General features: G+C 45.6%; 167 protein-coding genes (1 of these 167 only partly in view). 26 read left to right on the top strand and 141 right to left on the bottom strand.

Annotated features, from left to right (window positions below; translation table 11 throughout):
- Window positions 1-711 precede the first annotated feature (711 nt).
- The 17 genes from AC58QG_RS20150 to AC58QG_RS20070 form a co-directional block, all read right to left on the bottom strand.
- Window positions 712-2,979 (bottom strand): hypothetical protein, encoded by a 2,268-nt coding sequence (locus AC58QG_RS20150; protein WP_497363919.1) that lies wholly within the window; start codon window positions 2,977-2,979, stop codon window positions 712-714.
- A gap of 53 nt (window positions 2,980-3,032) precedes the next feature.
- On the bottom strand, window positions 3,033-4,754 hold the full coding sequence (locus tag AC58QG_RS20145; RefSeq protein ID WP_497363918.1) for a type 2 periplasmic-binding domain-containing protein: 1,722 nt from the start codon (window positions 4,752-4,754) through the stop codon (window positions 3,033-3,035).
- Between the two features lie 64 nt (window positions 4,755-4,818).
- On the bottom strand, window positions 4,819-5,688 hold the full coding sequence (locus tag AC58QG_RS20140; RefSeq protein ID WP_497363917.1) for a carbohydrate ABC transporter permease: 870 nt from the start codon (window positions 5,686-5,688) through the stop codon (window positions 4,819-4,821).
- Between the two features lie 95 nt (window positions 5,689-5,783).
- Window positions 5,784-6,710, bottom strand: a complete 927-nt coding sequence (locus tag AC58QG_RS20135; protein WP_497363931.1) for an ABC transporter permease — start codon at window positions 6,708-6,710, stop codon at window positions 5,784-5,786.
- Window positions 6,711-6,888: 178 nt separating this feature from the next.
- On the bottom strand, window positions 6,889-8,385 hold the full coding sequence (locus AC58QG_RS20130) for a response regulator transcription factor (RefSeq protein ID WP_497363916.1): 1,497 nt from the start codon (window positions 8,383-8,385) through the stop codon (window positions 6,889-6,891).
- Complete coding sequence (locus AC58QG_RS20125; RefSeq protein ID WP_497363915.1) at window positions 8,382-10,166, bottom strand: cache domain-containing sensor histidine kinase; 1,785 nt, start codon at window positions 10,164-10,166, stop codon at window positions 8,382-8,384. Before AC58QG_RS20125 ends, AC58QG_RS20130 begins: the two co-directional genes overlap by 4 nt.
- A 499-nt stretch (window positions 10,167-10,665) precedes the next feature.
- Window positions 10,666-12,225, bottom strand: a complete 1,560-nt coding sequence (locus AC58QG_RS20120) for an extracellular solute-binding protein (RefSeq protein ID WP_497363914.1) — start codon at window positions 12,223-12,225, stop codon at window positions 10,666-10,668.
- A gap of 76 nt (window positions 12,226-12,301) precedes the next feature.
- A complete protein-coding gene (locus tag AC58QG_RS20115) occupies window positions 12,302-13,177 on the bottom strand; it encodes a carbohydrate ABC transporter permease (RefSeq protein ID WP_497363913.1) in 876 nt (291 codons plus the stop codon).
- Between the two features lie 12 nt (window positions 13,178-13,189).
- Window positions 13,190-14,155, bottom strand: coding sequence for an ABC transporter permease (locus tag AC58QG_RS20110; RefSeq protein WP_497363912.1), 966 nt, complete (start codon window positions 14,153-14,155; stop codon window positions 13,190-13,192).
- A 159-nt stretch (window positions 14,156-14,314) separates the two neighbouring features.
- Window positions 14,315-14,521, bottom strand: coding sequence for a hypothetical protein (locus tag AC58QG_RS20105; RefSeq protein ID WP_497363911.1), 207 nt, complete (start codon window positions 14,519-14,521; stop codon window positions 14,315-14,317).
- A gap of 351 nt (window positions 14,522-14,872) precedes the next feature.
- Entirely contained in the window at window positions 14,873-16,147 is a 1,275-nt protein-coding gene (locus AC58QG_RS20100) for an FAD-dependent oxidoreductase (RefSeq protein ID WP_497363910.1), read from the bottom strand.
- A 69-nt stretch (window positions 16,148-16,216) separates the two neighbouring features.
- Window positions 16,217-16,462, bottom strand: coding sequence for a hypothetical protein (locus tag AC58QG_RS20095; protein WP_497363909.1), 246 nt, complete (start codon window positions 16,460-16,462; stop codon window positions 16,217-16,219).
- A 51-nt stretch (window positions 16,463-16,513) separates the two neighbouring features.
- Window positions 16,514-17,476 carry a hypothetical protein gene (locus tag AC58QG_RS20090; protein ID WP_497363908.1) on the bottom strand — a complete coding sequence of 321 codons (963 nt, stop codon included), beginning with the start codon at window positions 17,474-17,476 and terminating at the stop codon, window positions 16,514-16,516.
- Between the two features lie 111 nt (window positions 17,477-17,587).
- Complete coding sequence (locus AC58QG_RS20085) at window positions 17,588-18,460, bottom strand: helix-turn-helix domain-containing protein (protein ID WP_497363907.1); 873 nt, start codon at window positions 18,458-18,460, stop codon at window positions 17,588-17,590.
- Window positions 18,461-18,551: 91 nt separating this feature from the next.
- Window positions 18,552-20,432 (bottom strand): sensor histidine kinase, encoded by a 1,881-nt coding sequence (locus AC58QG_RS20080; protein WP_497363906.1) that lies wholly within the window; start codon window positions 20,430-20,432, stop codon window positions 18,552-18,554.
- Window positions 20,433-20,449: 17 nt separating this feature from the next.
- Window positions 20,450-22,066, bottom strand: a complete 1,617-nt coding sequence (locus tag AC58QG_RS20075; RefSeq protein WP_497363905.1) for a response regulator — start codon at window positions 22,064-22,066, stop codon at window positions 20,450-20,452.
- 91 nt (window positions 22,067-22,157) lie between these two features.
- Window positions 22,158-23,210 carry a LacI family DNA-binding transcriptional regulator gene (locus tag AC58QG_RS20070; protein ID WP_497363904.1) on the bottom strand — a complete coding sequence of 351 codons (1,053 nt, stop codon included), beginning with the start codon at window positions 23,208-23,210 and terminating at the stop codon, window positions 22,158-22,160.
- A 163-nt stretch (window positions 23,211-23,373) separates the two neighbouring features.
- Here AC58QG_RS20070 and AC58QG_RS20065 point away from each other — a divergent pair, with 163 nt between their 5' ends.
- Together AC58QG_RS20065 and AC58QG_RS20060 are read left to right on the top strand one after the other, a co-directional pair.
- A complete protein-coding gene (locus AC58QG_RS20065; protein WP_497363903.1) occupies window positions 23,374-24,786 on the top strand; it encodes an FAD-dependent oxidoreductase in 1,413 nt (470 codons plus the stop codon).
- A 20-nt stretch (window positions 24,787-24,806) separates the two neighbouring features.
- The gene (locus tag AC58QG_RS20060) at window positions 24,807-25,418 is read left to right on the top strand and encodes an SGNH/GDSL hydrolase family protein (RefSeq protein ID WP_497363902.1); all 612 of its coding nucleotides are present in this window, start codon (window positions 24,807-24,809) and stop codon (window positions 25,416-25,418) included.
- 381 nt (window positions 25,419-25,799) lie between these two features.
- On the opposite strand, the gene AC58QG_RS20055 is transcribed toward AC58QG_RS20060, so the two are convergent.
- Together AC58QG_RS20055 and AC58QG_RS20050 are read right to left on the bottom strand one after the other, a co-directional pair.
- The gene (locus AC58QG_RS20055) at window positions 25,800-26,474 is read right to left on the bottom strand and encodes a PDDEXK family nuclease (RefSeq protein ID WP_497363901.1); all 675 of its coding nucleotides are present in this window, start codon (window positions 26,472-26,474) and stop codon (window positions 25,800-25,802) included.
- Between the two features lie 127 nt (window positions 26,475-26,601).
- Entirely contained in the window at window positions 26,602-27,480 is an 879-nt protein-coding gene (locus tag AC58QG_RS20050) for a TolB family protein (protein WP_497363900.1), read from the bottom strand.
- Window positions 27,481-28,190: 710 nt separating this feature from the next.
- Here AC58QG_RS20050 and AC58QG_RS20045 point away from each other — a divergent pair.
- Window positions 28,191-29,165: an aldo/keto reductase family protein gene (locus AC58QG_RS20045; RefSeq protein ID WP_497363899.1), complete on the top strand. Its 975-nt coding sequence runs from the start codon at window positions 28,191-28,193 to the stop codon at window positions 29,163-29,165.
- Between the two features lie 65 nt (window positions 29,166-29,230).
- On the opposite strand, the gene AC58QG_RS20040 is transcribed toward AC58QG_RS20045, so the two are convergent.
- The 4 genes from AC58QG_RS20040 to AC58QG_RS20025 are packed head-to-tail and all read right to left on the bottom strand — an operon-like array spanning window position 29,231 to window position 31,895.
- Window positions 29,231-29,734, bottom strand: coding sequence for a dihydrofolate reductase (locus AC58QG_RS20040; protein WP_497363898.1), 504 nt, complete (start codon window positions 29,732-29,734; stop codon window positions 29,231-29,233).
- Window positions 29,735-29,787: 53 nt separating this feature from the next.
- The gene (locus tag AC58QG_RS20035; RefSeq protein WP_497363897.1) at window positions 29,788-30,318 is read right to left on the bottom strand and encodes a GNAT family N-acetyltransferase; all 531 of its coding nucleotides are present in this window, start codon (window positions 30,316-30,318) and stop codon (window positions 29,788-29,790) included.
- 12 nt (window positions 30,319-30,330) lie between these two features.
- Window positions 30,331-30,834, bottom strand: a complete 504-nt coding sequence (locus AC58QG_RS20030) for a GNAT family N-acetyltransferase (RefSeq protein WP_497363896.1) — start codon at window positions 30,832-30,834, stop codon at window positions 30,331-30,333.
- A gap of 29 nt (window positions 30,835-30,863) precedes the next feature.
- Window positions 30,864-31,895, bottom strand: coding sequence for a copper amine oxidase N-terminal domain-containing protein (locus tag AC58QG_RS20025; RefSeq protein WP_497363895.1), 1,032 nt, complete (start codon window positions 31,893-31,895; stop codon window positions 30,864-30,866).
- 642 nt (window positions 31,896-32,537) lie between these two features.
- Here AC58QG_RS20025 and AC58QG_RS20020 point away from each other — a divergent pair.
- Together AC58QG_RS20020 and AC58QG_RS20015 are read left to right on the top strand one after the other, a co-directional pair.
- A complete protein-coding gene (locus AC58QG_RS20020) occupies window positions 32,538-34,889 on the top strand; it encodes an immune inhibitor A domain-containing protein (protein WP_497363930.1) in 2,352 nt (783 codons plus the stop codon).
- Window positions 34,890-35,120: 231 nt separating this feature from the next.
- Window positions 35,121-36,599, top strand: a complete 1,479-nt coding sequence (locus AC58QG_RS20015) for an oligosaccharide flippase family protein (RefSeq protein ID WP_497363894.1) — start codon at window positions 35,121-35,123, stop codon at window positions 36,597-36,599.
- Window positions 36,600-36,677: 78 nt separating this feature from the next.
- On the opposite strand, the gene AC58QG_RS20010 is transcribed toward AC58QG_RS20015, so the two are convergent.
- The 8 genes from AC58QG_RS20010 to AC58QG_RS19975 all read right to left on the bottom strand — a co-directional run bounded on the left by AC58QG_RS20010 (window position 36,678) and on the right by AC58QG_RS19975 (window position 45,326).
- Window positions 36,678-37,457, bottom strand: a complete 780-nt coding sequence (locus AC58QG_RS20010) for an ATP-binding cassette domain-containing protein (RefSeq protein ID WP_497363893.1) — start codon at window positions 37,455-37,457, stop codon at window positions 36,678-36,680.
- A gap of 14 nt (window positions 37,458-37,471) precedes the next feature.
- Window positions 37,472-38,254: an aliphatic sulfonate ABC transporter permease SsuC gene (gene ssuC, locus AC58QG_RS20005; protein WP_497363892.1), complete on the bottom strand. Its 783-nt coding sequence runs from the start codon at window positions 38,252-38,254 to the stop codon at window positions 37,472-37,474.
- Window positions 38,223-39,407, bottom strand: a complete 1,185-nt coding sequence (ssuD, locus tag AC58QG_RS20000; RefSeq protein WP_497363891.1) for an FMNH2-dependent alkanesulfonate monooxygenase — start codon at window positions 39,405-39,407, stop codon at window positions 38,223-38,225. The genes ssuC and ssuD overlap by 32 nt, the downstream gene beginning before the upstream one ends.
- Window positions 39,408-39,445: 38 nt before the next feature.
- A complete protein-coding gene (locus tag AC58QG_RS19995; protein ID WP_497363890.1) occupies window positions 39,446-40,450 on the bottom strand; it encodes a sulfonate ABC transporter substrate-binding protein in 1,005 nt (334 codons plus the stop codon).
- Window positions 40,451-41,058: 608 nt separating this feature from the next.
- The gene (locus AC58QG_RS19990; RefSeq protein ID WP_497363889.1) at window positions 41,059-42,552 is read right to left on the bottom strand and encodes a protein adenylyltransferase SelO; all 1,494 of its coding nucleotides are present in this window, start codon (window positions 42,550-42,552) and stop codon (window positions 41,059-41,061) included.
- Window positions 42,553-42,664: 112 nt separating this feature from the next.
- On the bottom strand, window positions 42,665-43,141 hold the full coding sequence (locus AC58QG_RS19985; protein WP_497363888.1) for a DinB family protein: 477 nt from the start codon (window positions 43,139-43,141) through the stop codon (window positions 42,665-42,667).
- A gap of 17 nt (window positions 43,142-43,158) precedes the next feature.
- Complete coding sequence (locus AC58QG_RS19980) at window positions 43,159-44,034, bottom strand: sugar phosphate isomerase/epimerase family protein (protein ID WP_497363887.1); 876 nt, start codon at window positions 44,032-44,034, stop codon at window positions 43,159-43,161.
- Between the two features lie 5 nt (window positions 44,035-44,039).
- Window positions 44,040-45,326, bottom strand: coding sequence for a hypothetical protein (locus AC58QG_RS19975; protein WP_497363886.1), 1,287 nt, complete (start codon window positions 45,324-45,326; stop codon window positions 44,040-44,042).
- Window positions 45,327-45,633: 307 nt separating this feature from the next.
- On the opposite strand from AC58QG_RS19975, the gene AC58QG_RS19970 reads away from it, so the two are divergent.
- Window positions 45,634-46,266, top strand: a complete 633-nt coding sequence (locus AC58QG_RS19970; RefSeq protein WP_497363885.1) for a DUF2306 domain-containing protein — start codon at window positions 45,634-45,636, stop codon at window positions 46,264-46,266.
- Window positions 46,267-46,339: 73 nt separating this feature from the next.
- Here AC58QG_RS19970 and AC58QG_RS19965 read toward each other — a convergent pair whose 3' ends face one another.
- From AC58QG_RS19965 to AC58QG_RS19955, 3 genes are all read right to left on the bottom strand, one after another.
- Window positions 46,340-48,370, bottom strand: a complete 2,031-nt coding sequence (locus AC58QG_RS19965; RefSeq protein WP_497363884.1) for a Na+/H+ antiporter — start codon at window positions 48,368-48,370, stop codon at window positions 46,340-46,342.
- Between the two features lie 182 nt (window positions 48,371-48,552).
- Window positions 48,553-49,773, bottom strand: a complete 1,221-nt coding sequence (locus AC58QG_RS19960; RefSeq protein WP_497363883.1) for an ABC transporter permease — start codon at window positions 49,771-49,773, stop codon at window positions 48,553-48,555.
- Between the two features lie 17 nt (window positions 49,774-49,790).
- Window positions 49,791-50,504 carry an ABC transporter ATP-binding protein gene (locus AC58QG_RS19955; RefSeq protein WP_497363882.1) on the bottom strand — a complete coding sequence of 238 codons (714 nt, stop codon included), beginning with the start codon at window positions 50,502-50,504 and terminating at the stop codon, window positions 49,791-49,793.
- Between the two features lie 495 nt (window positions 50,505-50,999).
- Between AC58QG_RS19955 and AC58QG_RS19950 the strand changes: the two genes are divergently transcribed.
- Entirely contained in the window at window positions 51,000-51,236 is a 237-nt protein-coding gene (locus AC58QG_RS19950; RefSeq protein WP_497363881.1) for an S-layer homology domain-containing protein, read from the top strand.
- Window positions 51,237-51,427: 191 nt separating this feature from the next.
- Here the strand turns inward: AC58QG_RS19950 and AC58QG_RS19945 are convergent, their stop codons facing one another.
- The 7 genes from AC58QG_RS19945 to AC58QG_RS19915 form a co-directional block, all read right to left on the bottom strand.
- Window positions 51,428-51,658 carry a hypothetical protein gene (locus AC58QG_RS19945; protein WP_497363880.1) on the bottom strand — a complete coding sequence of 77 codons (231 nt, stop codon included), beginning with the start codon at window positions 51,656-51,658 and terminating at the stop codon, window positions 51,428-51,430.
- A 575-nt stretch (window positions 51,659-52,233) separates the two neighbouring features.
- Window positions 52,234-53,361, bottom strand: a complete 1,128-nt coding sequence (locus tag AC58QG_RS19940; RefSeq protein ID WP_497363879.1) for a glycoside hydrolase family 88 protein — start codon at window positions 53,359-53,361, stop codon at window positions 52,234-52,236.
- Window positions 53,362-53,661: 300 nt separating this feature from the next.
- Window positions 53,662-54,330, bottom strand: coding sequence for a YwrJ family protein (locus tag AC58QG_RS19935; protein WP_497363878.1), 669 nt, complete (start codon window positions 54,328-54,330; stop codon window positions 53,662-53,664).
- Window positions 54,331-54,365: 35 nt separating this feature from the next.
- The gene (locus tag AC58QG_RS19930; RefSeq protein ID WP_497363877.1) at window positions 54,366-55,709 is read right to left on the bottom strand and encodes an ArsB/NhaD family transporter; all 1,344 of its coding nucleotides are present in this window, start codon (window positions 55,707-55,709) and stop codon (window positions 54,366-54,368) included.
- 462 nt (window positions 55,710-56,171) lie between these two features.
- A complete protein-coding gene (locus AC58QG_RS19925) occupies window positions 56,172-56,999 on the bottom strand; it encodes a DUF2935 domain-containing protein (protein ID WP_497363876.1) in 828 nt (275 codons plus the stop codon).
- A gap of 112 nt (window positions 57,000-57,111) precedes the next feature.
- The gene (locus AC58QG_RS19920; protein ID WP_497363875.1) at window positions 57,112-58,653 is read right to left on the bottom strand and encodes a helix-turn-helix domain-containing protein; all 1,542 of its coding nucleotides are present in this window, start codon (window positions 58,651-58,653) and stop codon (window positions 57,112-57,114) included.
- Window positions 58,654-59,067: 414 nt separating this feature from the next.
- Window positions 59,068-59,808, bottom strand: a complete 741-nt coding sequence (locus tag AC58QG_RS19915) for an SDR family oxidoreductase (RefSeq protein ID WP_497363874.1) — start codon at window positions 59,806-59,808, stop codon at window positions 59,068-59,070.
- Window positions 59,809-59,979: 171 nt separating this feature from the next.
- Here AC58QG_RS19915 and AC58QG_RS19910 point away from each other — a divergent pair, with 171 nt between their 5' ends.
- A complete protein-coding gene (locus tag AC58QG_RS19910; RefSeq protein WP_497363873.1) occupies window positions 59,980-60,555 on the top strand; it encodes a TetR/AcrR family transcriptional regulator in 576 nt (191 codons plus the stop codon).
- A gap of 95 nt (window positions 60,556-60,650) precedes the next feature.
- Here AC58QG_RS19910 and AC58QG_RS19905 read toward each other — a convergent pair whose 3' ends face one another.
- The 6 genes from AC58QG_RS19905 to AC58QG_RS19880 all read right to left on the bottom strand — a co-directional run bounded on the left by AC58QG_RS19905 (window position 60,651) and on the right by AC58QG_RS19880 (window position 66,274).
- Window positions 60,651-61,232 (bottom strand): nitroreductase family protein, encoded by a 582-nt coding sequence (locus AC58QG_RS19905; RefSeq protein WP_497363872.1) that lies wholly within the window; start codon window positions 61,230-61,232, stop codon window positions 60,651-60,653.
- Window positions 61,213-62,061 carry an ABC transporter ATP-binding protein gene (locus AC58QG_RS19900; RefSeq protein WP_497363871.1) on the bottom strand — a complete coding sequence of 283 codons (849 nt, stop codon included), beginning with the start codon at window positions 62,059-62,061 and terminating at the stop codon, window positions 61,213-61,215. The genes AC58QG_RS19905 and AC58QG_RS19900 overlap by 20 nt, the downstream gene beginning before the upstream one ends.
- An 11-nt stretch (window positions 62,062-62,072) precedes the next feature.
- Complete coding sequence (locus AC58QG_RS19895) at window positions 62,073-63,116, bottom strand: FecCD family ABC transporter permease (protein WP_497363870.1); 1,044 nt, start codon at window positions 63,114-63,116, stop codon at window positions 62,073-62,075.
- A complete protein-coding gene (locus tag AC58QG_RS19890) occupies window positions 63,113-64,123 on the bottom strand; it encodes a FecCD family ABC transporter permease (RefSeq protein ID WP_497363869.1) in 1,011 nt (336 codons plus the stop codon). Before AC58QG_RS19890 ends, AC58QG_RS19895 begins: the two co-directional genes overlap by 4 nt.
- Window positions 64,124-64,210: 87 nt before the next feature.
- Window positions 64,211-65,197 (bottom strand): ABC transporter substrate-binding protein, encoded by a 987-nt coding sequence (locus tag AC58QG_RS19885; protein ID WP_497363868.1) that lies wholly within the window; start codon window positions 65,195-65,197, stop codon window positions 64,211-64,213.
- 255 nt (window positions 65,198-65,452) lie between these two features.
- On the bottom strand, window positions 65,453-66,274 hold the full coding sequence (locus AC58QG_RS19880; protein ID WP_497363867.1) for an aminoglycoside adenylyltransferase domain-containing protein: 822 nt from the start codon (window positions 66,272-66,274) through the stop codon (window positions 65,453-65,455).
- A 161-nt stretch (window positions 66,275-66,435) separates the two neighbouring features.
- Here AC58QG_RS19880 and AC58QG_RS19875 point away from each other — a divergent pair, with 161 nt between their 5' ends.
- The 3 genes from AC58QG_RS19875 to AC58QG_RS19865 all read left to right on the top strand — a co-directional run bounded on the left by AC58QG_RS19875 (window position 66,436) and on the right by AC58QG_RS19865 (window position 68,746).
- Window positions 66,436-66,768 carry a PadR family transcriptional regulator gene (locus AC58QG_RS19875; RefSeq protein ID WP_056623266.1) on the top strand — a complete coding sequence of 111 codons (333 nt, stop codon included), beginning with the start codon at window positions 66,436-66,438 and terminating at the stop codon, window positions 66,766-66,768.
- A complete protein-coding gene (locus tag AC58QG_RS19870) occupies window positions 66,765-68,108 on the top strand; it encodes an FtsW/RodA/SpoVE family cell cycle protein (RefSeq protein ID WP_497363866.1) in 1,344 nt (447 codons plus the stop codon). The genes AC58QG_RS19875 and AC58QG_RS19870 overlap by 4 nt, the downstream gene beginning before the upstream one ends.
- 110 nt (window positions 68,109-68,218) lie before the next feature.
- A complete protein-coding gene (locus AC58QG_RS19865; protein WP_497363865.1) occupies window positions 68,219-68,746 on the top strand; it encodes a hypothetical protein in 528 nt (175 codons plus the stop codon).
- An 803-nt stretch (window positions 68,747-69,549) separates the two neighbouring features.
- Here the strand turns inward: AC58QG_RS19865 and AC58QG_RS19860 are convergent.
- From AC58QG_RS19860 to AC58QG_RS19700, 33 genes are all read right to left on the bottom strand, one after another.
- Window positions 69,550-71,409 (bottom strand): heparinase II/III family protein, encoded by a 1,860-nt coding sequence (locus tag AC58QG_RS19860; RefSeq protein WP_497363864.1) that lies wholly within the window; start codon window positions 71,407-71,409, stop codon window positions 69,550-69,552.
- Between the two features lie 818 nt (window positions 71,410-72,227).
- On the bottom strand, window positions 72,228-73,685 hold the full coding sequence (locus tag AC58QG_RS19855) for a sulfatase-like hydrolase/transferase (protein WP_497363863.1): 1,458 nt from the start codon (window positions 73,683-73,685) through the stop codon (window positions 72,228-72,230).
- A 6-nt stretch (window positions 73,686-73,691) separates the two neighbouring features.
- A complete protein-coding gene (locus tag AC58QG_RS19850) occupies window positions 73,692-75,041 on the bottom strand; it encodes a glycoside hydrolase family 27 protein (protein ID WP_497363862.1) in 1,350 nt (449 codons plus the stop codon).
- A 158-nt stretch (window positions 75,042-75,199) separates the two neighbouring features.
- Window positions 75,200-75,346 (bottom strand): hypothetical protein, encoded by a 147-nt coding sequence (locus AC58QG_RS19845; RefSeq protein WP_497363861.1) that lies wholly within the window; start codon window positions 75,344-75,346, stop codon window positions 75,200-75,202.
- 151 nt (window positions 75,347-75,497) lie between these two features.
- Window positions 75,498-76,367, bottom strand: coding sequence for a carbohydrate ABC transporter permease (locus AC58QG_RS19840; protein ID WP_497363860.1), 870 nt, complete (start codon window positions 76,365-76,367; stop codon window positions 75,498-75,500).
- Entirely contained in the window at window positions 76,364-77,251 is an 888-nt protein-coding gene (locus AC58QG_RS19835; RefSeq protein ID WP_497363859.1) for an ABC transporter permease, read from the bottom strand. The genes AC58QG_RS19840 and AC58QG_RS19835 overlap by 4 nt, the downstream gene beginning before the upstream one ends.
- Before the next feature lie 34 nt (window positions 77,252-77,285).
- On the bottom strand, window positions 77,286-78,821 hold the full coding sequence (locus AC58QG_RS19830; protein ID WP_497363858.1) for a type 2 periplasmic-binding domain-containing protein: 1,536 nt from the start codon (window positions 78,819-78,821) through the stop codon (window positions 77,286-77,288).
- 21 nt (window positions 78,822-78,842) lie between these two features.
- Window positions 78,843-80,306, bottom strand: coding sequence for a sulfatase family protein (locus tag AC58QG_RS19825; protein WP_497363857.1), 1,464 nt, complete (start codon window positions 80,304-80,306; stop codon window positions 78,843-78,845).
- 23 nt (window positions 80,307-80,329) lie between these two features.
- Complete coding sequence (locus AC58QG_RS19820; protein ID WP_497363856.1) at window positions 80,330-81,106, bottom strand: sugar phosphate isomerase/epimerase family protein; 777 nt, start codon at window positions 81,104-81,106, stop codon at window positions 80,330-80,332.
- Window positions 81,066-82,190: a Gfo/Idh/MocA family protein gene (locus tag AC58QG_RS19815; RefSeq protein WP_497363855.1), complete on the bottom strand. Its 1,125-nt coding sequence runs from the start codon at window positions 82,188-82,190 to the stop codon at window positions 81,066-81,068. Before AC58QG_RS19815 ends, AC58QG_RS19820 begins: the two co-directional genes overlap by 41 nt.
- Window positions 82,191-82,337: 147 nt before the next feature.
- Complete coding sequence (locus AC58QG_RS19810) at window positions 82,338-83,225, bottom strand: AraC family transcriptional regulator (protein ID WP_497363854.1); 888 nt, start codon at window positions 83,223-83,225, stop codon at window positions 82,338-82,340.
- Window positions 83,226-83,248: 23 nt separating this feature from the next.
- Window positions 83,249-84,607: a sulfatase family protein gene (locus tag AC58QG_RS19805; RefSeq protein WP_497363853.1), complete on the bottom strand. Its 1,359-nt coding sequence runs from the start codon at window positions 84,605-84,607 to the stop codon at window positions 83,249-83,251.
- A gap of 16 nt (window positions 84,608-84,623) precedes the next feature.
- Complete coding sequence (locus AC58QG_RS19800; protein ID WP_497363852.1) at window positions 84,624-85,979, bottom strand: sulfatase family protein; 1,356 nt, start codon at window positions 85,977-85,979, stop codon at window positions 84,624-84,626.
- 49 nt (window positions 85,980-86,028) lie between these two features.
- On the bottom strand, window positions 86,029-87,540 hold the full coding sequence (locus tag AC58QG_RS19795; RefSeq protein ID WP_497363851.1) for a sulfatase family protein: 1,512 nt from the start codon (window positions 87,538-87,540) through the stop codon (window positions 86,029-86,031).
- A 22-nt stretch (window positions 87,541-87,562) separates the two neighbouring features.
- On the bottom strand, window positions 87,563-89,080 hold the full coding sequence (locus AC58QG_RS19790; RefSeq protein ID WP_497363850.1) for an ABC transporter substrate-binding protein: 1,518 nt from the start codon (window positions 89,078-89,080) through the stop codon (window positions 87,563-87,565).
- 42 nt (window positions 89,081-89,122) lie between these two features.
- Window positions 89,123-89,959, bottom strand: a complete 837-nt coding sequence (locus AC58QG_RS19785) for a carbohydrate ABC transporter permease (RefSeq protein ID WP_497363849.1) — start codon at window positions 89,957-89,959, stop codon at window positions 89,123-89,125.
- Between the two features lie 12 nt (window positions 89,960-89,971).
- A complete protein-coding gene (locus AC58QG_RS19780) occupies window positions 89,972-90,934 on the bottom strand; it encodes a carbohydrate ABC transporter permease (RefSeq protein ID WP_497363848.1) in 963 nt (320 codons plus the stop codon).
- 35 nt (window positions 90,935-90,969) lie between these two features.
- Window positions 90,970-91,956 (bottom strand): formylglycine-generating enzyme family protein, encoded by a 987-nt coding sequence (locus tag AC58QG_RS19775; protein WP_497363847.1) that lies wholly within the window; start codon window positions 91,954-91,956, stop codon window positions 90,970-90,972.
- A gap of 593 nt (window positions 91,957-92,549) precedes the next feature.
- On the bottom strand, window positions 92,550-93,341 hold the full coding sequence (locus tag AC58QG_RS19770; protein WP_497363846.1) for a Nif3-like dinuclear metal center hexameric protein: 792 nt from the start codon (window positions 93,339-93,341) through the stop codon (window positions 92,550-92,552).
- A 42-nt stretch (window positions 93,342-93,383) separates the two neighbouring features.
- Entirely contained in the window at window positions 93,384-93,890 is a 507-nt protein-coding gene (locus AC58QG_RS19765) for a DUF402 domain-containing protein (RefSeq protein ID WP_497363845.1), read from the bottom strand.
- 12 nt (window positions 93,891-93,902) lie between these two features.
- The gene (locus AC58QG_RS19760) at window positions 93,903-94,430 is read right to left on the bottom strand and encodes a hypothetical protein (protein ID WP_497363844.1); all 528 of its coding nucleotides are present in this window, start codon (window positions 94,428-94,430) and stop codon (window positions 93,903-93,905) included.
- Window positions 94,431-94,489: 59 nt separating this feature from the next.
- Window positions 94,490-95,788 (bottom strand): ABC transporter substrate-binding protein, encoded by a 1,299-nt coding sequence (locus tag AC58QG_RS19755; protein ID WP_497363843.1) that lies wholly within the window; start codon window positions 95,786-95,788, stop codon window positions 94,490-94,492.
- Window positions 95,789-95,857: 69 nt separating this feature from the next.
- The gene (locus AC58QG_RS19750) at window positions 95,858-98,224 is read right to left on the bottom strand and encodes a bifunctional diguanylate cyclase/phosphodiesterase (protein WP_497363842.1); all 2,367 of its coding nucleotides are present in this window, start codon (window positions 98,222-98,224) and stop codon (window positions 95,858-95,860) included.
- A 603-nt stretch (window positions 98,225-98,827) separates the two neighbouring features.
- Window positions 98,828-99,757, bottom strand: coding sequence for a ribokinase (gene rbsK / locus AC58QG_RS19745; protein WP_497363841.1), 930 nt, complete (start codon window positions 99,755-99,757; stop codon window positions 98,828-98,830).
- A gap of 10 nt (window positions 99,758-99,767) precedes the next feature.
- Complete coding sequence (locus AC58QG_RS19740; protein WP_497363840.1) at window positions 99,768-101,906, bottom strand: acetate--CoA ligase family protein; 2,139 nt, start codon at window positions 101,904-101,906, stop codon at window positions 99,768-99,770.
- Window positions 101,907-101,913: 7 nt separating this feature from the next.
- Window positions 101,914-102,822, bottom strand: coding sequence for an HpcH/HpaI aldolase/citrate lyase family protein (locus AC58QG_RS19735; RefSeq protein ID WP_497363839.1), 909 nt, complete (start codon window positions 102,820-102,822; stop codon window positions 101,914-101,916).
- Between the two features lie 4 nt (window positions 102,823-102,826).
- Window positions 102,827-103,846 (bottom strand): LacI family DNA-binding transcriptional regulator, encoded by a 1,020-nt coding sequence (locus AC58QG_RS19730; protein WP_497363838.1) that lies wholly within the window; start codon window positions 103,844-103,846, stop codon window positions 102,827-102,829.
- Between the two features lie 119 nt (window positions 103,847-103,965).
- Window positions 103,966-106,071 carry an ADP-ribosylglycohydrolase family protein gene (locus AC58QG_RS19725; protein ID WP_497363837.1) on the bottom strand — a complete coding sequence of 702 codons (2,106 nt, stop codon included), beginning with the start codon at window positions 106,069-106,071 and terminating at the stop codon, window positions 103,966-103,968.
- 19 nt (window positions 106,072-106,090) lie between these two features.
- Window positions 106,091-107,248, bottom strand: coding sequence for an ADP-ribosylglycohydrolase family protein (locus AC58QG_RS19720; protein ID WP_497363836.1), 1,158 nt, complete (start codon window positions 107,246-107,248; stop codon window positions 106,091-106,093).
- A gap of 61 nt (window positions 107,249-107,309) precedes the next feature.
- Complete coding sequence (locus AC58QG_RS19715) at window positions 107,310-108,788, bottom strand: extracellular solute-binding protein (protein WP_497363835.1); 1,479 nt, start codon at window positions 108,786-108,788, stop codon at window positions 107,310-107,312.
- A gap of 69 nt (window positions 108,789-108,857) precedes the next feature.
- Window positions 108,858-109,742, bottom strand: a complete 885-nt coding sequence (locus AC58QG_RS19710; RefSeq protein WP_497363834.1) for a carbohydrate ABC transporter permease — start codon at window positions 109,740-109,742, stop codon at window positions 108,858-108,860.
- 12 nt (window positions 109,743-109,754) lie between these two features.
- Window positions 109,755-110,651, bottom strand: coding sequence for an ABC transporter permease (locus AC58QG_RS19705; RefSeq protein WP_497363833.1), 897 nt, complete (start codon window positions 110,649-110,651; stop codon window positions 109,755-109,757).
- Window positions 110,652-110,781: 130 nt separating this feature from the next.
- Window positions 110,782-112,473, bottom strand: coding sequence for a dienelactone hydrolase family protein (locus tag AC58QG_RS19700; protein WP_497363832.1), 1,692 nt, complete (start codon window positions 112,471-112,473; stop codon window positions 110,782-110,784).
- A 151-nt stretch (window positions 112,474-112,624) separates the two neighbouring features.
- Between AC58QG_RS19700 and AC58QG_RS19695 the strand changes: the two genes are divergently transcribed.
- Complete coding sequence (locus tag AC58QG_RS19695) at window positions 112,625-113,365, top strand: formylglycine-generating enzyme family protein (protein ID WP_497363831.1); 741 nt, start codon at window positions 112,625-112,627, stop codon at window positions 113,363-113,365.
- Window positions 113,349-115,193: a hypothetical protein gene (locus AC58QG_RS19690; RefSeq protein WP_497363830.1), complete on the top strand. Its 1,845-nt coding sequence runs from the start codon at window positions 113,349-113,351 to the stop codon at window positions 115,191-115,193. Before AC58QG_RS19695 ends, AC58QG_RS19690 begins: the two co-directional genes overlap by 17 nt.
- Before the next feature lie 761 nt (window positions 115,194-115,954).
- Here the strand turns inward: AC58QG_RS19690 and AC58QG_RS19685 are convergent.
- From AC58QG_RS19685 to AC58QG_RS19670, 4 genes are all read right to left on the bottom strand, one after another.
- Window positions 115,955-119,068 carry a discoidin domain-containing protein gene (locus AC58QG_RS19685; RefSeq protein ID WP_497363829.1) on the bottom strand — a complete coding sequence of 1,038 codons (3,114 nt, stop codon included), beginning with the start codon at window positions 119,066-119,068 and terminating at the stop codon, window positions 115,955-115,957.
- A gap of 144 nt (window positions 119,069-119,212) precedes the next feature.
- Entirely contained in the window at window positions 119,213-120,775 is a 1,563-nt protein-coding gene (locus AC58QG_RS19680) for a DUF3502 domain-containing protein (protein WP_497363828.1), read from the bottom strand.
- 115 nt (window positions 120,776-120,890) lie between these two features.
- Entirely contained in the window at window positions 120,891-121,778 is an 888-nt protein-coding gene (locus AC58QG_RS19675) for a carbohydrate ABC transporter permease (RefSeq protein ID WP_497363827.1), read from the bottom strand.
- Between the two features lie 14 nt (window positions 121,779-121,792).
- Complete coding sequence (locus AC58QG_RS19670; RefSeq protein ID WP_497363826.1) at window positions 121,793-122,722, bottom strand: ABC transporter permease; 930 nt, start codon at window positions 122,720-122,722, stop codon at window positions 121,793-121,795.
- A gap of 332 nt (window positions 122,723-123,054) precedes the next feature.
- Here AC58QG_RS19670 and AC58QG_RS19665 point away from each other — a divergent pair, with 332 nt between their 5' ends.
- Window positions 123,055-123,945: an ATP-binding cassette domain-containing protein gene (locus AC58QG_RS19665; RefSeq protein WP_497363825.1), complete on the top strand. Its 891-nt coding sequence runs from the start codon at window positions 123,055-123,057 to the stop codon at window positions 123,943-123,945.
- Between the two features lie 62 nt (window positions 123,946-124,007).
- On the top strand, window positions 124,008-124,793 hold the full coding sequence (locus AC58QG_RS19660; protein ID WP_497363929.1) for an ABC transporter permease: 786 nt from the start codon (window positions 124,008-124,010) through the stop codon (window positions 124,791-124,793).
- 330 nt (window positions 124,794-125,123) lie between these two features.
- Here AC58QG_RS19660 and AC58QG_RS19655 read toward each other — a convergent pair whose 3' ends face one another.
- Entirely contained in the window at window positions 125,124-125,897 is a 774-nt protein-coding gene (locus AC58QG_RS19655) for a TetR/AcrR family transcriptional regulator (protein ID WP_497363824.1), read from the bottom strand.
- 184 nt (window positions 125,898-126,081) lie between these two features.
- On the opposite strand from AC58QG_RS19655, the gene AC58QG_RS19650 reads away from it, so the two are divergent.
- Window positions 126,082-127,539: an esterase-like activity of phytase family protein gene (locus AC58QG_RS19650; RefSeq protein WP_497363823.1), complete on the top strand. Its 1,458-nt coding sequence runs from the start codon at window positions 126,082-126,084 to the stop codon at window positions 127,537-127,539.
- A 67-nt stretch (window positions 127,540-127,606) separates the two neighbouring features.
- On the opposite strand, the gene AC58QG_RS19645 is transcribed toward AC58QG_RS19650, so the two are convergent.
- The 11 genes from AC58QG_RS19645 to AC58QG_RS19595 all read right to left on the bottom strand — a co-directional run bounded on the left by AC58QG_RS19645 (window position 127,607) and on the right by AC58QG_RS19595 (window position 147,322).
- Window positions 127,607-129,970 carry a helix-turn-helix domain-containing protein gene (locus AC58QG_RS19645; RefSeq protein ID WP_497363822.1) on the bottom strand — a complete coding sequence of 788 codons (2,364 nt, stop codon included), beginning with the start codon at window positions 129,968-129,970 and terminating at the stop codon, window positions 127,607-127,609.
- Window positions 129,971-130,092: 122 nt separating this feature from the next.
- The gene (locus AC58QG_RS19640) at window positions 130,093-133,125 is read right to left on the bottom strand and encodes an alpha-mannosidase (protein ID WP_497363821.1); all 3,033 of its coding nucleotides are present in this window, start codon (window positions 133,123-133,125) and stop codon (window positions 130,093-130,095) included.
- 213 nt (window positions 133,126-133,338) lie between these two features.
- A complete protein-coding gene (locus tag AC58QG_RS19635) occupies window positions 133,339-134,448 on the bottom strand; it encodes a GntR family transcriptional regulator (protein WP_497363820.1) in 1,110 nt (369 codons plus the stop codon).
- Window positions 134,449-136,093: 1,645 nt separating this feature from the next.
- On the bottom strand, window positions 136,094-137,815 hold the full coding sequence (locus AC58QG_RS19630) for a response regulator transcription factor (protein ID WP_497363819.1): 1,722 nt from the start codon (window positions 137,813-137,815) through the stop codon (window positions 136,094-136,096).
- 26 nt (window positions 137,816-137,841) lie between these two features.
- Window positions 137,842-139,578, bottom strand: a complete 1,737-nt coding sequence (locus AC58QG_RS19625) for a sensor histidine kinase (RefSeq protein WP_497363818.1) — start codon at window positions 139,576-139,578, stop codon at window positions 137,842-137,844.
- A gap of 75 nt (window positions 139,579-139,653) precedes the next feature.
- Window positions 139,654-140,673 (bottom strand): zinc-dependent alcohol dehydrogenase, encoded by a 1,020-nt coding sequence (locus AC58QG_RS19620; RefSeq protein ID WP_497363817.1) that lies wholly within the window; start codon window positions 140,671-140,673, stop codon window positions 139,654-139,656.
- 19 nt (window positions 140,674-140,692) lie between these two features.
- The gene (locus AC58QG_RS19615) at window positions 140,693-141,580 is read right to left on the bottom strand and encodes a carbohydrate ABC transporter permease (RefSeq protein ID WP_497363816.1); all 888 of its coding nucleotides are present in this window, start codon (window positions 141,578-141,580) and stop codon (window positions 140,693-140,695) included.
- A 36-nt stretch (window positions 141,581-141,616) separates the two neighbouring features.
- Window positions 141,617-142,576: an ABC transporter permease gene (locus AC58QG_RS19610; RefSeq protein ID WP_497363815.1), complete on the bottom strand. Its 960-nt coding sequence runs from the start codon at window positions 142,574-142,576 to the stop codon at window positions 141,617-141,619.
- Between the two features lie 88 nt (window positions 142,577-142,664).
- The gene (locus AC58QG_RS19605) at window positions 142,665-144,266 is read right to left on the bottom strand and encodes a type 2 periplasmic-binding domain-containing protein (protein ID WP_497363814.1); all 1,602 of its coding nucleotides are present in this window, start codon (window positions 144,264-144,266) and stop codon (window positions 142,665-142,667) included.
- A 1,053-nt stretch (window positions 144,267-145,319) separates the two neighbouring features.
- Window positions 145,320-146,342, bottom strand: coding sequence for a LacI family DNA-binding transcriptional regulator (locus AC58QG_RS19600; protein WP_497363813.1), 1,023 nt, complete (start codon window positions 146,340-146,342; stop codon window positions 145,320-145,322).
- 170 nt (window positions 146,343-146,512) lie between these two features.
- Window positions 146,513-147,322, bottom strand: coding sequence for a phytanoyl-CoA dioxygenase family protein (locus AC58QG_RS19595; RefSeq protein WP_497363812.1), 810 nt, complete (start codon window positions 147,320-147,322; stop codon window positions 146,513-146,515).
- Between the two features lie 158 nt (window positions 147,323-147,480).
- Here AC58QG_RS19595 and AC58QG_RS19590 point away from each other — a divergent pair, with 158 nt between their 5' ends.
- Window positions 147,481-148,257, top strand: coding sequence for a helix-turn-helix domain-containing protein (locus tag AC58QG_RS19590; protein ID WP_497363811.1), 777 nt, complete (start codon window positions 147,481-147,483; stop codon window positions 148,255-148,257).
- Between the two features lie 106 nt (window positions 148,258-148,363).
- On the top strand, window positions 148,364-148,807 hold the full coding sequence (locus AC58QG_RS19585; RefSeq protein ID WP_497363810.1) for a DUF4395 domain-containing protein: 444 nt from the start codon (window positions 148,364-148,366) through the stop codon (window positions 148,805-148,807).
- A gap of 65 nt (window positions 148,808-148,872) precedes the next feature.
- On the opposite strand, the gene AC58QG_RS19580 is transcribed toward AC58QG_RS19585, so the two are convergent.
- From AC58QG_RS19580 to AC58QG_RS19545, 8 genes are all read right to left on the bottom strand, one after another.
- Window positions 148,873-149,412: a QcrA and Rieske domain-containing protein gene (locus AC58QG_RS19580; protein WP_497363809.1), complete on the bottom strand. Its 540-nt coding sequence runs from the start codon at window positions 149,410-149,412 to the stop codon at window positions 148,873-148,875.
- Window positions 149,413-149,452: 40 nt separating this feature from the next.
- Window positions 149,453-149,872: a hypothetical protein gene (locus AC58QG_RS19575; protein WP_497363808.1), complete on the bottom strand. Its 420-nt coding sequence runs from the start codon at window positions 149,870-149,872 to the stop codon at window positions 149,453-149,455.
- Between the two features lie 289 nt (window positions 149,873-150,161).
- Window positions 150,162-150,692: a GNAT family N-acetyltransferase gene (locus tag AC58QG_RS19570; protein WP_497363807.1), complete on the bottom strand. Its 531-nt coding sequence runs from the start codon at window positions 150,690-150,692 to the stop codon at window positions 150,162-150,164.
- Complete coding sequence (locus tag AC58QG_RS19565; protein WP_497363806.1) at window positions 150,689-151,258, bottom strand: NUDIX hydrolase; 570 nt, start codon at window positions 151,256-151,258, stop codon at window positions 150,689-150,691. Before AC58QG_RS19565 ends, AC58QG_RS19570 begins: the two co-directional genes overlap by 4 nt.
- A gap of 87 nt (window positions 151,259-151,345) precedes the next feature.
- On the bottom strand, window positions 151,346-151,723 hold the full coding sequence (locus tag AC58QG_RS19560; protein ID WP_497363805.1) for a VOC family protein: 378 nt from the start codon (window positions 151,721-151,723) through the stop codon (window positions 151,346-151,348).
- 125 nt (window positions 151,724-151,848) lie between these two features.
- Complete coding sequence (locus AC58QG_RS19555) at window positions 151,849-152,376, bottom strand: GNAT family N-acetyltransferase (protein ID WP_497363804.1); 528 nt, start codon at window positions 152,374-152,376, stop codon at window positions 151,849-151,851.
- 24 nt (window positions 152,377-152,400) lie between these two features.
- Window positions 152,401-153,447 (bottom strand): YkvI family membrane protein, encoded by a 1,047-nt coding sequence (locus tag AC58QG_RS19550; protein ID WP_497363803.1) that lies wholly within the window; start codon window positions 153,445-153,447, stop codon window positions 152,401-152,403.
- Window positions 153,448-153,559: 112 nt separating this feature from the next.
- On the bottom strand, window positions 153,560-154,471 hold the full coding sequence (locus AC58QG_RS19545) for a phosphotransferase family protein (protein ID WP_497363802.1): 912 nt from the start codon (window positions 154,469-154,471) through the stop codon (window positions 153,560-153,562).
- 146 nt (window positions 154,472-154,617) lie between these two features.
- Between AC58QG_RS19545 and AC58QG_RS19540 the strand changes: the two genes are divergently transcribed.
- Window positions 154,618-156,030, top strand: a complete 1,413-nt coding sequence (locus AC58QG_RS19540; RefSeq protein ID WP_497363801.1) for a discoidin domain-containing protein — start codon at window positions 154,618-154,620, stop codon at window positions 156,028-156,030.
- Window positions 156,031-156,078: 48 nt separating this feature from the next.
- On the opposite strand, the gene AC58QG_RS19535 is transcribed toward AC58QG_RS19540, so the two are convergent.
- The 6 genes from AC58QG_RS19535 to AC58QG_RS19510 form a co-directional block, all read right to left on the bottom strand.
- Entirely contained in the window at window positions 156,079-156,474 is a 396-nt protein-coding gene (locus AC58QG_RS19535) for a hypothetical protein (RefSeq protein WP_497363800.1), read from the bottom strand.
- A gap of 86 nt (window positions 156,475-156,560) precedes the next feature.
- Window positions 156,561-156,866, bottom strand: coding sequence for a hypothetical protein (locus AC58QG_RS19530; RefSeq protein ID WP_497363799.1), 306 nt, complete (start codon window positions 156,864-156,866; stop codon window positions 156,561-156,563).
- Window positions 156,867-157,062: 196 nt separating this feature from the next.
- Window positions 157,063-157,527, bottom strand: coding sequence for a hypothetical protein (locus tag AC58QG_RS19525; RefSeq protein WP_497363798.1), 465 nt, complete (start codon window positions 157,525-157,527; stop codon window positions 157,063-157,065).
- 24 nt (window positions 157,528-157,551) lie between these two features.
- Window positions 157,552-158,220 carry a YwrJ family protein gene (locus AC58QG_RS19520; RefSeq protein WP_497363797.1) on the bottom strand — a complete coding sequence of 223 codons (669 nt, stop codon included), beginning with the start codon at window positions 158,218-158,220 and terminating at the stop codon, window positions 157,552-157,554.
- Window positions 158,221-158,573: 353 nt separating this feature from the next.
- Window positions 158,574-159,083: a hypothetical protein gene (locus AC58QG_RS19515; protein WP_497363796.1), complete on the bottom strand. Its 510-nt coding sequence runs from the start codon at window positions 159,081-159,083 to the stop codon at window positions 158,574-158,576.
- A gap of 239 nt (window positions 159,084-159,322) precedes the next feature.
- Window positions 159,323-159,766: a hypothetical protein gene (locus tag AC58QG_RS19510; protein ID WP_497363795.1), complete on the bottom strand. Its 444-nt coding sequence runs from the start codon at window positions 159,764-159,766 to the stop codon at window positions 159,323-159,325.
- Here AC58QG_RS19510 and AC58QG_RS19505 point away from each other — a divergent pair.
- Window positions 159,765-160,238 (top strand): hypothetical protein, encoded by a 474-nt coding sequence (locus AC58QG_RS19505; protein WP_497363794.1) that lies wholly within the window; start codon window positions 159,765-159,767, stop codon window positions 160,236-160,238. The genes AC58QG_RS19510 and AC58QG_RS19505 overlap by 2 nt on opposite strands.
- A gap of 657 nt (window positions 160,239-160,895) precedes the next feature.
- On the opposite strand, the gene AC58QG_RS19500 is transcribed toward AC58QG_RS19505, so the two are convergent.
- The 6 genes from AC58QG_RS19500 to AC58QG_RS19475 all read right to left on the bottom strand — a co-directional run bounded on the left by AC58QG_RS19500 (window position 160,896) and on the right by AC58QG_RS19475 (window position 166,487).
- Entirely contained in the window at window positions 160,896-161,375 is a 480-nt protein-coding gene (locus tag AC58QG_RS19500) for a DinB family protein (protein WP_497363793.1), read from the bottom strand.
- A gap of 274 nt (window positions 161,376-161,649) precedes the next feature.
- Window positions 161,650-162,303: a carboxylesterase family protein gene (locus tag AC58QG_RS19495; RefSeq protein ID WP_497363792.1), complete on the bottom strand. Its 654-nt coding sequence runs from the start codon at window positions 162,301-162,303 to the stop codon at window positions 161,650-161,652.
- Window positions 162,304-162,858, bottom strand: coding sequence for a GNAT family N-acetyltransferase (locus tag AC58QG_RS19490; protein ID WP_497363791.1), 555 nt, complete (start codon window positions 162,856-162,858; stop codon window positions 162,304-162,306).
- A 162-nt stretch (window positions 162,859-163,020) separates the two neighbouring features.
- The gene (locus AC58QG_RS19485) at window positions 163,021-163,542 is read right to left on the bottom strand and encodes a nucleotidyltransferase family protein (protein WP_497363928.1); all 522 of its coding nucleotides are present in this window, start codon (window positions 163,540-163,542) and stop codon (window positions 163,021-163,023) included.
- A 223-nt stretch (window positions 163,543-163,765) separates the two neighbouring features.
- On the bottom strand, window positions 163,766-165,889 hold the full coding sequence (locus AC58QG_RS19480; RefSeq protein WP_497363790.1) for a pectate lyase family protein: 2,124 nt from the start codon (window positions 165,887-165,889) through the stop codon (window positions 163,766-163,768).
- A gap of 160 nt (window positions 165,890-166,049) precedes the next feature.
- A complete protein-coding gene (locus tag AC58QG_RS19475; RefSeq protein WP_497363789.1) occupies window positions 166,050-166,487 on the bottom strand; it encodes a hypothetical protein in 438 nt (145 codons plus the stop codon).
- 96 nt (window positions 166,488-166,583) lie between these two features.
- Between AC58QG_RS19475 and AC58QG_RS19470 the strand changes: the two genes are divergently transcribed.
- Window positions 166,584-168,170 (top strand): alpha/beta hydrolase-fold protein, encoded by a 1,587-nt coding sequence (locus AC58QG_RS19470; protein WP_497363788.1) that lies wholly within the window; start codon window positions 166,584-166,586, stop codon window positions 168,168-168,170.
- A 745-nt stretch (window positions 168,171-168,915) separates the two neighbouring features.
- Here the strand turns inward: AC58QG_RS19470 and AC58QG_RS19465 are convergent.
- From AC58QG_RS19465 to AC58QG_RS19420, 10 genes are all read right to left on the bottom strand, one after another.
- Window positions 168,916-169,755: an aminoglycoside 6-adenylyltransferase gene (locus tag AC58QG_RS19465; RefSeq protein WP_497363787.1), complete on the bottom strand. Its 840-nt coding sequence runs from the start codon at window positions 169,753-169,755 to the stop codon at window positions 168,916-168,918.
- Between the two features lie 41 nt (window positions 169,756-169,796).
- Complete coding sequence (locus AC58QG_RS19460; protein ID WP_497363927.1) at window positions 169,797-170,813, bottom strand: DUF2332 domain-containing protein; 1,017 nt, start codon at window positions 170,811-170,813, stop codon at window positions 169,797-169,799.
- 183 nt (window positions 170,814-170,996) lie between these two features.
- Window positions 170,997-171,731 (bottom strand): SDR family NAD(P)-dependent oxidoreductase, encoded by a 735-nt coding sequence (locus tag AC58QG_RS19455; protein ID WP_497363786.1) that lies wholly within the window; start codon window positions 171,729-171,731, stop codon window positions 170,997-170,999.
- A 63-nt stretch (window positions 171,732-171,794) separates the two neighbouring features.
- Window positions 171,795-172,994 carry a TolB-like translocation protein gene (locus tag AC58QG_RS19450; protein WP_497363785.1) on the bottom strand — a complete coding sequence of 400 codons (1,200 nt, stop codon included), beginning with the start codon at window positions 172,992-172,994 and terminating at the stop codon, window positions 171,795-171,797.
- 23 nt (window positions 172,995-173,017) lie between these two features.
- The gene (locus tag AC58QG_RS19445; protein WP_497363784.1) at window positions 173,018-174,190 is read right to left on the bottom strand and encodes an oligogalacturonate lyase family protein; all 1,173 of its coding nucleotides are present in this window, start codon (window positions 174,188-174,190) and stop codon (window positions 173,018-173,020) included.
- 32 nt (window positions 174,191-174,222) lie between these two features.
- Window positions 174,223-176,409, bottom strand: coding sequence for a glycoside hydrolase family 88/105 protein (locus AC58QG_RS19440; RefSeq protein ID WP_497363783.1), 2,187 nt, complete (start codon window positions 176,407-176,409; stop codon window positions 174,223-174,225).
- Between the two features lie 129 nt (window positions 176,410-176,538).
- Window positions 176,539-178,809, bottom strand: a complete 2,271-nt coding sequence (locus AC58QG_RS19435; RefSeq protein ID WP_497363782.1) for a helix-turn-helix domain-containing protein — start codon at window positions 178,807-178,809, stop codon at window positions 176,539-176,541.
- A 128-nt stretch (window positions 178,810-178,937) separates the two neighbouring features.
- On the bottom strand, window positions 178,938-180,473 hold the full coding sequence (locus AC58QG_RS19430; protein WP_497363781.1) for an extracellular solute-binding protein: 1,536 nt from the start codon (window positions 180,471-180,473) through the stop codon (window positions 178,938-178,940).
- Window positions 180,474-180,536: 63 nt separating this feature from the next.
- The gene (locus AC58QG_RS19425) at window positions 180,537-181,415 is read right to left on the bottom strand and encodes a carbohydrate ABC transporter permease (protein ID WP_497363780.1); all 879 of its coding nucleotides are present in this window, start codon (window positions 181,413-181,415) and stop codon (window positions 180,537-180,539) included.
- 15 nt (window positions 181,416-181,430) lie between these two features.
- Complete coding sequence (locus AC58QG_RS19420) at window positions 181,431-182,396, bottom strand: ABC transporter permease (protein WP_497363779.1); 966 nt, start codon at window positions 182,394-182,396, stop codon at window positions 181,431-181,433.
- Window positions 182,397-182,805: 409 nt separating this feature from the next.
- Here AC58QG_RS19420 and AC58QG_RS19415 point away from each other — a divergent pair, with 409 nt between their 5' ends.
- Window positions 182,806-183,276, top strand: coding sequence for an SRPBCC family protein (locus AC58QG_RS19415; protein WP_497363778.1), 471 nt, complete (start codon window positions 182,806-182,808; stop codon window positions 183,274-183,276).
- A 374-nt stretch (window positions 183,277-183,650) separates the two neighbouring features.
- Here the strand turns inward: AC58QG_RS19415 and AC58QG_RS19410 are convergent, their stop codons facing one another.
- The 3 genes from AC58QG_RS19410 to AC58QG_RS19400 are packed head-to-tail and all read right to left on the bottom strand — an operon-like array spanning window position 183,651 to window position 185,715.
- Window positions 183,651-184,250 (bottom strand): hypothetical protein, encoded by a 600-nt coding sequence (locus AC58QG_RS19410; protein ID WP_497363777.1) that lies wholly within the window; start codon window positions 184,248-184,250, stop codon window positions 183,651-183,653.
- A gap of 43 nt (window positions 184,251-184,293) precedes the next feature.
- Window positions 184,294-185,343 (bottom strand): serine hydrolase domain-containing protein, encoded by a 1,050-nt coding sequence (locus AC58QG_RS19405; protein WP_497363776.1) that lies wholly within the window; start codon window positions 185,341-185,343, stop codon window positions 184,294-184,296.
- Between the two features lie 36 nt (window positions 185,344-185,379).
- On the bottom strand, window positions 185,380-185,715 hold the full coding sequence (locus AC58QG_RS19400) for a DUF3139 domain-containing protein (protein WP_497363775.1): 336 nt from the start codon (window positions 185,713-185,715) through the stop codon (window positions 185,380-185,382).
- A gap of 192 nt (window positions 185,716-185,907) precedes the next feature.
- Here AC58QG_RS19400 and AC58QG_RS19395 point away from each other — a divergent pair, with 192 nt between their 5' ends.
- Window positions 185,908-186,159 carry a hypothetical protein gene (locus AC58QG_RS19395; protein WP_497363926.1) on the top strand — a complete coding sequence of 84 codons (252 nt, stop codon included), beginning with the start codon at window positions 185,908-185,910 and terminating at the stop codon, window positions 186,157-186,159.
- Between the two features lie 33 nt (window positions 186,160-186,192).
- On the opposite strand, the gene AC58QG_RS19390 is transcribed toward AC58QG_RS19395, so the two are convergent.
- The 3 genes from AC58QG_RS19390 to AC58QG_RS19380 all read right to left on the bottom strand — a co-directional run bounded on the left by AC58QG_RS19390 (window position 186,193) and on the right by AC58QG_RS19380 (window position 190,354).
- The gene (locus tag AC58QG_RS19390; protein WP_497363774.1) at window positions 186,193-187,737 is read right to left on the bottom strand and encodes an AMP-binding protein; all 1,545 of its coding nucleotides are present in this window, start codon (window positions 187,735-187,737) and stop codon (window positions 186,193-186,195) included.
- Window positions 187,724-188,593 carry an SDR family NAD(P)-dependent oxidoreductase gene (locus AC58QG_RS19385; RefSeq protein ID WP_497363773.1) on the bottom strand — a complete coding sequence of 290 codons (870 nt, stop codon included), beginning with the start codon at window positions 188,591-188,593 and terminating at the stop codon, window positions 187,724-187,726. Before AC58QG_RS19385 ends, AC58QG_RS19390 begins: the two co-directional genes overlap by 14 nt.
- A gap of 900 nt (window positions 188,594-189,493) precedes the next feature.
- The gene (locus AC58QG_RS19380) at window positions 189,494-190,354 is read right to left on the bottom strand and encodes a metallophosphoesterase (RefSeq protein WP_497363772.1); all 861 of its coding nucleotides are present in this window, start codon (window positions 190,352-190,354) and stop codon (window positions 189,494-189,496) included.
- A gap of 174 nt (window positions 190,355-190,528) precedes the next feature.
- Between AC58QG_RS19380 and AC58QG_RS19375 the strand changes: the two genes are divergently transcribed.
- A complete protein-coding gene (locus tag AC58QG_RS19375) occupies window positions 190,529-192,871 on the top strand; it encodes a beta-propeller domain-containing protein (RefSeq protein ID WP_497363771.1) in 2,343 nt (780 codons plus the stop codon).
- 62 nt (window positions 192,872-192,933) lie between these two features.
- On the opposite strand, the gene AC58QG_RS19370 is transcribed toward AC58QG_RS19375, so the two are convergent.
- Together AC58QG_RS19370 and AC58QG_RS19365 are read right to left on the bottom strand one after the other, a co-directional pair.
- Entirely contained in the window at window positions 192,934-193,590 is a 657-nt protein-coding gene (locus AC58QG_RS19370; RefSeq protein ID WP_497363770.1) for a hypothetical protein, read from the bottom strand.
- The gene (locus tag AC58QG_RS19365) at window positions 193,587-194,864 is read right to left on the bottom strand and encodes an FAD-binding protein (RefSeq protein ID WP_497363769.1); all 1,278 of its coding nucleotides are present in this window, start codon (window positions 194,862-194,864) and stop codon (window positions 193,587-193,589) included. Before AC58QG_RS19365 ends, AC58QG_RS19370 begins: the two co-directional genes overlap by 4 nt.
- 199 nt (window positions 194,865-195,063) lie before the next feature.
- Here AC58QG_RS19365 and AC58QG_RS19360 point away from each other — a divergent pair, with 199 nt between their 5' ends.
- Complete coding sequence (locus AC58QG_RS19360) at window positions 195,064-195,510, top strand: LysM peptidoglycan-binding domain-containing protein (RefSeq protein WP_497363768.1); 447 nt, start codon at window positions 195,064-195,066, stop codon at window positions 195,508-195,510.
- Window positions 195,511-195,567: 57 nt separating this feature from the next.
- Here the strand turns inward: AC58QG_RS19360 and AC58QG_RS19355 are convergent, their stop codons facing one another.
- On the bottom strand, window positions 195,568-196,377 hold the full coding sequence (locus AC58QG_RS19355; RefSeq protein WP_497363767.1) for a transporter substrate-binding domain-containing protein: 810 nt from the start codon (window positions 196,375-196,377) through the stop codon (window positions 195,568-195,570).
- A 167-nt stretch (window positions 196,378-196,544) separates the two neighbouring features.
- Here AC58QG_RS19355 and AC58QG_RS19350 point away from each other — a divergent pair, with 167 nt between their 5' ends.
- Window positions 196,545-197,021 (top strand): protein-tyrosine phosphatase family protein, encoded by a 477-nt coding sequence (locus tag AC58QG_RS19350; RefSeq protein ID WP_497363766.1) that lies wholly within the window; start codon window positions 196,545-196,547, stop codon window positions 197,019-197,021.
- 166 nt (window positions 197,022-197,187) lie between these two features.
- Here AC58QG_RS19350 and AC58QG_RS19345 read toward each other — a convergent pair whose 3' ends face one another.
- The 6 genes from AC58QG_RS19345 to AC58QG_RS19320 form a co-directional block, all read right to left on the bottom strand.
- Complete coding sequence (locus tag AC58QG_RS19345; protein ID WP_497363765.1) at window positions 197,188-201,150, bottom strand: Ig-like domain-containing protein; 3,963 nt, start codon at window positions 201,148-201,150, stop codon at window positions 197,188-197,190.
- Window positions 201,151-201,312: 162 nt separating this feature from the next.
- Window positions 201,313-202,401 (bottom strand): SurA N-terminal domain-containing protein, encoded by a 1,089-nt coding sequence (locus AC58QG_RS19340; protein WP_497363764.1) that lies wholly within the window; start codon window positions 202,399-202,401, stop codon window positions 201,313-201,315.
- A 99-nt stretch (window positions 202,402-202,500) separates the two neighbouring features.
- Window positions 202,501-204,123, bottom strand: coding sequence for a glycoside hydrolase family 5 protein (locus AC58QG_RS19335; protein ID WP_497363763.1), 1,623 nt, complete (start codon window positions 204,121-204,123; stop codon window positions 202,501-202,503).
- Between the two features lie 81 nt (window positions 204,124-204,204).
- Window positions 204,205-205,902: a type 2 periplasmic-binding domain-containing protein gene (locus AC58QG_RS19330; RefSeq protein ID WP_497363762.1), complete on the bottom strand. Its 1,698-nt coding sequence runs from the start codon at window positions 205,900-205,902 to the stop codon at window positions 204,205-204,207.
- Between the two features lie 113 nt (window positions 205,903-206,015).
- Entirely contained in the window at window positions 206,016-207,632 is a 1,617-nt protein-coding gene (locus AC58QG_RS19325; protein WP_497363761.1) for a response regulator transcription factor, read from the bottom strand.
- A 26-nt stretch (window positions 207,633-207,658) separates the two neighbouring features.
- A protein-coding gene (locus AC58QG_RS19320; RefSeq protein ID WP_497363760.1) for a sensor histidine kinase crosses the window boundary here: on the bottom strand, window positions 207,659-207,949 show its end. 1,422 nt of this gene lie beyond the right edge of the window; the window shows 291 of its 1,713 coding nt (coding positions 1,423-1,713); the start codon falls outside the window, past its right edge; it ends in the stop codon at window positions 207,659-207,661.

Raw genomic sequence — 207,949 nt, 5'->3', positions numbered from 1 at the left:
ACAAGGTCGAATAGCACAATTGGTTACATGTCCCCCGCACAATTCGAGCAGCTCTACTACCAGCGGTTAGCTTAACTTAGTGACGTCCACTTTCTTGACAGAAGAGCAAAATGGGCGTTATTGCTCACGATCTTGCTCTTCGATGCCAGTGCCGAGCAAAATAAGACCCTTTTGGGGTCTTATTGACGCGCTCGAACGTCGGGATCACTGCTTTAACGCCCAAAAAGGGCGTTAATGCTCACATATGAGATCCGGGGATTTTTGAATATACAACTTCAAGAACGGGTTGAAGATACTCCAAGTCGATAAAATCGACTTAATCCAGTCATTCAGGCTCCTTGAATTACTCTAAGTCGATAAAATCGACTTAATCCAGCCATTCAGGCTCCTTGAAGGTACTCCAAGTCGATAAAATCGACTTAATCTAGCCGTTCAGGCTCCTTGAATTACTCTAAGTCGATAAAATCGACTTAATCCAGCCATTCAGGCTCCTTGAAGGTACTCCAAGTCGATAAAATCGACTAGCTCGTGTGCGACCTTGGCTTTTGGCCTCGAGGTAGTCGAAAAATTAGGGCATTGTTGACGCGCTCGAGCGTCGGGAACAAAAAAAGAGCCAAGAATACTCTTGGCCCTCCTACTTTATTGCAAGGTGACTTTCACATTATCGAGCCACACATTCACACCTTATGCCACGTTTCGGTGCATGATCCATTATTGAAGCAATTGTCCTGCAACAACCTCCACGGCATTAATATACACATGCGTATCTAAGGATTCTGGATGTTTCAACCCTTTGACAACTAATTTAATTTCCGTCTCCACATCTGGATCTAGGCCAATCACACTATATAGCGATTTGCGGAAGCCAGTTTGCGGTTTATACGTATCGACCGTACCTTGATAAGCCCCATTCAGGTATACATCGAAGAACCCACCGTCCGCACACTTCTTCCCAACAATGCTAGCGGCTTCCCCTTTGAATCGGAATGATAATTCTGCTCCAGCTGCGCCTGATTTGGCCAGCGTTCGTGCATACACGTTCCAATCACCATCTGCTCTACCCCAATCACCTAAATAGTGAAGTGCTGCATCGGTATCCAGATAGCGAATGCAATGCACTGGGGCGGATTCAGTGATAGGTTCTATTCGTAAGCTACGGAAGGCATGACGATGGTAGCTGCTCAGCAGAGCAGCATGGCCGCTCGGAATCTCGCTATCTGTATAGTCAAACAAATGCTTACCGTTCCAATGTGCTTGGATTGTTTTGCCTTCAAACGCCAGCTCCAAGACGTACCATGCATTCGGCTCCAAGGCGGTTGTATCTCCCTGCAAAAGGGGGTATTTCCCTTTCATCAGCTCATACCGCCCAGTATGCCGCATACGCAGCCAGTAGCCTTCCGGCGGCTCATTGCTTTTGGCGGTATAGTTGATGCGGCCGCCTAAGCCGATATAGCCTGCCTGCTGCTCAAGCTGGACCTCAACCGACACACGGTAGTTGGTCCATTCCAAGCTGCCTAGGAGTGAATACGGCTCCGGTGTCCTGCGATACGTCCAGTCGATCGGGATTTGATCTTCCGTCACTTGCTGACGGAGAATCAGACCACCCTCGGCATTCGGCTCGAATTCAAAAGCACCTCCTTGATCGGACGTATACTTCGGATTCCCGCTCGCTTTGGCGCATCCAGTTGCGAAGTCATCCCAATACGGAAGTGGGAAATTCGTATCCGAGGAAATACTCAACTCCTCGTCGCCTTTACGCTGCCCTGTTGTCGTAGTGATCGTATAAATCGAATAAGACTCGGCTGTGAATTGGTAAGGTCCCTCCGACTCAAGATGTATAGCAGCCAGCTGAAAATGAGTATGTTCTGTGGTCTTCCAAATATACAGCTTTCGATCCGCATTGCCCGTGTCCAACTGATAGCTGCATGGCTCAGGTCCATTGTTAAGCACGACGATCGAGATGTCCTTCGTGTTCGGATCCTCTAAAGTCACAAACCCGCCAGTCGCCGATTGCCCGCATGCATCGTCGAGATAAACCCAACCAGGCTGCATGAACTGCGTAAAGTGGGCAATCACCCAGAAACCAGGATCAATACGGTAATGACCAGACCAAGGCCATGTCGCTACTAAAATGCCTTTGTAGTTGAACGGCGTGTTCTCATACTCTGCTTCCAATAAAGGATGCAGTTCGTATTTCACCATCTTCCCATCGACGTACATGTCGATGATACGCTTGCCGATATGCAGGGCTCCTCGGCTAAAGCTGTGGCGAAATGGCGCCAAATCCTCACTCAGCCAAAGCGATTTCCCGCTGAGCTTGGCCGTCTCCGTACTGTCTTGGCGGTAATGCACGCCATAGGCGTGCACCGCCTCGAACAGCTCCGGGTCCTCTGCCGCATGGTCGGCGATATCCCAGCCATGGTCGCTGTCGTCAGCGACAAGCTTAATATGGCCGAACCCTTCTCGCTGGAGGCCAGGCACCAGCGTGTTCACCGTCCAATCGCGACTGAAAGCGCCCTCATTGATATCCGGACCGAGGAAATCGAATTCGAGTCCGTATTCGTCCCTCGCTCCGCGCAAGAAATTCAAGTAATACACCAGCTTATCCTCGTCGTTCTGAATCCAGCGTGGCGTCCCCCAGCGCAGCGCGTCTAGCAGCAGCGCTGGGTTAATAGCTTTAGCCAGCTTAGCGATGGGAAGCCCATAGCCTCGCGTAATGTCAAAGTCTTCACGACTCCGCATGTGCGAAGGCTCGGTGCCCGCCGAAGTATTCACGTCGGAGCCCAGCTCCACTTTCAAATGCTGCAAGCTAACCCCATACATTGGCTTAAACAATAAGTCCATGATTTCGTTACGCTGCTGCTCCGGATAATCCATGAGCAGCTTCGACATCCCATTGCTCGTAATACCGCCGATGCCTTCAAACACTCGGCCTGGCTTAGCATCATTACATTTAATTACTTGCGTCTGATCTTCCATCGTGATTCCCCTCTACTGGGCAGATCGCTCTCATTCGTCTGCCTCCCTAAGGATTATTTTTTGATTTCACTCATGATTTGTTTATACTTCTGGTCCTGCTGCTTCGCGATTTCATACATGTCCTTCGCTAGGAAAGCATTATCTTTCTGCGTTGCATACCAGTTAGCCATCCATTCTTCAACCTTTTTGCCGTCTGCTTTTTCCCAAATAGTGATGGCTTCCTTCATTGCATCATCAGTGGAATATTTATCGCCTTCCACGATGGATTTCGCCCAAACCGTTCCGTTACCGGCTCCAACCATGCTGTTCACTTGTTTATCTGTGTTTGTCACAATGGTTGCCAGATCTTTCGGCAGCTGCGGCATATGCTCGGAGTGGGTCAGCTCTGCGTATGGCAGATCGAATGTCAGATACGTATCGCGAAGCAACTGATAGTAATCCTGCACACGCGGGTCACTCTTATACTGAACAGCTGGCGTGGAACATTTATTAAAGCGCAATCCTGTATTCGTCAGCATTTTCATATAAACCGTGATATCGCTAACTTCTTTCTTAAATTTGTCGGCGTCAATAATTTGCGGACAACCATCTACAGTTTTCGTGTGAACGCCTTCTGTTCCATTATCGAGGACATCGGCCGTGGAATCCTTCGCCATGAAATCAATATATTTCATTACCGCATCCGCATTTTTCGTTGAAGCAGCAACGGATCCTGTCATTTGCACCGGATTTTCCAACGATGGCGTGAAGCGCCCAAAAGGACTTGTCGGGAACGGCATCAGCGTCATGGTCGCTGTCGGTACGTTCTTTTGAAGTGGGTCTAGGAATTGCGACACGATATCCTGCGGCGTATTAAAGTTTGGTGAAATGATACCTACTTTGCCTGTGATAAAGTCCTGTTTGGCCTTCGCCATATTTTTATCGTTGAAAAAGTCCTTGTCTACAATGCCTTCACTGTACAGCTTTTTCTTAAAATCCGTCGCTACCTTAATGTTTTCCCAGCTATAGGTCAGCTTGCCGCCTTTGACAACCCATGGCTTAATCGCATAAAACATTTGATTGATCGTGTATTCCATCGAACCTGCCAAGGCGATACCGAACGTATCCTTTTTACCATTGCCGTCTGGATCCTGTTCAGCAAAAGCTTTCGCAACCTTATACAAATCGTCCGTTGTTTTCGGCATTTCTAGGCCCAGCTTCTTCAACCAATCCGTCCGGATAATGACGCCACGAAGCGGATTGATCCATTGAATATGCCCAACTTCATACAGCTTGCCATCTGGTTTAGTACCTGCTTTACGCAGCAGCGGATTTTGCTCTAGCAGCTTTTTATATTCCGTAGAGCTCTTAGCAATCAAATCATCTAAAGGAAGCAGCTGCTTTTGCTCGTACAATGGGTTCCTGATCGTTGGATCGAAAACCATTAACAAATCAGGTGCGGAGCCAGAGGCGAACATGACATTCGTTTTTTCTTTAATTTGGGCAAAAGAAACCGCTGTGAATTTCACATTCTCAGGCCCTTTCTCGTTGATCCATTTGGTCCAGCGATTAGACTCATTCGTCCCTTCTTCTTGGGAGACACGTCCCGTGTCGTAAGCAGTTACGGTAATGTCTTTGCGAACTTCAGGCGCTTTTGTTGCCACTGATGACGTTGGTGCAGAGGATGCCGCCGGTGAAGCGGTAGAGGTGGTTTCATCATCTTTGGAGCAGCCGATCACGGTAAGTGCCAATACAGCGGTTGACGCTAAAGCAAGCTTCACTTTCATATTTTTCATGTATACGTACCCCTTTCATATATGAACAGCTTGGTAAGCATGGTGAATCCGGCATGAAATGAAACTATCCTTTTACAGCACCGAGCATGACGCCCTTCACAAAGTACTTTTGCAGAAAAGGGTAGATCACGATCATCGGCAGCATCATAATCATGACACTGGCCGCCTTCAAAGATTCCGGCACAACTTCGACTTGAGCGCCTGTTAGCACAAGCTCCTGCAAAAGTTGTTGATTTTGAATCATATTTTGCACAAGGACAGCCATATTATATTTCGCGGATTCATTGATATAGAGCATTACATTGAAAAATGAGTTCCAGTAGCTCACCGCATAAAATAGCGTAATCGTTGCCAGCACTGGCTTGGATAATGGCAATATGATTTGCAGCAGCTGACGCCATTGCCCGCAGCCGTCCATTTTACCCGCTTCTTCCAGCTCATCCGGGATGTTCTCAAAGTACGTCTTCATGATCAGCATATTGTAGGTATTCACGAGAGCAGGAATCCATAGCGCCCAGTAGCTGTTCACTAGTCCAAACATTTTCACGATGAGATAGGTCGGAATCATTCCCCCGGTAAACATCATGGTAAAAATCAATGCCAAGGTCACATAGCGTCTGCCGGGAAATAATTTGCGCGACAACGGGTAGGCGGTCAGTATGGTAACCAGCATGCTCAGCGCGACACCAACGACGGTGATCACAACACTGTTTCGAAAAGCGGACAGCATCCGTGTACCTTCAATCATCGAAGTAAAGGCGTCCGTGTTCCAACCAACTGGCCACAGGGTTACTCTGCCTGAAAGGATGTCCTGCGTGTGGCTCAATGATAATGATGCAATATGCAGCAAGGGCAGCAAGCACGTCAAGGCGATCAGTGCCAACAAGCCATAATTAAGTCCGAAAAAGAGGCGGTCTCCAAAGGACGTTCTCATCTGTTCTCCCTCCTTTTGTGGCGTATTGGGTATTGGGGCCCCCGCAAAGTAATAGGAATTTACTCCAGAGCTTTGCTTCACTTTGTGGGGAATGTTTAGAACAATCCGTGTCCAAAACGGCGAGCCAGCGCATTCGCGGAGAAGACAAGCACAAATCCTACTACGGATTCGAAAAAGCCCATTGCTGCCGTCAGGCTGAATTGCCCGCCTTGAAGGCCCACGCGATACATATAGGTCGAGATGACCTCGGAGACACTGGCGTTTAATGAATTTTGCAACACATACACATGATCGAAGCCGATCTCCATCACCTTACCTAATTGTAAAATGAGCAGAAGGACGATCGTTGTGCTAATGCCGGGAATCGTCACATGACGGATTTGCTGCCATTTATTGGCTCCATCGATGTTTGCAGATTCATAGAGCGAAGGATCAATGGCGGTTAATGCAGCCAGGTAGATGATCGCGTTAAACCCCATTTCCTTCCATACGCCTGACGAGATAAAAACAGCCATCCAACTCTTCGTGTTGTACAAGAAAGCGAATGGCTCTCCGCCTGAAAGCTTGATCCAGTTGTTCACGGTGCCCGATTCAATCGACAGGATTGAGATGATCAAGCCGCCCACAATTACCCATGAGAAAAAATGAGGCATATAGAGTATGGTTTGAACAATTCGCTTAAACCACATTCGGCGAGCTTCATTCAGCATAATCGCAAGCGAAATCGGAATGGGAAACCCGCATATTATCGTTAGACCACTCAGCACGAGTGTATTGCGAATAATGTCCAACGTCTGGTCTTGCTTAAACAGCGTTTCGAAGTTGTTCATCCCGACCCAAGGGCTGTGAAGAATACCGTCCGTGAAATTGTAATCCTTGAAGGCTATGACAAGCCCTCCCATCGGCAAATATTTAAACAGCACATAGAACAATATGCCGGGGATCAACATGAGAATGAGCGGTAAACTTTCCTTCAGTCGCAGCTTCGATTTGGCCTTTACTTTACGCAGTTGATTCGGCATCACTGTGGTATGTACCTCTGAATTTGGGTTCATTCTCTCTCTCCTTTCTACTTCTTATTATAGAAGAAGAATCTCAATCCTACCTTGAATCTGATAAGCAATACCTCGAAAATTATATGGAATGTTAGTGAAAAGGCACGCAGCGAAATTCGCTACATGCCTTAAGCTTCCCGCTAAATTAACCCATCTTCCGGAACTCGCTCGGCGAGCAATGCACCCATGTACGGAATACGGTTGTAAAATAGTTCGGATCCTCGTAGCCGACCGATTCGGCAATTTCGGATATTTTCATATTCGTATTGCTTAGTAATATTTTTGCCTTCTCCAATCGGAATTTCGTTAAGTAATTCGTGTAGCTTTCGCCAGTTTCTTTTTTAAAAAGATTGCTAAAGTAGCTCACACTAAGATGCACATGCTGGGCAACATCATGAATGGAGCAGGCTCCTTCGTAATTTCGTTCCATGTAGGCTATGGCTTTATCCAGTAAGTTGACATTTTTACCAGCGAGCCAGGAATTCAGCTGCCACATAAAGGTCTGTATTTGCTTGGAAAGCCATTCCGCGACTTCGGGGGATAAGCGAATCGGCTGCAGCACCTCAATCCACTCGCCAAGCCCCTTCTCTTCGGCATCCTCTCCATCTAAGGCTCGCTTACTTGCCGCTGCTAGCGCCAATGCCGTGCTCAATCCTTCGATTTTGGCATCATTCACATTCATGTCTGTCACCTGTTGGAGCAAAACTTCCAAGTATTCACGCAACTGCTCCGTCTTTCCCTGTACGATGAGGGACATCACGTCGGTCTGGATACTCTTACTCCGGGCAGCATGGTCAGGGATTTGCAGTTCTGCTTTGCTGATTCCCTCATAGGAGGCGAAATGCCCATATAAGGAGCGCACGCTTTCATACGCTTCCGACCGGATTGTTAAGCCAAGCAAACTTTGTGTGGATGCTACCAGCCCAAGCTCAAAGGACGTGAACGAGGAATACTTATCGGCTAGCACAGCGAAAACATCATGCTTCACATTCGTAATGCTGCCAGATAAATGCGAGATTGCGAGCCATTCTTTCATCATGTTCAGTAGAGCAAATTGAAGTAGTCTCGCATCCTCTCGCCGGTAGCTTTTGGATGACGGTGTGTAGGTGTCGACTGTAAATACCAATAGATGTCGGCCATCGCAGGTTGAGTGTAGACGTTCCGTTGCCACTTCATCCATCGGGAGCCCGAGCAGCCATGATTGGAGATGATGCTCCAGCAGGCGATTCTGTTCCTGTTGACTGCGTTCAGCCTGCTCTTGGCGCTCTGCATACAAGCGATAGGCCTTCTCCAAGGGAGGCGCCAATTCTTGAGCGGAGATGGGCTTCAGCAAGAAGTCGATCGCTCCATAGCGCAGCGCAGCCTGCGCAAATTCGAAATCCTTATGCGCTGTCAACACCATCACATCGATTGAACGGTCTAACTCGGAGATGCGCCTGCAGAGCTCGACGCCGTCCATTTCGGGCATACGAATATCGGTAACGACCAGATCTGGCTCAAGCTCTTCGATAAGGGATAAAGCTTGCAGTCCATTCTCGGCTTCCCCAATGACGGTCCATCCGGCATGGCTTGCTTCTATCATTTTAGACAAACCTCTGCGTATGAGATGCTCATCGTCTACAATTAACAGTTTCCCTTTCATAACTGCCGACTTCCTTCCATCTGGGTTTGAACGGGTAATATTAATTTCATCGTTGTTCCAGAGTTAGGCTCACTATGGATGACTAATCCATATGGGGGGCCGTACATGAGACTGACTCGCCTGATGACGGTCTTCAGTCCAATGCCTCCAGTGGTACTGGTAGTCTCCTCTAGTCTGCGATGCTGAAGCTGCATGATTTTGTCAATCTGCTCCTGCGACATGCCTTTGCCATTATCGCTAATTTCGATACATAAGAGGGATTGCTCGATAGTTACTTTAATGCGCAGAATGCAAATCTTGGACATTTGGGCAAAAGCATGCACGAAAGCGTTCTCGACCAGCGGCTGCAGAATGAGCCTGATGACAGGGAGCTGCTCCGCTTCCTCATCTACTTGGATGAACGTCTCGAGCCTGCCGCCAATTCGCACACTTTGAATATTGATATATTTCGTAATGTGTTCGATCTCGTCTTTCACGGTTGTATGCGCATTCGGGTTCTGCAGGGCATAGCGCAGCAACCCGGACAAGGAAAGCACCAGCTGCGCTGCTTGTTCATCATTCTCACCAAGATATAGCTTCATATGAATCGTATCTAGCGTGTTATAGAGGAAATGAGGATTCAATTGCGCTTGCAGCGCAGTGAGCTCCGCCTCCCGCTCATTCAGTTTACGTTCATACACTTCCTCGACGAGTGATTCAATATTTGCTGCCATTTCGTTAAAGCTGTGGCCCAGAAAGGCCAGCTCATCCTGCGTAGAGATGCGAATCCGCGTATCGAAGCGGCCGCTACGAAGCTTTTTCATCCCCGTAACTAACGTGTGAAGGGGTTTAAGCAATCTTTTTCCAGTGAAGAAAATAAGCAACGAGGCAAGAAAAATACTGACGAGACCCGAGTAGAGGGCGATTTGGAAAATAACCTGACTCTTCTCGTTAATGGACTTCAGTGACAAGGTGCTGATGACTGTCATCCCGGAGTCTCGCGTCTTATTGCGGCTAACGAGAATCGACTCCCTATTTGATTTCACAATTTGTGAGTCCGACACGTGCAGCAGTTCCTCAAGTGCAAAGCCGCTATTAGGCTTCGTATTCGTATAGACGACCTTGTCGTTACTATCGAGCAGAATCACCTGCGCGTTCTCGCCCTTCGCTAATTCATCCAGAATCGAGCCAAAGATGGATTGATCATAAAATAAGATCAGGTTACCGTAGAGCTCCTGCTTCTTATTCTTCATATAGCGTGCCGCCGAGATCACGTTGCGATAGCCGGAGCTTTCAATGCTCGATATTTTCAAAGGCTGCCACACCAGCTCACCATTGGAGCCCTCCAATGACCGAAGAACTGCTGAATAGTTGGCATCACTGAGGGGGATGACGGTGCCAGCATTATTTTCAAAAAAGTAGCCTGAGCCCTTCGTATTGTAGACATACATGCTGGAAAGCTTGGGTTCATCAATCGAGATCTGATTCAGCAGCTTCGTCAGCTCGTCCTGATCCAATAAGCGGTTGTAGAAGGTATCATCTGCACGCTCTGCTGAGCGCCTGAGAATGTCTTCAATGTAAGGATGAAACACAATATAGTTGGTCGCTTTATATAGATTCTGAATCTGCGTTTCGACACGAGCGGTTGCCTGTTCATTGGCCTTGGCGAATTGCTTGCTAATTTCCGTCGTAAACAGCTTGAGATAGACCTTATAGGTGGCATATCCGGATATGAGGAAAATGACCATAATCAAAATGGATAACGAGGCTATGAGTTTAAACGACAGCTTCTTCTTGAACATTTCCACACCCCCGTACAGATATTATAGCCTACAGGAGATTCTAACGCCTCGAAAATCATACGATTTCTCTCGAAAATAATGTAAAAAAACGCTGATAGTAGACGTTGTGCGGTGCTTAAGGGTGCCAGAAGATATTCATGCGGGAGCCCAAATTGGATTGACAGAGGAGGACGTTGGATGGGGCGTGAGTAGCTGGATGTTAGGAGGGATAGGCCAGGTCATCACTTTCCGATTAACTGTAAAAAGTACATCTAATTTGCTGAAAATAAGGCGAAAAGTGAGAATAAATGGAGAATGTGTAGTTGTTTACATTAATTATTCCATTTCAGATGAAAAACTGAGAAATTAGCTGTAGGATTTCCAGTTCATCTTATCCTTCAGCCTATTATGTGAAATTTAACTGTAGGTTTTCCAGTTAATCTTACATTTGTGAAAAAAGCAGCATAACCAGATTACTGATTAGCTGCTTTTTCTATAGATTCTACTGTTTCACATTTATTTATTTCTTCGCAGTCGCATACCAATCGTTTACTTCTTTAAAGCTCGCGTCTCCGCCAGAAGTTTTGAATTTTTGTTGGAATGCCTCAATACCTGTAACAGGTTCAGCGCCAAATATCAACTTCGTCGTGTAGTCATTAACCATCGTGTTCAACTGTAGGAAGTTCTTTGAGAACTCAGGTAAGTATGGAGCAAAACCTAATGGATCTATGACTCTCGTATTTGCTGGTTGAAGGGTATTCATGAAGTTCCAAGCATCGAATAAACGCATATCTTTACGAACACGTGCTTGCCAATATGTCGGATAGATTCTATCATCTGTACCCGTCAAGAAGTTATTAGCTTGATTGCGCTCATCCGTAAAGATCGGCAGAATCGGTGAATATGCGCCATCTTTTAACGTGTAATGCTTATTTTCTTCGCCAATTGCCATCGTTCTGAACGTATCTTTTTCAAGTTTAGCGTTCATCCACTTGATCGCATCTTCCGCATGCTTGGAAGCTTTAGGAATAAAAGTAATACGATCGAAGCCTGCTGAAGCACTTAAACCAATTTTTCCATCTTTACCTTTTAACGTTGGAATAAAGGCAGCTTTAGCGTTAGGAATATTTTTGATCAAGGCATCATTAACGGTAGGTACGTCAGCCCAGTGAAGACTGATCACGCCTGCTTTACCGCTTGAGAATTTTTCTTTGGCAGTAGCATCTTTATTGGCAGCGAACTCTTTGTCGAGCAGGCCTTGTTTAAAGAGATCACCCACAAAGGTCACATAGTCTTTATAAGCAGGGTCAAGCACTCGTGGTGTTAGCTTGCCATTCACATCATTCCAAAAGTTCGGGAGACCAAATGCACCAACAATGTTAGGAATAAGCGGAATATCACCTTTTATGGTTAAAGGAATATTTTTGTCTCCGTTGCCACCAGGATCTTTCTCTTTGAAAGCTTTAAGAACAGCGACAAGCTCGTCTGTTGTTGTAGGCGCTTTCATCCCAACTTTATCAAGCCAGTCTTGACGAATGTACAAACTTTCACCTGCAAATGGAGTCGTTTTTGTTGGGACCGCATATAATTTCCCATCGATTTTGGCAGCTTCTAAGGCAGTAGGGTCAATTGCTGCTTTAATGTTCGGTCCGAACTTGTCGATCAGCGGGCCTAAGTCAGTTAAAGCGCCTTTTTTGGCATAATCCGCATATAAAGCTTTGAAGTCAGTTGAACCGACAGTTGTAATCGCATCATACGGTTCTCCCGAAGCAATCAAGATGTTCAGCTTGTCTTGCGGCTTGTCCTGTGGCAGCATATCGTATTGCACTTTATAACCTGTTGCTTGTTCCAAGTATTTAGCAACTGGATACGTGTTATAATCATCCTTTTGCCAAATTTGAAGCGATTTCAATTCCGGCTTTGGTCCAGCTGCTACAGTCGCTGCTGGAGCTGTGCTAGCTTTGGCTGGAGCTGTGCTGCTTTTGGTGTCTGTACCATTCGAGGAGCATGCGACAAGAGAAGTTACAGATAAGCTTGCTGCAACCGTTAACATCATCATTTTTTTGTGTCTTTTTAACATGTGCGAACCTCCCTAGTAATTATGTTTAATATATCATTAAACCCTTGATGATCGCATCAAGGGCGTTAATGCGAATTCACCCTTTTACAGATCCAATAAGTACGCCTTTTACAAAATGCTTTTGCAAATAAGGATAAACGAGCAGCATCGGTATGATTGAAGCGATGACGGTCGCAGCTCGAATGCCTTCCGCTGATACATTCATCATATCGTCAACACTTTTGTTCACAGCACTAGAGCTGTCTGCATCCATGACGATATCACGTAAATAGAGCTGCAATGGCTTAAGGCCTGCGTCATTGATGTAAAGCATAGGATTAAAGTAGTCATTCCAGAAGTAGACCGCATAGAAAAGCGCAATTGTTGCGATAACAGGTACACTTAAAGGAAGGATGATTCGAAATAGAATCGTAAAGTTACGGGCGCCATCCATTTTGGCAGATTCTTCAAGAGCCTCTGGTAAGGATTCGTAATAACTTTTGATAACTAGCATATTGAACACACTAATCAGTGCAGGCAGCATCAGCGACCATAAACTATTGATTAGATGCAGTTTCTTCATCAGCAAGTAATTCGGAATAATACCGCCATTAAACATCATCGTGAATATAAACAGCACCATAATAATGGAAATGCCGGGAAGATGTCTTTTGGACAATGGATAAGCTGATATTGCTGTTAGCAGAATTGCAAGTATTGTACCTACAACCGTGATCAGCAGCGAAATCCCTATTGAGTGAAGGAACTGGCTGGAGGACACAACATACTTCATCGTGTCCAGCTGGAAGCCAACTGGGAAAATCCCTACTTTACCGGATACCACCGCCGATTCATCACTAATGGCTTTGGATAAAATATTCGCTAGTGGCAGCAAAGTAGCTAAGCCGCATAGCAGTAAAACAAGATAAATACAAATGTCAAAGGTCCAATCACCAAGTGTTTTCTTATGCATGCTATTTCACCCCTACCATATACTTCGCTTGATGAGTTTTTTGCTGAGTTCATTCCCTGCAATAATCAAGATGAATCCAACAAGTGAGTTGAACAACCCCACCGCTGTACTAAAGCTATAATCCTGTTGGCCAAGCCCTTGTCGATAAACGAAAGTACCGATCACATCGCCGGATTCATATACGACAGAGTTGTACATGGTCAGAATTTGTTCGGTGCCTGCTTCAAGCAAGTAACCCATGCGTAAAATTAAGATCAAGATGATCGTTGGCATAATCCCTGGCAAAGTAATGTGGAGCATTTGTCTGATGCGCCCTGCACCATCAATGGAAGCAGCTTCATACTGTTCCTGCTCAATACCTGCGATGGCTGCGATAAAAATAATAGCGTTCCAGCCCGATTCTTTCCAACCTGCTGTAAATACGACCACACTTCGGAAGAATTGGTTGTCTAGGAAGAAGGAAATCGGCGTTCCTCCGAACCATTCAATTACATTGTTTACTAGACCACCTGATGGGGACAGGATATTAATAAATAACCCTGATATGATAACCCATGATAAGAAATGCGGAAGGAAAATAATCGTTTGAATCGTCTTCTTAAAGATGGCCTTTCGAACCTCGTTCAAGAAAAGCGCAATGATGATCGGCAGTGGAAATAGAAGTACAATTTTGTAAAGGCTGATCAACAAGGTATTGACGAAAACCTGATAAAACTCTTCCGAATGAATGAGCTTCTCGAATTGATCCAGCCCCACCCATTTACTTCCTGTAAAGCCATCGAAAATATTGAAGTCTTGAAAAGCGATGATAATCCCATACATAGGTGCATATTTGAATAAAAACAGAAATAATATCCCAGGCACTAATAATAGGTATAAATCATAATTGGTTACAATCAGCTTCCACCGGCCACTACCTTTTGACTTGGGTTTGGCGTGAGCTGTTTTTCGTTCAGACTCTGTTAGCGTAACACTCATGAATGGCTCACCTCCGTGTTCTTATAGGACAATTATATAGGTCACACCAAACGACTTGTAGATGGTAATATTTCTGTTTCTGGTGCAATCTTATGGTCTTTAACAAAAAAAAGCCGACCTCACTTAAGAGGCGGCTTGTTCCAAGACAACTGCCATCAGCTACTTGGATCTCTGTCTTGGCAATAAATCTTCAATTATCCCTTCATTTGTCATAATCGGTAATTCCATTCTTCTAGCAACATAAAAAGCACATGCTAAGCTTTCTTCCCACGTAGTACGTTTGCTTAATTCATACTTATCTCCATTAATTACTAAAATGATATAATAACCTTTCATGTTGTCTTCTATTCGAATTTCATTGTTCATTCAGCCCCCCCATTCCGAGAAAATCTACTGTTTAACAAACATAACGGCATCGGCTATCGTATAATCACTACCAGTTGCAGAAATCATCACAGTGTTCCCGGTACCCGCTGTTAACTATAGTTGTGATTTTATCAGATTGAATGACGACTTGTAGGTGGTAATATTTCTGTTTCTGGTGGGATTTTATGGTATTTCAAAAAGCAATAACTGCATTTATAACAGTTAATTCATAAAATGGGTTATTTATTATAAAATAGATATAATTTCCAGTTAATTTTTCTCGTCGTAGAATGATTAGATAAATAAAACAGGCCGCATAGCAGCCTGCATCTGAAAACTCACAATTTGATTTTATTGATAGGACGCTTGCTTATAAAAGACAACATTCTGGCTGCTCAGCGCGCTATGAAGCGCTTCGATCGAAACCTCGCGAACAGGACATGCGTCGTCCGTAGCGATGGATGCGGCGATTCCTGCCGCTTGCCCTAACGCATAACAAGTCGCCTGCACCCGCATGGAGGACATCGCCACATGCGTGGCTGAAATCGATCGTCCCGCTACCAGTAGGTTATCTAGCTGCTCAGTCACCATGCATCGGTAAGGAATGTCATATCCATCGACTTTCCGCTCGTCCGTCGTTTTTTTACCATCGGGACTATGGATGTCAATTTCGTAGTTTGTTTGTGCAACCACATCCGCAAAGCGTGTTCCGCGCACAACGTCTTGCTCTGTAAGTGTGTAGAGACCTTGAATCTGGTTTGTTTCCCTGACGCCGACTTGATTCGCGACATGCGAAAGCGCATAGGTTTCAAAACCGTTACGCTGTAAGTAATTGACGACGGAAAACACCTGTCTCAATGCCTCGGTCTCCGCATAGTTGATGTCTTCGATTTTAGCCCCATTGCCTTTGACACGCGTCATATTCACAAGAAGTGTGCCGTCACTGTTCTGTTCCCAAAATAGCCGACGCCCTTGAGGTAAATCCAATATCTCTTCATATAGATAGCAACCTTCAGGCAGAATTTGAGTTACTGGCTTGCCTGTATTTTGCATCATAAACATCAACGTCATTGGCTGGGTCATACCATCTTCATCTCTTCCCGAAGTGTAGGGTACCCCCGCGTCTAGTGCGGCTCTTGCGTCTCCCGTGCAGTCGATGAACTGCTTGCCTTCGAAAGCTTTCAATCCTTCACGCGTCGATACAATGACTGCCTTCACGCTTCTGTCTTCCTTCACAGTACCGATAAACTCCGCATGATAGATGACCTGTACCCCTTCCTTCTTCATTTTCTCATTTAAATAGTGTCTCAACACAAAAGGAGAATATTGAGGGGCGATCGACACATCATGATCCTTAGGCAAATGATCAGCCAGTACTTCCGCAATCATCTCCCGGTAAATCCCGGTTACATTACCAATCGGCATAAAAATACTAACATTTCCGAGCGTCCCCATGCCGCCTAACTGGCCCGATTTTTCCAATAAAGTGACTTTCTTCCCTAGTCTCGCCGCACTAATGGCAGCCGCCGTTCCTGCAGGCCCACCGCCAATAACAACGACATCCGCCGAATCGTACGTTTCGATCTTTCTTTGAAAATCATAAGTTTGGGTTTGTTGTGTACTCATTGTCATCCTTCTTTCATTAAGTTAAGTTATTGATAAGCGCTGTGCGTCAAGCCAACAGGCTTCCAGCTTTTACCCCTCAGCCTCTTGAAGCTTCGCCCAAGCTTGGAAGAATTTCTCCCGCTCCGCCATATCCACATCCGCAACCTGCCTTACATAATCCAGATCCTCACCGAACAATTCCGGCGTCCACTTGCGACCGAACGCAGCATGCGTCACTTCGTCGGCCCAGTCGTAATCCTGAAACCGTTCCATCAACGGGTGTTTGGCATCGTCACGGCAGAATTCGTACTCGGCGATTTTGCCGGGACGCCTCATCGCCTTTTCCTCAAAACCAATGCTCAAGAGCGCATATCGCTGAGCGGGAAGCTATCCGATAAGTGGATCATAGCCGCCTACGTATTGCCGCAAAGACATCCAATCGACTCCTTCTGCCTCAAGCGCCGCCTGACCAAATAACGCGTGCCGCACTTCATCCCACAGATGCCGGGCCAAATCCTGGTAAAACTCCCATGGCATAAGCTTCAGATCATAAATGACGCTCGCCAGATTCTCTACAGCCGACATTTCCTCTTGTCTGGCCTTCATCATTTCGACCAATCTGATTTTCACAGGATCATCAGGCAGGTTCGGTATGGCCGTACGTCCCATTGCAGGTGGTCCCATCCTTTTAGCATCCCGTACGGCTTGTTTCGGCATCTCATAGACTTTGCCGGATCGCCATCTGGCGGGGACATGTGTGGAAGCGCCCTGCTCGCCGCTAATGCCTCCGGCTGCCTCTAAATAGCCTGTGATTCTGCTTTCGAATTCTGCCGCCAACTCCAGGGATTCCCCTTCTCGCTGCAACGTCCCAATCATCCCTTCCCCCCACTCGATCTGTTCCCGTAAATCGGAGGAAAGCGCCTTTAGCAGGCGAACCGTTGGATAATCAACAAGTTGCTGGGTATCCGTCATATGTTGCGAATACGCTTTCAATAAAGCTGGTTTCATCACTCTGTACACACCGACAAGCAGCTCCAAATCAGTCTCCGCATGAATCAACTCTTCAAAGAGCAAAGTAAGTGTTACGTTGGGCTCTTTTTGCAAGAGCATCGGGGAAGTTCTCAATTCTAGGATTCGACGACGGAGAGAACCTGTTGCCTCTGCGTCCTCATAAAGATGCTTGCCAAGCGCTGACTTAAGATGCCAGTGTGCTCTCGCTGGAAGCTGTCCGGCAGCTAAGCGGAACAACTGCTCATGGATATACCTATATCTTCGCAACACCTTCGAGTTCTGCTCTACACTGTAAGCTCCAGTACCAAAAGGATTTGTAATGCCTGCATACGAGATCATAAAGGCCTCCCTGAGTTTGAAGTAGTATGGTATATGGCACCATTATAGGTGGAGAAAGCGTCATTTGGCTTTATCAAAAAACGTAATAAATATATCAAAACGTCTTTTTCATTATTCATGTCTCATATGGCTTGGCGGACATCCGAAGCGAAGTTTATACATTTTTGAAAAATGGTGCACACTCGAGAACCCACAACTATCTGCGATGTTTTGCAGCGACATTGAGGTGCTTCGTAACAAGTCAGTCGCATAATTAATCCTCAGCTTTAGCAAATATTGATGGGGGGCAATACCGAACTGATTTCGGAATATCATAGAGAAATAAGAGCGGGACATAAACGCTTTACGGGCCATTTCTTCCACAGAAAGCGGCTCCGACAGTCGATACTGCATGTAAGCCGGCACCCAATGTAACGAGGTTGAGCTTTTGTGTTCAGAGCTCACTAGGGACGTATATTCTTTAAATAATTCCAGTATGATTTCTGCGGCGTGTACATGTGCTTGAAGTTGATCGAGTACATTTTTTTGATTCCAGTGCTCGATGAGTTGCTGAAAGACATCTGCTATCCACTCGTTTTTGGTTGACTTAAAAACAACAGGTACAGCAATGTCTGCAAAAGTCGCTAGGTTGGGCTGCATATTTAGTAGAGCAGGATTAGGGCCAAGCTCGACCGGCACAATCATTGGCGGCCGCTCCTGCTCCCCACCTCTAGACGGGAGCAGCCCGAAGTGGAGCGCCAAGACCGTCAGAGGCGACTCCGATTCGATCTGATGCAGAATACCAGGTTGAATAAAACTGAACTGGCCGGGCTTTAACATATATCTATTCCCTTCAATAGATAATTCTGCTGAACCCTCTTGCACGTAAAGCAGCAAATAATCAGTAATGATTCTTGCGTGCGTATTCCACTGTTTAAAATGCAACTGATCGGCGTATATAATGTGCGGTCTTAAATCTTGATGAAAGATGGATTCAGCGGCCAATTTCTTTCCTTCCTTTCGGTTTTATTGCCAAATAAGAAGCCTATCACTAAACCGAAGAGCATTCTTCATCGATTGAGGAATGCTCTTGGAGCTAGCTGCTTGATTCTGTTATTTGCCGTTGGCATTTAAATCTTGCTGTAATGGTGGTTCCTTCTCCAAGCTGTGATTGTATGCTCAGCCCGTAGTCTTCACCAGAGAACAAACGAATCCGTTCGTTGACATTGTATAAGCCGTAGGAGCTACCAGATCCATCTGTTCGCATGGCCGGCCTAGGTTCTGTAAGCAAGGTTTGCGCAAAATCAGGATCCATCCCAATGCCATCATCGGACACGGATAGGAGTAAATCATTACCTTCTATATAAGCGCGAATCGTGATTTTACCTGTTTTCCCTTTCGACTTGCGTATACCATGGAGCAGCGCATTTTCTACAATCGGCTGCAAGGTGAGCTTGGGGATTACACACAATTCAATAGAAACTCCTGCCTCCTGAATCTCTCCCGATTCATCCTTCCCTGTTAAATCAAATTCAAATTGAAAGCTTTTTGGAAAACGGGATTGCTGAATTTCCAAATACACCTTGGCAAGCTCCAGCTCATCCGTAACGGTTACGACATCCTTCCCTTTATTCAAGCTAAGCCTGAAATATCGAGCCAGACCATCGATCATTTGACTAATATCGTGTGCCTTATGCCCAATAGCAATCCAGTTAATCGTATCCAACGTATTGTAGAGAAAATGTGGATTGATCTGTGCTTGTAGTGCACGGAGCTGTGCCTCGCGTTCCTGTACCTTGGATCTATAGGTTTCTTCCATAAGATCTCTGACGCGATGGATGAGATGGTCCACGCTTTTTTCTAAAAAATTAATGTCACCATCCTGGGTATTTGATCTTTCATCTAGACCAGCCATACCTTCGCGTTTAATGACTTTGATTACTGTCTGTACCCGGCGATTCATCCCACGAACGATAAAGGCTAATAAGATGAAAACAAGAATTAGAAATAACACCGTCACCCCAGTTAATGTGGCTACACTCGAAAATTGATTTAACGAGGTGGCTCGTGAACTGATCCCCTTTTTTGGAACTTCGGCTATAAGCTTCCAGCCGGTGGCATTCACGGTTGTGTACACGACATACTGTTGATTATCATTTTCGTCATTCTCAACAATCGGAGATACACCTTCTTTATTTACCCCAATAGCCTGTAAGACCGCCTCGGATTCTAGTTTTGCACCTAGTAATGACTTATCACTATGATAAATGATCGTACCATCGGGTGCTAAAATGAAGACACGCTGATCCTTATTCAACATGATACTTGACACCGTATTCTCAAGTGTCTTCGCGTCTACATCGATGGATAAAAAGCCAGATAAGTTGTCATAATGGTCTGGATCACGCAGGAGACGAATACCCGAGTAAATATAAGCATCATCTCGATCAATAAAGCTTTCCTTATAAACGCCAGTCCAAACCAGCTGACCACCCGCATTCGTAACACTTTCATACCAAGGCCGAGTCTTGAGTGTGTCCATCGGGAAGAAGTTTACTTTTTCATGAGAGAAAAGTTTATTCTCATTAACATACAAGCGAACACGGAATACATTCGGATTCGTTTGGCCATTAATCAATAAATAACGAAGTTCAGCCATAGCATCAAGCTGATCTGTATAGGCAATCGAATTGCTTAAATAAGTTTGCAGCTTCGGATTCAAAAAGAGCGCATTCGACGTATCCCGCAGCGAATCGAATTGATGATCTAAATTTATTTCGGCTTGCTTCAATGTTTGAAGCATCGAACGCGTCACTTCTTCTTCCAGAATGTGCGAGTATCGCTGGGAATAGGCATATAGAAAAATGGAAGCTGGAATTATAATCAACACCACATAGGCGATCAGCCAAAGCCTTGCTGCAAGAACGCTTTTGAAAATCATCGTAATAAACGTCCAGCTTCTGCTCTTGAAATGCATGATTGGCCCTTCTCTCTTTACATAACTTGGTCGCGGAAGGTGCTCGGCGTGTATCCCGTGTATTTTTTGAATATTTTGCTAAAATAACTAGGATCCGAATACCCCACTGCATAGCACACTTCATAGAACTTATTGGCGGGATCCTTCAATAGCGCTTTCGCCTTCTCCACCCGAACCTTAGTCATATATTCGTTAATGGTTTCCCCTGTCTCTTGTTTAAAAAGCAGGCACAAATACGTCGTAGACAGGAACACTTCCGTCGCAATATCCCCTACTTGCAGGTTCTCCGCAAAACGTTTATCGATAATCGCACGCGTGCGTTCGATCACATTCTTGGATTTGCCATTTCGCTTCTCACCAATTCGAACACAGGCCTCGACTAAATACGCCTCTACAAGACTGCGTAAAGCACCTAATGTTTCTTGCTGAAACACTTTGGACAGCAGTTCGTTCTCTTTGCTTTCGAGATCCTGTTTCTGTACGTGCAGTTCCAACAGAATTCGGCTGGCTAGAAGCAGCATTTGTAGACTGATGTTACGTCCATAAGCAATGCCATCTGTCCGATTACGCGATAACGCATTGTAAATCTCGAGCAAATCTTCCTGCACTTTCAGGGTATCTGCTGACTTCAGCGATGAGACAATTCGCTCTTGCTGCGTAGCATCGAAACGATACACGCTTTCCTCGTCTTGCTCCAAATTATCCATGGAAATGATCTGATTTTTGCCAAGAAACCATCGTTGGTCGGCGGCTTCCTTCGCTTGGGAGTAAGATTGCGGCAAGCTAGCAAGTCTGGAAATCCGTTCGCCTACACCGATCGTTACACTGATTTTCAAATAGCTATGAAGGCTTTCGCGCACTTCCTCCGCCAAGGTGAACAGTAAGCTCTCCTGATCATCTTCCTGGTCCATGCGAAGAATGCCAACGAATTCGCCGATCTGATTTTCAAACACATAGCCGCCAATATATCGTTCAATCAGCTCCTGTACAATATTCAGAACCGAATAGGAAAGCAGCTGTTGATCTCTCTCGGAGCGGGTTTGCGCTACCTCGGTTGCATCATCGATACGAATAGCAATAACCCAATAGGCTCCCTCTATCGGCAGGTTCAATCCAAGGAAATCGATACGATCCTGTACGCGCGTTGGGTAAATAACCCCTTCCCGAATGAGAGACATGAGGAATTTCTCCCGCAGCAATGGCATGCTTTGAATGAGCTTGACCTGCATGTCTTCAATGAGCTTGCGCTCCTGCAGCTCTTCATTTAGAGCGCTTACTAACCGTTCGATAACGATTTCTAACTCACTCAAATTGACGGGCTTAAACATATAATCAACCGCTTTAACTTTCAGCGCAGATTTCAAATATTCAGCATCATCGTGACCGCTGACGAACACAATTTTGATATGAGGAAACCGCTCGCTTAATTGATTGGACATCTGAATCCCATCCATAGTAGGCATTCGTACATCCGTTAGCACGATATCCGGTTTCTCACGTTCAATCACCTCTAACGCGACGTCACCGTCATCCGCCTCACCTACAACCTCAATCCCGTAAGCCTTCCAGTCAAAATAATTACTCAATCCGAAACGAACTGTCGGTTCATCGTCCACAATGACAAGTTTATACATCTGGTGTCGGCCCCCCTAGTAGCAGTTCTCTTCATTATAGCTTGGAAAAAGGGATCATACATAGGAGGATCTTATGATTTCTGGTGCGATCTTAAGGTAGGGTATTGGGAAGAACGGGAAGCGTTGTAAGACCTACATGGAACTCGCCTTGAATGCGAATATGTTCAAAAGGTAAGGTCGGATTGGCAATCCGCCACAGCATGCGATCCGCTGCACGATATCCCGTTTGTGCGATCGCCAGAAGCGGTCGTGTGAATTCCGGCAGCGTTTCGAGCTGCTCGTTTAAGAAGCCAACCAAGGAAATATCCTCTGGGACTTGTAAGTTGAGCGCCATGCATGTGTCATAGAGCACAGACACTTCATGATCGATTCCGCAGATGATGGCCGTTGGCTTATGGTGTTGAATTTGGTTGAACAGATCCTTGTGCCACTGCATATGGGCGTCTCGGGGACCGATACAATGCTCCGAAGGCAGGATCGTGATGCCAGATGCTAGCATGGCGTAGCTAAAAGCCTGCCAACGCAGGATGGAGCCACGCTGCATGTGGATATCACCAACGTACATGATACGCTCATGTCCTTTACTTCGCAGATAGGCCACCGCTTGACAAGTCGCTTCATATACATCCCAGATGACACTGTCTATTTTCACCCCGGATGGTGGAAAGCTTAATAAAATTCGGGGAATGGACAGGTTAAAAAGCGCCGTTTCCCACTCTTGGGGCAGAATGCTCGGTGCGATGAAAACACCATCCGCATATTGGACCTCTGCTTCCTCCAGCCATTCGGCCATCTTGTCTTGCTTCACGCGCTGTGGCAGCATGAGTAACTCAATGCGATGACCGAAGGAGAAGAAGCGATCCTGCAGCCCTTGCAGCAGCAAGCGGTTATAAGACACGGATTCCGCTGTCTGTACGAGCAGGAACCGCAATCGTTCATTCGGATAAGGAGCTATATGATCCAGCCTTAAGCTGCGGATCTGATCCATCGTGTAATAGCCGAGCTTCTCGGCTGTTTGGACAATGAGCTGACGGGTCGCTTCCGACATGCCGTGCTTGCCTTTCAACGCTTTATTCACGGTTTGGACGGTTAAGCCAAGCTCCATTGCGATGGTTTTCATGGTGACTGCTTTGCGGGTTGGCATAGGGAAGGGATCACCTCCTGAAAATTGCAAAAGGATTTTATAGGACTTTACATGATTCATTTTCACTATATCACGCTTACTTTTTGGGTGAAACAAAAATTAAACTATCCCCTTCTAATCAGCGATCTATAATGAAAACAAAGACACTAGGAGGAATATCCGAATGACAAACTCAACGAATAACACCCTAACCGTTACTATACCTGCTCAAACGCTTACAGTAAGTCACACGCCTGATGTTGTCGTCGTTGGCGGCGGTGCTACAGGTATCGCAGCTGCCATTGCTGCAGCACGTAATGGTGCCAGTACACTCTTAATTGAGCAACGGGGCTATCTAGGCGGCATGGGAACTGCTGCACTAGTACCTGCATTTTGTCCCTACACAGATGGAGAGAAGCCTGTTATTCGAGGCATCGGCCTCGATTTGCTTGAAAAAATGAAGCGTGCAGCTGGCGAGGATTTCTTAAACCGTTATGAAGAGCTTTTGGACTGGGTTCCTATTGATGTGGAAACACTCAAACGTGTCTATGATGCCGAAGTTTTAGCTAGCGGTGCACAGGTGCTGTTCCATACCGTTGCGGATCAAGTGCTGCTCGATGGCGATCGTATCAGTGGGCTTGTCATTAGCAATAAATCCGGCCGCTCTGTCGTGCAAGCTAAGCTGTACATCGATGCATCCGGAGATGCGGATCTTGCAGCATTGGCCGGGGTTCCTTTTCAAGTTGGGGGAGAAAATGGCGAGCTGCAGCCTGGTACTATGTGTTATGTCGTGACGGGTGCAGATAAAGATCGCTTCGATCAATATATCGCTCAAACAGGACAGCATAAGCAGCTTGAAGATCTCGTGACATTAGCACAGCAAAATGGAGAATTGCCTGAAGGTCGCAAGCGAATCTCTGGAATGGCCTGGATTTCCAACTCTGTGGTAGGCTTTAACTTTGGCCATATCTTCAATATTGATGGAACGAAAGCGGAAGATTTGACTCGCGCTGCAATCGAAGGTCGTCAGTTGATTGAAACACAAATTCGGTTTTTGAAGAAATATGTGCCTGGCTTCGAGAATATTTTCCTCGTGCACTCAGGTGACCAGATTGGTATTCGGGAAACACGCCGTATTCAGGGCGATTATACGCTTGTTGTGGAAGATTTCCTCACCATGCGTACTTTTGAGGACGATATTGCTCGTAACTCTTACTTTATTGATATCCATTTAGCGAATGCCGGCGCTACGATGACCATCAAGCATCTGCCAAAAGGAAAATCACACGGCGTCCCTTATCGCTGTATGCTTCCGCAAGGTAAGTCGAATCTCATCGTCGCGGGACGATCCGTATCATCTGATCGCCCAGTGCAAGGTTCGCTTCGCGTAATGCCGAACTGCTTCGCGATGGGTGAAGCGGCGGGCGTTGCTGCTTCGATGGCAAGCGCCTTCGGCGTTGGCTTCCGCGAGGTGTCCATCCCTGAGTTGCAGCGCAAGCTGATCGAGCAAGGTGCTTATCTTGGAGATAACCCTGGTCTAGCAGATGCAGACCGTGAGGTTGCTGTTGGGGCAGTTCATTATGATGAAGAGAATTAATTGGAAGGGGACTCTCCAGCATGCTTAACAAATGGGAGGGAAAAACCTGGGGCACGCTCGGCGACAGCATCACTGAATCAGGCGGCTATCAGCCGCTTGTTCAGGAAGCTCTAGGCTTCGAGCGCGTGATTAACTATGGCAAAAGCGGCTGTCCCATGACAGCTGGGGGCGACCGTGACTACGGTGCGACGACACATGTCGGACGGACAATCGACACTTCCTTAGATTGCGTTACCATCTTCGCAGGGGTAAATGACTTTCGCCTGGATAAGCCGATCGGGGAGTTAGGGAGTAAGGACGTGTTTTCGTTTCACGGTGCGTATGCCACGTTGATCGAGGACATATTGACGAAGAATCCAACGTGTCGCCTAAGCTTGTGGACCCCACTTCAGCGGAACAAAGATGAATATGATATCTTTTACGTCAACGCAGCCGGTCATCGTCTCATTGATTATGTAGATGCGATTCAGCAGATTGGCTTGCTGTACGGATTGCCTGTGCTTAATCTGTACGCAGAAAGCGGATTGAACAAGCTGACACTGCCACACTTCACCTCGGATGGCTTGCATCCGAATGAGGCTGGCCATCGGCGGATTGCTGATATGGTTGTGCCGTTTTTGTTAGGTATGTGATGTGACAGCCGCCTGCCGGGTTTCGACCTGGGGGCGGCTTTTGTGTTGCTGGGGTGAAGCGGGGGTTGAGTGACTAGGGGAAGTTCTGGGGCGCGGGGCGGGGTTGAGTGACTAGTGAGGAAGTTCTTGAGTGCGGGGCGGGGTTGAGTGACTAGTGAGGAAGTTCTTGAGTGCGGGCGGGCGTTGGACAAGTTTAGAAATAACTGGATTTTGTACAGCTAATTTGGCGACTGTAGCCTGTTTATTGAGAATAAATGGAATAAGTCCATCTATTCTCGGCCTTTTTGGCGCATCCAGTCGTTTTCGCTGAAATTAGCTGCATAATTTCCAGTTAGTTGGATATATCGATGATTTCCCAAAAAATTAGCTGTATGTTTTCCATTAATCTATGTCAGCGAGCAAGCCACTACCTGATAATGCGTACTTAACGATACGCTGACCATTTCCGCTATAAGCAGGTGTGAGCATGCCTTTCGAGCAAAGCTTCTTAAGCATCATGACCGCGGTCCGATGATCAATATCAAAATGCTGCTCCACATCCTTCGGCCGAATCGGCTCTGCACGCTGAACGGCGAGACGGAGGACTTCTTTTTCTGCCATTTGGGCGCGTAGCACAGGCGCTGAACTCGATTGATATCTCGCTAGCACCATGCGAAGCAAGGCAATGCATAGCTCTGGTCTTTGCTCAACATCATCATAAGCGAAGGAAATTACTTGATATCCCATCGCATGAAGAAACGTTTCACGATTCAATTCATTGCAAAATTTCTGCCTGTCCAGATCACGAACATGCGAGGTATAGCCTTTAATCTCAATGAGCAGCTTCACAAAACCAGGCAGCCAAGCAAAATCTGCAAAGTAGGAACGCCCGCGCCAATCAACCACCTCATATTCTGGGTGAAGATTCTCGAAGTCCCCACGCAAAACCCACCATATTTGTTTCGCAAAGAGTGATTCTCCGTGTCCATGTCCTCTCTCCAATCTACCACGACGCTCGCCTTTTCGATTGGCCAAATGTTTGTGGATAAACGCTTCATGTTCTTTCATAACATCCATATTCTCATCCCCTTCAAGAAAATAAAAAAACGCCCCGCCTCCACTCAATTGAATGGAACGGGACGTTCTTCGTCACTTATTTGTCATTATAAGGGAAATATTAGTGAATGGCTAGTGTATCTAATTGCTACTTCAATTTATAGCTAACGAACGCTAATTGCTGACTATCCGGCGACCAGGAGTTGACATTGATCGTCCCTTGACCACCAAACAGAGAAACTAAGGTCCGTGTAGGACCTCCCTCACTTGCCATCAATCGAATTTCAACCTCTTTGTTCGGGGGATGCGCATTAGGCTCAACATCTCCCTTGCGATAAGTGATAAAAGCTATCGTATTCCCGTCCGGAGCTACGTGCGGAAACCAATTGTTGCTCTCATCCACTGTCATTTGCGTCTGCTCACTACCATCCACATTCATCCGCCAGACCTGCATGAACCCGGATCGCGTCGAATTGAACCAAATATGCTGACCATCTGGTGAGTACTCGGGACCATCATCCAGTCCTGGAACATCTGTTAGCTGCCGCTCCACACCGCCTTCAACTGGAATCGTGTAAATGTTGTACACGCCATTCCGCTCAGCACAATATGCTAATTCGCGTCCATCTGGCGACCATCCGTGTAGATAGCTTGGTGCCATCGGCGTAATCAAGGCAGGTTGTCCACCAGCTAACGGAAGGACATAAATACGTGACTGCCCATCCTCCTCTGTGTGATGACTAACTGCGATCTGCCTATTATCCGGGGACAGCACATGGTCGTTATTACACCAATTCGCATAGCCCGAATCGATTACCGTGCTCTCACCTGTAGCAATTTCATAGGCATAGAGCAACCCTCTTCGATTGTAAATGAGACGCTCACCATCACTCGTCCAGTTCGGCGCCTCAATCAAATCATCAAACTCAGCTAATACTTGACGTTCCCCTGTACCCACACTCACAATCTCAAGAAAACTGATGACATGACGTTCTTCCCGCTTGCGAGGCTTCTGCAACGTATTCATGGGCTACACCGTCCTTTTTAGTCCCATCATACTCACTCCCCAAAAGCACTGTCAAATCTGACCAAAACAACGCAATCTTCACTCTACTCATTCCGCTATCTCTACCATTTGAGCTCCTTAGATTCACCTTAGTCATTTGAGTAGCTTGAGTTTGAGGTACCTCTTCCCCCACCTCTCTACCGAAATAACTGGATTTTCTCCATCTAAATTCCGCTCATTTCGCCGAGTAATAAGGATTAAATGGATAAAGTACATCTAAATTTGGCCATAAGCGCCATATCGAGCAAAATGATCCGCATTAACTACATGTTTTACATCTAATTGGTGAAACGGGGGATTTCCGATGAAATTAGCTGTATGTTTTCCAGTTATTCGTTAACTGGGTGAGAGACCTGGGAGAGGGAAACGGGAGAGGGAACTGGGAGGTATACTGGGGAAGGAAACTGGGGGTATGGGAAGGGGAACTGGTTCGTGTACCGCTGGGAGCGGGAACTGAGGAGAGCTACTGGGGAGGGCTACTGGAGAGCTACTGGGAGAATACTGTGGGAACGTTACTGACGCAATGCTACCATTGGCTACTGGGAGTGTGAGGGGTATCCCCACTACTTAACTCCACGTAACTAAGTGAACAAATAGTGCCTTCTTGTCGGACAACCTTGCCTCCCTTATACTTACAGCAACAAACGTAGATGAGAGGATGATTGTAGCCAATGAAATATAGAAACATGGGACGCAGCGGGTTAAAAGTCAGTGAAATCGCCTTAGGAAGCTGGCTTACCTATGGAACTGCCGCCGAGCAAAAAGCCGCGGATGCTTGTATCGCGAAAGCTTTTGACAGCGGCATTAATTTCTTCGATACGGCGAATGCCTATAATCGTGGTGAAGGTGAAAAAGCGATGGGCGCAGCGCTAAAAGGGTATGATCGCTCGAGCTATGTGCTCTCGACGAAGGTGTATTTCCCGATGGGCGAAGGCCCGAACGATCGCGGATTGTCCCGGAAGCACATCATGGAGCAATGTGATGCGAGCTTGAAACGACTTGGTGTCGACTATATCGACATCTATTTCTGCCATCGGTATGACATTCACACACCGCTGGAGGAAACACTTCGTGCGCTCGACGATTTGGTCACGCAAGGCAAAATCGTTTATCCCGCTGTCAGCGAGTGGAACGGTGCTCAAATTACTGAAGCTGCTAGCATTGCTGAGCGTTTACGTCTACGTCCGCTGATTTCCAATCAGCCGATTTACAATATGTTCGAGCGCTATATCGAGCGCGAAGTGCTTCCTGTCTCCGAGCACAAAGGGCTCGGTCAGGTTGTCTTTTCACCGCTTGCGCAGGGCATTCTCACTGGCAAATATAAGCTGGGACAGCCCCTTCCAGCCGATAGTCGTGCTGCGAACAACTCCGTGAATGGCGTCATCAACAGCTATCTCAATGACCGCGTATTGCAGACCGTTCATGAGCTGGAGCAGGTTGCTCAAGGACTGGATATCTCTATCGCTCAGCTTGCTATCGCATGGGTTCTTCGTCAACCAGGCGTAAGCTCCGCACTCATTGGTGCGACAAAGCCTGAACAAATTGAAGAGAATGTGAAAGCTGTAAACGTTGAGCTAAGCGCAGCGTCATTGGAGCAGATCGAAGCCATTCTAAAGAACGTCGCGGACTTCTCCCCTGCACGATAGTCGTAGGAGAAGCGTCAATCGACGGAATAACAAGAGGACAGAGCACACAAAGCTCTGTCCTCTCGTTAAAGCTCTTGTTTCCCTTCCACCCTCGCATACACATAGAAGTAATACGTATACGGATTGGCCTCATCTGTTATTCCCTGCTCAACGGAGATCTCATCCCACTCCGCATAATCAACCTCAGGAAAGTAGGTATCTCCATCAAATTCATGATCGATTTTGGTCATATAAAGCTTGTCCGCGTAGGGTAAAAATAGACGATAAATCTCTTCTCCGCCAAAAATAAAGACCTCTTCTTCTCCGCGACACATCGCTAGTACTTCAGCAACAGAATGAGCGACCTCGCACCCTTGAGCTGAAAAGCTCGTATCTCTTGTCAGGATGATATTCCTCCTCCCAGGCAACGCTTTGCCGATGGATTCGAAATTTTTCCTCCCTAAAATGATCGAATGCCCCATCGTCGTTTTCTTCACATACTGCCACTCCTTGGGCAGTCTCCACGGTAGGTCATTATTTTTACCAATCACACGATTCTTGTCCATTGCCACTATGAATGAAATTGTCAAAGAGATCACAACCTTATCTGGGTTAAACTGTCTGCAAAGCCTACTTCAGGGTCTTACTTTTCCCATTCTTCACGCAAAAGCCCCATCCTGATCGAATCATAATATTCCCCATTATAATAACGGCACTTTCTAAGCCTTGCTTCCATGGTCATACCTAATTTCTCTCCAACCTGAATCATTCTTTGATTCCCTGACCATGTGGTAAAACCAACCCGTACAAGTGGCAATGTGTTAAATAAGTGGTTAATCCACAACCCCAACGCTCTTGTGCCAAATCCACCACTCCAATACCTGGGGTCATAAATACCAATCCCCATTTCGAGCCAATTGGAAGGTTGATGTTCCCAGTAATAACTAACCGTTCCTATAACTTTCCCTTCTACTTCAATTATCCAATAATGTTCTTGCTCAACGATGTTCCTTTTATCTTTTAGATAATCTTCTAACGATAGTGCCTTATGTTCAAAATAAGGTGCATCCCATTTCTTCCATTCAGGTGACTCTTCTTTATAGGTTAACTCCCAAAGTGAATTTAAATCGATTTCTTTGACTGGACGAATAGTCAATTCTCTGTCCTTATACATTTGAAAAACCCCTTAATTCTTATCTATTCTTTCATCTTCCGACACACTCATTTTCATCGTAATGCCAGCTATCGTCTGCCCTAAATGATTCGCTTTCTTCTCTATATGATAGGGCTTAAACCCTAACTTGGCATAAAATATCAATCCTCTTGTATTCACATTATGACAAACTAGATGCAGTTCTTTTACCCTTAGCTCCTCGTTTGCTTGAGCAATCATCGTTCCTATTAACGATTCAGCCGCTCCCGTGCCTCTGGCTTCTAGGGATACAATGACATTTCCCAGCCAGCAGCGATTCCCCTCCTCAAACCCATAAATATTCGCGTATCCAAGTACCTGCCCCTTCTCATCTACCACGACGGTTTGCTTCAGTCTATTTTTGGTCGATTCTATGAGTTGTTCAGATGTGAGCGGGAATTGAAATATGGGTGACATGAAATAGAGCTCTTCCGCATTGCGCGGAAAGGAGCTGATGATGTGGAAATCATCCGTAGTTGCAGGTCTACATGTATACATAGAAATCCTCCCTTTATCAAAAAGCCAGATTATAAGACTGCCTCTTCAACTGTAAGATCCTGCTTGATGTGATATTCATGGATTTTCCCATCGGCTTGATCCTTAAAGTACAAAACAAAATGATCAACAACTGGGAAATCCTCATCCTTCCCTGCCTTCCAGTATACGAATAATTGCGTTCTGAGAGAACCATTCATGAACCCTTGGAAATCAACATTCACGTTGCCCATTTCAGGAACTGAATAGGTTGAAATTATTTTATCATCATACCGCCAAACAGGCTTTTCTGTATGCGAGCTTATAATAGCTCTATCGTTTTCGCCAAGAGAATTGACGATATTGTGCTCAAAATGACCAATATAAACGTAAGCTAACGTTTGGGGAAGTAATTCACTATAAATAAGAACGGTTCTTGTATAGTTAATCCAATCTACTTTAGCCCCTAACGCTTCACTAACAAAACGCAAGGGTACCATCGTCCGATTATTCACAATTGCGGAAGGCAATTCAAGCGTTACTGCAGCCCCATTTACAATGGCATTCGAATCACCCACGGTAAGAATAACAGTCTTATTCTCTTTTGTTGCTGTTACTGTGTAGGTATCTGGATTCCATTCCACTTTTGCTCCAAGAGCCTCGAAAATAACCCTCAGTGGGATTAATGTAATGCCATTTTTCAACATTGGAAGTTGTTCTTGCTCAAAATCCATCATCATACCGTTAAACTTTACTTTCATGGGTATTCGTTCTGTATCTTTGGGAGATGGGGGAGTGCCATTGGGATGCCCACTATTCGGAGAATAATTTCCTTTTGGAATTGGATTTAAGAAGGAAGTGGATATCTCCCTATATTGACGTTCATCTATACTTTGTGTTCGTATCGCATTCGCTAAGATTTCACTCCGATAATCAAGCTTCACTATTTCCTCATTTGTAAGCCCTTTAGAGATAAGGAGACTATCATTTTCCTTCTTTGTGTAGGTGAGCGAAAGATCCTGTGCCAGCGAGACTTGGGAGAACAGAAACAATTGGATCAGTCCACATATCATCATTTTCTTCATGCGGTCTCACTCCCTATTCTCCGAATGGACTGTCCCTATAAAAGAGACAAATAACTCTTTCTTCTTATGGTATTCAGGTGAATCTGAAGGTAACAAGCCACACGCAAATTCGATTTCAACTTTTCTGCCAAATAGAACTTTCCGTGACTTTTTGAATCCACAGTCTTTGCAGCTGAATCCGCATCCGTCCTCCGTGTTATTCCATTGATTTTCAAAAGCATTTATTGCTCTATTCTTAGCGAATCCCTCGGTTATCCATGGCGAAAATGGCGCGAGTACGACAAATATCGTTGAAATGGCAATTAAGGTCTTGACGTATTTTTTCAAATCTTCACCTCATTACAACTAAAATGTGTTATACCATTTCGATAGGAGACTAGTATTTCCTTTTTTTGTCATTCATACGCTACTAAACGACTACAATCTCCTATCTCTTATGACAAATGTAGTCGTTTTTCTGACGACAAATCAGTGTTATCGTGTCGAAATAGGAAATATCTGGGTCCTTGTAAGCAGGACCAAAAGCACTTACTAGACTAGTCAAATCTAGTATTTAATTAAGCTAACCATTGGTTAAATACATAGGTTGGTTTCATACTCTATTTTGCAGGAGGTTTCCTATTGAAAAACTACACCTCGAAGATGACTAGAGTTTTACTGGCAACAAGTTTAACCGCAGGACTTTTCTCAACAGCAGCTTTCACAACATCTGCTTTCGCAGCAGAATCCGACAACTCAGAAGCACTTGAAGCACCGCCGGTCGATTTCAATATCGTTGATGATGACCGACTAGCTAAAGGCTTAATGGACCGAGGTCTATTAAGTAAAAGCGCTACGCCTGAACAAATCACGAAAGCTGTCAAATCGTATGTTGCTGCAAAGAACAATAAAATGGCTCCAACCAAAATGGACAAGCAAAGTAATGAGATCGACAGAAGATCAAAGGAGTTTATTGCGAAGCAAAAAAGTAAGCTTTTATCGCAGCTGAACAAAGGCCATCAGGACTTGAAGAATGGTCTACCTAATGGCATCCCCATTCCATCAGCCAAACAAGATGACTACAACGGTCCCGTGCGCGAGGATAAAGTCCTCGTTCTTTTGACCGAATTCTCGGACTTTAAACATAACAATGTCAAACAAGAGCCTGGTTTTATGTTTGCCAAAGATTTTAATCGTGATCATTATCAAAAACTGATGTTCGGCGATAAAGATTTCACTTTATTCGACGGTTCTAAGATCAAAACCTTCAAACAATACTACGAAGAGCAATCTGGCGGCAGCTATACGGTAAATGGCTATGTCTCAGATTGGTTAACTGTCCCAGGCAAAGCTGTGGACTACGGTGATGACAACCCTGCAGGCGGTCATGATAACCTCAACCCCAAAGGGCCTCGAGATCTGGTAAAGGATGCACTGAATGCTGCAGTTGCAACCGGCCTCAATCTTGCTGATTATGACAAGTTCGACTTGTATGATCTAGATGGGGATGGCAATCAGAATGAACCCGACGGTCTAGTCGATCATTTGATGATTATTCATGCGGGTACGGGGCAAGAAGCTGGCGGTGGACAATTAGGTGATAATGCCATTTGGTCTCATCGCTGGACACTTAGTAGTGTGTATGCAATTCCTGGTACGACTGCCGGGGTTGACTATTGGGGCGGCAAAATGGCCGCTTATGATTATACAATTCAGCCTGAAGATGGCGCTGTAGGGGTATTTGCGCACGAGTATGGTCATGACTTAGGTTTACCGGATGAATATGATACCCAGTATTCCGGACAAGGCGAGCCTATTGCCTCTTGGTCCGTCATGAGCGGCGGCAGCTGGAACGGTAACATTGCAGGTACGACGCCAAGTTCTTTTTCACCTCAAAATAAAGAGTTTTTCCAGAAAACCATGGGTGGCAACTGGGCCAATGTGACTGAAATTGACTCATCTGACATTTCGAAATTAGGTAAAGCTGCCATCATTGATCAGAGTGTAACGAAGTCCAAAAATCCAGGCATCGTGAAAGTGAATTTGCCGGAGAAAGCCGTTGCAGGTATTCAACCAGCATTCGGAGCTAAGTATTATTACAGCACGAAAGGCGATAACCTTCATACCACGCTCTCCACGCCTGAGTTTGATTTAACCAAAGCACAAACGGCAAAATTTGATTTCAAAACACTTTATGATGTCGAGTTTGAGTATGACTACTTAACGGTTACAGCTTCGACCTACAACGAACAAGTAACGCTTGATATTATTGGTGACAATGACACGGATGGCGATGCTCGCGCAGAATCTTCTAAAGGAGCATGGGTAGACAAATCCTATGATTTAAGCCAATTTGCTGGTAAAAAAGTAACCCTCCACTTTGACTACGTCACCGATGGTGGGCTTGCATTAAACGGTTTTGCTATGGATAATGCGAAGTTAACCGTCAATGGTCAAGTCGTATTCTCGGACGATGCCGAAGGTGCATCCCAATTTACATTAGACGGTTTCGTTGTCTCGAACGGAATTGAATTTAAGAAGCACTATTACTATCTGGAGTGGAGAAACTATGCGGGATCTGATAAAGCTCTAGCTTTTAGCCGTGGTGTCAAATACAATACCGGACTTGTTGTTTGGTATGCAGATGATAGTTATTTGGACAATTGGACCGGTATTCACCCTGGAGAAGGCTTCCTTGGTGTCGTAGATTCTCATGCTGATGCGATGATTTTCAAGAAAGATGGACAAGATTCTGTCGCGCAAACGACACGTTATCAAGTAGCGGACGCTGCTTTCTCGTTAGACAAAACACCAGCCTGGTACATTAACAACCCAACGAGAGGCGAATATACGTATAAATCCCTGCAAGGGGTTGAAGAATTCTCCGATTCCAAGAGCTACATGAATGCGTTAATTCCAGATGCCGGGCGCCTAGTGCCGAATTATGGATTAAAGTTCCGAGTTATTGGTGAAGCCAAGGATAATTCTGCTGGATTAATTTGGCTACATAAGTAAGGTTACTTAAGTACAGAAAGGCCTGCAAATATGCAGGCTTTTTGTGCATCTCTCCAACGAATCGTGCAATCCCTATATTACTCATTCTCCTAATCGAGACAATAGGTAACCTTTAAATTACTCCATTTATCTCTCTTATTCTTCCATTTCTTAGGTTGTCAACACCGTATGGGTCTGCTACTCTTTGGATAATAAGCAGAAGACAACTAAAATGGAAAAGGGGCTATCCCCATGCTGAATCGGAGTATCTTGTTAACGGATACACAGCGTTTTTTGCTTCGAAATGTATCTATTATTGTGCTCGGTCTCTTCATTAATCAAATGTTACAAACGGGGGGAAGCATCGTTCTAGCTCGTGTACTGGACGATCCTACCAAATTCGGCCAAGTGAATCTCTTGCTGCAAATTTTCGGCATGGCCTCCTTGTTTCTTAATGTCGGATTCAACTCCTCCTTAATCTATACGTTCTCTAGGAAGCCGGTGGAGGCGGTTCAAACCAATTTTCGCGTTGCGTTGTTCGGGAGTTCTCTATTCGGGGTTATCTTCGGACTCCTGCTCGCTGTACTAGCGCCATCCCTAGCGAATTATTATCATCTGCCTGAGCTCAAAGGAGCCCTGATCCTAAGCGCGATCATGTTTATTTTCAACTCCATCATCAATATTGGCGTTGCTTCCTTCTCCGGAAACCGTGATTTCGGCGTCCAAGCCTTCTTCATGGTCATTACTACGACACTTGCCACTTCTGGTACTGTTGTCGGCGTTTTATTGCCTGTAGGTACGTTGAACCTTCTTGAAAATATTTCGATTTGGATGAGCGTGGGGGCGATCCTGACTGCTCTTTTTATTGGCTGGAAAGTTGAACGTGTGCATAAGCCAAAATGGTTCGGGAACATCCCTTTGCAAGAGGTGCGAACGATGATGGCGTATGGCCTGCCTTCCTGGGCGGGAAATATTGCGAAAGCATTTCAACAGCCCTTTCTGGTCATGATGGTCGGTTCTAGTTCGGTTATTGCTGTCGGTTATTTATCCAATGGATTTCGTATAACAGGATTTATCGGTATTATCACTTGGGCGTTCATGATCGTTACCTTTCCATTTGTAGCCGAGAGCTCGCAAGATTTAAAGGAAAGCAGGCATCGTGGGACGAGCTGTATTCGGTATAACAATATTTTTCTATACCCCCTGACAGCGCTCATTTGTTTATTTCCAGATCAAATCAACGGTTTTCTATTCGGGGAGAGCTTCACAACAGGGGATTCCTCGGCATATATTCGGCTGATGGCCTTAGGCGTCTTATTCTCTTCTGTCGGTCGGCTTGGCGGAAGCATTCTAGCGGGAATTGGGAAAACGAAGGCCAACTTCTGGGTCATGATCGTGGCTGGTATTTTCGTCATTGCGATCGTCCCCTTCATTGCGGCTGAAAGCCCCGTGTTGGCTGTATGCATTTATACAGGGGGATGGGCTGTCTCCGCAATTGCCATGATTGGTTTCTTCTATTATGAAAAGTTTCCACTTGATTGGTGGAAGGCTTATGGACAGCCTCTTCTACCTACGATAGGGATGATGGCCATCATGGAAGCCGGCTTGTTTGCGAAATCTTGGTATCCCATTTTCATCGTCGCCGGTCTAGTGGGTCTACTCATGCTAACTATTGTGATTGAAAAGCGTCCAAGAACGGATGTTCACACGCCAGAGGCCCGCCAAATGTAGGCTTGGCAGCAGAAAAAGCACTTCTAAGGCAGACGTACTGCCTTGAAGTGCTTTTTGTATCTGACAGATATGTTCCCCTTATATGGAGTACGCATATTTGTTGTTCGCTGTGATGTCGGCTAGGACTGGATTCTCTTCCTTCACCAAGATCCGATCCAGAATCAATTGTTCAAAATAAGCAAACCCACTGTCCCGCACGCGAGGGCGTGGGAGTGTTATTTTTACATCGAGGGCGATTTGGCCTTCTTCGATTAAAATGACGCGATCAGCGAGCTGAACGGCTTCCGAGACATCATGCGTGACGAGCAGCGCCGTGAACTTCTGCTGATACCAGAGCCGCTCAATTAGCTGCTGCATCTCGATGCGTGTCAACGCATCGAGCGCGCCAAGTGGTTCATCCAATAGCAGCAGGCGAGGCTGCCCAGCCAAAGCACGGGCCAGTGCAACACGTTGGCGTTGCCCCCCTGACAATACCCCCGGCCATTCATTCGTTCTGTCCGCCAAACCCACTTGCGCCAGAACCTCCTCGGCTCTTTCACGCGAGCCATCTCTCACACCAACCTGAACATTCGCGAGCACGCGGTTCCACGGAAGTAAACGAGCATCCTGAAACAACACGCGTGTATCCGAATGGATGCCTTTCAGTTGCTGGCCATCGACTTCGATTTGGCCGCTCGATGGCTTATCAAGCCCGGCAATTAAACGCAGCAATGTGCTTTTGCCGCAGCCGCTTCGTCCGACAATCGCGATAAACTCACCTGGCGCTGCATCCAGCTCTACGCCTTGCAGCACTTGCTTGTGACCAAAAACCTTCGCAGCCTGCTTCACTTGCAAGCGAATGCCCTTACTTTCCGCCATCGTGCCCACTCTCCTTATGTTTTTAAGAAATTAGGATGCCACTGCAGCCATGCGCGCTCCAAAAGCTTAGCTATATAGTCAGACATTTTGCCGAGCAAGGCGTAGACGATAATACTTAAAATAACGACATCCATTTGCAAAAACTCCCGAGCATTCATCGCCATATAACCAATTCCTGAACTCGATGAAATCGTTTCTGCTACGATTAAAGTTATCCACATAATACCTAGTGAGAAACGAACCCCGACCAAAATCGAGGGCAGTGCTCCTGGAATAATAATTTTACGGAACAAATGAAAATGACGAAGCCCATACACACGACCCATTTCGATTAAACCCGGATCTACGGATCGAATGCCATGGAAGGTATTTAAATAAATCGGGAAAAACACGCCTAAGGCAACGAGGAAAAGCTTACCTTCCTCACCGATACCAAACCAGAGGATGACCAAAGGAATCATCGCCAGATGAGGGATATTCCGCAGCATTTGTACGGATGTGTCTGTCAACTTTTCAAGGATTGGAAAGAGCCCATTAATTAAACCCAAGGCAAATCCGATGCTGCCCCCAATCGCAAAGCCGATAAATGCTCGTTTGGAGCTGGAACCAATATATGTGAATAAGGTCCCTTTCTCTGCCAAATGAACACCCGCAGCGAATACGGCTGAAGGGGTGGACAAGATTCGGGTAGAAATCACCCCAAACTGTCCCAATAACTGCCAAAGCACAATAAGTACAATCGGAAGCACCCAAGGGAGCAGCTGTTTAGCCAGAGACTTTGACAGGTTGGTTCTCATTGGACCGAACCCCCTTTGCTGGCTTCGGCAATTCGGTATTGGCAATGAGCTCCCCAAACGGACTTACATAATTGGCAGTTGTATTCGTACGTTTCTCATTAGACTTCAAAGGCAAATGCGGGAACAGCAGCTCTGCCGTCCGATAAGCCTCCTCCAAGTGCGGGTAGCCTGAGAAGATAAACGTCTCAATACCTAGTTCCGCATACTCCTTCATACGCGTGGCAACCGTCTCCGGATCACCAACTAAGGCAGTCCCTGCTCCTCCGCGCACAAGCCCGATGCCTGCCCACAGATTAGGGCTAATTTCCAATTTGGTCCGATCGCCTTTGTGCAGCTCTGCCATACGTCGTTGACCGACAGAATCCATACTTGCAAATATTTTCTGCGCAGAAGCAATAGTCTCATCATCTAGATGGGAAATGAGGCGCTCCGCATCCGCCCAAGCTTCCTCTGAGGTTTCACGCACGATGACATGGAGGCGTATGCCGAATTTCACCGTTCGTCCTTGCTTCGCAGCAGCTTCACGAACCGTCTTGATTTTCTCAGCGACTTGAGCTGGAGGCTCTCCCCACGTTAAATACACATCCACATGCTCCGCTGCTACCTCAATCCCTGCTGGTGAAGATCCACCGAAATAAATAGGCGGATAAGGCGCTTGGATTGGCGGATAGACAATCTTCCCGCCTTTGACTTGCAGATGTTCACCCTTGAAGTCGACTTGCTCACCAGCAAGCTCTTTGCGCCAAATGTGCAGGAATTCGTCCGTCAACGCATAGCGGGCATCGTGCTCTAAGAAAAGTCCCTCTGCTTCAAGCTCCTTCGGATCTCCGCCTGTAACGACGTTGATCAGCAAGCGACCATCCGATAAACGATCAAAGGTGGAAGCCATTCTGGCCGAAAGGGTCGGCGACATCAAGCCCGGTCTAACCGCGACTAGAAATTTAAGCCGCTCTGTCACAGGAATCAAGGAAGATGCAACAACCCATGCATCCTCGCAAGATCTGCCTGTCGGCAGCAGCACGCCACCATAGCCTAGTTGATCAGCGGCTTGCGCAATCTGCTTCATGTAGCCATAATCAACTGCGCGCGCCCCTTTCGTTGTTCCAATGTATCTGCTGTCTCCGTGTGTCGGAATGAACCAGAATACTTCCATCGTCATCGTCTCCCTTAATCGATATGAATAGCTCGAACCTATTTCGTAGCTGGCAATACGGCATCTTTGACTTTAATTTCTTTTGGTATGAGTCCTAATTTGAAAAAAGTATCGGCAATTTTCTGTTGTTCACTGATCAAAGCATCATCAATGGGTTGAATACCGTAAGTTCTGCGTTTCGCTGCGCGTTCCAAGGAAGGTACATCAATCCCTAGCTGCGGGGACAACGTTTCGGCAAGCTCTTTCGGATGTTCTTTGGACCACGTATCTACTTTGGCCAATTGATCTAATACGATTTTGACCGTATCTTTATTGTTTTCTGCATAGGAACGAGTAGCTAGATAAAACTCGTGATTGGCAACGGTGTCCTTACCGTCAGCCAAAATTTTTGCTTTGGCCGAAGTCTCTGCTGCTGAGAAGAAGGGATCCCAGATCACCCAAGCATCTACGCTCCCTTTCTCAAACGCTGCTCTAGCATCCGCTGGAGGTAGGAAGACCACTTGAATATCTTCATATTTCAAACCTGCCTTTTCAAGCTGCTTCACTAACAAATAGTGGACGTTCGAACCTTTGTTCAAGGCAACCTTCTTACCTTTCAACTCAGCAACGGATTTAATCTCCGACTTCTCCGGGATGAGGATTGCTTCACTAGCAGGGCTAGCGGGTTCATGCCCTAAGTAAACGAGCGGTGTTCCTGCGGCCTGAGCAAAAATCGGCGGTGCTTCACCGGTGTGCCCGAGGTCAATGCTGCCGACATTCATGGCTTCTAGCAATTGCGGACCCCCTGGAAACTCGGTCCATTGGATGGTGATGCCTTTTTCCTTTAACGCTTTATCTAGGTCCCCGTTCGCTTTAAGGAAGTTCACTGTGCCATATTTCTGATAGCCGATGCGAAGCGTTGTACTTTTTTCGGCTTTCGCCGTTGCCACAGGTGCTTTCGTATCAGCTGTGGTGGATGTCGACTTGGAAGCCGCTCCGCAACCGCTCAACACCGTTATTAGTAAAGTGGATAAAACGAAACTCATGAATAGATTCTTTTTCATGATAAAGCCCCCCTTATTATTTATGTGTTTGTAAAGCGCGCATCGAGAGGATACAAAAAAGAGACACAGCTCTCCCTAGTGGAAGTTTTAGCGTGTGTCTCCGGTGGTCCGGTCGATACATAATTATTCTGATAAGATTACTTGGTTTTAATTTACCAACATTCTTCTCATTCGTCAATAGTTTTATTGAAAAATTTTGCTATTAGCAGCCATCCGTGATTGCGCAGCAAAAATGGAGGAAACCAAGCGCCTCCCCACCTCGAGTCCTTGTTCAAAGGAACGAGGAAGCCTGCTCACACCTTATCAAGTCCTTGTTCAAAGGAACTTGAATGCCTTCTCACAGTTTAGATGGAAAATCTACAGTTAAATGTGGCGAGTCCCCTGTGTTTTCAGGAATAGATGGAGAAAGTCCAGTTAATTTAACCGAAATTTGAGGAGTCGGGCTAAATGAAGAAAAATAACTGTAGAAAATACAGCTAGTTCATCTAAGATGTCGATTACGGCTCAAATAGATGGAGAAAATCCAGTTAAAACAGAAAAACCAACCGCCTCAGTTGGCAGTTGGCATTCACTTCGAGTTCGAACGGATATGGGCTAGCGCCTCTTTCTCACGTACCGCAAAATGTTTGATACCCACAAGCGGAAGGCTCAGGCAGCGTTGCATACTCCGCCTGTTCAGGTGCGTGTGCGAAGGGGTTCGCTAGCACAGCAAGAAGTCGCTCCATCACGCTATAATCGCCATGTTCGACAGCGGCTTCTAGCGCTTCTTCTACTCGGTGGTTCCGCGGGATGATCGCGGGATTACTGCTACGCATCAACTGCTGTGAGGCAGCTTGGTTCTCCTGCTGTCTGCCAAGTCTCGCTTGCCATAGCTCCTGCCACGGACCAAATTCCGGCGTGCCGAACAGAACAGTGTCTTCGAGCTTATTAAAAGTGAAGGCTAAGAATGTATTCGTATAGTCCGCATTATACTTCTCCATCATGCCTAGCAAGCCTTCAACCAGTGCATGATCCTTTTCCTCTGCTCCAAAAATTCCAAGCTTCGCTCGCATACCGTCAAGCCATGCCTGGTGATATGTCTTCGAGAAATCAGATAAAGCACCTTCGGCTAATTTGATTGCTTGCTCTTCGTCAGTATGCAACAGCGGTAACAAGGTCTCAGCAAATCTCGCGAGATTCCACACCGCAATTCGTGGCTGATTAGCATAAGCGTAACGGCCATGCGTATCAATGGAGCTGAAGACTGTAGCTGGATCATAGGTATCCATGAAGGCGCAAGGACCATAATCAATGGTTTCGCCGCTAATCGCCATATTATCGGTGTTCATGACCCCATGAATAAAGCCGACAAGCTGCCATTTGGCGATTAAATGGGCTTGACGCTTGATCACTTCTTGTAGGAAGTGGAGATAGCGATTCTCACTTTGGTTACCCTGAGCCTGTGCAGCAACTTCGGGATAATGTCTTTGCATGGTGTAGTCTGCTATAGCTTGAATGTCCTCCACGGCCCCATATTGTGCCGCATACTGAAAAGTACCCACGCGTATATGACTAGCCGCAATACGTGTCAGAACGGCACCGGGCAGCTCGGTTTCACGGTAAATAATATCACCCGTTGTTACAACAGCTAAGCTGCGCGTCGTAGGAATGCCAAGTCCAACCATTGCTTCGCTGATGATGTATTCACGAAGCATAGGTCCAAGGGCTGCGCGGCCATCGCCTCGACGGGAGTAGGGTGTTCTGCCCGAACCCTTCAGTTGAATATCCACCCGCTCCCCTAGCGGAGTGATCTGTTCGCCCAGCAGGATGGCTCGGCCATCCCCTAACATGTTAAAATGTCCGAATTGGTGCGCTGCATAAGCCTGCGCAAGCGGGATTGAACCTTCTGGAATATGGTTGCCTGCGAGCGTAGCAACCCCCTCATCGCTTTGTAACGCTTCAGCGTTTAATCCTAAGGTTGCTGCCAATGGACCATTAAGAACGACCAATTTCGGTGCGCGTCCAGGGGTAGGGTTCACTTGGGTAAAGAAGGATTGCGGAAGTCGAGCATAACTATTCTCGAAGTTCCAGCCTGTATCTTGTTTTGCTACGTTATCTGTCATCGTATCTCCTCTTTCTTACTCCAACATGCTACTTTCCCAATTATATCATAGTAGACAAAAAAACCTCTTCGTAAGCATAAACGAAGAGGTTTCCATAAGATTCTGCTACCTTTTACACACGGTTAGTCGCGAAACGTTTTAACAGCGTAATCGAATTAAAGTGCATGCCCTCGTGATACAAGGTGAAATTTATAAATTCCCCAATTGTATGAAGGAGTAAGCCGCTGCCTGTTGTGAATGGCTTTACCACACGTTCGTCTAACCGATTGTGGAACGATTTCTGAATGCGCTTTGGCTGCTCCGCAAGCAGCTCAAGTAATGCCTCTAGCGTTGGCGTTTCCTCGTTCCAATCCGCTGGTTTGGTGCCTTTTGCAAATAACCGATCAAAGTTCTCAGGCAGATGTAAGGGCTCACCAGCAAAATGAAAAGCAAACTTCTCTTGAACCGTGTAAATATGTCCCAAATTCCATCTGATGTTGTTATTGAATCCTTCAGGCATGTGATCCAACGTACTTTCTGATAATCCCTCAACCGCTTTGATGGTAAGATGACGTATAAATTCGAGTTGTTTAAGTATGATTTGCTCCATACGATTTCCTCGCTTTTTTACTCTACTGTAGCACGTTTCCAGCAAGCTTGCGCCACATTTTTCAAAACCAAAGCCTGCTCCCACCGGCTGGACAGTTCTTTGCTGTTTTGTCCCTTGATCGCATAGGGCGCAGGACCAAGCTCACAAACGAACGGCAGCACATCGCCGGGCTTTGCCCCCTGCAGCCAATAGCGCATCGCTTGGGTCCACCATTTTTCAAAACGTTCCAATATCGCATCCGAGTAGCCCACATCCACTTGAATTTGCTCACCCGAAGAAATGCGGCTATGAATGGCAGACGTCCGCTGCAGCACGGTCTCGAATAGAAGCTCCGCCTTGTCTTGTTTCTCCGTCATTTCACCAGCTAACACGAAGTGGGAGATATCCAGTGTAAAACGCAGATTCGGCAGTGCTTGCGCGTATTGGACGGTGCGGATCAGGTCTTGCGTAATTTTGCCGCGATGCGTCTCTACATAAAATGGCATCCTATGCGAAGTCGACACATCAACAAGTCCACCTAGCAGCGTAATAGCCTCTTCATCTATGATAAAAGAGTCAGCCACCTGTCCATTCACATAAAGCATATCCATCTCTTTGGCATGCTGAATATGAGACGATAAGTCACTCGGGCTAAATGGGAAGCAATGTGAGCCAAAGCTGAGACCATATTGACTCAGTAATCGCTTCCATTCATCCCTAACATCGACCTCCGGCACTCTAGCCAAGATGCCAGTAAAGCCTGCGCTTGCAATCCGCTCTAGTTTTGCCTCCAACGTGAGCTCGGTTCCCTCTGCTCCCAGGCCCATCATTGCCCACATGGATTGATGAATTTCGAGTCGTGGTGGGCGATTAGAGCCATCATTAATCCTCGTAATATCGAATTTTTCCATCATTCGTATTAATAGCCTCCTAGGCTTCCCGCCGGTTTGTTTTTAGCAAGATCACCATGCGCCTCCATGTACACCGCACGTTTCTTCACGGTTCTCTCCGCTTCCTCCTGTGCCGCACGCGCATCACCGCGATGAACATCATCAATCATCCAACGCTGTCCGAAGCCCGCATGAACAACTTCATCTGCCCAGTCAAAATCTTGAAACGTCGTCATAAGCGGATCCTTCGCGATATCCCGGCAAAACTCCCACTCCTCGCGCTTGCCTGGCGGGTACTTCATCGCTGCCTTCTCAATGGCAATCGTCAAATGCGAATAAGCTTCGGTGCCCTCGAACAGCTGTGCTGTCATATCGTACCATCCCGTCCAGTTGGGGAATTGATACACATCGTACCCTTTCGCTCGAAGGGCCGCCTCACCGAACCAGCTATGGCGAACTTCATCCCACATATGCCTGGCCGTATCGCGGTAAAAATGCCATGGCTTGCCCTCTGTTGTGAAGTGGACATAAGCAACGCCTTCCGCTGGTGACATCTCGAAATACCTTGACAGCATCATCGTCATGAAACGTCCCTCTTCATTGTCGGGGATGCCAAACCCTTGCATTTTCACAACTTGTGATTGAAATCGACTGTCTCGCGTGCTCGTTTGAGGCATGGCAAATGGCTCGGTGGTGATCCGAACAGCTGGATTCACAGAGATCCGCTCTTCCCATCCTGTTATCCCGCCAGCAGCTGCAAGCAGTTGTTCCACATACATTCTCCAATTCTGTGCTTGTTCCTTCTCCGTTTCCGATGCGGATTGCAGCAGATATTGAAGCGCCTGGCGCCCCCAGTCCATTTGCTCCTCGCGGTCGATGAGCTGGTGCTTCATGATATGGAGCGTAGGTTCATCAACGAGTGGCTGCGCTTTGCCCTTATAGGCATGAATTGCGGCAATTTGTGCTGGTTTCACGACTTCAAAAAGCGCCGTCAACAAACACAAAGTCGTCTCTGAATTCAGTACCGTTTGCATTAGCTCGTTCAGTGATGCATCTGGGCATTTATCGAACGCCACTGTGCTCATGCGCAGCTGCTTAATTCGATTGCGGAATTGATCGTGGTGTTCCGCATCCTGATAGCTTAAGCGTGCAAGCGCTCCTTTTATTTCATATTCAGGTCTAGCCGCCATATGAGCAGCCTCGATCCGCATTAATTGTCGATCTACATAGGCAATTCGTTGTAATGCTTTTGATGACTCCTCGACGGACATGCCGATACGATCCCAATCCTTGATTCCCATGAATGGATGCAACATAAGTACCCTCCTATATATTTGCACAATATTGTTTACTCATAAACTAATCATAGTGTCAATTACTATAAGAATACATACATTGTTTAACATATAAATTTACACTAAAGTACATAACGTGTTGGACGTTCCCAAATTTAGTTTTGCTAGGTGTGAACGAATCTCCTCTCCTCTTCGTACTTCGTTTCTGGCGAAGAGCTGCTGTTCGCACCATTGTTTAGAATATTTTAATAACTGGATAAGCACCTATTTAGATTTAAGATTTACAATTGGAGGGAAGTGCGTAAATAAACGGGGGTCATGACCATATATGAGTAAAAAGCTAGGTATAATCTCGATTATCGTCATTATGGCGGTTGCGGTCGTGGCAGTTTTCCCTTATATCACCTTGAATCCTGCAAATAGCCGACTAACGCTTAATGTGAATTTTCCCTTGCACTACACGGTGCTCACGCTTCATATCGCACTTGCTCTAATTGCTCTGATCAGCGGCTTATTTCAATTTCATGCACGCTTTCGAGCTAACAATCCCGCATGGCATAGAGCTTTAGGCCGCATTTATGTGATCAGCGTTATGATCAGTGGCATCCTAGGCTTCGTCTTAACCTTCTATGCGGAGAACTTTACGAAAGCCATGGCTTTCCTTGCACTAAGTACGCTGTGGCTAGTTACGACATGGAAGGGGTTCCGTTACGCGGTCAAAGGGAAACTCCCACAGCATCGCAGCTGGATGATCCGCAGTTATGCAGTCACCTTAGTGGCAACCTCTGCCAGAGTGATCGTTCCGGTTTGTATTTTGCTCTATCTAGCTATGCATGGCTTCAAGCTTCCCGAGGGAGGTAGGGAGCAGATGGTCGCAGACATTCTGAATATCAACGTTTGGATCGGTTTGCTGATTAATCTGTTAGTAGTTGAGTGGTATATACTGCGACCACGAAAGTAGACAAAAGGGCTGTTCCGACTCATCTACTGATGAGTTGGAACAGCCCTTTTTCTACTATTTTGCTTAGCCTCGCTTACTCTCTGCTATTGTCCAAAATTAGCATCTCTTCATAATTGACCGCTTGCAATAATTCATACACAGTTCCCGTTGAGATTTGCTCGGTTTCTTCCAATTCTTGAACCCCATCCCGTCTAATCTGTACACTTCGCAGCTGGACATTCCTTAGCTGGTGTTGGAAGTCTTCTTCCGTGCATTGATTTCCGTTAATCTTCTCACGTTTCAACATGCGTGAATAATGCTGAATGACAAGCAGGACCTCTAGCTTATGCTTCTTTGATTTTTGCTTGTGAATTGCGGTGACTGCTGCCTGCTGCAATTGTGTTTCGATGGATTGGAGCTCTTCAAACATCTCCGTAATGGATCTGAATTTCTCGGAAATCCCCTCCTTACGATGCTGCTTGATTTTACGGTTAAGCAGGTTCAACTTGAATCTTACCCAGAGGTATTGGAGCCTCGCTAGAAAAAAAGATTCAGAATGCGGTTGATGCAGCAAGGTAAAAACCGACCGCAGCTGAGGAGAAATCACACCTTGATCAATAAGCTCACAGAGCTTCGTGGTTTCCGCTTCTCTGCCAATTTGCTGCAGTTCGCGAATATAGGGGCCAGATAGCTTGACGGAACCATAGGACTCAATTCGAATTTGCTCCTCCAATTGTTGTGCGACTGCGAGGGTAGCATCGAAATTAACCGCATCCATTTCTGTTTTGAGCGCTTGAATCGTCTTCTTAGCCAGATGGATGCTTGCTTCTTTCAGCGTCATCGCTGCTTGATCGGGCTCGGTTACAACTGACTTCCCTAAGAATGGCATGGCTACAGATGCAGCAAACATACTAATCAAGATGACGCTGGCCGAAATAAACAAGATCGTGTTCCGCAAAGGAAATGGCGTTCCATCGGATAATTCGAAAGGAATGGATAAGGCTGTTGCCAGGGTGATCGTACCGTGAACACCACATAAGCTGGTGGCGAGTGCATACCCCTTTCGGGTCGTATTCATTGATATGTTAGGGTTCGTATAGTTGGCTGGCAGGAAGTCATCATGTAAGAAATATACCCATAAATACCTCGCTGTACTGAGCGCCGCGTATATCGCGAGTGCCAAACCAATTGCTTTGAAGAACGAAGCCTCACCACTATGAAGCAAGCCCCTGATAACTTCTGGCAGCAATAGTCCGAGCAATGCAAATACAAGACCGTTCAGGATAAAACTTAACATCGACCACGTATTCGTCGAGATGATGTCCAGTTTGGTTGTGGTTTGCTGCAACCGATCGCGCTCCAAACCATGCACGATTCCTGCGGCAACGACGGCCAAAATACCGGAAACATGAAGTTCCTCCGCGGCAAGATAGATCGCAAATGGCGTTATCAGTTGAATCGTGACGAGCGAATGAACTTCTTCCATGCCTCGCTTTCGTAGAAAAATCCTAAAATTCACCAAGACGGCACCAACAACAAGCCCAACGACGCAGCCGCCTAAAGCCACGAGCAGGAATTCTAAGGCAGCTGATTTCACAGAGAATACGCCTGTCATCACGACACCTAATGCAACTTGAAAGGAAACCAAACCTGCCGCATCATTTAATAGTGACTCCCCCTCCAAGATCGGCATTAAGCCCTTAGGGAACGTCCGGCCTCGTGTCATAGATTTGACAGCGACCGCATCCGTAGGTGACAACGCTGCAGCCAGGGCAAAAGCGACTGGCAGCGGCATGGACGGGATGAGATAGTGAATGACATATCCGATGCCGACTACCGTAAAGACAACAAGCCCGATCGCCATGAGAAGAATGGGCTTGCGGTATTCCCACAATTCTTTGCGAGATATCACCCGTCCATCTCCGAATAGGATAGGAGCAATTAGGCAAACCATGAAGGCCTCTGGTTCAAAATTGAAGTCTGTCGGGATGAAGGGCACCCACGATACAACAGCCCCTAGTCCAATTAAATAAAAGGGCAGAGGGATTTGGGGATAGCGCTTATGAAGTAACGTTGCTGCTACGATTACGGCCGCTACAATTAATAAGGGCAATAGAAGTTCCAACGGTGTTCGGCCTCGCTTTCATTACCTTTTAAATGGGAATTATTTGCTAGCATCCGCTTAAACCTGTTGTTCTATTCCGCTATGCTACATCGCCATGTCATCTCAGACGCCGCTATATAAAAAAGAAAAAGGCTAGCCAACATGCGTTGGCTAGCCTTACGAAAGACCTATATGTGTGCTGCTCAATACCAGCTAGTAAACACCGATGAAGTTCCATACGTCAGCGGGATCGCTACTCCGATCAGCACAATGGGTCCCCACCACGTGAACATGGAGATGCCCGCGACTAGACTAATAATGATCATCGCCGGGAGAACTAGCATAGGCATGGCGGTCTGAATCGCTTGGTGTTTCATCGTATCTTGAATCGGGAATAGCGACAGGAACGGCGTCGTTAGTTCATCCTTACAAAAGGATTTGCGCCAGAAGACCAGCAGGACCGCCGCAAGGACCCAAACGAGAATTTTAATCGCACCTGGCAAAATAAACAGCGCTCCACTCATGACAACAACGAATTGAATCGATTGTCGCCATTGGATTCCGTTTCGGAAATAAGACTTCACTAAGAGCTCGGCAATCCCGTTACCGGCTCCTTTGCCTTTGATCAACTTCTGGGATCTGCTGAATAAAAGCGGGTACCTGCGTGTCGGCTTTCTTTTGCGCTCCATCACGCGAATTAACATCAAGGAGACGATACGCATCCGCGCATCTCGCTCTCTTGCGATATCCGCAAAAAAGGAGCCTTTTTCACGCAGCCTCGTTACGGTTAAAAGCACAAATGTACATATTCCTAGCCCTATGGCTGTCCAGCTATAGAAAGCTTGCTTCGTAACCTCCGTTACTAACAGTTGGAATAAGAAGAACCCGATCGCAAACACCACAATTCGCAGCCCCCAGAGCAAAAACCTCTGAAAGCGAAGTGCAAGCAGCTGGCGAATGAGGCCGATGTTCAGCTTCACCACATAAGTCAGCAACCAGAAGCATACGACTTGCGTGATACTATACGAATATACAGGCACTAATAATGGCAGAAAAAGGAGCGTTGCCAGCATCGAAGTGACGGCCTGCAGCACCACCGAATACCGATAGCCGAGATGCATGAGATGTCGAAACCAGCCTTCATTTTGCCGGAGAAACAGCTGATCCCCCTCTTCAACAAAGTAGCGCAGCGTGCCCATCCATGTGAAAATGTAGAAAAGTGTAGCTACCGTGTGAATAGAGATCCCGCTTAACCACCCTGGCGGCGTCATATACCACGCGTAATAGTGATAGCCGGCCACGATCAACAGGGGTATGACAAAATAAATCGCGATGACCCAATCAACGGCCATGCGTAAGGCACGATATTGGAATAGTAGGTCCGAACGGACTCTTCGCGCAAAAACCTGAAAGCTGCTGTTCAACCCGCTGTCGCCCCCTCTCATAATAAGGAATGGAAGCAGTCGAACAACGAAGCATCCGGCATGTCGCATTGTTGCTGGATGTCGTTCAGTGTACCGTTCGCTACCAATCTGCCACCTGACAGCAGCACAAATGAACTGCATATCCGCTCCGCTGTATCTAACACGTGTGTGCTCATCAGTATGCCTGCGCCACGCTTCCGTTCCTCTTCCAGCATACCCAAGAAATCCTTGATCGCCTTTGGATCTAGACCAATAAAGGGCTCGTCCACAATGTACACATCTGGTTTATTCAAAAATCCGAGTATAAGCATAATCTTCTGCTGCATCCCTTTGGAGAATTTCCCAGGCAATTGATGCTTCTCATCTAGTAGGCGGAAGCGGTGCAAGAGATCATCTGCTCTTTCTAGGAACACCGTGCGATCTAGTTCATACACCGAGGCGGCGAATTCCATATGCTCCCACAGCGTCAATTCGTCATATAGAATCGGGTGTTCGGGAATATACGCATAACTTTTGCTTTCACCCATGAAGGAGATTTTGCCTTTAAAATCCTTTAGTAAGCCAAGGATGCTCTTAATTGTCGTACTTTTGCCAGCACCGTTCGGACCTAACAAACCCACGAGTTCGCCTTGCCGCACCGTAAAATGAATCCCCTTAATAATATCAGGCACTTCATCGTAACCGGCCTGTTCAATATGTACATCTAATACAGCTAATTGTCCGTCTGACATTCCGTGACTTCCCTTCCATCCAGATCGTGCGTCATTTGCACTTTGCCAATATCGTATCATGAAAGTTTGCCCAAAGTATGAAGGTTAGATAAAAATAAAATAGCTCTATTGCGATCACTCGACAATGAGCGACCGCATCTAGAGCTTGGCTATAGCAAATTAAGATTTACACGTCGTGAAACCTAACATCAATACTTAGTACCATCTCAGCGCGACAGGCAGACATTGGATAAACAAAACAACGTTCTTCAAGCGTTTCATCATCGTATTCACCCTTTCAAAAAGACAGAAAACGCCTATCCTGTGGTAGGATAGGCGCCATTGCCTCGAATATTAGTTGCACATCGTCGTGCGGTTAATTAGAGTATACTGCCTGATTTATTATGTGTCAACTATTATTACATAAAAACTTTTCGATCTATATATTGCTGATTTTAGGGTATCTACGTCATTTAACATGACATGATATTTCCGCCATCCCCCTACACCGCATGAGTGGAAACTTCAATTAATTGTAGGTACAAAGAACTAGTTTGTCGAATTACGAATCCTATCACCGGTGCTGTTGTCAGCTCATGGGCGAAACAAGCCGTTGCAACTTCTCTCAAAAATCAACTGCTCAATGGCGCAGATGCGGGACTTCAGCCGTCGCGAGAAATTACGCGAGCAGAGACAGCAGCGCTAATTCAGCGTTTGCTTGAAAAAGCTAAGTTGATCAACGTGAAATCCTAATTACGTTATCAATCTAAAGAAAGCCTGGAGTTCCACTTCGAGAGTGGGCTCCAGGTTTTTTGTTCTACAATTATTTCTTAACCAACATCTCCGCGATCAGATCGGCTTAGAGGTTCCCCTTGGGCCGGTATTATGCAAAAAAAGATCCTCACCCAGCCATGCTGGATAAGGATCTCTATACATCTATCGGTTTACTGCTGCATCTCCTGAACGCTGTAGCTATTGATGACCGCCGCCGCAAAGGTTACCCGATTGTTCCGAAAAAAGTGATATAACAGCCGAGCCTCTGCCGATTCTTCATCATAGCGCGAGAAGTTAAAGAAATCATCGTCAGCCCAACCTTCTTTTCGCAGGCTTTCAATGGATGCGGCAATTTTGCTAGGAATGACTGGTTTAAATACGTTAGTTGCTTCCGTTGTCATCGTTCCAACTCCACCTCTCACTAGAATCTATTAGTCTAGTAAAAGGATACCCAAATCTAACAACGGATAAACCTTCCAAATCGCTTAGTACTCCACATAAACCTCCTTGCCACTCCATAGCTTGATTCCGCTTCTACAACACCCAGCCACACTTGAGCAACACCCTTACTTCATTTCGCCTCATTCTGATCCACGGGTTTCAAACCAGCTATCTCTTGCTCTTGGAAGCAGCATCCGCGCCCCGCGCCCCACTCCCCTCCGATACCCTACCACACTCTCCCTTAGTGGAAAATAAATGGAAATGATGCAGTTAATTCTGGCTGATTCAGCTGTTTGTAGAATATAGATGGAAATTATGTAGCTAATTTCGCCCAAATCGATAGTTTCGGCAGGAATGGATCGAATTAACTGGAGGGAATCCAGTTATTCGATTCAAAGACGAGTTTGGCGTGAAATTAGATGTAGGATATCCAGTTATTATTGCTGGAATGCTGGAGCGACGTGGAAAAACAAAAGAGCTGCCCTCAAGTAGCTCGAAGCTACTCCAGAACAACTCTTTTTGAATTTACAATAGCCTACCAGAACAACTCGCCATGCCCGAGCAACCGGGAAAGCCCCTCTACAAAGTAGTAGTCGCCATAGATGAGTGGCACGTCGATGTTTTTCCCCTCTGGGTAATGGCTTGTACCATGGGTTACCAAGCCTTCTTCGGTTTCGGAATCCCACGCACCGTAGTTCGTGTAGAGCGAGTGCAAGATGCGCTCACCCGCTTCACGGTAGAGGGATGCCTCTTGGCTGTTCACTTGCTCCGCGATCAGGAGCAAACCGCAAGCCGCACACGCGCCTGCCGAGGAGTCGCGATATGCCGGAATGCCGTCTGGCAAACGGAAATCCCAATGTGGCACATGGTCTTCCGGCAGGTTCGCCAAGAAGAAATGCGCGGCACGCTTTGCTGCCTGTAGATACTTCTCATCGCCAGTGTACTTATAGCTAAGGCTCATGCCGTAAATCGCCCACGCGGTTCCACGCGACCAGGCCGATTCTGGCGCAAAGCCTTGCCCACCGTTCACGGAAAGCTTTTCACCGGTATGCGGATCAAAAATCACGATATGATTCACCGATCCATCGGGACGAATAAAGTGATTCACCGCCATATCCGCATGTCTGACGGCGATTTCTTTGAACCGCGGATCGCCCGTGGTCAGCGTAGCCCAATGCAGCAGCGGCAGGTTCATCATGCAGTCGATAATGGCCCAGCCTGCATTGTCTTCGCCTTCGCGCCAAGGATTCCACGCGCGAATGTAGCTTCCCTTCACATTGAACCGCGCAGCAAGCAGATTCGCTGCCAACAAGGCGCGGCGCTTGGAATCTTCTGAGCCAAGCAGCTTGTAGCGCGCAACACTCGTCAATGTCCACATGAAGCCGATATCGTGGTCCAAACGATAGTAGTCCGTTACAACTTGATCCAGCTGCTGCTCACAAGACTCAGCCAACTGCTTTAATCCTTCATCCTTCGTATCACGATATAAAAGCCACAGCAACCCAGGCCAGAAGCCGGCTGTCCACCAATACGCAGGCTCTAGCTTGTATTCTCCGCCCACACTTGCATGTGGGAACCCGTCACCAATACGCTTGCTGGTTTTGCCTACTTTTGTTATCGTTTGTGCCCATGCTTCTTGCGCCCAATCTTTCTGAATTGTCATCTGAGACACTCCTCATCAGGTTTGTTGAAACGTTTAACCTATTATAACACCTGGCTTTGAGAAATGCTCGACCTGTTTTATTTTTGTTAATTCCCCCACGAAAACACAAAAAATACTCTCATCAAAAAGATGAGAATATCGTATTTATGCCTATTCAAAAAGTTCATTCGTCTAGTTGGTAGCCCAAACGACCCAGCCCTTACTTTCATAAGATAAGGTGTGCGAATGCATATTTCAGCCTTTTTCGATCGACCTTCCCCCAGAAGGTCGTTTTTTATTTTCGCAGCAACGCTTCATCAATCATGGCGTGTACACCGTTTTTAAATGCTGCAGATTCCAAATTACTTTATCTCCATTGGCATTAATCAATTCGATGGAACCACTTTCTACTTTGTGAAGTAAGCCTATTTTTTTCGTGTTATCTCCAAGATCAAAAACAACTAGGTTTCCTTTCAGTTTTTCACATTGTCCTTCAAAAGTTCTTGCTAAGGATACATTAATTGGATTCAAAGGAAGCGATTGATTATTAAGTGAGTATGGCGTGAGATGAGCGTGATAAGGAATTAACCATTTCAAGTGGCTCATAGACACAAATATGGCTTTATAGACAGGTGAGTAGAAGACGAAATAATCATTCATAATACTAGTTAAATAGCCATGTATCGTTTTATTGCCAGTTACATAAATCTCGACAAATCGGCCTTTTGCATTATTTAATATCTTGCGATATGAGAGGCTATCTTCTTGATAATCGATTGGCACTACATCAGATATAAGTTCTGTTTCCGTACTATACTCTGAATTCAATCTTACATTCTGCACGTTTACTAAGGGGATATAATAGTGCTGTTGTTTATTGAGTACAACCATGATATCAAGCCCTAAATCAATTATTTTACCCGTACAGTTATTATTTCCAGAAATTTCAACAATCACTTGTTGACCAACAAATTGTTGAAGCACACGCATACGAATAACCTCCAGTTATCATCATATCTGACGTACTAAAAAATCCAGGATACCCAGAATGCTAGAATGACTAACGTGAAAATGAGAGTAATTGGGATGACTGTAATCGTCACTTTTAAGTACTCGGCCCAGCTCAACCTTACTTTTCCTTTCTTGATAATGTGCATCCACATTATGGTTGCGAGTGTACCAATTGGTAAAATAAGGGAACCCATATCGCTGCCAATTACACCAGCGAGATAAGAAATTTTCAAAGTAAGTGGATCAAGACCCATGTTCGTCAAAGTTAACGTACCTACCATTAATGCAGGATGATTGTTGAATACATTCGATAAAACGGTAAGTAGAATTCCCATAATTAGACTTGCATGAAGTAAACTGCCCGAAACGAGTGGCTGCATAAACTGGATAAGCATTTGGGTTAGTCCGATATTATGCAAACCATATATAATCACATACATACTAAAGGCAAACACGAGGATATACCAAGGCATTTTTTTAATCATATCTGTAGGTGCAATTCTCAAATAATACCAACGCCAGCCCAGCAGGAATGTAGAACCGATAACAGCCATTAATGGAACTGGGAAATGAATGAAAGAGGCAACAAATAGGCTTATTCGAACGCTGAATACGAAGATTAAGATATTCCGCATGAATTTGGTTCGATTCTCATTCGGAACCGGTGACGAAATATCTTGCAGTGGATGTGTTTGGTATAAGGCTCCTACTCTAATTGGTGGTAGTTTACGAGGTAATACGCGATAAAAACTTAAAAATAGAAGGAGTGTAAGGAGTACAAGACCAAGTGAAGCAGGGACAAACATCATTGCTGTTTGCATATAGAGGTCCATATGAACAATCTTTAGCGCAATTAAATTGACGATATTACTTACGCCAATTGGTGCGCTAGAAGCTGTTGCAATTAAAGCACCGGAGAGTAAATAAGGAATTTTCTGATGGTTTTTAAGTCCTAATTGATGCAGAAGCATAAGCAAAATCGGTGTAGTGATCAATATACTACCGTCGTTGTTCACAAAAAGGGTCATCAGAAAACAAAATAAATTGGTGTACCAGAATAAGCGTATTCCTGATCCTTTAGCTCGTTCAAGAAGCTTCTCTGCAGCCCAATTAAAAAATCCAAAGCTTTCTAAAACAATCGCCATAACAATCGTTGCCATAATGGTTACGGCTGCTCCACCTATAGTTTCAGTTATTTTTCCCAAGTCATTTATAGTTACACTACCGGTTAGGAGGACAATTATAGCGCCGATGGTTGCTGGAATAGATTCATTTACATTCGGACGAAAGATAATAAAAGCAATGGTGCATATAAAAGACAAGATCGTGATAGGAATCATGAAATCTTGCAGCATCATAATTCAACCTCTTTTCGATTAAGTAAAATAAGATCTTCATGCAGATCTTATTTTTCATCTTTTTACATTCTCTCTAGTGAACAAAACCACTTGTGGGTAGCGGTTTTCTAGTTGTTCCTCCCTCCATGATAGTTGTCTTATAGTTTCATTAGCATAATATGTTCATATAACATAGAGGGGACTAGTTGTTTATACTATTTCAATAAATTTCCACTAATAGCACTGTATATTGACCTAGAAGTAGAAACTGGAGGAAACAGCCTGCTAAAACCATGATCACGAATCTAGCATTTCCTCGTCCACTTATGAAGGAGTGCCTACGCAACAGCAAGCTAATGCTGTCGTATCTACAATAGATAACTCCACTGAAACTCAAAAAGCGAGCCCCAAGGGGCTCGCTAATTTAGGTCAATTGGTTACTTCGCCTTCTTCAGGTACCGATCCAACGATGTACCCTCATATTTAATGTCCCACATGCTCCTCTCGCATCCCCATGATTGGATTGCCCGTTAAGCACTGTTCGAACATATCGATAATAGCTAAGAAGCGTTCTGCTTCACGGAATACGTGATCCGCCAGTAGCGGATGAATAATGCTTTTGATTTTGCAAGCTTCAATTAAGTCACGAGCTGTTTTCTTAAAATCACGGAGAGCAACGACAGAGACACGATTCTGATCAAGGAACTGGTCCAAGAGAGGATCCGTTTGAGATTGAGGCCTCATCCCATTCAAATCAATGGCTTGAAAGAGAAGCTGGTCAAAATCATGACTAAAATTCCGTGCTTGTTCCACTAATTGACGTTCGGATGGATCCAGCAAATGACCGATAAACTTGGCGTGATCCGCCATGATACGTAAGAAGAACACATTTTCATCAATAATCGCATCGTGTAATGGTTCTAATCGTCCTGAGTTCAATTCGTGTAATCGGTTTCGGAAATAGTTAGCCTCACGACTCGTATGGTCAACTAACAGCGGGAAGTTGTTGCCGCCAGGAAGCTTGCACTGGATGATGAGTCCGAGAACTTTTCTTTTGAACGCCCAAATATGGGCAGCAGCCGCAGACACCTCCGTATTGAATCGTCGAATTTGTTCAGGGTCTGTCAACTCGTTATACGAATGGGATCGACCCTCAATATGCTCAAAAATATGATAATAATGATTCGCTTCTTGTATTAATGTCGTGTCCTCACATCGAAAGCCCAGTTTGAGAAATAAGGAATGTTCCTTCATAATACGTGACCAGAACCGGACCTCATCCAATGAACGCATCACGAACTCATTTGACAATTCGGGCACTCTCCTCACCATGATGTTCTCCTCTCCCATATATAATGAGCAGATGTCATAGATATGCTACGTCCACTCAAATAGGACAACAAGTGAGACTGACCGATCTCCATCAAGCGTGCCACTGCAACAATTCATCAAGGATCTGGTTTTGCCCGCTAGGGGCCCAACTCATGCTTATCCATTTCGGAATCACGCGGATCTGGTTGTTCTGCACAGCCTTCATCGTTTCCCAAGAAGTCCCTCTCAACACATTCATATATAAGTTGGTCTCCTCTAGTGACGTAAGGCGTTTATCAATGAGGAGAATATCTGTGTCAAATGGCGGCATACTTTCCACTGCAAAATCCTTCGTCCTCTCGTTCAACGGCACACAACTGCCAGGCTTTAGCCCAAGCTCTGTATATAATAAATGACTTAAAGGGTGGTCCACGAACCCTTGCACGCGAATTCTCCGGCTATATAATCGAATCATTGACACACTCTTGTTACCAATCGTATTCACCAATACCTCTTTCGTGTATTTCACACGGAGATCCAATTGACTGAACGTTTGTTGAGCTTCTTTTTCCCGCCCAACCAACTCAGCAATCCGCATATAATACATGCGCCAATCCATTGAAAAATCTACCATAACCGTAGGCGCTATAAGCTTCAACTGGTCGTAAATTGGAAGGTGCCTATAGTCGGCGATGATTAACTCTGGTTGATAGTTGTGCAATTCAGCTAATTGAACTTGAGTTTGCCTTTTGTTCTCCTCGAGACCTAATTCGATATGGCGATACCCATTCAATTCAAAAGCATCCTCCAGCCCAAGGTCTTGCAAACAATCCTTATATCGAAAACACGATGCGACAGCGACCTTCAATTGTCTCCTTTTTAAATACATCGTTGGTGAAATACCCAAGCTATTCTTAAACATCCGGCTAAAATAAAACTCATTCCCGAAACCAACGGCCGTTGAAATATCCTTGATCGAAGGGTCTGGCTGTTGCAAAAGTTCCTTCGAAGAATCGATACGAATATGATTTAAGTATTCGATGGGGGACATCCTCTTCGCTTTCTTGAAGCTTCTTGAGTACGAAGTTGGTGTCAATCCCGCGATGTCGGACAACGTCTCCAGTTTGATTTTGTGATTATAATGCTTGTACATATACGAAATGCTTTGATCAATACCTTTGGACGCATCCTCCAGCTCAATCGTTTCTGGCACTTCTTCAGGCATCGCTTGAATCAGACTTTGAAATTTGAGCTGAAGGCTAGGGTCCTTAACCGACTTCGAACGGGATTCTTCGTAGAGCTGCCCCATGCCTTCGAGATGCTGCTTCCCCTGCTTCATTTGAAGCTTGCCCGTCTGAAAAAGCGAGGGATCGGAAACCGAACTGACACAGTGCCAGACGCCTTTCTGTTTGAAAAACGATACACGTCTAATGACTAGGACATAGAACTCTATAAAATCCGACTCAAGCATCACCTCAATAGGCTTACTTCGAACTAGATAATACGCCTGATTCGACTTGATCGGCACAGCTTGATTATCGATGCAAAGAATGCCTTTGCCTTGTGTCACAACAAAGAGCATATCTCCTGGGATATTCTTTTTATGCAGCGTGTTCCGTTTATAGAAACGACGTTTGCGTATGGATGAAAGCATTAGAAGGGAATACTCCTGTCCTTGAACCGGCAGCATATGCAGCTTTAACCCCTTTCACGGTCAGAGTCAGTAGTGAGAATGATTTTCAGTAGACTCAGTATAAAGGGTTTCCATTTACTTGAAAAGGTTTTTTTTAGGTTGTTGAACTCGGGGATTACCTGTAAAAACTACAGTTATTTGGGGCATGTTCGTCTGAAATTTTGAAATAGCTGGAGGAAATCCAGTTATTCGGTTCAGGATGGCGTTTGAGGGGCGGTATGGGATGTGTGGGATTTAATAAAAAAGTGACCCACAGCAACGGGCTGAGGGTCTAAGTTTATATATATTTAAAAAGGGGGTCGGGTTTTATTATAAGCCTAATACATTAATGCCAGATGAATATAATATTTCAATTATATTACAATTTTATCAAGTTCAAGACAACGCGGTCGGTCTAACCATAATTTCGCTGATTAACGTGTCATCTGGTTCATTAATGGCAAACGCGATGGCTCTCGCAATACTGTTGGGAGAGATCCCTAAGCCGCTTATTTGATTGGCTATCGCTTGCACTTCCGGGCTGGTAATGCTGTCAAATAGTTCGGTCTTCGTTAGACCTGGAGCAATCAATGTCGATCGAATACCCGAAGTCGCGGACTCTTCCAGACGAAGTCCTTCCGAAATGGCTCTAACGGCGAACTTTGTGGCCGCGTATACGGCTGATGTCGGGGATACTTGATATCCTGAAGTAGAGGAAAGGTTGATGATATGCCCGGACTGCTGCTCCCGCATGGTAGGCAATACCGCGGCGATGCCGTATAAAACGCCTTTGATGTTCACATCAATCATGTGATTCCACTCGTCTACTCTTAATTCATTCATCCTGGAACTTGGCATGACCCCTGCATTGTTCACCAGGACATCAATTCGGCCATACTCACCTAAAGCAAACTTGGCCAAATTCTGCATATCTTCAGTAGAAACAACATCTGCTTTTACAGAAACAGCCTCGCCGCCACCCTGTTTAATTTCATTAACAATCGTGTGCAGACGTTCCTCTCTTCTGGCAGCCAATACCACCTTTGCGCCATTTTGCGCCAACAACTTCGCTGTAGCTTCTCCTATTCCACTGGAGGCTCCCGTAATAATGACCACTTTATCTCGAATGTTTTCCATTGTTATATGCTCCCTCACCTTCAATATTGAACACGTGTTGAATATTTAACGGCCGTTGATTAATATTATAGACAGAAGCACGGATTACTCAATGGTTGATTGATGCGTATTTGTTTCATATTCAACAACACCCATAGACATGTTGATTATCTGAAGGAGGTAACGAGAGGAATGGAATCTGTTGTTAAGACCGACCGCCGTATTCTCCGAACCAAGCAATCTATAACGAAGTCGTTTCTGGAGCTTTTCTCGGAAAAAGATTTTGAACAAATCACCATTAACGAGATTGCGGAGCGTGCCAATGTTAACCGCGGCACCGTTTATCTGCATTACAGTGACAAATACGACCTTTTGGACAAATGCATTGAAGATCACATCAACGAATTGATCTCGTTGTGCCATAAACGGGAGGACGATACGGATAGTCAAGGAATGGTACAAGAGCCCAAACCGGTTTTTGATTACTTTCGTGACCATTTCCCTTTTTTCTCAGCTATGTTTTCCAATCAGAGGGCCTTTCTATTCCGGGACCAATTACTAAAATTTATCTCCGTCAATCTGATGGATAAAATGGAAAAGCCGGACAATACACCCATTATCGACAATGAAATAAAAGCCCAATTCATGGCCTCTGCTTTTATTGGCATTGTGGAGTGGTGGATACGTCATCAAATGCCGCAATCCACACAATTTATGGCCGATCAGATTAGGAATTTATTCGAAAATAATCGAGTTTACCCGAAGTAGCCTTGCAAGGCTGCAGCGTCCGTTGAAACTCATACCAAAAAAAGCCCATAAATCCTCTTACAGGATTCATGAGCCATATTGGTGATGATTAGCTACTATTTAGAATCTATAATCGTCAGCATTTCCTCCACGGACTTACGAGGCTGAACGGTCGGAATCGATGCCGGATAACCGATATGCAGAACGCCGACAATTTTTTCATCTGCCTGTAAGCCAACTACTCGCTGGAACCCCTCTTCATAGTTATAATTGTTCGTTTTCCACACGACGCCAAGCCCCTGCTCCCAGGCAGCCAGTTGGAAATTTTGGATGAGGGCGCAAACCGCGCCGTAGTCCTCATCCCATTGCTTTTGGCGTGTGTCTTCTTTCAAAATCACAACGAGATGAACGGGAACCTCTAGGAAGTATTCCCATTTGCGTTTCCCGTGTTTTTCTCTCATCTCCTCGTCATCATAGGATAGGAGCATCGCATCTGCTAATGTCTCGCGTCCCTCTCCTTTATACAAAATGAAACGCCAAGGCTGTCTGTTCCCATGATTAGGTGCCCAAACCGCTACATTCAACAGTTCGAGCAGCAATGCATCCGAAACGGGATCCTGTTTGAACTCGCGAATTGTTCTTCTCTCTTTAATTAATGCGGCCACCGTTCCCATTGGTTTAACATCGGATAAGCTCATGTTGGACTACCTCCTCTATTTTCGCAGGCTCGAACTTGTCGGATTTCCGGCCTTTTCCTCTCGGAATGCACATCGGCGTACCGAAGAACGGATCCCCGATAATTTCACACTCCATTCCGAATACATGCCTGACAAGCTCCGAATTAATGACATCCTCTGGCTTTCCTTGGGCGAAGACGGATTTATCTTTGATCGCCACGAGATGATGTGCATATCGACAAGCTAGATTGAGATCATGGAGAACCATGACAATCGTTCGCTGTTCGCGTTCATTAAGCTCAAACAACAGATCCAAAATATCAACTTGGTGAGCCATATCCAAATACGTCGTCGGTTCATCCAACAGGATGGTTGAGGTCCCTTGCGCAAGGGTCATTGCAATCCACGCCCGCTGACGCTGTCCGCCGGACAAGGAATCCACCGCGGTTTCCGCCAATTCGGTCATTTTGGTAACCGCTAAAGCATCCTTCACACATCGCTCATCTTCATCTGACCACGATTTTAGCCAATTCTGGTACGGGTATCGTCCTTGTTTCACTAACTGAAAAACCGTTAACCCTTCCGGGGCAATCGGCCCTTGCGGCAAGATCGATAAGCGCTTCGCGATTTCTTTCGTTGGGATTTCCGCGATATGCTTGCCATCCAGAATGATTTCGCCATGAGCTGGCTTCAATAAGCGAGCCATCGCACGCAGGAGTGTTGATTTCCCACAGCCATTAGAACCAATCAGTACCGTAATCTTTCCTTTGGGCATGGTAAGATTCAAACCTTCGATGATATTTTCGTTGCCATAGGTCAAATTTAAATCTCTGGTCTCCAAGGTTGGCACTCTCTTCACTCCTATCTTGAATTTCGCTTGGTGTACAGCAAATAAATGAAAAAGGGTGCCCCCACCGCTGCCGTAAATACACCGACTGGTACATCGAGCGGTAGAAAGAACGTTCTTCCCGCTAGATCAGCCAACATCACAATAGCGCCTCCGAGTAGAGCTGAGACGGGTAACAGGCTGTCAAAACTCGAGCCTACCCATTTGCGCGCTATATGCGGTGCGATTAAGCCAATGAATCCGATCGCACCAGCTACGGAAACAGCTGAACCCGCTAGCGCCACACTGATGAGCAGCAATAATAAGCGGTTGATCTCCACTGCGCTTCCCGCACTTGCCGCCACATCATCCCCCAACTGTCCAATATTGACATGGCGAGCTAATAGAAAAGCAAGCGGAATCAAGGTTATCGTCCATGGCAATACAGTCATCACATTTTCCCAGTTCGTGGCGTAAACCGATCCTGTCAGCCATAAATAGGCTGTGCCGGGATCGTTTCTCGGACTAAAAACGATCATCATCGTCGTCGCAGCAGACATGAGCGAGGACATCCCAATGCCTACCAGAATGAGCCGAATGGGTGTGACCCCTTTTTTCCAAGCAAGCATATATAGAATGACAGAAACAACTGCAGCACCCAGCATAGCCGAAACCGGCAGCCACCGAATGCTGATCATGCCATTGAAATACGTGAGGAATGTAACAGCAGCCACCGAAGCTCCACCGGTTACGCCCATCATATCAGGGGATGCCAAAGGATTCCGAATGATCCCCTGCATGATCGCACCTGCCGCTGCCAGCGCAGCCCCTACTAACATTGAAATGACAATTCGCGGGAGGCGCAGCTTTTGAACGACCATTGTGTGATCATCGGCCCCAATGCCTATGACGCTTTTGACAACATCGATCGGAGATATGTACATCTCCCCCATCCCTGTGCTTACAATCGCAATAACCACGCAAACCACAAGTAACAAGAGGGATATCATTAATGCTCTTTTTTCGACTAAAAAAGAAATCTCACCACGCCGCAATCGAACCGGAACATGACCCTTCATGATTTGATAAGCCCCCTTCGTGCAATATAAATAAAGAATGGGGCACCAATAAGGGCTGTCATAACGCCTACAGGCATTTCCTCAGGAATCATAATAAATCTTGCAGCCAAATCCGCCAGAATCAGCAGGATCGCACCTAACACCGCGCAATAGGGGATGACCCAACGATGGTCAATACCGATGAAAAACCGAGAGATATGCGGAATGACGATGCCGATAAATCCAATAGGACCCGCGATAGACACGGAGCAGCCCGCGAGTACGACAATTAGAAGACCAGCGACGGATTTGACCCAGATCGTCTTTTGCCCCAAACCTTTGGCCGTATCCTCCCCCATGAGAAGAAGATTCATATCCCGTGCAATGAACCATGAGGCTACCCAGCATATCGCCATAAAAGGGAAGACTGTGATCAACATATCGGGAGAACGTCCCGCAATGGTTCCCGTCAACCAGAACAGCACCGTGCTAAGTACCTGTTGGTTGAGCACCAAGATACCTTGTGTGAAAGACGAGAACAGAGCGGTCATGGCTGCGCCTGCGAGCACAATTTTGAGTGGCGTCAATCCATCTCGGCCAAAAGAGCCCAAGATATATACGGATAAAGCACCCACTGCCGCTCCGATAAAAGAGATCCACATCAAGGCTTGCATTGATGAAATTTGTAAGCCAACTGCTCCAATAACAACGAACATCGTTGCTCCTGCATTGACCCCAAGAACACTAGGCGAAGCCAGCGGATTGCGCGTTAATGTCTGCATGAGCGTTCCTGCAATTGCTAAGCTAGCGCCAATTGCAGCTGCAATACAGGCTCTGGGCAAACGCGTTGTTCGAAGAATGATTTGGTCATTCATATTCTCGTCGTAATGAAAGATGGAAGCCCATGCCGTATGCCAGTCAAACTGCGTCGCACCAAACAGAATGCTAGAAGTAAAGCTGCCTAGTAGAATAAGGATCAGCGTGAGTAGTCCGGCGGTTCTCCATAAACTCGTATTCATAAGGTTCATGATGACAATCTCCTTGTTAGGTAAAACAAATATATGCTTATATTTCAACAAAGGAATGAACATAACGTTCATTCCTGCGTGTTTCAACTATTTGATATCAAAATATTTGTAGAGATCCGCTAGCATGGCTTTCGCTGCCATTGAGCCTCCAGATAAGTTCCATGTAATCGTATCTACTTTATAATATTTACCGTTCTTCACGCCTTTGAGATTTTTCCAGAGGGGGTGAGACGTCCAATCGTTCTGCGATTTCTCTACTGCAGGTTCTTCGGCATTAAGACGTGTAATATCAAAGATATACTCCCCATCCAACTGCGACATTTGCTCCTTCGTTGTGATGTTTACTACAGCCTTACCTTCTACAATCTGAGCCTTAGGACGCGGCAATCCAAGTTCCTTGAAGATCGTTCCAGCAAACCCGGTTGCATAAAAACGTGCACTGCCGTCTCTTTCAAAGCGGATAATCGAAACTTCGGATTTTGCCAGTTTATCTCCTGCCTTTTGCTTAAACTCCGCTACCCCTTTATCCCAATCCGCTAAAATCATCGCACCCTCTTGCTCCTTATAAAGGGCATCCGCTGCATACTTCAAATTCGCCTTCCAATCAAAAATCTCTTCAGTCATGATTGTAGGCGCAATACTTTCCAGTTGTGGATAAATTTTCTCGTGACGTGGTTTCGTCCCAATGATCAAATCTGGCTTCAATGCCACGATTGCCTCTACGTTCGGCTGTGTTTCTTCACCCAGATTCTTAACACCTTCCATATTGGACCTCAGAAATTTGTACCAAGGCTTCTCTTCCCATGACTCAACCGAACCGACAGGCTTGACACCTAAGTGTGTAACAATATCCGTCATACCATTGAACAGAACGACTATCCGCTCTGGTTTCTTCTTCAAAGTAACTGTCCCCATCGCGTGCTTGATTGTTTTCTCTACCGCAGCTGCAGCAGTTGCTTTAGCTGCTTCTGGTGATGCAGTCGTACTGCTCGCATTTCCTCCTGTTGTGGAACTACCACAAGCCGTAACTGCTAGCGCTAGTAACAGCATAATCATCATTTTTAAAGCTTTCATCGGTTTCTTCCTCCTTGTACAGCAGAGCACATACTGGTGATGAACAAGCCATCTATTTAGAATGCTGATGCTGACTCCCTATTTTATATTGATAATAATTCTCAGTCTCAATTATAAGTGGCAGAAAAACCATTGTACATATCCGATTTTATCCGATTCATGGACTGAATTTATCTTTGGTCGGATGTTTAGAGAAGTTAAACGATAGAAAAAGCAAAAGCCCGAATCTACTTAAAACTAGATTCAGGCTTTTGCTTACTTGATAGCCGGCTGATTACATGCCAAATGAATGTACCGGAGCATCTCGACTAAGTCTTGTAACTGTGTCGTTTGGGAGTCGTAGGCAGATTGCTGATGCTGCCGGCTTTTGATTGCAATAGCTTCCTTGATCAAAGGATGCCAGCGCTCAGGAAGGATCGTAAGACCATATTCGCCAGCGCCGATTTTGCTGGTGATGTCATGCTTTTGCAGCGTGTACAGCTGCCTTAGCATGCCTAATATGCACCATTCTACTGCCTCGTTCAATTGTTCGATAACGATGAGATTGGACGGAGAACTCGTCGCTGCGTTAGCTTCTAGCCGTTGGATCCAGCTTACCCAATAGGTGTTCATGTTGCTTAGAACGTAAGTTAACAGCTCGCTTATGGATGCATGGTAGGTGAATGGGACGTCCTTCCCAAAGACACAAATTCTGCATTTTCGCAGCACTTGGAGGGTAACTGGATTGATATCTGCTCCTGTACCATTCGTATTGAGTTGATGATTGTAATATGTAGCGTAGATTGGGATATCCGTGTAGGATTTATGAAGATCCTCTCGGCGTATATACGATCCCATGATGTCGGTGCCAGGAAGCGCTCGCTCTACATCAGCGTGTGCTTGAGCAATGGCCTCTATGTCTGATTGACTGAGTGGCTGTCTCACCATAGCAATAAAATCAATGTCGCTTGAGCCCTCAATATAGGCGCCAAGAGCCGTCGATCCGTATACATAAACTGACTCTAAGTTCTCACCTAAATGAGTATGTAAAGAGGTGCAGAGCTTTTGCATGGTTATGGAAACAATGTGGGGTAGCATGGAAGCCTCCTATTGTATGTACCAAGAATGAATTCAGCACACATTATACCACACGTCATCCTCCTAATATGGGTAAATTTGCTAAAAATAAATTGCTCATTTATACTTATACATAGATATCCGATGCATCGTAATTCTACAGTTGTAGAAAGGAGCTATCCATGAAAATCAATAAGGAATTAATGAAAGGAAGCACGGTCATCCTGATCCTAACCCTCTTGGATCGCAAAGATATGTATGGCTATGAGATGACCAAAGAAATGGAGAAGCATTCCGATGGCGTATTCACATTAAAGGAAGGCACGCTCTACCCCATTTTGCATACGCTTGAGTCTGAGGGCTACGTTGAAGCTTATTGGGATGAAAAAGAGGGACGGAAACGTAAAAATTATCGCATAACAAAGGCCGGTAAGGGCGAACTCAAAGTGAAGAAACAAGAATGGTCACTTTTTCGCAATACGGTGGATCGTGTTCTTGGGGAGGGCGGCGTATGAATAACTTTCGTCATCATGAGGAGATCACTACGTTCCTGAAACAGGTTTGTCGCGAAATTAAATCAAAAGAGGTCCATGCAGAAGTTCGTCTGGAGCTTGAAAGTCATTTGCAGGAGTTAATTGAGGAGAAGCTAAGTACTGGAATTGATTGGGATAGAGCAGTTAAGGAGTCGATTTCTCAAATGGGAACTCCTGATTTGATTGGACAGCAGTTTCACCTTGCCCATCGGCCTCGATTTAACTGGGGGTTGCTTGCAGTCGTCGTTCTTTTCATGTCGATCGGTTTGGTAGCCATATTTTCTGCCCAAGCTGCGCTATCCAATCATCCAAATATCACTTCTTTCGGTCTGAAACAAATTGTTTATTTGAGCGCAGGAACATGCTTGATGCTGATAATTGGCTTTAGTAACTATAGCAAGTTGGCTAAGTACTCTTGGGCTCTCTATATGGCTACAATAACGTTACTTAGCTATGTCTTACTATCTGGGAATATGATGAATGGATTTAGAGGTTATGTGAGATGGGGAGCCATTCAAATGAATATCCCAGCACTCTCCCCCTACTTACTTCTCATCGCATTAGCTGGTATTTGGAGCACATCCCATCTGATCGTTGCCAACGAATCCTCCCTTCGTGCATTCTTTCGTAAGAGTTGGATCAACGTGGGAACCGTCTGGCTGCCAAGTTTCCTCATTTTATATATACATTCTACAGCGAATTTCGTTCTATTCTTTATTGGATGTTTGACCTTGTTACTGGTTTTGAGAAAAAAGCGAACCATCCTCGCTGCTCATTGTAGTCTATTTGCAGCTGCCTTTGGTCTATTTGTATTAAAGTTAAGCTATCAATCCTATCAAGCTAAACGTATTTTCTCTTTTACACATCCCCAAGAAGATCCGTTAGGAATGAATTATCAAGTTATCCAGTCCAAAATAGCGATGCTTTCCGCTGGTTGGTCGGGGCATGGATTTGGAGCTCCACTTAAGGCTTTGCCTGAGCTTCAAGCCGAAATGATGTTCCCTTTTCTCATCTATTGTTTCGGCTGGGGGGCTGGTATTGCTATGGTAATTATGATAACTCTGTTCGTCCAGCAAACGGTTGGCGTCTCTCGGAAGGTGAGAGATCCCTATGGAAAAGCTCTAGTATCTGGGTTATTGACCCTGTTTATAACACAGTACATCTGGAGCATACTCATGTCGATGGGACTAGCTCCTTTTAGCTCGTTTCAACTCCCTTTTATTAGCTATAGCGGTTCGCTCGTCATTTTTCAATTTATTGCTATTGGCCTCATGTTCAGTGTCTATAGACGTAAAGATCTTGGGATATGGCGCTATTCGTAGACATATATAGATGACGCAGTTCTTTTTCACACTCTCAGCCACTATCCCTTACCAATTTGTCCTACGGACATATACTTAAGAGAGAACCCACTAGGGAGGATCTGTGTGCTATGAAATCAGACCGCGTCACGATTATTATAGAAAAAGGGAAAAAACGTATTATTGCGCAATCGCCGATTCATGGCGTTAATAGGCTGGTTTTCGTCATCAACCATCAATTTACGAATGCCCCTAATACGACGCAGCTCGCAAGTGCTGCAGGCCGCAGTAGTGCAGCTGGCAGCAACGCCGCTATCAAATCTCCGCATAGTCAGCAACAGCAAAGCGTTGGGGCAGGTGGCAAGGCGAGGAACAAATTAGTGAAAGGCACCAAAGGCAAGTTATCTGGCAGCAAAAGCCTAACCGAAATCCGTCGTAAAGGCAAAGAAATCATCGTTGTCATTAACGATCAAATTGTTAAACTCCCCAAACATGCTGCGAATGCATCAGCAACCCAAGTGGCAAGCGGCGCTGGAAAGTACAGCACGAGTGGGACGAACTCCGCCATCGAAAGCCCAGGCACCAAGCAGCAGGATGCCGTCGGCGGGAATGGGAAGGCTTCTAACACATTGGCTAGCAAGCGTAGGAAGAAAAAGTAGTAGCATGTGGGGGATTATCGAGTAAAAAGGAGCTAAGCGAATTCATTCCGCTTAGCTCCTTTGCTTTTGGCCCCCACTGCCGTGTGCAAGGGAAAGCCGCTCACCTTCAGAGGCCCTGGTTGCACACGAGTTAGTCGAAATAATCGACTTACTCAACTTCAAAGGCCCATGCCGCACACGAGTTAGTCGAAATAATCGACTTACTCACGTTCAAAGGCCCATGTCACACACGAGTTAGTCGAAATAATCGACTTACTCACGTTCAAAGGCCCATGTCACACACGAGTTAGTCGAAATAATCGGCTTACTCACCTTCAAAGGCCCAGGTCACACACGAGTTAGTCGAAATAATCGACTTACTCACCTTCAGAGGCCCATGTCACACACGAGTTAGTCGAAATAATCGACTTACTCACCTTCAATGGCCCATGTCGCACACGAGTTAGTCGAAATAGTCGACTTACTCACCTTCAAAGGCCCATGTCACACACGAGTTAGTCGAAATAATCGACTTACTCACCTCCAAAAACTCCCTCGACATCGCCAAACACGCCCACACTAGAAAACAAAAAATAATAAGTTGCCTTTGACACTTCTTTATTAAATAACTCAACTTTCGCAGACTCAAAAATAGCGTAACAGTATCCGCAGCATAGAATTGCACGCATTGGAAAGGAGGACTTGCAGAAATAGAAAAACACCTCTTCGTCTGGTGAAGTGAGAGTGCCCAGCAATCACTACCACACAGAAGAGGTGCCCTTTCCAGGTTCGCACAACACTAGGCTCCATTCTCCAGGTAAATGTTAAGCCAGCTGTTCAAAATGAAACGCGAAATGCAACTTTCGCTCCAAATCGTCCGTTACGCGTACCTTCATATCCAACGCATAGTACACCTTTTCTTGGCCAAAATGGTTCAGGGACGGCAGCGGCTCCACGATCGGCTCCATCAACGCTTCGTCATAGCTCAATACAAGTTTGAATGCAGTGCCCACAAGCTCGACCCGACCAGCTCCCGCAACCATAGGCTGCACCTGGCAAATGAAGCGCTCGGTTAACGCAGCGCCGACTCGTTCTGAGAACATATATTGATCCTCCAGCTCCAGCCTAGGCAGTCCGTCATTTTTTCGCCAAGTCCAGCTTCGTTGGAGCTTCAGCAGCCCCGGGGTATCATAGGCATCCTGCAGCTCTACGACGAACCGGTCATAATCGGCAGTAATCTCGGCCTGTCGTACGGTCGCTTTATAAGCTGCACCAGCCTGTTGGCTAACTCCATCTATAATAGGGACAGAATGCCCCAGCGCACTGTTGCAAATGAAGGAATACCTCGTAGGTGGTGCGAAGTACGGCTTCGTATATAACCCAGCTCCGATATCAGCCAGGAACGTCTCTTGCCCTGCTAGGACGATGAAATGCCCGACATCGTTATGATTATGGGGCTCATCATTGTAACCACCTTTGGCGGCAAAGCTGAACTTCCCTTCCTCCTTCTCGACCCGCGACACCATCCACTGCGCATCCGCAAGATATATCGAATCCTCCTTCCATCCTTCCCCCTGCGTCCCCGGCTCGTACCAAATCAAATTGCGAAACGCAGGGGCCCACCGGCCGCAATGATCGGAAACCGCCTTATCCTGAAACGTATATTCGGGAAGTTGCACTTCCGGAAACCGCCGTGCCATTTCATGGGTCAGCCCGATGTACACATCCCATTCCTCTGGCGAATCGGAAAAATTAACGATCTTGCGACCGTGAAGGAAGCAGTTCTGCTGAAATAATGCTACCTGCTTCACCTTAGGAACGGCGAGTAAATCTATTGCCCCGTTGGTTCTCCGGGAGAGAAGCTCTGCGAAATACGTATAGAAACCGAATCCATACCCCCAATACATATATCCTTCCAAGCAGGCTCCGTCTTCTCCATAGCCTTCTAGGAATAAATTGACCGTCGGCAGCGCTTTGTTCAATACAAGAGCCAATTCCTGCTTATCCTCTATTAAGTAGATGGCTGCCGCACCGATCGAACCGGCACACACCGCCGCCCAGTTATTGCGCACATGCTCCCAGAAGTAATCGTTCACTAGAAAAGGTGCAAACACGCGGCGGTACACTTCTCTCTTTACACGATCACGTATGGTCTCCGGCCAACTATACCCTGTCAGCATCATCACCTCAGCCAGTGCGAAAGCAGTCTCCGCAACGAACAGCTCAATCCCGATTCCCGGATCCGGGACATGTTGCTCATGCACGGAGTATCCCTCCGCTCTGAGTCCAGGCGGGCTGTCAAAACTGACCGGCACGCACCAGGAAAATTCTCCACAAATGGCCCACACCGTATCCAAAAGTCCGTCCCGGTAATCGGCGCGTTCCGGCATTAGCCAGCTCAACAAGCCAAATGTCGTTAGTCGTTGTCTCCTGGAGAAATAGACGGGCTCATATGTTTTGCGGAAGCCATCCTCCCAAACTCGGCGGAATAGCGTCCAGGGCAATTCAGTAATAGGCTGTTCGAGAAATCGTTCTCCATCCGCAGCCAATCGTTCAAGAATCGGCTGGAATACGGGCTCGGACATAATTCGACTGCGTACGGCTTCCCGATCTTCCCGAAAGAGCCAATTGCCGATTCCGGGGCTGCCGTCGGCCAGCTGCTCGTAAATTGAGGGGTGAATCATAGTCTCCAATGCCTCCCTTTTTAGTAAACTAACTAGAACTAACGGTATTCACCCTCAAGTATAGTGCAGTGGTTAGGATCCCTCTATCGGGGGACGTGACACGATTATTGTTTTTATGACTTACCTTTGTCAATAACTCAACTTTCGCAGAAAAATTGGCGTAACAAAGCATGAATGATCAATCTTTCGAAATTAAACCAACTTAGTATCCAACCAACAAGAAGCTCCCTTTCTACTCACGATTGTGCCAGAAGAAACTCTTCTCTCGCTGCAATAAGCCAAGGATGCACTACTCGGCGCATACAACTCAGTAATTAGCTAGTAATGAATATGACTAGTTGACGTTTCAAGCTCACAGTTCCCATGCACCTCAGGTCCTTATATACTTTTATAACAGATCCCAAGCCACATACAGACATAACCCTGCGAGCACATAAAAAACAACAGATAACTTCACTAGCCTTCGAAATTTTATGGCATAAGTGCAAAAAAAGATCCCCACAGCGAGCTTAGATACGCTTTGGACATTAGTCGAAAATCCCGAATTACTACAAACAACCGAAATAATCAACGTGGTGAGGACAAGTATTTTAAACCATAGTGGCTCTTTCAGAAATTGCTTGTACATAAACTTAAAACGTTGCATAATCTCGAAGCTCCTTCCTCAAATTCATTCATTTATCCTTACTAGGTATTCATTACTTTCCTAATTATGCCATTACATAGTCAGTTATCTCTACAACTATCTGACAAGGCAAAAAAAAGAGCCGCCACGCAACGCGAGGCAAGCTCCTTATTTTTGTTAGTTTTCGCTAACGTCAAGATTGTGGCAGTAAAGTATCCTTCTTGAGCTTCATCTCATAAATTGGCTTTTGCAATCCACGAAAAAACTCATCAATTGCTTTCAGATGTTCCTGTACGACAGGACGTAACGAAACTTCATAAGCCAAATTTCGCGTTTCTTCCGGATCATTATTCATATCATACAAAACATAACGCTGCTCGGGAGCTTCTAGGTTATATTGAATGAATTTCCACCGTTCCGAACGTGCCATAACCTGCATAGGTATGGTGTCTACCCTATTTAACCCCTGCACGCTAAATGTGAATTTTTTCTCTATATACTCTTCATTTCTGATTCCGTTATTGCCAACATAACTGGATAAATCACTGCCGGATATGTGACTCGGCAGGTGCTCTTGAGCTCCCGTCAGGCCTGCTAGTGTCGGAAACAAATCTACATGGTTGATCAGCTTGTCGTTTATTTCACCGGCAGAAACAACGCCTGGCATCCGGATAATGAGCGGAATACGAGCCGAAGAATCGTACATCTGATTTTTAAGCCACAGTCCTTTTTCACCGGCCATATCTCCATGATCAGAGAAGTACACAACCAGGGTATTCTCCGTAAGTTCAAGTTCGTCAAGCGTATCTAACAGCTGGTTGACGTTATGGTCCATCCAGCTAATACTGCTGTAATACCGCGCTCGCGCCAATCGGTTCATCTTCTCCGTATTTTGAAGCCACCCGGCCTGCTCTGCCATTTTATAAACAACTGCATTGCTCTCCAATTCACCAGGAACTCTCTCTAGCAAGTCAATTTTCTCAGGGTCGTACATGTAATAATATTCTTGTGGTGTATTCCAATACCAATGGGGCTGAACGAACGAAACGTGCAAGAAGAACTTTTCCGATTGATGCGCCTGCAAGTATTGAATCGCCTCTTTCAGCATAATGGCATCCGTTTCTAACGACTCGTCGTTAACTACTTTGCCATGCAGCCGTGAAGGTTGGTTGCCACCAGGACGCTTATCAGTAATGGAATCAAAAGTAAGCTTGTCGTCAGGATCAAATTGTGGTGGATTGACTGCTCTTTGCGCTTTTATTTCCTCTGAAATATGTTCTGTACTGTATCTGTAATCATAGCCGTAATTGTACGACTCATGATTGGTGTGCATTTTCCCGATACAAGCCGTCGTATAACCATGCTGCTTAAAATGATGAGCCCATGTGTGGTTCCGTTTATCGAACACATGGGCGTTGCTGAGTTGTCCATGCTCCATGGGGTATTGTCCTGTGATAAAGCTTTGCCGAGTCGGGGCACAGATCGGGTAAGCACAATAAGCCTTCGTAAAAAGAGTCCCCTCGCTGGCAAGCCGGTCCAGTCCTGGGGTACGAATGATTGGGTGGTTCGCGCAGCCCATCATTTTGGCATTATGTTCATCCGACGTAATAACAAGAATATTCCATTTTTTTTGTGTTGCTGCATCGCCCATTCCTATCTATTCCTTCCCTTTAAAATGTAAAAACAATACGCCGTTCGCATCAATCTGTGTTTCTACTTTAGTTCCGTCATAGTTCATAGAAGGTTCCATCCAAATATTCCGTAAATGATAGGCGAGCGCACGCGACAATGAGAGCTCTTGCAGAGTTAACTCAACAGATTTCGGTTCTTCCGTTCGGTTAAACACCCCGATCCATCCCTCCGTGTGACTGTCCTTCTTCAAGGTTGACCAGACCTCGATCCCCTCATTTTTGTACACTCTATATCCCATGACCCCGTTTTGATTGCAAGCAATCATATCGGGATTCGTAAGCAATTCAAACGAAAACTCATCGGTTGTGGGCAGTGCGCCACCCATAAATAACGGAGAGGCAGCAAGCGCCCTCATCGTGATAAAGGTCAACATCTGGTTGCGGTTTAACCCGCTCATCCGTTCGCCTCCCTTGCCACTAAAAAGCTCCTCCTGATGAGTAACAATAGATTCCGTATGTTGTTGGTCAGCTGGTCTCCAAACACCAAGGTGCCCGAAAGGAATCATATCCATGTCCAGCCAAAAGCCTTCCTTGCGAACGTCGTTAAATTCCAACCACTTGTTGAATGCGATGTCGATATCACGTTGATTGTCCCATACATCTTTGGTCGTCCTCAACATATTGGCCATGCTATAGGAGTCCATCCGTTCACTAGTCGTCTGGCCCCCAGGTGAAAGGCTCAGTACGATATCGCGGTCGCATTGCTCGATCGCTTTAACAACCGCTTCTATTTCACGAGGAAAACCGGTAATATCATCCGCTTTTATGAAATCTACGCCCCAATCGGCGAGCTGTCCAATCCAAGAGTTATAAAATTCCTGTGCTCCAGGTCTATCCATATCAACTCCGTAGTTATAGTGGCACCATTTACAGGTATCCGAAGTATTGGCAATATCCGCAGCGCGATACGGCGTACCGTAAATCGGCAGGTTCATCTCGACAGATTTACGGGGAATACCGCGCATGATATGGATACCGAATTTGAGACCGAGTTCATGTGTTCGGTCAATCAGTGGCTGCAACCCTTTCGGAAAATAACAATCCGAGGGCAAATACCTTCCATATTCGTCTACTTTTACATCAAATGCATGCTTAACTGTTGGAAAGCTTTGACCTGGCGCAATCTCATACTCTGCAAACCAGCCATTGTCGACGACGAAATACTCATAGCCGGCGTCCTTCAATCGCTCAGCCATAACTTCCAGATTGTCGAGCAGTACCTTCTCGGATGCCGCGCATCCGTAACAATCAAAGCTATTCCAACCCATAGGAGGGGTGGGTGTTAAGGTGTGCTGGTTCTTTTTCAATGTTTTCAAGAGAATAAGCTCCTTTGCTTTCATAAGTTAGTTGAAATCCTATTTCATTAAAAACTCTCCCCATGACGAGCATGAGAAGAGTGCCAAGATTTATTGATAAGCGGTAGGAAGCGTGTGGTACAAACCGCCAGCTTTATCCGTTGAGGTGACCTTCGTTTTCAAAAAGTTAACCACATCGTTGATTCGTTTCGCGTCATATAAGTGGCGTGGGCGGTATTCGTTGAGCCTAGCGTAGTTCCTCCCAAAGTTAACGTAATTGCGGTAAGGGCAGCAAATGCGGTTGACAACATCCTTTTCTTGTTCATAAAATCACCTCTTCAGTTTATTACCAAAAATTACAATAATTCTTAGTTGTTTACTTGGTTTTAAACATCATAACTTTTTTCATGAAAAGAGTGGATAGCAAAACTGCGGGTACGTCTTTATCATTTTGTCTAATAAAATGATCTGGAACTTTCACTCCTTAATCGATCCAATCAGTGCGCCTTTGGCAAAGTATTTTTGCAGAAAAGGATAGACAGCCACAATAGGCAGCATGGCCACCAGAATCGCCGCCATTTTCACATTGTTCCCGATCGACGTTGCCATTTCCCCTTCGAGTGAAGCTTGGGATCCTATGTCAGCTGTTCCTCCCACCACCATTTGGCGCAACAGCACCTGGATCGGCCATTTACTCGCATCACTCAGATAAATCACCGCCGCAAAAAATTCATTCCAGTGATGAACCATAAAGAACAGTGAAAAAGTCGCCACAATCGGCTTGGATAGCGGCAAAACGATCGAAAACAAAATACGAATCTCTCCAGCCCCGTCAATGCGTGCGGCTTCATCCAAGCTCGCCGGTAAATTTTGAAAAAAGGTCTTCATCACAAGAACTGTAAACGCATTTGTGGCTCCCGGCAGCAGTAAAGCCCAATAAGTATTCACCAATCCAAGCGACTTGATCAATAAATAGTGCGGAATTAGCCCTCCACCAAACAGCATGGTAATGAACACAAACATCAGCAGAACTCGACGTCCTGGCAGCATTTTCTTGGACAGCGCGTAAGAGAGCGTAATGGAAACGAACAAATTAATGAGCGTGCCAAATACTGCGATATAGACCGAGTTGCTTAAAGAGCGCACGAAGCGGTTTGTGGAGAACAGATAGCGGTATGCGTCCAGCATGATAGTTTTGGGAATGATATAAAAATGCCCGCCGGCCGATTCCAGTGCCGAACTGAAAGATACCGCCAACATATACAGAAATGGAATTACAACCGCCAAACTGAGCATGAGGAACATGCCAGCATTGCATACATCAAAAAGGGAGGTTTGTCTTCTCAAAATATCCCTTCCTCCCCCATAGATTTAGCAGCTTTGTTGGCCAATAAAACTAGAATTAAACCGACGATTGATTTAAACAGCCCCGCTGCAGTGGCAAAGCTATAATTTCCACCCAGCAGCCCGACACGATATACATATAGATCGAATACATCGGATACTTCCAGATTCATTGCATTGGACATCAGAAGAATTTGCATGAAGTTTGAATCCAGAGAATGCCCCAGTCGAAGCAGAAGCAGTACCACGATTGTACTGCGAATGCCTGGCAGTGTAATATGCCAAATGCGACGCCAACGTCCAGCTCCGTCCACTTTTGCAGCTTCGAATAATTCAGGATTTACCCCTGCCATCGCCGCAAGAAAAATGATCGTCCCCCAGCCCAGATCCTTCCATATATGCTGCAGCACCATCATTGAACGAAACCACGCATTGCTGACGAGAAAAGGAATGGGTTCTCCTCCATTTACATAATGGTTGATTACGCCGGATGGCCCGAAGAACACCAGTGTCATTCCCGCTATAATAACCCAGGAAATGAAATGTGGCAGGTACAAAACCGTTTGAATTAGCCGCTTATATAATATCCACTGAAGCTCGTATAGCATGAGGGCGACAAATAAGACGAACGGAAAATAAAAGAATATATTATATAAACTGAGGAGCAGCGTATTTTTCAGTAAGAGAGGAAAGTCCTCATGGGTCAGAAAGTTACGAAAGTGCTCGAATCCGACCCACTCACTTTTAAAAACACCCAAAAACGGACTGTAATCCTGAAAGGCAATCCATACCCCCCACATAGGAAAGTAATGAAATACTAAGAAATAAATGATGCCCGGAGCGGCCAACAAATAGAGCCATGCGTTGCTTCTCCACTTTACTGCCATTCGCATATACCTCTCTTTGTCTGTGTTCGTATAGCTATTGCTGGTAAAGCTCTAGTAGTTCCTTTCCAATCTGATTACCGTTCGTCTGCTGCCAAGCCGTGATTTCTTTCTGCACAACATCCCACCCGGCTTGCCCCGTCACATATTTCAACGCCTGCGCATCGACCCTCTTCTCATGATCGGGATTCTTCTGCTCGGTAGGCGAGATCAACCCAGAGAACGTATCCAGCACGCCAATGTTTTTAAAATTATCAAGAATACTACGTTGCAGCTTATTCACCTGCGGATCAGTTGAATTGGCATAGTTATAAGGGTCGAGCGGCCATTCTAGTAGGAAGGTCGAAGGCTTCTCCTTTTCACCAAGCTTCTCTTGTTCAGGTGTCCTACTGACAATCCCGTCTTTAATGTCCGTGGAATGGACGCCTTTAATCCCCCCATTGCGGTAATACTCGTATTCTGGTGACGCTTGTGCATTAAGAAATTCTACAATGCGCTCCGCCTTCTCTTTCGCTACTGTAGAAGGAATCACCCAGGATCCGAAAAAGCCCAAGCTTTGATTGACGCCTTTTTTCCCACCTGCACCTTCAATGGCAGGCAGAACGACCATTTCAGCTTTCGGGTCTACTGCCTTTAGCTTGTCGTAGTTGCTGCTGCCTAGCAAACCTACATGGTAGACCAGCGCACCCGCTTCGCCAGCAAGGAATTTATCTTTATTTTGTTGATTCTTAAGCAGAGCAGCATCTTTATTGAACAGCTTCTCGCTCCATGCTAGTTTCAACCAGTCCAAGTAAGCTTTGTATTCCTGCGTTTCCAAGGCGTATACGGCCTTGCCGTTTTCAACTTTGTAGTTATTGGGCATACCAAATGCAAATTTAATTGGTGCCATTCCGCCGAAAATAGATTTAGCATCATCGTTTTGAGCAGCAAAAGTGACAAAGGGAATCGTTTTCCCGCCACCCACGGGGTCTTTATCGCGAAATACCCGCAAGGCATTCGTCAACTCATCCATGGTTTTCGGTACGCTTAGACCATAGCGGTCAAGCCAATCCTTACGCATAATTACATTAGCCGATCCGTTGCCATAAGCGTATTGGGGTCTAGGAATGGCATAAATCTTTTGATTAACGCTGGAAGCTTTCCATGCCGTTTCGGGAATGTTTTGCTCCAAATTCTTTTTCCCTTTGACCAAAGATGTCAGATCGTAGAATGCTCCTTGTCTTGCCAACTTCTCAAATTTAGGGTCCTTGATACCTGTTTTCAAAAGAATCAAGTCATACTGATCCAAACTCGCCATCGTGACATTCAGTTTCTCGTCATAGGTCGCTGCCGGCACCAATTCCATGGAAAGCTTCACATTGTTTTTCTTCTCGATATAGTCCTTAGCCTGGTTACCTTCCATCGGAGGCTGATCCTCATAATGGATGGTCATCACCTTGATCGATAAAGGTTCTTTTACACTTCCGCTTACTGTAGCGGCCGGCTTCTCATTACTTCCGTTGGCGCAGCCCGTTAAAGCTCCAATACCTACTGCCATCGCAAGTCCTAGGTTGATCCATTTACTCGTTTTCATCTATAAACACCTCTCGCATCTCTATAATTTTCCTATGGAGCACGCCGGCCCCCACTCCGCTAATGCCACCGTCGGGTACTGGTTAAAGATAAAATCCCCAACATCAGCAGCTTCCTTCCACATTGCCATAAACAGGGATCGTTTGATTTCCTCCATCTCCGGTACATCCGCCAAATTATGAAGCTCGTAGGGATCCTCCTGCAGATCGTATAACTCATCGACATCCGTCGGATTATAAACCAGCTTATACCGTTCCGTTCGGACGATTCGCTGTGTATAGTACACTTCTACACCGTTGCACTGGGTAAACAAAGCTTTTCTCCACGCTCCTGGCTCCGGTTCCTCACCGTCAAACCATCTCGTCAGACTGAGTCCCTTCGTATCCAAGGGAATGTGCATTTTCGCGTCTGCGACCTCCAGAAAGGTCGGTGCAAAATCCATGATGCTCGTCAAAGCATCAACCTCTCTCCCCGGACGTGCTATCCCATTCGGCCAGCGAAGCACGCAAGGCAGTCTGTACGTTTCCTCAAATGGACTGATACCTTTTAAATACAAACCGTGCGCTCCAGCATTTTCGCCATGGTCAGATAGGAAGACCACCAGGGTATCATCTGCTTGACCGGTTCGCTCCAAAGCCTCAAGTACTTCACCAAGCAGATCGTCGATCATAGTGCAGTAGCCCCAGTAATAAGCAATGGATTCCTTGACCTCTTCCTCCGATAGTTGATCCCAAACCTTGCGCATGCGCCGGTAGACACCAGGCTTGCCTTGAAGGGAATCGTAATAATTCAGCGGGAGCGGTATAAGTGACGGATCGTACATCTGAGCATATTTGGGGGGGATTTGAAAAGGATCATGAGGCCCAGATACCCCCACATACATGCACCAAGGTACTTCCTCGTTTGTTAACTTTTCCATCTGTTCAACCGCACGCTGTACCACCCTGTAGTCTCTCGTTTTCTCGTATTCCGTTTGCGAGGTGCCATAGAGCTTGTAATTTCCCCATCCCGGCCTTACAATTTCTCCAGGCAGCCTCGGTTCGGTCTGGATAGTACGATCAAATTCTTGCCAGCCTTCGATGGTAATGCCCATCACCGCATCCTGTCCCGCTGTGACGAGGAGTTCTTCCCAACCTCGATCTACTGGGTTTTCTTCCGCCGAAACATGCCATTTTCCAGAAAAATAGAGCTGATATCCTGCGGACTTGAGCCCCTCCGAGAATGTCGTGACACCTGGATATAGCCCCCGGCGCAATGCTGCAGCATTACTCACATTGTTGTAGATGCCATGCTGCGAAGGATATTTGCCTGTCATGAAAGAGGCCCGAGAAGGACAGCAGTGCGTCATGGTCGTATACACCTGCGTGAAGGTAATGCCATTCTCCGCTAACGCTCTAACATTTGGCATCTGACAAGGATGATCTCGGGCAATAATCCCTGCCTGCTGTTGGTCAGTCATAAAGATCAAAATATTCGGTTTGCCCACATGCGCCCTCCTTTTGCAATAATTCACATAAGAATAGTCGGGTTTAAAATTGAAGAAAGGCGCACCAACTGGGTATAGCTGATAGCCACGCTGTCCATTGCCGATTCTTCGCATTGATCCTGCTCGACCACGTACCATTCAATGCCGTGCTGCTCACCCCATAGAAGGATAGGCCGGAAATCAATAATACCTGTTCCAATCTCTGTGAAAGTTGGGTTGTCTCCTTGTGTCATATCCTTTAGATGAATGTAGGGGATGCGATGAGGGTACTGCTTAATAAAAGACAAAGGGTCAATTCCGCTCTTCTTCACCCAATACACATCAGGCTCTGCATAAATATCGCTGCCGTCCATCGTATCCAACATATATGAGAGTGCAGAGTTGCCATTCACGCTCGTCTCAAACTCATAAGCATGGTTATGGTAATGGATTCGCAGTCCTTGTTCCTTTACTTTATGAGCTATTTCATTTAAAACTCCCTTAGCCTCCCTAAATCCTAGTTCATTGCGCAATCTTGGAGGCAACGCTGGGCAAATAAGATCACGGGTCTGGAAAAGCTCCGCCTCACGTAAAACGCTGTCCAACTGATTGCTAAAACGCTCGTATCCGACATGCATGCCCGCTACACGAAGTTTTGTTTCCGCTAACACAGCTGCGATTTCATGCGGATCATGATCATACAACTGTGCGGTCTGTACCCCCGCCCAGCCCATTGCGGCTAATTCCCTCAGTACACCTGCAAAATCCTGTTCAAACTCTTTACGAACTGTATGCAGTTGAATGGCAAATTTCCGTTTCAAGGTGCTTTCCCCTCTCCTCGTCCAACCTGACTTCTCTACCTGTTCGGGCTGATTCATACAACGCGCACAAAATACGGATCATATCGACGCCATGCTCTGGCTGTATTATAGGCTCTGCTCTCTCTTGCAGCACGTCGATAAAATGATGGAGATGCTTCGCATGATTTCCGCCTGTCTTCGCCTTGGATAAATCAGGAATCGTCGTGCACATCGTGTCCGCTATTTCTGAGAATAGCTTCACCTCTCCTTTGTGCAGCGAGAATCCTGCTTTAGTTCCTCGCAGCTCAACAAAAGACTCCTCCTGCTCCACATTCGAAGCCCAGCTGAATTCAAGCTGCAGCGTCGCTCCGTTATGAAACCGGATATACCCGGAAGCCAAATCTTCCACATCATAGACGCCGTCCTCCCGCTTCTCGCCATAGCCGCTATGAACGGAATCCGACAAGGACGATTCGGCAAACTTGGCATAGGTTGCTCCTACTACGCTGACCGGCTTCGGATTGCCCATTAGCCAAATAGCGACATCGATGAAATGTACGCCCAAATCGATAAGCGGCCCACCGCCGGACATCTCCCGTGTCGTGAACCATCCGCCTTTGCCGGGGATTCCGCGCCTTCGCAGCCAACCGCAACGTCCCGTGTACGCTTCGCCCAATAGCCCTTGATCAATGAACCGTTTAAGAAACTGCACGCCTGGAGCAAACCGGTTATTACGCATAGCCATGAGATGTTTGCCTGATTGCTTGGCAGCCTCCGCCATTTGCAATACTCCATCTACATCGATGGCATCCGGCTTCTCTGTAAACACATGTTTACCCGCATTCAATCCGTCAATCGCAATGATGGCATGAAACGCATTCGGCGTGCAGATATCGATAAAGTCTATATCCTCCTGATTGAGGAGCTCTCGATAGTCGGTATATACCTTTGGCACATGAAACTCTAATGCCGAATGTTTTGCTTTTTCATAGACAATATCACAAAGCGCGGCAATTTCCACCTCAGGATGATTGCGGTAGGCCTCCAGATGAATAGCAGCTACATGGCCGATTCCAATGACGCCAACTTTCAGTTTCTCCTTCATGCTGAATCCTCCAATCCCTACAAAATGTTAAAAACAAAGTGAATTACTTGGTATTATAAATACCAGTGTAACGGAACTATATTCGAATGGTAAATGTCATTTTGATTGCCGGCCTTATCAATTTGTCTCCTCCAAAAACACATCATTTCATTGTATTTTCTTTGTCCGCATCGTTGCACCCGTTTGATATTGCGTCGGCGACATCCCAAAATATTTGCTAAACGCCCGCGAGAAGGAGTAGACATCTGGATAACCGATTGATAACGCGATATCCGTAATCTTGAACTCTCCGTCTTTCAGCAGCTCTAGGCCTTTCTCCATTCGGAGCTTAACCAAATACTGCATAGGGCTGAGGCCTAGCAGGCGGATGCACTCCTGATACAAATGGGAGCGATGTACACCGGCAACTATTGCGACATTGGTGACGGCAATTCCTTCCATGTAGTGGGTGTCCATGTATTGTTTGCATCGCTCCAGCCAGTCGATATTCACATGATTCCTCGTCTGATCTTCCGTATTGCCAATTAACGACTCGAACAGCTGATACAGCTTCAGTTGTAGCTTCAGTTGCAGTATCACTTCGTCATACTCGGCGCGCTCCCGCAGCATGCTGTGAATACGGTTCATCATCTGCACATGATCCGGCATCCATCTGTGGTTGACATATGGCTTCTCTCTGCTAAAGCCGATTCGATGAAGAAAGGGCTCCGCTTGAATTCCTTGAAAAGCCAGCCAATACATCCGCAGTTGCTGCTCGTCCTCGGCTTTGGCGAGCTGATAACTGTAACGAAGTCCAGGGTACAGACAGAAAAGATCGCCTTTACGCAGTTGAACGGTTTCGTTGCCATGCACAAACGAAACGCTTCCACTAATCACAGCATGCACAGAGTAACACTCGATCACTTTGGGTCCAACCTGATAATTCGACTTTGCCCTGTTTTGCCCAGCCCTAATGATCCATAATCCGCTGTTCTTTTCGAATTCGGATGGCGTATGGTACAGGTATTCAGCATATTCGTGGCCATATTCCTTCATCTGCTCCCCTCCTTCGTTAGGATCTATCTCTGTGCGATAAAGCTCGCCAGTAGCTCAATCTGCTTCTCTTGGAACCGATGCGCTTTCTCATCCTCCGCCTCCGGCGAGCATATTTGCCGCAGTTCCGCTTCAAGCTCCGCCGCCTTTCCCGGATATTGCTTATAAACATCACAAAGTTCATCTGGATCTGTGTCAAGACGGAACAATTGATGCGGTGCTTCCATGTAATAGATAAGCTTCCAATATCCTTTACGTATCATATAGGAACCCGAACGGGTACCATGACCGTGGTATTCGGAAAATACGACACGTTCGGTGTCTCCTTGGGCGATTTGCTGCAGCGGACTTCCTGCCCAATCAGATGGCCTTGCTGCACCAGCAGCGTGGAACATGGATGCCTGCACGTCGTGTAAATCCACAGGGGTCGTTATCCGCACGCCCTGCGCAAACCCCGGTCCTGCTCCAATACATGGGATACGAACCGAATCTTCGTACAAGGAGCATTTCCACCACATCCCGAATTTACCCAGCATTTCGCCATGATCCGAGGTATAGATCAACTGCGTGGTTTCTGCTAACCCACCTGCATCCACAGCATCCAGCAGCCTTCCAAGCTGATCATCAATGAACGCGACGTTACCTGCATAACCGCGTCGAAGACCGCGTATTTGCTCCTCCGTAAACAAGTCTGCTTCGAAATGATCGCGTAAATCTTTGGCATACGGATGTTTGGCGCTCTCCTCATTAACGCCGTACCGAGGCAGATCAGCAGCTTCCGGATACAGATCCCAATAAGCTTGTGTGTTCCATTGCGGAAAATGAGGATTGATCAAGTTAATCGTCAGATTCCATGGTTTTGTAAGGGAAGGGGCAACATTGTTCAACCACTCTAATGCCGCATCCATAATCTTTAAATCAGAGTTAAAAGCATCCTCTTTAACGCCAAAGCCGTTCGCCCTTTCGGCTGCCCCTTTACGGATGGCGAGCGGCCTGCGATGGAAATTGACATCTCCTGGCTGCTGCCGCTTCTTCGTATAATGAAGCTCCGAGAAGCCCAGACGTTCAATATCGTCATAAACATCCGATTTACCGAAATAGACCGTGTGAACGTCCTGCTCCCCCAACACTTTGCCATATGAATGAGCATCCGTTGGCAAAGCAAGATTGCAATTGCTATAATTTTGGAGCTCATGCACTCTCTTGCCCGAAAAAAAGGCGCTGCGGCTTGGGCTGCAAAGAGGTGAAGGGCAATAGGCATTTTCATAAACCGTACCTTTGCTTGCAAGTCGTTCCATATTCGGCGTACGAAGAAACGGATGTCCATATACGGAAGAGTAGAACGGGTTATGTTCATCTGATAGGATAAGGATGGAATTAGTCAAATTCATTCTCCTTTCTTTAAACACGTGATTCGTATTCCGATACGCGTCGCTGACCGCTACGTTTGCTTTGTGCTTCTATAATTTCAGCTTTCGGTTCGCCCGCCTCTTCCATTCTCCGGAGCAGTCTCTCTCTCAAAATAGCTGTGACACCGCGATGCGATTCAAACCCAATCAGGTTCGTCAGTTCGTAAGGATCAGCTTGAAGATCATATAAAAACTCTTCAACGTAGGATTCGGCGGTCGGTACGTCTCCAATCGGTTCTTTCGCCGATACAGAGTATTTCCATCGCGAAGTTCGAATCGCTCTTCCAATCTGCGCTTCGCTGATCTGCACATAAACATCATCCGGCCAACTAGCTGTCTCCCGGCGCAATAAGGGGAGAATGGATCTTCCCTGCATCGCCACCGGTACCGGTATGCCCGCCGCAGCAAGCAGCGTAGGAGGCAGATCGATCAAGCTGACAAGCTCTCGAATTTGCCCCCTGCTGTCGAATCCCGGGCCGATTACCGCTGTCGGCACACGAATTGAGCTTTCATGGCACGACCGCTTGTACTCGCTGTTGCGTGTTTTGAAATGGCAGGCGTGATCGGACGTAAACAAGATAATCGTATTTTCGGCGAGTCCTAAGCTTTTGACAGCGTCAAACAACCGTCCAAGTGCTTCATCGAGCCGTTTTACCATTCCGTAATAGCCGCCCAAATGCTGCGCGCTTGTACCGCCTAGCGCAGCCAAATCAGGAGGCGTCCATCTGCCCGTGTAAGCTTCTTCGTAAATGTCGGGGGACGGATAGTCGTCCCGATGATTTTGATGATGTGGCTCTAGGAATGAAAGGAACAGAAAGAAAGGATTCTCCTTCTCCTGATCGATGTACCGAATCGCTGCGTCTGTCAACGCATCGACTCGGTAACCAGGCAGCTTTACGCGTTCATTATCATTATTAAAGAGAATTGCATCGTAGGAATCCGACGTCATTTCCAAAGCGTTCGACGCAAGCCAATACTCGTAACCGCCCCGTCTCGGCTCCGTAACTGGATTCTCGCCGGCGAGATGCCACTTTCCTATATAACCGGTTTTGTATCCAGCGTCTCGGAAATAATGCGCCAGCGTCTGTGTTCCTTCCGGGAGCGGAATTGAATTGCGATGACAGCCTGTGGTCGTCGGATACAAGCCCGTCTGAAACACCGATCGCGCCGGACCGCAAACTGGCTGACAAGTGAACGAATTGTATAAATGAGTGCCCCGTGTAGCCATTCGGTCGAAATTGGGCGTCAGTCCAAGCGGATTACCGTGCACCCCAGTCGTATCCCAGCGCTGTTGATCAGTAAAGAATACGATAACATTCGGTTGTGAAGCTTTTTGTGCGTTTACCATATACATTCATCTCCTTCTTTTTCACTGCAAAAGAGAACGTATTCTCTCGTCAAGCATTGGCGATGCGTGGCATCCAAATCGGTTCTTTCCCCAGCTCCGCCCATGCATATCTCAGCAGCAGCTTGGATTTCAAACTTTCATGCTCAGGCTCATTCCATAGGTTCCGCACTTCCTGGGGATCCTCCAGTAGATCGAATAGCTCGCCGTATGACTGATTGTAGTAAACCGTGAGTTTGTAACGTTCATCCACATATGTTTTCAAATGAATGGTCGTCGGTTCATGGTGATTCTCACACAGGATATGGTCACGCGCTGCCTCTTGTCTCCCATTCCATACCTCCCGTTGGTCTTTCCCTGTCATGGAGAAAGGAATCTCCAAGCCAGCGTAGCTTAGCAGGGTCGGTGCATAGTCAACGAGTGATTGCATGGAAGCCGATGCGCGTCCTGCTGGAATTTGACCGGGATAACGAGCAATCATCGGTACACGAATGAGATCCTCATAATGAAACGGACCTTTGGCTATGAGACCATGATGCCCAAACAAGTGTCCGTGATCCGACGTGAATACGACCAACGTATCTTCGGCAAGACCGAGCTCATCCAGCTTGTCGAGAATACGTCCAATATATTTATCCATTAAGCTCGTCATCGCGTAGTATACCGCAATGTCCTTACGAAGCTCTTCCTCATTATGCAAGTGAGAACGTAAGCCATGCATGCCGAAACCGGACTCTCGATACGAGGAGAAGTCAGGCTTCACCTGTTGTGCCAGACGGAAATGCGGCGGATTGGCAGCATGTTCTCCTTGCTGCATTTTCGGAAGCGTCAACCGATTCGGATCATACATCGTGTCCCATGGTTCCGGCACAAGGTAAGGCGGGTGCGGATCGAAGAAGCTCGCCCACAAGAAAAATGGCTGATCCGCTTGCTGGTATTGTTCAAGCAGCGCATTTGTGCGTTCAGCAATCCAGGCATCATAATGAACCTCTTCAGGAATCGCCCATTTGTGGACTTGCTGGGGATCCATCGTGCCTGTCGGCGGCAGAAAATAATTACGCCAGTCCGTGCAGCCTTTCTCCTCCAGCCATAGTGCGTAATGCTGTCCGGCGTGGGCCTCATTCGTATGATTCCGGGCGAGCTCCACATGCTTGAAGCCGTAATACGATTCGTCGAACTGCCTCCAAAACTCCAGGTCCTGAAGCAGCGGATAAGCTTCCAGAGACGGATATTTCTCCGTCGAAGCCAGCGGCTGGAAATGCGCCTTCCCGATCAGCGCAGTTTCATAACCAGCTTTCTGAAAATCTTCGCCAACCGTATGCACCTTCTCGGAAAGCTTAGTTCCAAGTGTCCATGCGCCATGTTGGCTCGGGTATTGCCCTGTAATGATGGAGCTGCGGGTCGGCGTACACGTCGGATTTGGGCAGTAGGCTCTGGTAAAGGTTGTTCCTTCCTTGACCAAGCGATCCAGATTCGGTGTCTTGATTTCTGGTTGAAAAGCTCCGATCGTATTCCAATGCTGTTGGTCGCTTGTAATCAGCAAAATGTTAGGCTTGCGTCTCACAGAAAGTTGCTCCATTCCGAAATTATTTTTTTATTAATTGCTTATAATCTTCCGATGTAAAGTCTTTATCCGCATGCCAATTAGGAAAGGTGAAATCATCTCTGCTCACCTGTACACCGGATGACTTCACTTTATTCACAGCCTCGTCAAGGCCTTTGTTTAATTTCTCATCATATGCTTTGAGCAATGGTGCCGCATCTTTCTCCGCACCCGTCAGCACAGCTTGCAAGATATCGCTGAATCCCGGCTTGATTTTCGGTTGCGACAGGGTTCCAAGACCCACGATTACTTTGGCGGTTTGCGGGTTTTGAATCGCGTAATCCGGGCGAAGCTTCAACTCTTCTTTATGCAGCTTCAGGAACGAATCGAATTCAGGGTACGGATACAGCGCCTTATTCTCATTGATGCTGTTAATTGGCGTCAAAGCGACGCCGCTGTTTAGGTACTTTTCATAAAATAACGATGAGGCAAAGCCTTTCTCGATAAATTCCGCTGCGGCTTTTGCATTTTTGGATTTTGCCGAAATGAGATAGCCAGCTGGGGCTGCTTGCACATAGTAGTAAGTTGGCTTGTTTCCAGTAGGCGTCGGTACAGCAGCGAGTCCTAACTTAACATCTGGCGTATCTCGCTTCGCAATCCACATGCGGGCGCGTCCATCTATTAGAAAGGCTGCCTTGCCTTGGCCGAATAGCACACTCGCTTCCGTGCTTTTCAGTGTAAAGGAGGAGGGCAGTATACTACCGTCCGCTTTGAGCTTTAGCAAGAAATCGAAAGCGTCGAGCGTTGCTTTGGAGCTATAAGCGTATTGGCCGGTTTTATAATTGAATCCCTCTGCTGCCTGCGGATCAATGCCTGCGCTCAGCGCGTTCACGAATTTGCCGATGCCTGAGGCATCACCGCTCTCTCCACCGCCGAATACGATGCCGTATACATCGCCCTTGCCCTTGGCCGTTATCGTGTTTGACATACTGCGCAGCTCATCCCATGTTGTTGGCGGCTTCTCCGGGTCAAGCCCTGCCTTCTGAAGAACATCCTTGTTATAGTAAAGGATCGAACTCAGCTGCGGCCCCGTGAGCGGCCACGCGTAGGTTTTTCCATCAATTACGTTGACACCTTCGGCGAAGGACCCTGCAATAAACTGCTTCTTCCACTCCTCCGAAAGAAGACCGTCATACGGAAGCGCCCATCCATTTGCTACGATTGAACGTATATCTGTATTTTGTGGAGTTTGGAAAATATCCGGAAGCTCATTGGATGTGGCCGCCGCCTGAACAGCTGAATTGTATTCAGCCCAAGGCATGTAACGGGCTTCGACCCGAATGCGGCCTTTATTTTTTTCATTAAACTCCTTAACCATACGCTGGCCGGGACTGTCATCCCCCTTCAAGAAATCACTTCCTCCCCACACCGTGACGACTGCTTCCTGCCCGACTTGGCTCGTTTGTTCCGGTTTCTCGGCGTTATTTCCTGTGCAGCCTGAGAGAACCACAACACTCCCTAGCGCCAAAGCGCCTAGCCCATTCATCCATTTCTTCTTCATAGTAATCCTCCTCTTATTTAAATGCCGTTTTCTTGGTTAAGCTCATCCCTTGATTGCGCCTGATACCCCTTCAATAAAATAGCGCTGCAGCAAAATAAATACAGCCAGGATAGGCAGCAAAGATATGCTTGCCGCCGCTGCCATTCCCGTCCAATCCATTGTATTTTCGCCTACGAACTGAAACATACCCACACCTAGCGTCCGTAAATTTGGCTTGCTGAGTGTGAAAATGAGCGGCATAAGAAACGCGTTCCACGTCCACATAAACTGCATGATCGCTGTTGTTGCGATGATAGGTTTTGCCATAGGCAGCATAATGCTCGCAAACGTTCTAAAGAAACCACTCCCGTCGATTTCCGCCGACTCCTCCAGTTCCTTAGGAAGACCGCGGAAATAGGCAACGAATAGCAAAATAAACAAGATATGTCCGCTGCCTGCCTCGGCCAATATAACGCCCCAAAGGGAATTGTTGAGTCCGAGTGCATTAACAAGTGAATAAACCGGAATAATCGTGTACCCCTTGGGCATGAACATCGTCGCAGTGACAGCCGTTATGAACAACAGGCGTCCCCGGAATCGATAACGCCCGATCGCGTAACCCGTTAGTGAGCATACCGCGAGTACGATCAGCACAACCGAAACTGTAACGATCAGTGTGTTCCAGAAATAAACGGAGAAATGCGCCGTCTCCCATGCCCGTTTATAATTAGCGAATTGAAACTTTTGCGGCAATAACGTGATGCCTGAAACGATATATTCATTATTTGTCTTAAAAGAGGCAGCAATCATCCAAATGAACGGATAAATCCAGACGATGCCAATCCCGATCAACAAAGTGTGCAAAGCTAATAGCGGTACGCGCAGAAGCTTCCTTTTCAAGGTGAGTCCCTCCTATAACCGCCCGGACGCTTTACGTCCGCCAGTCCATTTGACAAACAACCCTAATATGATTGAAATGAGCATGACCACAATCCCATATAAAACGCCCGCTGCGGAGGCGAAGCCTACCCGGGCTTCCCCGTTGCCAGAGAACGCATACCGGTATATGTATACATCGACCATATCCGTTTTGAAGGCTGGCCCGCCGTTCGTCATCGTCTTAACTAAATCAAATACATGGAGTGCATTAACAGCCGACATCAGCACAATAACACTCCCGACCGGCAGCAGCAGCGGTATCGTTAAATATCGAAACAATTGCCAAGCCGAGGCTCCGTCGATGCGGGCAGCTTCGAACAATTCCTTGGGCAGCGCTTGAATACCCGCTAACCAATACACAAGCTTCATCCCGAAGGTTTTCCAAATGCCGACCACAATGACAATCGCTAGTGCCGTATCAATCGATCCGAGCCAATCCACAGGCCGATCAATCCATCCAAGACGCAGGAGTACCTCGTTCACAAGACCTTTATAAGCACCGAAGGCAAACCGCATCACTAAGCCAACAACTGCTGTGGTCGTAACAACCGGTAAGAAGTACACCGTGCGGTAAAATACCTTCCCTTTGAGCCAACTTGCATTCAACAAAAGCGCCATGAGCAGAGCAAGCGGTACTTGAATGGCTACCAAACAAACCATAAACACAATACTGTTGCGAAAAGCGTTCCAGAAGATCGGATCAAGAAGCGTCTCCTTGAAATTATCGAATCCCGCGAAATCTCGAAGAGGACCGTAGCCATTCCAGTGGAAAAAGGCATACACATAGCTCATTGCGATAGGGTACACCGTAAATAGCAGGAATAAAGCCACCTGCGGCGCGATAAAAGCCCAGCACCACAGCTCTTTGCGCAAGCGGTAATGAAACCATGTCGGCCTCCCTCTACTCTCCGTTTTATTTCGAGTAGCGATTTGCATGCAGTTACCACCTCCTTTCAATTGAACTCATTACGTTAGGCATCTACCACACAGCGAAATCCTATGTTCCCTGTTGAACTATCCGGCGTATTCGCGCTGCGCGCAGCGACTCTGTAGCGGTTGCAGTAAGACTTATGGCACAAATACGAACCCCCACGCATCGAACGGCTAACGCCGGAAGATGGCCCGCGCGGGTTTCTCTTGTTCCTGTCCGGCGCTGCCGTAAACCAATCGGAGCACCATTCCCACACGTTGCCAACCATGTTATACAAGCCGTAACCATTCGGTGGGAACGAACGGGCAGGTGCGGTACCGACATAGCCATCAGAGGCATGGTTTTTATCGGGGAATTTCCCCTGCCACACATTGCATAAATGCTCTGCTCCAGGCTTCAGAAGATCGCCCCAAGGGTAGCGCTTCTGAATTAAGCCTCCGCGAGCCGCATATTCCCACTCGGCTTCCGTCGGAAGTCGTTTGCCGGCCCATTTCGCATACTGCGTTGCATCGTGCCATGAGACATGAACGACGGGATGGTCGAGCCGTTCATCGATCGAAGAGCCGCTGCCTTCCGGCCGAAACCAGCTGGCCCCGTTCACAGCTAGCCACCACGGTACGTTCGGCACCGGCCTTGCGTCCATTTCCCTTACCTTATCCGGGACAAACAAATGGAAAACGAACGACCAGCCGAACCTTTCCGCCTCCGTCACATAGCCGGTTTGCCGGACGAACTTAGCGAACTGCTCATTCGTGACTGTGCAGGCATCGATATAGTATGACGAAAGTTCGACCGTTCGAATCGGTCCTTCCCCATCATTCGGGAAGCCTTCAGCATCATCGGTGCCCATCAGGAAATCGTCTCCCGGCAAATAAATCATGCCTTCTGAATGAAACTGTTCCTTCTTGTTACTCCCTACTAACGATTCCATATGTATGAAATGGATTGAGTTTGGCTGAGCAATGGCTGCTTGCTGCTCCTCCGTTCGTGTAGCGGAACAACAACTTCGTTTGTTTGTTGTACGCATGAAACGTCTTCCTTTCTTCCATTGAGAATAAATAAAAAGAGACGTATCTCTTGAACAATTACGTTCATGAGACACGTCTCCGTTAATACGGTCGACTACGTCGATATTATTTTATTAAAAACCAATAAGATTACTCGGTTATCTATTTGTCTAGAATTTTATCTCCGAACCCATTGTTTGTCAACCGCTTTTTGGCAATTTGTCACCAGCATGGCTGTAGAAGTTCGTGTAACGCTAGAAGGAAATCTCATTTTTTGACCTCAAGGACAAGCGCTTGAACTTGCTCAACTCTACGTCTGCCGAATCGGATTAACTGGATTTTATGTAGCTATTATCGCCGATTCTCACCATTTAAAAGAATTAGATGGGTATCCTACAGTTAATTTCCGCCAAAAACCCACATGTCGCTAATTCTGCTCAATTAAACTGTACATTTTCCATCTATTCACAAAATCTCTGAAAGTACAGCAAAATTAACTGTACATTTTACATTTATTTCCCCTCATCTAGTCGTCCGAGGGTTCTAACAAAGCAAAAAGAGCCGCCGCGCAGCGCGAGGCAAGCTCCTTATGGGTATCATTAAAGCATAATTATCAAATCCGCTGTACCGCAAGCGGGCACTCTATGAATGCCACTTGAAGATCAGGAAACGCCTCGCGTACCATCTCCACGACGGTCTGCATGCCTGCTTCTTCACTCTTCTGGTGACCTGTTACGATCAGTGCCTTCGCAAACCCCATATCCGCGGCATCCCGTACATATTCATTCGTCTCCCACTCATTCGTCTCGCCAACGATCAACAAGTCGATATCCTTACTGCCGAGAAACTTGATGTGAGAATGACCACCGGACGCCCCAGGTAACAGGCCCATACGCTTCACGGACAGATCCGGGTCCCCGGCCACAAGCATACTCTCTATGCCAAGCTTACTCTTCAGATGTGCGACGATCGTGCGCACCGTATGCTGCTCGTCAGGCGGCAATGTCAGCAGTTTCATCTCCTCTGGATTAGCGTAAGATTCCCAATCCAGCTGTTTTAACATGCCTGCCAGAATACCATCTGGTTTATATTTATGTACGTAATCGTGCAAGCGAAAAATCGCAATGCCCGATTCCTCGATGAGCGCACGCTTCTTTTCATAAACAGGATCTCCGCTAAGCCACTCGCCTTCATCCATGTGATTGTAATACGTCGGTTCGTGGGTAATGATGAGGTCGACGCCTGATTCAACAGCTTGCTTAATTGCAGCATACGTCGTCATAAATACGACAGCCACTTTCCGAACTTCCGCATCCAGACGTCCGCTTTTCAGTGTATCCACCGTCTTGTTCAACTGGCCGACGGGCTCAATAAGGTGATCTAGCACCATTTGTACGGTAATCATGATAAATGAAACCTCCCCTAAGTTTCGTAATCATTGCCTTCATTAACTAGGAATACAAGCGATAAACTTGTCGAGATAGCCATCAAACGGGAATACCCTTTGGCTAACATTTTCTTTTAAGGCTGCTAACTCATGCTCGGCTTGATGGATCAAATCAGCTGGGTACCCAAATTTAATCGCATGGGCAGCAAATTCATCTTCATCAACAACCTGCCAAACGCCGTTTCTCTTCACATAATCTAGATCCAAATCTACAAAAGAAACAGTGGTTCCGTTCAGCACTGCGGGCTGATTGATATTACAATAAAATTCATTGAGTTTACCGTCAACTACATCAGCACTAACTGTGAACCAGGAATCAAAAGAGAAAAATTCAATGGTCCAATTTTCAACCGTAAATACTTTTTGCTTCGTGTAATGATGCAGCTGCCTTCCGTACTCACCCAAAACAACGATATGTGAATCCGTCTTTTCTAATAAGGTTGTGTTCCATTCGTAATGTAGGAGATTTCCGTATTTTAAAGCTTGAATTGTGATTTGATTATCCATTATTTCGTCCTTTTATATGTCGGTAAGAGCTCTGATTTCCCCTATGATCTCATCAGGGAGCGGCTCCTTCATCAGGATGTCCAGAATTTCTTGATTGGCTCCAGCTTCCTTCAAATAAGCAAGCACTATGGCTGCCTTTTCAGTCCGCTTCATCAGTGTATACGCCACATACCAGACTTCTGGACTGCCAACTTGAATACCGTTCCAGGTAGCGCTCGGGATGGAAGGCAGCCTACACAAGCCTTTGTCGGTATGGATCGAGAGTCCCCCGATGATTTCCACTTGAGGATTATCGCTATGAACGATTAGCTTGTAATTGGTGCCAAATGGATAATCCCCACTAGGTTTTTCTTCGATTTGCTCGTGCTGTAAAGCGTTCAGCACCTGATCTTTCTGAGCTTCAACCATGATATCCCAATCGCCCACCGCGTCGGTTAAGCCCAAGCTAAGCATCAGACCACTTCCACCCAATGAGTAGCGAATGCCTGCTTGAGCCAGCTTTTGAGTTACATTAGCTAAGTTCTTCATTTCTACATTCACGCTTGGCTCTCCTTTTCAACTGTCTTGTCATGATTCCATTCTATCACGTTTAATTAGCGTTATTTCAATTCAATCCCAATGGTTCTCTTCTGTTCCTTCCAGAAAGTATCCCACTTACTTAATGTCTCCTGAATGGTTGCCTTCCCCATCAACATCGCTTGTCCAGTTTCCATAGCTACCTTATCCCAACTGCTGTTCCCCGGATATTGAAAGGGTGGTTTATAGAGCAGGTAAGTATCTGGTTTGAGCGTCATGTCGAGTAAGGTTTTATAAGGACCTGTTTGGAAAAATGCATCCGAAACCGCAGAGGTGTGAATCGGAATCAAGCCGTATTTTTGGGATAATTCGGTGTTTTGCTTGGCACCTGAAAGAAAAGCAATCAGCTTCCAGGCTTCCGCTTTATGTTTGGAATACGAAGCAATTCCCCAGCCAGCTCCGCCAACACTCACTAGAGCACTACCTCTTGGCCCCGTTGGTAATGGCGCCGTCGTCCAAGTTCCCGGCTGCATTTTTTCTTGTATCGTTTGAATGACATCCGGATCCTGCAGCAATATCCCCGTCATGCCCGAGGTGAACGCCTCTACCTGCTCTTGGAAACCCCAGTATATGGAATCAGGCGGCGAAACTTCCTTATACAGCTTTAGATATAATTCCATTGCTTTCACGGCTTCAGGCGAGTCGTAAATCGTCGATCCGTCATTCAAAAATTGACCATCATCCAGATTAACGCGACCGCCATTATAAGCGAGTATCAACGTATCTAAGATTGATATAGAACCTTTGGCGCCACGAAAAGAAAAGCCATACCGATTGTTGGCGGGGTCTGTCAGTTTTTTACCCGTTTCATAAATCTCTTCCCAAGACGAAGGTGGTTTAAGGCCTGCAGCTTCAAACCAATCCTTCCTGTAAAACATTTGCCGCTGGTACAAGCCGTTCGCTATAAAGTAATTCTTACGACCAACGACAGAGATCGATTTAGCAGCTCTCGACAGGGTATTTTGTTCATCCCAAGCGGCCATGTACGTGTTTAATGCGTCAATATATCCTTGACTCGCGAGATCAGCGACATTAATATCTCTGACTTCGACAATATCGAGCTCTTGCTTGACATTCAGCATCGTTTTTATGGTAATATCAGCCTGCGCAAAGGGGGGGGAAATAAGCTCCACGTGGATATTGGGGTTTTGGCTCTCAAATTGAGCAATCAATCCTTTTAGAATCATTGTCCGATTCGGATTTGTTAAGCTCTCGATCATTCGCAGCGTCACTTTATTCTCGATGGATGGCGATGAAGTTGGCGGTTGATGTTCCTGACTAGAACAGCCCATTACGAAGATCACAAGTATCATCCAACTCATACAAACAAACCAAGTCATCCTTTTTCGTTGCCTCATCCTCATCATGGTTTCCCCCTCGCGCTCAAATGGTTAGCCATTATGTACAAGTTTACCAGTTGTGTCATATACCCTTCTCTCTGCCAGTAATTCTGCACACTCATTTGTCGGAATGGGACGGCTGTAGATATAACCCTGAATCTCATCGCAGTTGCATGCTTGTAATAAGGCTACTTGTTCCATGCTCTCTACCCCCTCAGCGGTCACTCGCAAGTTCAAACTATGTGCCATGATGATGATAGCTCCAACGATGGCACGTTCTTTCTCATTGACTACAATGTCATCTAGAAATGATTTATCAATTTTCAACCGTTGAATCGGAAAGTTTTTCAAATAATTTAATGACGAATACCCTGTGCCGAAATCATCGATTGAAATTTTCACCCCTAAGGCATACAAGCCTTGTAAGGTTAAAATAACCTGCTCCACATCTTGCATCGCAATGGATTCTGTAATTTCCAATTCTAAATATTGCGGTTCCAAACCTGTGTCCTGCAAAATCTGAGCAACGGTTTGGATGATCTCCGAATTCTGGAATTGATGAATCGATAAGTTGACTGCTACATGCACCTTGGGGAGCCCCGCATCTTGCCAAGCTTTATTTTGCTTACACGCTGTGTATAGAATCCATTTGCCGATTGGAACGATGAGTCGTGAGTACTCCGCAATCGGAATAAATTCCGAAGGCGGAATGAAGCCATGCTTAGGATGGTTCCATCTGGCTAGCGTTTCAACCCCAATAATGCAACCAGAATTCAGTTCAATTTGAGGCTGATAATAGAGAAACAACTCATCGCGCTCTATCGCAAGACGCAAATCTCTTTCTAAAGACAGCTTCTCATAGGTGTTTTTTTCCATTGTGGTGTTATAGAACTTGTGATTATTTCTACCGCTTTCTTTCGCACTATACATCGCAGTATCCGCGTGCTTGGTTAAGCTCTGGATGTCGTTCCCATCCTGCGGATACATACTAACACCTATGCTGACAGATACATGAAGCTCTTTCTCTTCGTAGTATACTGGTTTTTGAATCTGAGTGGTGATCTGTTGAATAATTGTCAATATCGCATCTTGGTTACCTGCGTTCGGTATCAGGATTAGAAATTCATCCCCACCGAAACGAGCGATCGTACACGTCTTATCCATAATGCTTTCTAGTCGACGTGCTGTTTCGATGAGCAGCCTGTCGCCAGCCTCATGGCCAAAGGTATCATTTATAATTTTAAAGCGGTCCAAATCCAGGAAAAGCACGGTAAACTCCTGCCTGTTTTGCCCAGCTAACTGAATCTCCTTTTCGATAACCTCCATAAACAATTTGCGGTTTGCTAAATCAGTCAAATGATCATGGTAAGCCATATATCGGATTTTCGTAGCATTCCGCCGCCGCTGTAAATAGTAATTAATCAAGTAGGTGATGATGGCTATTCCGACCATACTAATTAGCATGCTATTGCCAATGGTATTCGCATCTTTGAATAATTCCGATCCTGGAATCACAGCTTGTACGATCCAATCACTGGCCGCTATTTTCTCTGCAACAACCAGTTGCATCTCTCCGCTCACCTTAATTGTTTTGCTTTCGGAAGGATGTCCGGCATGAATCGGATTAGCATGAAATACGTTCGGGATTCGGTAGAAGTCCCCTTCTACTTCTGAATTTGTCCTGGTCAGCAATTGATTAGCAGGGTTCAATATGACCATTTCTCCACTTTGAATGTCACCAAAAGAACGCTTTAACACCTCGGAACTAATCTCGATGAGGAGCACATACTTCATACCCGAACTCAATTTAATGAGCCGATTAATCGCAAAGGAAGGTTGTCCTACATTCGAGTAGCCGTATCTTTTCGTAGCCATCCATCCGATTTCACCATTCGCAATAACCGCCCTTTGAAACCACTCCTCTTTACTGTAATCGATTATTTCTGTATGGAGCGTATCCGTCGTAATTTCTTTCAGCTTCGGATCCACCGGGATCAGGTGAATATTGGTGATATCACTTTTACTAAAAAAACGAATAGCAAAGCTCTCCACGATTTTATTCCGAGCCACGAATTTTTCGTTCTGGCTGGTTGTCGCGCTACCATACACATGGAGTTGATTCAACATTTCCTCATCTGTCAAAATACTAAAGGTCAAATCTTCATAATTTCGAAAAATGATATTTAACGTATCTCTTGACTGCACAACGGTTTGCTTAGTAGCTGATGTCACCTTGTCGATAACAATCTGCTGCGAATGCGAGTAGGAGAAAAAACTGAATCCAACAAAGAGAATCGCAGTCCCGCCAACTGCCCATACAAACAACTTTAGACCGACCGACTGCACGTTCGGGTCCTTCCGAAACAAGTTGAAATATTGCTGCCATTGCTTAACCAGCTTGGATAATATATGTATCAAACGGATAGTCAACTCCTGTCTACTCTACGAATACTAGGCTTTCGAATGATCCTATTTACAGCCACTATCATACTCTGAGTTCATGATACACCTAAAATGTTTAGTAACTTTATAGAAAATCATTAATAATGTATTAGCATTTCACCATCTACCAGGCTACTAGCTACCTTCTTACACAAATAACCACACATCATTCAACTAGCTAACTCATTATCTACTACCTACTAACTACTCACATTTACTCGTCAAAATCTACGTTCTAACTACCATCTACCCGCCTCCACTTCCCCAATATCTGCCACCGCGGTGCTTTCCCACAAATAGATGGATTATCTACAGTTAAAAGTAGCGAAATGTTGGCGATTTATCGAATAGCTGGATTTACTACAGTTAATTTTATCCATTTTGAGCGGTTATCATGATTCGCGAAGAATTAACTGCATGTTTTCCATTTAGGTTGGCTAAGGAGCGAAATATGCGGAAAATAGCTGGAGGTTTTCCAGTTACTTTCCATTGAGGGGCTTCTGCTCACGAGTAGTCCCCTTATTCGCACGCAAAAAACCAGCAAACGCTATGTCTGCTGGTTCGGTTCGTATCAATCATCTACTTGTTTAAGCTGCCCTCAAATGACTCCACTTCTTGCCGAGTCGGCAGCGAAGTCTGAGCACCGAAGCTCGATACCGTCAGCGCGCCAACTTTTGCCGCGAACGCGATCGATTGCTCTAGGGAGTAACCTTCTCCATGCCATACCGCTAACGCGGCATTGAAGGAATCGCCGGCTGCCGTTGTATCCACCACGTTCACCCGATAGGCAGGATAGGACCCTTCTACCCCATTCAAGTGATAGGAAACCCCTTTTTCCCCTTGGGTAATGATTACATCGGTCTTCGTGAAGCTCCGCAGCTCATTCATAATTCCCGCATGATCTGCGCCCGCTAGCTGTCCAGAAGCCAGAATAGCTGCCTCTGTCTCATTGGGCGTTACCAAATCAACGAACGGCCAAATCTCGTCTGGCAGCACCGCAGCTGGCGCAGGGTTCAAGATCACTTTCACGCCATGGCTTTTGGCAAGTTGAACCGCTTGCATAACCGTCTCTTGGGGAATCTCGAGTTGTACAAGCAAGATATCCGCGCCAACAAACACATTTTTCGCACGCTCTACATGCGCTGGCGTCACGCTCGCATTCGCGCCTGGGACAACCGTAATCCGATTTTCCCCATCCTGCACTTGAATAAGCGCCACACCTGTTGTTTGCTGAGGATCCACCAACACGTAAGATGTACCTACGCCTTCATTCGCTAATTGCTCCAGCATCTGTTTGCCGAACGGGTCGCTGCCTACACAGCCAACCATTTCAACCTGTGCCCCTAGCCTCGCGGCAGCGACCGCTTGGTTGGCACCTTTTCCACCGGGGATCATGACGAATTCTTGTCCCGTCACGGTTTCCCCAGCGACCGGAATGTGTTCAGACTTCACCACGAGATCGATATTAATGCTGCCAACCACGACGATTTTTGCTGTCTTTTTCTGCATACTACACCCCCTAGATTTCGCTGTACACCGCTTGGTCAGCATCTGATTTCAATGTAATGACACAGTCGAGCGCGTTAACACCTTCACCTTTCGGTAAAACAGCAAGCGGATTAATCTCTACACTCTCGATTGTATCCTGCTGATCATATACCCAGTAGGAGAAAGTTTCCAAGGTTTGGAGCAGAGCTTCCATATCCGTTTCCGGCATGTTGCGGAAGCCTTGCAGATACTTCTCAAGTCCCTTAATTTCGCCGATCATTCGCTTCGCTTCCTCTTTATCGAAAGGAGCTACACGCCAAGTAACTAGCTGGAACAGCTCGGTTAACACGCCGCCAAGGCCAATCAGAACAACTGGACCAAAGATCGGGTCATTGGTCGATCCTAGGATCAATTCCACTTTGTCTCCGACCATTTCCTCCAACAGCATCCCATCCACGTCCGCTGCATTTTGCTGAATACGACGCTCAAAGAATTCCCGCACCTGCTCCGGTTGCTTCAGGTTCAAAGCAACGCCGCCGCTATCACTTTTATGCGTAATCGTTCTTGATACCAGCTTCGCCACATAACGTTTGCCATCGAAAGGCATGGAAGTTAGGAACGACTCTATATCGCCGTCAACTGGTAAGAAGTAATTCTCTGGAACGGAAATACCAACGGATTGAAGCACCTGCTTGCCTTCGATCTCCGTCAGTGTCAAAGAACTTGTCTGCTTCGCGAATTCCTGCAATTGCGCCGCACCATCCGTTGTCGAACGATTAGCTGCGGATTCTTCGCTTAATTCAGCACTGCGAGAACGTTCATAAAATTCTACCAAACGTGTAAGCGTGGAAGCTAATTGCTTCGGATTAAAGAAGAGTGGTATTGGCAGCTTCTTAACAGCTTGCAATTCAGGATCTTCCAAACTTCCTGTCCACAACCAGTACAAAGGCTTATTTGACGAGCGATCCAGCGCGCCAAGCCGTTCCGTTAGCGGAGCTTTCCCATGCGTAGCGTATACAATTCCGTTCAATTCCGCCTCACCTTCAAGTGCGGCATGGATCTCAAGAATTTGTTCCGTTTGCATCGTACCAGACAAATCGAGCGGATTGTTAGCCGTTCCGAATCCAGTTAGAAGCGTATCAATGCGGGAAACGGTGTCCGCTTGTAGTTGAGGTACACTGAGTCCTACAGCGCCCATTTTGTCGCCAACGAACCCGCCGATGCCGCCGGAATGCGATAATACCGCGAAGCGGCGCCCCATAAGCGGTTTGCTATATTCACTGCTTTTCACAAGCGCGATGAACTCTTCGTAATCCTTAGCTGCCAAAATGCCCTTTTGGCGGCAGAAAGCATCAAATACTTGCTGGTCTCCTGTCATCGAAGCGGTGTGGCTAGCTGCTGCTTTTTGTCCAACAGCGGATTCACCAATTTTCAAAGTAATAAGCGGTTTGCCCAGCTTAAGCGCCTTATCAGCTAGCTTGGCGAACGCTTTCCCATCCTTGATGCCTTCAATGAATAGTCCGACAGCTGTCACATCAGGATCGTCCAGCATGAAATCGGCAAACTGTGTCATCGACACACTTGCTTCATTACCGGTCGAAACGATGTAACGGTAGCCAACGCCGTAATCATTGGCGCGATTCAGCAATGGACCGAATGCCGTAGCTCCGCTATGTGAAATTAGACCGACAGATCCGCCTGCACGCTTGCTTTCACCGATTGAGGAAGCTGAACTCGCCCACATGTTTGCCGTGCTGGAGCTGAGCCCCAAACAGTTAGGCCCACAAATTGGAATGCCTGTCCGTTCCGACCATGCGGTTAACATACGCTCGCGCTGTTCGCCTGCCTCTGTCCCCGCCTCTCTAAACCCGGCGCTGATAATTAAGACAGAACCGACTTTTTTCGCCTCACATTGTGCAAGCAGGGACTCGACAAGCTCTGCCTTTACAATAATGATTGCCAAATCGATCTCTGCATTTATTTCATCTAATGAAGCGTAACAGGGTACGCCGAATATTTCTTTGCTTGTTGGATTCACGGGAAATAATTGCCCCGCATAGCCTTGTGTCAGCATATTTTTCATTAATCTGCCGCCGTAATTCATTTTCTCGCTGGCCCCGACGACGGCAATCGATATCGGATTCAACATACGATGAAGAGCTTTATTCATTTGTCAATCACTCCTTGCCTACCAGAATCGTGTTGCGTTTCAGTAAGAATTGTGCCCGCAAATAAACGGGTGGATCAATCATTTTACCCATATAGGAACAGGACGATCTGCCCTGCTGTTGTGCTTCTTCATAGGCTTGTACAATTCCCATTGCCTTCTCTAGCTCCTCCTGCCGCGGGGTGTATACCTCGTTCAGGATGGCTACTTGATCTGGATGAATACAGGAGCTGCCCATAAAGCCTAGCTGCTTACTTTTCTCAGCTAAGCGTCTAAAGTTATCTAAATTACGAAAATCGGCAATCGAGGATACGAAACCAAGAGGCATCACCTCGTGAATCCGTGCTTGCAAAACAACTTGTGCATAATAGGGAAAAAGCTCCTCCCCTGTAGCGGAGGCTTCGATACCCAAATCAAGACAGAAATCTTCATTGCCAAGCGTCACTGTGCTAATGCGATCACTCGCTGCAAGCAGTTCACCTAAGCGAGATAATCCTAATGCTGATTCAATCAGAATGGAGATTTCTGTATGTCCTTCGGACAAGCCGCGCTCCCGTTCCAAATCCGTCAATTTCGCTTCAACATCACGAATGATATCGACATCTTCAACTTTAGGAATTGTCACACTATGCAGCCGCGGGGCTACACAACAAGTTAAATCCTTCTCACACATCTCCCATGCATTGTTCAATCGCACATTGATTTGTGTAGCGTTTAAAGGCATCGTGTTCAATGCTTCACGCACCATCTGACGGCCGATGTCCTTCTGATCGACAGGAACACTATCTTCCAAATCAAGCTGTACCGTATCTGCACCGCGCGTTATTGCTTTCTGAATAAACCGTTCCACATTGCCAGGGACAATGAGCGTAGAACGTCTTACTTTTTCAACGCGGTTTCGTACAAATTTCGTTTCCATAGGCTTAACTGCTCCTTCTGACCACGAGCTCAGGCGTCTCGATTATTTCATGTTTGTGACGCAGTATCGGATGCTCGATCATAGACAATACCATCTCTGCTGTCTTCATTCCGATTTCCTTCTTAGGTACTCGGACCGTTGTCAGCTTTGGTGTACATAACTTTGCCATGCGAATATCATCGTAACCGACAATTGCGACATCCTCAGGTATCCGAATCCCGCTGTTTTGCAGCCTTTCCATGATATTAATAGCTGTATAATCCGTTGATACGAATATAGCCGTTACTTGATTAGCACGTACCCAGTCACTGATCGGATTATCCGCGGAAAACATATCCGAGCTGATCGATAGCTGTGGATCCACTGTCAGAGCGGCTTCTTGATGTGCTAATTCATACCCTTTTTTCTTATTGATGGAGTCATTCGTATTTTTTACATATCGGTTCGTATAAAAGGCAATCCGTTGATGCCCTTTATCAATTAAATGCTGGGTAGCTAACCGTCCTCCAAGCACATCGTCACAGAGTACACGGTTATAATCGGTATTACCATCTATGGGATAACGCGTATAGAATACAAAAGGAACCTTCTCTTGCTGAAGCTTATGATACATGCGCTCTTTACTATCAACATTGGGAGAAGGATGAATGATCAGCCCCGCACTATTTAGCTGCAAAAACTCTTCAATAATGCTGTCTTCTGCTTCACCTTCATTGTTCGTGAGACCTACTAAAATTTTGTAGCCACGCTCTTTGGCATAATTCTCAATACCCAAAAACACCTCATGACTGAAATCATCATGAAAGGACGGAATAACCATACCAATCAGCTTCATATGCTGACGAGCCAAGCCTTGAGCAATAACATTGGGACGGTAATCAAGCTCATCCGCTATTCGTTTCACTTTTTCCCGCTGCTCTTGACTGACTCTTCCTGTATTATTCAGCACCATGGAAACCGTCGCTTTGGTGACACCCGCCAGCTCGGCAATCTCTTTTAATGTAGGCTTCTTCTCTCGAACCATGTTCTCATCCCATCCCCAATTCACAATACAATTTCTCTACCATGCTCAATTGGCTGACAGCATAAGGGAAACCGCTGAAATGAGCCTCTATCAGCTACCATCCCAGCGGTGTCATCTTACTAAATCTCAGTTAATCTTATGTTGCTATAAGATGTCCTTGCCGCAGCAATTGTACTAACACCAAACATACCATATTCAAACGTGTTATCGGTATGCTTTAAAACCTCTTCTTCATTAATATATAGTGTAATTGTATTTCCTTGTACAGTCACTTTGAAAACATAATCTTGCTCATGCTGCCAAGGATACGATACGCTTGCTACCTTCTTGTAGCCAAAATCATTGATATAGAAGGAAACTTCATTCTCTCCGTCAAAGCCAACATGATAACCGCGCATTGCGCCTTGAACGCGAACCGCTGCCAAATGGGATAGACCTACATGAGGCTTCACTTGAACTGTATAAGTATAATCCTTCGCGAAGTAAGCACCTGTGTAAGCTTCAGCAGTTTCCGCTGTCATGAGGTACATGGCACCATTTTCAATGCTCCATGCGCCTAAGTTATGAGCAAACGGTGTGATACAGCCGAAATTGACCGCTTGCTTAGCAAAGTCAATCGTATAATCCGCTTTACCATAAATTCTGAACTGGTCAATGAAAATACGTCCTAAGCTTTTCGGTTTACGTGTGGAGTAAGCTTCCAACACGATCCCAACTTCGTCGATCAATTCACCTTCGGAGTCCGGAATTTGGAATTCAAGATGGAGCCAATCATTGTTAACCAGCTTCACATAACCCTGCACTAATTCCTTCTTACTGTTAGCCAATCGTACGTAAGGTGCAACACCCATCAATTCATTCCCGCCCCATTGGTCGAGGTAAATTTTCATGGATACCGTTTGACCTGAAAAAGCTTTCGGCGAGAATACAGGTGAATATCTTTCATCACTGAATTCATCACGTGTGTAGAAAGGCTTGTAGAAAATTCTGGACAGCTCGCCACGCGTCATACGGTCAAATACAACTTCAAGGGAACCTGTACCTTTAAACGCTTTTTCCGTAGAATGCTTAGTCATACAGAAGAATGGATCTGACACTCGGAAGTTATGCGTGGAACCTGGCAGATCGAAATCAAAATAGATTTCATCTTCAATGAAGCTATCCTTTAACTCCTGCGGACAAGCTTCACCAGCTAGTCTGTACCCAAGAATCGCAAGCTCTTTCGCGTATGTTGGAATATCCAAGATGTTTAAGTAACCGGAAATCCCTGACATCACGATGGAATCGTTGATCGGCTTACGATATTTATCAGCAATGCCCTTGATCCCACAAGCAACCCCTAGAACCGTACCCACGTTACCTGCGTTACAGTCGGTATCCCAGCCACACATTGTAGCAATTTCAACTGTACGGTTAAAGTCACCTTGACCATAGATCATCGACAAAATACATACGCCAGCATTCGGAATCATGTGACAAACGCCTCTGTATTTATCGTAGCCCCAATCCCGCTCAAGCATATCGCGACAAGCTCTGAAATCATTAGGTTGCTCAGCGTGGAATTTCAATACAGCTCTTGCAACTTTGTTATACGTTGACTCTACAGGAATTTGAGCAAGACCTGCTTCGATGATCTCATTAATGTTATTCGTTTCAAAAGCAGCAGAAATCGCCGCGCAGAAAAATCTAGCGCCGTATACGCCTTCGCCATCATGGGATACCCGTGCAGCGGCTTCGCCGAAATCAGCAGCTTTCTTCGGATTGCCTGGATTCACTAAGCCCCACGTATCGATAAAGATTTGACCGCCAATTTGCTCAGCCATAATCAGACCATTTTGTTCGATCGAACCCGATTGAGGAGCTGGAACTCCTTTTTTCAAATTGATGTAGGCCGTGTGCTCCGTACTGATCCCATAACCGCCCCACCAGAACATTCCAATACCTTCACGCGTGTAGTTAAGCCAAGCACGAGCAACATCATTCGGTGTAATATCGCGATCTTTTGCATCATCATAGAGTGCTCTTAAGAAGTAGAAGGGACCATTCGCATCATCGTCTGCAGCGAAATTTTTGTAATCTTTGACATAGTCCGTGATTTCACCATACGTATCTCTAATTCTTTCATATGTCCAAATCGTTGGCTCAACAGGCGCACCGATCCTGATGCCAATGTTCATGCCCAAGTAGCCGGCATACAATTTCTCCAAATAATTTGATGGTATCACACCAAACACCCGCCTTTATTTATTTAAAACGAAGTTGTTCTTGTCTTCGCATGTTCATTTCTAAATCTTGGGTAATAATCGCTGTTGCTGCATCGACAAACCGTTCACAATTCGTCTCAATGTCTTGCTTATTCGCGGATTCCAACACAGCAATCTCCGACTCAGGGATCGCTGATACACCTTGCACACCACCGAGAATGGCACCGATCATAACACCAATCGAATCGGTATCGCGGCCGGAGCTGACGCCATCTTTCACGGCTTCCAGCAGATTTCCATCATGTAAAACGATATAAGCTAAAGCTAGAGGAAGTTCTTCAATTGCAAATAAACGACTAGGCGTATAATGATTAGAAGGAATGCCTACTTTATCAATGCTTCGCGTCACATCGTCTCCCATAGGAGAATAATGAGCAATAACTGCATGAAAACGAGCTACGACTTTATCGCGATCTTCTTTCTCCTGTTTCAATTCAGCCGCCGCTTGACAGATGTCTTGAATAGCCTTTTTCGTGCCATCTTTGGCATAGCGCAAAGCCGTAACTATGATATCTTGCACTGTAGTGCCTGGAACGAAGGCTTGGGCTACACAAGCAGCCATCACGCCAGCCGCTTCTAAGCCATAGCTAACTTGATGCCCAGAGGCAAAAAGAATGGCTTCGTCATAGGCTGCCTTAGGATTACATGCGTTAACAATACCGATCGGGGCAATATACATCGCCGCGCCGCAGTTAACCATGTTACCGTAGCCGCCTTCCCGCGGTTCACAATTGGCTAATACATGACGATTGAAAATGTGCTTCTCGGGATAGAAAAGTCTATCCATAATTAACGCTTCTTTACCAAACTCCGGAATATATCTAGGTCGGAAGGCAATTTCCTTCACGAACTCATTGGCAAGATCATAAGCGTCCAGATGACGCTGTTCCGTGCAATAAACGTTCATCAGAGCAAGCGTCATTAATGTATCGTCGGTCACGATACCTTCGCCTCTCATTCGGCCAAGCCTTGCAGCTTCCGGCCAATCGGCTTTCCACCACTTGGTCATCGTGGTATCCACGCGACCGTACCTGCTTTTAATCTCACCATACGTTAACTTCTCTACAACAGCGCCCATAGCATCGCCATAAGCCGTTCCGAACACAACACCTTTGACTCTCTCAGCAAAAGTAATCATTTCTCTCCACTCCCTCTACAGGGAGTGTGAGGCATCCCTGCCCCACACTTTGCAGTTCTATTTATTTGATCGTTTTATTCGCGTATTCTGTTACGTCTTTACCGCCAGCAGCATTCCATTGCTCTACGAATTTATCGAAATCAGCCACTGTTTTCTTACCTGTCACAACATCCGCAGCAAATCCTTTGTATACCGCAAGGGCTGCATCCCATTTCCCAGCTAAATCCGCAGGAAGAATGAAAGCATTATCTTTGGTGGACATCGAAGAGAACATTTCCAAAGACTTCGTTGCCGGAGCTGATAGGTAAGGCGTAGCTGGGTCAAACGCTTTGTCTGGTTTGAAATTGATTGTTGATTCTACGAAATGCGGGAACCAAGAAGCGAATTTATCTGTTAATTTAATTTTATTATCAACGATGGTATACTCTTGACCTTCGATACCCAGCTTGTCCAGCAGTTGACCTTTTGGACTAGCCATATACTCAAGTACTGAGAATGCTGCGTCTTTATTCTTGGAACCTGCAGAAATCGCAAATCCACGGCTTTCTTTACTGATGTCAACCGGCGTATAACCTTGCGCTTTTCCTTTAGCAGGTGGAAGCGGAGTTAGCTTTGCATTGGCGCCATTTTGTGCGGTCATCTTGGAGTTATAAATATCAATAACTTTACCTTGTGTACCAGCGACAACCGATGCTTGGCCATCATAGAAAGCTTTTTCTTTCGTATCAAACTTTTTCGTCAAATATTCTGGATCCAACAGACCATCTTTGTACAGCTTCGCATAGAAGGCCAATTTTTCTTTCTCAGCTGCACTTGTTCTGCTGTATACATACTTGCCATCAGCACCTTTAAGCCATGTGGATGTCAATCCGAATGCTTGTGCAAACATGACATCTAACTCATCTAAGTTGCCAGCCGTTGTATAAGCATATTTCGCGCCGTTCTTTTCTTTCAATTCTTTAAAGAACGTGTAGTAATTATCTGGAGTAGGATTCGCTAAAACTTCTTTACCTGATGTTGTTTTATCCATCCAATCTTGGCGGACAACTGGGACGGCACTATTAATCGGTGATAGCCATAACAGGTAAGGGTAGTTCTTCATTCTTTCTTTATTAAAATCGCTCATGGAAGCTTTCACATGCGTTGATTTCTCAATGTAAGGCGTCAAGTCAGTTAGGATCTTTTGTGTAATTGCAAATTGATAGTCTCCACCTTGGAAATACATCAAGTCAGGAATATTCCCGCCTTGCAGTAAAAGTCCTAGCTTTTCGGAGTATGTTCCGCTTTGCACGGGTACGATTTGCAGCTTGATGTTTTTGCCTTCTGCTTTCATACCTTCTTCAATGCCTTTAACCAACTTCTGTACGTTAGGATCATCTGCCGCGAAATCTTTCGCCACAATGCTAAGTGTTACTGGACCTTGTGCCGCTGCATTAGTAGCTGCAGGCGACGTTGTTTCAGTTGTCTTGTTCCCCCCGGAACTGCACGCTGTGGTTAGCATCATTAAAGCTGCAACCGACGTAAGTAGCACTTTTTTCATTGTATTTCCTCCTAAAAGTTTTTCGCCAGAATAACTGGCATCGTAAGCAAAAGCTTATGTGGTTTGCATCTATTCTTTAATGCCGCCTTCCATTACACCCTTTGCAAAATGCCTCAGAATAATGGGATAAAGCAAAAGAATCGGAATCATGGCGATAACAATCGTTGCCGCCTTTAAAGCTGAAAAATCGAGCTGAGCAATGTTGTTATTTTTCAATAGATTGGCTGAACCAACCAGAGCCGAGGTGTCACCCTCTACGATGAACTGTCTGAGCAGTACTTGCAGGACCGTATTGTCACGACTGGAAAGAAAAATGCTTGATTTAAAGAACTCATTCCATCTAGCCACAATGTAAAACATGCTAATGGTTAACACGGGAACTTTGGAAAGCGGTAAAACGATCTGAGTGAAAATACGCATATGTCCGGCGCCATCGATCTTAGCGGCTTCCAGCAACGACTCGGGAATCTCCTCAATGAATCGCATCATAATGATGAGGTAGAACACGTTAATCGTGCGGTAGATCACCATAGCCCAGAGGCTGTCAAGTAAATGCAGATCTTTGATCACCATATATTCCTGTACGATCCCAGGTTCGAAAATCATAATAATGATGAGGAAAATCATCAGCGGTGTCTTACCTACCAAATTTTTGCGGGTCAACACATAGGCTGTAATCGTTGTAAAGAAAACACTGAAACAAGTTCCTACGATAGTGATAAACAAGGAGTTCACAAGCGCCCTGCCGATCAATTCATTACTGAATACAACTTGAAAGTGTATAAGTGAAAAGCCCTTTGGCCAAATATCATAGCCGTGGATAAAGCGAACTTTATCAGGGCTAGAGAACGCTTTAGCAAATATGTTCATAATCGGTACAAACATCGTCAATGTAAGGACGGATAATATGGCCCCGATCAACAACTTGGGTACGGTAATTTTTCTACCTACCATGAAACTGCCTCCTTACCATGCACCTTTTGAGGTGAGTTTTTTGGAAATGAAATGTGTAGATAGGACGAGCACTACACCAATTGCGCTTTTGAATAAATTCGCTGCTGTGGCAAAAGAATATTGACCGTTAATCAAACCAACCCGATACACGTAAGTATCAATAATGTCGATCTGACTATTCACAGAATCGTTCGTGAAGTTTAACACCTGATCCAGACCTGCATTCATAATAAAACCAACGTTTAGAATGAAAATGGTCACCATAGGTACATAAAGATGTGGAAGCACTACACGGGTGATAATGTGCCAGCGACTTGCTCCATCGACATACGCTGCTTCATAGAGACTTGGGTTAATGCCTAGAATAGCTGCAAGGAAGATAATCGAATCCCAGCCAATGTTACGCCATGCTTCACTTGCGACAAGCACCCATCGAATGGAGTCTTTGTCCGTTAAAAAGTCTTGCGCTGGGAAGCCGAAGAACTCTATTAATCCATTCACAGCACCGGTCGACTTGGAAAGGAACTCGAACCAGATCCCCGCGATAACGACCCACGATAGAAAGTGAGGCAAGTACGAGATGACTTGTACCGCTTTGCGGAATTTGCCATTCATGAACTCATTCAGCATTAATGCAAAAATGATGGGAATTGGAAAAATCAGAAACATTTTCATTGCGCTGATGATTAATGTATTTTTAAGAACCTGAGCAAATATGGGTGTGCTGAATAACTCGCGGAAATATTTGAATCCTACAAAAACGTTATCTCCCATAATGCGAAAATCATAGAAGGCAAGTTTCATCTCAATAATCGGCCATACATGAAAGATAATAAAATAGACCAAGCCAGGAAGAAGCATCAAGTAAAGTGTCTTGTCTGTCCACATTTGTTTCAATTTGGAACTCATGCTAATCGGATTCAACCCCTTTCTACCTACTACAATGATTAACCGATTAATCAACTTGCTTAACCGATTAAGCAATCTTGCAAACTAAGAATATCCTATTATGAAAACGGTGTCAATCTATGTTTTTTTCCTAAGTGAATAAAATTTTCCCAACTGCTGAACTGCCGATTGGACCAATTTCTGATAACCCTTGGAAGGAAATTACTATCCTATGTGCTTTATCCCAGTAGGGAAGCTCCGTGCCTTCCTCGCTATGAAACGCGCCCCGATGTAGGTCAAATTCCGACCACCCCGGATTGACGGTGAGCTCATGGGTCCACATTTTTTGCCCGGCTTGATCAGGGCGGTATAACAAGGTGACTGCCCAATGCCCAGGTAGTTCATTATACAGCTGGATATGCAGCTTGTTCGCATCACTTAAGCTTGCCATCATCGGGTCCACTAGCTTATTCGTCGCTAGCTGAAACGGGATTTCCGGCTCATTCATACCCAAAGACTTACCACCCTGTGGATCTTCAAGATAGGTATATTGAAATTCAGCATCATAGGGCTCTGTTCGCATGAATGGGCAACTCCACCCATCAAGACCCTTCGAGAAATCTGCCAATACGAGGCTAGTCTTCTCTATCGTGCGATTCACGCCGATATAAGCCGGTGAGAAGCGAACAGGAAAGGTGCTCGTTTTGACGCCATCTGCGTATACGGCATCTATGTACAAGTAGCCGCTTATTTGTGAATCCACGACGGGAATCTCCATGCTAGTTTCTGCAGCAGCATCCATCTCCACGACATGCCAGTACCTCCCCGGTGGAAGCACTTCGCTGAAGTCCCACCAAGACCAACAGAAGCGGAGCTTCTCTGGGAGCATAGTTGACGCATCTAAAATGGCATTCACCTGTAAGCTGTCATAGCCTTGTGTGTGTGAAATGCTAAAGGTGGCGCGCGGCGATTGCCGCTTCTGATCTTCCCCTTTTACATGCACAGCCATCCAGTGATCTAATGTGTCCCCAGCCCATGGGTCAAGCTGATGATTCTGATTCGCCGCGAAATATAAGCCTCGCTTTTCTTGCGGAATTTGGACCGTTGCCTCGCAAATGGCGTCCATCCAACCCCAGTAATCATTGGTGGCTGACATCACCAGAACAGGCGCTTGCTGGCGTGAAGCTAACGTTACACCGTCCAACATGCTGTTCCATTCGAAGGTATCCTCTAAGCTGTGTGCCTTTCGGATATTACGATTCAGCCTTCCGGGAGCCAAATGCTTGCCACAGCCGTAAATCGGAACGGCTGCCTTCAGCCGATCGTCCCATGCGTTCAGCAGCCATGTAATGCTGCCGCCTCTGGATATACCAAATACGCCAATCCGATGGGGATCAACCTCTTCACGCAAGCTTAACCAAGTAACCATTTTCTTAGCATGAATTACTCTCGTTAGCATGACCGATTGCAAAGGGTCATATTCATCTTCCATATCAGAAAGTGGCATATTTGCCAAATCACTAAATCGGTCCGCTCCACTGATTTCTTCCTTCCAGTCGTAGCTTAGAGCAACATATCCTTGACTCACCAAATGCTTGACATGGTCAAGGTTTAACGTCTGATTACCCCCGCCGTGAATGTGCATAACGGTTGGACAGGCATGCGCACCCTTCGGGAAGCCTAACCATAAAAACGTTTTCACCCACTCGCCAGGCAATAGCTCCGTTTCCATGTACATCGCCCAATACTCTGCATGATCTTCGATCACACGCTCAACAATGGTCTCTTTGCATGTGCCCATCTGACCAGCAGAATCCATCCAATCTTGAAAGGTACTCTTCATAAAAATCAGTCCTCCAAAATTATTTGCTTGTGGTTAACCGTTTAATCAAATATGATTGTGATTGATTGTAAATGGTCTTAGTGAACGTTGTCAACTAGCTTATGTATTTCAAAGCTCATTATAACTTGTCCTAAGGGAGAGACGATTACCCATGACTTCCACTCCAATTGCAAATGACACAAACTACGATGAACGCGTTTTCATTCCAGGCACATCCTACATTTATCGCGTGCAGCACCGCATCATGGAAGGGGACTGCCAATGTGATCACGGTCCTCGATTCGTGACCGTATCTGATTTTTATATAGATCGCTTCCCTGTGACCAACCTCCAATTTCAACAATTTCTCGTTGCCAGCGGATATTGGCCAGACGACGACACCAACTTCCTTAAGCATTGGCAGGACAAGCAGCCTCCTATCGGCAAGGAACATCACCCTGTCATCTGGATTAGCCAACGGGATGCTGAGGCCTACGCTTCTCATTATGGCAGCAGGCTTCCGAGCGAAGTCGAGTGGCAGCTCGCGGCAGGCGGAGATCACAAATTCAAATGGCCGTGGGGCACGGCTTTTCAAGCGGATCGCTGCCATGACGCTGGGCAGGACACACAACCTGTTGACGCGTATCCGGAAGGAGTTAGCCCCTATGGCTGCTTCGACATGAGCGGCAACACATGGGAATGGGTAGCCGATGTCGTGGATGACGAGCAGCATAAGTTCACCTTTTTGCGCGGCGGCTCTTATTACAAAGCCCAGCATACTTGGCACGCTGAGGGTGGCCCGCACCCAACCGATTTCCATCTGAAATTTCAATTGTTGAATGAAGGCTTGAATCGCTGTGAAACTGTCGGATTCCGCTGTGTGAAGGAGGCTCACCATGATACGAACAGATAACCATACCGGATTCATCACCATTGAAAACGAAAAAATGGGCTTCACCCTTCAGCTTACCGATCACCTAGCGCTGCATAATCTGAAGCATCATGCGATTCCTGTCCGCGAGAACTTATCCGCTGAACAGCGGGAATTATTCGTTATGGAGGTTTTGGAGGGCAGTCATTCGCTTCCAGCAAGCCAATGGTCGATTGAAAAAGTAGATACAGTCTCCGATCTTACGGAAGAGATGCTCTCCGTCGAACTTAGCGTTGAACTCGGGGAAAATAAACTGTTCGCAAAAGTGATTTTTCTGCATCATCTTGAGGAGCAGTCGATCCGTTTCCTAATCCAATTGGCAGCAGAATGGGACGAATGGGGGCCGCGCGAAGTGTATATGCGCATGCCTTATCTTGCCCAGCTTCAACTCGTAGAGGGAGAAGACAATCATTACTTCTTCCCATCAAACCCTCAATCCAAGCGAGATGGCAGTAGCATTGTTCAAATGCATGTTGAATTCACAATGCCCCTTGGCATCTTTCATCCCAATCAGCAGCATGGGTTCAGTTTAGCCTTTCCCAATTTGAACGAAAATTGGTTCATCTGGGTCCAAAATCGCAATATGGACATGAAGCCTTGGACTACGTTAAAAGAATTGCAGGGGCATCGCTTCCTGCTTCGTCCTGATCAGGTTTTGGCTGATGTGATGGAAATTAAATTCACCGCTATTGATAACGGCTGGACGGAGTTTTTCAGCGCGTGGCGTCAAGAAGCTCGTATGCCGATTAACTTCCAGGAGTATAAACGGCCTGAGCTGCAGTGGTACAGGGACACGTTTATTCAGCATTTCACTTACTTGTATAGCAAAGAGATTTACAATTTCGAGACGCACGAGATTGAGGTCGATCGCTTTTTAGCGGAAGGTGAGGCATTCGGCGGTTACGATTCCGTGCTGCTCTGGCACCAATATCCACGCCTAGGCGTAGATCGTAGAAACCAGTGGCAGTTTTTCGAGGATTTTCCGGGCGGCATGACGGGACTTAAGCAGCTTGTTGCGAAGTTTCATGCGAAGGATGTCAAGGTATTTCTCCCGTTCAAGCCGTGGGACATTGGATTTGATGAATCTCCCAAACAGTCTACCTTCAGCATCGTTGAGGTTGTTAGGGAAACCGATATCGACGGTGTTTTCCTAGATACGATGGATAGCGTGCCTGACGGGTTTCGCGAAGCGATTAACGAAGTTAAGCCGGGCTTTGTCTTCTGTTCGGAGGTTCGCCCGAAGAAAAGGAATCAAATCAAGCTGATCACCGGTTCCTGGAATCAATTCAAAAATCGAGAATCGATGCCTGAGGTGGATGCTTTCCGCTACGTCATGACCGAGCATTTCTCCCCGATTATTTCTCGCTGGCACGTAGGCGTCCGTAAGGATTTGCTGATTAAGCGAGCTATTTTCAACGGGACAGGGATTCTGATCTGGCAGGATGTATTCGGCAGCTGGTTGCCTTATCATGCCGAGCACAAAGCTCAAATTAAGAAATGGAAGCAAGTGTGGAAGGCGAATAAAGCCAACTACCAAAGTAGTAAGGCGCTGCCGCTGTATCCAACACTGAGAGGTGGCTTATACTGCAACATGTTTCCATCCGATGATGAGTCGAGTGTGATTTATACACTTTATAACGATACGGATGAAACCATTGCTGGGGAGTTGCTAGTGCACAGCTACCCAGAATTGAAGGGTATCGCTGAATTATGGCACGGACAGCCAGTTGACCTACAAGTAGAGTCAGGGAAGATCTCTGGGGAAGTGCAGCCGAAGGAGCTTGTGATTATTAGAGTGGCGCGGGAATAAGTGCGGGAGCGTGTGTAGAGGAGTGGCGTACAAACTTTATCAGTTTGTACGCTATTTCTTTATGACAAAATCGCTGATGAATGGATTAACTGGAAAAACTCCAGCTAATTTCAGCAAAATTGAAGTGAAATTAGAATTAACTGGAAATTATGTAGCTAATTCCTCCGATAACGCTCCATTCTAGCCAATATAGCTAAATTTAACTACAGAAAATCCATCTAATCCGCAAATACGCCGTTATTCGGCCAGATTAACTGCATAAAATCCATCTAGTTTACGAGAGAGCAAAGGTTGGCGCGGGAAGGTGGGGGTATTGCGAGAGAGCTAGGGTTGGCTCGGAAGGTGGCGGAGGTAGAGTATGGCGTGTGAGGTATGGGTACGGATCACGTAGAGTTTGGCGAATGAGCTTTGGTGTGAATTAAGTAGAGATGGTGAGTGAGCTTTGGCGTGGATTAAGTAGAGATGGCGAGTGAGATATGGTGTAGATTAAGTATAGATTGCGAATGAGCTATGGTGGGGATTAAGTAGAGATGGCGAATGAGCTATGGTGGGAATTAAGTAGAGTATGGCGAGTGAGATATGGTGTGAATTACGTAGAGATGGCGAATGAGCTATGGTGGGGAGTGAGCTATTGTCGGCGCGAGCAGATAGGTAGTCTGAGAAAGCTAAGGCCACAGGCGAAGTTGGCTGAGGCGGGACAAGTTAGTGTTTATAATAAAACGCCCACCCCAATACTGGGATGGACGTCCATGCTCCTGCTGTTAATTTCCGTAGACTTCAAACTCATAAATACGTGCGTTGCTGCGATCACCAGGGGTCACGGCGTACCCGGCATCGCTTTGAACCGTCGTCGTGATGTACAGTCTGACGTAACGCGAGGAAAATGACGTTACGTTGCGATCCGTTGTCGCTGCGGTGTTCCCTGTCACGGTATCCACATCGGTCCAATTCGTACCGTCGCTGCTCTTTTGCAGCTTGAAGTCCTTCGTATTGTAGCTAGCCGCTTCCCCGTTCGAGCTCGCGTGCTTCACGACCCAGCGAGTGATCGCGTAGTTCGTGCCCAAATCGACCTTCAGCCACTTGTCTCCTGGGACAAGATTGATCGGCTGGGACGTCCATTTGGTTGTGCCCACTCCATCAATCCCCTTCGCCCCAGATTCGGTCGCATTAATTTCATCACTAACTGTCACTGTCTTGTTCAAAGCCACATTGGTCGGCGTCGTTGTTGATGCGATGAAGGCGATCTCCGCAATTTGCAGATTCGCGTCTCCCCCATTAGCCGATACGTCCAACCGATAGTACGTATAAGCTGTGCTATTCGTAAATGTATAGCTTTTGAGCTGTAAACGACTTGCAAACGTTTCGTTGGTACGCGTATCTAGCGTCGTCCAAACGTTTCCGTCATTGGAGCCTCTCAGCGTCCAATTCTTCGGATCCCGCGCTGGAACGTCATTCGCTGACGTGATCTCATATTTATTGATGACTTTCGGTGAGCCGTAGCGATACTGAATCCAGCCCGCGTTGGCGAAAACCAGCCATTTGGTAGCAGAGGAGCCGTCGAAAGCTTTTTCCTTCTCTTCGCCAGCAGGACTGTTGGTCGGATTTGCAGTTACGGTCTCTACAATAACTTGCCCTAACGCTTGGTTCATCGCCGTCGTAATCGTTGATAACGAAGTTCCATCTGGTGCAAGGTGGATCGTCTCGTTAACCGATGTTGTAATCGTCAAATCGGCGCCCGACATCGTCCCTGCATCTGCTCCGTTGCGGTAAACACGTACCGTTTGCCCGCTCCATGGATTGGCAACGATGGCTGTTTTGCCTTTTTCACTGATGATACGAACGTATTCCACTTGATTATTCTTCTTACTACTCGAAACGAGGAACGCGCCGTCTGCACGGAAATCACCGTATTTCGCATCCGTACCTGTCGGCCAGTTCGCGAACACGCGAATCTTGTTCTGGAACGATTGCAGCATCATTTCTGCTAAAGTTGCCGGAACAACGTTGAAGTTCTCGATGCCGCCGCCACCTGTTTTGATATGCAAATTGTTATAACTCGCGCTGCTGACAAAAGAGTTAAGCTGACTCAGTATCGTCGCCGGATCATAACCAACTCGCGCTGCTGCAGGGTAAAACGTATTCGTTCCGTTGCCATCTGTCCAGCGAGCCATTTGGCCAATCATATTCTTGGCAGTCTGAATCAAAGTCGAGCTGCTGGAAAGGCCGATCTGACGTCCCGGGTAAATGTGCTGGATACCAATCGCGTTATCCCCGCTCCAATCCCGCCCTACTTCCGTATAGCGGAATACCGTCTGACTGTTTCTCGTCTGCGTCGGGAATGGACTAAGCGTGTTCAAAATATTTTGCCAGGTAGATCTCAAAGCAGTATCTGTTCCAAGAGCTGTACTGATATCCACACAACCTTGAAGCACATATCGCACCAAGCCGAGTGACATCACGCCATTCGTTTGCGGATAAACATCGCCTTCATGCTGCGCATCGTTCGTAATCACATATCTCGAACCATCCCAGGTCAAATAGTTCTGCCAGAACTTCGCTGCTTCTTTCAAAAACCCATAAATCGTATTCGCATAAGCCGTATCCGCTGTCGCATAGTAATGATCCAGCATCACTGTCGCACCGAACACGCCATTCGTTTTCTGATTATGATAATTACCATCCGTATCCATCGTGAAAGGACCGATACCAACTGGATAATAAACGCCTGTAAATCCTGCGTTTGTCGCTGCTGTTTGTGCTTTTGGAACCCAGTCGAGCACTGGTTTGTCGTAAGCATTAGCTAATTCAACATGGTTCGTCGGCATCGCAAAATAAAACGGTGCTTCTGTGTTGTAATTCAGATGATAATCGCCGCCCCAGTCCGAATTACGGGCAATCCATGCTCCCCATAATCCCGGAAGCGCTTCACCTGTTCGCGAGCTGCTTCCCAGCAAATAGAGGGAACCATAGAAGGACTTCTCGATTGTCTTATTCGGAATTTCGACGAACGACTTACTATAGAAACTATCCCACCACGCTTGGTGCGCTGCTTTCAGTGAATCGATATCACCTTGTGTTTTCGAACTGATATTACTTAGCGCAAGAGCTTGATAATTCGCTGAATCTTTATTGCTCATTATGCTTGTAGCGAGTGTATATGTATTGCCAGGTGTAAGTGTAAATTGCAGCTGCCCACCCGTGATCGTTCCAGTCGTCCCGATAACCCGAGTTGCAACACGCGCTTTGACGGTTGAGATACCGTTAACGGTATCCGCATTGTCTGCCCGAACATCACGATACAGAATATCCCCTGAAGAACCTGCCGTACTTGTAAAAGTGTTCTGATTAGCTGGAGCCAGCGAGACGGTGACCGTCTTAGAGCCGCTGCCCATGTAGGTAAACTTCGTCAAGTACAAATTGTTCGTCGTGTCCGTCGACTGCGCCCAGCTCGTCGTGTTGATCGTATTTCCCGACAGCGAGAATGTGCCGTCCACTTGTGCGCTCGCTAGCTTTTGCTCGGTCAGATAAGACGCGCCGGTCATTCCTGAAACGGCAATACCCATTCTGGCCATGGATTTCAATTGACGCTCAGCAACGGAAAAAAATTCGTTCTTCCCAAGCGCAATGGTCATCGCGTCGATATTGCCGACCATAACCGCGCCTATATCCCCATTGCCTAACAACGGTGCATTGGTCGTGTTTCCGAAATTGCTATCCGTCGGCGGCGATGTCCACGTCCCTTTGTATGCGCTTACTATTCTCTTCGCATGATTGGTGGTGATGGAATCTGCACTTGCTGTTGGAACACCAACTGCTGTTAGGACAGATACACTTGCTACGATGAGTGCCAAACTAGCACCCCATGCTTTTCTCATTACTAAAACCTCCTCATTGGTTGAAAATATGTAGGTATCTATTTAGAAAAAAAGCCGCTATCATCATTCTAAAAAGATGAGTAGCGGCTTTCCTTCTTGGTGTAAGTGATTAGGTGTAAGTGTGTAAGTGTAACTCCCTATCGTTTATTTCGAAGCTTTCCAAGCATCGATTTGTTTCTGCATTTCAGCCAAAATGTTGTCCAAGCCTGCTTTTTTCAGCTTCGCATTCATCGTTGGCAATGTTGTTTCTGGGTCAGCAATCCCCGTGATCAATCCCGCATAGAATTCATCCACAACGGATGCCGTTTGTGCCAATTCACTCTTCACGTTACTTGGGTCAAAGGAGAAACCGAGAATTTTGGAAGGAATCGCTGCGGCATTCTTATCAGGTCCTGCTGGGAACCATTTCGGCTGTGTTTCACTTGTACGGTACGAATTGAACATGTTGCCGTACTCCCAACCGGAATCTACCCAGTAGCCGGCATTGTCCATCTTTTTGATCAAACCATCCGAAACCTTCGTATAGTGCTTACCTTCAATCCCATAGCTCATCAAATTAAACAGTTCCGCATTGGAGTACATCAAATTGTAGAACATCATCGCTCTTGCTGGGTCTTTGGATGTGCGGGAGATCGCAGTCATGGTCGCAATAATGGAGCCTGTGCTCATATAAGGTTTAGAGAACTCCACTGCTGCTACATTCGCTGCATTCCCACCACCGAAGCGTTGTGCTTGGTTGGCTGCCGAGTCCGGATTGATGACCGTGAACGTGGAGGATACATATTTGCCTGCCAGTTCATCCGAGTTCGTATCTTTAATCGTAGCTGCATCTTTACGAATAATGCCTTTGGAGTACCATTCCCGCATTTGTTTCAAAAAGGCCGTGAATTCCTTCGTCTCATACAAATTCACAACTTTGGAGGAAGCATCTTCAATGCGAACTACACCTGGGTTCTTTTGTGAGAAATATTCAAGACCGATGGCACTGCCGTAGTTCCCCATAACATCCGTATCACCCTTCAGGCTGAATGGATATTTGTCTGGCTCAGACGCTTTCACTTTTTCGAAAAACGGCGTCAAATCGGCCAATGTTTTGAACTGATCGGCTTTATAGCCATATTTGTCTAAGGATGTTTTGTTGATCAGTAAGCCTGGCGTACGAGCCAGAACTTGCGTATTAATAATCCCGTACAGCTTGCCCTTCACTTTTGCCGCATCCCAAGCAGATGGTGGAACTTGCTTCAGAATATCTGGACCGTATTTTGGCAACAGATCGGTAATATCCAAGAATGCCCCTTTGTTTACGTTTTGGAGGTAGTCATTCGTCCAGTTGGATGTGAAAATGAGATCCGCTTTCTCTCCAGAAGCTGCAATCGCTTGCATTTTCTGATCGTACGTACCCCAATCAACCAATTGAATGTTCAATGTTGCGTTGATTTTCTCTTTGGTAATTTTGCTCATCGCATCTTGAACCAGCTTCGCATCAGGGAATACGCTTTGCGGCAAATACCAGGTAATTTCATATGGTTTAAGCTCCGCTGTTGCTGGTACTGATGACGCGCTGCTACTTGCAGGTGTTGCTGCGCTACTACTAGCTGGAGAAGGAGATGCACTATTATTGCTGGATCCACAAGCACTAAGCAGCATACTGATGGACACGCAGCTTACAATGACGGGTGACAAAGCTTTTAATGTTCTATTTTTCATGATCGAACCCTCCTAGTGTCATGGTACAAATGAGACAAATGTGCAATTAAGAAGTGCAATTTATTATCATCCGATCCGGATTCGGATTGACAAACGTTACTGGACTTACACTCAGTTAGCCTTTTACTGCGCCAACTGTCAATCCTTTAATCAAGTATTTCTGGAAGAATGGGAAAGCGAACAACATCGGGCCTGCTGCCAAAATGGCAATTCCCATACGGGAAGATTCAGCTGGAATCGCACTCATATCAATGCTGATACCTGCTTGCATATTTTTCGTCAAAAACTCGATATTAGACATGATTCGCTGCAAGTAGTATTGAAGCGGAATCAGATTCTCATTTTGAATATACAGCATGGCAAGCCACCAATCATTCCAGTAAGCCAGGGCATAGAACAAACCTACTGTCGCTAGGGCTGGTTTCGAAAGTGGAAGAACAATTCGTACGAAGGTGCTCAGTTCGGAAGATCCATCGATTTTGGCAGACTCAATAATTTCAAAAGGCAACCCATCCATAAAGCCCTTCATGAGCATCGTAAACCAGGCGCTGACCCCATAAGGAAGAATTAAGGCCCAAATCGTATCTTGCAGGTGTAAAACACTGGTCATAACGATATACGAAGGAACTAATCCAGCATTGAAGAGTAACGTGAAGAAAACGAAGTAACCTGTGATTTTGCTATAACGATAATCCTTCCGAGTCATAATATAAGCCAAGGAAGAAGTGAGTATCAAGCTTAACACGGTTCCTACGACCGTCACAAAAATCGTAACCATATAGGATTGAAGCAGCATCTTCGGCGTTTGAAAAATATACGAATACGCGACAAACGTAACGCGCTCTGGAATCAGCTTATAGCCATATTTGGCGATGTCCCCGTCGAAGGAGAGTGAGACCGAAATCACGTACAGCATCGGATAGATGAACAGGATGGATAGAACAATAAAGAACAGAATGATCAGCCAGTTATTTTCCGACTTTTTCTTGATAGATGAACGCACCGCCACCCTCCTCCTTAGAACAAAGCGTTTTCTTTATTAAATTTCCTGACGAGTACGTTCGTTGTTACGACTAGAACTAAGCCAACCACTGCCTGGTACAAGCTAGCGGCGGACGCCATACCTAGGTCACCAACAACCCGCAGCGAGCGAAAAACATACGTATCCACGACATCTGTCGTCGAGTAAAGCATCCCAGCATCCCGGGGAACGAAGTAGAACAATCCGAAATCCGAGTAAAATATGCGGCCCACATTGAGCATGAACAGCATCGTAATCAGCGGCAAAATGAGTGGGATCGAGATCTTCCGAATTTGCTGTAATCGCGAAGCTCCATCTATAGAAGCAGCCTCATAGTAACTGTTGTCGATGGAAAGCAGTCCTGTGAAGAAGATGATGGCGGTATAGCCGACATTTTTCCATAAATACGTGAGTGTTAAAATAATGGGCCAATAGCCCGGCTTACTATACCAATCGATCGGGGCAAAATGGAGCTGCTCCAACGTCTTATTGATCACGCCGAAGGATGGATTCAGCAGGATATAGCTGACAAAACCGACGACGACCCAAGATAGAAAGTAAGGAAAGAACAAAATGGTTTGAAACAGCTTCACCCATCTGCGGCCCAATTCCGCCAGCATTAACCCGATGGCCAAAGCGCAGGACATGCCCACCACGATGAACAATCCATTTAATAGTAGTGTGTTCCGTGTAATCCTTAAAGCGTCTTGCGAGTTGAAGAAAAACTTGAAGTTATGCAGCCCTACCCAATCGCTTCCCCAAATGCCTTTGGTATAGTTGATATCTTTAAATGCGATTACGATGCCATACATGGGTAAGTAGTAAAAGATAAACACAACAATGATGGCAGGCAATCCGATAAGAAACAAGCTTCTTGCCTTCCAGAGATGCTTCCATTCCTTGCGTAAAGCAGTGAAGATTCCCAAGTATGCTACCTCCTTCTGTCTGTGTTGCCTTGCGTCCTCTTTGCGATTTCATCATACGAAATCTGGTAAGATATTGGATACTGCTCATTTTTGCTGGGGTTAAAATGTACTGTACGATTTGAAAATCGGGTGTATTTCTACTGTACTTTTCGTAGTGCGGGAGCAGGAAACCCTTATAGAATGCAGTTTTTTTGGGATGGTGTAGGCTTATGCGGCTGAACGAATGATACGTGCGACGGAGTACAATATCGGTCTTGAGAACGATCATAAATAACTGAGTATGCAATACACTGTTTATATGATCCACAATTCAAAGGACGGGGAGATAACGAATGACAACTAATTCAATTGAAGTAAGCGGCTTGCGCAAAAGCTTCGGCAAACAAACCGTATTGGATGGCATCGATTTAAAGGTAGCAAAAGGAACGATATTCGCACTGCTTGGGCCCAACGGGGCTGGTAAAACCACACTGATCAACATTTTGTCGACGCTATCCCAGCAGGACGAGGGAATTGCCCGAATCGAAGGATACGATGTCAATGCTGACCGCAAAGAGGTCCGGAGATCGATCTCTCTCACCGGGCAATTCGCAGCGGTCGATGAAGTGCTGACGGGCCACGAGAATATCATCATGATGTGTCGGTTGTCTGGTCTATCTGCGAGTGACTCACGCTTGCGTGCAGCTGAGCTGCTGAAACTATTCGAGCTCGAAAGCGCTGCAGGCAAACGGGTGAAAACCTACTCTGGAGGGATGCGCCGCAGACTGGACTTGGCGGTCAGCCTTGTCGTCAGCCGTCCTGTGCTCTTCCTCGACGAGCCAACGACGGGCTTAGATACGGTCAGTCGCCGCTCCCTGTGGGAGACGATTCTGCGATTGAAGCAGCAAGGGATGACGATTCTGTTGACGACGCAGTATTTAGAAGAAGCGGATCAGCTTGCAGACGAAATTGCTGTGCTGAATCATGGAGGCATCGTCGCATCCGGCTCCGCGGAGTCCTTGAAAGCTCGTGTTGGTGGCGAAGTCATCGAGCTCAGGAATGCCTTGGATGAGGTCATTCTATCCATACCGACGAGCGGCACGGTTCAGGATGTCCGCCAAGCGTTGAACGAAATCGCTAACTCGTGCCCGCTAGGTACACGCATCTTCATTCGCAAGCCAAGCATGGACGATGTCTTTCTTGCGCTGACGACAACTGATCACAAGGAGGCTTCCCTCGTATGAATGATTTCCAATCCATGAATAACCTACAGCCGATGAACATGAACAAACCTCAACCTATAAACATGAACAACTCTCAACATATGCCAAAGCCCCCCTCTTTCGCAGCAACCAACGCTGTCTTCATCGGACGCAGCATCCGTCACAGCCTGCGCAACATCGAGTCGCTGATGATGGCCATCATGCTTCCCGTTATGTTAATGCTGCTGTTTACCTATATATTCGGCGGCGCCCTTGATCCGAGCGGCAATTATGTGAACTATGTCGTGCCAGGCATCATCCTATTGTGTGCAGGCTTCGGCTCTTCCAGCACGGCTGTTGATGTGGCAACGGACATGACCAATGGCATTATCAACCGCTTCCGGACGATGCCGATCAGCAGTATCAGCGTCATCACGGGTCATGTCGCAGCAAGCTTAGCCCGAAATTTGCTAGCTACGTGTATTGTCATCGGCGTTGCCCTGCTCGTTGGCTTCCGCCCGAATGCTTCTTTCATCGAATGGCTTGGAGCTATTGGTGTCATCATCTTGTTCATTCTGACCTTCACATGGCTGTTCGCCGCGATCGGCCTCGTCACGGGCAGTCCTTCTGCCGCCAGCGGTTACGGTTTCGCGCTGCTGTTCCTCCCTTATCTCTCCAGTGCCTTCGTCCCGACGAACACGATGCCATCTTGGCTGCAAGGGTTTGCTAACCATCAGCCGATTACGCCGGTCATCGAGACGATCCGCGCACTGCTAACCGGCACGCCGGTGCTGAATAATGGTTGGTGGGCCATCGGGTGGTGCGCCACTTTGCTGATTGTTGCTATCGGCTGGTGTATCCTAGCCTTTCGTAGGAAGGGCGGGAATTGAACTAGCTTCTCCCCCCCTGCAGATCAGGCTCATTCCCTGGATAATGGCCAAAGATGCAAAAGTACACTTATTTTCGGGGAAAACGACTCAAAATAGATGAATAAGTGCAAAAAAGCATCCTTTTGCACCGAAAAGGTGCCCAAAGGAGACGTGTGAGCAAAAATAGTTGCGCTTTTGCACGCATTTTAGATCGAGAGATTTGCTCGATAACAAAGGTTGCACATGTGCATGTTTCACAGCCATTTAAATGACTTTTAATAAAAAAACGGCCCTCCCCAAGTAGATCCCTCTACTTACGGACAGCCGTTTTTTTATCAACTTACCTCTGCATCACTTCTTCATCTTCAAATAATGTTCAATCCCATCCAAGATCCGCTCAAGTCCGAAATCCAGATCGTTGCCGATCGGGTTTTCCACTTCATCCGTGTAAGCACCAGCCATTAAGATAGGATGCAAATTGGGAAAACGATCCGGCTTAACCAACTGTTTAAGTGCGGCACCATAGTTACTGCCGCTGAATGCCTCCGGACTCGCACCATCGCGGATCGCCTTATCCATGTCCCGCGCAATCAGTCCGCATGCCCGCGAATAGCTGCTTACGAGCAATAGGAATGACATTTTCTCAAAATCGTTCAGCGGGAAATCCCGCATGATTCTCAACATCCAATCGATCACTTGGAGATTGTTGGGTGCGAGGGGAACACTCGTTATCGGAATATCGCCATACCAAGCATGTTTGCGGAACACATCCACACAAGCCCAGACGTATTCCCCCATCTCCTCGCGCCACGGTTTACCCGCCACTTCAGGTGGAATCGGAATATCGCAGACTGCGTCCTGCATCAGCACGAGCAAGTCTTCCTTACTGGTAATATAGCGATACAAAGACATTGTCGTAAAACCTAATGATTGCGCGACTCTGCTCATCGACACCGCCGCAAGACCATCCCGGTCCGCAATCACGATGGCTGCGTCAACAATTTTCTTAATACTAAGCTCGCCCTTCGGCCCCCTGCTAGGCTGCTTGATAATTCCCCAGCTCAGGGCTACCCCTGAGGGTAAGCTCTGTATAATTTCATCATCGATCTCGTCACCGATCTCCATGTTGTTCAATCCTCCATCATCCTTACATTCCGAAAATGTATATCACGCATACAGTATATCACAATCGCTCCTATGTAAAAATTTACAAATCCGCAATATGCCATTTACATGCCCCATACATAACTTTGGTATAAGTAAGAAGTTAAGAGAAATGCGGACAATACCGAGGGGAGAATGCCTACAAATGAAACGTAAATGGATCGTGTTGACATCTTTACTGCTTGCTCTTCCAGTGGCTGTTTCGGGAACAGTAACGGCACAGCAAGTAAGCGGGGTAACTTCCGAAAATGTATCGTACTCAAGCAATGGAGCAGTGATTAAGCCATCAGCACCTGCTGTAAATTTGGACGGCAGCTTGTATATGCCAGTTCGCGCACTATCTGAAGCCATGGGTAAATATGTCGATTGGGATGAGTTCCGTAGCAGCGTATCTTTGACGGACAAGCCTGTTTTGACTGGTAAATATGAGCTCAAGGCACCGAATCTTGCAGAAGGCATTAAAATGGGCGTAGGTTCCTCGTTAACACACCTTCCAGGAGATCCTGATAATGTATTCTATACGACGGCTGATCGCGGGCCAAACGGTCAACCGACGATCAATGGTAAAACAGTGCGTACGTTCCCGCTTCCAGACTACATACCAACGATTTATAAAATCGAGGTTAGTAAAGGCGAAATCAACATTTTAGATAAGTTCCCTTTAAAGCTCGCAGGTATAGACCCTGTGTCAGGTAAAGAAACGATTACCGGGCTTCCAAATATTAAAGGGCGCGATGAAGAGCCTTATGATGCAAAAGGCGAGAAGGTACTCGCTTACGACCCATACGGACTTGATATTGAAGGATTGGCCTACAATCCAAAAGACGATACCTTCTGGATTTCTGATGAATACGGTCCGTCCATTGTCCATGTAAAACGCGATGGTACGATCATTGAGCGTATTGTGCCTAAAGGTTGGTCCAGTCAGGCGTCCGCTTCGCTTGTGCCTTCCCGCGAGACGCTGCCAGAAGTATACAACAAACTTCGCCAAAACCGTGGAGCTGAAGCAGTTGGCATTACACCTGATGGCAAATATATGTTCATGGCCATGCAGAATGCGCTTCGTAATCCGGATAAAGCTATGGACAATTCACGTCAGGTACGGATTATTAAGTTTGATCTAGCAACGCTCAACCCGGTTGCCGAGTTTGTATACGTTCTTGAAGATGCGAAGCAATTTAAAGAGCTGGCTCAAGGAGATATCGTAATCTCCGATATGGTTGTCGTGAACGAGAATACGCTGTTAATTGATGAGCGGGATAAATTCTCTGGCGATAAAGCGCAGTTAAAGCGCATTTATGCCATTGACCTTTCAACAGCTACCAATATTATTGGCAAGCATGACACTACAGCAGCGGCAGGTAAAACGATTGAGCAAATGACAACTGCAGATTTGAAAGCAGCTGGTATTCTGCCAACTACGAAGCGAACCGTACTGGATGCCGTGCAATTCAAGTTCCCTTATGAGAAAATTGAAGGTGTTTCACTCATCAATGGTGATACACTTGCGATCACGAACGATAACGATTTCGGCATTGATAGCACCAGCCCAGAAAATGGTACACTTCTTTGGACATTTAAGCTGCCATACACAATTAAATAGATTTTACGTAACGAACAGACCCGGAAGTCCAATGATGGAGAACCGGGTCTGTTTACTTTTTGCTATATCACCGCGTCCGCTTCGCCATATACTCCCTCGGCGTCATCCCAAACTTGGCCTTGAACAGTTTATAAAAATAGCTTTCGTTCTCCACGCCAACGCGCTGCATGATCTCCTGGATACTAAGCTTGGAGTTCTCCATCCACTCCACCGCTTTATGCAGCTTCACTTGATTAATATATTCGGGAATCGACATCCCGAGGTGGATTTTGGATATTTTGCTTAATTTATATGCAGGCAGTCTCATCATTTCAGAAATACTTGCTGCTGAGAGAGAGGAATCAAAATAGTTGGAATCAATGATTTCCTTAATCGTGTCGGCGACGACTTGGTTGCCTTGAATGCCTTTTTCTTCACCTTCGCTGTGAATGGCGCGTACCGCTTCCAACAGGAGTCCCTCGAATTGTTCAATCGTTTCCTCCTCATACAGCTCGCGACTCATAAGCCTAGCGGGAACAGCAATCGGTTCCTTACTCGTACGATTCATCTCAAAAATCGTCTTCTTCAAATGGTGCACCACCTGCATACTCACCAACATGATGCTGCCATAGTCCAGCTTGCGGATCTGCCCGAACACCTCACGCAGTCTTTCTTCTGTTTTGACCGCATGCCCCTTAGGCACCGCATCCGTAAATTTACCGACCATCTCCAACACGTGCTCGATATCTACATTTTCTGTATTCGCGTCAATACGTGCTTGCGTGATCACAGACTTCGTTCCAAAAACGTACCGATAAGAGCTGTTAGCTAAGGTTTCGTTATAGGCGGCGGCAATCGCCGTATATTCCGTAATGACATTGCTGACCGTTGCCGAAAAAGAGATATGGTAGTGCTTTTGAATGTAATTTTGCGCTTCCTGCAGCGCTTGTTCCACTTGTTCCACGGATTCGAGTTGACCGTCAGCCGTGTTCAATAGAATCGTGAACGAGTCATCTTTCATATCTACGGTTTGGGCGACACTCATTTGAGATATGGCATCCGTCGTTACATTGGCGATCGCGAAGCGCAGCAATTCCCTTTCGGCCAAGCTTTTATGGCTTAGGAATTTTTTATATTCGTCGATGCGCAAAACGCAGACTAAGAACGGTTTATCTTTCGTTAAGGCGTCATTCAACAGCCTCAGCACATCCTCAAATTCAGCTGCATTCATACTGTAGCTATCTGACATCAGCTTTTTCAAAAAGTAAATCTTCATGATGCTCGTATTATTATTCTTCTCGAGGTTGTATTCATATAACTGTTCTCTCGACTTCCGATACACCTCGGTCAGATAGGAAAACTCGTCTTTCACACCAGGCTTCAGGAATCCTTCTCTTCCCGCTCCACCCAGCGATGTCTGTTCCATGAGCCTTCTCACCGGCTTGTAAATACCGCGAGAAACCGATAGCGTTAAGAGCAGCGCCCCGACAAAAACAGCTCCCGTAATTAACAAAATCGTATCCAACAGCTGCTTCAGATTTGCGTACACTTCTTTATATGGCTTCGCTTCCAACAGCGTCCATCCCGTATTTTCCAAATAGATATACGATACGATGAACTTCTCACCATTCACTTTGGACTCATAAAATCCAGCCGGCTCTCCCGCATGCATGCGATCTTGGGATACTGACGTTTCGAAAGCTTGCTTAATCGTAACTGCCGAGGCATTGGCAGCGATCAAATGGGTGGTATCGGTTTCAATGAACTGATTCTTGTTGTCTAAAATATATAAATCGCTTTGCGTTCGCGAATCAAATTGATTAATCGTTCGAATGTTATCCACGAGCCAGTCCAATTTCACGTTGAGAATGATGGCGCCATCCATCACACCTTTTTCATCCACATTTTCAAACATGATATAACTCAGTACAGTATCGTACGTAGGATTGGCGGTAGTGCCGCCGGTTTGCATTTTCCGCACAATCGCTTTCAACGGCGTAATATGAGGATTCTCTGCGAGAACCTTATCTAATTCGGCATCCTTATGGTACAAATCACCGAATGTGGAGTAGTACATCTTCTTATGGTTGTTATAAACATAGACCGATTGAACGAACGGATAATTGGCGACGACGGTCGCATTCAGTTTATTAATCGTATTCATATGATCATACGTCTCTTCGTCATTCAAATACATGAGCGCCTTGACGTCATTATTACCGTATGTAGAAAAGGTGAGCTTACTGATCATCGTGTCCAAATAATCGATATTGTACTTCATTTGGGACAAGACCTTCTGGCTTCCCTCGTATTCGCTTTGAAACACATTTTTCTCAACATTCACGTAGATAAGGCTGGAAAATGAAAGTAAGATGAGCAGGATAATGCAGTTAATCCATAGAAAAATGCGCAGCAAATACTTCTTTTCCTGAACAATTCGCCAAAGTTTCATTCCAGTTCCCCCCTTATGTCTACTCAATAGTAGGCACGAATCCCATGCCCCTTATTATAACCCTTTCAACGGGAACAGTCCCTAGTGATTTGCATCATAGGGACTTTCTAGAGCATATATGACTATCTCATTCGAATCGTCTTCACTTCAAAAGGTGTAAAAGATAACGGTAGGGTGCTAACGCCTGTTCGATCGCCGTAATCAGTGATTTGCTGTTGTTCCAGCATGTCGGTTTCATAAGCCTGTGTGATGGCTATGCCCAAGTGAAGTAAGCACCGTGTCGTTGCCCCCTTGGCTTCGTAAGCTCTTACGATCCAATCACCGGAGCCATCTTCGGCAAGCTTGATCGTGTCAAGGATGATGTTGGCACGATCGCAGCTCATTAGACTGAACGATTGGTGCACGGTGCCGGCAGCAGCTACGACTGGACTGTTCAATTCGTAAGCCTCCTGAATAACTGGATTGCTCATAAAGCCTTTATTCCAGATGTGCATCGCATACGTAAACTCATGCAGGCCCTCATCCGCTCGATCATCCGGGTAGCTGGGAGCTCGCAGCAAGGTTAGATTCATATGCTTACCTAAGGCATTCATACCGTATTTGCTATCGTTCAAAAGGGAGAAGCACCGGTCTCCTTCCACGAAGGCGGACCATTTGTGTTGATTGACTTCGTAACGATCTGCGTCATGGAGGCGTGAGAAATGATTTGGCCTTTTGGCATATCCAAATTGAATCTCATTCAGCACTTCTTGGCTGTGCAGGTTCACATGAAAGCCAACCTTCAGAAGCTTGTGCTTCTCTTTCCACATGATCTTTGTACGGAAATCAACACGTCTGCTGCCTGCTTCCAGGCGAATTTCTTGTGTAAGTGTAGATTGATTTAAAGTGCGCTCCACAAGTATGGATGCGAAAAGAGGGCCCTCAGCCAGCACGGTAATCCGTGCTTTTTCGCTCAGTTCAATCGGTGAATCCGTGTAACGGCGGTCGATTTCCCAAGCATCATAATTAGACGTTTGATCGCGATACATGAGGAATTGGTTGCTCAGACCGTTTGACCAGTCCTCGCCTGTTTCCTTATCGATCAGGCTGGTGATTTCGCCGAATTCATTGAGGCTGAGTTTCAGCCACTGATTTTCTAACGATGTAGGTGTTGCAGAGAGCTTGTTTCTGATGACGGATTCGTTGCGGTTTAAAACCTCCGTATCCAAAGTAGTGTAGCCCATAGCTGGGAGCTTCACTTGGATATAGGTTTTGTCGCCGTGTATTTGTGTGTTTGAAAGCTTCCCGTCTCGAACGTCGTTGGATGGAAGCTCCACGATTGCCGACCGCTCCCAAGCTAGGGAATTGAAGAGCGTCTGTCTTTCGCTGGTTGGCGAGATTAGCGCCATTAGCGCTTCACCCGTTAATTTATTCGCCGAATTTAGCACCTCTTCAAAAGCCTTTTCCGCCTCAACATGTACCCTTGTAATGGAGGTCCCAGGCAAAATATCGTGAAATTGCAGTAGAAGTAGGTTACGCCACGTTTCAGCTAAGGATTGTTTGGCATAGGAGTGCCCATGTAATTTGGATGATATCGCGTTCCAAAGCTCTGCCTCTCTTAATGCAAATTCGCCAGCACGGTTGCCACTCTTCATCTTCGCTTGGCTGGTGAACGTTCCCCTGTGAGCAGGGTAGTACAGCTCTCCAACATAGTGACTTTCCGGCATGCCTCGCTGCTGTACATCTTCGAAATAGGCGATGGGTGAGGCGATCTCCGTCTGTGGCGCACCTTCCAGGTTGCCTAATCTACGTAGGAACTCCAAGTCATCGCGATTCGCTCCGCCGCCCCCGTCCCCGTATCCGAATTGCACGAGTCGGGTGGAAATGTCCTGTTTTTGGATGCGTTCATTCCACTGGAGGAGGACATAAGCCGCATCCGTTGGATTCGGGAACGGACCATAATCCAGTAAATGAACATTGACGGTGGAGCCGTCGATCCCCTCCCACGTAAATGTATTGTAAGGGAACGGATCCGCTACATTATCATAGGTCTGATACATTTTGACCGATGCAAAATATCGAATGCCACACTTCCGCATGATTTGCGGTAAGCTCCCCGAATAGCCAAACACGTCTGGCAGCCACAGCATTTCATTATCTACGCCGAACTGTTCGCGGAAGAATGCTTTGCCGTATAGAAATTGACGAACAAGGCTCTCGCCGCTTGGGATATTCGTATCCGGTTCGACCCACATTCCGCCCTCCGGAATAATTCTGCCTTCCGCAACGTAATACTTCATCCGTGCATATAGTTCAGGGTATAGATCTTTGACCATTTGAAACAAATACGGCTGACTTTGCACATACTTATACTCCGGATACTGCTCTAGAAGCGCCATCTGATTGGATAAGGTGCGGGCAATTTTGCGTTTCGTCTCTTCAATCGGCCATAACCATGCGATATCTAGATGAGATTGCCCCATCATATATAACTTAGGTACCGTAGACCCGTTCACGCAATCTAGCAGCGGTTTTAGAATTTGCCGGCCTTGCTGAGCTAAATTCGCTAGTCCAGTGTAGTCGTTGTTGTCGTGGGTCCCCCAGTCCAACGTAGTGATAAGCTTGCGGAACCCTTTATCGATCTCGCTAACGCGTAAGGAAGCAGGGTCGATCCCGTTGCGGAGTTGAAGCAAGGTCTGCAGGTCGATGAAGAACTGATACAGTTCTTCATGCACGATTACAACTTGTGAAGTACCGTAAACGGGTAATGCACGATCATGGCCTGCGTAAACTTCAGTAAGGATCTCGTATACGTCACCGCTCGAAGCATCTCGTGATAGTGTGACGCCGATATGCTGCAAATCGCTTGCCCCCGCCAGCTTTCCGTTGACATAAATGGTGCTCTCTCCACCAATATTAAAATGTAGTTCTACGCGTTTGCCTGCACACTCGGGAGTTATGGCTACTGTGGCTTTGAACCAGCCGTAGTGTGAGCTTTTGCCCCAAATGGTGCCGGGTTGAATGGCTTGGAACGAACCATGAATAGCTTCCTCGTAGGGAAGCCACTGGTTAACAAGGGTATATTGAAAATCGACGCTAGCGATCGGTCGATATATGAGTTGATCTTTTTCCTTGAGCCACTTCTCTATGTGGTACAACAATTCTTTAGATTGCATGATGGAAGCCTCCGTCTGTCGGAAATGTTGATATCTGTATCAATTTTATTAATACAGTTTTGTTAATCTGTATTATATTTATAACTAAATAATAAGTTCACTCTATGTTTGTGTCAATCATATATTTGTTGATGGCAATTGTTTAATACAGTTAATACAATGCATGGCATGAAAAAGAGCCCCATTACTTTAATGGGGCTCTTCATTGTACGACTACACAGTATCAATCGTATCGCCAATATGGATTTCTGCCTGACAAATCTGACCCTGAACGGAGAAGCGATCCTTCTCGTTCAACTCATGCATAAGCTGTATCGCAGCGGCTCGCCCCATGTCGTAAAAAGGTTGATTAACGCCAGTTACATTGCGCTTCAATTTACGATTCACATTCAATGCATCGTAAGTGACGAGCGAGATATCCTGCGGGATCGAGAGCGCAAGTAGTTCCGTGGCTGCGATAACCGCCTCTGCAATTTGATCATTCGCCGCAAAAATAGCCGTGCATGAACTTTCTTTTATAACCGTCGAAACCTTGTGACTATACGCTTCAAGCTCATCTTCAAAATTTTCAAACTCCGTCGGTATCAACACATCCTGATCCGAGTTGAAAGGAACGCCTGCATCCATAAATGCTTGCTTCATGCCCAGTAAACGTTCATGGAACGTGCTTAAATCCGAGTTACGAATGAACAGAATGCTTTTATGTCCCTTTGCGAGCAGCATTTTCGTTAGTTTATATGCCCCCGCAACATTATCGCTAGTGACATACGGAAGATCACTGTTATATAAATGGCGGTCGAGACAGACAACCTTAATGCCATTAGTTTGCAATAATTGATACAGCCGTTGATTGCGTTCTTCATGCTTGGTATCGTAAATCGGGCTTAGGATCACGCCGTCCACTCGTTTGGCAACCGCACCCTTCATTAACGATTCCAGCTTATCTAGGTTACGGTCATCGCTATAGCTCAACAAGTGGAAGCCGTGCAGATGCAGCACATCTTCAATCCCTCGCAAAGCAGTGGCCCATAACGGATTTTCAATCCCGATAACCGAAGCCGCCACTAGACCCGAACGGTTCGGATCGGCGGTTGTTGTAGGGGCCGCGACGCTCTTTTCCATATAGGTGCCCCTGCGGTTATCCCGCTTCAGCAAGCCTTCCGTGCACAATTCCTTGATCGCTTTCTCCACCGTGTTCACACTGGAGCTATAATATTTTGCAAAATCACGCGACGACGGCAGCCTGGCTTCGCCCAGCCATTCGCCTTCCATGATTCGTTTTTTGATTTCATCCTTAATACGTGAGTAGGGATAAGTTGTCATCGTAGTCCTGCCTTTTGGATCAGAATACTTTGACTATAGGGGAATTGTATTAACTGTGTCAACATTTGTTCATTTACTGATTAGCATACCGCCACCCTCGCTTCAATACCGCCATCTGCAGCTCTCATTGTTTAAACAAGTAGATCTCTGCTGGGCATGAAAGTGCCCAGTCAAATAGGCTCTTCAGTGTGATCCGAGAAATGCTCCTCTCTTGAGGCCCGCGAATTAGAATAACTGGAAAACCTACAGCTATTTTTGGACAAATTCGCTCCAAATTCAGTATAACTGGAAAACATACAGTTAATTTCCATCATTCTGACCAATCTGACCCTATCGACTAAAATTAACTGTACAAAATCCATCTAATCCTCATATCCCCACCAAATTGCTGAAATTAACTACATAAAATACAGTTATTACTTGGTGGGACGTGTGAACGGGGGCGGGGGATGGGAGGATTGAGGGTGGAGGATGTGCGCTGGCGACCAAAGGAGGGGTTTCGGGTTTCGGGTTTCGGGTTTCGGGTTTCGGGTTTCGGGTTTCGAGAGCCTTCCTCCCCCCCACTCACCTAGCTTAACACCACCATCTGCAGCTTTCAGTGCGCTTTAACAAGTAGATCTCTGCTGGGCATGAAAGTGCCCAGTCATGTAGGCTCTTCAGTGTGATCGGAGAAATGCTCCTCTCTTGAGGCCCGTGAGTTAGAATAACTGGAAAACCTACAGCTATTTTTGGACAAATTCGCTCCAAATTCAGTATAACTGGAAAACATACAGTTAATTTCAGTCATTCTGACCAATCTGACCCTATCGACTAAAATTAACTGTACAAAATCCATCTAATCCTCATATCCCCACCAAATCGCTGAAATTAACTACATAAAATACAGTTATTACTTGGTGGGACGTGTGAACGGGGGCGGGGGATGGGAGAATTGAGGGTGATCAAGGGTGGAGGGTGTGCGCTGGCGACCAAAGGATGGGTTTCGGGTTTCGGGTTTCGGGTTTCGGGTTTCGGGTTTCGAGAGCCTTCCTCCCCCACTCACCTAGCTAACACCACCATCTGTAGCTTTCAGTGCACTTTAACAAGTAGATCTCTGCCGGGCATGAAAGTGCCCAGTTAAATAGACTCTCCATCGCGATCCGAGGTGAAATAACTGGAAAAACTACAGCTATTTTTCAACTATTTCGCCCCAATTTTAGTTTAACTGGAAAACATACAGTTAATTTCCATCTTTCTGACCAATCTGACCCTATCGACTAAAATTAACTGTAGAAAATCCATCTAATCCTCATATTCCCACCAAATTGCTGAAATTAACTACATAAAATCCATTTATTACTTGGTGAAAGGTGTGAACGGGGGCGGGGGATGGGAGAATTGAGGGTGACCAAGGGTGGAGGGTGTGCGCTGGCGACCAAAGGATGGGTTTCCGGCTTCGGGCTTCGGGTTACGGGTTACGAGTTACGAGTTACGAGTTACGGGTTACGAGTTACGGGTTACGAGTTGCGAGTTACGGGTTTCGAGTTCCGGTTTTCGGTTTTCGGCTTTCGGGTTTTGAGCACGGCTTCCGTGTTACGACTTCCTGTTTCCCGCTTCCAGTTGCCGGGCTTCCAACTTCCGGTTCCCGGGGTGTGGGTCGCCCCACTCACCCCATCTTACTCTTATACTGCGTAGGCGTAAAACCCGTAAAACTCTTAAACAACTTACAGAAATAGCGATAGTCCGAGATGCCAACTGCGCCGGATACTTCGTATATTTTCATCGTGGTCCGCTCCAGCATTTCGCTTGCTTTCTCCATACGAACCCGGTTCACGTATTCCAAAAAGTTCTCGCCAATCTCCTGTTTGAACATCTGCCCCGCATAAGAGGGATGCATATGAACGAGCTTGGCGAGCTCTGCCAACTGCAAGTCCGCTTGATAATGCTCGCGAATGTAGCGGCACATCCATTGGATCTCCTTGCGTACTGTTCCCGGAGGCCCAGCTTGCAGATTCCACCATTCGCAGATGGCGTCAATGTTCTCCAGCCACCAAGAGCAGTACGTGTTCCACATCGTCAGCCGATCGATGCCACTTAACCTAGCGACGACTGCTTCTGGCAGCCGCACAAGTTCAGGTTGCAGCATTTGTCTCGTCAGACGGAGCAGATCCCCCGGATGAATCGGTGGCTCGCCCAGCGTGATCATCACGTTTACTGCCTCACGGAAAGCTTCCACATTCTCACGCTGCAGGGCCTTGACGACAGCCGCCGTCCACTCCCTCGTCTGCTCCGCATCGAGTCGGCGAAGCACGGTCGGGGGCTTACTCTGATCTGAATAGAAGTATGCAGCAAGCCCATCCCTGCCTTTGCGCATAAGGTCGGCTAGCTGTTTACCTGTCCACCGTTGCTTCCCTAACTCTTCTACAGCTCCAATATGAACGATGCTTTTCACAGAAGCGAAAGCACGGAGCGCCTCTTGCGCTATTTTTGCTAGTTGCTTCAAATGAAAGACAGGCACCTCTCGCTTCGACCCGATTAGTATTAGTAATTGGCTATGTTGCAGGGGCAGGATAGCTAACCCGTTACCATCACCTAACGTCTGCGCATCCAGTTTGGCTTCAAGTACTTCAGCTAGTTGGCTTTGCAGCTGCACAAGTTCCTCTACTGATGGATCAACTTGCCCCACAGCTATCCTCGCACTAGCGTCCATACTTGCCTCTGTTCTTGCCTCTGTTCTTGCCTCTCTACTTGCCTCTGTTTCCGCCTCTGTTTTTGCCTCTGCACTCGTCTTCGCACTTGTGTCCGAACTCGTCATCACACGCCAGCCCATCGTGATACCTGCCACATAACCCGCGAATTCTACACCGGCAAGCCAATCACCAGGCACAGGAAGCTCTTGCATACTTCCATCGCCCTCCAGCAACCGATCTGTCCATTGACGCTTCTTCGTCCACTCTTTCTCCCGTTCCAGCTTAAGCCGCATCTCTAGTTTGTGATCTATATCGATCTCTTGCTCCAGGTCCTCCGCCACCTTGCGGCAAGCTTCTAGGATTTGCTCAGGTGTTTGCGCAAGCTTAATTAAATAGTTATCCACACCTAGTTCAATCGCCTGCCTCGCATACTCAAACTCACCATATGCGGTCAAAATAACGATTCGAACGCGCGGCCACCTTTTCCGCACATAGGCAGCCAGCTCCAACCCGTTCATATTGGGCATCGTAATATCCGTAAGCAGCAAATGGGGAACTTCCCGCTCGATCATGCTGATTGCTTCTTTGGCACTAGAAGCCGCGCCCATGAACATAAATCCCCCGTCTGACCAAGGAATACGCTGCGCAAAGCGCTCCCTTACCCATTTCTCATCATCCACCATCAGTATTTTCAGCATGATCGTCTCGTCCCCTCTCCCCTACGCTATCCGTGCTCTCTCGACTCCCCGTTCGGCAGATGAATCGTCACCGTTAACCCCTCATCCAGTTCATTGTCAAAATGCAGCCCATACGGATACCCGAATGTCATCCGCAGTCGCTCTTGGACATTCCGCATGCCCAGATTGTTCAAACCTTTATTCGCATTGGCTGCGCCTGTTTCCTCTAGCAGTAACTTCAGCTTATCCGGAGGGATCCCCGGTCCAGTATCGGAAACTTCCAGCAACACGCTGCGTCCTTCTTTCTCTTTTCCGCAAACAATAATATGATTAACGCCTTCTTTCGTGAGTCCATAGAAAATACTGTTCTCTACCAATGTAATCAACGTCAGCTTCGGAATCGGCGTCGCGTTGTAGATCTCTGGCACGGCAATATCCATTACAAATACGTCCCCATACCTAAGGTTCATAATCTGCACGTAATTGTCCAATTGCGCTAATTCATCCTCGACCGTTACAATGTCGCCTACCTTGTCCGTTGAGTATTGCAGCAGCCCCATCAATGAGCGAATCATCTCGCACATCTCCTGCGTTTGTCCCGTTTCACCCAAACAATAGATCGCATTGAGCGTATTATTCAAAAAATGGGGATGAATCTGCGATTGCAGCACCTTCAGCTCGTGATGTCGCTTCTTTTCTTCCGCTACGCGCAAATCGTCAAACAAGGATTGGATGTCATCCATCATACCGTTAAAACCATTGGCAATATGCGTAAACTCATCATTGCGTTTGAGCTTGATCCGCGCTTCGAGCTCCCCGCGTGCAGCTGCCTTGAATTGTCTTGTAATCGCCGTCACCGGCTTACGAATATAGTTCGTAATCCACACGGAAACGATGAAGGCAAGGATGATCGCCACTAGTAAAACAAATACCAATTGCTGTTTCAATGAGTCAATGAGCGGAAAAGCTTGCGACTCCTCAATAACGGAGAAGACGAACCAATCCCAGCGATTTTGATTGGAGCTAAGGACCATATAGTTGCCAAATGAGGTGTGAACGGTGTTAAAGGAAGTACCACTTTGCTGAGTAAGGACCTGTAACGCTTCTTTCATTTCCAAATGATTGAGATACGTCTTCGGGTACGCTAGGTACGTGTTCGTGGAGAGGTAATCGCCTTGGCCTGTAAACAAATAGATGCGCCGCTGATTGTCTGGATCGTCTTGAATAATTTGCGGTCCTGTCAGCGCATTTAAGTTAACATCCATGGCCACCACTCGCCGGTTGTCGATCTGCTTAGCGACTGTGAGGACGAAGTGGTCATTGATTGTATGAGGAGGGCTCCACCAAAAGCCCGTTTTACTCGTTTGATTGGTGATTTCGGCTATGCGATCAGCCGGGATATAAAAACGATAACCATAAGGAGAGCTGATCCGTACCTTGTCATCCTCGATCACATAAATACTTGCGATCTCCTCCTGATGGTACGACAAGACATTTTCCATGAGCTGGATGAAATCTTTTTCCCCCATATTGTAGAGGACTGGCGTGGAGAGGAATATCAATTGCGTTTGTATATTATTCATTAAGGTTTTAATATAATTTTCGACTTGTACGACGGAGCCTTGCAGTACTTTTTCGTTATTTTGCTTGATAGGCTCGAACAATCGTTGGTAGCTGAACACGCCGATCACCAGAAACAGCACGATAACCGACATAAAGGTAAGAATGAAGAGCTTGGTGGAGACGCTGGAAATGAAGTTAGTTCTTCTAAGCCGACGAAACATGCCAGATCCCCCTATACCTAATAGACCATTATATGGAACTCCTATATGTAGTATAGAAAATTAATAGAGATTTAACTAGAGTTCGGGACGAGAATCTCCATAACGAACAACGACGCCAAGCACTTGCTGCGGCGCATTACGGTATAGATCATACGCTTCTCCGATGCGTTCCAAAGGCAAAATGTGCGAGATCAGGGGCTCGATGCACAGCTTCCTCTCCGTCAATAATCGAATATATTCCGCCATATTGCGGCCCTCGGTCCAACGAACAAGTCCAATCGGAAAGTCGATGCCCTTCTTCTCGTAATCCCCCAGATATCGTCCAGGTCCTCCTGCACGGGAGATGAGGATTTGCGCTTCCTTTTGAAACATAAGCTCCCGATTGAACGCCATGCTTACATCACCGACGATGACAATCTTCCCTTTATCGCGGATCCAGCCTAGTGCCTTATCGATCATCCCGCTGTTGCCGCCACCGACACATAGAATCACAGCATCCACACCAGCTCCTCCAGTAATACCCGGAAGGTTAGCGCTCATATCTTCCTCGTTGTTATAAACCAACTGTGTGCCGGAGGCCGTTAGCTTCTCCGCACGCTCGGCTACACGATCGAGGCCGATCACGATGTTCGCCGAGGCTTGGGCAATTTGGCACACAATCTGCCCAAGTATGCCTAAGCCAACAACGAGGACAGACTCGCCGAACCGCAGGTCGGCCTGCCGTAACGCATGAATGGCAATAGCGCCGAGCCCTACATGAGCTGCTTCATGGTCATCCACCTGCTCAGGCAGGGGAACTACCAGATGCTTCGGAACCTTGAGAAGCTCTGCATGACGGACAAACGGCGAACCATAGCAGGCGACGCGGTCCCCTTTTTTCACATGCGAAATGCCTATCCCTACTTCCCTAACCTGACCCATGGCACTATAGCCTAATGAAATGGGCTCGTTAGAACGTATGTCCTTCAGCATCATTTCTGTGCCTGGACTGATCGCAGAGTACGCCGTTTCCACCAACACGTAGTTGGGTTCCACCATCGGCTCTTCTAGGTCAATGATTTCCACGCTGCCTTCTCGTGCAATGACTGCTCTCATCGATGTTCCAACCCTCCCATTACCCCTTAATTGAACCCAGCAATGCGCCCTTCACAAAATACCTTTGCAAAAAAGGATAAATGACTAACAGCGGCAATGTAGCCACAACTACCACGGCCATCTTGATCGTTTCTGGCGGCAAGGCATCCAGTACTAGTGAATTAATTGACAGCTCCGTAGAGACATTCGGCGTTTGAATCATACTCCGGAGTACGACCTGCATCGGCATGAGTGCTTTGTCAGATAGATAAAAGATTCCTTTGAAATATTCGTTCCAATGGGTAACGCCGTAGAACAGTCCAATGGTCGCCATAATGGGCGCAGACAATGGGAGGACGATGCGCAACAACGTTGCAACTTCACCACATCCATCAACGCGCGCGGCTTCCTCTACTTCAGCAGGGAGATTCTCAAAGTACGTTTTGACAATCAACAAATTAAATGTAGATACCATACCGGGTATCACAAGCGCCCAGACTGAATCATATAAGCCAAGGCTGCGCACCAAAATGTAAAGCGGGATAATACCACCGCTGAATATCATCGTAAACACAAGCGCCATCAGGATAAAATTGCGGCCTGGCACTGACTTTTTGGACAATGGATACGCTAGTAGTGTCGTTACAATCAGATTGAGCGTTGTACCTACCACTGTGATGAATACCGTAATCTTCAGAGCTTGCGGGATCCGTGGAGAGCCGAATATTTCTTTGTATGCTTGAAAGGTCATATGCTCGGGCCATAACACGAAGCCGCCATTTTTCATAACTTCCACATAAGGCGTAATGGAGACGATAGCCACATAGTAGAGCGGGAATAACGTGATCAAGGCGAAAAGGCCTAAGACTGTATAAATAACCACGTCCGCTGTATGATCCCCCTTGGTTTTATGACTCACAAAAGACATCCGAATCCCCTCCTTTTCCAAAATTGCCGTATGCCGCTACCATATCCCAGAGCCTCCCATTTTCTTAGCCAGTCTGTTGGCACCAATCACAAGTACGAGCCCTATGATTGATTTGAACACACCCATGGCTGCTGCAACACCGAACTCGAGACGCTCAAAGCCGTAGCGATACACCCAGGTATCCACAATATCTCCTACATCGTAGACACGAGCATTTAAAAAGATGAAAACCTGATCAAACCCTGCATCCAAGATGCCGCCGATGCGAATAATCAGCAGGAGCACGAATACATCACGGATACCTGGTAACGTAATATGCCAGAGCTGACGCCAACGTCCTGCACCATCTACGACGGCAGCTTCATAAAGTTCCTGGTTGATGGACGCCAGAGCCGCTAAGTAAATAATCGCTCCGAATCCGGTATTTTTCCAAATTTCTGTAAGAACGAGTAAAGGTCTAAAGAAGTCCTTATTTGTTAATAAATCAATCGATCCCCAACCCATATCGCGTACGAAAGTACTAATCAAACCTGAGCCTGGAGCTAGGAAGGAGAAAGCTAAGCCATACACAATGACCCACGATAGAAAATAGGGCCCATACGTAATCGTTTGTACAGCACGCTTAAACCATCTCACCCTAACTTCATTCAACATCAGTGCAAGGATCACATCCGGCACCATGCTGCCGACGATTTTGTAAATACTAATTAATAAGGTGTTTCTAATAATGCGTACAAATTCAGGATTGTCAAAAATGACACGAAAATTATCGAATCCCACCCAAGGACTTCCCCAGATGCCCTTCATGAGGTTGTAGTCTTGAAATGCAATCAATGCTCCCACCATCGGGGCGTAGTGAAACAGCGCATAATAGACCAACCCAGGGATCATCATGAGGTAAAACCATCTGCTGAGATATATGCTGCGTAGCTTGCCCTGCCTCATCGGGCGTGAAACGGTAGGTTTCTCTTGTCTTGCAGCTATGGTTTCCGCCATCGCCATCTCCTCCTAGTTGTCTAATCCAGTTAGAAGGCAGAAGGAAACCCCTCAACAATCTAGGGTTCCCCTCGATGCCTGATTACGCTTATTTGAAATCGTTCAGCTTTTTATCCTTCAGTGCACCATTTATTTGCTTCGTATACTCCGTGAAAATTTCTCTTCCTTTGAATTTCGTCATGAGCTCTTCACGGTATTGCGGCCAGTTTTTGCCGCTCTTGTCTTCAAGCACGGCTTTGATGTGGAATTTACTCATTTCTTTGCGGAAATCTCCGATGTTAATGCCAGCTGGAGGAACTAAGCTCACAGGAGGCAACGCGTTATGCTTCGGAAAGCTCTCCACTGTTTTCAAAATCGCACGGTCGTGCTCAGAAATACGGGAATCGATCAGCTCAAATCCAAGAATATTCGGCTCATCCGGTGTAAAGGCCGCGTACACACTCAACCAGTTACCAGCTTTCGCGATATCGGCTTCGAAGTTAGCCACGTTTAACGTAATTTTGTTGCCAGCTTTGGTATAGTGCTTACCTTCTTGACCATAGTGCGTTAGCAAAAAGCCCTCTTCACCTGTCAACCAATTCAGAATTTCCATGGAGCGTTTTACTTTATCGGGGCTTTTGTCGGCCGTTGTTTTACTAACTAGGATCGTGGCTTCAGGTACGTTGTATTTCCAAATGATCGGCTTATCCAGCGGGAAAATAGGCTGCCAGTTCGCTTTAGGGTCTAGCGCCTTTGAGCGGTTTTGCACGCTAGTGGCCAAGCTGTCTAAGGCGACGCTTTTATCACCGCTGAAGAACATACCTACTTTGCCTTGAGCTGCTTTATCAAAATGCGCAGGTGCTTTATTCAGGAACCAATCCGGATCTACAATCCCTGCATTGTTCCATTCCACGACTTGTTCAAGGACACCTTGAACTTTAAGATCCGTGCGGTTATCCACGTAGCTGTTGTCAACAATTTGGAAGTCCGCGACAAAGCCGTTATTCAACCATTGTGGGAAGTCCATGGGTAAACTTACACCGCTGCCTGCTGCTGAGAAGCCATACGTATCTTGCTTGCCGTTGCCATCTGGATCGCCTTTGGTGAATTGCGTCATGACGTTGGTCAATTCGGCGTAATTCTTCGGGGACTTGAGTCCCAGCTTATCTAACCAGTCCTGACGGATGTACCAAGCCGCATAGGAATTACGTTGAAAAGGATCAATCGCCCGCGTGAACTCCCCTTGCTTCAGCTGGAACGCGTCCACTTCGTCCTTGGACACCCATTTGAAGTAGTTCGGCACAGCTTCCTTCGTGAAGTATGGAGCTAGATTAGCCGTGATGCCATCTGTGATGTATTTCTGCGACTCTGCGCCGCCAGCGATGAATAGATCTGGCGCGCTGCCTCCAGCCAATGTGGCATTGAGCTTATCATGGTACTCTTTGCCGATCACCATATAGTCAATTTTCAAATCTACGTTAAATTTCTCTTCGATGGCTTTTTTCACGAAATCTTTATCGCCGGAAGGTAGGGTCACATTCGCTAAGTACCCACTTGCTACAGACCAGTTCAAAGCGAGCTTAGCTGGCTTCGCTGCTCCAGTCGCATTGGGTGATCCAGTTGCCGTACCTGGTGTTTCTGTGGCTTTGTTATCTGAGCATCCTGTAAGTGCAAACATGGTGGCGAGTCCTAATAATGTCCATTTTTTCATTGTAAAAGCACCCCTCCTATTTATACATTCGTGAGCCTTGAACCGTGAAAGCGTGTAAAACACTAAACCGTAAGGACTAAAACGCAAACCGTAAATCACAAACTGTAAATCGCAAACCGTAAAGACTAAACAGTTAACCCCTCACTGCTGGTCTAGCGACATGGTAACGTTTACTTGTTCTTAGTATAGGTCGGTTACATGCTCGAAACTAGCAGACGATTTCAAGAAATAGTGGAGATAATACAGAACTGACTTAAAAGTGTGGAATGCCCTTGTCACTCACGCGCAAGTCGAAAAAATCGACTTACACACTCCACATGCCCTTGTCACGCACGCGTAAGTCGAAAAAATCGACTTACACACTCCACTTACCCTTGTCGCGCACGCGCAAGTCGAAAAAATCGACTTACACACTACACATGCCCTTGTCACGCACGCGCAAGTCGAAAAAATCGACTTACACACTCCAAAAGCGCTTGTCACTCACACGCAAGTCGAAAAAATCGACTTACACACTCCACATGCCTTTGTCACGCAAGCGTAAGTCGAAAAAATCGACTTACACACTCCACTTACCCTTGTCGCGCACGCGCAAGTCGAAAAAATCGACTTACACACTACACATGCCCTTGTCACTCACGCGTAAGTCGAAAAAATCGACTTACATACTCCAAAAGCCCTTGTCACGCGCGCGTAAGTCGAAAAAATCGACTTACACACTACACATGTCCTTGTCACGCACGCGCAAGTCGAAAAAATCGACTTACACACTCCACATACCCTTGTCACGCACGCGTAAGTCGAAAAAATCGACTTACACACTCCAAATGCCCTTGTCACGCACACGCAAGTCGAAAAAATCGACTTACACACTCCACATGCCCTTATCACGCACACGCAAGTCGAAAAAATCGACTTACACACTCCACATGCCCTTGTCGCGCACGCGCAAGTCGAAAAAGTCGACTTGCACCTCGTTTCACCACCGTCGCACGTGTAAGTCCAATAAAAAACGCCGCAAGCTCCCACAAAAGGAGACTGCGACGTATTTATTTACTCAGCCAAGTTGGTTGTTTCTCGTTCTATAAATGTAAGCGGGACTTCAAATTCTCGCTCCTCACTCGCCTCTACCGTATGTCCAAACTTATGCAGCAATTTGCTAATGGCCATTTTGGCCTGAAGCTCATAAGGAATATCCCAGCTAGAAATGCCAGGGTAACTATGCATCGCTATATAGTCATTATTAATACCGATCATTTGTAGTCGGTCCGGTATGTCGATCTTTAATTTATTCGCTGCCGAAAGCAGTTTCAAGGCAACATGATCATCAAACGCAATGATCCCTGTTCGCTTCGCTGGCCCCGCCATCACCTCTTGGAGAAATGTCTCCATATCCAATTCCTTCATTTCGACGATGTGATGGGGAATTTCCACGGTCAGTTGTTGTATGCCTAGATTAAATCCATTTCGCCGCTGTTCATCGATCACATTCGAATGCTTGCTACTCACGTAGATGAGGGAATCGCAGCCACGATCCACAAGCAGCTTCGTCGATTGTCTGCAAGCCTCGGCAAAGCCTAGATTTACTGCCCCAACGGCAATATCCTCCGGCCACCCCCAGCCATTAATGAGCACTAAAGGTGTTCCGCTATTTACGATGGCGCGCGTGGAATCCATTCCCATCGCTAGTCCATGACAGATGAGTCCATCTACTCTTCGCTGCAGCAAAACTTCTAAGTTTCTCCGTTCAATGGTCGGATCGAATCCTCCTGAGGAAAAGACCGATAAATGATAGCCCGCATGATGGGCTTCTAGCTGTAAAAACTCCGCTAATCGTCCATAATAGCTCGTCAACCCAGGAACGATGAGGCCAATTTCAAAGGTTTTGTTACGACTTAACCCTGCTGCCATGGTATTACGTCGATATCCCAATTGTTCTGCAGCCAATTCGACTTTGCGAATTGTCTCTTTGGACGATCGGATCCCACCTCGATTCAGCACATTGGAGACCGTGGCAATCGATACCCCTGCTGCTGCTGCCACATCTACAATGGTGACTTGTTTTGGTTTACTCATTCGTGATTCAGCTCCATCGGTTAAACGTTTAACAATCCCTTTAAGATTAAATTGTACCGTTTACGCTGTCAAGCGAAATGCGAAGGATTCCCCGAATTATTTTCAAAAAAAAGAATCGCTCTCTGGACATGAACAATGCCCAAGTAACGATTCCTGTCTTATTACTCCTATTAATGCGGGTACACTGTCTTGAACTCGTCGCCACAGGGACCGCCACTTGGGTTAATCTCTAAGGAGACAGGCTCCCCGTTGGATCGGTACAAAGGTCGGTAATGATTGCTAATATGCGTTGCAGAAGCATTGGCATAATGACAGATAAACGCGCGGCGGAAGCGATCCTTGGACTTATTTCGATAAGACCCATGAATCAAATTACCATTGAAAAAGAGAACGTCGCCTCGGTCCATGATGACTGGCATTGCTTTCTCGTCTTTAGGCGGCTTCACGTAGTGGGTCGTAAATGATTCCTTCGCATCCGCGACATCTGGACATGAAATTTCGAGTGCATTCGTTTTCGGAACAACGAGCAGCCCCCCATTTTCCTCATCGGCCGCGTCGATCGCCGTCCAAGCTGCAATACAATTGCCTGGCTCTACTTGCAGATAGAAGTTATCCTGATGCAGCGCCTGCCCCCGGGAACCCGGTGGTTTGTAATAAAACATGCTTTGCGCAGCCAGCGCTTCCTCTTCATACAAATCTGCTAGTACTTCTAATACAGGCTGATGCAGCATATAGGTCTTGGCTGTCTCATTAAACCGATGCGGGTGCATGACACGCGGGTAGCGTTTCAAGGGATCTACGACTTCTGCCGTTAACTCTGGCTCAAAATAACCAGGAATCATTTGATTGCTGATCGCTTCAAAGGTTTCATCAATTTCAGCCAAATTCCCCTCTGAAAACAATCCTTTCACGATTACGTATCCCTCTGTTTCAAAATGCTGCTTTTGTTCCTTCGTCAGTTTAACTAGTGTTTTCGTCATCACTCTTACCTCCCTAATCAACTTGTATTTCTATGTCTTTAGAATAACGAAATATCTGGTTACATAGAAGTATTAATCATGCTAATGATTCCTACAATCCTGCTATTTCATGGTATACTAAAATCTATCTTAAACAGGTGAAGAAGGGATTTCCCAACATGATATTGGATACAAATGAGTTGTTCGCTGGCCATTACATAGAAACTGATTCGTATTTGTTGAAACGTCCCCACGGTCGGGATGATTGGTTATTGATGTTTACCTTGGAAGGAGCAGGCTTCGTTAATTACCAAGGCACTGAACATATCTGCAAGAAAGGAGCCCTCGTTTTATTGGCACCTGGAACTCCCCATCATTATGGCACGATGAAAAGCCATACCTGGCAATTCGTATGGGCGCATTTCCCCTCCACACTAACAGAAACCAACTTGCTCCCACAGGAGGGGCAACTCCTCGTCAACATTGAGAACGAATCCATCCAAGAGCGAATTTACCTAGCCTTTGCCCGCATTTTGGCAGATTCCCGTGAACGCGGTGAGTATTGGTTCGAGCTATGTTGCAGTTCTTTACGTGAAATTCTCCTCATCATGGCTCAGAAAAGCATGCGCAAAATGGACCCTCGCATTGAAGAAGTTCTTCACTTGCTATCACAACAGATGCGCGAACAGATACGCCTTGAGGATCTTGCTCAGACAGTCGGTCTCTCGCCGTCGAGATTATCTCACCTTTTCAAAGCGAGCACGGGCTATTCCATCATTGATACATTGAATCGTATGAGGATCCAACAAGCAGTTTTGATGTTAGCCCATTCGGGACGCAGTGCTTCGGATGTTTGTTACGACGTTGGCTTTCAGAATTATAACCATTTCACGAATCAATTTCGCAAATGGCAGGGCATGACCCCGAGTATGTTTATGAAAAACCCACGTCAATGAGAAAACCTCTATCGCGGCCATTTATAATTTAATTTATTCCTACCAGAATACTATGAATTAGTGTATAATGGTGATACTAACATTTCATTGTGAATGGAGGATGACCATGACGAACCCACTTTTGCATGGCGATTACGATTGTGTAGATGAGGTTCCCTTGCATCGCGTGCGGGGTAATCAACTAGGTATTCTGTTAAGTATAGTTGCCAGTGTTCTCAGTCAGCAGCTATGGATTCTTGTCGTTCCTTTGATCATTCAGCTAATTAGTCGTTCTTATGGCGTAAAATATAATCTATTCGTCCGACTGTTCTCTCCACTCTTTCCTGTCAGTGCCCGAACGGAAAGCCGCGAGTTGCTTCGTTTCAACAATTTGCTTGCCATACTTTTCCTCATTGTTACCTTAGCGGCTTCAATATTAAATATCACGACATTGGCCTACATCACGCTCAGCATGCTCACCATAGCTGTCGTGCTGGCGTTAAGCGGCTTTTGCTTTGGATGTTTCATGTATTTTCACTGGAAACAATATTGGGCGCGAAGATCTGCCTAAGTCTATATGCTGAAAACCACAACCATTTACGGTTGTGGTTTTTGGTTTCATATTAACAATTACGTTCACTTCACTGGCGCCGAAATATCCACGTACACATGCCCCTCTATAATAAGGGGGTGATATTTTTCCAATCTCGGCAGAGCCATACCGACAGCATTTCCCACAATATCGAATTCAGCCCCATGACATGGGCACCAGAAGAAAAGCTCCTTTTTTCGATTGCGCTGCGCTTCCGTTGCCGGCTCCACCGAACAGCCCAGATGCGTACATGCCGGTGAAAGAATGACAAGCGCGCCGCTCTCGTCTTTCGTCACATAGACGAAACCTTGCTTAGGCGTCTTTACCCAGGCATCCTCGATCGTAGCGGAATAGTGAACCCTTTCGAAACCAGTTATGGCATGCAGCTGCTCCACCTCACCGACCTTCACGAAACTACTCGGCATTGCCTTAGTGGTCTGCCCTTCCTGCTTTTTTTTCTGGACTGCTCCGTAATAAAACAAAGTCGTATTCCCTAGTAAAAGGCCAGAAACGCCTAGCACTAATTTACTTGATGAGCTTAAAAAGGATCTTCTTGTGATCTTGCGCGGCAAACGTGCAGTCATAAGGGCGGTCAACTCCTTCGTAAGCATATTGTGAATAACGCTATATTTTATACCCTGATGCTTTTAACTGTAGACCCATCCATAAGAATAAAGAAGGAACAATAAAAGACCAAAACGTAACATGCGGGCCTGGATCTATATTCAACGCATCTACAAACCCAAATACATACAAGTAATACCCTAGGAATATCATCCAGTTAAATCCCATGAGGCTAGGGAATATCCAAGCATATAAGCCAAGTAGGAAACCGACTACGCTAACCAATGAGACAGATAGCAGATTGGCAGCGACTGACCCCATTGGTCTAAGAAAGACATTGCCAAGTGTAACATATCCAAAAAAGACTAACAGCATCATAAAAAAGATGAGTGCGGGGTGATTCCCACTTGCTAATAGCATACCTGACAGCACAAGGATCAGCATGTGAAAAACAAAGGATAGCAGGATATTCCGAGTCATATTCCCTCCCCTCTCGGCGCATAACCAGATACACTTCTTCCTTATTTTAACATATGCGTAACAAAAAAGAAGCCGGATCCTAGATCACAGCTTCTTCCTTCTTGCGTTTTATCCGAAAAGAGAAATTAAACATATTGCAGGCAATACTTTATTCAATTTCAATTCCAATATGGATACATTATATTATTCGAACATTATCCGGTAAACAAGTTTACTTCTTTTTTCAATTCTAACGCAGTAATTTTTAGTATGCCCACATTTTCTCCATGTATACATGAGAATCTCAGATTTATTTGGAACTGATATGAAATAGCACATGTTTATTTAAAGGACTATCCATCTCCACTTTCGGGTGGTTGAACGTTTTAACAAGATGCATGCCGATTTTTATCATAACTCTTTGTGAAGGCTTATTCACATCGGCTGTAAAACTATACACATCGTTCAATCCCAATTCGTTAAATCCATACTGTAAACAGGCTTCGGCCCCCTCCGTTGCATAGCCTTTTCCCCAAGCTTCCTTCTTTAGTCTCCAAGCAATTTCTGTACACGGTGTAAAATCAGACTCAAAGGTTGCCCTATGAAATCCAATAAACCCGATAAACTCTTTATTTTCTTTTACTTCTACGGCATATAAACCGAATCCATACTCTTTAAATTCCGATCGGATAGCGTTATAGAGCACATTTGTTTCATCTTTGGATGAAGTTTTGGGAAAATACCTCATCACCTCTTTATCCGCATTTAATTGGCAAAATGGCTCCAAGTCCGCTTCTTCCCAGTCGCGTAATTGCAATCTGGCTGTTTCCAAATAAATCATTTCACACCTCCGAAAGATGCAATATTGGCCTGCAATTTTTCATTGAATAACGCTACATATTGTTTCATATGTCCACTGTTTTCAGTCGAATTATCTATTACCTCCGACGAAATAGCCGACAGTTTCCCCTCTAGGTAAGTGCAGTGATGATGGTAAGGTGACTCTTCGTTCAAGTAAGTCATGATGATTGGCAAATTCGCAGCGAGACCTTGATTCTTGGGGTTCATGATCCATTCCGTGGATTTCCAGTCCAAAATACCTTCCGTCGTTTTCTTAGGCGTACCGTACAAGCGATCTTCCGGAACCTGTGCTGCATACAAATACATGCCCCCGAACTGCTGGTGATCGACTGTCCATGTGACCAGCCCTTTATACTGCAGTTGATAGTCAGATTCCACCATTTCGGTCTCCTCGGTTATTTCGCGAACCATGGAGTGCCTAGGTGATTCATGCTTTTCTAGCTTCCCGCCGATACCATTCCAACATCCCATCCAACTAGGGAACTCTCTATTCAGCAATAACACAAGATTGCCTTGTCTAATGAAGCAAATGTTAAAAGTAATCATTTTTCCTCCAGCATGTACAATGGCATAAAAAAAGAGCTGCTTCCATTCAGCTCCTGAACTATCGTTATTTGGGTAATGATGTAATGATTACTTTTTTTCCAGAATCGCAAAGTAATTTCCTTCATCATCAGCAAAGTTGAAAACTCTTCCGGTAGGCATCGTAACAAGGTCGCCAACTGTGATGTTTTTGTCTTTAAATTCTTGATACAAGCTATCCAGATCCTCCGAGAAAAACAATAACGAAGGTGTGCCAAGATTTAATTGCGGCTGCATTTTGGCGATGAGATCTTTATTGTGGAGAATAATGCTCGTTTGCGCATCGTTCGTTGGAGAAATTTCAAACCATCTCATGGGTCCGTGATTTTCTTCTGAAACTAATTTAAAACCTAACTTTTCTGTCCAAAATTTCAAAGAAGCCTCTTGGTCATTCACATATAACATAATTTGACCGACTTTCGTAATCATGTGCCATTCTCCATTTCGATTAAATTTGTATATATTGTTCTTTGCCCTCGAAACATTTCAATAACATATAGACATCATAATTGTACAGAATATTACAATTCAGTTCAACTAACTTGTCCTCACTCTTACAGTAGGTGCTTGGCATAACAATGCCTTGGCTTGCCATTGTACATGAGGCGGGTAAATTGCAGAGTAAACCCCTCTGCTTCTAAATTGTGTTTGCTCACAACATTTTGTGGATGCACCGTTGAATATAAGTATCGGTAGCCGTTTTCCCGCGCTCGCCTTTCACGTAAGGCATGGAAATAGCGTTGTAAGCCCTGACCGCGAGCAGATTCATGGACGATTGTAGCATCAAGGATGGCTACGTATGGTAAATCTGACTCTGGTACCCCAAATTCCCGGCCAAGATTACTTTCACTCCGACCAGGGAACGCCAATATGGAATAGGCAACGAGCTCCTCATTTAGAAAAGCGCCGTATATCTCACCTTTTTCTTGTATATGAACTTCCAAGTAATCTTCATCACCCATGGCAAAGTGATCTTGCGAAGCAAGCCGAGATACGACATCAACCATAAGGGCTTGAATCGCTGGAACATCCGAATACCCTAATCGGCGGATCTCCACATTCCTATTTTTGTTGACTAACATGACTAGTGCTCCTTCGATTGTAGGTTACTTATTTGGGACGGGTCTGACGATTAAAAAAATAAGAAGAATCATTCCCATATACCCGAATACTGGGTACAGATACGTAAGAAGTGATGTAAAACCAACCTGACTGATTAATAAACAAGTTACCAAAGTAGCTAGAACTACCCAATTTCGTGGGAGTGGATATATCCGCCCAATATGCCGAGTGATCCCAAACACATTACCAATGATCGTCGTTAATATTTCCCCATAAATGACCAATATGAATAAGACATGGAAGAATCGCCCAAAACCGCGAATAATTTCAGCCATCGGAATATCGAAATTCAAAATCTCTGGCATCCGTGAATGTATCGCAAAATGGCTTATTAGCAGCATAACTCCAAGCCCTATGCCTCCCCATAAGCCTCCCCATTTCAGAATGCTCTCATCCTTCACCTCACTGCCTAAAGGCACCAAGACCGCTTGAGCAAAGGCAAAATTTAAGGCGACATAGATAAAAGGGCTAATAATCCATTTCAAATCGTTCAACGATTGCCGCTCTTGCCAATTCGTCGCTTCGCCAATGCCATCTACGCCAACGACACGGATGATCACAAGGAACATAAAAAATAACATCAAAGGGACCACCAGCGAATTTGCCGCTAAAATCCCGTTCATTTCTTTGCTCATCACCAGGTAGCTCAGTAGAATACTAATAATGATTCCAAATTGATACGGTAGTCCCAGCTGCTCCTCAAAAATAGAGCCGGTCCCCGACATCATTACAGCGGTGACGCCAAATAAGATAATAAATGTTAAGGTATTGGCGACTTTTCCAAAAAAAACTCCAAATAGATAATTGTTCAGCTCCTGATACGAGGACGCCTTCAGTCTATGGGAGAGGATCATCATTTTCGTACCAATCCATATAAAAAAGAACGTTGCAATCAATATGCCAACTCCGCCATATGCGCCATAGATCGTGAAGAAATGCATGATAGACTGCCCCGAGGCAAATCCTGCACCAACTACTGTCCCCATGTACGTAGCGGCGATTTGTGAGATCATAAGCGTTTTCGGATTCATAGCTCCCCCATAGTCAAGCAGTATCTTGTACAATCTCAGTGTATGTACGATAAGCTTGTATATGCCAGTTGACAGGAGTAATCCGTTCCTAACTATTTTTGACAGTACTAACTCAGGAAGTAAACCAGTTGGGGATACATTTCTCGAAGTTGTGATGATCATCTAAGACAACACGAATTCTAGCTAACATCGATTCAAGCTGCTCAGGAACAACCTGCAACGTCCAAGTTATAGTTGGAAAGATAATCATTGCGGTATATAAAGCATACAATTTCCAGAACTCAAGTGGAATGGAGCCATTGAAGTAACCTTGGATTTGCCCTATACAAAATGGCGTGCTAATCTCGCGGCTAAAATAAGCGATTTTCAAAAAATCATGATACGGGTCTCCCCAGTCGTACCGATTAAAATCAATTGCCCCTGCATAGCCTCGCTCATGAATAAGAAGGTTGCTTGTATGAAAATCATCATGCTGGAAACGATTTGGTCGATTCACCATTTCCAATACATGTTGATTAATGAACGAGATAATGGCCTCCTCTTCGCGAAGCTTAACGCCACAATTTCGATAACTTTCATATTGACGATTATGTTTGGATACTCTTTTTGCATACCAGTCTTCTGCGTGAGGTGCAGTTATTTCATGCATGATTCGAAGTTCTTGTCCTGCCTGAATGCCAATTTGGTATTGTTCGTCAACCGATAAGGAAGGTAATATCTCGGAAGCATCCTCCCCCTCCACATAACTCAGTAGCATATAACAAATATCTAATGCTGCTATCGAGCCAAATTCAATTGGTTTTGAGGTTTTTACCCCCAGGTCAAATACGTTAGCAACAATTTCAAATTCTGATCGCTTTTGTTGCATTTGTTTCAAAGGTGACGTGCGTAATACATATTGGGCACTTTTACTTTTCTCATATACAAAATACTTACTATCGAAGGAGAATCCTTTCGTAACCCGTGTAATTTCGGTCACGTTTTTCAAGGACGGTATATGAGTATGAAGATCAGATAAGTTCATAGGAATCCTCCTTTAGTTAAGAAATGCAAAAATTACACAATACCATATAAAGATAGCCACTACCTTTTATGCCTAGCAAGATCTACGATTAGAGATGTATTCATGACGCTACAAATGTAAGCGTTACCAAAACGAGGAGGTTATTTATGCCAAAGTCCATGAAGCTTCCAACTAGATCTGCACAGTTACACTTAGCGGTACTCATTATGATGTTAGTCCTCTCACTAATCGTTCCAGGGCGTGGCTATGCCGCTACTACGAATTGCAGTACTGCTTCCTGCCTCACGAATGCGTTGGCCAGCGCTGCAGCCGGTGATACCATTATTCTCGCATCTGGTACCTACACAGGGAATTTTGTTGCTGCTGCCAATGGAACCTCATCTAACCCGATTGTCCTTAAGAGTGCAAGTGCTTCTTCCAAAGCTATCTTAAATGGAGGAGGCACCTCAAGCGGATATGCTTTATACATTACAGGAGATTATGTTCAAATCAAAGACTTGAAAATTACAAATGCGAAGAAAGGGATTATGCAAGATAACGCGAACAATGGTTTGATTGATGGCGTTGAAGTTTACAATATCGGAGAAGAGGGCGTCCATTACCGCGATGGGAGCTCGAATAATACGATTCAGAATTCCTCTGTCCATGATACGGGCACGCTTACCCCAGATTATGGTGAAGGTGTCTATGTCGGCTCTGACGTAGGTAAATGGGGAACTTATAATGCGGCGACGAACAACAATAAAATTAGCAATGTAACCATCGGCCCGAACGTTAGAGCTGAATCTGTGGACATTAAGGAAGGTACGACAGGGACCATCGTGGAAAACAGTACATTTAATGGTACAGGGATCAGTGGAGCCAATTTCTCTGACAGCTTTATGGATGTTAAAGGGAATGATTCAATCATCCGGAATAACACCGTGAATCGGAATGGTAATTCAGTCATTATCGATGCCTTTCAGGTTCATGAACGTTCGACAGGATGGGGCTTTAATAATGACTTCTACAACAATATTGCGAATATGGATAATAGCACACCTTATGTTGTTAATGTAGATAGCGGATCTGCTAAAGCATGTGGAAACACACGCAGTCCTTCCGGCAATATGTATTTGGGAAGCGTTACCACCTACACAAGCTGTTCGGGAGGCGGAGGCACAAGTCCTGTTCTACTGGGCGTATCCGGCGTAACGGATAGTGGTAATGATGGGAATGTCCCGCAAAATACAATCGACAACAGCTTGAGCACGCGTTGGTCCTCACAAGGTGATGGACAATGGATAAGGTACGACTTAGGCTCCAGTAAAACTGTTGCTTACTTGTCCATTGCTTTTCATCAAGGAGATGTACGTACCACAACGTTCGATTTGCAAGTATCCACAGATGGCACGGTGTGGTCAACGGTCGTGAGCAATAAAGTGAGTACGCAGACACTCTCTCAGGTGCAATACGATTTCACAGACACCGTCGGTCGCTATGTAAGGATCGTAGGCCATGGCAACTCATCCGGAAATGGATGGAATAGTATCACAGAGGTAGATATTTACGGGAATTAATCGTAAGAAAGACTGCCGACCTAGGGTTCGGCAGTTTTCTTTATTTATTCAGCCAGGGACCTTGAGACTCTTTCTTGTTCTTGTGATCATTACCAGTAATATCAGAATAATTATTATTAAAAATGAGTTAATTCCATAATACAAGTATGTTAATTTCATTCTCTTAAGCCATTCACTCACCAAATAGCCAGACTTGCCAATCTTTTCTACATGAGCCTCTAATTGGGGATATGAATTAAACTCCGAATTTAACAATGGAAATTCCATTGCTGGTCCCAATAAAAGAGGTGGGTAATATTCAACCCATACTTTATTGGTCCAACGATCTGTTTTGTATCTCATGTCACCTTCAAAAGTTTTATAATTCCATCGGAAACTCGCAAATATATTTAGCAAAACAATAACAATTGTAAGGGCAAACAGAATTACCTTTCGTTTATCCAAAACATTCTCCTCCTACCTACGTCGGTGCCAGCACTTCTGGTATTTATCGAGTAAAAAAGCACCTCAACTGAGATGATTCGAATGAATTATTGGATTGCTCTAACAACATTATTTTCTAGATAAACGTATCTGTACCCTGAGTAAACCCATTTTTGTGATACAGTACTTTTGTTGGCAGGCTCCCCAGTAGTGGAATTAATAATGTCGTTAGGCTTACCCCATCTAGAGTTTGATAATTCAAGAGCCGTCATTCCAATAGCAGGTTCTTTGGGTGAAACTTGTCTATTGTCTGAAGTTGGCGTCATTTGTGTTACCTGATTAGTTGGCTGAGAACACCCACTCATTAAGATAAGACTTGCTAGACAGATAACTATCATTTGATTCTTCCTCATGTTGAAATCCCACCTTACTGCTTTATTTATTATTATACTACAAATATTTGAAATATTTGTAATTTTAATTAGAATTAGGAACGTAATGAAGCCGCCGTTTTATCGTATCGGCAGCTTCCTCCATGCGGGCATTTATTTATACAAGTAAAAAACCACCTCATAAGAGAGTGGTTTTCTTCAATTAATGCTCACCATCCTAATGCTTTCCTTTTCCTTTACCTTTTTCTTCTTTACCTTTATCTTCTTTGCCTTTTTCTTCTTTGCCTTTACCTTCTTTATCTTCCTTACCTTTTTCTTCCTTGCCTTTACCTTCTTTATCATCCTTACCTTTTTCTTCCTTGCCCTTGCCCTTTGCTTCTTTACCTTCTTTGCCTTCTTTACCTTCTTTGCCTTCTTTACCTTCTTTACCTTCTTTACCTTCTTTGCCTTTTCCCTTTTCATCTTTATGTTCGGACCCTTTTGCTGCTTCCTTACCTTCCTTACCGCCTTTTTCCCCTTTTTGTTCTTTTCCCTTTGTCTCTTTTGTCTCTTTGGCTTCTTTATTTTCTTTAGTTTCTTTAGTTTCCTTTGTTTCTTTTACTTCTTGTTCTTTATTGCCACTCTCATTCTTATGTTCACCGTGTTCATGGCCGTGTTTACCATGACCCTTTCCTCCAGGCATGTGCACTACCTCCTAATTTTATAGTTACATGGTCGGCGAATGGACGCTTTTAATATGTTGTATGTTCGTATAAAAGGTCTTGCCTTCCGCTGTAATCATGTGGACGATATTGTTTTCTATTTCTTTTAGTAATCCGATCTTACTTGGGGTTCTACCTAAGTCAATAACAACTATTTTGCCTTCCAGTTTTCTCAATTGTTCCTCGAAGGAGCGTGATAGAGGCAAATCCGAAGGATTTACAGGAAAACATTTTTTATCTAAAAGGTAAGGCGTTTGATAGTCATTGTATGGAATAAGCCATTTCAAATGGTTTAGCGGGATAAACATCGTTTTGTAAACGGGGGAGTAAAATTCGAAGTAATTCGTCATGATATGGGTAATGTAACCATGTATAGGCTGAACTCCTGAAACAAAAATTTCTGTAAATACTCCCTTGGAATTCATTAACATTTTTCTATACGAAATTTTGTCACTATTGATTGGTTTTTCAGTAAGAGCCGAGAAGTCCGTTGAACTTTTTTTGGTATTCGTACTGACATTGAGAATATGAAAAGAAGGAATATATATATAGCGTTCTCCATTATATAAAACTAGAATATCTTGCCCCGCATCCACCAAAATGCCAGTGTGCCATTTATCACCGAGCAATTCAACATCAATAACCGTTCCTAGCTTCTTCTGAAAAAGATCCATCAATGGCACCTCCTTTCACTTAAATAACCAGCCCGTCCATACAACTAAACAAAGAAGGCTTATAAGAAGACCGATGGGAACGATCAAAATTGTCACGTTCATTGAATGGGGCTGCAAGGTCATAACCTTCGCGGGAATCTCGCGCTAAAATATACAAAAAGCAGATAAGTAATTATAATCCCCCCCGCCATGCCGGGTACGAACATCATCGTTGTTTATGTGTTTGCTGACTGTCTAAGCTTCAGAACAATGACAGGGAAGGGTGAGAATTTGATAAAATGTCGGACCATTTTGGAATAAAATAGTCATCATATCTCCCCTCCTCCCCCCTGTTACTAAGATTCAGTAATGGATTATTTTTTTTCAGTATTATCTTGCTTTTGTTCCTTTTGTCCCTCTTTTTTCTCTTGATTTTCTTGATTTTCTTTATTTTCTTTCTTAACACCGTATGACATACTCTTAATATGAAAGTTAAAAATAGTGACCAATTCATGGTTTACAACCATGGTAACAAAATCATCATTCGCCTCTGCCAGAACGCCCTGAACACTTTCATGTCCTCCACGGTTAACTTGGCACCAAAGATTCTTCATGCCTTTCAATAAGCTAACAAAATTGTCTGCTTCCATAACTTTTAATGTTGCAGGAGTCGTCGGTGTAGCCGTCAAGTATTCCACAGAGTCCTTGGTATTTACTGTAAGACTCTTCAGATGACTCGTGTTGTAATAAATAAGTCCATCCTTCTCATTATAGATACCGACATAATCAAACCCCACTGCAACAATCTCACCTTGCCGAGACTCAGGGCCTCCACGATCAAGTCTTACTTGTTTCCCCATCAACACAGAATAATCAAATGCCATGATAATCATTTCCCCCTTCAGGTGGTGGTTAATTTTTCTTGCATGATGTATATATACGCACCTAGCAATGGTTTGTACTAAACGAATGACCCGTCTCTAAAAAACTCCACGTTTATCACTAGAGGGTATTTGTACGTGGATATAAACACAGATCCCCTCCAGTCAATAGAGATACGTTTAACAACTTTAATAAACGCTTCTCATAAATGACTGCAGGGGATTTTAACTTTTCTAAAGATTTACATATTTTTTATATTGGATACATCGGAAATACTGCTTAAGGCAACAACATATACGGTATCTCGCGTAGACAATACGACGATCCCTTCGTTAAGCCCGATAACTGCCGCATTGGATACATCATTTAACTGCTCAGCTAACGTGTTGAAATCAACCTTAGACTTACCGACTAATGGCTTGAACAAACTAAACATAGCTGAGCCTTCGCTGTTATCGGTGTTTTCTTTATCATTCATTAACTTACTATCGAAATCTCCCGTCCATATTTCTAAGCCTATAATAAGATGAATAGGTACGAAATGTTCTACTCCGTTACTTGTGAAGTTTAGTATTTGATTTTCGGCGGAAATAATCTTCGCATTCGAATATTTCCCGTTTGAGTAGTCTGATGTGTGCAATTCCTTCAATTGTTTACCCTTGAGTTGACTTAGAAGACTTTGCATGCCATCCGAACTATTGCAGCATTTGCACCCCCCGTTGCTACACCTATCTTCCTGTTTAGGTGGCCCTGGCGGTTTAGGTTTTGGTGGTCCTGGTGGCTTTGGTGGCCCTGATAATCCAGGTGTTCCTTCTGGTCCTTTCGGTCCTTCTGGTCCCTTCGGTCCTTCTGATCCCTTCGGTCCTTCTGGTCCCTTCGGTCCTTCTGGTCCCTTCGGTCCTTCTGGTCCCCTCGATCCTTTTGGCCCTTCTGGTCCTTCTGGTCCCTTCGGTCCTTTTGGCCCTTCTGGCCCCTTTGGTCCTCTCGGCCCTTCTGGTCCTGCTGGTCCGGCTGGTCCTGCTGGTCCTGGCGGCCCTGCTGGTCCGGCTGGTCCTGGCGGCCCTGCTGGTCCGGCTGGCCCCGGTGGCCCTGCTGGTCCGGCTGGTCCCGGTGGCCCTGCTGGTCCCCTTTCTCCCTTAGGGCATCGCTTACAATGATGTTTTTTGCATTTATGCCTTCTTTTTGCTTTGTGACATGCTTTTTTCTTCTTTTTCTTATGCTTTGTACATTTGCATGGCTCTTTTCGTTTGCATATTATACAAAGCTCCTCTAAGCCACTTTCTTGCGATAGGGAGATGTCTGCCTTTTCCTTTACTTTGTAAGGGCTAAGTTTAGCAACAACTTTTTCAATACGAAACGTTTTCATACCAAAAGCTCTAGGATTAAAAAATACTTGCGTTCGATTAATCATGACGAACCCCTCCTTTCAGTAAATTAGGCTATTGTTACTAGAGAACATTTATCTATGTGGGTGTATGCAATAACAGTGTATGAACCTATAAAATAGCCTGTTCTAGTGAAATAGCACATTAAAAGAAATACGGGCTATTCCCTAGATCGCTCACATTGACGTGACATAACATGCAGTATAAATATCGATTCATGTGATTTGTCAGGTAATGCATACTTATTCTTTCAGGAATGGCTTGTATAGGTCGTTAAAAAATGATATATTTCCATAACTCAAAATGAATAGCACCCAGAATGCCAACTTTACTAGACAGTATAAATCTTGTAGATTTGGCAATAAAAATAAAAAATCCCCTACATAGGGGATTTTCATCTTAAACATTAGCAAACTATGGAATAACCATTTAAATATCGAATAACCCTCTGCCAATCAAGTTTGCAGTAACTGGTTTCATTCCGATTTCTCGTGACCATATCGACAATTGACCAATATGGTGGATCTCGTGGGCGATCACGTGCCGCATCACTTCGCCGTATTTATGGGCTTCCCTTTCCCCTTCATCCGTGATATCAATCATAATGCGTTCTTCCAGACTATCATTCCAATCATAGACAAATGGAGCCAGTTCCACGTGGCAACGGGCGGAAAAATCCCTTAATTGCTGCAAGCTGGCCACTTCCTCGAACGGAGGGATTTCAATCGCCTTTTCTTGTATTCCACCGCATATCCAACCATACTCGACTGCCACAATGTGATACAGCGTGGGAAGGATATATCCTATGCCGCCGGTGCGTCTTTTCAACAACTCCTCCTTGCTCACCGTATCGCACCAATCAAACCAATCTTTGCGAACTTGCCAGTTATACTCGAATAGTTTCAACATGTCGCAGCCTCCTCGAATAATGAACTTACTGAGCAAAAACAACTACACTAATAAAGAGAATAGCAGCAAAAAAAACCGAAGTCGTGAATATGAGAACATCACTTTTATCTTTGTTTATAATTGCTCGAATTGTACTCAAGAAAAACAACATAAAGAAAAAGGATAATAAAGCTAAGGTAATATCCACTAATTTCATCTCTCCGTTCTATGTATTTCTTCTACGAATAATATAAGTATCTGCTTCCATGCCTTTCCTCTTAAAGTCAGTTCCACTCTACTTTTTTTGTTCAAGTAGCCAAGTATATAGCTCTTGGTTGCTCAATGTCGCCCGCATTATGTCGTGTCCCAGATCAGGGTATATAGTAAGTCTTACACTTCCTTGATGCTGTTCTACAGCGGTAACCATGGTTGTCATTTGTTCTAATGGGACAATCTCATCTTTGGCTCCATGAAAAGCCCAAATTGCAGTGCTTTTGAGTTGTTCTGCTTTTGAAACTTGTCCACCTGAACTCAATGGCACAATGGCAGCAAACTTTTTCGGATTATGGATAGCTAAATCCCAAACTCCATACCCTCCCATACTATACCCTATCAAATAAATACGTTTTGGGTCTACCCGATGATTAGCTATAAGCTCATCTACTAAAGCGATAACTGCGTCACGTTCCATATTCCAATAAGACTCACTCGGACACTGTGGGACCGCGACTACAAAAGGTAGTGATATTTTACCTTCATTAGCTATCTCAAGTAACCCATAATTCGATAATTGGGATACATCTTCGCCCCTCCTATTCATACCATGTAAAAAAATAATAAGTCCCCACTCACGAGTTAAGTCTATATATCCTTCAGGATGAGATATAAGATAATCAATCTGTACTTTTTTGTTTATTTCCACACTTAGGGTACTTGATTGTATTGTCATTTAACTATTCCACTCACTTTTCAACAAAGAGAAACAGCGGTTATCGACATACCCGCCCTGAAAGGAGGAATACCCTCTAAGTATGCCATCTTCATGAAAACCGATTTTTTTCAATAACTTTATGGATGGGATTGCATCTACATTCGTAAATGCTTCTATTCGATATATTCCCATTGTTTCAAATCCAAAAGATAGTACGCTGGTCAATATTTCAGTCATGTACCCTTGTCGCCAATGTTTTTTACCTAGATCATACGCGATTTCACCACGTGAACCCCGATGAACTTCCCACCCATTATACCCACATGTCCCTATTAAAGTGTTGTCCTCTTTTTTAATAATTCCCCAACGAATCGCTTTGTTTATATTAAAAAGGTTGTTCATAAAATGAATTAAATTCTCTGCTTGTTCAATATTTTCAAACGGATCTTCTCCCATATCTTTTGTTACATCAGCATCGGAGAATATTTCGAATACCGCTGGCGCATCTTCAATTTGCATCTGACGCAAAATAAATCGTTCAGTCCTTAATTCAGGAAACACATCAAATTTCATATTAAATCAAAACCTCTCTATGCTTGAGTAAAATAGTTACCTTATCAGTTTAACCAGTGGAAAAATATGGGTCAATGGAGATATTCATTATATTTAACTATGCTTTCTCGTGCGTAATAAAGAGGCAGCTAATTGATATCAGCTGCCTCTTATTAAGCTCAGTTAATCATTTGCGTGAATTACAGTTACCTTATTCCACTTGGCTTTAAAATCCTTTTGTACGATTCGTTTTTCATATATAGCAAAACGATGTTTGCTCTCTGAGAAATAAGGGGTTGGCCTAATTATAATTTGAAGTAAATCGTCAATTCCACATGGTGCAGCCAACTGTACATTATCCTGATCGTCTAGCGTCAACCCTAAAGCAGTTGCTGTCTCAGGGAACTTAGACATTGCATCCAAAGAAGAGGAGTATGGAGGAATACTGTTGACTACATGCATTCTTGCCTGGTTTTTCACGGACCAAGGAATGTATGGAATGATTTGTTTTAACTGCTCCTCAAATCGTTTTTCAATATCCTCACTTTTGTTTGAAGCATCAAAATAGATGACATCTACATCCGAAAGTGGTGTTCGTTCTTTAAATTCATGAAGAGTATCCCAGATTTTCGAACGAACAAAGCCTGCACAAACCCACCAATCAGGGAGTTGTAAGGATCGAGCAGCCCTGAGAATGTCCATCATCCATTCATCCGCACATATAAGGGCAATAATATCTTCTCTACTCTTAATCAACTTAAAATCCCCCTAAATAAGAACGTGTATTCCTGTATTATAGAAGGTAAATTTGAATTTGTAAAGTTATCCCATTTTTACGCCTAATAGTTGGATGAAAAAAAAGAAGCTGCCAACAGTATGCTACATTGCAATACTGTTGGCAACATCCACTGGGTAGTGATAAAAACTGTTATTCTACTTTCATGTAATAAAGATTTGTAACATCTTCTTTTGTAATGGTATGTGCGCCAGGCGCAAGTGATACACTGACAATACCATTCGTCATTGCATAACTTGTTCCATCTATCTTGACTTTTAGTCCGTTTGCTGGATTAAACACTAAAGTTAATGTTTTAGCTGTTGTTGTGGTAAAGCCAATATTGGTTGAACTCTCCATTTTTAAACATTGCGTTAGTGTTAAACCATTATATACCACTGTTCCCTTACTTGTTGAAAGGTTCCCTACGATAGTAAAGAAGCTGCTTGTTTTTCCATCTGTGGTAAAGTTATGAACAATTGAAGTACCCGGTGTAGCTGTTGGTGCTGGTGTAGTTGTTGGTGTAGTTGTTGGTGCCGGTGTAGTTGTTGGTGTAGTTGTTGGTGCCGGTGTACCCGTTGGCGGTGTTGAATTACCCCCTACAGATACAAGTTGAGTTGTGTAATTTAGTATTTTAGTCATCAGTGGTGAATTAAGAGTAGACGAAATGTCATCAACGGAATCAACAAAATCCCATGTAAAGTCTCCCTTATTTAGGCGACCCGCTTCTGCCGTAACAACTTGTTCAACCGTGCTTACACTATCAATGTCAGCTGTAGTTACTCCCGTATCTTTTAACGTATCAAAGTTATTATAAGCAGTTCCACCTACTAATGTTTTGTATGAACTTGGAACTGTTTCATTTCTTGTCGAAGCTAAGTATGCATCAAATGATGTTGCATTAGCCGGAGCTGTTCCTGCATTGGAATTTGCATAAATAAGACTATTAGGATTATCAATCATATTATTGTAGGCTTTAATCATGCCTCCTGCTTCACCGGAGAATGTACCTTCTGCCCCACCTGCAATATCCGTGCCTTGTAAAGAAATCATCATTGGATTATGAGCATTTCTCCAATAATTTGATTCTACAAAGGCATTACTTGCGGTTGTAGCACCAGTACCATATTTTGAGACTCCATCAAAGAAGTTATTATAGATATGAATAGATCCTGTTCGTATACGTGGATGACGAGAGTCTGAATGATCAAACCAGTTGTGGTGGAATGTTGCAAAGAATTCTGCTGATTCATCAAAACCGACTAGAGCAGCTTTTCCGGAATCCCAATAGTGATTGTAAGAGATTGTAAGATAAGTTGATCCTTTTTTAAGGTCAGTTGAACCATCGCCTTTTGCTTGGTCAGCATCTCCGCCTGCTTTTCCATATAAAATATCATTATTATGCACCCAAACATTAACATTACCTGTATCAAGTGAAACGCCATCGTCAGGGAATAACGCTATACCAAAGTTCCTTACTTCTACATTACCGACAGCTCTAAGTAGGAATCCCCATCCATAAGCATAAGCATCTTGTCCGATACCCTCTAATGTAATATTCATTTCCGCATAATTTGCGTTACCTTTTACTTGAAGAAATCCACTGCTGTTAAGTTGTCCACTCATGTTAGCATCTGTCACTTTTCCAATAAATCTGATTGCAAGTGGTGTTTTGTCATAGCCTTTTTGTCTTAGTGCCATAATTGCACCTAGTCCAACACCTGTTTGTTTAGTACCTGAGCTACTAGTTATCACATCAAGAGTTACAGTTTGTGCAGTAGCAGATGTTATATAAATAACTTGAGCACCACTCTTAAGTGTTCCATCATCATTATAAGCACCTGAACCTGTGCCAAATGGTGAGTTATTTGAAAAAGCAAAACCAGATCTGTCATGTGCCGTTACTGACAGCGTATTTGTAACCGTACTTTCTTTTGAACCATCTGACAATGTTGCTTCAACTTTCATTATGTAACTTCCAGCTGCAAGTCCTACAGCATCAGCTCTCCAATATGCAGCGTATTTTCGGATTAATTGCGTATCAATTTGTTTATATTGCGAATCTGCTGCACTTGCAGGTTTAACATATACATTATAGCCCTGAGCATTGCTTACAGGTGACCATTCTACAAAGGCCGTCTCATTCCAGCCTCCACTGCCCGTGATCGAAATACCGATAGCATGTACGGCCTTACTGGCCACTCCACTTGCGATTATAGATAGCGCTAGAGCAAACAATAAAACGTAACTCGTTAACTTTGTAACATTTTTTTTCAATGTAATTCCTCCCGCGTATAATTATTGTAACGCTTCAGAAACCGCTTACAATTTTGCACATCCCCCCTCGCATCATCAAAGCTCAGACTCAGCTTATCAGTTTTGAATGAGGTGCCGAAACAATCATTTGAACATATCTACCGTTTTTCTGAGTTAATGATTATCGCCTGGAAATATGATACTCCCGACAAATCTTCAAATAACTGGGATCATTATAGGTGTAAGCAAAAAAGCTGCCAATTCGGTTGGCAGCGTGCATATTTGAATCATATCTGTGATATACCTTGCCCCCAATCGACTGCAGCTCAATGATGTGGTTAAATACGAGCAATCCCACATCGAGCCGGCCAAACCCTACATTGGTACAGGTAGGCGTGCAAGCAATATTCCAGCACCAGCTGAAAGGCCCTTCTGGTACAGAGGTGTAGTAGTTTCCTCCCCAGCTGTCCCCGTTCACATCCTCGGCATAGTAATAGTACCTGCTGCCCCCAACATAATGAATCTCATGTAAATTCAGATAACTGGTGGAAAACATGTAATCGGTATGAAGAAATAACTGAAAGATTAGTTTAAAGCCTATATAAAACACAACGATCACCTTAAAAAGTACAATAAAGAAAATTTTTCCAAGGTTATATTTAATAGCAAGATTACTTATCATTCCATTCCACTCAAAAGGGGTGTCTTCTCTAACATGTATGTAGCTAATCTATTACTCGTCTTATCTCTCAGCTGTTTGCTGACAGCTTCAGGCTGTTCAGGCAATTCATTTTCTTCAGACACTCCAGTTAAACATGTCAAGAAGTCGGTAGAGTTGAAAGTCGCTACTGTAACGGCGAGTGGGGATGACGGCAATGTACCAGCAAATACGGTCGACCATCGCTTCGACTCTCGGTGGTCAGTCAATGGAGATCGTCAATGGATCCTGTATGACTTGGGCTTAAAAAGTTCTGTTTCATCCTTACAAATTGCATTCTATCAAGGCAACACACGCAGTTCATCCTTTGATATCGAACTATCCGATGATGCACAAACTTTCCGTAACGTGCTCTCTACGAAAAGCTCTGGGACCTCTAACGAAATGGAAACATTCGAATTCCCAGAAACCGAAGCCCGCTTTGTACGTATTCTCGGACATGGTAACTCGACAGGAAACGGCTGGAACAGCATTTCGGAAACCTCGATTTTTGGCAAGAATGAAAATTCTGTAATAGCAATGGAGATTCCCCCCATTCCCGGACAATTAAAAGTAGTGGCAGGAGACAGCGAGGCTTATCTATCTTGGACACCCTCCACAGCTGCCGAAAAATATGTGATACAACGCAGTACTATGCCTGAAAGTGGATTCGAGACCATTCATAACTTTGTATCAACTACTACGTATAAAGATTCCAATCTAATTGATGGAAAAACCTATTATTATCAAGTTGCAGCAGCCAATACATTAGGGGAAAGTAAGTATTCCCCTTCTGTTTCAGTAAAACCTGAGTGGAAGAACAACCCTGCTGACATGTCTCAATCCTCACAGTTGAAACGCATCACGTTCCAGAGTGCCGCTTTAGGCAAAGACATGCTTCTCAGTTTATACCTACCCAAAGGCTACGATGCAAATAAGAAGTACCCTGTTTTATATTTATATCACGGCTTCAATGGCAATGAGACAAACTGGATGCCTGGGGTAGGAATCGAGAAAAAGGCAGATGAACTCATTGCTTCCGGCAAAATCGATCCTATCATTATCGTGGCCCCTCAGGCCGATAACGGATATGGCCTTAACACGCCCAATGTAGGCATCGGAGGAAAGTATGAGGATTACATCACCCAGGAAGTTATTCAATTTGTGGACTCCCATTTGAGTACAATTTCAAACCGTGAAGGACGTTATATCGGTGGTCAATCCATGGGGGGATTTATTAGTTTGCACAGTGCATTTCGCCATCCGGATTTATTTAGTAAGGTGGGCGGACATATGCCGGCTGTCTGGCTTGATGATTTTTCGAAAGTCGGGGACTTGAAAACCTTTCTTTATCCTACTGATGAGATTAGAAAAGAAAGAGATCCGCTGATCATCGCCAAAACTGCTGAACTACAACAACTTCAGGTCTATCTGGATTGTGGTGATCAAGATGATAATAAATTTTATGAAGGTACGGAGAAGCTCCATCAACTGCTCACTCAGCGTGGTATCCAATCCGAATATCATCATAGTTCAGGTAAACATGATAGCAATTATATTCGTGCAAATGTAGAGAAGTATTTAATTTTTTACGCAGGAAAATAAGTTACAGAACGCGCAATAAGGCTGCCGGTCATTTTCGCGGCAGCCTCCTTTTGTTATTATTCTGCTCTCGTACCTATAGCCACCTTAGAAAAGATTTATTGACCATCTGTACATTATTCTTTACTGCCCAATTAACTAAATCCGCGATGCCACTGTCTTCATCCTTTGAAAACCTAAAACACATATGAATCGGGACCATATTCTTCCCATATGGTTTTATTCCAATATTGGGTCTGAAGTATCCCATGTTCATCATTACCTTAATTTCATTCGCTTGAATGGTACGCCCGTTTAATTGGATTTTATTATTGTATATGCATAACTCCGTAGGTTTCTTAAATGTTCTGTACAATGTCAATAATAAAATAACTAAGCATAGAAGAAACATTGCCACACTTACCACTAAAAGAATTACGCTCTTCTCTTCATTCAATAGGTTGATTGCATTATTTAGTGAAATCAAACTTATTATCATCATGGACATCATGATTCGTATACCAGAAGGATTCTTAACGGAATGTTTTATAATCTCAATATTAATTTCCCCTTTACCCACATCAACCAGCAGCCTTGTTTTGTTCGTCTATTTTGCTATCGTTCTGCTCTAGATTAACTTGGTGGCGTACAAATTAGAAGCATATTTCCTCCTAGGTCAATAATTTCCAGAAAATTGCGTATCTAAATTATTCCACATAGTCTATGATCAGATGGAACATAAGTCGTATCAATAATGCCTCTATTCCCGTTACAAAACCATGTTTATGATCCGTTCACACCAATCACGTCTTTCTTCCAAACCCGTTAATTGACTAAGTGAACGATTAAGCCTATAGAACTCGGGAATCATGCTGTTTAATGTATTCATTATATCATTATGACCACGGCTGCTATCCCAACAATCAAGTAAGGACAATTGCCAATCCTTTAAATAACTTCTCTCCCCTTCAAGCTTAGACCATACACCCCATGAACTATCCACTCTTCTGCCCATTTCCATATACCATCCGTAAGCCATCATCCATCGAAAAGAGTTAAGATTTGATAATGCATAATACATCTCATTTCGCATAACTGCTCGATAGGTTTCGTGTACATAGGCAAATATCTTCCCCCTCCACATCTCCACTTCTTCGGATGTTGGCTTATACGCTAGTGCTTCGGACATTGCTAGAACCTCTTTCAGGAGAGTCTGGGGATCGTATAAAACTTTAAGCCCTTGCATCCAAATGGAAGACTGCACTTCACTTGGCTCCTGGTACCATGTATCTACTTTAACAAAACAATCATAATGCACAACGAGGACTGGACTTTGAAGCGAAGTATACTCATAGTACAGCACTTCCCCCCAATTCGTTGGTCGAACATGTTTGGCCTGTATAAAATCCTGCTTTTTCTCGGGAGCAACAATGATATGCAGGTCGATATCTGAATAATGATCATAGTTTCCTTTCGCCAAGGAACCACCAAGATAAATGGCTAGAACATCTGAATCATTCGTTAAATCATGTAAAGCATTCTCCAACAACTTCTCACGATGCCTTGGCAATGCTAAATCTCGTTCTCCGAAATTGGATTGAAACCCCATGCTTAGCCACTCCTTTTAAGATCGTCCGTTAAGTCGTGAATCTATAACTTCCAGTGAAACCATCGACCATGTCCATCTGTTTCTGCCAACGTTTCTCTACGTTCATTACCGCCTACATAGTAATCAAGATGGAGTTCAAGATCCCACATATTATTATATAGATGGAACACATCCCTTTCTTTTCCGAAGTTTCGAATGTGCTCATTCAATTGCGTCTTAGCCTCGTAAGATAACTGGTTAGCCACATGCGTATGAAAAACACATAGTGTTGAATCCTTCGCTATCCAGGGTACCATTTTCGGAAGTAAAGCAATGCCATCTCCCTCAATTAGCTCTAAGGGTTGCTTTTCTAAGCTTTTTGCCGCTTTCTCAAAATTAGAAATTCGTTCCTTATGCTCTGGCCATATCAAGGCTTTCAGCCACAAATAATCTTCAGGATCATTTAGATTATTAACGTGCAAATCTAGACCGATCCTCGATGATACTGGTGGACTGTGATCAAGAAGAAATGGCATCTTCTCACCCCTGATTTCTGATACTATCTCTAATTCGGATTGTTTACTTCCATACCTTTTGTTCGAGTTATAAGAGTAGCTGTATTTATCCCAAATGAGTTGCAAGCCGGCACTTGTTCCTATTTCTATGAGAGCCAACGGTTTTTTGGTTATGTTATAGATATAACAAAAACTGGGGTACAAGTAGGCACAGCGTCTCACTTCGTTCGTTTGTACAAGCTTGCTTTCCAGAACCTGAATAATCTCATTCTCGTACAACTTACAAAAGTCCCGAAAACAATCGATCGCTGCCAATGACTCCCTAGGTTGATCCACAATACTGGCATAATACTCAGCTAATTCGTGTTCTATCCCTCCTAATAGCAAATAGTGAACAGCACCCAGTAAAAGGTTAGGAATGGGTTGATCTGGCCTCGAATATGCGGCTAATTCAAGTAATTTCGTGTCATTAGCAATATGCTCTGCGAGATGTTCATATAAATTGCTGGAACCCCTACACTCCCTTTTTGCAAAAACCTTAAAACGCTCCGAAAGTACGTTCATCTCCAAATCACACACCACCTTACTTCCAATTAATGGTATGATAACATGGAAAAGCCATAAATAATACTTCATCATTTGTATTGAATACATAAATAATATTTATCAGTTTTAATATTTAAAAAATAAAACAGGCTCCCCAGTATGCTGGAACCTGTTTCCCATTAGCGTGTAGCGGATGCATACTCACACACGATGAATATCGCCATTCTTTCTTACTGGCGAGTTAACTAAGGATAATATCTTACTTGCTACATGAGCAGGATCGGCAAGGTTGCCTTCTCGTTTCTGTGTCGCAAAAAATTCCGATAATTGAAAATCAGAATCACGTGCTGCTTTTTGCATTTTTGTATCCATCATGCCTGGATCAACTGCAAAGATGTGAACACCATTGTGCTCACCATCTTGCTCAAGCCCCACACATTGAGAGAACATATTCAAGGCCGATTTAGTCGAACAGTACAGACTCATACTTTGGGCCGGATACTGAGCCGATCCAGAAGAGATATTTACTATCCTTCTTTTTACTTCCCATCCGGTAGTTAAGCTGATAAAGCAGGAGGTAAGCAGAATAGGTGTCGTTAAGTTCAGTTGAATATTTCCCATGATTTCTTCTTGCGTGCAATCCTGTATATCTTTGATGGGGGATACGGAAGCGGCATTATTGATGAGTGTTATAGAGTCTATCTTATTCGGATCAATTGTTGAAATAATCTCCAGCATAATACGACTTAAGTTCTCTACACGAGTAAGATCAAGTGAGTAGAACTCATATCGATATCCTGAGGCTTGCCTCAAGATGTCATCATTTTCAGTTCGAGATAAACAAAACACATCGTTTTCTTCTGATAAAAGTTGTCTAGACATTTCGGCACCAAGTCCACTTGATGCTCCTGTAATTATGTATACGTGGTTCGACAAGCAATCACCTCATTTCCAATGGTACAAGCAACCTAAATTTTACCACCATTAACCCCGATTCGACTAATCAACTCCTATTTCTAAAGACGTCTTTACTTTTCGTAGGTCCATCGCGTACACATGCCGCCTTCCTTCGTGGATAGAATCAAATGAAATATGAGACCCTGCCCGATTCCAGCGCGGGTGCAAATCGCAACGAATGTCGCCTTCGATATCCGGCAAAGAGTAATAGGAACCGAGGGTCTTACCGCGTTTATTTTTCAAAAAATACAAATACAAATGCCGATAGCCCTCCGCATCGGGATAGCTGTCATAGAGCATGAACTGCCGATCTGGCGAGTAACTGCAGTGGCCGTCCTTCAAAAAGAAACTGTTGTCGATCATTTCGGCCTCATGCGTCAGATCTCTCAGCACATATAATTGATCGCCTGCATGACCGATTTCCGCTCCGCGTGAATGAAAAACAATGTTTTCCCGATCACGCCAATGATAATGAGACGCATACGAATAATCGGACAAGAGAAACAGGCCTGAACCGTCACGGTTGACCGTCAGAATAGCTGTTTCCCAGATTTCGCCGGGCTCAGGAAAGTAACGGACAAGGAAAACGAGACGGGAGCCATCCGTATTGAAAGTGATATGGTTAATCAGCAGCTTCTTGTCATGACCCCGAAAGCGGGATTTGGTGAAGTCCCATATTTGTTGAAGTGACAAGATCAATCGGGATTCGCCCGTTGCCAATTCGATCAGAAAAATCCCATCATCTTCAGTATGAGGTGCCTCTTTATACAGGTCCTCTCTCCCCGCATACCCATAACCAGGCCGAAAATCAAACATACGGTCGAAATTAATGCTTACCGCATACATGCCTGTGGGATCGACATTCGCCACCGGAAGCTCCAGTTGTCGGGAGGTTCCTTTATGAATATTTTGCACAACCCCTCTGTACGTTTCGCCATCCCTCGTGTTGTAGATGATCTCGTCCTCCGGGAAAGCAGGGTGCCACTGCAGCATGCTCCCTTGCTGAAAATTCCAAGCGGTCGTTTCCGCAATCGGATGAAAGGAATGGTCAAGCATATCGATGTACCCAATAACTGCAGTGTCTGCTGTGTCCGGAAGACGATCCATGAAATCGACTTTATGACATAGATGATATCGGTCGCTTTGGCTCCATGCAGGTGTGTCGTAATAACCAAAGAAATAATGCGCATCCTCCTGGGTAAGGCGTGCCGCCTTCACTAGTTCGTTCTTTATATTAAGCATGAGCTGCTCTCCTCCATCCGATTTCATCTTTCTATCCGCTTGTCACTCTTGATCGTTTTATCCCAGTCTGCCCTCGCCAGGTAGACATTGGATTTACCACCTCTGTCGGAGGAGAACAGGATATGCTGGTCATCCCGGGTAAAGAGAGGATGCGGATGCGACATCTGGCTCCGCCAGGAGGTGCCATGGGCGCAAAGAAGACCGACTTCTATGGAATCGCCATCGTATCTCAACAAGGACATATAGTTCCCTTTATCCTCCATCACTTCGCGAATGTGCGCACGATCACCGACGCCCATCGTCTCCCTGTAGTTCATCTGTATATGGGAAGGGCGGGTGTACGGGTAATAATATCTTCTCTCGTTCGAACCATCCACGTTGATGAAAATATCGCCATGCAACAAAAATTCATCCCCGATTCGCTCCCTAGAGGAGTACTGGGCGCCAATCCCTCCGCTGGCGGTAAAAAATTCATGTCCGATTCGCTCCAGTCCTACCTTCTGATCTACAAGCGGATACACTTTGTCATGGTCGATGCGCGCCGTCCACATTCTCTGAACCTGAAGCCATGGACCTTCATGGCAAAATACGATGATATTCGGGTCAATCGGACTTATATTCACATGTGAAATATACTGCCCTTCTCCCCATACCACATAGGGAGCTCTTCTTTCGATGTCATAACGGATGACCACACTCGTTGGTCTGCGGAAGTGCTTTTCCCTATGCGTTGAATAAGTACCACCTGTTTCCGTACATAGTTCCATATGTTCCACATACGAAAAAGCTAGGAATTTCCCAGAATTATCTATAGATAGATCGCTGGGCTTGAAGCCCTTTGGAATCTGCATGAGCTCCTCAGTTTCCAGATTATCAAGGCGAACCCGCATCAGCGTACGGTCTGCAAAATAATAAACGATATGATGCCAGGCATCGAGTACGGAACTAAAAGGACTTACCCCGTCCTTATCCGTAATCTGCACCATCTGTCCATCCTTAAACCGCAATGTGTACAATTGCATTGAACCCGTACGGTTAGAAGCCAGAAGGATGTAACTATTTTCAGAATCAATCAATGTTTTGGTGAAATAGGGATGATACGTATCGCCTGAATCGTCGGTGAGCTGTGTCACCTCAACACCAGTCAACTCGTCTTGCTTTTTGGTTATCGTCGAGTAATAAACATCACCTTTCATATCTTTCCACTCCTCATCATGCATTCTGCAATCTATAAAGTTGATAACACCTGGTTCATAGCATCAGCTTCGATTCCGGCAAGCAGGACGATACCAATGCCATGTGGATCATTCGTAACCGCCTTAAGATCATACTTGTAATAATCAGGGGAATAGGAATATTTGGATCCGCAGCACACACCATGGACCGAGCCATTGCCCTCAAAGGCATGGCTGATCAATCCGCTCCACGCCTTACGTACCGCATCTGCATAAATCCGTGGCTGATCCAGCCAGCCGAATCGAACCCCTCTGGCAAAAGCATATATAAACATCGATGTGCAGGACGTTTCCTCGAACGATCCTTCATCTGTCAATACTTGATGCCACAAGCCATTCTTCCCCTGGCGAGCAAGTAACCCTTCGGAAAAGTCTCTGAAGAAGGCAAGCAACGCTTCTCTGTCCTGATGGTCCTCCGGCATCATCTCCAGCAACTCTGACAAAGAAAAGATAACCCAGCCATTTCCGCGACCCCAAGGTATCCCATTAGCCATATGAAATTTGAAATCATAGACATGAGACATCAGTTTTTTATCGGGGAGATACAAGTATTTCTTAAAAAGAAGAAATTGTCTGGCCGCTTCATCCAGCCATTTGCGTTCACCTGTCAGCTTGTAATATCGGATCAGGAATGGGGTACTCATGTACAAGTCGTCCGCCCATAACGTATTTTCCATGTAATAGCCTTTGGATTCCCGATAGAACGCACCGTCATCCTGCCGTTCTTGTGTGTTTGCCATATAATCGGCAATGATATGCGCCAGCCTGATAAAACCATCATCCTGTGCCTCTTTATTTGCCTCCAGCATCGCACTGCCGATCGAACCGCAATCGTCTAGCATTTTCATATCAACCAGCTTCGTGTTAATGGCTGGATACCCGTACTGCTCACGGTCCCACAAGGAGTAGTTGTACATGGTCGTACACGACTTCAGATGTTGAAGGACGTATCGGACAATATCGTATCTACCAAGCTTTCTACCGGTCTTGAGAAGGCCGTACAATGTCACGCCAATTGGATAGTTCCACCTTGCGAAACGGGCATTTTGCAGGTAGGGTCTGATCCAAACGCCTGGTCTGTCTATCCGCCAGTAGGTATGGTTGCCAGCATCCGTTTCAAACACATGGAACATCGTTTGCAACTGTTCAGGGACAATGTCCTCGGAGCGCTCCAGCGGTCCTAAGTAAAACCAACATTCCTCCGTTCCTTTCACCGGGTGCGGCTGACTGAATGAATACGCCTCATCTCCAGCGGACACTTCCAGTGAAAAACCCCAATCTCTCTCGCCGCAGGCCGACTCGACTAACCAATTGTGTGCCCCGTAAGGGAGATTGGCCTCAACCTCAAATGGCCCCTCCTTCTCGGACATGGCAACTAGCTCATCGTTAACCCAGATGCGCAGCTGGCCGGTTGTCCATCCTTTCAAGGTGAATGGATTCCTACCGGCTAGGAAGGATTCTCCTTTGGACCACGCATATGCCACCTTGTTTGGCTGAATCCCGAATATTCTAGCGCAGTTCATCAGCGACACCTGATCCGCCGTCCACGCTTGAGAAGGAAACCACCGGGCAGGGGATTCCGACTCGGCTCCTCTTACATCAGGAAAGACCGTTTCTCCAAACCTTTCATCGTCTTGCGGTTCCGAATAAAGCCAACCGCCACAGTCATATCGTTCATGAAACGGGTTCATAAAGTCCAACGGAGTCGAATGGCTGCGGTTCGAGCCGAATATACAACCGAAACCGGAAGCTACCTTGCGGAAAACGAGTAGGAAAGCATTCCAGCCTTTTTGCAACTGTACTTCAACGATCTTTCGAGTCTGTACATTTACCTCTTCGGCTACACCAGATTTATACAGCAGCTTACCATTCAGCAGCAGCTTGGTCGGACCATAACAATTGACAGCCGTTTCGACAGACCTGACGTTGTCACTCCAAAGCATTCCAAGAGCGAAGGCGTACTGGCCAAAGGACGCATCGGGATGCTTATCATGCATATTAAATTCGAATCTGCCATCCTGCAGCTGAGGGATCGCAAGCCTGCTATAGCAGCGGAATACGAACGGATGTGGGGGATTGTTCGCCATATATGCCCCTGTAATCGTCTCAAGGATGGTGTCCGTATCCTGACTTGCCAGCTTATATGACATGCCGGCTTCCACTTCGAAATAATGTTTCATTCTTCTTCCTCCTTTCGCTTAAATATAGGTTCCCAGCTTGATCTCAGTCTATATTCATTTGTTCATATAGCACAAAAACGCCCTTCAACCGGTTCATTTCACGGTTTCGAAGGGCACTTGATTACTCGCTTATTTCGTTGTACTTCCTGTAGCAGGAATCTCTAGCATCCGTTCGCGATACTGACCAGGTGTCTCCCCTTCTACTTTACGGAAAGAACGGATAAAATTAGTCGAATTCGTATACTTCAACTTTTCCGAGATATCGGAGATTTTCATATTCGTTTCTAGGAGCATCTGCTTAGCAATCGTCAGCCGGTATTGTAACAAATAGTCACCGAAATTAACGCCAGCCTCTTGGCGAAACACTTTGCTGACATAATGGGGATGGTAGTCGATGCGGTCGGCACATAGTTCCAAAGTCAAGTCCGTATCGTATTCATCGTGGATCATCTGGATGACAGCTTCCGAAATTTTACGGAATTGATGGCTGCGTCTTTCCTCCAACAGTAGCAATACCGGACCTATAACGACTTCCTTAAACCAAGCCTCGACCTCTTCCGTCGTTCTCAACTTGAACAAAGTTTCTACAATCGATTCATCATCTTTCATTAGCGTGCGAATCGAGATTCCTTGATCCTGAAGCAGACTACCCAGTTCGGACAAAAACCGAATAAGGGAAAACTGGTAATCGTGGAAGTGAAACGGCTGAACAACCAGTTCCCGAACCATTTGATGCAGAAGATGGGTCGCTTGTTCCAAGTCGGAAGCATTGACCGCCTGCCTGAGTTCATCCGAAATCTTGACAGGATACGAAGTCTCAGCAGGGGAATCCGCAAAAATATCACGTATGGAAATAATCGCCTCGTGACCGAGCTTGACGCGGTATCTGAGAGCATCAATTGCTTCTTTATAAGCTTTAGGTACCTTCGTCCATTCCTCAAATGCATAACTAAGTCCGACGCTAACCGAAATATTTAAATACGTGCGAACCGCGCGCTGAATCTCTTCTGCCAACTTATACACGTTCTCTTCCCAGTTCGGATCGTTAAGGTCAGTGCCCAGAATCGTCAACTGAGATTCGTTCAGCACGATTGGATTTAGCAGAGAATGTTGTGGAGCAAGTTCCCCCGCAATATTGTTTACGGCGAACAACAGCAGGTCTAGATCCTGATCCTGATATCGGCTTCCTTCCAATGTATCGATTTCAATAGCCATTACATATAGGCTTCGCCAACTCTGCGGATATTGAAGGACGGACAACTTCTCCTTTATTTCCCTCGGTCCAACCTCGCCAAAGAAGAGCTTTTGTACAAAAAATTGATTTAACTGTGCAACTTGCCCTTGGATTTGACCAGACATTTCCTGTTGTCGATTCAACAAGGAAAGAAACCGTGTACCAATCTGCTGAAGCTCATCCTCGCGTTTAAAATACGGGAGTGGTTGGCGTACATCCTGGCCGACTACTGTGGCATAAAGCTTGCGTATCGGACTGTAAAATCGATTGGAACCCATGACCGAAAAGATAAGAACAAGGAACGTAATGATCAAACAAATCCAGATTGTAAACTGACCGATCGCTTTCGATTCTTGCGTGATCATATCGATTGAAACCGCCGACACATACATCCATCCAGTGAGGCTGGACCGAATAAAGGTAACTGCATAATCCTGGCTACCATACTGGATATTGATTTTACCCATATCGGCATCGAATCGGTTCAATTGATTGGTTAACTCTGTTTCACCCAGAAAGGCACGAGTGAAGCTTTCGTCTTGATAACCAAGCAATTTCATCTTACTGTCCAACATAAACACGCTTCCAAGCGGGCTTGTGTCTAGCAGCAGCTTGCGCAGGTGTGAGAATGGAATGTCTGCCGTTATGATCACATCAGGGTCTGGATCATAAGCAGGCTTCTTGCTAATCATGCGAATGCCATTCTGATTGGATTCCCATACTGTCTTCTGCGGAATTTCCAAAGTTGACTGGCTGCCATTTTGGTTGAAGGCGTAAATTCCCTTATTTCCAATTCTCCATTTACCGTGCATGTTATAGAATTCGATATCGCTTACACCTAGCTCAAACACCTGCAATTGACGAATACTGCCAGTTAGCTGTTCAAATTCGTTATAATATTTACCCTCCAGCGGCAGGGAGAGCACACTCTCCACAAAGGGGGAATGAAGCATTGTTGTGGCTGAAGCTTCTACCGTCTTCAGGTTCTGCTCAATGCGTGACTGGCTTAACTTTAATATTTGTAAGTTGCCTTCCTCCACATAGTTTTGAATCGTCCCCGATGTGCGAAAATAAGAGAAAAATCCCAATGCCAGCAGAGGTACGACACCAAGTACAAACCCGTATAGCACTAGTTTATTTAAATATGTTAGACCTCGAGTTTTCATGAACATACCTCCGCTGCTGGATGCTTGATCCTTCAGTTCTTATTTTAGCATATAACTGATTATAGCTAGCCGGTTCCCGTTAGTAAGCGGAAAAAGACGGAAGAGACCTCCCATCTTTTTAAGACCGATTATTTACCGCCTTGCTTCTTGTAGTCCTCTGTAAATTCCTTGATAATTTGATCACCACCAGCTTTACGCCACTGTTCAAGTGATTTTTTGTACCCTTCCTCGTCGATTTCACCCATGATGAATTTGATCTGTGCGTCACGGCTAATTTTATCCAATTCTGGTCCTTTCTCGGTTTTGGTTTTGGAATCAAGCGGTGTCGTTACATCGTAAATAGCAATTTTAGCGTTGTCGGCCACTAGCTTTTTCCCTTTTATGACTAGCGGATCTGTTGATTTAATTGGTAATTCATTACTTGGATTTGCAACTCCAAAAGCGAGGAAGTTGGCATCCGCCTTGCGATCCTCGGCGCGGGGATTAACAGGCTCAACGAATCCGTCTACGATCTTGTAATCGATATCTTTAATGCCTTTCCCCGTCAATGTTAACATTTCAGGAGTCGATATTTTGTCATAGAACGCTAGAATTTTCTTGAACTCCGCTTCCGTTTTAATACTGCTCTTGGAAAATACAAGGGCTCCATTGTACCCTGAAGTAGCCGATACCCTCAGCCCTTGTGGTCCCGTCACGCCTTGAATCAAATCGAACTCAGCTTTCGGATTCAGCTTTACCGCATCTTTCTGAATAGGTGGGGCATCGGATTCTACAGCAATCATGATACCTGCTTTTCCTTGAGTCATCATATCTCGGCGTTGCTGCGTATTAATGATAGCAAAGTCAGGATTCATTAGTTTTTCGGCATACAGTTTTCGGTAAAATTTGAGGCCATCCAAGTACTCCGACGTCAGGAAGTTGGGAACTACTTGACCGTTTTGCAAACCAAAATTCATCGGAGCGCCATGATAAACGGCTATGTTGCGCACCAGTGCATTTAACCCGTCTTCCACCAAGCCAACCGTATCCTTCTTGCCATTTCCGTCTGGGTCATTTTCTGTAAATGCTTTCGACACTTTGTATAAGTCATCCAACGTCTTCGGCATCGCTAGCCCCAACTTATCCAACCAGTCCTTGCGGATCGTAATCACATGGCGGGCAGCATCGCGGTGACGGGGAAGCATGTAGTATTTACCGTCAATCGCAACTCCTTTCAACACCTCTGGGTCCACTTGTTTGCTCAAATTCGGATAGTCCTTCAAATATGGACCCACTTCCCAGAATGCTCCCGATCGAGCTGCATTAATGATATTAGCCGATTTTGTTTCATTCGTGAACATGACCTGTGGAAGCGTTCCGGAAGCCATTGTGGCGTTCAACTTCTCTTTATAGGCCGTTTCAGGTACCCAAGTAATGTTCAGCTTCGTATTCGTAAGTTTCTCCAGTTCTTTTTGTACATCACTTGTTTCTTTCGGTGCTACGCCGGCCAACGTGCTCATAATTTCGATTGTCGTAGGCTGTGCGTCCTTCGGATTTTCCGTTTGCTTTGCAGATGTTGTCTGCCCAGTTGTTTGCTTTTCAGCGGAACAAGCTGTCGTCATCAGTAAACCAACCACGCTAACCGCCACAAGTGCTTTTACTCCTGCGTTCTTGTTCAAATCCATGTGATCAAGACCTCCGTTATATAATATTTGATAGTACTATAGTTAAATGGGTCCGTGAAGTAATTAGCCTTTAATCGAACCCACAAAAACACCTTTCGCAAAATGCTTTTGTAAAAAAGGATACACGCAGAGGATTGGAAGCGTAGCCACTGTAATGACAGCCATTTTCACTGTTTCTGGCGGCAGTTGGATATCCCCGTCTAGGTTCGCAGCATCGTCCAACCGGCCTTCGGATAACAGGACAAAAGAGCGAAGCAGGACTTGAATCGGCCATTTGTCGGTATCTCGGATATACAGAATGGCAGACAAGAACGTATTCCAATGTCCAACTGCATAGAACAGTCCGAATGTCGCCAGTGCCGGCAGCGATAGCGGAAGGATGATGCGTATTAGGATACTTAGATCATTGGCACCGTCGATTTTGGCCGATTCTTCAATCCCATCCGGCATCTGCTGGAAAAAGTTTTTGATAATTATGAGATTAAAGGTACTAATCGCACTCGGAATAATGAGTGCCCACATGGAATCCAGCAATCCCAAGGCTTTTACGATTAGAAAGGTAGGAATCAAGCCTCCGCTGAACAAGAGCGTGAAGATCACCATCATCATAATTGGCTTACGCCCGATTAAATCTCTTCTGGAAAGCGGATAGGCCATTAGGCAGGTCATGATTAGATTTACTATGGTTCCTCCAACTGTTATCAGTATGGTTACCAGCAGAGCATTCAGGATACGGTCTGTTGAGAATATAAAGCGGTACGCATCCAGCGTGAAATGCGTTGGAAACAGCACGAAATCTTTCGTAAGCTTTTCCGTCGGGCTGGCAAATGATGAACTGACAATGTGGACAAAGGGAAGCACTGTACTAAGCGCAAACAAGATCAGAAATGTATAATTGATATAATCAAATAAGCGGGAGCCCCAACTTCGCTCTTGAATCATGGCTTTCACCCTTCCTTAGAATATGCCTTCTTCTCCGAATTTTTTGGATAACCGATTGGCGAGTACGACCAGAATAAGACCTACTACTGATTTGAACACACCTATGGCCGTCGAATAACTGTACATGCCGTTCAGAATCCCAGACGTGTAGACATACGTGTCAAATATTTCTGCTACTTCCCGGTTGAGGGAGTTAAGAAGCAAATAGACATGCTCGAATCCGAGCTCAAGAATATTGCCAAGTTGTAAAATAAACAGGATCATAATGGTGCTCCTGATCGACGGCAGCGTGATATGCCACATTTGTCGCAACCGGCTGGCACCGTCCATACGGGCTGCCTCGTAGAGATGCGTATCCACGCCTGCCAGAGCAGCCAGGAAGATGATCGTCCCCCATCCGGTATCGCGCCATATATTTTGAAGGATATACATGGGGATAAATTTATCGGGGTCCATCATAAACGTGAATGGTTCGAAACCGAGCGAAACGATCCATTTCTGAAATAGGCCATCTGTCGACTCAAACAGGACATAGAACATGCCGATAATGATCACCCAGGACATGAAGTGAGGGATGTAGATCATCGTTTGTATTAATTTCTTAAACCTTTCTTTCCTCAGCTCATTGAGCATAAGCGCTACAATAATCGGCATTGGAAAGACAACGATCAGATTAACAAAAGACAAGATCAGTGTGTTTCTCAGTAGTTTAAAAAAGGTAGGTTCACTGAACAAACGGATAAAATGCTTCAAACCCACCCACTTACTTCCCGACATCCCCTGGAACGGAGAATAATCCTGAAACCCAATCGCAATTCCCCACATGGGACCGTATTTGAATATTAAGAAGTAGATAATGCCGGGCAACAGCATGACATATAGCCACCGATCCTTGAGTAGCTTCCCTGTCACGCGATTCCATCTTCTCCTTTTAAATCGTGCGTCAGCCTGTTTATGTGCTGAATAATCGACTGCACCCATTATGTCGTTCACTCCTTCTGTCTAATGAATCATATCCGCCGCACCACACCTTCAAATGCGGTGCTTACGGTTTTTATTCTAATGAGCGTAGGAAATATCCGTCTATATTCATTTGTTCAGAAAGGGGTTTCACGATACGTCCAGTGTGTAACTGACCCATTTTGATCATTTGTTCGACTGGTCCTCATGAATGATTGGTGCACACAATAAAAAAGTCCCGATGACTGTACTAGCTCACCGAGACTTTCTAAGAGATCTATCCTTCTGTGTATTCTAAAGACTTAAGTTTAGTATGCTCGGCTTTCGCAGAGGCGATTAAGACCATCCTAGGTGTGATATACTGGGAATGGAAAATTTCGGAGATTGCAATCGATTGGAGCTTAGTCAAACTCATTTTGGAGGGATGAACATGAACCAAAACAACGCAAACAAAATCGCAGCGCAAGTGGGGGATCGCGAGATTATAATTACTCGCATATTTGATACTTCCCGCGAGATTGTGTTTGATGCATGGACGAAAGAGGAGCACCTGTCGAAGTGGTGGGGACCTCAAGGTTTTACGACGACTTTTCAGACGTTTGATTTGAAACCGGGTGGTACATGGCAGTTTATCATGCACAGTCCTGATGGCGTTGATTATCCCAATACCAACATCTTTGTCGAGATCGTTAAACCTGAGCGAATCGTCATCAAGCATGATGTGTTTCCCCATTTTCTAGCGACCGCAATCATTGAGGATCTGAATGGTAAAACCAAACTTACTTATAGTTCGGTTTTTGAAGAAACTGCCGATGTATTCGATAAGGTGAAAACTTATGCCGTCCCAGGGGCCGAACAAACCATGGATCGTCTTGAGGAGCATCTGGCAAGTATGTCTTAAAAGTAAGAGGCCTTAGCTCAATCATTTAGAGTCAACAATATCATCAAACCTGCTCAGCAAAATAACTGGATTTTCTGTATATAAATCGCACGAAATTCCTTCATCTGAGCAAATAACTGGATTTTACCCTGTTAATTTCAACCAATTTTGTCTAACTGGGGCAGTATGAGCAAATTAACTGTATAAAATCCATCTAATTGCCTTCAGTAGGCTATATCCCTGAAAATAACTGTATATAATCCAATTAATCCATCCAAACAGCCCCATTTTCTAATCGATTAGTACGGGGAGTGGGGACTTATTCCTTTGAAATAATAACTACGGTGGCATAGGAGGTACACCCAGCCTTGTTCATGGAACAACCTCACCCTACACTAATTAATTGGATACCATCTTAATGTCGTTGTATCTGTTACGCTCTCATGAGCATAACGGTATTCATAAAGGGGTTTACCTTCAGATGAAAATGCTATAGGTTTTAATAAAGACCCAATAAATGCTTTAGGCCACCATACTACTAAGGGTTGGTTTTGTTCTATTTTCCTTTTTACACGATCTGTCCCTTCCCCGACTTCGATAAATGCAACATTTGGGTCATTTGTAATTACAGCTATTAATGCTATCGACTCTGGGGGAACCACACCTGTGTACTGGTAATTAAGCCAACCAACAGTCCTTACTGGTTCTGAAACATTTGCATGGTCCAATGTCATAACCGCATTTGAAAGCCAAAAAGGTCCTTTCTTACGAACCACTGATGTTCGTTCTCCCCTAGGAGTGTCTAACAGAAATATTTTTCCCCATGGTAAATCTAATTGATCAAAAACGGTTGCATCCACTCCGACTGATGATTGTGCTTTCGCAGCGCCGATTGCAGTAAATCGAGTCCCACCTATATAACTGATGTATGAGTACCAGCTAGCTGCACATAACATAACGATAGCCAAAATGAATACCTTATATTTTGATTTCATATTCCCCTCCAATTCATTTGCCTATTCTTCGCCTAAAAGCCTGTTATTTGACAGCGGCAATGACGAAATCGGAGATCAAATCCTTCGTATCCTTCTTATCCAAAGAAGAGGACTGCAGGTTCGCCGTGACCACTGCGACCAAGTCCAGATCGGGGACGATCACGATATAGCCGTAACCGCGATCGTCCTTAGACTGGACTTGTTGCTTCACGGATTCTTGAACCCATTCCTTGGGGATGATCTGCTTGCCATCCCAAGAACCGTTCTTCAAATACAATAAACCGAATTTCGCCAATTCGGGAGGTGTTAGGTACAATCCGCTTCCCCCACCGTATACCCCGGTCGAATCGGCATCCCATTTTTGAACAAGGATCCCCATAGGCTTAAACAGATTGGTTTGAGCGAAATCTTTCGTGCTCATTTTGGAGGCTTTGGCAATCGCGCCCGATAAGAATTGGGGAATACCCGTATTATAGGAAAATTTCTCCCCGGGTTTATCCTTCATCGGCTTCTTAATCGTATAGTCCATCCAATCCTTGCTGGAGAAAAAGGCTTCATAGTTGCTGTCAACAGGCTCGAGACCGTCAGTCAACGTCAATACATTCTTGATCGTGATGGATGCTTTGGGAGAAGCGTTCCCGTCGGTAAAATATTGCGGCAGTAAGTCCGACAGCTTTTGATCGGGACCTTCCAGAAGCTTTTGGTCAATGGCAATGCCCGTCAAAGCGGACATGACGCTTTTGGTTACGGAATAAACAGGATTGTAACGGTTACCATCCATGCCTTGATAGTATTTTTCGTACACCATGTACCCATGCCGGACAACAAGCAAACTGTATACATTGGGGTAGTTCTCATTGATTCGTTTTTCCGAAGCTGCAAGAACACTAGAATCCAAGCCCTGTTCCTCGGGGACAGACGTATTCCACTTGTCGGTAGGCCATATAAATCCGTTATTCGGGTTAGCTGTGGCAACGTGACTGGAGACGGATGATGCCTCTTGAGTACAGCCTGCAGTAGACAACAGGAAGCCCGATCCTACAGTTAAAATAAGTAGGGGTTTGATCGGAAGTGAAAGGATGAACTTATACATATTAATTCCTCCAACTTATATGTCTTATGTCTTCCCTTATTTACGTCCTTCTTCTAAATGAGTATATTTTATTCCTCTTCTAATATCCGCGTCACTAGGTCCAACCTGAATCCATTGTCCAATTCCTCTATCCGTATACGTATAGTAAACTCCAGGTTCATCTTTAAAAAGTACATATACCCCCATTTGAGGCACCTTCCCAAAATATGCTTTAATCTCAGAAATTTCGGAAATTTGGTATTGTTTCTCGTTAACTAGATATGCTTGTAATTCCTTCTCAAGATTGCTTTTCTTTACTTCAACAAAAAAATACATCGATATTACGAAGAATACAATGCTAACGCTAACCCAGAGCCATTTTCTTTTATTCACTAACATCCTCCACGGCATTTAGGCCCTTCGTCACATCATAGAATCAATGTTCTTTATTCGCAATTATACCAAATTTTAGCTGAAATTAGGTTTATATATTTCTTCTAAAGGAATAGTTGTCTAACACACACACTTGTTCTATGAGACGGACATATACTAGATTAATAAAGCTAGAAAGGGGGTATTCCCTTGATGCGATCAGATTCTTATTCAATTTGTAAAAAGTACCTCAATCGAGAAGTTACGATTAAAACGACACACGGCACTTACCGTGGAACCATTGTGAAAGTCGACGGACACAAGGTCTATTTGAAACCAACACGTAATGGAAAGAAAGCCCATATCTCGTTCCTGCCATTCCTTATCCCATTAGTTCTGTTTGATCTCTTAGCCATTTTTCTTGTGGAGTCCAGACCATTTTCGCCTTTCAGACCCTTCTTCTAAAACAATGACCACCGCAAATAAATCCTGTGGTGGTCATTTCTCATTCAACACTTTTTTATCCAATTTCCCTAAAGGTGTATAGGGCAACTGCTCGACGAAGCTGATCTCTTTGGGCAACTGAAACCGCGCCAATCTGGTGCGCAGCCAATCCATAAGCTCCCTGTTTGTCATTTCCGCATGTGGAACCAACTGAACCAACGCTTTCAACCGCTGCCCGAAATGCTCGTCCGGGATCCCTAAGACGGCTACATCCTCGACGAATGGGTGAGTGCGTAAGATTTGTTCCACTTCAAACGGATACACATTTTCCCCCGCTGAAACAATCATACTGTCCACTCTTCCGCGCAAAAAATAGTATCCCTTCTCATCCCGATAGCCCAAATCGCCGGTTTCGATCCATGCATGAGCCTTGTTTCGCATAGACCATCTGTTTCTAATACATATGTGACCTACGCTGCCGATTGCAGCTTCTCTTTTCTGTTCATCCATAATTTTTAAATGGACACCGTTTATCTGTCTGCCGATCGTGTCTGCGGAGTAGGTCAAATCCTGTGGAACTGCTATGATATTCAAGCCCGCTTCCGAAGTGCCGTAAAGATTGTACAACACATCTCCCAATTGACTTAACGTCTCTTGGACCAATTTAGGATTGAGTTCGGCACCGCCTGAAGCTATACAAGACAGTGATTTCAAATCGTCCACGTTGGTATTTAACATTTTATGCACCATTAAAGGTACTACCGTTACGATATCAACCTGATGTTCCCGAATCAAGCGACAAGCTTTCTCTGCATCGAATCCCCGATGAATCACTACTTTTTTTCCCAATGCACAGAATAGGAGCAGCACAGCTACGCCATAACCGTGATAAATAGGTGTCGCAATGTAAGCCGTATGCTTTTTTAGGATTTGCAGCCGCTTAAGGAATGCCGCAAATGGATCCAAATAATTGAAAAGCGATGGTTTATGCGCCGCTTCTTTGGCCTTGCCTGTGGTCCCGCCTGTCAACAGCACTAATTTCCCGGAGGAAGCTCGGCGCTGTCTTTGCTTTGCGTAATTCGTTGGTATAGAGATATTATTTATCGCAGCAGGATCTGTAGGATGATGGCTCAACAGTTTGGCGTTCGTGTACGTAGTTTGCTCAAGTAAGGCGCTTAGTTCGTCATCATAGACCACAAGGTGAAAATCTTTACTTTCCAGAATCCCCTGCAATTGGCCCTTGCTCATTTCCGCATTCAGTAGATAAATATCAGCCCCCGTAAAAGAAACCGCATAGATGGCTTTCACCAGTGAAGTATGGTTTTTGCACAGAAAGCCCACCTTCTTGCCGCCAGTAAGTTGGTATTTCATCTTCAAAATGGCCGAAAGCTGTTTGGATTGTGCAAACAATTCCTTGTAAGTTAAGGTTTCCCGCTCATCAACAATAGCGATTTGGTTCCCGTAGGTTCTAGCTGCAAAATGAAGTAAAGCCATCAGATTGATGCCAGAGGTGTAAATGGCGGAGGCTAACCGGAACAACGCTACCAGCGAGAGCAGTCTCATTTGATATAACACATAGATCAGTTTAAATATCCTCATGGCCGTTACCCTTTTTCCTTAGCATTCTTGGCATGGTGTACTCCCAATATCTTCTGAGAAATACGGAAGCTAGCTGTCCGAAAATCAGCCACCATGGTTTGAGTGTCTTTCTTTGCGTATAGATCGCTTTCCCGATCATCTTGGCAACCTGCCCTGGGGACATAGCGGGGACCTTACGATACGCAGCGGTCGGCAGAATCATAGGTGTTCGAACTAGCGGTAGATAGACCACGGTCGTGGCGATCCCCATCATGTTCAGCTCGGGAGCGGCAGACTGGAACCAGGTGTCAAAAGCAGACTTCGAAGCCTGGTACGCAGCCCAATGCGGCAAGGGGAGCAACATCGTATTGACCGTAGAGACATGGATGACGTGCCCGCCTCTTTTTTCAAGAAGGGGAATGGTAGACAACAGCAGTTGCACGGGGGCGAAATAATTAATCGCCATTGTCCGTGTGAAATCATGATAGCGGTCCAATGACTGCTGAATGGAACGCTTAATCGAATGACCCGCATTACTGATGACGATATCTAACCCATCCGGCAGTATATGGAGAAAGGTCAGCAAACCCTCCATGTCCCTCTGATCTCGAAGATCCGCTGAGAACACACTGACGCGGGCTGCTTTCGCTTCGATTTGACTCTTCATGGCCAAGAGCTTTGCCTCTCGTCTAGCTACCAAGATCAGATGAACCTGAATATCAGAAAGCAGATAAGCGAGTTGTTCTCCTATTCCGGAACTGGCTCCGGTTATAAGAACCGTTTTGCCTGCTAGCTGGTTCTCCAGTTTCTGTCTATTCAAATTCGTCGATGGAAATAAGAGATATTCGAGAAGGCTGTATCTGCTAGCGCTTGGCATGAATTCACTACCTTCTTTACCTTTTATGGTACTATAATGAAATGAATAGACGGTAAGGGGATACATATATGAAGAATTCAATTGAGGCTTTAATCGGATTAAGGGGTTTTCTTGCCCTGTCTGTCGTTATCTATCATATCTACAATTCTAGCGTTTTGGAAAACAATTCTACAAGCCCTACACCTTATTTTATTTAAATAGTTTCTTATTTCTTATTTTCATTTACTTATCCTATGGTATGGAGAATTTCAATATTCTAATACCAACCCTACTGGCCTTTCCAGTCTTTGTATCCCTCATCATGGGGCATGGTTTACTGGCTGATTTCCTAAAACTCCATCCACTACGATACTTGGGCTACAGTTTGTACATGTGGCACACGTTCATTATGTTTCCATTGAAAAAGATCATGCCTAAACTACAAGTATACACAGACAGTTCGTTCCTTACTTTTCTTATTTATGCTTTTGTAACTCTAACTTTGTCGTTATTAATTTCTCATCTTTCTTATCAATTCATCGAGATTAGATTAACGAACTATTTGAAATCGTTACTTGGCATGAAGAAGAACTACAAGACAGGTGCCTCCGTTGTCCACTAATTCAAGCAAACAAGGAAATCCTCCTGACGGTCAACTTCACACTCAACAATAACTGGAAAACCTCCCGTTATTTTTCCGGTTTCAGCTGGAGTTTAAAGATTAGCTGGAAAATATGCAGCTAATTTTTGAGTTTCAGCGGTTTCTGAAGAAATCACTTAAAACTACATGTAGGTTTTACAGTTATTTCTAGAAAATCGAGGATTCTCACGGAATTAACTGTATGTTCTCCCGTTATTTCGTACAAGGAATCCCAATGTCAAAAGAAGACCTCTTGCGCAAGCTGCATGAGGCCTCTTCTCTTAAACCAACGTCAACACCGTAATCTCAGGTCGACACATGAACCGAATGGGTTGTACCGACACACCGATCCCCCGATTCGTATAAAGAGTGAGCGACTTATTCTGTCCGACCTGATAGCGTCCGTATGGATATTTTATGCCATAGGGAACCGAAGCCAATGGTCCAATGAACGGGAGTCTCACTTGACCACCGTGGGAATGCCCTGAGAGTTGCAAATGGACAGCTTCACTAGCAGCAACATCCGCATAATCTGGTGCATGAGATAATAAGAGCACCCAGGCCTCCTTTTGCACCGGTTGCATAGCCGCTTTAAGATTAGGAACGCCCTCCCACATATCTTCTACACCGACGATCCCAATGGATTGGTTGCTTTTCTGTATCCGCACACCCTTATTGCGCAGGCAGCGAAATCCCCCTTCCTCTAGAACGTCCGCTACTTCCTCAACATCTCCGTAGTAATCATGATTGCCGAGCACGGCATAGCAGCCGTAAGTCGCTGTAATCGTACGCAAAACATCTCGAATGGCTTGACCATGTTGGCCAATCTCATAATCGACTAGATCGCCTGTAAAGCATACGATGTCCGGTTTTTCCGCCTGAATGACCTCTGCTACCTTGGTTAATTGCTTGATATCCAAATGAAATCCAAAATGCAGATCGCTGAATTGTACAATCCGCAGCCCCTTGAATGCCTCAGGCAGTGTAGGGAACGAGAGCGGAATTCGCTCGACTTGCAACCAACGGGGCTCAACCCACGTGGCATATCCGTAACTAATAGGGGGGACCGATAGTAGACCTCCACCTAGCATTAAACCCTTTTTCAAAAAGGAACGACGACTCATTTTATCCATATTTTTCATATCATCATCATATATCAAAAAGGGGCCAACTTGCTATTTTCACCCGCTGAATGTCATAGACGATTTCCAGAAAAATATTTCCAAAAAGGTGAAACAAATGTTCAATACCATCCGTTTAATGGGTACAGATAAAAATAATGGAAACGTACATTAACTAAGCAAAGGATGAGCCAAATGAAGAAAAAGGTTTTAGCCGCAGGCCTTCTATCGACCGCGATCCTGTTAACATCGGCTTTTACGCCTGTCTCTACGAATGCTGGTCAGGAAACTATCGTCAAGCTTGAGGGCCAACCGATCGCTTTCTCGCAGCAGCCTCGCATGATGGAAGGGATTTTGATGGCGTCTGTTCGCGATCTTGCAAGCGCTTTAGGGATGGAAGTGGCGTGGAATGAGGCTGAACGGGTTGCTGTTGTTACACGGAACGGATACGAATTGAAGCTGCCCGTGCACACCGACTATGCCTACGTAAATGGGAATGCCGCCACCATGAACGGAATCACGCAAATCGTAGATGGCTCCCTCTACGTACCGCTGCGTTTCTTTATGGAAAGCGCGAATCAGATTGTTCGCTGGGATTCAGCAACCAGCTCTGTTGCCATCACCAAACAAGCTGACAGCTTGCCGGTTGTCGGAACCTATGACCACTTGGTTACCCTATTGACGCAAAATGAAAGCAACCAACGCCCTGAAGGGGTCATAACAAAATCAGCCGTCTCTGAATCTTCCACTATTTCCTCAGCACCTGCTACAGCCGACAGTGCTGGTGTCGCGGCCCGAGACTTGGCCAAGTCCGTGTCACCTGAGTATTCTGGAACGAACGTACAAGTTCAAGGTGTCGATGAATCGGACGTCGTCAAGTCGGATGGAACGTACATCTATACCGTGAATAAGCAGCGCATTGTCGTTACGCAGGCTTATCCCGCTGATCAGATGAAAGTGCTGAGTATCCTTAATTTCCCCAAAACTCAAAGTACGCAGTTTCTACCAAGTGAAATCTACGTAGACGATAAGCACCTGATTGTGTTGGGGCAATCTTATCAGAACTTCAAGCCGGTACCCTATAATGAGGCTGCCAGCAGCAGCAGTAGCAGTGTAGCCATTTCAGACAAGAGGCTGATCTCACCAATCAGGTCGCAGGCAACTACGAGGGTCATGGTTTACGATCTCACGGATCGGAGTAACTTGAAGCTAGTTAAAGACGCTGAACTTGAAGGGAGCTACATCTCTTCCCGCAAAATCGGATCGTCTCTTTATTTTATCGCCAATAAGTATGTCAATTACTATCATTACCGCGAAATAGCGAATACGGATGGCGCGAAAAAAGAACTAGCCCCCTCTTACCGAGATTCATCGGCAGGCGATTCCTTTACTTCGGTTCCATTAGATCAGATCTACTATTTGCCCAAAGCACTTGAACCTAACTATGTGCTCATCGGAGGCATTAACCTGGATGATCTAACCCAGACGATGAATGTTACCTCATACCTCGGCTCGGGGCAGAACGTGTACGCCTCCGAAGAGAACTTATATGTGGCCGCAACGAAATATGAAGATCAACAACAGGAAACGATTCTCTATCAATTCGGGCTGAACACAGGAAAAGCCGTATATAAAAATACCGGCAAAGTGCCTGGCCATCTACTCAACCAATTCTCCATGGATGAGCATAACGGTCACCTCCGTCTTGCCACAACCACAGGAGAAATCTGGCGGACAGATGAGGGAACATCGAAAAACCATGTCTACATCCTTGACGCGAACCTGAAAGAGGTAGGCAAAATCTTAAACATCGCGCCAGGTGAGCGCATTTATTCCACCCGCTTCATGGGCGACCGCGCCTACATGGTTACTTTTAAAAACACCGACCCGCTATTCGTCTTGGATTTAAAGCAACCTGATCAGCCAAAAATGTTAGGGGCACTGAAGATCCCAGGCTACAGCAACTATCTGCATCCCTATGATGAAAACCATATTATTGGCTTCGGGAAGGATACCGTTGAGGTTGAAAACAAAAACGTGACAGGCTCACAATCCATCGCCTATTATCAAGGCATGAAAGTAGCTTTGTTCGATGTATCCGATGTGAATAATCCGAAGGAGAAATTTACGGAAATGATCGGCGATCGTGGAACCGATTCTCAGCTGCTGAGTAATCACCGCGCGTTGCTCTTCTCCAAAGAGAAAAATCTGCTCTCCTTCCCTGTTACCGTGATGAAAATAGATCCGAATCAAGCGGCAAGCAATCCGAAGAATGTGGCTAGTGCATACGGAAGCTTTGCTTTCCAAGGAGCGTACGTCTACAACCTTGATTTGGAAAAGGGGTTCCAGTTCCGCGGCGGCATCACCCATCTCTCGCAGGAGGAACTGAAAAAAGCAGGGCAGCACTTTTATGCCGGTGACAAGCAGGTGGAGCGCGTTCTCTATATCGGCGATACGCTGTATACCGTCTCGAACGGAATCATTAAAGCGAACGACCTCAATACACTGCAAGAAAAGAACGCAGTGGTCATTCCATAAGCAAACGAAAAAAGCCTCGAATCCTATAAGGATCGGGGCTTTTGCGTTGGGCTCGGGCCAATTTATATGTCCAAAACCTCTTTCATATACGTGGCTAACGATACGAGTTGGTTCCCAACGGAAACATTGGTTTGCTTTTCAGCAGCCTGTGCGGCTGGAACCATCGAAAGCTGGGCTGCAATCACGCGCTTCGTTGGATTTTCCTCGATGATTTGAATCAAACCCTGTGAGACAGCTTGGACGTACTCACTCTTTTTACCTTGCATAATGAGATCAAAGGTATTCTCTAGAAGGACAGGCGCTGCTTCTAGCGCTATCCCTTTCTTTTTGGCGTAAGCTGCTAATTGATTCATCGTACCTTGTACGGTGTTCGGGTTCGTAAAGGCAACAACCGTAGGTTGATTCATCTGACAGATCTCTTCGAACAACGGATCATCGATTTTGATAATTGGGATAAGAAAGGGATGCAGTTCTGAATCATAGATGGCTGTAAAAAAAGTACATGTCATTAAGATCGCGTCCACGTGACAATTAGCTATCCAAGACAGTGTATCGAGCACTTTCTTTTGGGCTATTTCCGTCGTGAAATCGGCATCGTGCTTGATCCGATCCAGACCTGGATCTACAAAATGAATGAGTTCAACACCTAAACCTTGCAGAGCATTGTCAATATGTTCAATATTGGAATAATGGGCATGGAAGCATCCAATTCTTTTCATCGTACGTCTCCCATGATATAAGTCTTCAAGTAGTCATTGCGGAACTTCCCTTTCGGGTCACATTGAAGAAGCAGCTGCTGAAAGTCGGGCAGCTTCTCGTAAAGCGACTGCACGCGTGCCGGTGGCATAGTGGACAGCTTGCCCCAATGCGGCCGCGCCTGGAAAGGCTCAAGATGCTCTTCAATAATAGGCAGCACCTGCCTAACAGCCTCCCAATTCGGTTTCCACGTAAAATGAAACCCTACTGACTGCTGTTTGTAACAAGGGCTCATCCACAAATCGTCTTCGTCAATTGTACGTACCTCAGAAACATAAAGCAGTGGAGATATAAGCTCCTTGATACGGTCGAGCGCACATAATGCCTCGTAGGCATGTTGACGGGGCACGAAATACTCGCTTTGCAACTCCTCCCCAGCACTTGGGGTGAAATCCATCCGGAAATGCGGCATCCGCTCATGCCACGGACCTGGAATCCCCATCTGTTCACTGCAATTCTCGGATGTGTGACCTGGCACCGGATGACGATGCATGTCAGCGAGCTTTGCTCCAAAAAATTCAGCTTCCACCTGCTCAGAGGTGGAGGAATGACCCTTCATTTTACGCTTCAACCACAGTTGATTAAACGAAGACTCCTTCCAGTCTGTGAACAGACTGACACTATAGCCACTGGAGAAAATATCATTGAAGTGCTCTTCAAGCTGCGCCAATGGCAAGTTGTCGTACACATGTTGATTCATTTGAAAAGATGGAACCACATCCAAGGTGATTTTCGTAACGACCCCTAGTCCGCCAAGTCCAACCGCTGCTCCGGCAAGGAGCCCGTCTTGTTGCTCACGAGAGAACGTAGCGATACTTCCGTCTGCTTTAACGACTTCCATAGCATGAACTGCTGTCGCCAGATTGCCATTCCGATCCCCGGAACCATGCGTGGCTGTCGCACAGGCACCTGCAACTGTAATGTGCGGCAATGATGCTAAGTTGTGCAACGCATACCCATTCTCATGAAGATATTGCCCTAGCTCGCCATAGTGAATGCCTGCTTCAACAGTTACTTTATGATTCGTTCGGTCCAGCGAAATCACGCGATTCAGGTTCTGAAGCGAGATCAAGCTGTCCGTACAGTCGGCTATGCCATTAAACGAATGGCGCGTGCCAAGCACCTTGATATGGCTGCTCCGAGCCACTAATTCCTGTAGGTCTTCCATGCTCGCGGGAACATGAAATTTTGAAGTAGAGTATGTATAATTGCCTGCCCAGTTCCGATTATTCGTCATCGATCTATCACTCCCATTGCATCTATTTGACTCTGCCTTCATATTGAAACATTTTAACATATCCAACTATCGAAAGCCTCAATTCGTCATGACTGCCCCCGAACAAGCCTATCTTACTGCTCATCATGAACCGATTATGACAACAGCCCATATGATACATGGTAGCATGACGATATTATCATAAACGGAGGCAACACACATGGGCTTTGGACCTGGATTTGGATACGGATATGGGGGATTTGGATACCCACACTACGGCTTTGGAGGCCCTTTTTTCAACCCTTACTTTCCTCGTCGTAGATTACTCCCTTATTTCTTCCTTACTCCTTTCGCGTTTCCATTCTTCCTTAGAGGGGAAGACGATCGAGATGGCACCTATTTTGCTCAGCATCAGTGTATAGAAGGAGATACGTTTGGGAAATTGGCTCAAAAGTACAATGTCCCTCAACCGATTCTTGAGGCCATGAACCCACACATTCAGCAGCCAGAAACTCTGATGCCAGGAAACATCACTTATATTCCCCGCTTGTATAAAATGCAATGTCACAAAATGTACCTAGAACATGAAGCACCTGATGCTGGGGCCTCAGTACCCATGTACCCCACGCAACAAACGGCAGCTCATATGCAACCACCATCCCCGTAACTAAAAAGCTGTCCCAAAGTAGAAGAATCTACTTATGGGACAGCTTTTTTTGAACTTTCACGCTTCATGTTGTAAATCGTGTTCGACTTCTTTTTTTATCTTGTTCGGCATCATTTTCGGCTTACTTGCGAACCACTTGGTGTACAAGTCTTCATAGGTTCCATCTTTGGATACGGATTGGAGCGCTTCGTTGATTCTTCCGATGTACTTGTTTTTCTTTTTGGCAAGAATAGCCAGGCTTTCTTTTTTGAACGGCTCTCCAGCTATTTTCACGGACCCTTGCGCTGTGCTTTTAATAAAATCCTGGGCATTGCGTTCTTCAACGATAACTGCATCTACGGTATGGTTGTTTAACTCGCTGTAGGCATCAGCAATTTTGGAAAAGCTATGGATTTTCACCCCTTGAATTTCACTTGCATAGTAATACCCCGCCGAGCCATTTTCCGTTGCTATCGCTTTTTGCACCAAGTCATCTTTCCCTTTGATAACCGCGTTCTCTGAAGCAGTAAGAATCACTAAGTTTGTTTGAAAATAAGGATCGGAATACTCCAGATCGTTACTTCGTGCATCTGAAATTGTCTTCCCAGCAATGGCCAAATCAATATCACCGGACCTCAAACCTTTATTCAATTCGCCCATTTCCATTGGAACCAACTCATATTTCAATTTCGACTTTTTCGCGATCGCTTGCCATAAATCCACCTCAAAGCCCTTGTTCTCGCCTCCATCCACAAATGTATATGGGCGGAAATTTTCCTCAATACCGACTTTGACCGTTTTATTCTGCGTGCATCCTGAAGCAATCAGGGCTACCAACAGGGGGATTAACAGGACGATTCCTCGTTTGCTACTAACGCTTTCATTCATTTCTTCAATACCCTCCTCATTAGGTAAACATAGGTATTATTTGTAAATGTTTAGACGGTTATGCAGTTTCTTCGCTAGCCTTTGGAGTTTATAATTTCTTGACTTTCATACATAGGTGCATGATTATATACTGATACAATTAGGAAAAGGGAGAGGAGATGTTTCACATGGACAAACCATTAGAAGGCAAGCACGCTAATGAGGATAATAGACATAAAAACTATCAAGCCTTAATCGAGGATCGGATTTATTTTGGCGGAGCTTCGGACGTTGAGGATATGGTTAAAAATGAAGGTGTTGAAGTCATCGTGGATTTGCGTGCAGAGGCAACGGAATGCGCTTATCCGAATGACGATGTTCAATGGATTCAAGTCCCTCTTGGAGACAATGCAGCGGGACCGCAAGACTTGTTGTTTCAACAAGCTATTGAGCAAGTGGTTGAAGCTTACCAAAGCGGTAAAAAGGTCGGGTTCCACTGTGCAGGCGGTGGCGGCAGAACGGGGGCTGTCGCGGTGGGTACTTTGATAACTTTAGGCAAGAGTCAGACCATTGAAGAAGCTGAAGCTCTGGCCAAAAGCATTCGTTCTAAGGTAAATATTAAACCAGCGCAGCGTGAAGCTATTGAGAAATTATTTCACACATAAATCATGAACCACAACTGAAAAAGGAGGCTGGTTACTCGTACACGATAATGTACAAGAAACCAACCTCTTTTGCTTACTCATTCATTGTTGCCAACTACGATTAAGGAGTCCATTGTCTGAAATTACCTGCCATATCCCTGGTAACCGGTACGTGTAATAAAGCAGATCAAGGGCTTACCTGAACAAGCTCCAAGTCATCGAAGTAAACTTCTCCATCCACTACATGTTTGTACATAAATATGGTCGCACTCGTGTTCGTACTTCCTGTAGTGAATGTGTATTCTTTCTTTGTATATTCCACAGAATTTACATACACCTGACGTTGGTAACTACCGAAATCCCTCACTCCGAACTGTGCAGCGCCTCCACCTACCGCCTTGGCCCATGCAGAGATCGTATACATTGTGTTTGGCGTCAGTCCAGTTATAAATTGCTCGATCCCCCCGTAGGCCGTTGCCAATTTGGCTGCGTACGTCCCTGTACGGGCGTTCGTATTCACGATTGCGGATTGATTAAAATGCGATGGCCAGCTCGTGAAATCTCCTGTCTCAAATCCGGGATTGTTCAGCAAATTAATCGCGGGCACAACCTCCACGAAGCAAACGGCCGTTTTGGAGCCGTCAACTGTCGTCACGGTAACCGAAGCTGTTCCCTCACCTACAGCGGTTACGTTTCCACTCGCATCCACAGTTGCGACTGAGAGATTGTCCGAGCTCCAGATCACCGCTTTATTGGCGGCATTGGAAGGTGCGACGGTGGCCGACAATGTTGCAACCGCACCGATTTTCAGGCTCAATCCGGCTTGATTCAGCGAGACCCCTGTTACCGCGACAGGTGGCGGCGTTGGTGGCGCGCTATTCTGGACAAGTTCAAAGTCGTCAAAGTATGCCTCGCCTGCAGCTGCACGTTTGTACATGAGGATGGTCGCACTTGTATTTGTGCTGCCTGTGGTAAACGTAATCTCATTCCTCGTATACTCCGTCGAATTTATATACACCTGGCGTTTATAACTGCCGAAATCCCTGACTCCGAACTCACCATTGATCCCCATGGCCCATGCCGAGAGCGTATACGTTGTGTTTGGAGTTAGACCCGTTACTATTTGCTCTATCCCCCCGTATGCGGTTGCCAATTTGGCTGCGTACGTTCCTGTATGGGTGTTCGTATTCACAATGGCTGACTGATTAAAATGCGATGGCCAGTTGGTGAAATCTCCAGTCTCAAATCCAGGGTTGTTCAGCAAATTGTTCGCAGACACAACCTCCACGAAAGAAACGGCTGTTTTGTTACCGTCTATTGTGGTTACAGTAACCAAAGCTGTTCCCTCACCCACAGCAGTGATGTTTCCACCCGCATCCACCTGCGCTACGGCGGAATTGTTCGAGCTCCATGTCACCGTTTTATTGGCAGCATTAGAAGGAGATACGACAGCCGACAATGTTGACGTCCCACCGACCTTCAGACTCAATGCGGATTTATTCAGCGTAACGCCAGACACCGCGACAGGTACAGGCGGGGGGGGAGGTGGAGGTTCCGTTATGCCACTAGTTATAATATGGAAATAGTCAAAATCCGCGGTAAGTCCCGTTCCCCCACAGACAATTAGACCGATTTTGGGATCATCGAGGTCGACAGTTACTGTGTTACCTATCTGGGTATAAGTGACACCGTCGACCGAATAATATCCGGCATACTTATCTCCATACTTAACAATTCGAAAATAAGATACATTCGATCCAATCGTATCGGGTGCCTCCATATGGGTACGTACACCATTAACCTTAACGTCAAACTGTAACTGATTGCCGCTACCATACAAACGGGTCATCCGGATATAGGTATCGTCATTTACATACACGACCAATCCACCTTGCGACCACTGCGAATTCGGCTTGCCTTCGAGCTTCGTATCAATAGCCCAGTTTCCTTCAGGCGCACCGGTGAGAAGGATGTTCTTCGCATCGGCGCTTCCGCCCGCGATATCTCCGTTCTCACTTACAATTCTCATATAACCTGGGTTTGTGCTCAGCGACCATTTCGCCGGGTTCTCTCGGGTCCAGTGCCATTGTGAATTGAGCACGGCCTCATTGAACTCATCATCAGAACCTTCCGTATATACGGGAGGAGGTTCAACCGGTCCGCCCGGCGATGCGCTGTACTGGATCAATTCCAGATCGTCGAAGTAAACGTCCCCGCTGCCGCCGCTTTTATATAAATATATCGTAGCGCTCGTGTTGGAACTGCCCGTCGTAAAAGTAAGCTCTTTCCTCGTATAACTGGTTGCGCTCATATGGACATCTTTGGAGGTGCCGCCATAATTTTTGACGCCAAATACGGCATCGCCCCCGCCTGCGCTCTTGCCATTTCCATATAATTTGTATATTGTATTCGGATACAATCCACTGATGGTCTGCTCAACACCCGCAGTAGTCCCTGTAAGCTTGGCTGAATATATACCAGTAAGGGCATTGTTGTTCTCAATGGTGGCCCCATTGTAATGGGTAGGCCAATTGGTGAAATCACCTGTTTCAAATCCCGGATTCTTCAACAGATTCTCCTCCACAGGCGGAGGTGGGAGCGGAGGAAGATTGTTAGGATCCAGTCCTGAACCTTGGTAAGCGCCAATATTCGGCGCTTGGACTGCCGACACCGGATTGCCGAAGTAATCCTTTCCTCCGTTGTTGGTCATCAATTTACCCGTTCCAATAGCCGGAGATGTAGAAAGAAGCTGGTATCCGACAACCGTATCTTTGCCTATACCGCCCGAACCAGGGGAGGCAAGCATCGGATCCGCCGTAATTTTATTAGCATCCGTCGGTTCGCTGGCCGGATGGTTGCCATAGAACAGATTGTGATCAAACACATTATTCGTACTGCCGGCAAAATTGTAGCCGCCGGTTCCGAGATTAGTGATGATATTGTTGGTGAAGTACGTATTTTTGGCATACCCCCCCCAGTTTAAATAATCCACCACTTTCGCGTTCGAATATCTAGGCAGATATACCGTGTTGTTATATATATGGGTAGTATCCGGAGTTCCGCTAAAATTGAACACGGCACCGCTGTCATTCTGGCTAATGTTATAGCGGATTGTCGTATTGGTATTGGCGTTGCTCGCAACCGTACCATCATTTACAACCAAGAAGGCTCCGCCTGCATTGTTATGACTGTAGTTATATTGAATGATGGTTCCGTCGCTCTTGTAATCCGCATCATAAGCCATAGCGTCTCCGCCCGGCGCTGTATTGTAAACTTCATTGTTCTGAATCAACGCATCCTTAGCTGAAAAAACCCAAAGCGGAACATGATATCCGCTGGCTCTTACATGCGTGTCATGCACGATGTTGTTTTCGATCAAAGCATTGGTCGTATCCAAGATGAACGCGCCATCTGCACCCACATCGTAAATGACGTTGTTGGTTACTTTGGAGTCGGCAGAATATTTCTTCTGTGCGCCGTAAATGTAAATGCCCACGCTATCCACAGAATAAATCTTGCTGTTATTTACAACAACATCGGATACGTGATAATCCCAGTTCGTTCCCCAGACGATAATACCGCCATTATGGGCATAATCGGTGGCGGTATCACCCTTCACATTATGGATCTCTAGATTTTCAAAAAGAAAGTGCTTAAAAACTCTAGGATTACTGTAGCCACCACTGGTGCCGTCCACATGTATGCCTCTGCGTACTGCCTTCGTAGCAGCATCATTGGTGATTTCCAGATTTCGGACTTCCCACTGCTCTTGATTGTTAAAATATACAGCTGCTGCAGCGCCAGCCCCGGCGATCAATGGCTTACGGCCGGTACCATACATGTCAATCGTAATGGGATTTCCCTCTGTGCCCGAGCCTTGGGGAGAAAGCGTACCAGTCCATACACCGTCTGCCTTGAACATAATGGCGTCGCCAGGCTCAAAGACGGTGCTGTTGACTTTACTCAGCGATTGCCAAGCTGATCCGGAAGCTGTTCCAGCATTCGCATCATTGCCGCCTATCGAATCCACGTAATAGACGGAGCCTGCTGCATACACCGTTGATGGTGCGGCCACTGGCATGAAGCCTGCTGCCAAGATGACGATTCCCAGCAGCAAGCTTAAAAACCTGGACCCTTTCATTCTCTTCATCACATTTCCTCCTTATTATCATTTTTAACCAACTAATCACATGAGATTAGTATGGTTAAAGGTTATCTTAAAAAACGGTGACTCCCCTCGAGGTCGAGTAACCGCTTCCAAGAATGTAGTTATAAACCCAGTACATACCCCAAATAGTAGCAGTATGGCGTCTTAATGGACGGGAACCCTTTTATAGTTGCTTTCATTAATATCAACGTTAGCTTCTCGAATAAGCTTATCCAAATAGTCATCATATGCGGTGTCTAGATAATTTCTCCAAACAATACGTTCATTCTCTTCATAGCTTTTATAGCCACCTATTTCTCTATCCAGTACCTTTACAAGGACATATTCGCCCTGCATGGTCTCATCCAATACAGGGCTCACTTGATTGACACTCAAGTGTTCTGAAAGTACAGAATAGAGGACTGCCTGTGACTTAAAGTAGGTGCCAGCCGTATCCTTATTAAAGTTCTCCACGGAATATCGGAGCACAAACGCATCCTTCTCGCCTTGCAGTTCTCTTATCGCTTGATCCATCTCTTCTCCTTTATCCAAGAGAAGTTTTATGGCGTCCATCCGTTTCTTGATCAATTGCTTTTTTTGATTATTCGTGTTGCTCTGTACATCTTCCTTATAAGAAACGGAGATTTTTTGAAATCTGATCCTGTCCTCCATCGTAAACAACGTATCCTTGAGCAGCTCATAATGCTGCTTTAGTTCCTCTTCGGTCACGCTTAATTCATCTTCGGACAGCTTTTCCTTCAATTGCGTCCGCAATTTGCTTATGTAATCGTTCATAAACGTGTTTTCATCCAATTGGACGGGGCCGTAAATGGGCTCACGAACTTTTACGGCGGCCAGCCTTCGCTTATTCTCTTTATCCATCTCATGGAGCAAATCATCATAGGAGGTCCCTTGTATCAGACCGTGCTGTTCGGCAAGTTCCAGTTCAATCTTAAGTCTGATGATTGCATCTAAAGCTCTCTTCTTTGCTGTATCTTCCGGATTCTCGCCATTATAATCCGTTTCCCAGAAATTCTTTCCATATGCCACACCTTGTGACCGATAGAAATAGTCGATTACCGAAGCTCTTTGCTGCTCCAACTCACTCTTGAATTCTTGTGTTGTAATCACGCTGCCATTCACCATCGCAACAGGAGTCTGACCTGAATTAGCCACTGCCGAAGCATAAAAGACGATGGCTCCGGCAATGGGGAGAACCGCCATTACTACGACAACCCGCTTAATAAACTTCACTATGATCACCCCAACTTCATCTTATTACAGCGCTTACATTCGAGATAGAGATAAAGTTTTAAGATGACCTAGGAATTTGTTAAGATTTTAACCATCTTTCTAACCAATTTCAATCCATTCAATCCGGACTGCGTTCCGCTCTGCTAGGATGACCAAACTCATCCGTTCCGTTTTCAGAGGAGGCACGACGTTTAGATCGATTTGCTGCCAGCTATTCGCATCCCCAACGACTTCCACACTGCCGAAATCCGCACCATTCATTGTGAGCTTCATACAAGCGCTCTCTTCGACGGGGCTAATCATCATCCGAATCGTATACTTTACTGAATCCGAACCGTTGTCCATAACATCATAGGCTAGCCAGTCACCTGCTGCTAATTGAACGAACGAGCGTTTATCCGACTTCCCCCGTCCATGCCAATAATTCGACTTCAACTCTCCGCCTTCCACGAAACGAATATCGGTACGGTCCTGTTCACGGAATCCAATGAGATTCTCATGGTCTAAGGTCGTTCCGAAGCTGACACCCTTCCCTTTAAATCCGTAGAAGATCGCAGGAATTCGAATCGGCACTCTCCGAAATAGGGATCTTACAACATCCGAATGATAGGTACAATGCACCAATGCCAAATTGTCTAGGTATTCCCATAAAATGCTCTCAGCGACAGCTGGAGTTGGGCAGTCTCCCCCTTCCAAATATCGGGTTAACAGCTGCCAATTGTTCGGCATGTTAATAGAACAAGGAGTGTTTTCCGTGTCTAACTTTTTCCATGGCCAGAAGTTCCATGAAATGCCGTGCTCCTCGAATAATTGAAAGGCTCCTATGTACCATTCGTTACTATTTTCCCCACCTTCGCCCATAAAGATCGGCACGTTCCACTCATCCCTTTTCTCCAAATAAGGACTTATGCTCTCCGTATCGGGATTACTCCAGTACTTATGGAATTGAAGCATCAGATTATCGTCGATCTTCTCGGTAAAAATGGACCAATCCGTCGCCCAATGTACGCCTTCCAGAATGATCATATGACGCGCATCCACTTCCCGGATAGCCCTGACAATCTCCTTGTAAAGCGGCATGATGTGGTGATTATATTCCGAAAACCAATCCGGCAGCGGCTCGTTCAATAAATCGTAACCGGCCACAATCCATTCGTCTTTATAACGGTCTGCCAGCATCCGCCACAACCCGACGGTTAACTGCTTGTTATTTTCATCCGTAAATAAGTTAGGATGATCCTTCTCCGAATCGTCAATATTTGAACCCGTCTGCCCGCCAGGCGCACCGTGCAAATCCAGGATGACATAAAGGTGATAGTCTCTACACCACCTGATTACCCTATCGATATAAGCCAGATGATGCTCCTTGATCTGAAGCGTCTCTCCTTCCTCCATCAGGAAGCGTGCGTTAACTGGGACCCTTACGGAATTAAAGCCTTCTCCCGCAATTCGTTCGATGTCTGCCTCCGCTATATACCGTTCGTAATACAGCTCCCAGAACCATTCGGCTTTCACAGGACCAATCAAATTCTCGACCATTCGTTCGATTCGTCTAGGCCGGTCCCCTTGCTCCGGAAATTTCCACATATACCCTTCTGGTAGCAGCCAATTGCCAAATCCGACACCCCGCAGGATGATTTCCCGGCCTTCCCCATTAACCAGTTTACTTCCTTTTGCTCTGACAAAACCCCTTACATCCAGTTCATTTCCGAGTTGACTCACGCTCTATTCACTCCCACTTCACCTTTGTCATTCGGCCTATTTTAACAAGAAGCCCGCTGATTTCCAGCGGGCCCATTCATCCTATTTCTTCATTTTCGAATACCAATCATTTACTTCTTTTGTCATATCATCGCCACCTAGGCTCTTCCACTCTTTCACGAAGTTATCGAACTCGGTAACAGGTTTTTTGCCATAAATAATATTGATAAATGTATCCCCCTCCAATTTGACGAGAATACCGCCTTTGGATTGCATCGCCGGCGTATTCGCACCCGTGTACGCTTGAGGAATATAGATGCCGGCTTTCCAGCCATCATCGACAATCTCTGCTGCCTTGAGACCATCCTGGCCGCTAACTGCAATTTTCTTCTCACTCGGCGTTACTGGAGCTTTCCCTCTACTTATGTCTGCTCTCAACTTCATTCCGATAAATGGATCTTTCGGTTCGATTAGCAAATATTTAGCCGGACTGACTTTGCCCCCCGGAATATCCCCTTCGGTCACGGAGTAGGTTCCATCAGCTTTGAATGTATAATCGTAATCCTTCGCCCACCCATTCACAAACTCGCTGCCCTCTTCAGGGTTTACAGCACTAAATATCCGATTCAAGTATAGGAATAGCGCATCGACATGTTCGAAATCTTTTTTAACCAATAAGCCGCCCCTTAAGTAGGTCGTGTCACGGGCTACTATTTTGCCATTCATCGTTGGCAGCGGATACGGCTTCATGATGGACCCCGCCACATTCTTCTGCATATCCGTATTCGGCCAGCCCGACATCCATGATGGAGCCACTACAATACCTACGCGACCTTGAGCGATCAATTCAGCCAATTTATTCTCGTCATGCAGGCCAGCTTCTTTCGAAATATAGCCTTTATTATACCAGTCCCTAAGCTTCGCCAAGCCGTCTTTCATCGCCGGAAGCGTCGATCCATGGACCAATTTCCCATCCTTCTCCAACCACTGATAAGGTACCGTACCTAAAGCTCCGAACACCCACGAAGTCTCTCCAAGCCAGCTTGTGAACGGATTAGGGGAAGATCCGCCGGACCCTAAACTTGCACCGAGCGGGATAACATTGTCAGATCCGCCAGGCTTTTTGTCCAAGAAAGCTTGCATGACAGCTTCCAGCTCTTCAAATGTCTTGGGAGCCTTGATGCCGAGTTTATCCAACCAATCCTGCCTGATCCACATCACGGGATTGTCATTCCCAGCAGTAGCAAAGTTAGGAAGGGCCATTTTTTTACCACCGTATGTTACTTGGCTCCAATTCAGTGGGTTCGAGTTGTAGATTTGCTTCATTTTGGGAGATGCATATTTCTCGAAATCTGCTGTGATATCTCTATACTTGCCGGATTGAATCAATTCGTCTAACAAAGTCATATCCTGTGTTGTCAGCACATCAGGCAGCGATTCGTTTGCTGTCAGCATCAATCTCAGTTTCGTATTGAATTGTTCGCCGGGTACTTGCCACAAAACTTTCAGATCAACGCCTAGTTGATCGTGTGCCCATTTCGTGTGCACATTGTTTTCCATGGTCTCGCCGTTCTTAAATTTCATGGTGGCGTCCGTGGCTTTGACTGTCGTGATGGTCACTGGTGTTTCAAACTTGTAAGTTCCCTTTTGGATGGCATCGGCAGAAGCCCCCTTCTGTGCAGCGGACGTCGGCGAAGTTTCCGCTCCCTTTTCACCGGAATTTGTGCTTTGCGTACAAGCTGTTACGATAGAGAACACCATAATCACTGCAAGAGCAAGTAGATATCGTTTTTTACCCATTTTTTATCAAGATCCTCCCTTTAAGCTGTATTGCGTTGCACCTTTATATTAATACAGCGCTTTCAGCGGGGTAAGTGATAAAGTTTTAAGATGGTGTATGAAATTGTTAAGATTTAGGTGATATGCCGATCCCTGTATTCTTGTGGCGTGACCCCGTAATAATTTTTAAATAGTTTGCTAAAATAAGGCGGGTTTTGAAAGCCCATTTGGCTAGCCAGCTCATATATTTTGATATCTGTTGAACCCAGCAAAACTGCTGCCTTTTCCATCCTATACCGCATGATAAAATCACTGATATTTTCTTTCATTTCCTGTTTATACATCGATGACAAATATACCGGGTGCAGGGTCACATGATCTGCGATCGTTTGCAGTGAAACATCTTGTGCAATATGCGTCTCGATAAAACGATGAATTTTCGATATAAGCTGGTTTTTGCCGTCCTTGAATTCACGGATACTGCCAGATTCCATGCTTTCCAGTACCCCTACTGCCCACTCCATGACCTGGTCCGCTCCATATAACGCTCTCGGATCCGCCGACACGTCTGTCTCCAGCCCCGATACTTCCATCAAGGTTTTGCCTTGCAGGTGCGCAATATACAGAAAAGCATTCATCAAGGTATAAATAACTTCCATCATGTTCTCTTCGGTGTCCATCTTTTTGGAGCTCATTTCTTCAAAAACATCACTCAATTTCTTACGGACATCTGCCCACCGCCCAGCCTCTAATAGCTGCTGGATGCTTGGCGGACTGTATAAGGATTGCAGAGACCTCGATTGGACGCGAGGCTCCTCGGACATGATCATGATTCCCCTATCACTTCGGGGAACCTTTCGAAATTCATTCAACGATTTACGGTAATGCAGCGCGAGTTCATCTGGAAACATCCCCTTGTCGCTAATCAAGACGGATACTTGCCCCTTCAAGAAGGCTGAGACTTTCAACTGCAGCTCATAGGCCGATTTCTCTAGCACTTTATCGCCTATTGGTTCGAAAGATCCGCCCGTACTTTTGTCCTGCAGCAAAAAACATAAATACCCGAATGCATCTTTACAGTACCAGACGTTGTAATCCGCCTCTAAAATTTCGCAAGCGATATTATGGACGGCGTATTCGTATAACAAATAGTCATCCCCCACCGACTCTCCAAACCCACCATCCATTCTTACTAGGATAAAAGAACAATCCATTCCCGGTTCAAACGGAAGCTGGTACTCCTTCATTCGTTCAGCTAATGCGGAGGCTGACATGGAACCCCCCGTCAACAAGTTATTTAATAAATTCGATCTTAATAACGGCAGGTGAACGTGAAGGGTCTGACGAGCCCGTTCCAAAGAGCCTACATGCTCCCATTCCTGCTGGAAGAGCATCTTGACTCGAGAAACCTCATCCATCAACTCATCATCCTTAATCGGCTTCAATAAATAATTCACCGTTCCGTACATGATCGCTTGACGCGCGTACTCGAATTCACCGTAGCCAGACAATAGAATGCATTTGGTCCGGGGATAGTGATCCTGTATATGTTTGCATAATTGCAGCCCATTCATGCCCGGCATCCGGATATCCGTTACGACGATATCGATGGGTGTTTTCTTTAAAACCTCTACGGCTTCCAGCCCCGAGGCCGCCTGAAAAACGTATTCAACACCGATACTTGTCCAATCATTCTCTACCATGCTCTTTAATAACATGGGTTCATCATCAACCAGCAGAAGCTGAATCATGGCTACCGAGCCTCCCTACCTTATTCTCATTTCCAACGTAGTGCTACACTGAGACCTGACAACCGATTCGAAGCTGCTATGATAACACCTGCACCAGGACCAAATCGTTGTACTAATCGTTGATTGACATTCCAAAGTCCGCAGCCTGTATGTTCATCCATAGGACGCTCCAGACTCTGTACATAGTCCTCTATCTCCAGAACTGTCATCCCCACACCGCTATCTTCTACAACAAGAACATTCCAGTCGGACTCACGATGACCCGAAATCATGACCGTTCCTCGTCCCGGTTTGGGTTCAATGCCATGTACGATCGC

The sequence above is a fragment of the Paenibacillus sp. J22P169 genome, from assembly GCF_059691995.1.
The sequence above is the reverse complement of the archived record's forward strand: the minus strand, read 5'-3'. Positions and strand labels throughout refer to the sequence as shown.

What these genes read in the sequence shown, in the direction of transcription:
- AC58QG_RS20150 (WP_497363919.1), bottom strand. Translation starts at nt 2,979, where the DNA reads ATGGAAGATCAGACGCAAGTAATTAAATGTAATGATGCTAAGCCAGGC.
- AC58QG_RS20145 (WP_497363918.1), bottom strand. Translation starts at nt 4,754, where the DNA reads ATGAAAAATATGAAAGTGAAGCTTGCTTTAGCGTCAACCGCTGTATTG.
- AC58QG_RS20140 (WP_497363917.1), bottom strand. Translation starts at nt 5,688, where the DNA reads ATGAGAACGTCCTTTGGAGACCGCCTCTTTTTCGGACTTAATTATGGC.
- AC58QG_RS20135 (WP_497363931.1), bottom strand. Translation starts at nt 6,710, where the DNA reads ATGCCGAATCAACTGCGTAAAGTAAAGGCCAAATCGAAGCTGCGACTG.
- AC58QG_RS20130 (WP_497363916.1), bottom strand. Translation starts at nt 8,385, where the DNA reads ATGAAAGGGAAACTGTTAATTGTAGACGATGAGCATCTCATACGCAGA.
- AC58QG_RS20125 (WP_497363915.1), bottom strand. Translation starts at nt 10,166, where the DNA reads ATGTTCAAGAAGAAGCTGTCGTTTAAACTCATAGCCTCGTTATCCATT.
- AC58QG_RS20120 (WP_497363914.1), bottom strand. Translation starts at nt 12,225, where the DNA reads ATGTTAAAAAGACACAAAAAAATGATGATGTTAACGGTTGCAGCAAGC.
- AC58QG_RS20115 (WP_497363913.1), bottom strand. Translation starts at nt 13,177, where the DNA reads ATGCATAAGAAAACACTTGGTGATTGGACCTTTGACATTTGTATTTAT.
- AC58QG_RS20110 (WP_497363912.1), bottom strand. Translation starts at nt 14,155, where the DNA reads ATGAGTGTTACGCTAACAGAGTCTGAACGAAAAACAGCTCACGCCAAA.
- AC58QG_RS20105 (WP_497363911.1), bottom strand. Translation starts at nt 14,521, where the DNA reads ATGAACAATGAAATTCGAATAGAAGACAACATGAAAGGTTATTATATC.
- AC58QG_RS20100 (WP_497363910.1), bottom strand. Translation starts at nt 16,147, where the DNA reads ATGAGTACACAACAAACCCAAACTTATGATTTTCAAAGAAAGATCGAA.
- AC58QG_RS20095 (WP_497363909.1), bottom strand. Translation starts at nt 16,462, where the DNA reads ATGAGGCGTCCCGGCAAAATCGCCGAGTACGAATTCTGCCGTGACGAT.
- AC58QG_RS20090 (WP_497363908.1), bottom strand. Translation starts at nt 17,476, where the DNA reads ATGATCTCGTATGCAGGCATTACAAATCCTTTTGGTACTGGAGCTTAC.
- AC58QG_RS20080 (WP_497363906.1), bottom strand. Translation starts at nt 20,432, where the DNA reads ATGCATTTCAAGAGCAGAAGCTGGACGTTTATTACGATGATTTTCAAA.
- AC58QG_RS20075 (WP_497363905.1), bottom strand. Translation starts at nt 22,066, where the DNA reads ATGTATAAACTTGTCATTGTGGACGATGAACCGACAGTTCGTTTCGGA.
- AC58QG_RS20070 (WP_497363904.1), bottom strand. Translation starts at nt 23,210, where the DNA reads ATGCCAACCCGCAAAGCAGTCACCATGAAAACCATCGCAATGGAGCTT.
- AC58QG_RS20065 (WP_497363903.1), top strand. Translation starts at nt 23,374, where the DNA reads ATGACAAACTCAACGAATAACACCCTAACCGTTACTATACCTGCTCAA.
- AC58QG_RS20060 (WP_497363902.1), top strand. Translation starts at nt 24,807, where the DNA reads ATGCTTAACAAATGGGAGGGAAAAACCTGGGGCACGCTCGGCGACAGC.
- AC58QG_RS20055 (WP_497363901.1), bottom strand. Translation starts at nt 26,474, where the DNA reads ATGGATGTTATGAAAGAACATGAAGCGTTTATCCACAAACATTTGGCC.
- AC58QG_RS20050 (WP_497363900.1), bottom strand. Translation starts at nt 27,480, where the DNA reads ATGAATACGTTGCAGAAGCCTCGCAAGCGGGAAGAACGTCATGTCATC.
- AC58QG_RS20045 (WP_497363899.1), top strand. Translation starts at nt 28,191, where the DNA reads ATGAAATATAGAAACATGGGACGCAGCGGGTTAAAAGTCAGTGAAATC.
- AC58QG_RS20035 (WP_497363897.1), bottom strand. Translation starts at nt 30,318, where the DNA reads ATGTATAAGGACAGAGAATTGACTATTCGTCCAGTCAAAGAAATCGAT.
- AC58QG_RS20030 (WP_497363896.1), bottom strand. Translation starts at nt 30,834, where the DNA reads ATGTATACATGTAGACCTGCAACTACGGATGATTTCCACATCATCAGC.
- AC58QG_RS20025 (WP_497363895.1), bottom strand. Translation starts at nt 31,895, where the DNA reads ATGAAGAAAATGATGATATGTGGACTGATCCAATTGTTTCTGTTCTCC.
- AC58QG_RS20020 (WP_497363930.1), top strand. Translation starts at nt 32,538, where the DNA reads ATGACTAGAGTTTTACTGGCAACAAGTTTAACCGCAGGACTTTTCTCA.
- AC58QG_RS20015 (WP_497363894.1), top strand. Translation starts at nt 35,121, where the DNA reads ATGCTGAATCGGAGTATCTTGTTAACGGATACACAGCGTTTTTTGCTT.
- AC58QG_RS20010 (WP_497363893.1), bottom strand. Translation starts at nt 37,457, where the DNA reads ATGGCGGAAAGTAAGGGCATTCGCTTGCAAGTGAAGCAGGCTGCGAAG.
- ssuC (WP_497363892.1), bottom strand. Translation starts at nt 38,254, where the DNA reads ATGAGAACCAACCTGTCAAAGTCTCTGGCTAAACAGCTGCTCCCTTGG.
- ssuD (WP_497363891.1), bottom strand. Translation starts at nt 39,407, where the DNA reads ATGGAAGTATTCTGGTTCATTCCGACACACGGAGACAGCAGATACATT.
- AC58QG_RS19995 (WP_497363890.1), bottom strand. Translation starts at nt 40,450, where the DNA reads ATGAAAAAGAATCTATTCATGAGTTTCGTTTTATCCACTTTACTAATA.
- AC58QG_RS19990 (WP_497363889.1), bottom strand. Translation starts at nt 42,552, where the DNA reads ATGACAGATAACGTAGCAAAACAAGATACAGGCTGGAACTTCGAGAAT.
- AC58QG_RS19985 (WP_497363888.1), bottom strand. Translation starts at nt 43,141, where the DNA reads ATGGAGCAAATCATACTTAAACAACTCGAATTTATACGTCATCTTACC.
- AC58QG_RS19980 (WP_497363887.1), bottom strand. Translation starts at nt 44,034, where the DNA reads ATGATGGAAAAATTCGATATTACGAGGATTAATGATGGCTCTAATCGC.
- AC58QG_RS19975 (WP_497363886.1), bottom strand. Translation starts at nt 45,326, where the DNA reads ATGTTGCATCCATTCATGGGAATCAAGGATTGGGATCGTATCGGCATG.
- AC58QG_RS19970 (WP_497363885.1), top strand. Translation starts at nt 45,634, where the DNA reads ATGAGTAAAAAGCTAGGTATAATCTCGATTATCGTCATTATGGCGGTT.
- AC58QG_RS19955 (WP_497363882.1), bottom strand. Translation starts at nt 50,504, where the DNA reads ATGTCAGACGGACAATTAGCTGTATTAGATGTACATATTGAACAGGCC.
- AC58QG_RS19945 (WP_497363880.1), bottom strand. Translation starts at nt 51,658, where the DNA reads ATGACAACGGAAGCAACTAACGTATTTAAACCAGTCATTCCTAGCAAA.
- AC58QG_RS19940 (WP_497363879.1), bottom strand. Translation starts at nt 53,361, where the DNA reads ATGACAATTCAGAAAGATTGGGCGCAAGAAGCATGGGCACAAACGATA.
- AC58QG_RS19935 (WP_497363878.1), bottom strand. Translation starts at nt 54,330, where the DNA reads ATGCGTGTGCTTCAACAATTTGTTGGTCAACAAGTGATTGTTGAAATT.
- AC58QG_RS19930 (WP_497363877.1), bottom strand. Translation starts at nt 55,709, where the DNA reads ATGATGCTGCAAGATTTCATGATTCCTATCACGATCTTGTCTTTTATA.
- AC58QG_RS19920 (WP_497363875.1), bottom strand. Translation starts at nt 58,653, where the DNA reads ATGCTTTCATCCATACGCAAACGTCGTTTCTATAAACGGAACACGCTG.
- AC58QG_RS19915 (WP_497363874.1), bottom strand. Translation starts at nt 59,808, where the DNA reads ATGGAAAACATTCGAGATAAAGTGGTCATTATTACGGGAGCCTCCAGT.
- AC58QG_RS19910 (WP_497363873.1), top strand. Translation starts at nt 59,980, where the DNA reads ATGGAATCTGTTGTTAAGACCGACCGCCGTATTCTCCGAACCAAGCAA.
- AC58QG_RS19905 (WP_497363872.1), bottom strand. Translation starts at nt 61,232, where the DNA reads ATGAGCTTATCCGATGTTAAACCAATGGGAACGGTGGCCGCATTAATT.
- AC58QG_RS19895 (WP_497363870.1), bottom strand. Translation starts at nt 63,116, where the DNA reads ATGAAGGGTCATGTTCCGGTTCGATTGCGGCGTGGTGAGATTTCTTTT.
- AC58QG_RS19890 (WP_497363869.1), bottom strand. Translation starts at nt 64,123, where the DNA reads ATGAACCTTATGAATACGAGTTTATGGAGAACCGCCGGACTACTCACG.
- AC58QG_RS19885 (WP_497363868.1), bottom strand. Translation starts at nt 65,197, where the DNA reads ATGAAAGCTTTAAAAATGATGATTATGCTGTTACTAGCGCTAGCAGTT.
- AC58QG_RS19880 (WP_497363867.1), bottom strand. Translation starts at nt 66,274, where the DNA reads ATGCTACCCCACATTGTTTCCATAACCATGCAAAAGCTCTGCACCTCT.
- AC58QG_RS19875 (WP_056623266.1), top strand. Translation starts at nt 66,436, where the DNA reads ATGAAAATCAATAAGGAATTAATGAAAGGAAGCACGGTCATCCTGATC.
- AC58QG_RS19870 (WP_497363866.1), top strand. Translation starts at nt 66,765, where the DNA reads ATGAATAACTTTCGTCATCATGAGGAGATCACTACGTTCCTGAAACAG.
- AC58QG_RS19865 (WP_497363865.1), top strand. Translation starts at nt 68,219, where the DNA reads ATGAAATCAGACCGCGTCACGATTATTATAGAAAAAGGGAAAAAACGT.
- AC58QG_RS19860 (WP_497363864.1), bottom strand. Translation starts at nt 71,409, where the DNA reads ATGATTCACCCCTCAATTTACGAGCAGCTGGCCGACGGCAGCCCCGGA.
- AC58QG_RS19855 (WP_497363863.1), bottom strand. Translation starts at nt 73,685, where the DNA reads ATGGGCGATGCAGCAACACAAAAAAAATGGAATATTCTTGTTATTACG.
- AC58QG_RS19845 (WP_497363861.1), bottom strand. Translation starts at nt 75,346, where the DNA reads ATGAACAAGAAAAGGATGTTGTCAACCGCATTTGCTGCCCTTACCGCA.
- AC58QG_RS19835 (WP_497363859.1), bottom strand. Translation starts at nt 77,251, where the DNA reads ATGGCAGTAAAGTGGAGAAGCAACGCATGGCTCTATTTGTTGGCCGCT.
- AC58QG_RS19830 (WP_497363858.1), bottom strand. Translation starts at nt 78,821, where the DNA reads ATGAAAACGAGTAAATGGATCAACCTAGGACTTGCGATGGCAGTAGGT.
- AC58QG_RS19815 (WP_497363855.1), bottom strand. Translation starts at nt 82,190, where the DNA reads ATGAAGGAGAAACTGAAAGTTGGCGTCATTGGAATCGGCCATGTAGCT.
- AC58QG_RS19810 (WP_497363854.1), bottom strand. Translation starts at nt 83,225, where the DNA reads ATGAAGGAATATGGCCACGAATATGCTGAATACCTGTACCATACGCCA.
- AC58QG_RS19800 (WP_497363852.1), bottom strand. Translation starts at nt 85,979, where the DNA reads ATGGTAAACGCACAAAAAGCTTCACAACCGAATGTTATCGTATTCTTT.
- AC58QG_RS19790 (WP_497363850.1), bottom strand. Translation starts at nt 89,080, where the DNA reads ATGAAGAAGAAATGGATGAATGGGCTAGGCGCTTTGGCGCTAGGGAGT.
- AC58QG_RS19780 (WP_497363848.1), bottom strand. Translation starts at nt 90,934, where the DNA reads ATGCAAATCGCTACTCGAAATAAAACGGAGAGTAGAGGGAGGCCGACA.
- AC58QG_RS19775 (WP_497363847.1), bottom strand. Translation starts at nt 91,956, where the DNA reads ATGCGTACAACAAACAAACGAAGTTGTTGTTCCGCTACACGAACGGAG.
- AC58QG_RS19770 (WP_497363846.1), bottom strand. Translation starts at nt 93,341, where the DNA reads ATGATTACCGTACAAATGGTGCTAGATCACCTTATTGAGCCCGTCGGC.
- AC58QG_RS19765 (WP_497363845.1), bottom strand. Translation starts at nt 93,890, where the DNA reads ATGGATAATCAAATCACAATTCAAGCTTTAAAATACGGAAATCTCCTA.
- AC58QG_RS19755 (WP_497363843.1), bottom strand. Translation starts at nt 95,788, where the DNA reads ATGAGTTGGATGATACTTGTGATCTTCGTAATGGGCTGTTCTAGTCAG.
- rbsK (WP_497363841.1), bottom strand. Translation starts at nt 99,757, where the DNA reads ATGCAGAAAAAGACAGCAAAAATCGTCGTGGTTGGCAGCATTAATATC.
- AC58QG_RS19740 (WP_497363840.1), bottom strand. Translation starts at nt 101,906, where the DNA reads ATGAATAAAGCTCTTCATCGTATGTTGAATCCGATATCGATTGCCGTC.
- AC58QG_RS19735 (WP_497363839.1), bottom strand. Translation starts at nt 102,822, where the DNA reads ATGGAAACGAAATTTGTACGAAACCGCGTTGAAAAAGTAAGACGTTCT.
- AC58QG_RS19730 (WP_497363838.1), bottom strand. Translation starts at nt 103,846, where the DNA reads ATGGTTCGAGAGAAGAAGCCTACATTAAAAGAGATTGCCGAGCTGGCG.
- AC58QG_RS19720 (WP_497363836.1), bottom strand. Translation starts at nt 107,248, where the DNA reads ATGATTACTTTTGCTGAGAGAGTCAAAGGTGTTGTGTTCGGAACGGCT.
- AC58QG_RS19715 (WP_497363835.1), bottom strand. Translation starts at nt 108,788, where the DNA reads ATGAAAAAAGTGCTACTTACGTCGGTTGCAGCTTTAATGATGCTAACC.
- AC58QG_RS19710 (WP_497363834.1), bottom strand. Translation starts at nt 109,742, where the DNA reads ATGGTAGGTAGAAAAATTACCGTACCCAAGTTGTTGATCGGGGCCATA.
- AC58QG_RS19705 (WP_497363833.1), bottom strand. Translation starts at nt 110,651, where the DNA reads ATGAGTTCCAAATTGAAACAAATGTGGACAGACAAGACACTTTACTTG.
- AC58QG_RS19700 (WP_497363832.1), bottom strand. Translation starts at nt 112,473, where the DNA reads ATGAAGAGTACCTTTCAAGATTGGATGGATTCTGCTGGTCAGATGGGC.
- AC58QG_RS19695 (WP_497363831.1), top strand. Translation starts at nt 112,625, where the DNA reads ATGACTTCCACTCCAATTGCAAATGACACAAACTACGATGAACGCGTT.
- AC58QG_RS19690 (WP_497363830.1), top strand. Translation starts at nt 113,349, where the DNA reads ATGATACGAACAGATAACCATACCGGATTCATCACCATTGAAAACGAA.
- AC58QG_RS19685 (WP_497363829.1), bottom strand. Translation starts at nt 119,068, where the DNA reads ATGAGAAAAGCATGGGGTGCTAGTTTGGCACTCATCGTAGCAAGTGTA.
- AC58QG_RS19680 (WP_497363828.1), bottom strand. Translation starts at nt 120,775, where the DNA reads ATGAAAAATAGAACATTAAAAGCTTTGTCACCCGTCATTGTAAGCTGC.
- AC58QG_RS19665 (WP_497363825.1), top strand. Translation starts at nt 123,055, where the DNA reads ATGACAACTAATTCAATTGAAGTAAGCGGCTTGCGCAAAAGCTTCGGC.
- AC58QG_RS19660 (WP_497363929.1), top strand. Translation starts at nt 124,008, where the DNA reads ATGAACAACTCTCAACATATGCCAAAGCCCCCCTCTTTCGCAGCAACC.
- AC58QG_RS19655 (WP_497363824.1), bottom strand. Translation starts at nt 125,897, where the DNA reads ATGGAGATCGGTGACGAGATCGATGATGAAATTATACAGAGCTTACCC.
- AC58QG_RS19650 (WP_497363823.1), top strand. Translation starts at nt 126,082, where the DNA reads ATGAAACGTAAATGGATCGTGTTGACATCTTTACTGCTTGCTCTTCCA.
- AC58QG_RS19645 (WP_497363822.1), bottom strand. Translation starts at nt 129,970, where the DNA reads ATGAAACTTTGGCGAATTGTTCAGGAAAAGAAGTATTTGCTGCGCATT.
- AC58QG_RS19640 (WP_497363821.1), bottom strand. Translation starts at nt 133,125, where the DNA reads ATGCAATCTAAAGAATTGTTGTACCACATAGAGAAGTGGCTCAAGGAA.
- AC58QG_RS19635 (WP_497363820.1), bottom strand. Translation starts at nt 134,448, where the DNA reads ATGACAACTTATCCCTACTCACGTATTAAGGATGAAATCAAAAAACGA.
- AC58QG_RS19630 (WP_497363819.1), bottom strand. Translation starts at nt 137,815, where the DNA reads ATGCTGAAAATACTGATGGTGGATGATGAGAAATGGGTAAGGGAGCGC.
- AC58QG_RS19625 (WP_497363818.1), bottom strand. Translation starts at nt 139,578, where the DNA reads ATGTTTCGTCGGCTTAGAAGAACTAACTTCATTTCCAGCGTCTCCACC.
- AC58QG_RS19620 (WP_497363817.1), bottom strand. Translation starts at nt 140,673, where the DNA reads ATGAGAGCAGTCATTGCACGAGAAGGCAGCGTGGAAATCATTGACCTA.
- AC58QG_RS19615 (WP_497363816.1), bottom strand. Translation starts at nt 141,580, where the DNA reads ATGTCTTTTGTGAGTCATAAAACCAAGGGGGATCATACAGCGGACGTG.
- AC58QG_RS19610 (WP_497363815.1), bottom strand. Translation starts at nt 142,576, where the DNA reads ATGGCGGAAACCATAGCTGCAAGACAAGAGAAACCTACCGTTTCACGC.
- AC58QG_RS19605 (WP_497363814.1), bottom strand. Translation starts at nt 144,266, where the DNA reads ATGAAAAAATGGACATTATTAGGACTCGCCACCATGTTTGCACTTACA.
- AC58QG_RS19600 (WP_497363813.1), bottom strand. Translation starts at nt 146,342, where the DNA reads ATGAGTAAACCAAAACAAGTCACCATTGTAGATGTGGCAGCAGCAGCA.
- AC58QG_RS19595 (WP_497363812.1), bottom strand. Translation starts at nt 147,322, where the DNA reads ATGACGAAAACACTAGTTAAACTGACGAAGGAACAAAAGCAGCATTTT.
- AC58QG_RS19590 (WP_497363811.1), top strand. Translation starts at nt 147,481, where the DNA reads ATGATATTGGATACAAATGAGTTGTTCGCTGGCCATTACATAGAAACT.
- AC58QG_RS19585 (WP_497363810.1), top strand. Translation starts at nt 148,364, where the DNA reads ATGACGAACCCACTTTTGCATGGCGATTACGATTGTGTAGATGAGGTT.
- AC58QG_RS19580 (WP_497363809.1), bottom strand. Translation starts at nt 149,412, where the DNA reads ATGACTGCACGTTTGCCGCGCAAGATCACAAGAAGATCCTTTTTAAGC.
- AC58QG_RS19575 (WP_497363808.1), bottom strand. Translation starts at nt 149,872, where the DNA reads ATGACTCGGAATATCCTGCTATCCTTTGTTTTTCACATGCTGATCCTT.
- AC58QG_RS19570 (WP_497363807.1), bottom strand. Translation starts at nt 150,692, where the DNA reads ATGATTTATTTGGAAACAGCCAGATTGCAATTACGCGACTGGGAAGAA.
- AC58QG_RS19565 (WP_497363806.1), bottom strand. Translation starts at nt 151,258, where the DNA reads ATGATTACTTTTAACATTTGCTTCATTAGACAAGGCAATCTTGTGTTA.
- AC58QG_RS19560 (WP_497363805.1), bottom strand. Translation starts at nt 151,723, where the DNA reads ATGATTACGAAAGTCGGTCAAATTATGTTATATGTGAATGACCAAGAG.
- AC58QG_RS19555 (WP_497363804.1), bottom strand. Translation starts at nt 152,376, where the DNA reads ATGTTAGTCAACAAAAATAGGAATGTGGAGATCCGCCGATTAGGGTAT.
- AC58QG_RS19550 (WP_497363803.1), bottom strand. Translation starts at nt 153,447, where the DNA reads ATGAATCCGAAAACGCTTATGATCTCACAAATCGCCGCTACGTACATG.
- AC58QG_RS19545 (WP_497363802.1), bottom strand. Translation starts at nt 154,471, where the DNA reads ATGAACTTATCTGATCTTCATACTCATATACCGTCCTTGAAAAACGTG.
- AC58QG_RS19540 (WP_497363801.1), top strand. Translation starts at nt 154,618, where the DNA reads ATGCCAAAGTCCATGAAGCTTCCAACTAGATCTGCACAGTTACACTTA.
- AC58QG_RS19530 (WP_497363799.1), bottom strand. Translation starts at nt 156,866, where the DNA reads ATGAGGAAGAATCAAATGATAGTTATCTGTCTAGCAAGTCTTATCTTA.
- AC58QG_RS19525 (WP_497363798.1), bottom strand. Translation starts at nt 157,527, where the DNA reads ATGCCTGGAGGAAAGGGTCATGGTAAACACGGCCATGAACACGGTGAA.
- AC58QG_RS19520 (WP_497363797.1), bottom strand. Translation starts at nt 158,220, where the DNA reads ATGGATCTTTTTCAGAAGAAGCTAGGAACGGTTATTGATGTTGAATTG.
- AC58QG_RS19515 (WP_497363796.1), bottom strand. Translation starts at nt 159,083, where the DNA reads ATGGCATTTGATTATTCTGTGTTGATGGGGAAACAAGTAAGACTTGAT.
- AC58QG_RS19505 (WP_497363794.1), top strand. Translation starts at nt 159,765, where the DNA reads ATGCCATCCGAACTATTGCAGCATTTGCACCCCCCGTTGCTACACCTA.
- AC58QG_RS19510 (WP_497363795.1), bottom strand. Translation starts at nt 159,766, where the DNA reads ATGCAAAGTCTTCTAAGTCAACTCAAGGGTAAACAATTGAAGGAATTG.
- AC58QG_RS19500 (WP_497363793.1), bottom strand. Translation starts at nt 161,375, where the DNA reads ATGTTGAAACTATTCGAGTATAACTGGCAAGTTCGCAAAGATTGGTTT.
- AC58QG_RS19495 (WP_497363792.1), bottom strand. Translation starts at nt 162,303, where the DNA reads ATGACAATACAATCAAGTACCCTAAGTGTGGAAATAAACAAAAAAGTA.
- AC58QG_RS19490 (WP_497363791.1), bottom strand. Translation starts at nt 162,858, where the DNA reads ATGAAATTTGATGTGTTTCCTGAATTAAGGACTGAACGATTTATTTTG.
- AC58QG_RS19485 (WP_497363928.1), bottom strand. Translation starts at nt 163,542, where the DNA reads ATGATGGACATTCTCAGGGCTGCTCGATCCTTACAACTCCCTGATTGG.
- AC58QG_RS19470 (WP_497363788.1), top strand. Translation starts at nt 166,584, where the DNA reads ATGTATGTAGCTAATCTATTACTCGTCTTATCTCTCAGCTGTTTGCTG.
- AC58QG_RS19465 (WP_497363787.1), bottom strand. Translation starts at nt 169,755, where the DNA reads ATGGGGTTTCAATCCAATTTCGGAGAACGAGATTTAGCATTGCCAAGG.
- AC58QG_RS19460 (WP_497363927.1), bottom strand. Translation starts at nt 170,813, where the DNA reads ATGAACGTACTTTCGGAGCGTTTTAAGGTTTTTGCAAAAAGGGAGTGT.
- AC58QG_RS19450 (WP_497363785.1), bottom strand. Translation starts at nt 172,994, where the DNA reads ATGCTTAATATAAAGAACGAACTAGTGAAGGCGGCACGCCTTACCCAG.
- AC58QG_RS19445 (WP_497363784.1), bottom strand. Translation starts at nt 174,190, where the DNA reads ATGAAAGGTGATGTTTATTACTCGACGATAACCAAAAAGCAAGACGAG.
- AC58QG_RS19440 (WP_497363783.1), bottom strand. Translation starts at nt 176,409, where the DNA reads ATGAAACATTATTTCGAAGTGGAAGCCGGCATGTCATATAAGCTGGCA.
- AC58QG_RS19435 (WP_497363782.1), bottom strand. Translation starts at nt 178,809, where the DNA reads ATGAAAACTCGAGGTCTAACATATTTAAATAAACTAGTGCTATACGGG.
- AC58QG_RS19430 (WP_497363781.1), bottom strand. Translation starts at nt 180,473, where the DNA reads ATGGATTTGAACAAGAACGCAGGAGTAAAAGCACTTGTGGCGGTTAGC.
- AC58QG_RS19425 (WP_497363780.1), bottom strand. Translation starts at nt 181,415, where the DNA reads ATGATTCAAGAGCGAAGTTGGGGCTCCCGCTTATTTGATTATATCAAT.
- AC58QG_RS19420 (WP_497363779.1), bottom strand. Translation starts at nt 182,396, where the DNA reads ATGGGTGCAGTCGATTATTCAGCACATAAACAGGCTGACGCACGATTT.
- AC58QG_RS19415 (WP_497363778.1), top strand. Translation starts at nt 182,806, where the DNA reads ATGAACCAAAACAACGCAAACAAAATCGCAGCGCAAGTGGGGGATCGC.
- AC58QG_RS19410 (WP_497363777.1), bottom strand. Translation starts at nt 184,250, where the DNA reads ATGAAATCAAAATATAAGGTATTCATTTTGGCTATCGTTATGTTATGT.
- AC58QG_RS19405 (WP_497363776.1), bottom strand. Translation starts at nt 185,343, where the DNA reads ATGTATAAGTTCATCCTTTCACTTCCGATCAAACCCCTACTTATTTTA.
- AC58QG_RS19395 (WP_497363926.1), top strand. Translation starts at nt 185,908, where the DNA reads ATGCGATCAGATTCTTATTCAATTTGTAAAAAGTACCTCAATCGAGAA.
- AC58QG_RS19390 (WP_497363774.1), bottom strand. Translation starts at nt 187,737, where the DNA reads ATGAGGATATTTAAACTGATCTATGTGTTATATCAAATGAGACTGCTC.
- AC58QG_RS19385 (WP_497363773.1), bottom strand. Translation starts at nt 188,593, where the DNA reads ATGCCAAGCGCTAGCAGATACAGCCTTCTCGAATATCTCTTATTTCCA.
- AC58QG_RS19380 (WP_497363772.1), bottom strand. Translation starts at nt 190,354, where the DNA reads ATGAAAAATATGGATAAAATGAGTCGTCGTTCCTTTTTGAAAAAGGGT.
- AC58QG_RS19375 (WP_497363771.1), top strand. Translation starts at nt 190,529, where the DNA reads ATGAAGAAAAAGGTTTTAGCCGCAGGCCTTCTATCGACCGCGATCCTG.
- AC58QG_RS19370 (WP_497363770.1), bottom strand. Translation starts at nt 193,590, where the DNA reads ATGAAAAGAATTGGATGCTTCCATGCCCATTATTCCAATATTGAACAT.
- AC58QG_RS19365 (WP_497363769.1), bottom strand. Translation starts at nt 194,864, where the DNA reads ATGACGAATAATCGGAACTGGGCAGGCAATTATACATACTCTACTTCA.
- AC58QG_RS19360 (WP_497363768.1), top strand. Translation starts at nt 195,064, where the DNA reads ATGGGCTTTGGACCTGGATTTGGATACGGATATGGGGGATTTGGATAC.
- AC58QG_RS19355 (WP_497363767.1), bottom strand. Translation starts at nt 196,377, where the DNA reads ATGAATGAAAGCGTTAGTAGCAAACGAGGAATCGTCCTGTTAATCCCC.
- AC58QG_RS19350 (WP_497363766.1), top strand. Translation starts at nt 196,545, where the DNA reads ATGGACAAACCATTAGAAGGCAAGCACGCTAATGAGGATAATAGACAT.
- AC58QG_RS19345 (WP_497363765.1), bottom strand. Translation starts at nt 201,150, where the DNA reads ATGAAGAGAATGAAAGGGTCCAGGTTTTTAAGCTTGCTGCTGGGAATC.
- AC58QG_RS19330 (WP_497363762.1), bottom strand. Translation starts at nt 205,902, where the DNA reads ATGGGTAAAAAACGATATCTACTTGCTCTTGCAGTGATTATGGTGTTC.
- AC58QG_RS19325 (WP_497363761.1), bottom strand. Translation starts at nt 207,632, where the DNA reads ATGATTCAGCTTCTGCTGGTTGATGATGAACCCATGTTATTAAAGAGC.